The following is a 230,686-nucleotide window of genomic DNA, read 5'->3' as shown; positions in this document are numbered from 1 at the left end:
GTTCAACGTGATTGCAAATTCCGAGTTCGGCGCGCCAGCAAATACAACCGATCCGTTTTTCGGCAATTTTACTTTGTTATTGCCGCTCACAACGGTAAAATTGACGCATACTCCCTTCTCATCATACACCGCGAATGAACTCTTCGATGACAACGTCACGCTCATCGTTTTCCCTGCTGTCGCTTGTGGGATCGTAAACCATTTCGCATGCCCATTTGCTTGTAGCGTAACTTTGGATGATTGGCCTGCATCAAGCGGTTTTACGTTGGATCCACTTACATATAACAATCCGGCCATCTCCATATATTCACTGCCGCCTTCTGTATAGAAATGAGTTTCCGTCGTATCACGGCCATTCATCACGGGGATCTGGAGCTGATGCGCCGCGGTGTTCGGACCTGTAATTTTTCTGCCGTCCCAATAGCCCTCCAGGTCTTCCTTGCGAGTAATTTGTGTGGTAATAAGTTTCGGTTGAACGAGATATTCAATAGAACTAAATTTCTCGTTCACGAGATAGAACTTGACGCCTTCCCGCTTCGCCCATGCGGCAGCGGTTTTCTTCGATAGCACGTTGTCTTCTAGTTTCTCGGCTAAATAGTGAGTCATCACATTTTGCCCTAAGCCTGGCGTCGATTTATATGTGCTCTCCTTCAAATAAGTGCTTCCATTCTTCTCAGTGACGAAGTTGAGCTTGGAAGTACCCTTCTCATTAATAAAGCTTCCATTCGCAGTATATACATATTTTTCTTCTCGATTAGATGGTAAGAACAGTTCTCCATTCTTCGTAATTTCTATTTTGAAATGACTTTCGCTATTGCCGTAAAAGCCCGCTTTCTTCGTCACGTCTTGAGGCATCTTGGCCTTGACCGGCTTGCCAAACGATTTGTTTGGCTTGATGTCCTTAATTGTGCCCTTCTCTTTAAGCGCGGCGAGCAGTAATTCAGTTGCCAGTAGTTGATTTGTAGAGCTTTGGCCGCCGGATGACAACACAGCCACTGCCATCTTCTGTTCCGGAAGCACGACCAGTATAGCATGTTGCAGTGTTGTATCGCCGCCCTTAGCCATGCTTTTTATCCCATATTCACTGAATGGGTATAGTTTCACACTATCCCAGCCAAGACCATAGTTGAAAATATTACCTCCATCCCCCGGCCACATTCCTTTTTTATATTCCTCTTGCTCCATCGCCTTGACTGCCTTATCAGAGAGGATCCCTTTTCCCTGTCCCATAAATAATTGTGAGAATCGTACCATATCTTCTGCCGTGGAAGAGATCCCTCCCGAACCAATCACATTCACCGATTCAATGGGAAGCTTCCCTTGGTACGCCGGAAAATAGAGTCCAGCCCGCTTATCGTCTTCCCATTTATCCTGCGGCGTTTTCGTATGATTCAGCTGTAAGGGTTCTGTAAACCGTTGATGTATAAATTCGGTAAAGCTCATACCGCTGACTCTTTCCACCAAAATCTCGGCCAGCGTAAAGCCGTCGTTGCAGTATACCGAGAACGCGCCAGGATCCGCCTTCAAGCTTTGGTTGTACAATTGCCGCATCAAGACATCATGGGCATAGGTATCATTATCGTTAAATAAAAATGCATTACTTAACGTGGAACCTTGCAAGCCGGAGGAGTGGTTTAACAGCATACGTGGCGTAATGCGTTTGTACCGCTCGTCTTTCATCTTGAAATCAGGAACAAAGTGGACGACAGGAGCATCCAAATCGACTTTTCCTTCGTCAACCAATTTCATTACAGCCGCTGTTGCATACATTTTACTGACTGAACCAATCCCATATAGAGTATCTTTGTTCAGCCGCTGTTTTCCTTCCATATCGTTCTTGCCTGTCTGACCCGACAAAATAAGTTTACCATTATCAATTAGCGCATACTGCACGCTAGTCGTCCCATAGGACTTCGTGAGTAGCGCAGCCTTCTCTGCCGCAATCTTCTCCAGTTCTTGGTTAGCAACTTCTTGGTTAGCTACAACCGGAGTCTTACTGCTTGAAGATGCTATCGCCCCTGTTGGTAGGATCATCGTTAGCGCTAATGTAGCGGCTAACACCCCAGATAGTTTATTTTTCATGAGAGAATTGCCTCCTTAGATAAGTAATCGAATTCATCACTTATTTGTTTAACTATAAAAAATATGACAAAATTTATCCGTTTTTCTTTTTTGCCTACTTGCTAAATTCAGCAAGTAAAATATTTTTAAAAGGATTAGGACTGTCAGCTCTACCCAAACTATTCCAATTGACGACCAACGTATGCTTGCCTCCAAGTTTACCTCCAACAAGAGTAGTAAACCCTAGTATGCCACCTGTGTGTCCCCATATCGAGACATCGTTTGGAAGCTTAGTTTCATAGATTCCAAGACCATATCCATCGATTCCTTCTTTTCCTGTAGGAACTGTAGTAAGCATTTGTTTTAGTTGCTGTTCTTTCAGTAATTTACCCCCGAGCAAGTAAGAGAAGAATTTATTTAAGTCGTCAGCAGTAGAAATCATATCTCCAGCTGAGCTACCTGCACTTGGGTTATAATAAGTAACGTCTTTTAGCTCACTTACTCCGTCTGGTTGGACATATCCACGGGCATGCTTGGTGCCTGGAATAACGCTTGAATTGCCAGGTAGGAATGTATTCGACAATTCAAGCGGTTCAATAATCCGACTTTCAATCTCTTCCGCATAGCTGTTTCCGGTTACTTTTTCAATAAGAATACCTAGTAATACATATCCTGTGTTTGAATAAGACCAGCCCTTTCCTGGGGCAAAGTCTGGGGGCAGAGAAATCCCCATCTTCACTAACTCTTCAGCCGTATACGATTTTTTTGTATCCGTAAAGTCAGCGTCTTTTGACCTTGAGTATTCAGCGATACCACTTGTATGGTTCAATATCTGCCGGATAGTAATCTGGTTACCATCATATCCGTTTCCTTGAATGACACCAGGCAACCATTTTTCGATGTAGTCGTCTAGATTCAAGCGGTTCTCTCCGACTAATTGAAGTACAACCGTTGCTGTGAACGTCTTCGTCACACTGCCAATGCGAAAGCGAAAATCTGTTTTCATTGGTTTCTTGGTTCTCAGATCCGCTATCCCAGCGGCATAACTCCACGTTTTTCCACCCTCAGAAGTTTTAGCAAGTATCCCCGGGTATCCAAGTTGCAATGTATCCCGCATTGCTTGCTTGACGGAAGTACGATCTCGTTGAGTGCTTGTTTGTAACGAACTAGATACATTTTGAGTGGGCTCTGCTTTTACAATTGAGGCTGGCGTTGTATATAACAGGGAACTTCCAGCTATTAAAAGGGCAAGACTTGCAAATGTAATTTGACTACGTGTTTTCATAAGGCATTCCTCTCCTCTATTCATATTGTATAGGTGGTTGCTTGATATTTCATACTCACCACACAGCTATCATCTCTACCGATGACAAAAAGTCAACATTGAATTCGTAATCATCTTCATAATGATTATTTTTACAAGCTCCATTCTGTCCTAATAAACGGTAAATCCCTCTTTTTGCATGTATGTTCACCTCAGAAATTATTTCTTTTCCATGAAACGCTCTTATTAACTGGTTTGTTTTTCATATATAAGTTATATCTGTTCCTCCTTTCATGCTTCTTTATATTTTCATCATACACAATGAAAATCTCTTTTTCCTTACCTATTCCTTACAAATCCCTTACGTTCAAAATAGCTTCTGTGTCTCAAATCTGCCAATTAATTCTCATCAAGAAAAAACGAGAATTAAGCGAATATAAAGCGATTTATATCATAAAAGATTATTTTCTACTTATTTATGAATCTCTACAAAAAGACACCAAAGAATTAACAAAGATATTGTTTCGTCTGTTTGATCTCTTACAGAAAAACAGACGAAAATCCCATAGGTATGAGAAGAAAACCGTCTTTGATATCTTAGGCGTCGTATATAACCTTTCTATGCCTCACAAGCATGTAGCGTAATCCAAAAAATTAAAACCCAATAGGGTTTATCTGGTATGAAAATATTTAAAGAACTTACACTGGATCTTTAGAAAAAAGAAAAAAGCCCATCAAGCTAAGGTTTTGAAGTACCCCCTAAATGAAAATTTTCTTTCTCTACAGTTAGTTTTTTTGAGAAGTCAGCTCATTTTTTTTGTTTTTGGGGTGTTTACTTTTCTTAAGTTGATGGATATGTGGTTTTACCCCTAATTAATAGCTTGTTCTCTTCTATATAACTTTTTAAAATATGGATTTGAACCATATTTCTCAATGACCAACATTACTTAACCTTGTAAAATAATATTCGGATGGGAGTCCAATACATATTATTAAAATTAAGATGGTTCAAGTCGGAGGATGGCACCTTAGGGTGTCTTTTCTTTATTGCTTAAAGGACCTGCTCATTCATCATTAAAAAGCATAAATTAATGTAAACCCGTTAAAACACATGTGTGACCCCGATTTTTTTCTCTTACTAAAAGGAGAGATTGATATGGGATTTGGTGGTAGTTGTGGCGGAGGCTGTGGCTTTGGTGGCGGATTCGCCTTACTAGTTGTGCTCTTTATCTTATTAATAATAGTTGGAGCTAGCTGCAGCGGATTCGGCTGCTAAGGAGAGGCACTCATAAGAGTGTCTTTTCTTTATTTTCAAAAGGACCTGCTCAATTATTCTATAAAAACATAAGGTAAAATGAATCCGTTAAAATACATGAGTGACCCCGTGTTTTCCCCTCCTATCTAAAGGAGGAACTATTATGGGATTTGGTGGTAGTTGTAGTAGTTGTGGTGGCGGCTTTGCTTTATTAGTTGTATTATTTATTTTATTAATCATAGTTGGAGCTAGCTGCTTCTGCTAAAAAAAGCTATCAGAAAAGACACTCTTATATGGGTGTCTTTTCTTTATGGGGTACTGACGCATACCCATCAACTTAAGAAATTGGTTGCTCCCAAGAGCCACGAAAAGCAACAATAATTTGTTTGGTTTCATCATTTTTATAAATAGTTGCATCAAAAATATTATTAGGATTATGTAATAATACAGAAGAAGGTATTTTAACACGTTTCCAAGTTTCTAAATGATCCCCAACTTTTACATCAACAGAAGCCGTATCATTATAACTCTCACCTGATGAACGAGAAAGTACTTGATCACTAACTGAACTCCCCATAGTTTCTCTCTCCTTAAAAAAGATTTATAGTTTATATATGATAAATTAATTTCAGGAGAAAAAATATTGTACCTTTTAAAGAAAGTTATACCGTTTATAAAAAAGTTGCACCGCTTTATCCCTTTGTATAAAGGGGTATTTTTTGTGCATATTATTAATTTCAAATAACACTTTGTCAAAAATACTTTACAAATTGTAAGAAATAAATTACAATCTTTTCAAGAGGTGTTGCTATTGTTACATAATAAAATTGTAGTTTGTCGAGCAGAAAAAGGTTGGACTCAAGAAGAACTGGCCAAAAGAGTGGGTGTTAGTCGTCAAACTATCGCTACTCTTGAAAAAAATAAATATAATCCTTCTCTAATTCTTGCTTTTAAAATTGTAAATATATTTGAAAAGTCAATAACTGACGTGTTCGATTATCAGGAGGAGTGAGACATATGTTGTGGTTAAAATCATTATTTTTAGTTTTTATATTCATCAGTCAGATGTATGTAATAAAATTTCAATCAAGTGATGAAGCAAAAGACGAAAGAGGGAGAGAAATTCAATATAAAACAAATAATGTGTTGTACAACATCCTATATTTAGGTATCATTGCCATTATTATTTTTCAATCGATAGATATTGTTCCTTCAGAATTTCTACCTGATTTATTGTTATATTTTGTGCTTTCATTAAGTGTGCTAGGCAGTATTTTTATATTTATCAACAGAAACAGGAAAAATTACTAATTATAGTTAAACTAACAGCTGCGTTTATTTAAGTAGACCACATAAAATGATCAATCTTTTTTATAAAAACTTAAGGAATCCAAAATTAAAACCCACACATTTTGATCGGATTTTTTCAAAGTGTGTGGGTTTCTTCTCTTTATAAAATCAATATTTGCAGCAATACTTTGATCAAACTTTATTCGAAATCTACATTAGGGGATTACTTGCAAAGTTTGCACCAGAATCTGTAATGGCTAATTATATCATTTCCATTCACAATCAAAATATAGGAATGATTTCTTTAACAATACAAAGCATACTTTGATTTAAGAAAATACAGATACTCTATTCCGGCATCAGTAATCTTTGTACCGGCTCGCCCTCTTCCTTTTACGACAAATCCTTCACTTTCTAAAATATCCAGGCGGCGACGGATCTGCTGTGGGGATAAAGCAAAGTCTGATTCTTTGCTTTTACTTGAAAGCAGATCTCTGCTTGCCGCCTTTCCTTTTTCGTTACATTGCTTGATTACTTCCAAGATAAAAACATGCTCCTTCATTTCCAGTATACTTCCACATACGGAATATTCGGATTTCACGTTGCCCCCCTCTTGTCCCAGCATGGACGGAAGATCTCCTTTCGTCACGACATTTCCCTCACAAATTGTCAGCATATAATCAATTGTACTTTTTAATTCTCGTATATTTCCAGGCCATTCATATTGCATGAAATACTCCAGCACATCTTGTTCTATCTTTACCCATTTTCCGCTCTTTGTGATGAAATGCTTAATCAAAATTGGTATATCCGCTCTTCTCTCAATGAGTGGTGGAATGCAGAGATTAAGTACATTCAGCCGGTAAAATAAATCGACTTTGAATGAACCGGCCCTTATCTTTCCTTGAAGATCTTTATTTGTTGCGGTAATCACTCGAACATTAACAGGTATAATTCTTACACCACCGATTCTGCGGATTTCTCCCTCCTGCAGAACGCGCAGCAGATGTGATTGAACAGTAAGACTTATGTCCCCGATTTCATCCAAAAAGATAGTTCCGTTATCCGCTAATTCAAACAGACCTTTCTTGCCCCCCTTTTGTGCTCCTGTAAATGTCCCTTCTTCGTAACCAAACAATTCACTTTCAAGCAGGCTCTCTGTTAATGCGCTACAATTTACAGCCAGAAACGGTCCGTTTTTTCGCAATGAATGCTCATGAATAGCATGGGCAAACAGTTCTTTTCCTGTCCCTGTTTCACCCTGAATTAAAATCGGATGTTCCGATAAGGCAAGTTTCTTGGCGATTCGCTTACGCTCTTTCATTACAATATGTTCGCCGATAATATCCTCAAATCCGTATTTTGTATGAAATCCTTTATTACGCATTTCTCTTTGCGCTGTTTTTTCAATTTCAAAGGCTTGATGTACACTCTTAAAAGTTGCGACAATTGTATTTTCTTGCATCATTTGCAAACGAAAAATTACGACATCCACGCCATCTATGTCGAAGAACTTGCTTTCATCCTTTCCATTCATGATGAAATCGGTAATATCCCGACGACTCATCACATGTTCTACATACTCATTAACCACATCTTGCGCCACAATATGAAACAATGCCGTAAGACGTTCATTGAATACCGTAATCCGCCCTTCCTGGTTAACGACTAATATTCCATCATCGACAGTTCCTAACACATTTTGGATGTGCTCACTCATCTGCTTAGCATCCCGCTCTGCATGTAATAACTTACGTTGTAATTCAATGATATTGCTAATATACCTTTCTGAAATCTTCGAGGATATATCCTTGCTCAAACCACAACATTCTACAACTTCCAGAATTGTTGTCATATCAAAAAGACGTACACCTATATCAATTACTTCTTTTATGTAAGAAGGGCACAGATGTGTTTCTCCTGGCGAAACAGCAATTCGAACATCATCATAAAACAATACCCCCTTCCGAAAAGGGATAAATTGAATATGATTTATACCAAGTTGATATAAGGATTCAATAAGATTTATTGTTGCATCATCATTATCATTCACCACTAGAACTGATGAATCTTCAGGTATTCTTAAAAGTTTATCAATGTATTCATGATGAACTGTTCTCTTTCCCACAATTATTTTCTCAGCATTCACGCTATACATACCTTTTGTTTGATCATAAACAGAAGCTGATGAATACAAAATAATTGTATCTTCAAGAGACTGCGGTATTCCCTCATCCGCAGCATGGCTTTTAATATAAACATAGTCTCCAAGCAATTGTTCTAGTTGCTCCTGTAAGGCTTGCGTTGTTTTTGAGCTTCCAGCTATAAGTGTAAGTGAGGATTTTAACATTAAGACACCTGCCTATATTTAAATTGGTTCTATTATATCGCCAAAAAAGGACAATAAAAACCAAAATCTCTACTCTTGCCATAAAAATCTCCTTAAAAATCACACTATCCATATTGGCACACATATTGCATGTATAAATTAATGAAGTGTCCGAGGTTATGAAAAGGAGGGAAACAGCAGAATACGAGAAAAGAACATGGTCTATTAGCGGTATTTTTGTAAGCGTTCTATTTCAATCCATTTATTTTAAATACAAAGGAGGAACACATATGAGCCAACTACAAGAACAGGCTGTTTCACTTGGAAAAAAAGAGAAAAAAATTAATGTTTTTGTATTGCTATTCGGCATTCTCGTAATAGCGACTCTATTAACTTATTTTTTACCGACCGGAGAATATGCACGGATTGAAGTGAATAACCGGACTACTGTAGACCCAAATTCTTTTAAATCAATAGAATCCGCTCCGGTCGGATTTTTCGATATGATAAAAGCTGTTCATACAGGAATGGTAGAAGCCGGCAATATTATATTTTTCTTATTGATTATCGGAGGATTTTTTGGTGTCTTAAGAGCAACTGGTACGGTTGATGTGCTTATCGCTACAATGGCTAGGAAGTTGGCGACGCGTGAAAAACTATTGATTCCTGTCGTGACGCTGTTTTTCGCTGTAGGTGGCTCTTTAATGGGGATGGCGGAAGAAACACTAGCTTATCTTCCTCTTATCATTCCACTGGCGTTGGCTCTGGGATTTGATGCAATTACAGGTACTGCTATCGTCATAGTAGGAGCATTGTCAGGGTTTACAACTGCCATCATGAATCCTTTCACAGTAGGGCTTGCACAAGGAATCGCAGAATTACCGATGTTCTCAGGAATAGTGTTTCGCCTTATTTTATTTGTTATCATCTACCTTGTTTCTGTTCTTTATATCTATCGTTACGCAATGAAGGTAAAGAAAAATCCTTCTATTGGCATCTATGGAAAATATACAAAAGAAGAAGCGGAAAAATTACTGCAATCAAGTGAGAAGTTAACAGGAAGACATAAGTTCATCTTAGGAGCTTTTGTAATTAATTATATCGTTTTGGCGTTTGGTGTAATCAAATTCGAATGGTACATTACAGAAATTTCATCTTTATTCCTTTTATTAACAATAATGATTGGGATCATCGGAAAACTATCTGCAGATCAGATTGTTAACTCCTTTATAAACGGCTCTGCATCCTTGCTCGGTGGTGCCTTGATTATCGGTGTATCGCGCGCCATTCTTGTTGTATTAAATGAAGGGCATATCGTTGACCCTATGCTGCATCAATTATCTGTATCAATCAAGCATATTCCGGACTATTTAAGCGTTGTTGGCATGTACAATTTCCAAGCTCTTATTCATTTTGTTCTAGCATCTGGCACGGGTCATGCGATGCTGACAATGCCGATTATGGTGCCACTTGCAGACTTATTGGGTATTACACGCCAAACTGCAGTGTTATCGTTTTCTTTTGCTGACGGAATCGGAAATATGATTTTTCCGACCGCTACGACCTTAATGGCAGGCTTGGCGATTGCAGGAATTTCTTGGACTAAGTGGGCAAAGTGGATTCTGCCACTTGTGTTCATTCACTATCTCATCGGATTAGTAGCTGTTATCATAGCTCACTTCATAGGATATGGTCCATTCTGATATAAAACGAAAAGTATTGACAGGAGGAGAAAAGAATTGATTACCTTAATAAAAAATGGAGAAGTATACGCACCCAACTATCTAGGACGGAAAGACATATTAATTGCAGATGATAAAATCGCATTCATAGATGATAGAATCGCAATTCCTAACAACTTTGCTCCTATTCTAGTCATTGATGCGGCAAATCTTTTGGTTGTTCCAGGATTTATCGATTCACACGTTCATATTATTGGTGGAGGCGGAGAAGGTGGATTCAAAACCCGCACACCTGAGCTGATGCTTACTGATATTACAACTGCAGGTATTACAACACTAGTCGGTTTACTCGGTACTGACGGGACAACACGTAAAATGGAAAGTCTGCTTGCCAAGGCGCGGGCACTTGAAGAAGAGGGAGTTTCTTGTTTCATTCACACAGGCTCCTATCAAGTGCCAGTAAAAACGCTGACGGGAAAAATCGAAGATGATATTATTTTAATTGACAAAATTATCGGTGTTGGAGAGATTGCTATCTCCGACCATAGATCATCAGAACCTACATTTGAGGAAATAGTTAAAGTCGCCACTGCCGCACGCAATGGCGGTCTTCTGTCAGGAAAAGCTGGCATAATAGAAGTTCATGTAGGGGACGGAGAAGGAAAACTTTCATTGTTACATGAAATTGCAGATAAAACCAACATTCCGATTCGGCACTTCCATCCAACACATATAAACCGAAACGAAGAATTATTCAGGGCGGGTATTGATTACGCAAAGCGAGGCGGTTACGTAGACTTTACCACAAGTACTACTCCTCAATTTTTGGAGGACGGGGAAGTGAAATGCAGTGAGGCATTACGTATAATGCTTGAAGATGGGGTCCCAGTCGGACACATCACCTTCTCCTCAGATGGACAGGCCAGCCTCCCCTTCTTTGACAACAATGGGGAGTATGCAGGCCTTCAAGTCGGAAAAGTATCTTCGCTATTTCACGAAGTACGAGAATCTGTTTTAGTGGAAGGTATTCCGTTAGAAACGGCACTAGAAGTCATTACCACGAATCCCGCACAATTGCTGAAACTTTCAAGTAAGGGCTGTATCCAAACCGGGAAAGATGCTGACATCGTATTGTTGGAAAAAGAAACGTTGGACATTCACAGCGTCATTGCAAAAGGCAAGTTTATGGTAGAAAATAAAGTTCCGATAGTGAAGGGAACATTTGAATAAGAAAGATAAGAAGCTTCTATTACAAAAATCATTTAAAGACAATAGAAAAATATGACACTTATACAAATGAATAGTATGTAAACTTAAGACCACCGGTTTAAAAAATCAGTGGTCTTTTATTTAGAGAAGAATTTAGCTAATTAATTTCATGTTTTGAATACAAAGCGATTGCAACCAATGGTTTTAGCAATTAATATTTCTTGTTTCTTATTTAGGTAGATATGAAATTTATATGCCTTACTTACTAACATAGGGTGCACCTCACCTTTTTATACGATATCTACAGTATAAAAAAAACGTAGGCTTACGCCTACTGATATTCATCTTCCACCTAAAATTAGTGTTTCACACCTTTATATTTTTGAGGAGGGAGTTTTCTGTCAGAAACCGAAAAAAATGAGATACTCCCATTTTTTTCGGTCTTGGATTATTTCGTTTTCATTAGCTTGATAGTGATGTTTCCGTATCCCCTAAAAATAGAAAAAGAAGATTGAGACATCTCATCTTCTTTTCAGGCAGAGTTAGAGAAAGCATTTTATTGGATAAAATGCTTTCTCTAAGAACTAGCTCTGCAAAAATCGCTGTATTTCTATTTCTGGTAATCCTGTAAGCTTTGCAATGTCTTCTACAGACACACCATTTTTATGCATGCCTCGAATGAGTTGCATCTTTCCTTGCTCAACCCCTTGTTCAATTCCCTTTTTAATTCCTTGTTGTTCTGCATGAGCAAATTTTGCTGCCTCATCCATTAAGGCCTTTTCTCTTGCTTCATATGCTTGACGGAAAGAAGAATCTTGACTCATACGTTCCCATTTATTCATTGCTTTTTGTAAAATCGGATCTCGGTTCATGGCAATATCCTCCAATGTTTGTGTGCGATGTTCATCTTCATTCGCAGGTAATAATAACCAACGAACAAACGAATCTTCCCACGGATTGACTTTCTCTTCGCGCCATTGCTGCATCAACTTTGGAATCTCTACTATATGAACTTCTATATCATCACTTAATAGCTTAGTCGCTCACAACAAGAGAGGATAGCATTTACATTTTGCTTATTTATTTTACCACTTGAACAGATACTGGTTTCCAGCCCTGATTCTCTACCCAATCAATATCAACCTTATATTTTTTATTACTTTGCTTATCTCGTACATTACCGTAGGCTTTATTTTCACCATTATTTCCAATAAAATCAAAAATCAATTGACCCTCTGGAACATCAACAGCATAAGAAATTGCTTTTTTCATCTCATTCCAATCTACTGTTCCTTCTTTAAATTTCATTGCAGGTTTTGCTCCTTGCTCTGTACCAATTGGCTTCCAAGAAGGATTAGTTTGAGAACCCTTTTCTTGAGATACCGATTTTTCTGCTTTTTGTTTCTCTTCTAACAGTGCTGCTTCTTTCTCTTCATTTTTCTTCTCTTCTAACAGTGCTGCTTCTCTCTCTTCACGTTTCTTCTCTTCTAACAGTGCTGCTTCTCTCTCCTCACGTTCCTTCTCTTCTAACTGCGCTGCTTCTTTCACTTCACGTTTCTTCTCTTCTAACTGCGCTGCTTCTTTCTCTTTATGTTTCTTCTCTTCTATCTTTGTTGCTTTCTTTTCTTGAGCAATTGCTTTCTTTGATGTATCTGAAGGGGAAAACAACTGGTATGTCACTATACCAACTGTCACTAATACCAAAGTAAATGCAATATTAAAAATCACCTTTTTACGACGATTTTGTTGTTTTTCTTGAAACCTGCTTCCTTGTCCCATTTTTTAAACCTCCGAGTTTATTTTCTCTTCTAATCTTTATGCATTATCCTTATAATTCTTAATATTTCCATTAAACAATGGAAATGAATTACAATTCCCATACAAGATTTCATATCATAATAAAATTTGTGTTGTTTCAAGCATCTGACATATGTTATTCAAAAATATTTTAATACATTAAAAATTGATAAGCATCTGTTCGTAAGAAACCTTCCATTTTATTCAAAGGTGATTCCAATTACGTCCACATTAGATCTCCTGTAGAAATCTTTTTAACAATTAAGCCCCTTCTTCCCTTATTTATAATTTTCAAATTAAACTGCCCTCTATGGTACAATAAAGATGTGTTGTTTTCTACTGGGGTATGTCGTAAAATCAAAAGGGATTTTATCTCTTTTACCTTTTTTTCAGAGTAACTTTCACCACTAGGAGACTCTATTATTCCTAATGTAATCTTTAATTCGCTTTCATCAAAAATCCAATCTTTATTAAGTTCCCTTATCTTTTGTATAAAGCTTCTTTTGGTTTTTCCTATATAGATCAATGTTTCATTCTTAGCATATACTCTAGAGATTGCAAATATTCCCTTCTTAAAAGCTTCTTCTCTATTATAAAAATCATTTAAACTATACAATCCATACCATTTAATATGTACTGTTTCTATTAAACTCACCTCATTTTTATGATTAATATTATAATTTCTGAATGTTCAAATTATTATGGATACATAGCCTTGATTACTTGAATTATAAATAGTGCTTTTCAATAATACATTTTATTATTACTAATTTCAATAATGAATATGTACATATTCATTATTGAATGGCTGCAAAAAAACATGGGAATTTAATTCAAGCCCTATATCAAAATGAAAATAAAAAACACCTGTGATATACACAAAGTGCTTTTCTCTTGTCAATTTATCTATTTTCTTTTTATAACCCAAACTCCTTCGAATCGTACTTTTCTAGAGTTTGCTGCAATTCATTTTTTTCATATGGAATATGTTTATCTGTCTGTACATCTTCAACATTTTCTCCACCTGCTAATAATCTCCTGTACTTAAAAGAGTGCCCTGTTAATAATGGTGTAATTATGTTGTATGGCCCTCCTTTTGTTTGATTACTTGTATCATAAAACAAGTATCTGAAGCTGATATGTGGTCTACTTTACTGATAAAAATAACAAATAAAAAAGGAAACCTGCATGTTCGTTATAGTGATTTTCACATTATATATACTCATATAAATTTATTAATATGCAATATTACATATTAGGTTCCTCTATCTTCATGATATTGATGTATTTATAATACTTATATCTTCATATTTAGAAAGGAATAAAAAATGAAAAAAATCACATCAACACTATGTATAGCTGGAATGACTTTAACTATTTTAGGAGTAGCTCCTCAAAGTAGTTATGCTCATCTCGATCAAATTGATTTAACTGACAATGATCCTATTACCGCTCGATGGTCTGCAGAAGCTCCGTATCATTCTGATAAAAGTACACATTTATGGATTGCAAAACAAGCTATTGAAATTATGAAAACAGAATCTAATGTTGAAGCAAATAAGCAGGCTGTGGACTTTTTAAATTATCCGCAATATAAAGATCTATTTTCTAAAGGATTATATGATGCAGATTATAATGCAGAGTTTAACGATGGCGGAACAGGAATAGGCGGTGTTTTTAAAGGCGGATGGAAATCTCATTTTTATGACCCTGATACTAAAGAAAATTATAGAGGAGAAACAAATCCAACGGCTCTTACACAAGGCAAGAAATACTTTTATGAATCTGGAGAACATTTAAGAAATAAAGACTATGAAAAAGCTTTCTATTACTTAGGAGTAGCCACGCACTACTTTACAGATGCTACCCAACCTATGCATGCAGCAAATTTTACCGCAATTGATACGAGAGCTATAAAATATCATAGCTACTTTGAAAATTATGTTACAACCATTCAAAATCAATTTGCAGTCAATATTGGAGGGAATTATAACGACTCTCTATCCACACCTGAAGAATGGATTGATTATGCAGCCCGAGTAGCTAAACCTGAAATCCAAAATATTACTAATGATAAAACATTTAAGTATTATAATAGTGGTAAGGCGCAATTGTGGCAAGAAATGGTTACCCCAGCTGTGCAGCGAAGCTTAGGAGAAGCTCAGCGCAATACAGCAGGTTTCTTAAATCTTTGGTTTAAAACTTTTACTGAAAATGTGAAAGCTCCAAGTATAGAGACCGCATTAATCTATGATATAGAAGGAAACGTCATAGAAGCAGGGAAAAACTATTATATCGTACCAAGTGAATCTCCTTATCAAGGTCTAACATTTGAATGGTATGTAGCAAATCGTTACGATTATGTTTTACTTGCAAATAATAAGGACAATGCTTTATCTGGTACACCTATAGAATTTGAATTCTACAAAGAAAATGATGCAAAGCTACACCACGGGGAGAGTATATATCTTCGCATGAAGCACTCAAATTACGATCAGTTTCAATATTTAAATTGGTCTAATTATTCTAGTTGGATTCACCTTGCTCAAAAATCTGATAGTTTAGCTGACTTTAAAATTCAAATTAACCCGGATAAACCTACAGAATATAATATTTTTACAGATGACTATCCATTAAATTATAAGAATATAAATGCAGAGAAAAGTTGGATTGTACTAGGGGGAAAAACACAAAAACCTAGCTCATGGAAGTTTGTACCTTTCAGATAACCTAAACACACTCGTTCCTAATCAGAACGAGTGTGTTTTTTGTTTTGAGGTATTTGCTTTTCTTAAGTTCATGGATGTGGGATCACCATACATGTCCATCAACTTAGGGGAAACAATCTTGTTGAATCAGATGTTGACACTCCCACGGCTAAAGCCACAAGCTGACTAACGTCAGTGGAATTCTTGCTACCAAAGGCGAAGTCTATTTCTAGTATCGCTGACGTGTAAGATTGCGGTGTGCCATCACCACTCCGTATCCAGTGCATATAGCAGATACGGCACTCGTTCTATTACCAAACGAGTCAGATTGTGAGTTCTCAAATGTGTTTTAGCGTCTTGTGCTTGACGACTCAATACATTTTACGGAGTAGAAGAATTTGTTACTCCAACCCCATATGTATTCTGTTTTCAGAGAACAAGATTGTTTTAGAGATTTTTACTTGTCTATTATGAAAATTATACCATTTCAAATTCTCAATGCACAGAACGTACATTCGGTGTTTTATTTGTACATCGCATTTGACCTCACTCTCATCCCACCCCTAAAGTGGGTGCTATCGCACCGTAGTGGGCTTTCCCGTTCGGAAAATCTGTAATTGTTGAAGTCTATTGTACGTTGAAAAGGCGGAGTCTCTTTGAAGACTTCGCCGTTGTTTATATAGGGCATGAATGGTCTCGATACCTTTTATTGTACGTGAAGCATGACGAAGATTTTGAAATCCTGCAGATTTAGCAAAACGTCTCTTGACATGCCTATGATCCTGGTCAATAAGATGGCTAAATTTTTTGATTCTACAATGGATTGTAGTTTGATAAACCGAGAGACCCTTTAGAATAGAAATCACTTTTGACACAAAACAATGATTTTATATGGTGTAGTTTGAGCTGGTATACTCATTGTTGTAAAACTATAAATAGCTATTAAATTTCGATTTACAAGATTACCTGTAAAGAATTGACCATTTGTTAATAAAATTTGAGTAGAAGGAGAAATATTTAATTTTAATTTTCCATCACTACTCTCCAACTGTTCATTAAAATAGTCTACTTTTACACTTTGATGCGGTGTATATTTTGCCATAACAATCGCTTGAAATTGTGGTGGGAAAATGAGAGGAGCAGGAGCGTTAGCATCGTAAAACCCAGTTACTTTATCTCCTACTACTACCGTTGCATAGTCGATAAAATACGTATTTGGTTTTACTACAAAATTTATTAGATTCCCATAACCATTATCTACGGACATTAATTTATTACATCCTATTTCTTCGTTTAATCCTGTGACAAAATCGTTAATCATAGTTATTGTACCATCAAATGATTGAAATTTTTTCATTCAAATACCTCTTTTGTTTATATAATTAAACCTCTATCGTTACTCTATAATTTTTAAAAACATGTAAATGAAATAATCCTTCTCGTATCAATTCCAAAAATAACCCAAAACCTACCGTTCCATCTAAAACCAGCAACAGACCTTGGTCCTACAAAAATTGGGAAATACCAAAATTGTTCACCATTACTAAGCCATATATAAGTATTTTGAAATAAACATAATGAAATTGCTCCTGGATCAACAGCAAATGGTGAAGCAGTTGATTGTTGAGGAATAAATGATGGGGGAGGAGATGTTGGAGCTTGTGAACTTTGCTGTCCTGGAAAACTTGGTACACCCGGAAAACCTGGCATTCCAGGTATACCTGGAATCTGAGGACCAGGGAATTGACGATCGAAGCATTGATCATAATTTATATAAGGAAAATATATTGAATTATTATACATTTAAAAACCACCTCTTTCTTTTTAAAACCCTCCAAATTATTAATATGTAATGTTGTTCGTATAGGAAGCTTATTCGCTTCCTATACGAACAATATTTTAAACAGGAAAGTATACCTATACCCTTTGTTTTTCGGTATGGGGTAAAGTGGAGCGAGGGGCTAGCCTCTCCTAATGCCATAAAAAAATAAAGAGTGAGAGGAATTCATCACACCTGAAAATTATCTAAAATTAAAAGATTCAGTTCCTACTTTTTTATACTTTTTTTTGCATCAAAACCTTTATCTTCGTCTATTCCTTTTCTGGCCAAATTTTCGCGTTTGGTTCTAATAACCACTTGTGGTCTTCCTCCATGATACGATCATTCCATGGATTACTCTCAAGATGTCGAATCATCCAACAAAAATACATCGCATATCCAGGTGCCGTTGCTTGTGGGTGGTCTAGCTCACCCGGAATTGTAATGAAGCTAGTTGGCTTAAGCTAACATGTTTGCTACTATAGCTGATAGTAAAATTAAAATTGGACTCTTTTTAAAAATAAATTGAAACCGACTGTTATAAAAAGGGTTAAGTCCATCCAATTCTAGTCTTTTTTAAAACGTTAAATGTTATATACTGTAACTTAAAATTCATTAATATAAATTTTTAAAACGCGCTTCAATTTTATCTGGCGTCATTACCCCACCACCAATAGGGATAATTTGATTATCCTTTTGTAAAAGTAATGAAGGATAACTATTAACACCAAGCTGTCGAACTTTATTGAAGTCGTTTTGGGCATCTATTATTGTTTCTTGAGAGTTTAAACGTTCTAATACTTGTTTAGAATTCAGACCAAGCTCAATTGCAATCTTACGATATGTTTCAGGATCACTCAGACTTTGGCCCTCATAATAAAACGCTTTTTGCATAGCCGAAGTGAATTCTAACAAACGGTCTGGTGCTAATGAGCGTAAAGCTGAAAAGCCAATTGCAGCATCTTTCGAATTCATTTTAAAAGTACCTTCTTCCACCAATTTTTGATATGAAGGACCAAATTCTGCACCTGTAAGTTGATTAATTCTTTTATTTCCCTCTTCTATATATGAGAAATTTTTTATTGGTAAATTATCTAAAAATAACCCTCCACATAAAACTGTTAACGGCACTTCAGTGTGTTTTTGGTAAAATCCTTTAATACTTTCTGAAAAGCCATAGCACCATCCGCAATATGCGTCCCATACGTAAATAAGGTTATCTTGTTTTGTCTCCATTTAAATCTCCTACCTTTATTTTTATTATCTAGCTCAGCTAACTTTTTGGTTTATATAAGTACATCTTTTTATACCTTGTTCTTTTTGGGATACCTTACTATATTCCCCAAAAACTAATATTTCCAAAGAAAGATTAACCAAGGTTTTTAACAAAAGATTACGTTGCACATTATTGCCCCGTATCAGAAAATACTAAAGTTGGGATTATGCATTAATTTGAATGCATTAGTAACTTTCTACACCGGGTGGCAACGTGTGGACCATCATCCTTAATTAAATATATAAATCATATTTTTATTTTAAGCAGATATTAGTTGTAACTAATTTAATTACAACCTTATGTAACCATATTAGTTACAACTATAGTAGAAGTCAATTCTTTTTTAACAAAAACAATAAATTTCTACCCTAACGCTTTTAGAATTCTATTATTAAAAACTGGCTTCTTGTTCTTAAATTTGTTAAAAAGCTTAGTAATTCCCTAAAAACATCACTAGTAAATATGGAACAACAAATTCAAGATAATTTACAAAACAAATAATATAAGTACCTCTTTCATGACTTACCGACAGAGTACCAGTTCTAGTACATAGTTTTTTTCAAAGCATTACTTTTACTATTTGGGGATTTATGCTTTTCTTAGCTTGATTGCTGTATAATGATAATAAAGTTATTGAATTTTGATTATTAAAAGCTAAGAGCCTTACTACATTCTACGTAGCAAGGCTCTTCAAAGTTGTTTCAAATTACATCCATCTGTTTATATAATACTTAAAAAATGAATAATAAAGTTGTTTACTTCTTATTGAACTAACGCATCTGTTCGTTTAAATGTAACTATTCACAATTATTTGATATTATACAGGTGAATAGAAAGATAAATTAAAATTTAGTTTCGTAGTTGTAAAAGGAGGTTATTTATATTATTCTCTTATAATTTTCCAAAAAGGAGAGTTTATGAAAAAGATTATTGTTTTTGTATTAACGATATTTATATTATTCTCAGGATTCGCAACACAAAGTTATGCGTTGTCAGATTCGCAATCTGCGGCAATACAAGCATTGCTAGATGATGCCTGTCGTATATCAGGTGTGCCGGGAATGTCAATCTCAATACTTGCTGATGATGAAGTGTTCTACTTTTCTTCAGGGTATGCAGACCGTGAAAAGGGGGTGTCTGCAAGTGAAAATACACTCTATGAGTTAGCCTCGGTCAGTAAAGCTTTTACCGGTATGGGTATTATGCTATTGGAAGAGCAAGGGCTGCTCTCAATGACTGACCCTGTCCAAAAATATTTACCTTGGTTTACATTAAAGTATCAAGGGAAACCTGTTGATATGCAAAGTCTTACACTAAATAACTTTCTTTACCATACCAGTGGTCTAACAAATATTAGGCATCTTCAAAATATTCCACAAGGCAATACACCGGATATGTTGCAAAAGACTGTGGAAATGCTCGTGGATGCTGAATTGGCGTTCCCTCCCGGTGAACAGTATAACTATGGAACCGTTAATTATGATGTATTGGGTTTGGTTATTGAGATTGTGTCGCGACAAAGCTATGAAGACTTTATGAAGGAACAGGTATTTCAGCCGTTAGGTCTTCACCAGACGTATGTTTATAAAGAAGATGCTCAAGCCACTGGACAGTTGGCACAGGGCTACCGTTCTTCCTTTTTTATGACAACTCCATTTAAAGCTCCGGATTATGCTGGGAATAAACCCGCAGGCTACATCATTTCTAATACAAAAGATATGGCGCGTTGGATGGGCATACAGATGGGTATCGTGCAGGACATACCCGAAATATTTCACACGGTTATCGAAAAATCACATAGGGGTGATATGTCTGTTTCGGCTGTCAACGGTATGTATTATGCGGCAGGCTGGTCCGTAAACGCCGAACAAACGACTATAGAACACACTGGGGGCAATCCAAATTTCAGAACCGAAGTAGTCATACTGCTAAATGAACGAACAGCCGTCTCCTTGCTGAGCAACGGCGCAAATACCAATATAAATATGGTACTAAAAGTTAAAGATATATTAGAAGGCAATCTAACTCAGTCATATGAAATAAGCGGCACACAGCTTTTGGATATCATTTTGTCGTCTATCACAATTATTCTTTGCCTATTGGCCGTTTTGCTATTTCTCTTAGGATTACGCAGAAGGAAAACGAATGAGCGGCAGCCAATGACAAAAAAGAGAATAACCGTAACAGTTATTTTCCTGATCGCTACGATTGCCCAGGGTATACTGTGCTGTGCTTTCGATTGGTCAACAATACTTATTTGGCAAACATATAGTGTTCTTACAGCTTTGATTTCGTCAGCATTATTAACAGCAAGCATTACATGGTTTGTATACACTCACCGATAAAATACCTCGCTCCCAAGATAAGCATAATGTTAAGTAATTAAATTTCAATTTATCGGTATGCTTAATTTGAAAAACATAAGACACTTCGGTGTCTTTTTTAATATCATCGACAATTTTCCCAGTCAAACCTAATTACTATTGCTTCCACTAACCTGCTCCGTTCGTGGAATAAGGATTTTTAAACAACTATATTATTTTTTAAATGACTTTATTGTAAATTAAACAACTTTATTATTTCTGCACAATTGCAGCGTGGGGATTTCCTTATTCAATGTATATGGATACCTATAAAAATACAAAAGCAAAAAAAAGAGAGTCTTTATTTACTCTCTTAAACGCTCTACGACTTTTGGCTATTTTTTTCTTCTATTTATAAATTAAATGTTAGTTTTACAAAACATTCAAAATGTTAAACTTACAAAAGCCATTAATATCATGCGCAAATGCTGATATCAATGGCTTTTGGTATAGATATGTTGTAATCATTCTTTTAAATTATTAAAAGGCATAAGCTCAGTTTTACTTTTTACCAGTATTATGCTCTTACATTTATCTTTCTTGTCCATCTGTTTGATTGGCTTGGAACTCCATTTTTAGCGCAATACTATCCCCTTGGAACACGTTTTGATCTGTTCCGTTGTCTTCAAATATAAACTTTATCCAAAACCAATCCATTTTCCCAGGTTTTAATCCTCCTGTTTCAGTCCACTTAGAATGAAATACTTTTTTGGAGGCAATCTCTGGGCTTTGTGATTTTAGTTCTGCAAGAGTTGTCTCGTATACAGGGCTTTTTGCAGGATCCCAATCCCAAAGAAATTGTACTTTAATATGTTTACCTAAATCTTCTGTAGTGTTATTTTGTTTTAAATCGTTTACAGTATAGTCTATTTTCATCATGATATCTTTAATATCTAATGTACCACTATTTTTTAAATTGAATTTCTTTAATATTTTGTCCCCAGGTTTTAAATTTTCTAAGTTAAGTGAAGTAGTTGGCTGCATAGCTAAATCCAATGTACCTGCAGCAAATGAATTATTTGTCACCACTTGATCGCTAAAATATGCATATGTTCCCCCACCAATTAAAGATAAACCCAGAGCGGCTGAAACCACTCCAACACCTAATTTCTTTTTCAATGACATTTTTTGTTCCTCCCATATCATTTTTATAATCTTTCTCCCTAATCAACCGAAAAGGTCCCCTTAATACAGATATACCATGAATTGTTAAAAAATTATATTAAAAGCAGTAAATTCCTTATTGAGAAAATTTTGTTATTATCTATCTTCTGTAAATGAAACGTCCCAAAACTAGAAAAATTGGATTTATAATGATCAAAACCTATACCAAAAACGAATTAATATTAACTGCCCTTTATAATTAGAATTATTTATTTCTTCAGGAGTATTCTAACACTTCAAAAGGTACGTATACCTTTTGATCTTTTCTAATAATGTTTTCAAGAAAAGAGTGGCTGTACTTTTGTGCAGCTACTTTTATATGCAATAAATCAGTAAAAGATATTCGAGCTGCAATAAATGCCCCTTTTATACCTTGGCTTCCTCGAATTTAATAGCACTTTATCGCATGCCCTATCAGGGGTACCGCCACATGCCAATCAACTTAAGAATTCAGAATTACCCCAAAACAAAAAAATGAGCTTTTTTGCTACAAGTTAGCACAAAATTTCGTTCTGGGGGTATTTACTTTTCTTAGCTTGATAGTGATGTGGTACTACCCCTTACAAGACAGAATTATCAATCACTGAGTATTAATATTCTATAATTGAGTAACAGCTCCAAAACTGATTTTCAATAGAAAAAAAGGGTTACAAATTCAATTGTGGCCCTTTTTCCAAGTGTTTTTGTTTTATGCGATTCCTATAATGATTATAAGAGTGAAGTATGGTTCGAAATAGCGCTGATTATATGAACCCAATCGTCGCAATGAATCTCGTGCCCCGATCCTTCGGTTAGTAATACAGCATGGGGAATTCCATTAACAAGAGCAAGACCATGCTCGTATGGAAGCACTGTATCTTCTGTACCGTGGATAACCAGAGTAGGTATATTAATTTCTTTTAACTTCCCCTCATAAGAATCATCGCCTTTAAGAAGTGAGTGATTAAACATACTGAGTAGGTTATTTGCTCGTTTTATTTCTTTTTCTACCTGCTTATAAGCCCTCTTCTCATCGAACTTATGCTTTGAACCACAGAGTAACACTGATCCTGTAACCAAGTAATTTGCAACAGATTCTTCATCCGACCAATTTAGTTTGGCCCCATTAGCATGGTAAGTTAGTATCTTCTCATCGATCGGAGGCAAATTCCGTTTGTTGTCTTCAGAGCCAAAAATACTTGATGCAATCAAAGTTATACTTAGAACTCGCTGAGGGTTCCTCAAGGCTACAATTTGAGCAATCATTCCACCCATTAGAAAAAGCAGGACAATAATATTAAATTGGCTTCCATTCGCAGGAATTTAAGCCTTGTATTTATGACTATTTGATTAAGCAATCGATATGTTGTGCTGAAACGTCAATATATTTTAAAAAGGATCTCTCTTGATAAAGAGAGATCCTTTTCTTATTTCTTCTTCTTTTCTGTCGGTTGGCTTTGTTTAGCGAAATTAGATGAATCATCGAAATTCGGTTGCTTTTTACCAGCATTATTACTTCTACCTTTTCCCATATGTAATGCACCTCCCCTCATCCTTACTATTCCCAATAAAAAAAACCTCTTGCATCCAAGAGGATTTTTTATTTGGCTCTTATTAATAATGCCAAACTGTTCTCGTAGTACTTCCAACACTTCCCGTCCTGCCATAGCTTTTAACCATGGTGTTGATGGTGGCCATCATGCGTATAATTTGTCTTGGAGTTTTCCTTTAAACAATACCTAAGTTCGGTTTCAGTCTTCGATTGCTTGGTAGACCGTGGTCCAGAAGTCTTGGATAAGATGCGATGGGGCCGGAGTTGACATCCCAACCTGGGTGAACAGAATTCCAATAAACTGTTTGTCTGGATCAGCGTAAGCTGTAGTGCCAGTTCCGCCATCCCAGCCGAATTGACCGATAGACGCGTAGTCTCCAAGATAGGTACGCACCCCCATCCCAAAGCCCCAGCCACCTTGTATCCCTTGTCCAAACGACAAATGGACGTTGTTTTTGGCCAAATCGTCTCGGTATACTTGTTGTTCAGGAGTAAGACGGTTGGTGGTCATCAGCTGGACTGCGGGCCTAGACAGAATCCGTTTGGTTCCGTGCATCCCTTTGTTCAACAGCATCTGCAAATACGCGTGATAATCGTCGATGGTTGCGAGCAGCCCACCACCGCCTGCTTGAAATGCTGGAGGTTTGCTGTAACGTCCGCCTGTACCCTCATCCCACACGATGAACTCACCTGTCTGCGGATCTGGGTTGAAGGCAGGTGGAAGCCGGTCAATCTTGAGCTCAGGCACGTAGAAACCAGTGTCCTTCATTCCCAGTGGATCGAATATGCGTTCGCGCAGGAACGACTCGAATGTCTGACCCGTGACCCTGGCAACAAGAATGCCGAGCACTTCAATACTGATATGATACTGCCACCGCTCTCCGGGCTGGTAGCTTAGCGGAAGTGCACCTAGGCGACACATAAACTCATCTGGATCGGGCATATCCTGCCCTGGCGTGTCGAATATCCCACTCTCGAAGAACGCGTTCATGATCGGAGAACCCATCAACGTGAGATCCACTCCGAGACCGAATGTGGAGGTCAACAGGTCTCGTACAGTGATAGGACGCCGTGCTGGGACGGTCTCTTCCAGTGGACCATCGGGCTGTTTCAACACCTGCCGGTCAGCGAGTTCGGGCAGCCATTTGTCTACTGGATCGTCTAAATGCAGTTTGCACTCGTCGAGCAGAACCATTACCGGTGAAACTGCGATCGGCTTGCTAGTGGACGCCAATCGAAAGATCGTGTCCCGACGCATTGGTGCGCCACCATCATGCCTCATTGTTCCAAGCGCTTCGACGTGCGTCTCCCCGTTTCGGCTGACTAAGGCGACGAGCCCAGGAATCTTTCCAGAATCGACATGCTGCGCCAGTACATTGCGCATTTTGCGCAATCCTGTTTCAGAAAAGCCTTTATTGTTTTGTCCCATTTTGTTCTCCTTTAGTTTAGATTGAGATTTCTAATACATATTGACAATCAATTATTAGTTCTTCAAATAGAAAAATTCCCCTTTTTAATAATTTCGACAAAATATATTTATGTATATGGAGGCATCATACATCACTATCAACCTAAGATAAATTCATATCCATAATTCACAGAGAACGTTATTCTTTTTGTAGAAATATACAGAAAGGATGGCGATGTATTGCTATCCCATTGTAGATTAAGTAAGAAGAGGCACTTTGATGATAGTGCCTTTTCTTTATAAAAAATCCAAATGCTGGCACATAATGAATTAATAAAGATAGGCTAATTTAAATTTATGGAGATTTAATAATAAGGAATGAAATCATTGAAAACATTCATGCAACCATTAAAAATATGATTATAAGATTTGCGAATTGATTATGATATATTTGAAAAATGCCGATATACTTTCAACTAAGTAAAAAAGCCCCAAATTTTTTTAAAAATAAGTTGGGGCTTTTGAACTAGAAAAGTATATTTTTAACTATGAAAAAAATTTTTCCTTTTTACCTACTTACCAAATTCAGCAAGTAAAATATTTTTAAAAGGATCAGGACTGTTAGCTCTACCCATACTGTTCAAACTGACAGCCAACGTATGCTTACCTCCAAGTATACCTCCAGCAAAAGTACTAAATCCTGGAATACCACCTGTGTGTCCCCAAATCGGGACACCGTTTGGAAGCTTAGTTTCATAGATTCCAAGACCGTATCTCCCGATTTCAGCTCTTCCTGTAGGAACTGTAGTAAGCATTTGTTTTAGTTGCTGTTCTTTCATTAATTTTCCACCGAGCAAGTAAGAAAAGAATTTGTTTAAGTCGTCAGCAGTAGAAATCATATCTCCAGCCGAGCTACCTATACTTGGATTAAAATAAGTAACGTCTTTTAGCTCACTTGCTCCGTCTGGTTGGACATATCCACGGGCATGCTTAGTGCCTGGAATAACGCTTGAATTGCCAGGTAGGAATGTATTCGACAATTCAAGCGGTTCAATAATCCGATTTTCAATCTCTTCCGCATAACTGTTTCCGGTTACTTTTTCAATAAGGATACCTAGTAATACGTATCCTGTGTTTGAATAAGACCAGCCCTTTCCTGGGGCAAAGTCTGGGGGCATCGAAAGTCCAATCTTCACTAGCTCTTCAGCGGTATACAATCTTTTTGTATGCGTAAAATCAGCTTCTTTTGACCTTGAGTATTCAGCGATGCCACTTGTATGATTCAACATCTGGCGGATAGTAATCTGTTTAGCATCATATCCATTTCCTTGAATCACACCAGGCAACCATTTTTCGATGGAGTCGTCTAGATTCAGGCGGTTCTCTCCAGCTAATTGAAGTAAAACCGTTGCGATGAACGTCTTCGTTACACTGCCAATGCGAAAGCGAAAATCTGTTTTCATTGGTTGCTTGCTGCTCAGATCCGCTACCCCAGCGGCATAACCCCAAGTTTTTCCACCCTCAGAAGTTTTAGCAAGTATCCCCGGGTATCCAAGTTGCAATGTATCCCGCATTGCTTGCTTGACGGAATTACGATCTCGTTGAGTATTTGTTTGTAACGAACTAGATACATTTTGAGTGGGCTCTGCTTTTACAATTGAGGTTGGCGTTGTGTATAACAGGGAACTTCCAGCTATTAAAAGAGCCAGACTTGCAAATGTAATTTGACTACGTGTTTTCATAAGGCATTCCTCTCCTCTATTCATATTGTATAGGTGGTTGCTTGATATTTCATACTCACCACACAGCTATCATCTCTACCGATGATAAAAAGTCAACATTGAATTCGTAATCATCTTCATAATGATTATTTTTACAAGCTCCATTCTGTCCTAATAAACGGTAAATCCCTCTTTTTGCATGTATGTTAACCTCAGAAATTATTTCTTTTCCATGAAACACTCTTATTAACTGGTTTGTTTTTCATATATAAGTTATATCTGTTCCTCCTTTCATGCTTCTTTATATTTTCATCATACACAATGAAAATCTCTTTTTCCTTACCTATTCCTTACAAATCCCTTACGTTCAAAATAGCTTCTGTGTCTCAAATGTGCCAATTAATTCTCATCAAGAAGAAACGAGAATTAAGCGAATATAAAGCGATTTATATCATAAAAGATTATTTTCTACTTATTTATGAATCTCTACAAAAAGACACCAAAGAATTAACAAAGATATTGTTTCGTCTGTTTGATCTCTTACAGAAAAACGGACGAAAATCCCATAGGTATGAGAAGAAACCGTCTTTGATATCTTAGGCGTCGTATATAACCTTTCTATGCCTCACAAGCATGTAACGTAATCCAAAAAATTAAAACCCTATAGGGTTTATCTGGTATGAAAATATTTAAAGAACTTACACTGGATCTTTAGAAAAAAGAAAAAAGCCCATCAAGCTAAGGTTTTGAAGTACCCCCTAAATGAAAATTTTCTTTCTCTACAGTTAGTTTTTTTGAGAAGTCAGCTCATTTTTTTGTTTTTGGGGTGTTTACTTTTCTTAAGTTGATGGATGTGGTCTCACCATACCATTTCGGGAAAATTGTACGTTTAGACACAATCCGGACATATTTTAAGCGTTTTCTGTACTTTAAGAGACATCTGTCCAGAAAATCTTATGTTTATGAACAGAGGATAAAACTCAATAATAGAATATTAATATTCAATTTTTATATAAAAAAATAAGCTCCGAAGAGCTTATTTTTTTAATAATATCAACGCAATTATCAATGCTATTATTGAAAATACAATCATAAATAATGAAGCTCAGTCATGAGCTATCGCCCTGTTACCGTCATTGCTGCTGTGTAAATTGTATCTACAGAACCGTCAGCACTTACAATTTCAACTTTATAACGGTATGTTCCATTGTCGTAAATGTTTTCTCCATATCCTGTGAAAGTTAAAATTTCATCATTTGCTCCAGCTGGAACCCATTGATTTTGCCAATGGAAGAAAGTATCATATTCTCCCCAGTTGTCTCCATATTTCTTTTCGATGCTGACATTATAATGAATGTCCTCAGCTCGGTTATTTGTAATTCTTGCAATTACGTTTCCACCAAAAGTGTATTCCGTAGCGTGAACTTGAACTGTAACACCATTCACCGTTTCGCTAGGACCACAGATGTAATGACAATCTTCACTTGCTTGTGCTTCAGGTGTGTTAATGTTCATAACCGTCAAACCGCCGAAAGCTAAAGCTACTGTTAATGCAATTGTAGCTAATTTTTTCATGATAATTCCTCCTATTAACCGTTATAAGTGAATGTTTTTGTTTTTACGTATTCATTGCCAGCATAAAAAGATTTCTATGTCTCATTTTTATCACCCTTCAGCCATAACGAAAATTTTATACATCGTTGACTATTGATAATGATGCGTTATGTAGACCTCACAGATAGATATGGGCATACAGTTCTTCTTTTATGGTACACTTCAATAAAAGGGGGGTAAGAGGTTTGAAAAAGTGGATTAAAATCACATCAACCTTAGTTATTGCTATAGCAGTTGGTATTTTTACTGGCTACAAAGTCGGTACGTATGCAGGTTCAGACGTTAAGGAAAAGCAGACTGAGAGAATTAAAGGGGAAGAGGTAATACTTGACCTCAACTCTGATCATCATATAATCAATGCAATGCACAAAATGACTCATCAAAAAGTATTATCCCACGAAAAGCAAGGATTTATCAAAATGACTCCAGAAAACATCGAAAAAGTACGTCAAGCGATTGATGAAAGTAATAGTGGAACCTTACAACATAAAGAACAGTACCTTAAGATTTTGGTTCGTTGGTATGAAGGCGATTTCTCTCAATCGGTTGAGGAACATAATTTATTATGGGAATGGGACAATAACAGCACTGGTAAAGCATACGAATTAGCGACACCGGAACAAGAAGAAGCATACATTTTAGAACAAGCGAAGTCTGAAAAACAATAAAGGGGTATCGTCACCTCGCTATCAAACTAATAAAAAGAAATGCCCCCTAAAATGAAAAAACACGCTATTCTTTCTGTAGAATCATAGGAAAGGATGGCGTTTCTGTATATTTTTACAAAAAGAATAGCGTTTTTTTCGCTTTATAAATACAATTTCTTTTTCAGTAAAAAATGTGGGTGGTCCCCCTCTAATACCCCAGAAGGAAAAGAAGAGTTTGAATTCTTTAACGTACAAGGAGTTCCATATATCATTGTAAACGATCATGAAAATAACACCCCAAAAATCAATTCTTGGATTCAGCACTCAATCATTAGAAGAGGCTATTTTATAATAATCATCCCAAAAAAAGAAACGAACAAAAATGTTCGTTTCTTTTTCATGGTGTTTAATGCTCAAGAAAACTTATAACCGCATAAGTATATAGAACGACTAGAGCAAAGGCACATATTCCCATAATTATAATCGCTAGTGCGCTTTTCTCTTGTCTAAACCCTATAATTCCAAGAATAAATGCACTCCACATTGTTACCTTAAGCATTGTAGAAAGGTTGGGAATTGAATATCCACTCAACCAGGTAGAGAAACTTACAATTACGGAAAAAGAGAACAAAGTTAGAACAATAGATAATATATTAATGTGCTTCCCATACTTCAGTTGCATTTCGCTCCCCCCTTTTCTTTTCATTAGTGAATAATAGGTAGATGACTATATTTTTATTTTATTCTAAATTTTCTTGAAAATCCACAACGAAAAGAAGAGGTTGTCCCAAAATTCGCTGAATAGTTACTTTTGGGCAACCTCTTTTCTTTATTTTTTACTTTCCTCTAGTTTAGAGATACTTGCTTCTTTTTCAGGTAACGTATCAACAAAATCCTTTTGAGATTTTAATAAGTCAGATTATTGTATCCAAGCCTTAAGATCATCTAAAGATTTACGGGCTTCTTTTTCACTTCTTCTACAAATTCCCATGTCTCTCCGTTATCTTTTGATTGATAAAGTACACTACTATCGCCATTGTAGTCTCCATCTGCCCCTTGTCCAACTAACATATTAAAAACCCCATCTTTCTCATATGGCATACTAGGAGAATCAAAAGGACTTATTGTGGACTGTGTATGATCTAATTTGACTTCATGCGGCGGATATTCTACCTTTTTGAAAGATCCCCCCCCATCATCTGTGCGATATAACTCTCCCTCATTACCAGAAGGTCTAACTGCTCCTAAAAACCCAAGTTTATCATTTATAAAAGTGATTCCTGATACACTACCAATCCCCCTATTAAATGGGTCTGGATTGATAACCTCCCATGTTTCCCCTTCATCACTAGTCTTGCTTAATGAATAAAAGGCGCTCCCTAATGCTTTATCTGTCATATTTAGTTTATAACCAACTTCTTTTGATAGGAAAAACTGTTCTTTTTCATTCTTTAAATCTTGTTGTTTCTTCTCTTTAAGCCTATCTTCATTTGGAGGCGTCTTTGATTTACTCCAACTTGCGTCACATATTAAGTTATATCTAGCAGGTACTAGCTCTTTCTCTTTTCCAGGGACAAATATAGATACAGTATATCCAATGATTTCAGAAGCTGCTTCTTTAAGACTCTGCCCCTTACCATCCTCAGTAATATTAATAATTCCCTCTGTATTGGATCCCCAATTTCTTTTTCCATAATAAATCAACCCATACTTACTTTCATTCCACTTTCTAACCGTTTGCTTAACTGGAATCGCCTTAACCGTTTTAATTAAAGGTTCTACTAATTTATCATCATCATAATCAGGCTTTGCATACCCGTCTCGTATTATAGTAATATCTTCTGATTTCTTCTTATTATAAGAGATTAAATAAGTTTCTTCTTTCCCATCAACATTTTTCCCATAAACAAATGTATCAAACGCTGTGATTGTTCCATCTGAATGAAATGTAAGATCAAAATCAGTTGCCATATACAATTTCTTTGGCAAAGGATGTTTTTTATTTATATCTTCAAAAATACCTTCTACTCCAGATTCATATATATTATTATGTTTAAGTTTAACTGACCTTTCATGTTGTAACCTTTCTATAAACCATGCCAATTTGCCATTGTAATTTATTGCACTTTTATAAATCTGCATCCCATAAAATGATGTAATTGCAACAATAATGATAATAGAAATGGATCTCCATGCTATTGAATTAGTTAATTTTTTAGATTCATATTCTCTATTTTTTATCACCTGCATTGTAGTAAATGTAGTCATGGATATAAAAAGTACTATACATAATAACAAAATATAAATATTATAATTCATCCTTCCGTACTTACAGTATAAGGCTAACTCATAACAAAAAATGCCGTATACAATTATTAGTATTGGATTTGTTACTAATGACAGAAGTAACCTTTTTGCATTTTCCCTAAATATAGAAATCACTCCTAATTACATGAATTACTGATATTAAGTATACTTTATTGTAAAGTAACAAAAAAGCTATTTTATCTTGCCGCCAAAAATACAATAGACATCTGTCTATGTAAATGGCAGTTGTCTATTAAAGCCGTTTAAAAATCTAGTTGTTTCATAGACAATGGATTTTTGAGTGAATACTAAAGTTGCTTCATTTGGGAGCCAAATAATGAAAATGAACCCTCATAATAAACATAACAAATAGAGTATTTGCATTTAAACTCTATAAAACTCAAATGTATTTTTTTCTAGACATATTGCTTCATCGGAATTTTTGATAATAATATCAAAACATTGACTGTATGGATGCATAAACACTTCGTACTGAATCCGACGTTCTGCATGAGACCGCCTTAAATAATTGATATCGGCTCTCCTTTCAGCAATATCGCGGCTAGACCTTCTCATTAATTCTGTTTCACCATCTGCATAGAAGTAAATTTTTAAATCAAATAAATCGGGATTAATAAAATGCGACACTCATTCCTTCTACAATCATTAGTTGAATAACCTAAGGCTGCTTCGGTAGCCATTTTTTGTACCAACTGGCAGTTTGGTTTTCAATATGTGAAAAGGGATTTCTAAGTGATTAATTGAATATATATTTATTGTTTACTAATTTTTGGGAGGTCCCTTTATGGGAGATAAACTTTACTGTATTGCTACATATCAAGTTCTTAATGAAGAAAGAATAGGAGCTTCGCACGGTTCTATAATAATTTATAGTGCTGCTGTGACGGGATCTCCTGTTAGTGAGATAGGGTGTTTTTTAATTTATTTATCATAATAACGTACCACGAAATTGCAACTCTCGTCCTCAAGAATTATTTCTTTTGGGTGAAAGTTTTTTTATTATATAAGTTTCATTCTGTCATAATTTAAAGTTTTCGAGAGGAGAAATGATATGAATTCTATTTTATTAGATGTTCCGTTACAAATAGAAACAGACAGACTAATTCTTCGAGCACCACTTCAAGCTGGTGACGGGAATGTCGTACACCAAGCTATTAAGGATTCAATTAATGAGTTAAAACAATGGTTGCTTTTATTTCAGTCAATTCCTACTGTTGAAGAAACGGAAATTCTCCTGAGAAATGCCCATATAGATTTTTTGAAAAGAGAAAGCTTTCGCTATCTTATCTATCATAAGGATACTAATGATTTTATTGGAACTGCTAGCCTTCACGGAATTAATCGGAAAATTTCTAAATGTGAAATTGGATACTGGATTAATACGCAATTTAGTGGCAATGGATATATGACAGAAGCAGTAAGTGAGTTAACAAATCTTGGATTTCAGTTACTCAAATTTAGAAGGATTGAAATACGCTGTGAATCTACTAACACTAAAAGTTGTACGATCCCTGAAAAACTAGGTTTTGAGCTTGAAGGGATATTACGTAATGAAGATCTTTCAGCTGACGGTAAAAAACTAACTGATACCTGTATCTATGCAAAGGTAAATTAGATTGAAATTTTAATACTCAATTGCGTCTGTGTACATAGTTTATTCCCCTTCTAATCCATTATTGTGATTTGTTTAGAACTATAGTACATCAATATATTTAAAATGAAATGTACTGAAATGGGTATATTCTATTGTTACAATCATTTTATAAATAAATTACTTCATGAAGTTATAAAATTAGGACCGTACATATTAGACATATCTAAAATGTACGGTCATTTTGTTTACTAGTGGTTCACTTATCTAACCTAAAGATAAGTATGTGGTCCTTTTACAATTTGAATTTCTTTTTAAGCTTCTTATATTTTCTATATGAACGTCGAACAATGTTTAACATGAAATACGGTATTTTAACAGGGAAAGGCAATTTATAAATAAATGGCAAGTAAAATGTAAAATATGCCTTTTCTAAGTCTCTCCACTTACTATCTTCTTTTGTTTTTAAGAAATCAGATACATCGACTACATATCCCCTTCCATTTTCCATCATCACATTTTTTCCGTGAACATCACAAGGAGTTAATCCTTGCTCCCTTGCATACTCTATAGCTTCATTGATATCAAGGATTACCTGCTTAGGAATTTTAATCCCCTTATGGATAGCATCGTATAAGGTAATTTCTTTTAAACGTTTCAATACTATGAAATTTTCTCCTTTATATATAAGATTCGAATAAGAAGGATGATTTCCGATTCTTCGGTATACTTCTGACTCTTTTTCAATTCCTTCTCCTTCTCGCGCGTAAACTTTCACTACCCAATCTTTGTATTCTTTGTGCATAAATACTGCGGCATAATTACCTGTCCCTAAACACTTCCAAAGTCTAGGAATATCTTTAACTACTATAGGCTCGAATTCATCCTCACTTCTTATGCTTACCTCTTTTAATAATTCGTCCTTTATCAATCTCACAAAACTATTTATACTCATCATTTCCACTCCGGTTTTGCTACAAGGGGGTACTACCCCATACCCATCAAGTTAAAAAGTACATTCTTCCCTAATACGAAAAAAATGAGCAGACTTCACTAAGTAACTAACTTTAGCGAAATAAATTTTTCATTTAGGGGGGTACTTCAAAATCTTAAAATGGATATTCTACGCAAATATATATTATTGATACAATAAGTTATGTTAACTTCACATAATTATATTATACAAAAACTCAGCAAATACCGTTACAAAAAGTGTACAAGCCATATCTACTCTCTCTAAATAGTTTATTGCGAATCTATTTTAAAGAGAATTCTTACATCACAATTTCATAAATCTAAGGTTTCAAACTATTCATTACGAAAAAAAGACCGTATCACTACGGTCCTTTTCTCGCTCTTATGCAAACACTATGACTGTGTAACTTTATTAGAAACAAGTAGTTTTTCAATACATTTAGGTAACATATCTAATAACGTTTCAAATGCGTAATTTACGTCCAGACGCTCCGTCCATTGATGTGCATCTTTTCCTACTGGTCCCATATTTAATACTGGAACGTCAAACTCTTCTAATTCCTCTAGTGGAATCGAATAACCTTTATCCCATAATGGCATATTGTCTACAAGAGAACTCATTGAATCCAATGGGTTTTGTAAGCCCACATAGCTTAAATCTGAAATTCCTCCAAAATAATTTTGGTTTTCAAATGTAATGCTATGATTATAGTGGGCATACTTTTCCATTTCTACAACTACCTCTTTAATTAAAGGATTGTTGCGTGAACTCACAGCTGGATAGTATGGCGGCGCAAAGAAAAGTACAATCATTGGAGCCTTTTCTTTACATAAGATAGATAATTTGTCTACTAAATCAATAGTTACTGCACGATCATCTTTATCTTCTCTATTTTTTATAATATCGGATTGAATTTCATCTATTTTTTCTCTTCCATGTTGTTCAATTGCATAAGCGATAAGCTCTTCATACGTTAATACATTTACTTTAAGATTCGGCGGTATGAACGGATTATACTTAGAAAAATGATACGCTCGCTCCTCATACGATTCTTCGATTTTCTCTGCTACTTTCGTTACTTTTTGGCGTAACAATGAAACTACATCTGTCATCGTTTTTTCTAGTAAAAACAAATTAAATAATGTGACTGCACGATGAGGAATTTGTACAGAATAATCCTCCTTTAAGTCTCTTTGGAGCAAGTTAGTTGGTGGAGGACTCGCTTCACCATCTACAATATCACAAAGGTCTGTATTCAACTCTAATTCAGCTGTTAATAATGCAGCCATATAACTCCCATTTAATCCTGCAAAAGGTTCGCCTACATGTGTCTCTTTTCCATAACAAAGGAAACCAGGTAACACCTTACCAATAGAACCAGTATAAATATACTTATTTTGGTCACCAGGATGTCTTGAAAACATAGGCTCTGAATTTAGGACCGTTTTATACTCTAAGTCATGTTCTTTTGCTAAATCTAATAATCTTGGAACAGCAGCTCTCATCCCTACAGAGTTCACTTCTTCATCTGGAACGGCCAATAAAAGAACATTCCCATCAAATCTTCCTTCACAAGCTTGCTCAACCATCGCCATTTGTAAAGCTAGACCACATTTCATGTCCATTGTTCCTCTACCAAATAGCCAATCTCCTTGTTCAATATCTTCACGTACATGATCTGGTAGCTCATCTTTATGAGAATAAAACATAGATGTTAATTTTTTAGGGTTAAATGCATCTTCTTTCCACACTCCGTAATCTTGTACATCTACAACATCAAAGTGACTAACAAGAATTACGGTATTTTTCGTACTATCACTTTTCTTTACTAGGGCTGTAACAAAATATCGTCCATCCCCCGTCGGATTTTTTTGTAAATGATGCGGATTTTGTTTGAAATACTGTAAATCAGATAGTTGTTCTACAACAAAGTCTGGCAATATAACTTCAGCTTCTGAACCTGTAATACTAGGAATTTCAACAAGATTGCTTAATAATTGAACCAATTGTTCTTTAGATTGCCACTTTGACATATAAATCCCCCTATTTTTCCGCATTATGAAATTCATTTCCAATATATGAATAAAAAATGACGACAGCTATCAAAATTATAATTTTGCCGTTTGGCAAGCTTATGGTTCTTTTCATTTGCGGCAAACATACGCTTCCAGGATTTGAAGAATATGTTTAATATCGCTTTTAAATAAAGTCACGGTGTTTATTTAAAAGACGCGATGTTTTGTCCCTTTAGATCTGTTTATCTAAAGAGAGGTTTTTATAGTGAAAAGAAAATCTGAACTGAAAGACGGATTAAGAAACTGCTGAGTAGCAATAAAGTTACTCCACTAAAGGGACAGATTGTTGAGGAACGTTTCCAGGCAATTAGATTATTCAAGTTTGAATATATCATTGAGATTGTGAAGGTTTTTTACTTAAACTGACGGGGCAGTAATACTCAATTAAAAATAATGGTAAAGTTAGTGAAAAGAAGAAGGATTAAAAATCGTATAGATTCATTGTAATACATTTTAAGTTTTTGTGTGGCGAGGTATTTGAGAAGTAAGAATGATTTCATCAAAAAAACATTGAAGCTCCAACGGGGTTTTATATGACTATTTTTCCAGACCCAATTTAACATCATAACAATTATAAATAAACAATCTATACTTTTGGTTAGATTTTTTATATAGTTTGATTGACAGCATCAGGGCTAGTCATAGCAATCTACTCGATACATTGTACGAGCTTGAATCAAAAATTGAACCAAGAAGTCGTTATGGATTTATACATGGGGAACTCGGCCCTGCTCATGTATTAATTAATGACAAACTAGAACCTTATTTGATTGATATCGAAGGAACCGAGTTCTTTGATATTGAGCATGAGCACAGTTTTTTGCAGTTTCGATTTGGGGATTATTATCGATATTTAAAGAATGATACTCTCGACCCCAACAGGATGTTATTCTATCGATTCCATCATCATATATCCTTAACTTCAGGCGGGTTGAGATTGCTTCACAGAGGATTTCCGAATCAACAATTTGCAAAAGATCTAACCAATCACCATTCCCGTTGTGCACTGCGTTTTATTGAAGGTTGAACTTATGTCATTAAAAATTAAAAGACAGACAGGAGTTAAATACAATGATAAAAGGTTTCGGAGGAATATTTTGGAGAACTAAAAATCTTGATGTTATAAAAAAATGGTACAGTGAAGTGTTGAAGATTGAAATAGAAAATTGGAATGGGACTGTGATTAAACCCGAATTAGGAACTGAGACTATCTTTTCTTTCTTTGCCGAGAATGATAGTTATTTTCCTACAGAACAACAAGTGATGTTAAATTTCCAAGTACATAATCTACACGAGACTATTCAGCATCTTGAACAAATTGGCGTACCTCTTGAAAAAAAAGAAGAGATTAGTGAATTTGGAAAGTTTATTTGGATTAAAGATCCTGAAGGTCGATTGATCGAACTTTGGGAGAAATAGCCGGTTGTAATCATTTGCTATTAAGCTAGCAGGTGCTTTAGTTCAATAAGGTAAATAAAAAAAGTGCATCTCCGATTATTAGACACAGTCTAACAATCGGAGGTACACTTTTTTAATCTATCCAACTTAGTATAAGCCTATCCATTTATTAATAATATCAATCTATCAATAAATTACAACCATCTTTAATATCTGAATTTTCTATATATTAAAGGGCATTACTCAATCAACCTCGAATAATTGTAATAAATATACATAAGGAGGTTGAGCTATTTTGTTTCGTTCATTTACAAATGGATGTGTTGCTCTTGTGCAGCGTTTCTTACCAGAACCGTTTATTTTATCATGTTTATTAACTGTTTTCGTTATCTTCTTCGGCATGTTTGCAACGCACCAAACACCGGTCGAAATGATTACGCATTGGGGCAATGGAATTTGGGGGCTTCTCGCCTTTTCTATGCAAATGGCTCTTGTACTCGTGACAGGATCTGCATTAGCAAACGCTCCTCTTATTAAAAAAGGATTAACGAGAGCAGCGAAATTACCGAAAACAAATGGACAAGGTATTATTGCTATTTCAATCGTAAGTTTACTAGGAGCATACATAAACTGGGGATTTGGTATTGTTGTATCGGTTTTATATGCAAAAGAAGTGGCCAGACAGTTAGAAGGATTAGATTATAGGTTAGCAATTGCTTCTTCCTACTCTGGATTTCTCATTTGGCATGCAGGCCTTTCTGCTTCTATCCCTCTTACGTTAGCAACTGGCGGCGAAACGTTAATTAAAACGACAGCTGGAAGTATTAAAGAAGCGATTCCAATAACAGAAACGTTATTCTCACCATACGCACTCGTGCCAGTTATTATTTTTCTCGTTACGATGCCTCTCATTAACCGGGCCATGCATCCAGATGAAAAACATACGATAACTGTAGATCCTAGCGTATTCCATGAAGAAGCTGCCGCTCAAGAAGTAGGGAACAATACGTTCGCTGAAAAAATGGAAAATAGTATGATTATTACACTTTGCATCGGATTATTAGGTCTTATTTATATTTTTAACTATTTTAGTACGAAAGGCTTTAACCTTACACTTGATATCGTTATTTTTATGTTATTAATTGCCGGTCTTATTTTCCACCGTACTCCGATTCAATATATTCGCGCTTTCTCTGACTCAACTAAGAGTGCTTCAGGTATTTTACTTCAGTTTCCGTTCTATGCTGGAATTATGGGGATGATGATTGGAGTAAATAGTGAAGGTCTTTCGCTTGGAGGAGCTATTTCTACTTTCTTTATTAGTATTTCAAATGAAACCACATTCCCGCTCTTTACATTTTTAAGTGCTGGCATTGTAAATATTTTCGTTCCATCTGGAGGCGGTCAATGGGCAGTGCAAGCACCAATTATGATTCCAGCTGGCGCTGAACTTGGTGTACCTGCCGCGAAAACAGCGATGGCAATTGCATGGGGCGATGCTTGGACAAATTTAATTCAACCTTTCTGGGCATTACCGGCATTAGCGATAGCTGGTTTAAGCGCGCGTGATATTATGGGATTTTGTGTTGTTAACTTACTATATGCAGGATTTATCATTAGTCTATGTTTCTTATTTATTTAAACGAAAAGCTAGTTTTATACTAGCTTTTTTATATAATAAATCATTCGTTATCTATACAGCTTATTACCTTCCTCCACTCTACCTCTGCATGATTTAATGCTTCATATGTAAACAAATCTTCACATACTTTTTCAATCATATGAGGATTGTTCTTAAGGAAATTCCACTGCAATACTTTAGGGAGCACATACGTTTCATATTCTTTACTTCCCTTTATTACCTCATCAACTTCTCTTTCACAAATCCCTCTTATTAAATAATCATTTCTTAATTGTATTTGAATTTGTTGAAACGTTTCGCTGTATTTCTTCAATTGGACTAAACAATTAATATACGTACGCAAAAGTTCGTCATCACAATTGCAACACTTTATAATACGATCGATTTCATTCATAATGTACGAGCCGCTTCTTCTATTTGTAACAGCCATTTTTCACGCTTCGTTACTTTACTCGTTTTCACAGATTGAAAAGCAGAACGTTTTATATCGCGAATACCACAAAAACGTAAAACCCCTCTTTTCATCATAATCCAATCCGCTGATCGATATAATAGGGACACGTACCATAACGGTGAGTCTAACGTATTAATAACCCATGCTTTCTTTCCTTTAAATAAGCCTTTCGGTAAGGACCCCTCATATTTATAAGCAAATCCAGCTACAAAAATACGATCGATAAATCCTTTTAAAATAGCAGGCATGCCCCACCACCATATCGGATATATGAAAAGAAGAATATCCGCTTTCTGCACTAATTCTCTATATCGCTTCGTCTCTTCTTCATTTAGTAAATCACGTCTTTTCTTCTCTTCATTAAATACAAGCACTGGATCAAATTGTTCTTTATATAAATCAAGTAGCGTAACAGAATGATTTGTTTCCTCAAGTCCTTTTTGCACATGCTCTAAAATTGCCCCATTAAAGCTTGAAGGATTAGGGTGAGCATATATAATTAGTACGTTCACTACAAAACAACTCCCTCTTTAGTTAAAGTTTCCCCTTCTTTAACATCTTCTCTACAATTTGCACATTTTTCGAACTTTGTAACAAACGATTTAATACTGTTAGTAACTCTTCTTTTTCTAAACCTTTCAATTGCTCTTTAACTGTACTCTCACCAGTACCTTGAATTTCATACACAACTGCCGCCATATGTTTACAATAATTTTCATAAGGACACTCGCAGCTACTTTCTGCAAAATCTTCAAGATCAATAATCACTTCATAATTCCCTGCATTTCCAGTAACGAAAGCAAATACTTTCTTGTCGTGTATTTCAACATCTTCTACATGTCCCTCTTCATAATATTCATATCCTCTATCTATAATGTACTTTGGAATCCATTTCATTATATCTTTTAATAAGTATGCATACATCACAACACCTCTTCCTCTAATTCCCTTTTGACTTCCAAAATCCTGCATGTTATTCTAATAACTGTCAAGTAGCGAGTCTACGTGACAAAACGACTGACACCTATTCGGCGGAGGTGTCTCTTTTCATTTGCAGCCGATATGAAGTGCCTCTTTCAGGCACATTCAATCTTTGACACTACACACTCAACACCATTCCCTTGTATCAGGCTGCTTTAGCAGTCTTTTACTCTACATACTTCAAAAAAAAGAGAGCTCAGCTCCCTTTTCCCGCCTTATAAAATACCCCTTTTTCAGCATAGCGATATTCATCATCAGCTAAAGTAATTTTCCCATCCAGTTTGAGTTCATCTAATAGTCTTGATAAATAAAATTGATGTAACATTTTTTTAGTGAATTTTCCTTCATGATGCGAAACGATATGTTCTTGAATATCTAACAATGATATTGGCTTATCTTGCTCTATCATATATTCATAAACTGTACTACGCAGTTTTACGTATTTTTCGAGTGTCACAGTACTTCGCAACCCCTTTCTTCTTATTATATGTTTTCGTAATCGGTTTTTTTGCAACAAAAAAACCTCTCCGATAAGAAGAAGTTACGTATATCTTCGTCTTATCTCCCAGAACAAATATGTTCTGCTGGAATTAGCACCTGCATCGCGGTTGCTGGGTTTCATCGGGCCAGTCCCTCCACCTCTCTGGATAAGAAAATATTCACTTTAAATTTAACTATACGTAATTTTATTATAATTGTCAAATAAATATAAAAAAATTATATTTTCTTCTTTATTGTTCATACTACAAAAAGATGTACAAAAGGAGGCTACTACTTTGAAAAAGAATGCTCGTGGATACGTACAAGATTCTTTTCATTCCTTACAAGAAGCGAAACATTGTTTAGAAGATGCATTACAGACTGTTGAAGAAGATTTTAATCGCGCACGTATTGAACAATCCCTTTACGCTGTAGAGCAAGCTCTTCAACGTTGCGATTACACCGTTCACATTTTAGAACAAGAATGAAAACTTCCCATCAAAAGATGGGAAGTTTGTTTCAAATGGCATACTTCATCATTATTACCGTTATTATTAAAAAATATACAGAATTAACAATTTCTAAAATCCCTACTTTTAATATAGAAATCTTTTTGCCATACAACATAATGGCCCGAATTACACTTGGTACAAATATGAGTGAACACCATGGATTTATAGCAAATACAATTACCGTTAATACAATATGGTATCCCCAAGATATAAAACGATACTTCGGATTATTTTTTTCACGAATCATCGTTTTCACATAAAACGTACTTCCTAAAAAATATAGAAATGAAATAAGCGTAATGAATAATGCTGTTTTATCTATTAATTTCATGGAGAAATAATAACTGATTAAACCACCTATACAAAACACTATAATCGCACAAACATCATTTAGTAATGCTCGTTCATTTTTTTGACGAGCGTAATACATATTTACAATAAACAATGGAATCATTAATACTGCGAATAAAAGAATTCGCCATTCATATAATAAAGAAATCATCCCAAATACAAATGCAATGATAAAATAAACAATTGCAGCGTGTAGAAATTCTTTTTTTCGTCTTTGCCTTATGTACATGAGAAATGGATACGTAGCTAGATAGATAAAGAACCAGGCTAAAAACAATGGGATATGATAAAAAGTAGGTTTACCAAGTAATACACTTAATAGAAATGGTATGACAAGCATCGCCCATGCTCCATGTTGCTTCGGAATAACTAACTTCATTAACTATACACCTCCCTCTTGAAAATAGTTCTCACCTACTATTATACAAATAAATTCATATAATAACGGACATATATTGAATCTATTTTTTGACAATAAAAAATGCTCCTTACAATATGTAAGAAGCATGAAAGAGGCAAACGAATATGTAAGTCGCGACCCTACCTTATATGAGTATGCTTTTCTATGTCACGTTATGCTCATCTAATATACCGTATTTCTTTTTAAATCTTGTGAGGATCGTAATCCATGACGTACTAAATAGCAGAAGGAAAATAACATTCGATATCGCGTGACTCAGATCAAAGTAAAAACTTGCGACATAGTAAGCAATAACTGTTTCCCACGTTGCTTCTTGTATAAAACCAAGAAGACCCCAAAAATTCATAATCCAGCCAAATAGAAATCCAACGGCAAATCCGTACAACAGTCTTCCCCACAGTTTTTTCATTAAAAATGTATTACGTAATAGTCCAGCTATAAACCCGATCATGCCCCAAGAGAACATTTGCCACGGCGTCCACGGACCTTGCCCTAAAAAAATATTAGATACAATAGCCGCCGTTGCCCCAATCATAAAGCCAGTTTCACTTCCAAAAACAATTGCAGAAACGATAATGACAAAAGAAGTCGGCTGTACACTTGGTAAAATAGAAAATGGTACCCGGCTAACCGCCGCAATCGCCGCTAACACAGCAACGATAACAATTTCACGTGAAACAAACGCCTTCCTTTCAAAACGAACATAGAAAGGTAACATAATGACAGCTAATAAAAACAAACTACTTACCATGTAATACCCGTCCATAATAAAAGTCGTAAAGAGTAGTGTGCATATTATAACAGCAAAAATAAATATTATGAATGTAACATATCGTTTGGACACGCTTCGTACACATCCTCCCACGTTAATGCAAATGGCAACTCTCTACGGATGAATCGATTAATAGATGTTGTATAAAAGAAGTTACCACTAAAGAACTCTTTCGGTGCATCATTCATAATGACTTTCCCGTCAAATAACATCATGCACTGATCAACGTATTTCGCTGCAAACTCAATATCATGCGTTGCCATTACAATTGTTGTACCTTCTTTTTGCAACTGTTTAAATAGCTCTCCTACTCTTTCCTTTTTCCATGGATCTAGTCCCTTTGTCGGCTCATCGAGTAATAATAAAGTTGGCTTTGATAATAACGTTGTACATAATGCGAGTAATTGTTGCTCTCCGCCGCTACAATCATGCGGATGGCGCTCTTTAAGTGAATCTAACCAGAACTTTTTCAACATTTCTTCTGCTATTGTTTTTCCCTCTTCACCATATAATTCACGCGCACGCTCATAAACCTCTTCCCATACTGTATCAAAAGTAAAATGATAGTACGGATGTTGCGATACGTACCCTATACTTTTAAATCGTTCTTTCGAATCAATTTTATGTACCACTTTCCCATTCCACTTTACCTTACCTCTTCTAGCTTTTTGCAATCCTGCTAAAATCGTTAACAGTGTAGACTTCCCTGTTCCGTTTTTCCCAACTAGAGCTGTCCATTTTCCCTTTTCGATGTTCACTGTTAAATCTCGTAAAATAAGTGGACTATTTTTTTCATATTGAAAAGATATATGTTCTGCACTTAAAATTACTTCTTGCTTTTCATATTGTTCTACTTGCCCATTCCTATATGATATCGCTGAAAAATCATTCATTTTCATTTGCGCTTCTCGCACTGTAAATGGAATCTCTTTCACATCCCACTCTAAAAACAATCTTGGAATTTGCGGAATGAATGGACGTAACTTTTCTACTTCCCACATGTTCGCTATCACATTTTTAGGAGTATCATCATAAATGATTCTGCCATTATCCATACAAACAACGCGTGTTGCGAGCGGTATAACTTCATCTAAACGATGTTCACTTAAAACTATCGTAATTCCGAGTTCTTCATTAATACGTTTTAATAATCCTAAAAACTCTTTTGCAGCAATCGGATCTAGTTGTGCTGTCGGTTCATCCAGTAATAATAGTTTCGGCTGCATGACTAACACCGCAGCTAAATTTACAAGTTGTTTTTGACCACCAGATAAAGTATGGACAGATTGATGTAACAAATCTTGAAATCCTAAAAAGCTAATGAGTTCCGCTATTCTTTGTTGAATAATATGTGATGGTAGCCCGATATTTTCTAAAGAGAATGCTAATTCTTGAATAACGGTATCCATTACGATCTGATTTTCTGGATTTTGAAATACCATACCAATTTCTTGGGCAGATAATAAATCTGGTACTTCTTCTAATAAAGCACCATCATAATATGTATGTCCAGAACGCGTGCCAATTGGAAGTAACTCCTTTTTAAAATGTTTTAATAAAGTTGTCTTCCCAGAACCTGAACCGCCAGCAAGTACTATAAATTCTCCTTTTTGAACAGAAAGAGAAATATGCTGTAACGCTTCTTCATTTTCATCAGTATATATAAATGATAATTTTTTTATTTCTGCATGCGCCACCATATCCATTCCGATACGATAAACTTAACTAAATCTATACAATTTAATCAAATTTACACAAGTTAGTGCTTCATCGCGTTCTCGCAACCCCGAAGGGACGAGAGGTATAACACTCCACACGAGGCAGTATCGTTACCTCCTATTATCAAGCATTTATTTTACCCATCTTGATAAATTTATCGAAGCATTTAAATCCCTATCGTGATGGCTATTGCATGGAACACAGTTCCATTCACGAATCTTTAAACTCCACTGTCCTTCTGGTTGAACTGAATGGTCGTATTTAACTCCACAATTTGAGCAAATCTTGCTTGACGCGAACCATTTATCAGCTTTTACATATTCAATGCCGTACTTCTCACACTTGTATGATAAACATTGAAAGAAGAAGTTTAATTTTTGAAATGAAAATGCTTTCGATAGTTTTTTGTTTTTTAACAGGTTTGAGATATGTAAGTCTTCCACAACAATCCTCATTGGTTTGGTTTTCACCAATTTAGCTGTTGCTTGATGGATATGGTTATTTCGGATATTCGTAATTTTCCTAGATAACCGCAGGTGCTCAGTTTTAGCTTTTTCATATCCGGCAGATTGAAATTTCACACCTTTTTTAAATCTCCTAGACATATCTCTTTGCGCTAACTTTTTCCTTTTCAAAAGTTTTTTAACCTTAGCATCTTTGTTTATATTTCGTTCTTTCGTACCATTAGAAGCTACAAATAACTCTTTTAAACCAACATCCACACCAATCGACTCATTGGTTAGTTCTTGCGGTTCGAATTCTTCTTTGAACCCTACACTAATCCACCAGTGACGACCATCAAATGTAACTCTTGGATTTGATGGTTTTTTGTTTCTTGGTAGTTGTTGGCTTGTTTTCACTTCTCCAATGGACTGAATATCAACTACTTTCTTTCCTATAATCAGTCTTTCATAATTGGCATAAAATCCTTGGATTAAATCTTTTTTGGTTTTATAAGAAGTGTGATAGCCATTTTTGTATTTTTCGAACGAATTTTTTCTCGCCTTGTCAAAATCTTTTGAAGCCTGTTTGGGAACTTGTGCGTTGATGTCTTTTAACCACTCATTTCGCTTTCGCTTCTTGATCTTTGTAAATCGTTTCTGTAAAGCTAACTGTGAAACAGATTTTCCAAATAGCTTATAGTATCTATCACTCATTCTTTTACAATAGTTATAAGCGAATCTTGAAGCTCCAGCATGGTTTCTAAGCACTTTTTCTTGTTCAGGCGTTGGAATCAATCTGACTTTCTTCGCCAATATCATCAGAAGTCAACTCCTTGATTATCTGTTTGGTCTTTTTAGAGCGCTTGCCTTGAAGTTTACAACTAAATACTGTAATGATTTGAACAAGGTCTTCTACGACCTCCTGTTCTTCTGTTTTAGCAGTATTGTCAATTACTTCAATCGCTGTTCCATGTAGTTGATAGATCTTTTCAACCAACTCATAACCGAACCTCACAAGTCTATCTTTGTGCATGACAACAATTTTTTCAACCTCATTGTTCTCAATGCGTTCAATTAACTTGTTAAAGCCTTTTTTCTTATAGTTGATTCCAGAACCAATATCTTCGATAATTTCAAATTGATAACCTCGCGCGATAAGATAATTGCTTCATTCTATCGACTTGTCTTTCTAGGTCGTTTTTTTGACTCGAAGAACTGATTCTACAATAGCCAATTACTGTGCGATTATTTGGGCGCTCCCCTTTTAGATAATGAAAGATTTGTTCTTCTGAATAGTAGCGTGTTCCACCAGCAGTCACCTTTTCAGGTACTAATTCACCGCTTTTGTGCATTCTCCTAAGACTACTAGGATGCAAACCTGTTAATTCCGATACTTGACTAACTCGTAAAAATTTCATTATTATTCTCACCTCATTGGATTTACCATAGCACATACGTTCGGTAGATTCAACGAGATTTGATAGATTTAATTAAATTTATCTTGTTCAACTAAGGGCGCAAGTCCTTAGCCAGTTCTCTTATGAACTTCTCATGTTTTCACATGAGCGCAGACTATATGTTTATCTCTTTAGAGATAGAGGATTTTTCCATCACCATAGGCTTGTGATGTACTCTCGTCAGTTATACGAGATAGTCGTTGAACGTTCATCTTATCAATTTTAACTTAGATGATTCGATGCGGAAGACCCATTGTTCTAGTGTTTAGGATTTAACCTTGCACCATCTGATTGATTTTTTCTGCTTTCGCAACATTCACGCTCACCATTTCTAGCCACGTTGTAGTTCAATCAGCTTTAGGGATTGCCCGCAGTTAACCCTCACTACTAGCCAATCACTTGACTAGCAGGGCTTACTGCTATATTTAATTAACTTTAGTTATAATTGATTAAATAAATCGTAACAGTTAGTTACCCTTCCTTCCATCATAATTGGTAAACTAACAAACATCATAAATAATATAAACATAATTCCATCGTATTGCTGGAATAGTATTGATTCCACTTTCGGATAAATGATCAATTTCCCTCCGCCATAATAACTAAATATGAATGCGGCTATAAATAGAATACTTAAATAACTTAGCGTGTACCAATCGCGTCTTTCCATTCTATACCGAATATAAGTCGTACGTTTCGTTACACCAAATCCACGAGCTTGCATAGAATCTGCCGTTTGAAGTGCATCTTCTAACGAACAAACTAATAACACTTGCAGTAATTTCATTCCATTTTTTATACGCTCAATGAGTGAACCTGAATCTAATTGTACACCTTTCGTTTTTTGGACGAGTGTAATTTTCTTTAACCGCCTAATAAACAAAGGAACAAATCGTACTGTAATCATCGTTAACAATGCAACTTTCGGTGAAATTCTCGAAAACAAATATAAAAATTTATGACTCGAAATAATATCGTTATAAGAAGCAAATGTAAACATAATCGCAACTAATAATAATCCCATAACAAGTCCATACATACAGGCCTCAAGCTTAATCCGGCTATCTCCTAAATAAAATAACGTAGTCGCTCCTCTATGCGTTAATAAAGAGTTAAATAAAATAACCATTAGAAAGAATACGATAGTACTTGGCAGCATGTTTCTTATTTTCTCGCCATTTCCTTGTACTATATTTAAGATTACTATTAGTATAATAGCTCCAATTAAAAAAAGAGGATGAAGACACATCATACACAGTATCATCACCCCAATATAATAGAAAAAATTAACAAAAGGATGTAAAGAAGAAAAGCTTATTTTCATAGTCCTTTACCGAAGATCCTTTCCTATTTTAATACAAACACCCACTCGATTGTATCGCCTGGTTTTACTTTAACTACACCAGCACTATAGTTTGGAAAAGCACCGTTCACACGATATTTCCAGCCACTAGTAGTAGTAATATCTTTCTCGTATAAATCATTAATACCTTTTACATAAATATCACCTTTAGAGCCCATTGCATCAACCTCTAATCCTGTGCCCGTGAGCACACTGTAAACTGTGTCGCCTTCTTGTACATCAACCTTTTTCGCACCTAATAAGTATCCTTCATGACCTTTTACGGAGATAGTAACTTGTTTCGATTGCGGTTTCGGTACTGATACTGGATCTGGTTTTGGTGGTTCAGGAGTTGGTACTACCGGAGTCGGTATCGTTTTCTCCTCTTTATTCGGATCTTTCTTTTGCTCCTGCTTTGGTGTTTCTTTTGGCTGATTAACAACCTTTGCTTCTTCTTTTACTTCTGGTGCTTTCGGCTGCTGTGTTTTCTCTTCTTGTACTTTTTGTTGCTCTGGTTGTTTATTTGCAGCAGGCTGTTCCTTTGGTTTCTCTTCTTTCTTTACTTCAGGTTGTTCCTGCGCTTTTTCTTCTTTCGGTTTCTCTTCTACTTTTTGTTCTTGTTTATCTTTCTGCTCTTCTTGTGGTTTTTGTTCCGGTTCAGCTTGCTTCTCTTCCGGTTTCGGTACATTTTTTTGTTCTTCCTGTTTCGCTACTTCTTTTTGCTCTTCTTGCTTCGGTTCTGCCTTCTTCTCAGGTTTTACAGCCGTTTCTTCACATCCGGCTAATAATCCCAATGAAAGAACTAAAGAAATGAACCATTTCATCTTACTCATGCTGTCCCTCACCTTTCATATTAAAGTGAAACTTTAATGAGTGGAGATTTTGTTCATCCCCACTCATTATTAGCCCTCACTTTTATAATAAAATTAGGAGCAAATGATTGCTCCTAATTTTTGTTAAGCTGCTTTACGTCTCCATAATACATATGCAGAAGCGATACATAATACACCCATACCTACTTGTGTTGCTGCACTATGAGAAGATGCTCCTGTTTGTGGTAATTGATTCTTATTCTTGTTTGTTTCTTTATTAACTCGTTCGTTATCTACAACAACTTTTAGATTTTCATCTTTTGGTTGTTTTTGTAACTCTTCTTGTTGTTTCGGCTGTTCTACAACTTCTTTTTCTTCTACAGTTGTCTCTGGCTCTACAATTGGTTTCGTATCAATTTCATTCTCTACTACATTTGACCAATCATAAATCGATTTTCCAAGATCTTTAAACTGAAGTAACGCTAAAAATGCTTGCTCTGTAGCCATTCCGCTACCTTTTTGATCACTTGGTAACCATTTAAACTCACCATTTGGAAGCTGGTATGACATTAAATTTTGTACTGCTTTATTAAGACGATCGTGATCTACATCTTTAACTAGCGATAGTCCAATAATTGCTTGTGCAGTACTATTAGAATTCTCTTGTCCATCAGCGGTAAAACCACCATTACCTAGCTGCTGCTTGTATAAATAATCAACAGCTTTTTGAATAGCTGGCTTTACATCTGCTTGATCTTGATAAGGAGCTAATGCTGCTAATACCATACTTGTTACATCAACGTTACTAGCACTTTCTTTACTACTTGAACTATCATATGTCCAGCCACCGTCTGTATGCTGCGCTTGTAAAAGTGCTTGTACTAAAGCAGCTCGATTCCATTTTGCTTCGGCCGGAATCTCATATTTCTTTGTATCTAATGCAAGTAATGTAAATGCGTATCCTGTAACGGAATTCACTTTATCTGATTCAAATAAATTTTGTACTAAATTTTGTCCCTCTACCTTTGTAGGATCAACATTCATTGCATTCATCATAATAATCGTTCTAGCTAAATCTGTTGCTGAAAAACGATTTAAACGCTTCTTAACCTTTTCAGCTACTGGCTTAACATAGTTTATTTTCGTTTCAAGCGGAACATTTACACCTGAACGAGCAAGTCCAATCGCAACCCAATCACTACCAATTCCATCTTGTAACATCTTTTCTGATGTTTTAGAAATCGCTTCGTTTAATTGTGCTGCTGGAATTTCAACTTTCTCTTCCTTTGGTTGTTCTGTTACTTTATCTTCTGGTTTACCATCTGGTTTTTCTGTTTTCGGTTCCTCTGGTTTACCATCTGGCTTTTCTGTTTTCGGTTCTTCTGGTTTACCATCTGGCTTTTCTGTTTTCGGTTCTTCTGGTTTACCATCTGGCTTTTCTGTTTTCGGTTCCTCTGGTTTTGGCTCTTCTACAGTTTTACAAGTGCCAAATTTATCTAACGTTTGTTGCAACGTTTGTTGACTCATATTGCTCCAGTCTGCAACGTAACGAAATGCAACAACATCCCCAGACTCTAATTTATAACTATCCGCCCCAACTTCTGCAGATTTATCATTTACATCATACAACCAACCGCTCGTTGCTCCGGCCATTAATCCATCGATGCCCTTTATATACGTTCCAAATGACATACTTTCAGATGTTACTTTGTCACCCATAACTTTTTGTAGCAAACTAAAAGCTGTTTCTCCATCTTCAATGGAAACTTCTTTCGGACATAACATAATTCCTTTTTGTGATTCACCAATAATTGCAAGTTTCGCTGTCTTTCCTTCAGCAAACGTAATATGTACTGTATTCGCAAAAGAAACAAATACAAGTGCCACTGCCATTAATGATGTAAGCAGCCATTTCTTTAACATTGCCATCCAAAAATTCCCTCCCTTTACTAACATTCACACAAAAAAAGACCCTTTAAGGGTATGCGGTTGACACTCTCTTTTTGTAAGTGTCGAACAAAAATGTACAACACCTCCTACCCGCATTATTCGCGGCTATATTTGTATAGGAAAAATAATTTCGTTTATGAACGCACCATTGTGATAACATTCACTTTTCTAGGCACAACTTACTTCCATTTAAGTTATCGTAAAACGATAAACCTATACATTCTGTTAATTTTAAATTTCTGTATTATTTTACTATTGACAAAGAATTTTGTCCATGCTTTATCGGATTTATTTTCTAAGAATAGTAACTTACTAACCTTTAACGATGCAAACTCTTTTCACTAATAATGACGCCATCTTCATCCGCATACACATATTCATTTGGCTTCCATTCTACTTGTCCAAATTGCAATGAAATACCACGCTCTCCTTTTCCTTCTTTTATACTTCTATTTGGCATCGTCCCTAACGCTAAAATACCAATATCTATATTCTTTAGTTCACTAGAATCACGAACATATCCATTCACAATAATCCCCGCTAGCTTTCTTTCCTCCGCAATAGCTGCCAAATTATCACCAAGTAACGCACAATTCGTAGACGCTCCGCCATCAACAACTAATACCGTTCCTTCTGGTAATGTTTGCAATCCTTCCTTCACTAGTACATTATCATCCTTCACTTTTACCGTTGCGATTTTCCCATAGAATTGTTTTTTCTTCCCGAAAGACCGAAAAGACTGGCGACATATTTGTAATTCCTTTTCAAATTCATCACATAGATCCGTAGTTTTCCACATCTCTTTCCCTCTTTTCTTTTCCTTTTATATTACATATTCTTGGATTTTTTTCGTTTCCCTGTCTAATGCTGCAAGAATTTGTATGTGCAGAAAAAGGATAGAAAAACTATTGCCTTAAGAAGCCACCTTTATTATAATCTATTTCACAGATAAATTTCAGAATATTGAAAATTAACCAGGTGAAAAAGGAGGGGTTTTATGCAATTACAGACCGAGGTAAAAAAACAGCCGAGTAAACGAAAGTTTAAAATGCCTGACGCGTACGTACTACTATTTTTTATCGCCTTACTTTGTGCCATTGCTACATATTTCGTTCCTGCTGGAGAATTTAAAAGAGTTACAAACGGTACTGTTACAACGACAATACCAGGAAGTTATCATTCTGTTCCACAATCGCCGGTAGGGTTTGTTTCTTTTTTTACCGCTATTGAAAAAGGAATGACACTTGCTGCTCCGATCATCTTCTTAATTTTATTTACAGGTGGAGCTATTGCAATTCTTGAAAAAACAGGTGCTCTTGACGGTTTAATCTATCATGTGATTAACAAATTTCGTAATCAGCAATTACTTTTCATTTGCATTGTCGCCGCACTCTTTTCTATTCTCGGCACGACTGGCATTATCGTTAACTCAGTTATTGGCTTTATCCCCATCGGCATCATCGTTGCGCGCACATTAAAATGGGACGCTATCGTCGGCGTAGCAATTATTTATTTAGGCACTTATGCTGGTTTTAATGCTACTATTTTATCTCCCTCACCTTTAGGCATTTCACAAAAAATCGCAGAACTCCCGATGTTTTCAGGAATTGGTTTACGTACGGCAATTTATATCTCTTTTTTAATTGCTACCATTTTGTATATTAATTGGTATGTAAAACGCTTAAAAAAATCGAATAAAGGAAGCATACTCGGAGATAACTGGTTTCCAAGTAATGCTCTTTCAAGTGAGAAAGAAACAGAGAAAACAGAAGTTCCTTGGACAATACGTCATAAATTAATTTTACTCGTTTCGGCTTTATCATTAATTGCATTTTTAATAGGCGCTTTTCGTCTACATTGGACGGACGCAGAAATGACCGCTACTTTTATATTCATAGCAATTACAGCGGGAATAATAGGTGGTATGAAAGCAAACGATATCGCTTCTACTTTTCTAGCAGGCTGCCAAAATCTCATATACGGTGCTTTGATCGTCGGAATGGCTCGTTGTATTTCAGTCATTTTAGAACAAGGCAAATTACTTGATACAATCGTTAATCAACTCGCACAGTCTCTCGAAGGACATAGCCCTGTATTTGGCGTTCTCGGCATGTATGTAAGTAGTGCCGCATTACATTTCCTCATTTCATCCGGGACAGGAGAATCTGTTATTTTCATTCCGATATTAGCTCCATTAGCCGATTTCATGCATATTACACGCCAAGTTACAGTACAGGCTGTTATGCTTGGAGAAGGTGTAGTGAACTGCCTCAATCCAACTTCTGGTGTTTTAATGGGCGTTCTCGCAGCGAGCGGCATTTCTTATGGAAAATGGATTCGCTTCATGGCTCCACTTGCATTCATTTGGTTTATCATCGGACTTATTTTTCTTATTGTTGGTGTGAATATTGAATGGGGACCGTATTAAAAGACTCTTATTATACTTAACTTGATAAAATATCTATCCTATTCTCCAATCCTATAAAAATCACTTATTCTAGTATAGATATAAACAGGGATTGATCATAGTGATCAATCCCTTCTCTCAAAGCAAAATACCTTTAAATATTTTAATTCCAAATTTTATTTACCCATTCAGGATGATCAATAAAAGGATTGCGATTATGTTGATATTTTGTAAAAATCACTTCATTACGCTTTCGCTCTAAATCATCGACAGGGTCTTGTTCATTCCATTTTAGTAAAACGGATAGTTTACCCATGTATGGATCTTTATTGTTATTCACCTTTTCATTTAATTCTAAGTCTATTTCGCCGTTGTCTCCTTCATAACGAACAGCCATGTAAAATAGCATTCTAGCGATATCTCCTTTTACACTATCACGAGGTTCCCAAGAATCACTATCGTACTTACATTCTGTCGCTTCTGAATGATTCACACCACCATTATCAAAATCCAGATTTCCACGTGAGCTATTTACAGATACATCCGTCGCTCTTAAATGATGCAAATCTGTTCCAGCTCCTGCAGTCGTTCCAAAATCACCGTGAGATTTTGCCCAAACATGCTCTCGGTTCCAATTATCAACTCCTGAACCATTCGTAAGTTTCCCTTGCGAACGCCCAGTATATAAGAGTAGCACATTGTTTTTATTATTTGGATCTTCATCAGTATCTCTTAATGCTTCCCAAACCGCACTGTATGATAACTTTGTATGATCATCAATAATATTATGAAGTTCCTTCTTTAATTCTAAACCCATTTTTCCTATTGCATTATTATAATATGTATCGTCATAGCTTTTTACAATAATCTCTTGTGGTGATGCAGAAGCTACTTCACCGTGTATGATATCTGTGAATGATAGAGATGCAGTACCTAAAATAAAAAATGAAGATAGTGTAACCATAGCAAGCCTTGTATTTCTAAACTTCATATACCCATTTCCCCTTTAAAATATAATTTGAAGCTATTAACTAAAAAATGCTTTCTAGCCCCCAAAAACTTTTAGAAAGCCATACCCATCCTTTTCTTTTTATTTAATACAAAACTCTATTGAGTCTGTATTATTTCCACACTTTTTGTTTATCTACTTTTCACAAGGAATATCCTTCTCTAGTAAAGATTATTAAAATATTCTTTACAATTAAAAAGTAGTTTAATGTTAACTTATAAATTTCAATTATTTTATGCAATTATGCATATTTGATAAATCGTTCGACTTTTCTTTTTTCTATAACTGTCTTTATTTTTTGTGTAAAACCCTTCTTCCTCTGTAGAATAAGTACAAAAATAGATTGGATACCATGTAAGGCACCAATCTATTTTAATTAAAGAAACTTTGGTAATTCTGAGTTCACAACACATTGTGCAGTAATGATAACATTTTTATATTGAGACAGAACTACTACTATTTATTTGGTATCGAATCTATATACTTTTTAACTACTTCATATACATATTCTTGATTTGCCGCCGCGGTATTTGGGTTGTATTTTCCGCCGTTTGTTTTATTGTTAGATAATACGCGAATCCCTAAGAATGGTACGTCATAAGCTTTTGCGATTTGCGCTGCTGCTGCACCTTCCATTTCTTCTACAGATGTACCGTATTTTGTATGGAACCATTTAATTCTATCAACTTCATTATTCCAAACGTCTGCTGAACCTATAGTACCTTCGACCACTTTACCTTTTGTATATTTATCTTTTACTGCATTAGCTGCTGCAAGTAAATCCTTATCTCCCTCGTAGTATCGGATTTTCTCAGCATTTGGATCTTCTCCTGCACTCCCTTCAGAAGCCATCAGGTCCATAGATATCCATTTTTCCGGTTCAATTCCTTGGTTCTCATTCATATTTGTTGTTTTTAGTGAACCTATATTCGCGACTTGTTTTCCTAAAACAATATCAAATACGTTTAAATTAGGATCATGTCCACCTGATGTTCCTTGGTTAATAATCGCTATAGGCTTATATTTTTCAATAGCCACCGCTGTAGCGGCTGCTGTATTTTCCATTCCTTTACCTGTTTTCGCAACGATTACAGGATAATTGTCGACAGTTCCTTTATAAAATACGAAAGTTCCAGACTTTTCTTCTTTCACATTTTTTAACCTTTTTGCAAACTTCTCAGCCTCTATCGGCATTGGCCCTTGAATTAAAATAGGTTGTTGATTACTTTTTGCCTCTACTACTTGTTTTGGACTCGCATTACATCCCGCAAGTATTGAGAATGACAATACCGTAGTAGTTACTAGCGCCGCACACTTTTTCAACATATTGTTCTTCATAAATAATCTCTCCTCCTTCTCTTGTTGTTTTCTATACTCGATGTTTTGGTCCAAAGAAAAAAGCTCTAGAAATTGTAGAAGAATCTCTACTTTCTAGAACTACGGTAGTCAAAGCTAATTAAGCAAAAGATGAGGCCAATGCTAAATTATAGATCGGTAGCGGCTCAATACAGAAAGCGACCGAATACTTTAACCCGTAGTCCAGTTCTTTCATTGGGAACTAGGTAGAAACGCTCGGACCATATTACCGAGTATATACGAGTGATGTTATTTAAAATTATTATATTGGTAATATAACAAACTTTTAGTGTATACGCAATCTAAAAGTGAACGTTTTTAATGAAAATAATAAAAATGTTCGTTTTTACAACTTAAATAGTTAGGATTTATCATTCCTAACTGGATAACGACGCTAAAAAACTCATAACCCATATACTAAACTAGATTAACCTACAACAACCGATCTTTTACAGACAATTACTCTACCTTTTCAGCGTTTGAGGCATTTACTACTACATAATTCGGTATTGTCGCAACGAATTGTATTAAATGTTGATACATACTAATTTGCATCATTTCATTCGCCTTTTCAGCATTTCCAAGCATTTGATACGCCTGCGCAATTAGATCTTCCTCTGGAAAGTTAGGACGTATCGTTTCACCAAGTAATTGAAGCACCTCATTTGGTCTATTGGGTATAAGATAGCAAGTTGCTTTAAACGATACCGCCTCTTTCGCAAGAGAAACATCTTCACTTTCTCCCTGCACTCGGCTAAAGAGATACATTGCCTCTTCTAAAATTTCAATTCTTCTATCCATATCCTCTGTTAACATGTGGTGATTAATAAAAAGTAGCCCCATTTGAATTAATAATGGAAAACAAGAATAATATTTTTTTGTCACTTCCCTGCACTCCATCATTACTTCATCAAACGGTTCTTCACTAAAAGCTTCCGCTAGTCTATGATATAAATTTTTAATATCTTCCTGTTCATTTGCAGTGTATAACAGATTAATTCATCTATACTTATGTTAAAGTACGATGCTAACAGTGGCAAAAATGTAATATCCGGATAACTCTGCCCAGTCTCCCATTTGGAAACAGATGCTTTCGTAATACCGATATACGCCGCTAACTCTTCCTGTGTAATTCCTTTTTCTTTTCTCTTATCCGCAATGATTTTATGAATATGAATTTCTCTCACTGTATCACCTCATACTTTTATTATATGTACTTTATTTCACACAAAATATAGATTTAAAGTCGACTTTCGTTAACAAAATCAACTGTTAGGAAACATCTCTCTAAAATAAAAGAAGCTCCAAATTTTATTATATTTAGGTCATAGATATTAAACTTAATAAAATCAAAGGCAGGAACATATTTGATATGTTCCTGCCTTTTTATTGTGGGGTACCGATACATAGCCATCTAGCTAAGATTTTGAAGTGCTTCAAAATCAAAAATTTCATCTCACCACAGTTTTCTATGAGAATCCAGTGAACAGCTTATTTACATAATTTTCGTTAGCGGAAGTTAAAAATTCTTAGTTTCTTGCTAAATTAAAGCCACCCTTTAGTTAAACAACAGAAGGTTTCTTAGTCAAGAACCGCTCCAATCGTATTACGGTATTAAATTACATATCATAAGGTTCGAGCTTCAAAATAAATTCTTCAACATCCTTGCCTCTTGCGTTGGAAAAACCTTTATCTTCAGAGATGATTTTAAACCTGCATTTTTCCAATACCCTAATGGAGGCGAGGTTATCTTTAGCGGCACGAGCATAGAGCGGGCGTACCTTAATATACTCCAGAAACTCTGACAACGCTTTAGTTGCAATACCATGACCCCAATATTCCTTCCCAATCCAGTAGCTTCACTTCGCTTTTGCTAATGGATTCCATATAATTCACAAGCTCCTTAACATATTTTTGAATATTAATTCTTCCAAATTTAGAGAAATTCCTTCTTCAACTAATCTGCCCTTTAGTTGAAGAAGGAACAATGCATATTGTATACATGATCAGTTAACATAACGTCTCATTATCGGTAGCAAGGAAAAAGAAGAACCCTGCTCTCACAAGGGAACCTTCCTTTTTAGTTCTATGAATCTATACATTTTTTTATACATTCCTATCCTGGCACGGTTTTAGGGTTCTTGATTGTTACTGGATTAGCCAAAAAACTGTATAAAATCTTGCATGCTCTTAGCGTGGGGGTTTTCCAAAATACTGGCATCCCCCAATATGTGCTTTCTTATGGGTATTTCTTGAATCCTCATTAAAACACTTTCCCGTCCTTTGTCTATCTTTAAAAGTAACTCTGCTTGTTTATTTAAAGTCCTTGAAACGAGGCATTGTACTCCTCCTAAAGCCAAACAAATGATTAAAATTACACATCCATATTATACTGATTAAACTAAAAATTCAATCTCTTTTTATTTCATTCATTCATTATGTAAATAAAAAAGGATAATCCGCCCTCATAATGGACTAATTATCCTATAAATCTTTATCTAAATTTAATAAAATTAGAACTTCTTTTCCTATGTATACTTATTTCGTTATTTCACCAAACTGCGCTCTCGTCACTTTCGCCAAGTCATCAACTTTAAGCTCAATTTGTACTCCAATTTTCCCGCCACTTACAATGATCGTTTCAAGCGATTGAGCACTCGCATCAATACATGTAGAAAATAACTTCTTCATTCCTACTGGTGAACAACCGCCGCGAATATACCCTGACACTTTCGTAATATCTTTTACAGGAATCATTTCAATTTTCTTTTCACTTACTGCTTTTGCGGCTGCTTTTAAATTTAGTTCCTCATCTACTGGGATAATGAACACATGATAATCCTTACTATTCCCTTGAGCGACAAGCGTTTTATATACCTCTCTCACTTCTCTACCAATTTTCCCAGCAACTGATACGCCATCAATTTTCCCATCGTCCGGATCATATGACATCATCGAATATTCAATTTTTTCTTTATCTAATATTCGCATCGCATTTGTTTTATCTTTTTTCATAGTGTTCTCCTTAAAAAGTTATTTCATATTATTAAGTTTTCTTTTATTATACACTCTTTTCAATTTCTCCTACATAACTTCACGTATTCTTCAAAACTGAAAATATTGATATTTCCAAATTCATCTGATATAATTTGGAAAAACTTATATTAAGGAGAGATTTTTAATGCGAACTTTTAATACGTCTTTCCAACTTCATCATCATACGTAACGCCGTGTATCCGAAGAAAAATTTTTCTTCGTGGGTACAGGGCTTTTCCTGTTGACCCACGAAGCGTTCATAAAGCTATGTGGGTATTTTTATACCCGCATAGCTTTTTTTAATTTAAAAGAGGAGTGATTATGGTGGAAATGAAAAATGTAAAAGGGACAAAAGACTATTTACCAGAGGAACAAGTACTACGAAATAAAATTAAAAGAGCTTGTGAAGATACGTTTGAACGTTATGGCTGTAAACCGTTAGAGACACCAACGTTAAATATGTATGAGCTTATGTCTTACAAGTACGGTGGTGGCGATGAAATTTTAAAAGAAATATATACACTGAAGGATCAAGGAAAACGCGCTCTTGCCTTACGTTATGATTTAACAATTCCATTCGCAAAAGTCGTGGCGATGAATCCGAACATCCGCCTACCCTTTAAACGCTATGAAATTGGGAAAGTATTTCGAGATGGGCCAATTAAACAAGGAAGATTCCGTGAGTTCATTCAATGTGACGTTGATATAGTAGGTGTAGAATCAGTCATGGCGGAAGCTGAACTCATGAGCATGGCGTTTGAGCTGTTCCGAACGTTAAACTTAGAAGTAACGATCCAATATAATAACCGAAAATTGTTAAACGGTATTCTCCAGTCTATTAACATCCCTACTGAACTAACGAGTGACGTAATTTTATCATTGGATAAAATCGAAAAGATTGGGATTGATGGTGTACGAAAAGATGTATTGGAGCGCGGGATTACTGTAGAAATGGCCGATACAATATGTAATACTGTTTTATCTTGCCTAAAGCTCACTATTGCCGACTTTAAAGACACTTTCAATAATACACTTGTTGACGATGGAGTAGAGGAACTACAAAAACTACAGCAATACTTACTCGCTCTCGGAATAAATGAAAATACGATATTCAATCCGTTTTTAGCAAGAGGACTCACAATGTATACAGGCACTGTGTATGAAATCTTTCTAAAAGATGGCACGATTACATCTAGCATCGGTAGCGGTGGTCGATACGATAATATTATCGGAGCATTCCGTGGTGATAATATGAACTATCCAACAGTCGGTATTTCATTCGGTTTAGACGTTATTTATACAGCACTATCACAGAAAGAAACCATATCATCTACAGCGGATTTATTTATCATCCCACTCGGGACAGAATTACAATGTTTACAAATTGCCCAGCAATTGCGCTCTACTACTTCTTTAAAAGTCGAACTTGAACTAGCTGGACGTAAATTGAAACGTGCCCTTAATTATGCAAATAAAGAAAATATCCCGTATGTGCTAATAATTGGTGAAGAGGAACTATCTACAGAAACAGTTGTATTGCGTAATATGAAGGAAGGTACTGAAGTGAAGATTCCCCTTTCTTCTTTACGTAATTATTTATAATACGAACCACCCTCATTTGGGTGGTTTTTCTAGTGCATAAATAAAGAACCATTAAGTTTACATAATACAATTACCGTGTCCTCTAAATGTAAATCACAAAAAAATATCCATTCACCCACTATATTTAGTAATATATTCATACAAACATATTATTTAGGAGGAATTAACTTTGAGGGCAGTTGTAAAAACATTGAAGTGGACTACAGGTATCTCCCATCTTTTATTAATTCCTTGTTATTTATTTCAAGGGCTAGTTAACTTATATGGGATACCGTTACTTATAGTAATTACTTTACTACATATCATCACTAGTGTATTAGCTAAAAAGGAAGGCATGAAAGCCTATGCTAATTATATAGGAATCTTGGCTATTCTAGTTGCTTTCTTTCCCTATATACAAATCGCTATACATATTATAGCGTCGATTTTCCTTCTATTAGATGCGGCTTCCACGAACACAAACGAAGTTTATGATTCATAGTGGATTGTGGACTGTAAACAGACATTAGGGAAATATTTTTCAACCCTATACAAAAAAGAGGGCAGATATGCATCTCCCTCTTTTGTCTAACTATTATTATTCTTGTTCTTGCTCGTCCATAATCTTCTCGAACGCCGCAGATACTTTTTCAAATTCCTCGTCATTCTCTATGTATGAGAATTCATTATCTTCTTCTATTTTTAAAAAGAAGATATCAATGTCTTCCTCAGTTTCTGTTTGAATGTCTTCTACAAAGGCAACAGCAATGTATTCTGCACCTTCGACATCCATCGCTCCAAGCACTTCAACTTCCTGTTCTTCATTATTCTCATCGGTAAGACTAAAAATTTCGCCTACTTCAATTGCTTCCATATTCATTCTCCTCCTATCATACTCTAAAAAATAAAACGTTCAAATTGCACACTTACTAACATATCTTTCCATAAAAAAGTTGAATTCATACAGAAAGAACAACAAATTCTTGCTGATTCAGCAAAAGTATTCAACTATAAGGATATCATTTATGAATAGGAATGAACATATTTTAAATGAGATAATTGGATTAATTAATTTAAAATCCTTCTTTAGATTTCCGAAAGACCTCCATGTTCCATAATGATTCTTTCATATAGGCAGCTGGAATGCCACCTTTCAATCTGTAAGTAAATACTAAAATGGCACCTCATACCCTAATTCGTTTCCGTACGTTTTTAGGATGAGAGATAAATCCTTCTATATAAACTAAAGAGACTTATGCAGCAATTCCAATACATCTTTCATCGCAAAAGGACCGTCTTTTTTTACATGCTCAGCGAATTCCGAAACGAGACGTAACGTTTTCACACTTTCGATTGGATGATCTCCTGACGCACTTTCAGCAGAAAGCATAACAGCATTCGTCCCGTCCAGTACAGCTTGAAATACATCTGTCACCTCAGCTCTTGTAGGAATAGAATGATCTACCATAGATTGAAGCATTTGTGTCGCTGTAATGACATATGTATTCGTTCGATTGCACTCACGAATCATCATTTTTTGTAACAGTGGAATAAATTGATACGGCAATTCCACACCTAAATCTCCCCTTGCGATCATAATGCCATCCGCTTCTTTGCATATGTCTTGAAAATTCTCGATTGCTTCCATCGTTTCTATTTTTGCAATTACATTAGGAGATGTTTCTTTATGTTCATGTATAAAACTTCGTATTTCCTTTATATGACTAGGTTTTCGAACGAAAGAACACGCAATAAAATCAACTTCCTCTTCTAGAAGAAATTGAATATCTTTTTTATCTTTCTCCGTAATAGCTGGCAAACTAACAATTGTACCTGGTAAGTTCACCCCTTTATGAGAGGAAATATTTCCACCTGTTTTTATTCTTGTTTCTATTTTTTCCGAACTTATCTTTTCAACGATTAACTCAACTTCTCCATCATTAATAAGAATTCTACTTCCAACTTTCACGTCATTCGCGATCCCTACATAATCAACACTTGCTTCTTCTTTATTCCCTTGAACTGGATTGGTATGTAAAGTAAATAACTCCCCTGCTTCAAGTGTAATTTGTTCCTCTTTCATTTCACCCAATCTTATTTTAGGACCTTGTACATCCCCTAGAATTTTAATAGAATCGTCTAACGATTTTACTAAACGAATGATGTCTTTATGACTTTCATGCGTACCATGTGATAAATTTAACCGAACAATTTTCATACCATTGTTTATTAACTGCGCTAACGTTTCTTCATTATTACTCGCTGGCCCAATTGTACAAACTCGATCAATTGTCATGTCCCCACCATCCTTTTTTAAATGTTTCCCATAAAATAAAGAGAAGATTCTTTTTATAGGAAAGACCATGTAACTAAGGGTGCAAAGAAGTTTTATATGAGGAGAATATTTTGCTGAAGAAGTAGCTTAAATTTAACTTTTCGACTCCATAGTTATTGTTAGTTTCGTTGCAATGGGGTACTACTAATAATAAATCTTGTTTACATACGAACGTTAGATTTGGATATCGAAAACGACCTATGGAGGAACCACAATGACTACTCTTCGAAAAAAAATAATGGGACTAACATTAGCGGGAACGGTAGCACTATTTACATTATCAACAGGAATCATAATGAACGATAACGAGGTAAAAGCTGAGGTGAAAAAAGCAGGAAAGCAACCTAAAAATGTGATTTTCATGGTTATAGATGGGACAAGTTCTTCTGCTACAACATTAGCCCGCTGGTATAAAGGTTCACCTCTTGCACTAGATCAAATTGTATCCGGAGGTGTTCGTACGTATTCCGCAGAATCAGCTATTACGGACTCTGCACCAGCAGCCACAGCTTTAGCGACAGGAAATAAATCAAATTCAGGCTACGTGGGCGTATTACCTTCTGTTGTGAATTCACCTGGCTTAGAACCAGTGAAAGAAGAATGCAAGTTTCGTCCAGTTGCCAACGTCTTAGAAGGCGCAAAACGTTCCGGCCGCGCGACAGGAATCATTGCTACATCAGAAATTCAACATGCTACTCCTGCTAGTTTCTCTGCCCACCACGTTAACCGTAAAGATTTCGAAGTACTTGGTGAACAGCAAGTTTATCAAAATATAGAAGTTGTATTAGGTGGTGGAAAAGCAGCACTTCAGCCTACGACAAGCAACGGAATTCGTAAAGACAACGAAGATTTAGTAAAAGTGATTCAAGACAAAGGGTATGACTTTGTCGAAACAAAAGATGCGTTATTAAACTCCAAATCAAAGAAAATCTGGGGTTCTTTCTCTAATACTGCCCTTGCGTTCGATATGGATCGTATAATAACCAATCCTAAGCAGCCAACTCTTTCCCAGATGACGAGAAAAGCAATTCAAACATTATCAAAAGATAAAGATGGTTTCTTCTTATTTGTAGAAGGTAGTAAGGCAGATTGGGCAGCACATGCAAATGACCCAATCGGGATGATTAGCGATGTATTGGCATTTGATGATGCAGTTACAGAAGCATTAGAATTTGCGAAGAAAGACGGTAACACTATGGTCATTGCATTAGCGGATCATGGTAATAGCGGTATTTCCATTGGCAACAGCAATACCACAAAAGGATATGATACCACACCAGTATCAGCTTACATTGCCCCACTGAAAAAGGCGAAAATGACACTTGAGGGTGCTACAAATAAACTAAAAGATGATTTATCTAATATAAAAGAGATCGCTGCACTTTACGGTTTAGACGACCTAACTGCTAATGAAAAAGAACAGTTAAAAGCTGCACAAAAGAAAGCTGATGTAGGTCCAATCCTTACTAAATTATTGGCCAACCGTGCGAACATCGGTTTTACAACTGGTGGTCATACGGGTGAAGATGTATTCTTATACTCTTACGGTCCTCAAAAGCCATACGGTTTAGTCCAAAATACAGACATTGCGAAAATAATGGCCAAAGCAATGGGCTTTCAATTAGGAGAATTATCTAAGAAATTATTCTTAGATGCTGAAACATCCTTTAAACAAATTGGTGCAACTGTAACGATTGACAAAAAAGATGTACGAAACCCGGTGCTTGTAGTAAAACGCAATAATACGGCGGCCAAATTGTTTGTTAATAAAAATATTATCTGTATCGGTGAAAAAGATTATGAATTAGGAAGTGTTGTTGTAGAAAGCAACGGGAAATTCTATGTCCCTGAAAAAGCAATTCAACTATTCACAAAGCATTCTCGCTAAATTTAAAAACAGACATAAAAAAACGCTATCCTTTCTATAGAAAGGGTAGCGTTTTTTTCGTTATATGGATACAAATTTATCTTATTAAATCCATTCAACAATAGTATCCATAGTTTGTCTTGTTTTATTAAATTTTGGTTCTCCTTTACGGTATCCAAATGCAACCATAACTGATACCTCAAGATTATCATCTTTTAAAATTCCTTCTTGACGAAGTAAAGAATCTACTTTTTCTTTATCGAATCCTTCCATTGGACAAGAATCAATACCGATTTGAGCTGCACTAGTCATCATATTAGCTAAAGCAATATAAGATTGCTTCGATGACCAATCAAATACAGCACGTTCGGAGTCTAACAATTTAAAATCCGATTCTTGGAATTTTTTGAAGAATTCATATCTCATTTGTTGGGCTTCTTCAGGCAATCCAATAATATCTTTCATCATGTGCTGAATATACTCTGCATCATAGTTCATATCTTTGATGGTTCTTGAAAGAACAATGACAAAATGACTTGCTGTTGAAAGCTGCCCACCTGCTCCCCATGAATATGGTAATAGTTTTTCTCTTAATTCTTTATTTTGTACCACAATAAATTTCCAAGGCTCATATCCAAAAGAAGAAGGAGATAATCTTCCTGTTTCTAAAATAAATTTAAAATCATCTTCTGAAATTTTCTTCATAGGATCAAATTCTTTACATGCATGTCTAAAGTTAAAAGCCTCAATAATTTTTTGTTTTGTATTTTGTTTTGTGTTAGTCATAAAAGATCCCCTTTTCATTAAATTATTATTTAACCAAATTATATTTTTAAAGTAACAATGATACAAGTACGCACATTTATGTGCTATAGTATCAAAAAAGATACTATTGTTAAGGGAGAGTCTTTTTATGATTAGTTCAAAAGAATATAATGTAAATTATCCATTTTTAAATAAATATTCTTGTCCAGTAGAAGCTATCGTCGAGGTTATTGGCGGGAAATGGAAAGGTGTTATTCTTTATCATTTATTAGATGGTAAGAAACGATTTAATGAATTAAAAAGATTAAAACCTAATATCACCCAAAGAATGTTAACACTTCAACTTAGAGAACTTGAAGCAGATGGCATCGTACATCGGGAGGTATATCGTGAAGTACCTCCTAAAGTAGAATATTCGCTAACCGAACTAGGCGAGTCGCTACGTCCAATTATCCTTTTAATGATGGAATGGGCGACTAATAATATGGAGCAGGTTTTGGAAAGTAGAAATAACACTAAATAGTATTTAAAACCTGTAATTAGCCATTACAAACAACTCAAAAAAGATTGCCTCTTAGGATACTGGCAATCTTTTTTGAGTAAAAGGATTATTTTGGTCAGATTCTGGAAAAGTGTTAATATTCTTCATAAAGGAGGTCTACTGATGAAAAATTTATGGAAGAAAGTTTCTTTAATTGCTTTCATAGTAATTGTCCTTTTAATAATTTTATATTTTTGTGGTATGTCACTTTTCTGGAACCAACCCTAAATTACATTTAAAAATAAGCCCTCCTTGAATAAAATTCAATATTCCGTCAATACTATACATGACATTATATTTTCTCCTTGTTCCCCCTTGGAGAGTCGGGCAGCTAGCTTTTGTTAGCTGCTTTTTTATTTTCGAATCATTGCCGTCATTACTACTGGTGGTCCATTTGTTCCGTATTTCATAATTTGAGCAATTGATTGTAACTGCTGAATGCCTTCTTCTTCATTATGTTCTCCCTGAACAATTGCTGACGAACAATATAATGGTTGAACAGCCACTGTATGGAGACTCTTCCGCTAAATAAAATTGTGCGACCATTGGAAGTTCTTCTCGTTTACATATTTCTAGGATTTTCTGCGATACTGGTGCAATTTCTTCATCATAAACTTCCTCTTTATCGTACATCTCAATTCATTCTCCTTTTCTACAAAATGAAATTTTTGTAGAAAATAATGAACTTTAAAAACTACTAAATTGCAAATATAAATACAAGGGAGCGTTTTATATGACTTCCTATCAAAAAATATCTTTAATAGTTATCACTCTTTTTTATCATTGTGATGTTCCTTTTAAATGAAGTCTTTATTTCTTAACACCCAACGAGAATGTACAACAAACTAAAAAGGCCTACTCACACGAGTAGGCTTTTGAAACTATGAAAGCTTCGTTAATAATTGATTTAAATCTTTTTTCGTTTTCGTCGTTAATGACTTCATTTTATTAATATCGATCTTTTCTTTCTCCGCTCCTACAATTAACGGATACATACTTTGGCCAATTGTTTTATATTCAGTCGGATGTGATGCTTCTAACTCTTTTTCAATGACATCCCACTTCTCATTAATTTGTTTTCCGAGTTTATTAACTGATTCTAATTTAGGATTTGCAGCTAATTGCTTGTCCAAGCTTTCAATTAATGTAACGACTTCTTTTACATTTGTTTTCACAGCGACGCTTTTCTTCGGATCTTTCGTTGTTTTTCCGTTATTGTTTGTACTTGTACTTTGATCTGTTGTTTTTCCGTTGTTGTTTGTACTTGTACTTTGATCTGTTGTTTTTCCGCTAGTAGTTTGATCATTCGTTTTTCCTGTCGTTTCTTTTTCTTTTGTTGTTTTGTCGTTACTTTCTGTTCCTGATGATTCCTTTGTATTTTTTGCATCCTTATCTGTTTTTTCATTCGAAGAAGTATTTGTGTCTTTTTCAGTATCTTTCGTTGTTTTTGACGCTTCATCTGCACTTGTCGTTTTCGATTGCTCTTCATTTTGTGCAGTTACCTGATCCTTCTTTGCTGCATCTTTATCTGTGGAGGTACTACAAGCTGCCATTGTAAGCATTGTACCAATTGCTACTGATGCGATAGCGACCTTTTTCATTTTCATAAAAATCCCCCTATGTTTACAATTTTATCCTTCTCTTTACGATTCTATTTCCCCTTAAAAAATCCCTTTTCATACGAATCACCATCTTTCCGACAGTAATCTTCATAATAATACGTACAAAAAACGATAAATTCATTTTAATATTCGAGTTTTTTCTACTACATTTTCCTCCTCTGTAGCAAAAGAAAAAGAGTATGTTGTCACATGAAGATTTACAATCTACAAATGACAACATACTCCCCTATCAATTTTTTATCTTTCTTGACATTTTATTTATACAAAAAACAAAATAATTACTAATTTTTTTATTTCTCAACAATTGTTAACATAATATTTTTATGAATAACCACCGTTCGAATGAATGACTTGCCCAGTAACCCACTTCGCTTCTTCACTTACTAAAAAAGCAATTAAGCGTGCCGCATCCACCGGTTCTCCAACTCTTCCTTGCGGGAATTTCCATACTAAATGATGCTGTAATTCCTCTGTAATCCATCCTGTATTCGTCGGTCCTGGATCAACAGCATTGACTGTAATCCCCTTCTCCATAGCTACTGGTGCAACTGACTTAGTAAATGCTTCTATTGCTCCTTTCGTTGCTACGTATGCTAGTTCATCTGGCATCGGGCCTAATGACTGCCCAGAAGTAAGATTTATAATGCTTCCACTCGTTTTAAGTGAAAAATGTTTAATAAATAATGAACTTAATAGCATAGGAGCACGAACATTAACCGTATAATGTTTATCTAGCTGTTCTACATCTAACTCTTCAATTTTCGTAGGAGTAGAATACGCCGCATTATTAATAAGAATAGATGGATCCCCTAAACGTTCTGATACCATATACAATACACGATTAGGCGAATAAGACTGCGATAAGTTGATTTCTGCCATTTCACATCGAACGCCGTAACTTTCAATTTCCTTTTTCAACAAAAAGGGCTCTTGATCATTCATTCCCCATGGCATCGCTTTATCATACCGAGGCCAGTACGTGAAAAAAATGTCTATCCCATTTTGAGCAAGCACCTTGCATACAGCTGCACCAATTCCATTCAGACGAGTTGCCCCTGTTACAATTGCTATTTTCTTCACCTTTTCTCCTCCATCTATGGATAAATCCCCTGCACGAATACAGAGGATCTACCTTTTTAATTAATATTTGACAATATACGCTCAGCGCCTAATTTTAAAATTTTAATAAAGATATAATTTACAATCGTAAACATTACAAATAAAACGATAAACATAATCCAAAGTCCTACTTGAAGGAAGAAGTATAATACACTTACACCCGCTACAATAACTAAAGCTATTAAAATATTAGCTAAAAAATTCCACAAAGTTGTATATCGACTTTTAAATAATTTCTGTTCTGTATCCCAATGAATATCTGCAGTTTGTGCATCCCAGCGTGTACCGATTAAATTAATTAACAATAAACCGTTCGCACTTAGTAAGAACCAAAGTATCATGAAGACTGGCGAAATACCTGCTACAAATGCCATTGTAATACCGAATACTCCTAAAATGACTACATTAATTAACCAGGCCGTTATCGCTTTCGCAAAAAAGATATCCGAAGCCTTTACTGGTAAGTAACGATTCACAAACCAAGAGCTTCCATCTCGTGAGAATGACGTTGTTGCAATAACGTTACTCCCCATTAAAAATAAGGATGCACAAAGGCCAACACCAATTGCGAAACCTGCTGATTCTGGATTATCAATATACCCTGTAATCCATTTTAAATTTCCATCTTGTACAAACAAAACAAAGAACAGCATAATTGGCATAACGAAAGTTTGCACAATACAATTTAAGAAAAATTGTGGTGTACGGAATAACGTTTTAAATTCTTTTTTCACATATGCTTTTAAATGAGAACTTTGTACTGTTGATTTCTGTAAACCTTCTGCTGAAATTACCTCTTTCTTTGCTGTACTCGTTGAAAGTCCAATAACCCCTTTTAAATATGTACGCTCTGCAATGTAATAAAACAAACCGAAAAATGCGATAGAAATAAGAATGTATATTAGTACGTATAATATTCCCTTCCACGATGCATTTTCTACTAATCCCATTGCACCAAAATATGTAGTTGGAAAATAATTTGTCATTTGTATGAAAAGGGAGGATTGATTATTTGTAAGATAATTCGCAACTGAATCTCCAGTTCCAGATACTGCACTTTTATTTCTCCATTGCATAAATACATTGATTCCGACGATAAATAGTATACTTACGATTCCAATAAATATACTTCCTCGATCTTTATTTTTCGCTATATTCGTATACCTCATAATAATTGTCATAATTAACGAAGCTAAAACTAGCGGAATGATCGGGAAGAATAAGTAAATGACAATCATATAAATGTAATATGTAATGAAAGCACCACTCTTTAAACCGTAAGTAATAAAGATAGGCAATAAAATAAACGAGCTCATTACGTATTGTGTAATTAACACTGTAAAGAACTTTGCCGAAATAATTTGCGCTGGTTTTAACGGTAACGGTAGCAACATTTCAACATCATTACTATAGTAAAACACTGTTAAAATGTTCATAATACTCATCAAAAATACCCATATACTAGCAACTGCTAATCCCATCGCAATAACAATCCCTGGATCCTGTCCGAGGTGTATCATTCCTTCATATATTCCATGGGTCATCGAACCGAATATTAAAAAACCTACAAATAAAATGGCTGCAAATGAAAATAAATACGCCCATCTTTTCTTTTTATCTGTTATGAAATCTGCATAATTTAATTTCAATAATACTTTCGTCAACGTCCAAATTTTACTCATTGCCCGTCATCTCCAAGAACATTTTTTCAAGTGATTCATTGGATTCAAAATGATCTCTCATTTCATTTAAATTCCCTTTAAACTGAAGATTTCCCTTATTAATAATCGCGACGCGGTCACATATTTTTTCAGCTACTTCTAATACGTGTGTCGAGAAAAATACAATCTTCCCTTTATCAGCATGTTCTCTCATCATTTCTTTTAAAATATATGCAGATTTCGGATCAAGACCTGTTAACGGTTCATCTAAAATCCACACATCTGGTTCATGTACGAGCACACCGATAATAACAATCTTTTGTCTCATACCGTGTGAATAACTTTGAATTTGATCAGATAAAGCATTGTACAGATCAAACTTCTTCGCTAATGACTCTATTCGTTCTTGTCTTACTTCCTTCGGTACTTCATACATATCAGCCATAAAGTTTAAATATTCAATCCCTTTTAATCGTAAAAACATATCCGGGCTATCTGGAACATAGCCAAATGTTTTCTTCGCTTCCATCGGATTTTTCATAATATCTTTACCGTTGATTGTAATGGTTCCTTTGTCTACCCCATGAATACCAGTAATCATCTTAATTGTCGTTGATTTACCCGCACCATTCGGTCCTAAAAACCCAAAGATTTCTCCGCTCGGTACAGATAAACTTAAATCTTTTACTGCATAGGTAGATCCATTATAACTTTTTGACACATTCAAAATTTCGATCATTACATCCAATCCTTTCCTTAATTACCAATTAACTATATTAACATTATAGCATACTTATATTTATAGATTTTTACATTTTTCAGTTTTTTTAACCTTTAAAATAAATATAAACTCCTAATCCAACAATTAAAACAACAGCTAGTATTATATAAATCATCGTAAGTCGTTTAATATTTCCTTTTGTCGCTTTACTATAATTCGCATCACCATTTCGCCCAATTAACACCGTTCCAATTACAGTAATAACTACAAGTAATATAACGATCATTATCCCAGTTAACATTTCGTCCTCCCCCTCCTTACATCCATTTTACGATATTTCCCTTTTTATTTTACAGAATATTTAACCTTTTTTACTATTATTATGAAATAAATCGCAAAACTATTATTACTATGAATTTCCATATGTGATATATTTATAACATATAGTTATTTATCCCGCATTAACTGGCAGTAAACGCCCGATTGGTGAAGGCTAATAATCAGTGGTGGATGAACACCCCCCACTGATTATTAGCCTTCACTTTATTTCTAACATCGAAAGGAGAATCTATCATGAAAACGACTTGGATTAAATATTTAGGATTTCTCGGTTTCTTTGGGTTTCTCGGATTTTTTTATGAAAAAGGATTGTTTACTATGTTTTGTTTTTTCTCCTTTTTCACGACGTATAGAAAAGTTCATCACGATGAGCTTTTTGAACAAATCGTCAATAAATCTTGCCGCAACGCCTTTATCGTTACGTTATTAACTACCGCTATCATTATCTTTATTGAAATGTTATTTCCGAATCCTACACTACAAGAGATTGATATTGCTCTTATTTTCAGCACACTCATTCTTACATTCGGATTCTCTATCTTCTTTTACGATAAACCAGTTGATGAAATGGAAGATGCACCATGGCGTTCGTAACGAAGATAAAAGAATACCGTGCCAAAGTACATATGACGCAGGAAGATTTAGCGAAAAAGGTTGGTGTACGTCGTGAAACGATTAGCCATCTCGAAAAAGGAAAGTATAACCCTTCCTTACAGCTTGCTCACGATATAGCGAGGGCACTACATAGTACAATTGATGAGGTTTTTATTTTTGAGGATTAATAAAGGGCACCAAGTTTAATATATAATACTGAATCGTGAGAGGGAAACATATCTACAAAACTACAGCCTAGATGCATATTGCGCTCCTTTCAAATTTAATAAGTTCTTCTCTTATCTATTTTACTTTTTATACATAAAAAAAGAGCGAATCTACATTCGCTCTTTCCCACATATTTATGGCCCAAAGCTTATCATCCAACCTAACATAAATCCAAATACAGCAAACAGTAGTATAAAAACAAATAAACTACATGCCCACAATGCATATTTTCGACTTTTGCTTTTTGTGATCATACCTAAGACTGAGCACACCACTCCAATACCAACTATTTGCAGAAAACCTTTACCTATAAATGTTTCTTGAATAAGCAATATAATGTTCAAATACAATAGCGCTAAAAAGGCAATAATTAATGAAATAGTCCCCATCCAGGTTTCCTGTTTATACATAAGATTCTTTCTTTTTTTTAAGAATGCCAATTCCATAACCTCGCTTCACCTACTTTCAATTTTCTAACTTTTTCGTGTCTCATCAATTTTTCAACTTCTACTTTAGGCCCAGTTACAACCATCCCGTATGTTTTTACCCCATTTTTTTCAAGGAAAGATATACGCTTTGACAACTCTAATACTTTTGCTCTAGATAGCTTCACTGCTAAATTTTCATGCTTCTGTAATGACTTTAAAACATCAATAAATTGTTCCTCATGAGTTGAATCACTTAAAAAAGGACCACTTGGACTTGAAATCATATCTGCTGGAAAACCGATTGGGGCAACATACATACCCTCATCATTCTTTTGCTTCTCCTCTAATCCTGTATTCACGGCATACCAAACGATATCAATAGTAGGAAACGTATCCGTTACCTCTTGCACACTTAATAATTCCCTAAAAGATACAAATGCTTCTACAACAGATTCTTGCGGAAGGCCCTTTAATATCTGCGCTTCTTCGCCACTATTATAAGACGCATTATAATTATTAGGATGAGACAACACTTCGTTATCTATATACGGGATTTCTGGAATTTTTTCATCTGTTGTATATTCACGGCTTACTTTCGTTGCTCTACTTAATAAATAATCTGTTTTCTCTTCTCCTATTCGAATATCTTTCTTTCCTACCCTTTTATACAAATCAAAATGCAATTGTAAACTAAGCGGTAACAATGTTTGCTCCATGTCCCTTTCTTTCATAAATACATTAGGTTCTGTTACACTTAATGTTTGATTTACTACATTCCGTATCTCCATCGCGTTTGTAGGTGCCAATGTATAATATAAAAGTGTAGATATATATAAAATAGGTTGAATAAGTAATAAAAAAGTAAATACAATCAACACATTCGTAATTCGAGCTCTTTTTTTACCTATTTTCAACACTTGCTGCTGTTTTCCATCAGGAAGTGAATCTGGTCTTTGATGAAGAGCTTCTTGTAACAATTCTTTATAATCATCTTGTTCAGAATGAGGTTTATCATTTGTCATTTTGACTCTTTTCCTCCTTTAACAATTCTTTTAATCTCTTTCTCCCACGAAATATGTGACTTTTATAAGTATTTACCTTTAAATCTAATACAGTAGCACCCTCTTCGTACGTTAATTGATGTACGTCACATAATAAAATAGCTTGTGCCTCTACCACTGGTAAAGTATGAATAATCTGAATTAATTTTTCATAACTATTTTTTGCGACTACATACTCTTCTGTAGATTCCCCTGCTTGTATTGTCTCTAATTCCTCCGTTCCTACAAAAGATACTTTTTTCTCTTTCCTTACAAAATCAATAAACGTATGATATGCCACTTTAAAAAGCCATGATTTTACCTTTTGGTTTTCATAGTCTTCTAGATAAAGATACGCCCGATAAAAAGTCTCCTGCATCAAGTCCTCCGCTACGTGATGGCTACGAGAAAGGGAAAATAAATACCGGTACACATCGTTTATATAAACCTTATATATTTCTTCAATTTCCATCCCCCTCCTCCTTTCATATATAACACGAATAAGCGTGTTATAAAGTTGCATTATTTTTCCTTTTTATATTTTTTATTTATTAAAAAAGAAATAACATTTATACATTTTAATAACTATTTACAATTATAAACAAAATATGAGATGTTATAACTGTAAATTCCTAAAAAAAGAAAAGCGACAAAATGCAATCTTCACACCAGAACCACATAAAAAATACCGGTATCCTTCCCATGAAGAATACCAGTACTTTTCATTTATCACCCATACAAAACCGCATGAAATACACCTAACAGTAAGTATTGATCCTCTATATAATCCTCATCATATACATCCATCTCGATATAATACATATCTTCCTCAAGACGAATATTCCAATCTGCGATTACATAGCCGTTTCGTAATAATTTTCCAAGCCCAATTGAAGTTTTGTGAACAACATATTCTTCTGTCTTATATGTAAAAGTAAATAAGAAATTTGCATCTAATAACTTTCCGTCACATACAAGTATTTCATGCTCTGCATCATTATTATCGATGTACGCTACTAAAATCCTTCTTTGACGCTGCCTACTTACATCCTTTGCAATGACGCGAATATTGTTCTTACTATCCTTTATTTCATAAATGATATTACTACCGACTTTCGGAATGAAGTCTAGCACTTTCATCAACGTATTTTTATAATAGCCCCGCACTGCGCCTACTCCTTCGCTTCCATTGTAAACCTCTATCGAAGTCGTATCCGCTTTACTATCACACAGTCGTTTATAAGAAAGCTGCATCATTCGCTCTCCTCTTAAGTACTGATCAAACGTCACAGGATATCCTATCGCGCGCAGTTCCTTATTTAGCTCATATAAATAGCGTTGAACGCTCTTTACTAATGTTGTAGTTGATATACGCTCTTGAAGTTCAAATTGCTGCCAACTGGAAAAAACTCTCCACTGATCTTCCTCTTCATATACGAATCCGAGAATTACTTCCTCACGGTCACTCGTTTCATAATTCAATTGTTCTTTCTGCCCATGTTGCACTTGTTCCATCCACTGTCCTAAATAAATGCCAAGCTCTGCAACCTTCATGCATGACTTCTGAAAAAATACGCTGTCACTCACGCGAATCGTTAAATCCCCTTCAATAAAGCCATTTGCATAAGCGGCATACCGTGGCTCATCCTTCTGCGGGATAGCCTTGTCTAACTCAAATAAAAACATTAACATCCTTCACTCACCTCTAGTTGTTACACAGCTCATACATGACATCGCATCACTCTGAGAAACTATGTATATATAAATATTTAATTATCGCATTATAAAACGTGAATGACCTTAGTATAGTAGTGCTATTTTTGCTTCGCGAACTCCCTCATAATAGAATAACTATCCTTTTATTATTTTTTTCTTGACTTAGAGTTCACTCTAATTATTATAATCAACTCATAGTTCATTCACAATAAAATCAATTGGATAAAATTCAGGAGGGATCGGAAAAGCTAAAATCAAAAGTGGCTGATATTAACGCAGACCTGAATGTTGTCATTCGAACCTTTGATTTATCTGTTAATACAATTGTACATTAAGGTACTAATTAAATAAAAACCTACGATTTCCTGTACGTTAAGAAGTCAGTGATTCTTGCCTTATTTTACTTTCTCTTAATAGTCGTAAAGCTTCTATAATTTATTTAGTACATATAAAAAAGACGGAATCATAAAATCAGCAAATTAGAAAATAAAACAGGATGGGAGTCAGTTATTATGGAGCAATCAAATAAAGCGTTTAGCCAGGCATTAGTAAAATCGTTAAGAGGGGAACGAGGACATCTTCCCATCAAGAATGCTTTGTCGGATATAGACGTGGCGCTTGCGGGAAAACGCAGAGAGGAACTGCCTTATTCTATTTATCAATTAGTGAAACACATGACCTATTGGCAAGATTTTCTCTTATTATCCGCTCAGGGGAAGAAGCCTGCATTGCCTGCCCATGTAAAAGAGAGCTGGCCTGAAGAAGAATGCCCTGGCAGTGAGGAAGAGTGGCAACAGATTATTCAGTATTTTCTTCAAGGGATTGAACAGGCATGCACGATCGCCCAAACTGTTCAATTGGACAAAACATTGGAGGAATGGCCTGGTGAAACCCCTGGCGGTGTTCTACGGAATATTGCATCTCATAACTCCTACCATTTAGGAGAAATTGTGCTGATTCGCAGATTATTTAGTGCTTGGCCACCGCCAACAGGCGGATATCCGGTCTAAACAAGGAAAGGGTTCCACCCCATGCCCATTAACTTAAGATTTTAAATTACACCCAAAACGAAATTTTTACCACTTTACAGTTATTTATGAGAATTAAATTCATTTTTTTCATTACTGGGGAACAAACATTTTTTAAACTTGATGGAGATAGGTATAAAAATACAAATTTCATCTCCGAAAAAAATAAAAAAACGATTGCTTGGATCCTAAGAGGCAATCGTTTTTTTAGCTGTTTGTAATGACCAATTACAAACAGCTAAATATATTATTTAGTGTTATTTCTGTTTTCTTTCAGTAAAATTATTTTGACTTGGTACCATCTTTTTTTGTTCCATATCATAGTATATGAACTTATATGAACGATTTTTCAAATATATCTACCGTAACTTAATATATATCAACTAATCGAAAAATCTTAACTCTATTAAAATGAAGCTACCTTTTCTTCCGCCACTTCCGCAATTTCTAAAATTTGTAGCAGGTTCTCCACTTCATAGGTCGGCTTAACGCCTGCCGTATTTTCTTTCAGGCTCGGATTATACCAACACGTATCAATACCGTAATCTTCTCCGCCTTTCATATCAGAAGTTAGCGAATCTCCAACCATTAGTACACTTGATTTATCCGTAATCCCAAACTTCTCAAAAGCATAATCAAAAATCTCACGCGCTGGTTTTTGATGGCCGACTTCTTCAGAAATAATAATATGATCAAAGAAGTTACATAAAGGGGAATTTCCAATTCTAGATTGTTGCACTTTTGTATATCCATTCGTAATGATACCTAACTTGCAATCTTGAAGGTTCTCACATAATTGCACTGCACCATCTATAAGATGTACTTCTTTTCCTAAGTTTTCAAGGTATACGTCACTAAAATGCTGCGCGTCTACTTCTATATTATGAAGAGCAAATAATTGTCTAAATCGATCTACCGCTAATTCACTTAGCGTAATCATTTTATTCTCTAAATCTCTCCATAATCCATTACTAATCTCTTTATAACTTGCAAGGTAATCATTATATCCTGTAGGCATCCCGAACTGTACAAACGCGTTATGTAATGCGTTTCTTTCTGTTTCAGGGAAATCTAATAATGTATCGTCTACGTCGAATAGTATTACTTTGTATTTCATGATGTTCGCCTCAATTCCTATTTTCTCATAGCTTAATTATAGCAACAATAATAAAAGGAGGCTAATCCAATCAGCCTCCCTCCTCATTATTTATCCCGCATTAATGGGCAGTCCGATTGGTGAAGGCTAATAATCAGTGGAGATGCCCCCCCACACTGATTAAAGTCTCACTTTATCCTCTAGCAATAATTCTTTCATTTCCTCTAACGATTCTTTCGTAAAGCCAAGAGCTTTTTCAGCGTATACTTCAACTGATCCATATTGCTTTTTAACTTCATCAATCGCAGCTTGTAAATACTCAGCACGTGCTTCAAACATTGCACCTAATATTGCTCTACTTTCGTCGTTCTGTAATTTCGCACCTAAAAAGGCCATCATTTTTTCATTTAACTTTTCACGGAAACCGTTACTTAGTAAGTAGTCTTCCATTACTGTTTTTTCCGGTATACCTAGTAAAAGTAATAATAATGCAGAACCAAATCCTGTACGGTCTTTTCCAGCTGTACAGTGGTTTACTAACGGTAAGTTTTCCGGGTTTTGCGCCAGTTTTAAGAAGCTCACGAATGCTTCATTACCACTTACGAAATCTTGATTCATTTTCACAAGATACTCGCCTGGTTTCCCTAACATAGAAAGGTCACCAACTTGGAAAAATTCATTTATATTCAAGTCTTTCGCCAAGTCTTGCATAACTGGTAAGCACACTTGACGAGCACCTGTAACACTTGGGTTCGGCTTATGCTTCACTTCAAAATCTGTACGGTAATCACAAATTAACTTTAAACCCGACTTCTGTAAATACTCGATATCCCATTCTGTTAATCCTGCTAATTCTTCAGAACGATACAATTTACCCCATTTTACTTTACGGCCTTCAGTCGTTTCATATCCTCCCATATCACGGAAGTTAAACGCACCTTGTAATGGTAATCTACGCTCAGCTACTGTCACTGCTTGTCCATTACTTCCTACTAATCTAAAATATGGACGCTCATTTTCACTCGGGTTTTCAATTGTACATGCATCCCCACTTACTGTTACAAGTAATTCTCCATTTTCTTCAATATGATCTGGTGAAGTACTCCAATAAATACGAACTTCTTCTATATTATTTTCCCACTTTATATGTAACGTATTATCTTCATTTCGTTCTACAGTTGCTTGTAGCCAATTTCTTTGCTGCTTCATACTTTCACCAACGCTTTCTTCGTATAGTCTAATCCTTCTCTATTGTATTATAGGAAAGCTTACTTTGTCGTTTCGATTTTTCTTTTTATCTTACAAACATGCAAAAAGTTCTTTTACTTGTTCAAAATTTGTACATGGATTCCCGCTAAATGAGTTCGAGAGAGTAAGCCATCCATCCTTCTAAAACCTTCTCACATATCGCTCAGTAGAGCTCAGCTGCTGACATCCGTTCTTTTCAAAGACATCCTTCATCCACTCGTTTTGTACATTTGTCTCGCCAATATAATAAGATGCGCCTATTTCTTTTAAGACAAACATTGCCCCTGTAAAGAATGCTGCTTCATACCCTTTATTTCGCATATTTGGAGCGACTGCGAAATACATAAGTTTTCCTTCTTCTAACGTACCTCTTTCAATATGCGGGATTACAATTCCTATTGGCTCTTCATCGATACTTGCTGTTAAACAATGTTCTTTCCATTGCCCACCTATTTCTTGTAGCATCGTATTTACAAATTGATCATAATCGATTTGTTCTCCCGTCACTTCATTCCACAGTGAATAAAAAGCGGCTTCGCCTATCTCTTCAATAAGCTTAAAATCAATTTCACTTTCTATATCTTCTACTTCATATATATCCTTAAATACAATCATGTTTTCAGTAATATATTCAAATGAATACGTTTCGAAACATTTCTTATACACATCATAATTTGGGCTTTTTGAAGAAATCTCAAATTGCAATTCTTCTATTCCATCTTTTTCAGCTTCAGCAACGCAATATTGCATTATCTCTTCTAATTGCTCTTCTGTAAAAACCTCTGCATCATTTTCTTTTATCATTATAGAAGAAGCATTTTTTCTTATTTTAAAATGTTTTTCTAACTGTTCTATAGTCATCATATACTTCCCTCATCTATGTCATACTCGAATTTCTACTTGTTCTCCTTGCATGAGCAGGATTGTCCTTGAATATATAGAATACTAGAAAACATTGCATCTTTAAAGTGCGGAGGAGGTTCTCCATTGGATATTACAGCATTGCAACAACAGTTAGAGCTTATACAACAAAATGACTATACGCAACTGCAACATATAGATATTAATGAGTTAACGCTCAATATGCTTCAGTATATCGGAACAACTGATAGTTACGTTCGTTACCAACTTATATATAAATGTTTTGCACATTTCATTCATCATGAATTCCTTATGGACGATCAACTGAAATTACTTCTACAAACTTGTTTAAGTGATGAGTATTTATATTGTGACATTCACTCCCCACTTACAGATGGGGTTTTCACACGTTCTTATACTGTTTCATTACTTGCATTAATACTCCAATTCGCTAACTCGCACTACTTTTTTACAGAGGAGGATATCGAAGAAATAAAAAACAAACTCATTACATACACAAACTTAGAAATGGATTTTCGAGGCTATATTGAAAATAAAGGATGGGCTCATTGTCTTGCCCACGTATCTGATGCCTTTTCTGAAATTGTTCACAATTCCTATACGACCTTTGAATGGTACGAGGAATTAATTCATTGTTTATTAAATAAAATTTTCATCCCATCGGATCTTTTTCATAATAATGAAGATGAACGAATTGTTACACCGTTACTATCTATGCTATATCATGACTTCCCGCAAGATGAGTTAATTTCAATTATTTATAAAAAAATAAAAAGGCTTCCTCAAATTAGAAAACGCCTTTCCCTTAATGAGTATTGTATTTTATGCGCAAACATTAAAATCTTTTTACGCACATTATTTTTTAGAACAAAAGATGATCATAACTTAGCATTTACAGCACGTAAAACAGAAAAAATGTTAAAAGAACTGCCTAATTATTATTAAATATAAGGAGAAGACCTATGGGCTATATTGAAGACATGAGAAATCTAGTAGGAAATCATCCACTCATTTTAATCGGATCACACGCCATTATATTAAATGAGAAAAATGAAATATTACTGCAGCTCCGTACAGATTTTAATCGCTGGGGCATTATTGGTGGCGCCTTAGAATATAACGAAACGTTAGAAGACGCTTTACAACGAGAAGTATATGAAGAAACTGGACTTATCATTAAAAATCCAGAACTATTCCGTACATACTCAGGACCTGATTTCTTTCAAATCTATCCAAACGGTGATCAAGTACATGGTGTACTCGTTGTTTATATTTGCCGAGAATTCCACGGTGAGCTTGTATGCGATCAAACGGAATCGAAAGAACTGCGCTTCTTTTCACTTGATGAATTACCTAGTAATCTCCCTCCTGTTATTGATAGGATTATTACAGATTACCAGCAAAAACAAGGGAACGCTTAACGTTCCCTCTCAAATCCAATCCGTTTTTTTATTTCTGCTAAATTTACCTTTGCGATAGCTCGTGCCCTCTCAGCACCTCTCTCTAACGCTTCATATAATAAATGCGGCTCATTCATATACATCTCATATTTCTCACGAGGTCCGGCTAATTCACGTTCTACAACGCGAAACAACTCTTTTTTCACATCGCCCCATCCAATGCCAGTTTCATACTTTTCACGCATTGACTGCATTTCATCTTCTGCCGCAAATTCTTTATATATCGTAAATAACGTTTCTAGCTCTTTCAGTTCATTTGGAAGTGAAGAATCGGTTTTGATTTTAAATATTAACTTTCGTAGCTTTTCTTGCTCTGCAAATAACGGGATCACATTTCCGTAACTTTTACTCATTTTTCTTCCATCAAGACCAGGTAATATTGCACCTTCTTCTTGTATGACATACTCCGGAAGTGTAAATGCCGTGCCGAATGTATGATTAAAATACGTCGCAATATCACGCGCAATTTCAATATGCTGAATTTGATCTTTTCCAACTGGTACATGAGTAGCTTGAAATAGTAATATGTCAGCTGCCATTAAAATCGGATACGTATATAATCCCATATTCACACCTGCATCAATTTCTAATCCCGCTTCTTTATTTTGCTCTACCTTCGCTTTATACGCATGGGCACGGTTCATAAGCCCTTTCGGAGTTAGACAAGCTAATATCCAAGCTAATTCTAGAATTTCCGGCACTTCCGTTTGTCGGTAAAAAATAACATCTTCGCTAAGTCCGAGTGATAACCAAGTAGCTGCTACCTCTTTCGTATAACTACTGAACTTTGCTGGATCATGCACAGCATTTAACGCATGATAATCAGCTATAAAGTACAATGCTTTTCCCTCATTATTTTTTGACATTTGCAATGCAGGTTTAATTGCACCAATATAATTTCCTAAATGCGGATAACCTGTCGGCTTAATTCCTGTTAACATTATTTTCCCACTCATACTAACTCCTCCTTTCTCAAAATAAAAAACAAAAAGAGCCTCTCATCCTTAAAAAAGGACGAGAGACTCCCGCGGTACCACCTTTATTAGCTATCATTAGCTCACTTCATACTTCGATAACGTGAAGTAACCGTCTTTACCTACTCATTTCAGTTAGAAGCTCCAGAGCCCATTCCATATTCATCCCTTACTGATTCCCACCACATATCAGCTCTCTGAAAAGTTTTGAACATGTACTCTTCTCTTTCATTGCTTTTTCGTTTTTTACAGTTTATCACATTCCCTTTCCAATTAAACCCTGATTTTCTGTTTTATATAGCAGGAATTTCCACCTTGATTGTCTAATAATATATAGGTTTGCAGAAATACTCGAAACAACTTTGGAGGGTTTTTCATGGTAAAATATATATCCATTTTAGGTTCAACAGGATCCATTGGCACATCTGCATTAGATGTCGTTTCCGCTCATCCTGAACATTTTAAAATCGTCGGTTTAACCGCGAATTATAATATCGATCTTCTCGAAAAACAAATCGAATCGTTTCAGCCTCGTATTGTAAGCGTAGCGACAAAAGAATTAGCGGATACATTACGTTCTCGTATTTCAACAAATACAAAAATTACATATGGAACTGATGGTTTACTTGAAGTATCTACCCATCCTGATACAAATCTTGTATTAAGTTCAGTTGTCGGTGTTTCAGGTTTACTCCCAACAATTGAAGCATTAAAGGCGAAGAAAGATATCGCTATTGCTAACAAAGAAACTTTAGTTGCAGCTGGACATATTGTCACCGAACTAGCGAAACAAAACGGATGCCGCCTAATTCCAGTTGATAGTGAACATTCAGCCATTTTCCAATGTTTAAATGGGGAAAATAATAAGGAAATCGAAAAATTAATTGTTACAGCTTCTGGCGGCGCTTTTCGTGATAAAACACGTGAAGAAATGAAAACATTACAAGCGAAGGATGCTTTAAAACACCCAAACTGGTTAATGGGCGCAAAACTAACGATAGATTCTGCCACGTTAATGAATAAAGGGTTTGAAGTGATGGAAGCTAAGTGGCTATTCGATATTCCTTATGAAAAAATTGATGTTATGATTCATAAAGAAAGTATCATTCACTCTTTAGTGGAATTTATTGATGGATCAGTCATGGCACAGCTCGGTGCTCCTGATATGAGAATGCCGATTCAATATGCGTTTCACTACCCTACTCGACTACCTTCATCCTATGAAAAATTAAATTTATTAGAAATTGGTAGTTTGCATTTTGAAAAACCAAATTTAGAGAAGTTCCCCTGTCTACAATATGCATTTGAATGTGGAAAAATTGGCGGTACAACTCCAGCCGTATTAAATGCAGCGAACGAAATTGCAAATGCACTATTTCTTAAAAATGAAATTGCATTTTTCGATATCGAAAAAACAATTTACAATACAGTTGAAGCTCATCATAACGTAAAAGATCCTTCACTCGATGATATATTAGAAGCTGATCAATGGGCACGCCAATACGCAAATCAATTGTTAATGAAAAAGAGCTAAAACAGGTTTCTCTGTTTTAGCTCTTTTTTCACGTATTCAACTTCACAAATCTATAACCGTGCGTAACTAAAACTTTTAATATCGCATACCCTGGAATTGCTAAAATAATCCCCATAATTCCAAATAAATTTCCCGCAGTTAAAATGATAAATATAATAGTAATCGGGTGAATATCTAACTTTTTCCCCATGACTTGCGGAGAAATAAATTTACCTTCTGCTAATTGTACAATCATCATAACGATAATTACTTTTAACACCATTGATGGCGAGTCGATAAATGCGATAATTAAAGCTGGTGTAATTGCAATGATTGGTCCTACGTACGGAACGATATTTACAATCATCGCTAAAATAGCAAGTAGTACCGCATATTTAATACCAATAATAAGATAACCGATTAATAGCATAATACCGATAAATAAACTAACAATAATTTGCCCTCTAATATACGAACTAATCGCATAATGCATATCATCTAGTATTCTCTTCGCAGCTGGTTGTCTTTGCTCAGATATAAACTTTAAAAAATGATTCGGTAATTGCTCACCATCTTTTAAAAGATAGAACAAAATAAATGGAACCATTACAAATGTTAAAACAACTTCAGTAATTGTACTTAAAAATCCAGTTACATTTCCTGTTACTGATGATAATGATTTTGTAAAGTTCATTGTAGAATCTTTTACGATATTAGCAAAATCAATATTTAAACTTTCCTGCATTCTACCAATTACATTACTTTCTCCAAATTTACGTGCTGCCCTTTCGATTTCATGCCCGAAATATGGCAAGTTATCTATTAAAGCATTTACTTGATCTTTAATAATTGGAATAACCGTGACCGCAAGAAAAACAAATAATCCAAGAACAATTATATATATCGAGGCAATTGACACAATTCTCGACACACCTTTTCTTTCTAAAAGAGAAACGAATGGATGCAATATATAAAATAGTACTCCCGCTAATAATACTGGGAAAAAGATTGTTTTTAAAAATACGACGAACGGTGTAAAGACGAATGATATTTTTGTAAGTAATAATATATTTACAAACAGCAACGCGAATCCAAGTAGTACAGCTAAATAATTTTGTTCTTTAAAAAACTTTTTCAACTTATCTCTTTTTCTTATATTTACTTTCTCCAAGTGTACCACCTCTCTAATTAGGAAAAGCCCTAAAAGGGCTTTATAAAACAATCAGTAATAGCCTTTATTTTCTTGCAGCTTTTACTACAAATGATACAATAAGAATTAACACAATTGCACCTAATAATGCTGGTACGACATGAATCCCACCAAACGATGGCCCAAAAGATCCAAATAATCTACTACCTAGCCAAGCTCCTAGTAAACCAGCAATTATATTTCCAAACATACCAGCTGGAAAATTTTTACCCGTTATAGAACTAGCAATTATACCTATAATAGCACCAACTATTAATGTAATAATCCATCCCATTTTTAGTCCCTCATTTCTATTATAGTTTGTATTATCAAATACAAGAGTAGCTAAACTCTTATATAAGATTACGTATTTATCTACGCTAACCATATCCTACTATAGAAATATACCTACGAACATTTTATGTATGGAGATACATATATTATATGCAAAAAAGAAAAAAATTGTCAAACTTACCCACAAATCAATTATATTAATATATCATATTTAAAGGAGGCGTTATTATCTATGATTCATAAATTACTTCCCACTTCTTATGAAGTAGCATCATCCATTTTAAATGTTCAAATTCCAGCTTATAAAATTGAAGCAGACTTTTTAAACAGTACTGCAATACCTCGTTTATATGATACTGTAAACGATATTCAAAATTGTGATGAAACATTCTATGGATATTTCTCTGAAAATAAACTCGTCGGCTTTATTTCTTTTATACAAGAAGAAGAACTAATCGATATCCACAGATTAGTTGTATCGCCCGATTTTTTTCAAAAAGGAATCGCAACGAAACTGCTACTTTATATATTTAACATGTTCTCGTCTTCAATGACATACATTGTACAAACAGGTAAAGCCAATACTCCAGCTCTCGCATTATATAAAAAACACAGCTTCATTGAAGTAACAGATATAACACTACCTGATGGCATGATTCTTACGCAACTTAAAAGACAGAAAACACAAAATAGTTTGACTTGATTATTTATTTATGTTATTTTTTACTTTATACAACCTTTTGCTGAGTCCAAATTTTGGAGCGGGGGAACCATTTTTGTAGCTATGCTACTTGGGGCGAATCTTTTTCAAGTAGGGAAACTCTCACTTCCCGAGTCCGACAGCTAACCTCGTAAGCGTAATGGGAGAGGAAGGTGCTTTTTGCCTATGTTACACACTTTGCCTCCTTAGTTATAAATATGGAATCGATATCAATCAGAAAACTATATTTATAGAAAAGGAGACTGGTACAATGTTACGTTTATCAGATCACGCAATAAAAATGATGGAGCAAAGACTTCGACTCGAACAACACCGCACATATCAAGCAAATAAAGTTGTAGATAACTTACATCACAAATACTTCTTTCAGCATATTTTTCAACCGAAAAGATAAAGAAAATGTTTATTTAATATTAAAAAACACAAGGTGTGTCTGTAAAGACATTCCTTGTGTTTTTTATATTCCCTATACTTTTTATAATATCCTCACCACATTTAAACTTGCCGTAATCGCACCTGCTATAGTGGTCACATGTCCTACACCTAACGGGCCATTTTGTAATACTAATGTTGAATTTGCACTCGCTACATTCACAAGAAGCGTATTTGAAATGGCTGGCTCGATTACTACAGTTGATGTCGTTACGTTTTGTATAAAACTCCCTGTTAATTGACTTCCATTTAATAGTAATCTGACAGATACTGTCTCATTCCCAGCACTTGCATCACCTTGAAAATAATAACTTACTAAATATATTCCTGGCGTAGATACGGTAACGGTTGTGGAACTAGTTAAAGATACACCTGTTCCATATACGGTAGACCCACTATTAATTGGAATATTGGCATTTGCTGCAATTGTACTTGTTGAGGTAGAAAAGAAATAGCCGCCACCTGTTGATATTGCAGACGATCCAGTTGGACCGGTTGATCCAGTTGAACCTGTAGCACCAGTTGGACCCGTTACTCCGGTTGAACCGGTTGCACCGGTTACTCCTCTTATTCCTTGTATCCCTGTCGGTCCAGTCGCACCTGTTGAGCCAGTCGATCCAGTTGCTCCAGTCGATCCGGTCACTCCTTGTGGACCTTGCACTCCTTGAATTCCTTGAGAACCTGTTACTCCAGTTGCACCGGTTGCTCCGGTTGCTCCCGTGGCACCTTGTGGACCTTGTATTCCTTGCACGCCTTGTGGACCAGTTGCTCCCGTCGGTCCTGTTGCTCCTGCCTGCCCCGTTACCCCTTGTGGACCTTGTATTCCTTGCACTCCTTGTGGACCAGTTGCTCCCGTCGGTCCTGTTGCCCCTGTTAGACCGGTTGGACCTGTTGATCCGGTTATTCCTTGTATTCCTTGAGGTCCAGTTGGGCCTGTTGGACCAATCGGACCTTGAATTCCTTGAAGACCTTGAATGCCCTGTGGACCTGTTGGCCCCTGGATTCCTTGTATTCCCTGAATTCCTTGCGGGCCTGTTGCACCCGTTGGACCAGTTGGACCCTCTGGACCTTGCACTCCTTGTATTCCAGTCGCACCGGTTGGACCTATATCTCCTTGTGGACCTTGTATTCCTTGGATTCCTTGAGGACCAGTTGGACCTGTTATACCACTTATCCCTTGCACTCCTTGTAAGCCTTGAGGACCGGTTGGACCGAGTGGACCTTGGATTCCTTGCAGACCTTGTAAGCCTGTTGGTCCAGTTGCTCCCATTACTCCTTGCTCACCTTGTATTCCTTGTATTCCTTGCGGGCCTGTTGGACCAATTGGACCTTGTGCCCCTTGCACTCCTTGTTGACCTGCCTGGCCTGTTGCTCCTATCGGTCCTTGTACTCCTTGTAAACCCTGTAATCCAGTTGGACCGGTTACTCCCATTACTCCTTGCGGACCTTGAATGCCTTGGTCACCCGTTGGACCAGTTGCCCCCATTGGTCCCTGTACTCCTTGCAAACCTGTTAAACCAGTTACTCCGGTTGGGCCAATCACTCCTTGTACGCCTTGTATTCCAGTCGTCCCAGTTGCTCCTGTCACTCCGGTTGCCCCAGTTGCTCCCGTCGGACCAGTTGGACCTCCTGGAGATCCTGCTGGACCAGTTGGGCCGGTTGGGCCTCCTGGCGGACCGGTTGGACCGGTTGCTCCTGTTGGACCAGTTGCAGATCCAGTTGGGCCGATTCCCCCAGTTGAGCCTGTTGAGCCTGTTGGACCTGGATCCCCTTGCAAGCCCGTTACTCCTGTTGGTCCTATTACACCTTGCACTCCTTGTATCCCCTGAGAGCCTGTTGGACCAGTTAGACCCATCTCACCTTGTGGCCCTTGTAAACCTTGAACGCCAGTTGCTCCTGTTGATCCCATTGGCCCTTGTTCCCCTTGAATTCCTTGAGAGCCTGTTGGACCCGTTGGACCAATCGGACCCTGAATGCCTTGTATACCTGTTACACCTTGTAAACCACTACTCCCTAAATCCCCTTGCATACCTTGTATACCAGTATTTCCTGTTGGACCAGTCGGACCTAATTCGCCTTGCACTCCTTGTATACCTTGTATTCCTGTTGGACCCGCCTGCCCGACTTCCCCTTGTATACCTTGAATGCCTTGTATTCCTGTTAGACCTGTTTCTCCCATTGGACCAGGTATTCCTTGGATTCCTTGAATTCCGGTTGGACCGGCTGGCCCCCTTTCTCCTTGTATACCTTGAACACCTTGAATTCCCTGTGGACCTTGTTCCCCCATCAGTCCTTGACTCCCTTGAGAACCTCGTGGCCCAGTTAAACCTGTTGGGCCTATTGGACCGATTTCTCCCTGCACCCCTTGCACTCCTTGAATTCCGGCCGGACCGGTTGGACCAATTGGCCCTTGTACGCCTTGTATTCCTTGCGGGCCAGTCGGTCCACCTAAAGAACCTGTCGGACCGGTTGGACCAGTTGGTCCCGTAATACCTGACGCCGGAAAAGGAATAGGTGCTTGAAACTTACTACACTTATCTTGATCCTTCACAAGCATCTCCCCCCATTATGACTAACGTATCAAACTATTTTTAATACATTTAAACTAGCTGTTATCACACCAGATAATGTCGTTACATGCCCAATAGCTAATGGACCATTTTGCAAAGATAAAGTGGCATTTGAAGAAGCAACATTAATGACCATCGTATTAGAAATCGCTGGTTCTAATACAAAGGTACCTCCTGTAACATAATAAATAAAACTCCCTGCGACTTGCGTTCCATTTAAAGTAAGACTCACAGAAATCGTTTCATTCCCCCCATTTGGATCACCTTGAAAATAATAGCTTACTAAATATATTCCCGCCGTACTTAACGTTACAGTTGTTGCATTTGTTAAACTGACATCAGAACCAAAAGTTGTAGCTCCTGAATTAATTGGTATTAACGCATTCGCTGCAATTGCACTCGTTGAAGTAGAAAAGAAATAACCGCCCCCGCTAGGTAAACCAGTCGCCCCTGTTGCACCTACTATTCCTAAGAAACCTATAGACCCTATACTACCAGTGGCTCCGGTAGGTCCCACAGCTCCAATCGGCCCTTGACTACCTTGCGCTCCGGCTGGCCCTATACTACCACTAACCCCTGTCATTCCCCTTACTCCAGTTGGGCCTTGCAGACCTTGAATACCTTGAGCACCTTGTATTCCGGTTACTCCCGTTGCACCGGTAGGTCCTGTCATTCCTGTACTTCCTTGTATACCTATAATCCCTTGAACTCCTTGTATTCCTTGTGCCCCGGTCGCCCCTGTTGCTCCCGCCTGGCCTGTTTCTCCAGTTACACCCGTAATCCCAACATTTCCTTGTGGTCCTTCGGGTCCCTCAATACCTTGCGCACCTTGCACTCCTTGTGGACCTGTTATCCCGTTTTCTCCTAAATTCCCTTGGGGACCTCTAATTCCTTGTGCACCTGTTGGACCTGTTACTCCTTGTATTCCTTGCATACCTTGAGAGCCTTGCGCTCCTGTTGGGCCTACTATACCTTGTATTCCTTGAGACCCTTGCAAACCGATCGCTCCTGCCTGACCTGTTATTCCTTGAACTCCTTGTATACCTTGAGCACCTTGTGGGCCAGTCAATCCATTTTCCCCTTGTATTCCTTGCACTCCTTGAAGACCTTGTACTCCAGCTGCTCCTGTTTCCCCTCGTATTCCTTGTATACCTTGTATACCTTGTGCTCCAGCTGTTCCTGTTTCTCCTCGTATTCCTTGTGGACCTTGTACTCCAGCTACTCCTGTTGTACCAATGGAACCAGTTATGCCTTGTAATCCTTGCATACCTTGTGCTCCTGTTGGACCAGTTACTCCTTGTATACCTTGCATTCCTTTAGGACCTTCTGCACCAGTTGGACCGATTTCTCCCTGCGGACCTTGTATACCTATGGGACCTTCTACACCGGTTGCTCCTGTTATTCCTTGGTTACCTTGAGAACCTTGTGCACCTTGTACACCAGCTACACCAATTACTCCTTGAGAACCTTGTGCACCCCTTACACCTTGAGGGCCAGTGGGACCAGTTATACCTTGTAACCCTTGTATTCCTACTGCACCTGGTCCCCCTGTTACACCCCGTGCACCAGTTTCACCCGTTGGACCTGTTGGTCCCCCAGGTGGACCGGGTGGGCCAGATGGACCAGTCACTCCACTAGATGGACCAATTGGACCAGTAGTGCCCATCGGACCACCCGGTGGTCCTTCTAGGCCTTGTGGACCAATACTCCCTGTTGCTCCTGTTATCCCTCGTACTCCTTTTACCCCTTGAAAACCTATTGATCCGCTTATTCCCTGTATTCCTTGAGAACCTTGTGGACCTTGTGGGCCTATCACACCTGTTATCCCCTTTATTCCACTTATGCCTTGTGATCCTTGTATTCCAGTAGAACCAATTGGACCAATGACACCTTGTATCCCTTGATCACCTTGCGGTCCTTGTCCTCCAGTAATTCCTTGTATTCCTTGCGGGCCTTCTTCTCCCTGTATACCCGTAGCTCCTTCCTCTCCCTGTATTCCTTTCGCTCCTTGGGAACCTTGTGGACCCGTTACACCAGAGATGCCAGTTTCACCCATCTTACCTTGCATTCCTTGTGCTCCCGTTTGTCCCCGCTCCCCTATTTCTCCTTGTATTCCTTGCGGGCCTTGTAAGCCTTGACTACCAGTAGGGCCTTGCACTCCTTGTATCCCTTCTAGTCCTTGTACTCCAATATCACCAATTGGACCTTGGTTTCCAATTAATCCTTGAGAACCTTGTAAACCAATTGGACCAGTAACCCCTTGCGCTCCAGTATCACCAACGGCACCTTGTATTCCTTGTACTCCTGTTGTCCCTCGCGGACCTTGTATTCCTTGTATCCCTTGAGGACCTTGTGGACCCGTTGTCCCTGTAGGACCGGTGATGCCTGGAGGACCAACTGGACCTTCATGGCCTCCAGTTGGTCCAGTCGGACCACTGTTACCAGCTGGTCCAATTGCTCCCACAAGCGGAAGAGGCAGTGCCACTCCAAATTTTTTGCAATTTCTATGATGACGCACAACAATCCCCCTTCCCCAAAATAATTACACTTTTTATATGAAATGCATTTTTATATTAAAAGTACATAGTTAACCTCATTTTTTTAAAAATAAAGAAGCCTATCATTTCATTTGTTCAAAATGATAGGCTTCTTTATTTTTAGCAAGTTATTTCCTCGCCTTAATAATAAAAGTAGTTGGCACCATTCTAGCTTTATATAAAGAATAATATTTCGTAGAAGGTGTAGCTACTTCTTCATCAAATACACGAGACGGTTCAGGCTCTTCTATTCTCTCAATTGTAAATCCCACTCTATTTAACTCATTTATGTATGTACTTATTTTTCTCTTATATAATGTCGCTTGTACATTTTCTCCTTTAAATGTTTCAAACGTAATAGGAGTTTCCTCATGATAAGAAGACTTTAAAGCAATTTCTTCTGTACCATACTGTAAATTCGAATATACTGGGTGCTCCCAGCTAAAAATAAAACTTCCTCCTGGCTTTACATATGAATAAATCAGTTCCAACGTTTTTCCTAAATCTGAAGTCCATCCTAATGCATAGATGGAATATACAATATCAAAATACCCTTTCGGAATATCTCCTTCTTCTTCCATTGCTCCGCATATTAACTTTGGATTCCAACTCTTTAACGTTTCATTCGCTGTTTTAATTTGTTCACTTGAAAGATCAAGACCCCATACTTCCTCTGCCCCATGTTCTGCCATATATTGCAACGAATGCCCACTTCCACATCCAATATCAAGAACCTTTTTATTTCTGATTGAATCAAACAAATGAATCTCATCTTCAGACGCTGTATAAGGACCATATTTCGGTAAACAATCTACTTGAAAGAAATATGGTGCAACTGTATCCCAACACTTTTGATTTAAAGCTAACATTTGTGTACCTTGCATATTCTACATTCCCCCATCCAATTTTCTTCCCCTAATATAAATTACACATTATAACCTGATCTCCCTTTTCTCTTCGCCCGGTAATTTTTCACTTTCGCAATCGTTCTGCACGCTCTTCCTCCTTCCCCACAAATTTCAACAAACTAACTGCACCTATAGCCCAATTAGTTGAAGTGCATTACTTTACAATCATTATTCGGAATCAAAAAGCGATCTGCAATAAAAAATTCGACCATCATATTTGACAGTCGAATCTTTTTATTTTTCATATTCAAGATGATTATGTCTTTTACAACCAAATAAATAGCAAGCCCCTATATAATCAGTTTCAAATTCTAACCCTGGAACATATCCAGATTCGATACGTTCTATCATTTTTTTATAACAATTGTTCTCTTCTATATATTCCTCAATTAACTCTTTCTTATCGTTTTCTGTCCAATTTTCTTCTACTTCTTCATTCTGAACATCTTCTATTTCCGCTGTCTTCACTTCGATAGATTCCCGTATAACTTCATTTATACGGGAGAAATTATTAGCTTTATATAGAGCATAAACAAATCTACCAATCCAATTGGGACTTTTCCAGTATTCTTTGTATCCCTTTTCGAACCATTCAATTGCTTCTTTATAGCAATTCAACTCAACATATAAACCTGCTACATTAATTTCTCCTACAAAATCATCAGATTTCCTGTTAAAAGCATCCAACTTCTCTTTCGCTTCTGTTTTTCGCCCTAAATCAATTAAACACTTTACATAGTTATACATTATAATGTCTGAATCTCCTGCAACTCGCAAGAAAAATTCCGAAGCTTTTTCCAACTCTCCAAGATTATAATGAGCTACAGCTACATTGTGATATGCTTCATCGGATGGTTGAATCGAAATAGATTTTTGTAATGCATCTTTCGCTTCTTCCCACTTTTCTTGTTTCATGTAAATTTCCCCTAAGATGTTATAAGGAAAGTATGAGGAAGAATTCAACTTAACAGCTTCTTTTATTAATTCAAGAGCTTTACCATCATTCTCTTCCTCATAAAAGTACATCCAAGCAAGATTATTGAGAGATTGTACACCTCTAGATTCATGTACTGCTTGTTGAAACAGTTCCATTGATTCCACATATTCATTTTGTTCAAACATTTCAATTGCCTTCTCGTTAATGTTCAAGTAACTACCTCCGAAGTGAATGAATTCATCTATTCCCTATCATTATTTTAATATGCAAAAATTGTAATTTCCATAATAATAAGTTCGCTTCGTATTAAGTTCTTTCTCCTGTCTACATTTCATCATATATTCGGATATCCAATTCGTAATGATTTTATCAACACCGCTTTGTAAAGAAAATAAATACCTACTGTAAAATACTGATTCTCAACAATAAGTAAACTTTTCAACCTCCCTTAAATTGGATATATAACCTATTTTAATTTACATATTATGGTACAATAAAAAAGTGCTAGCTAAATATTTACGTTCCACACTAGCAGTCTAGCAATACCAAAATCAAAAATCACTTGAAATTGGGGGATGTTATGAAAAAGAAATTAATTGTTCTTCTATTCATCGGAATCATTTTATCCGGATGTTCAACTATAGTAGAAAATTCTTTAGAAACCGGAAGCGGCAGTATTGAATTATTAACACCAACGATTACAACAAAAGATAATGAATTAGAAATTAAGACTGAAGGTATTGATGAAAATAAAGTAACTTTTATTTATGTTGCCAATAAAAAAGTATTGGAACAAAAAATAAATAATGGTGAATCCTACAAACTTAACATTAAAGATATCGAGCACGCTCATAGGACAGACTACAAGCCAAAAGTTCAACTTTTGCAAACGAAAGATGATAACGAAGATGGAGACATGGCAACCTTTAAACAAGTTAGATATACAGTTAAAAAAAAGTAGTTTTATAGTTATTTCATTTAAATATAACAACCGAAAATATACTTTTAACAGAGGGTAAATATAAGAGGTGCTAATATGAAAAGACGATGGATTTTTTGGTGGATTGGTAACATATTTTGGATTACCATTTTTGGGATATTGGCAGCTATCATTTGGCTAAGAGAGGTTGATGGTGCTGGTGTTACTCAAACACCAGAGCTTAAATTAGTGGCATTCATCGTTTTATTAATTGCATTTATATTACCACTAATTATTCAAGTTGTATGGTTAATTGTTAATCTGAGAAAAAGCAGAAAAAAATAACGCAAAAAAAAGAGAGGAATCTTTTTCAATATAGATTCCTCTCTTTTTTCTATGGGGATTATGCCGTGCTTTTAAAGCTGCACTACTCCCTTTTCTTTACAATGCATGTTCATCTTTCTTCTTCTTCAACAATGCTCTCTTTTTCATCGCCTTCGTTAAATATCCACCTTTAAACGAACGGATTTCATAAGAAGACATAAACGCTTTCGGTGCAATTTCATTAATAATTTCTAACAGTTCTTTTTCTCTAGAACGCTTTGCAACGATATCTAAGCGATAACGTATAGAATTTATTCCTTCACCTTCAAATACTGTAACGCCAAATCCAAAATGGCGTAATTCATTTACTAATTCATTACAACGGTCTAGTAAACTAACTTGATACGTAATATATCCAATTGCTAATTTATTTTCTATATAACCGCCTAATAATAGTCCCGCACTAAAGCCGATGACATAGGCAACAATGTTCATCCAATTTGATAAATCTTGAAACACAATACCTAAACTGACAATATAAATTGCTCCTTCTAACAATCCTACACCTGCAGCGGATCTTGTTTGATTCTTTACAAGCAAAATCGTACGGATTGTTAAAGTTGGAACGTAAATAATTTGAAGCACAAAAATAAGTAAAGCTTGTAACATTGGTATCCACCTCTTTCGCAAATTCTTTTGTCATGATAACATACATAAGCTTTAGAAATCGATGGGTTTTTTAATTTTTTTTAATTTTTTTTCATACTATTGAAATGCCCCAAAAATAAGCGTATTATGTTTCGCGTAAATTCGATAAGTACCAGTAAATCATTCGTATTATATCATTTATTTTTAAACGCAAAAAAGGAACCTGATTAGGTCCCTTTCATCAGAGCTCTATGTTTTTCGAAGCATTTTCCTTTTGCTTCTCTTCTTCTTTTACTAGCTGCATATTTGCATAGGCTAAATTCGCAATCATTAAAAAGTGTCCACCCAATATTCCAGTACCAAATGCCCACATTTCCATTTCATGCTCAATTTCAAACATAATGATAGCCCCTAATATTGCGGCCGCAAATCGGTTTAGAACTCCTAATCCAGGAGCCTTTTCTTTCATCACGATACTTCTTCCTAATTTCTCCACTCTGCGAGCTAATAGCCAAAGACAATATGCGCTAACTGCTAAACCGATACCGAACCCTGTCACTTGTTTCCCAAACGGAGTAACCGCCCACATTAGTAGTAAACCACTAAAGATCGTATACAATTGTAATCGATATACACGTAAGGCTACTTGAATCAAAATATCCGCTCCTAATTTCACATTTTATTATGTGTCAGAAGAAAAGCAGCAACTTACACAGTTGCTGCTTTCTCTTGTTCTTGTTCATGATCCATTTTTTGAATTTCAACACGTTTAATTTGATAAGCATCTTTTTCTAATACTTTAAATTCATAGCCTTCTGCTTCAACGTATTGTCCTTCTTCGATTTCATGATTTTGCATCATAATCCATCCACCGATCGTATCCACATCGTCTTCTTCAATGTGTAATCCAAACAAATCTTTTACTTCTGAGATAAGCACTTTTCCATCAACAATTTTATGATACTCGTTCACATGTTGAATTGGTGGTGCTTCATCTTCATCATATTCATCACGAATTTCGCCGACGATTTCCTCCAATATATCTTCAAGCGTTACAATTCCAGCTGTTCCTCCGTACTCATCATATAAAACAGCCATTGGAATTCGCTTCTTCTGCATTTGCAGTAATAAATCATGAATTGGAGTCGTTTCCATAACTTCAATAATCGGACGCATATACGTGCGAATCGATGATAAATCTTCTTGATCGTTGTTCATATATCGAATAAAGAAATCTTTTACGTTGACCATACCGATAATATCATCTTTATCTTCTCCAAAAATCGGATAACGTGTGTATCGTTCATTTTGGATTACTTTCATGTGTTCTTCTACTGAATCTTCAAGATAGAAACCAACGATTTCTGTACGCGGTACCATTATCTCTTTCGCGATGCGATTATCAAATTCAAAAATATTATTTACATACTTGTATTCAGCTTGATTAATTTCGCCACTTTCATAGCTATCTGAAAGAATAAGACGTAATTCTTCTTCTGTATGAGCTACTTCATGTTCAGAAGCTGGTTTCAAACCGAATAAACCAGTTATAACACGAGCTGAACCGTTCAATACCCAAATAAATGGATACATGATTTTATAGAACATCATTAACGGAGTTGCCAATAACAACGTTACTTTTTCAGCCTTTTGAATTGCCAGCGTTTTCGGAGCTAATTCCCCTACTACAACGTGTAAATATGTCATTAGCATAAAAGCAAGACCAAAAGTTAATACTGATGAGATAGAAGGATTTACGTTCCATTTCTCAAATAACGGGTGTAATAACTTTTCGATTGTCGGTTCACCTAACCAACCTAATCCCATCGCTGTAACTGTAATACCTAATTGACAAGCAGATAAATATTCATCTAAATTTGTTGTTACCTTTTTCGCTGCTAACGCACCGCGTTTCCCTTCCGCAACAAGCTGATCAATGCGACTTGAACGTATCTTAACAATCGCAAACTCTGCTGCTACGAAAAATCCAGTAAATGCGATTAAAATCGCAACCATGACTAAATTAAATATTTCCAATGAATCCCCTTAGTTAAAAAACTAAGGTGTCCACCTCCTGTATACTATAATGTTTTCTTATTTGTTCGTTAGAAAACATAGCCCGATACAAAAATTAAAGAGGTCGGATTTCACTTATTCTATAATAATAGAGCAAGTGTCTGTATTAAAGCTGTCGTTTGACCAGATAAAGATTTCGATATTTTTTCACGTTGTGAATCAGTCAATTCATCTAAAAGAGGCTTTAACTCCGTTAGCTCTGCTTCTAATCTATGAATATGGTCTGTCACTTCATTCACTTGTTTCGAAACGTGTTCATTGATACCGAGCAGCTTCTTCTCCTCGATCTTCTCTTTAATCTCACAAAGCGGCATATGCATTTCTTTGCACTTCTCAATAAATTGTAATGTCTCAAATGCTGTTTCGTCGTAATAGCGATAATTAGATTGAGATCGCTCCGCTTTTAAGATTCCTAGATTCGTATAATAATCAATCGTTCGTTTCGACACGTGAGCCATGAGAGCCAACTGTCCGATTCGATACACCTTCCCAACGATCTTCCCCCCTTGTTTATATTACTATTATCATACAATACATAAACTGTACAGTCAAACGTGACGGTTTGTTATTCACATTTTATGCACAATTCCATAACACTCTTTAATAATCAGAAAATTAAGTTATAATGTCATTAAAAGAAGAAGGGAGGCTACGTTCATGTACTACAACACTTCATTCGAAAACGATCAACCTGTAGGCCGTCTATAATCTAAGACGGGCATCCATATAACAAGTGCACCATGCCTCGTCTTAGGGAATAAATCATAACCCTAAAAATAGACGGAGGTCATTCAAATGAAACAAACCATTTTAGGAGCTATATGTTTATCACTAGCAGCAAGTATTTGGGGCGGTATGTACGTCGTTAGTAAATACGTACTCGACTTTATTCCGCCACTTACACTCGTTTGGCTACGCTTTATTATCGCTTTTGTTGTTTTATATGCGATTTTGAAAAGAACTGAAAAAAAGCAAAAGAAAAAAGTACCCATCCACAAAAAAGATTGGCTATTATTTGCTTGGATTGGATTCATCGGGTATTTCATTTCAATCACATGTCAATTTATCGGAACGAAATTATCCGATGCTCATACAGGCTCCTTAGTGACATCAGCTACACCTGCATTTATGGTTATATTTGCAGCGTTCATTTTAAAAGAGAAACTAACTACTCGTAGACTTTTATCAACTATAATAGCGACAATCGGTGTCATTATCGTTATCGGATGGGATATTGAAATCGGCTCCTATTTTATCGGTACAATCATTCTAGTTGGGGCTGCTATTACGTGGGCTTTACTATCCATTTATGTAAAAATCGCTTCAGCTCGATTTTCATCTTTAATTATTACTACGTACGCAATATTTTTTCCACTCTTTTTCATTACACCTTTTATGGTATGGGAATTCCAAACAAATCCTATTGAACATATGAACATGTACGTAGTATTAGGCGTACTCTATTTAGGTATCATCTCAACCGCAGGTGCATTTTTTCTTTGGAATAAAGGGTTAGAATTAATGGATGCTAGCATCGGTTCATTATTTTTCTTCTTTCAGCCTATCGTTGGTTCGCTACTTGGCTGGCTCCTGTTAAATGAGACGTTAAACAGTAACTTTTTCATTGGTGGTATCCTTATTATATGCAGTGTTATAATTACTACTTTTGAAAAGCAAAAATAATATAAAAAAAAACAGGCAGAGACTTAGTCTCTGCCTGTTCGCATAATTGGGTCTTGATCATGGAATCCTATACAAATTGGTATACTGCTTTGTACTCCACTACATGCACTTATAAAACTACACACTGTTCTTGCAATTAAATATAAAGTAATACCTATAGCCTTTTCATCTGAATCAAAGCCATTTTCACCATAAATATCAGCTAACTCTCCTAAAGATGGTCCTTTTATTTCATCCGTCCAATCACTGGCCCAATCATCATCCTCTACTTCAAGAAACATGTAATCGTCACAAACATAGAACTGACTATCCCACTCATTATCAAGATCATACTCAAAATAAATTGCCTTCGCTTCTTCACTTTCAGCAATTTCTAACGCTTCTTTCAAACCTATCCTCATACTTTCCTTGTATGAATCTAATGGAATCAATTTAATGCGCTCCGCATCCTCACTTGACGCTAGTGTGCGACAAATATCATAATACTTCAATTCTATTTGAGATACTGATAACAAAAATACATCTTCCTGCATTTCCTCTAAATGCTGAAAAATATCCACACTATTACAACTCCCTACACTTTACGCACTCCAATGTGCTGGACGAGACAACACTTTCGGTAATTTCGTATGTTTGTCCCCTTTCGCCGCATTAATTTGAACTTGCGTAAGAAAAATACTATTCGTAAAATCTGCCCCTCTAATATCTGCATCACGCAAATCTGCTCCAATGAGATCAGCTCCGCGTAAGTCTGTACCATTAAGGTTAGCCGCAATTAAATACGCCCCTCTTAAATTGGCTCCTTGTAAATCTCTCTTTTTTAAATTCGCTCCCATAAGGTCTGCACCTCGGTGACTGATTCGTTTTTTACGTGCATCATTCATTTCTTTCCAAACTAATTCACTCGTCTCTAAAAGGAGAATGTTCACTTCTGCACGGTGTAATGGCACATTTACTTCCATTAACTCATCTGGACTTAAATTAGAAAGACGCTCTGTCTCTTCAATTGCTTCCTTCAGCTCTTTATGAATTGTCTGCGTCGCCTTTAATAGAATAGCCTCATTCAAATACCACAGCATTTCATGAAGCTGATGCATAACCGGAAAAGCATCATACATTTCTCTCGCATGCTCGGCATCTTTCCGCCAATCAATTCCTTTAAACGTAACTTGAGAAATCTTTTGTCCAGCACCGAAACATTCAAATACTGTACAACCTTTATACCCTTTTCCTCTAAGATCTCTATGTATACTACATTTATAATCTGATTGTAAATTTGTACAAGGTTTACCACCATCTTTATTCACCGCAAAATCTACTGATGCCGCAAACGGTAATGCCACACAACATAAACCAAAACATTTTTCACAATCTGCTTTTAAACTATTGTGATTTACATCCTCTTCTACATGAAAATAATCGTTATTATTAGTCAAAATATATACCCCCTGTTGTCTTTTGACTATTTCATAATATTCCAACTACAATAAATAATCAATTTTAAAATAAATAGACCTATTTCATTTCAAACAACAACATAATCCTTTTATTTCTTTTCATTTAAAAAGGACATCCACTACAATGTTAATTATAATTAAATTAAGAACTTTCGAATAACAAGGAGGATTACTATGGCATTAGAAATGAAAACAAACTGTCAAATTTGCGACCATTCCCTTCAGCCCGATTCTGAAGCATACATATGCGTGTATGAATGTACATTTTGTGCACCATGTACAGAGGAAAGGCAAAATGTTTGCCCGAATTGTGGCGGCGAGTTAGTACGTAGGCCGAAAAAGAAATAATAAAAAGGCAAAAACGAACAGGAATATGTTCATTTTTGCCTTTTTATTTAACTATTAAAATTACTTCTATTATTGATTCAAATGATTTTTAACTGCTCTTATAACCAATTCATGATCTACTTCTGGTGGTAATCCTGAGACTGTTATCATTCCAATAACCCCTACATTTTTTATTTGGATAGGAAAGCATCCACCAAACGCAGCATATTCCGAGCCATCTAAACGGTATTTTTCATGATATGGAACTCCGCTTATTTCACTTTCTATCTGCATATAATACGAGCTATGATTATGCAGGGAAACGACCCGTTTTTTACGCTCAATCCATTTCGTATTTTCCTCAGTTGTCCCCGTCATCTTGAAATGAAATAATTGCACACCATTTTTGGCTATATCAACAGCAATCAATTTCCCCTCTCGCTTTGCTGTTTCAACGATATATAAACCTAATTGCAAGGCATCTTCATTTGTAAAAGAGGAAAATTGAAGTGTTTCCTCCTCTATTAATATTTGTTTACTTATTTCACTCAAATTTGAAGTACTCATATCTTTAACCTCCCTAATTGTCTTATACCACATTGGCATTTTTTAGAATTACCAGATTCTATAGTACCGTGACGCTTGTTTTCTTCTTACTGGTGCTATTATGAATTATATTTAACACATTAAAAATGTATGTACTTTAAAGTGCTATAGGTACTAAACATTTAGTACAGGAATTGTCTATTTCTGTGATTAATTAGAATATATTAAGGTGTTTGCATTTTGCCTTGCTACAATGCCCTTGCGAAAAGATACTATATTTTACTTATGTGAATACAAAAAAAGCAAAGCGCCCAAGCTTTGCTTCTTACAGAATCCCTTTTATTTTTTCACAAATCAACTTCGCTAAATACTCATAACCTTGTGGTCCAAAGTGTAAACCGTCTTTTTCATCATCTTCTACAAATTTTTTATAATGCTGTTCTTGAATCATTTCAGCATACAAATTTTAAAAATGACTTCCTGTTTCTTTCGCCACTTCCTCAACCACGTCTGCATATTGGCCGAGTACTTCATTCGTTCTATTATGCTGTCTTTCTTCATCAACTGGTGCAGGACTAATAAGTAATACTTTTTCTGGTGAGATCGCACTTACAATTCCCTCTAAATTTTCTTTGTATGACTGTAATGGAACTGGATCAAATAACACCGAATCATTCGTACCGATAAAAACTGTTACAAAGTCTGGTTCATGCGATAATACATCCTCTTCAATCCTTTGTAGCGCATCGAGCGTATTATCACCCGGAACACCCGCATTAACCACTTTCCAATTTGGAAACATCTCTTGCAAACGTGGTGTTAATCTCGGTGTTCCATCAAAAAATATTTCATCAGCTGTAATACTATCGCCAAAGCATACTAACGTTTTCATTAATCTAGCACTCCTTTTACGTATGAAACAGCTTTCCTTCTATCGCTTTCATATATCTTTCAGCAGAACGTTCCACTGCCTCATTTGCATTTTCTTTTACTACTCGGTGAAAAGCATTATATAAACGATTAAATTGTAACGGTTTCACTCGATTCGCCATTTCCTCAACTTTTCTCGCCGGTAGTGGGATTAAGTTTGGATAGCTGTACATGAAGCTCACCCACTGTTGATCCGCTACAACTTGAATGATATCACCTGTTAATAATATACCTTTCCCATCATTTCCTTCTTCCCAATGTAATACAGAACCGCCACTAAAATGTCCTCCGAGACGATGCACAGTAATTCCATCTGCTAATTGTAAAGACTCACCAGTCCAATAAATAATACGACTACTCGGGCGCATAACCCACTCTTTATCGTCTTCGTGTATATAAATTGGTACATCAAATGTTTCTGCCCATTCTACTTGTGTTGAATAATAATGCGGATGAGATAGTGCAATTGCATCTAATCCGCCCCACTCTTTTACCTTCTCAATTGTCGTGTCATCTAAATAAGTAATACAATCCCATAACAAACGATATGACTCTGTTTTTACTACAAATGCTGTTTGACCGATCGCAAATTCTGGTTTTGTCGTAATACTATAAAGCCCATTTTCTTCTTCTATAATTTCATTTTTATATGTATCACTCGTTTGCAAGTTTTCTAAACTCGTCCAAGACTGCCCTTTCGGATTAATATATTGTCTCTCCTCATCACAAATAACACAACTTACCGGTTCTTCCACACTCGCTGCATACTGCACGCCACACGTTGTACAAACGAAATTATTCATAGTCATTCCCCTATCCCTTTAATTTTTTATTAAGCTGATATTTGTTGATAGTTTTCTGCTTTTTTATTTTCGATTACTAAACCTATTAGAGTCAGTAAATAGACAGCTGTAACTGACAATGGAATTACAATAAGTCCATTGTCTGCAAAAAGAATCCCGCAAACTGACGTCACAAATACGGTTCCTACTGACAATACACCATAACTTTTACTTTCATAAATCCATACGTACGGTACAAAATGAACACCTATTAACATTGCTACTACAAAAGGTAACCATTCTGGAAATTGAAAATATGCAAGTAACACTAACGGAATATTTAATACATTTATCCCACCAATTATTCCAGCTAAAGTCCCTAGCGAATTTCCTTTCGCAAACATATCAATTTTCAATATAGCAGCTATCATTAAGCCACAAGGAAATACACAACCCATACCAATTAAATACACCCACACAACTTGTTTTTCTGAAAGAAGAATACCCGTTACACTCGCTACAATCCAAAACAAAATACCAGCTATTATAACAGGAATTCCCCTCTTCGTTCTTTGTGCTAAATCTCGTTTTGCTTCTGCTATGTTCATTTCACTATCTCCCCCAAACTATTTGTACTATAAAGCCGGCTCAATTTCGTTCATCCAATAACACCAAGCTACTAAGTAATCTTCTAAATCTTTCGGGTGGTGTCTCAAACATGTATCTATACGCAAATATAAACCTATGACTATTTCCTCATATAAATCTCGTTCTTTTTTATGAAATATACATGGTTTTATCGCATAACCAATCACTTCTTTTGTTAAATCTTCCGGAGTTGAACAGAACGCGTAAATTAAATCATATAGAGGATCCCCTAACACTGGTAACGGATCTATCACGCCATATAACTTATTTTCTTGAAATATAAAGTTATGGAATCCGCAATCACCATGTAATAAAAATGGCTGATTTACTCCAGCGTCCCTATTTGCTAGTTTAAGAACAATTCTATAATGTTCCTCACTTATGTAACGTCTTACATTTTCATAAGCTTCCATCACATTTGCCGTTAAAAATTCATTCCAAGATTGAATCGGACTTTCTTTCCATCCCCAGCCTTCTGCCCCTGGAACCATTTTATACTTATTGATAACTTCTTTTACAAGTGTACGAAGCGTACTTCGTTTATATCCTTGTTTACACGAAGTATTACCTTCAAGGAAAGAATACACGAAATATGTATGTAAAGGTTCCTTATACAAAAGCTTTGAAAATAAACTATTCTCCTCATAAAATGAGAGAAAATTAGCTTCTTCACGTATTACTTCCGCTTCATTCAGCTTTACTACATATTTTTCGTCCAACAAATATACAGTACTTGTCGTTCCTCCGTTCAACGCTTTTACGCTATTTGGATCATGTGAAATAACTTTCTCCTTAACTAGTTGTGCAGCAATTATTGAAATGTCCATTCTCTCACCCTTTAATTCCGAAGATTCCCCCAATTCAAAAGACAACTTTACTATTATTTGACAATTGCAAGAGAATCCCTTCTAACATCTTAATATTGCAGAAATTAATTTTTATTTTATTAAAACGGCTTCCTTCAAGATTTCATCATATAATTCATTCCATTTATAATGATACGCTGCACTCTCTTCTACTCTAACAAACATCCTTTTATCGGATTCGTACTCACCGTCAAACTTATGCACTTCATTAATCTCCATCCGGTAGAACGGCTGATACCCTACTTTTGGATACGGACTATTTTCATTCCAATTTGGATTATCACTATGGTCAACGATAATATATCCAAATAAAGTACATTCTCCTTTTACATAACCTTCTTCCCACGCTTCTCTTTTAAAACATTCTTCTGGTAGTTCCCCTTCTTCTATATGCCCACCAGGAAAGTCCCAACCACGCTGCTCATGGTCTATCAGTAAAACCTTATTATTATGAAAACAAAAACCGTGAACACTCGTGATTCTTTCGTATTCTGGCAATATACAATCTTTTTTCCATGTTAACCTCACTTTTGATTCCCCATAATTTGCGCATATAGTTACCATTTCCCTCACTCCAAATGCTCTTCATTTAATCTAATAATCTCTATTGCACGATCTCTTTCTTTTAACTTACGAGCCAAACTTTCTACACCAAATACTTCTGTAAATGTGTGGCTTCCTACAATCAAATTGATGCCTTTAAATTTCGCATGTTGCACTGTATATAATGTTTTTTCTCCCGTTATGTACGTATCACAACCTTTTTCTAGCGCACGCTCAATAAGGTTTGTATTGTTTCCTGCACCTGTTAATATCGCAATCCGTTTTACTGGCCTGTCATGATTTTTCCAGCTCTTCACTTTCTCTTCCATTCTCTCTTCAAGTTTTTCAACTAAATTTGAAAACGGAATCGCTTCTTTATATTCTCCTATTCCCGGTAGCTCTTCTTCCTCATACGTGGAATATTCCAGTATTGTATCTATCCCAATTTCATTAAATAACGACGTACACGTGCCAAACTTTACAAAATCTAACGGCAAATGAATCCAAAAATGATTCATTTCATATTCTTTTAATTTCTCAATACAAGCCTCTTCCATACCGAATAGAAAACTCCACGGTGCATGATGTGTAACTATCATATCGACACCATTTCTATACGCTTCTTCAATTGTTTCTAGCGTCAAATTTGTCGTGTAACCTATTTTGTGAAATTCCTCTTTACTAATGTGAGTGAAGCCATACTCGTCATCACCGTATTTATTAAGATGCTCTTCAAAAAGTGATGTAATATGTTCTTTGAACTGCGTTATATTCATTTTCATTTCTCCTTTCATTTACTTTTATATTTCAAAAATAAGGAAATACTATTTAACGACGTTACATACATATAGGAGGACAATATGAAACCTGAATTTTTAAAAGCTATACATGAAGCGATTGGAAATGTTGAGCATATTCATATAGAAGAAAGTGGTGCAGATAGTTTACTCATTCATCACGATGATGCACAGCAATTAAAACAAGTTGCTGAAACGTTAGAAAACAATAATTTCCGCTCTACTATTAGAACAGCTGGGGATGCTTCGTATATTGAAGTGTTGAACAGGTAAGAAGAAGTCCAGGTTATATACTGGGCTTCATTCTTTTATATTGAAACTTCAAACTCTTTCACATACACCGCTGTTCCCGCAATATCTATTTGCAACTTCTCATTTTCTACATCTTTCGTTACATAAACCGTTACACGACCATCTTTATTTATTTCCTGTCCTTGCTCAACGATTAACTCCAATTCATGGTCAAAATCTTTCTCCAAATACGTCGCATAATACGCTCCCATTACACCTGAAGCTGTTCCTGTCACTGGATCTTCAATCGTTCCAGAATAAGGTGATGAAAAATGACGACCGTGCATTTGCACCTGTTCATCATAAGTTTCTAGACAAACTGGATGGATAGAAGCCTTAGGTATTTCTTTTAATACCGATGGAAACGCCTCATTTTTAGGTTTCATTCTTTCACATGCATCTAGATTTTTAATCGGTACAATTACAGTCCAGTTCCCCGTACTTCCATATACAATTGGTACACTTGCATCTAAATCAGTTACTTCTAACCCGATACTATGAGCTAATTCTTCTTTTGAACCTGCAAAATCTTTAAACTGAGGTGCTGCCTGCCTCATTTTAATAAAGGTTTCTCCATTTTCATTTGCACCTATTTGTATCGGTAAAATACCTGCCTTCGTTTCAATCGTAAGGTTTGTTTTTTCTTCTAATAAACCTCTTTCACGCAAGGCATATATAGTTCCAACTGTCCCATGACCACATAAATCCATTTCAAACCCTGGTGTAAAATAGCGCATTCTTATATCTGCTACTTCTGAAGAAAGAATGAAAGATGTTTCGTTAAATCCAACTTTTTCAGCAATACGCTGCATGTCCTCTTCCGTTAATCCATCCGCCTCTAATACAATACCTGCTGGATTTCCCATATTTGGTTTATTCGTAAATGCGTCGTAATGAAATACGTTTATAGTCTTCATTTTTTATCCCCTTAGTTGTTCGTTTCATTATTTTTATAATAAATAAGAAAATCTGCCCACTTACCATTCCCCATAGAAAATGCCTCTCTCGTACATTCAAATGAAAAACCAGCTCTTTCTGCAAGACGAATGGATGGCTTATTATCGATATGTATATGTAATTCGATTCTATGAAATTGAAGGCCATTAAAAAATAACGGCAGCGCAGCTTTTACACTTTCTACTCCGTATCCATTTTTCCAATGTTGATTATGAATAGAGTAACCCATCATTGCCCATTGATAGTCCATACGTAAAATTTTTATAAGTTCTAGCTTTCCAATATTGGCGCCATCTTCTTTCTGAAAAATACCTAACACATACATTTCATCCCGTCGTGCCGCCTCATCAAATCCTCTTATCCATTCCGTAAACCATTCTTTCGTTGAAGACGACATGTCATGATAGCCATCATCGTATTTATATTGAGATGGTAACCTCTTATTGAATCCATCTAACCAACTTTCATAATCCTCTTTTTGAAATGGACGAATAATCAGTCTCTCTGTCTCTACTTGTAATAGTGGCAGCTTCATTTATATCTCTTCCTTTAATTGTTAATTGAATATTCTTTATTATCTTACACAAAATACAAAATCTAGTAAATCATTATGTTTTTTATAAACAAAAATCCAGTTATGCTTTTTACATAACTGGATTCTTCATTATTTAATAACCTTTTATTTCACAAGAAAAACATCCCTTAATTCCCTCTTCAACACTTTCCCTAAAGCGTTTTTCGGTAATTCGTCCATAAATACAACTTCTGGTATTTTATAGCTTGCTAGTTTTTCTTTACAATGCTGAATAATCTCTTCTTCTGTTAAAGACGTTTGAATGTCCTTTACAATGTAAGCTGTTGGGACCTCCCCCCAAAAGTCATTTGGAATCCCAACTACTGCAACTTCTAAAACGCCATTTATTTCATGAATTACATCTTCTACTTGATCTGGATATACGTTGTCACCACCGCGTACGATAACGTCTTTATATCTTCCCATAATATGTAGAAATCCATCATCATCTATCATACCGGCATCACCCATGTTAAACCAATTATCTTTTACTACCTTCTTTGTTGCCTCTTCATTATTCCAATATCCTTTAAACATGTACGGGCTTTTCACGTGAATCTCTCCAACTTTATTTGTTGTTAGCTCATCACCTGTTTCTGGATGAACAATTTTCAGCTCTACATGTTTCAAAGTTTTCCCTACAGAAGACATTTTTTCTTTTCCCATATTTGGATGCCAAGAAGTTACTACCCAACCTTCTGTACTCCCATAACCTTGCACCATATATATTCCTTTTTCCATATATTTTTGGATAAGTGTTTCTGGCACTTTTGTACCACCACTTTGTGCTACTTTAAAGGTCGAAATATTGCGCTCTTTATTATCTAATTCATCAAGCATGTAACTATAAACAGCTGGGAACGCAAGCATCGTAGTAATTTTCTCTTCTTCAATCTTATCCCAAATAAGAGTAGGATTCGAATCAGCTAAAAAGACCATCGTAACGCCATGATAAATACAATTTAAAATAGAAAGCACGCCACTCATATGAAACAATGGGTGCACTGATAAAAAGCGTTCACCTGCTGGAATTTCTCTTTGCCCCGCAATTTCAGTAAAATAATGGTGTAAGTTTTTATGACCAATTACACATGCTTTTGCCTGTCCAGTCGTTCCTGAAGTAAATAAGTAAATGGCATCATCATCTTCATGAACTTCCACATTCGGCTCTGTTATTGGCTGTTCCTTTAATTTTAATTCAAATGAGCCAAATCCTTCTTTTGTCGTCTCAATTACATAAGGAATTTCTTTAACTCCATTAATCTTTAATACAACTTCACTAAATTCATCATCAATAACTAATACTTTTAATCTCGCTTCTTTTACAATCGATTCTAATTCATAAGCAGTAAGCTGATGATTAAGCGGAATAAATACCGCTCCAATTTTTAAGCTTGCCATCATAACGCTTGGAAACGGATGATTATTTTTGCATAGAATTCCTATACGATCCCCTCTTTCCACACCGGTATGTAACAAATAATGTGCAAGCTGATTTACTCGTTCATTATACTGCTGAAACGAATACCTTTTCTCTCCACAGATAAGCGCTTCCAAATTTGGTGACTGCATTGCTCTTTTTTGTAATAATTGTCGCATCGTTCTCAAGTAAAACTCCCCTTTATATATGTTAGGGTTTTTATTTTACCAGATTAATTATTAATTTACTAAAGATTAAACTTGGTGAATTTAAATGAAGTGAATCTTTAGTCGATGTGAGGTGTTCATCCCCACTGATTATTAGTCCACACCTTACGGGCGGTTAATGCGGGATAAACAAAAATAGCCATCTACTTAACAAGTAAATGGCTATTTCTCCTTATATATTAGAAAACTCCTTATTCATCACATATTTCACATACTCAGGTGCACTTTTGTCAATCTCTTCATCACTGATTTCATATTCCGCACCATATAAATAAAATGATGGTATAAATTCCATTCCTGTATATAAGCTCGTAGCGTGGAATGGTTTCGTTAATTCATCCATTGTAATTCCGCTATTTTTATAGTCTTTTTCTAACCCACCTATAGAAATAGCTACACCAAATTCTTTCCCCTTCACTTTATCCCCTTTTGATCCATAGGCAAATCCATATGTTAATACATCATCGAACCATTTTTTTAATAATGGTGGTGAGCTATACCAGTAGAGTGGAAATTGGAATATATATCGGTCGTACTCTACTAACAGCTTTTGTTCTTCTTCAATATTAAATTGCCAATTTGGTGCCACTTTATATAATTCATGCACCGTTATTTCATCTGGATATTTCTCAAGTTCTTCTACCCATCTTTTATTAATTCGAGACTTTTCAATATCAGGATGTGCTACAATTACAAGTGTTTTCATATATTTTCTTCCCCCTTATAAATAATTCAAACGCTTTAGTATTAGTATGAATGAGTCACATATAATTGAAAAGTACGTACTTTAAAGTGCTATAGGAACCTTAAAGTACCTTTGGAGGTGTTATATGAATCAAAATGATAATTGCCCAATCGCAACGACACTCGACGTGATCGGTGGAAAATGGAAAATTCATATTTTATGTGTTTTGGCGGATGGAAAAATGCGAACAAATGAAATAAAACGAGAAATTCCAAACATTACACAAAAAGTTCTCACACAGCAACTTCGGCAACTTGAGGCTGATGGGATTATCCATCGTACTGTATATCAAGAAGTACCACCAAAGGTTGAGTACACAATAAGCGAACATGGAAAATCTTTAATGCAAATTATGGATGAACTATTTGAATGGGGAAAAGACCATCAGATCAAAAGATTACATGACTAAAAAAACTACCAAATTCTTTACATACTAGTGGGAATGGCACATCACTATCAAGCTAACAAAAAGACCCTAATAAGAAAACCTTCATTTTTATAATCCATTTAAACTTTAGCTTGATAGTGATACGGCAAGACCCTAATAAAGAAATGTATTAAACAAATTAAAAACAACAACACATACGACTAATGTTAATAAGAAAATTATAGTCGCTGAATTGCTTACTTAATTTTGAAATCTAAACAGTTACCCTTTAAGCCAAGCTTAATAATATCGCTTTTGTACGATTATCTGTTACTTCATAATAAATTTCTAACCCTTTCCGAGTACCTGTAACGACCTTTGTAGCTTTTAGTTTAGATAAATGTTGACTAATTGTACTTTGAGGCATTTGTAATGTTTCATACATTGTCGTTACGTTAATAGGACCTTTTGCAAGCATTATTTTTACTAATGATAAACGGACAGGATGTGCTAATACCTTCAATACTTCAGTGATTTCTTCATACATTTCTTTCATATTTTTTCTCCCCTTTTATATATATATTAATGATATCCATATATATAATTCGAAAGGATATACGATTTTATGTCCGTCATTTTAAAAAAATGTTAAAAAATATCTTCAGATGGAAGGAATCTCCCCTCCGTTCAATATTCTATAGATTTTTCTTTCACTAAATATTATGTGGTAGGAGCTTTCCTTAATGAGACCCTCTGCCATTGTTCCCTTGCTGGTGCCCATTATTCCCTTGCGATCCTCTACCGTTGTTTTCTTGCTGATGCCCATTATTCCCTTGCGATTCTCTTCCGTTGTTCCCTTGACCATTCCCATTATTCCCTTGCGATTCTCTTCCGTTGTTTCCTTGCCCATTCCCATTATTCCCTTGCGATTCTCTTCCGTTGTTCCCTTGACCATTCCCATTATTCCCTTGCGATTCTCTTCCGTTATTCTCTTGCTGATGCCCATTATTCCCTTGTGATCCTCTACCGTTGTTTTCTTGCTGGTGTCCATTATTTTCTTTTTGTGGACCTCTACCGTTGTTTTCTTGCTGGTGTCCATTATTTTCTTTTTGTGGACCTCTACCGTTGTTTTCTTGCTGATGTCCATTATTCCCTTGCGATTCTCTTCCGTTGTTCCCTTGCTGGTTTCCATTATTCCCTTGGGACCCTCTGCCGTTGTTTCCTTGCCCATTTCCATTATTTCCTTGTGACTCTCTGCCGTTGTTTCCTTGCCCATTTCCATTATTTCCTTGGGACCCTCTGCCGTTGTTTCCTTGCCCATTCCCATTATTTCCTTGTGATCCTCTTCCGTTGTTCTCTTGCTGATTCCTATTATTTTCTTTTATTTGCTTCGGTTGTTGTTCCTTAGATTGCTTTTGTTCTATATGCTCTTTCTTCTCGTTGCTTTCTTCTTTTACAGGAGATGCGTCCGATGATGCATCAGAAGATGACTTTTGTTGTTCTTGATTAGACGGAGGTGCAGGTGGAGTAAGCGATTTTTGCTTCTCATTCTCTTGTTTTATATAAACGCCCGTTCCAACCCCTGCTTTCTTGGCATCCTCCCGCATTTGCATCGTACTGCTTTGATATTCAACTGTAATATGTTTTATCTCATACTCTTTCTTTAATTCTTGCATAGCCTTTTCCAACTGAGGTTCTAACGACTTGTCCTTTGTAACAGCTGTTAGCATAACTTGCTTATCATTCGTTAAGTACTTATCCTTTTGACTCTGCTTTATAATAGTACGTATTACGTCTTGCAGATGCTTATTTTCCCACCCTTTCATTTCTTTTAAAATACGCCTTCCATCATCATTACAAGCCCGCAAATCTATAACACGAAGATCTTCCGTTACGCTCGCCTCTAAACTTGGATTTATATCAACTGAGACATAAGCAAACACTTTTTCTTCCGGTTGATTGTAGAAAAACAGCAATACGCATAGAAAACCAGCAACAATTACTGTTGTAGGCTTTAAGAAAGGTGGCATTGAAAAACGCGGTGCTCTTTGCTCTTGTTCGTTAAACGAGATTTCCTCTCCAATCATGTAAGAGTGTACTTTTCTTTTAAACGTAATAAACTCTCCATTTGGAGTTAAAACAACTACGTTATGTTTCTTTATATCCATCACAATTCCTTTATTCATCATGCTTCTCCCCTCTTATATAATCCAGAATATATGTATAGTTGTTTGCAAAGATAATACACATCGCAATAATGTATTTTCGATGTCGCTCCAACGTTTTACGACTTACCCTAACACGTGGTTCAATATGTTTAAGGGGTAACTTTTTCTTTCGGAACAGCTCTTCCATCATTTTCTCGTATTTTATAATAATCTTTACAATTTCTATTAAGTGCTCACGCGTATCACGATGCTTAGGGGATTCCTTAGCAAGCTCTGAAAATGTGATTTTAAACTCAGCTAGCACACTTTGAAAATGAAGAATTTCCTCCTTACGGTTACTATTTTCCATCTCTTTCATATACTCCGTAAGCGATACTTGTATTTCTAATATTTCCTCTTGCTTATCTTCTTTTAAAAAGACAAGATTATGCTTAGACTCCTTGCGTATATAGTCAATTACATCTCTTTTTATAAGAAGATCAGCAAACGCTAGAAAAGATTTTCCTTTTTTATATGAATACTGTTCAATTGCTTCGTTAAACGCAAACAATCCAATACTATATTCATCATCCTGTTCTGTAATGTACCTGCGGCAGACAGACGAGATTGATTTTCTAATAAACGGCTGATACTGTACGATAAAAGCTTCCTTATCTCCTCCGTTGTTTTGTATGTTAAATACGATATCTTCTATTTTCGTTTTTTTTAAGATTTTCATTACTAAACTCAACACTAGTAATCTCCCTGCCTCCTTCTGCTTCAAATAGCAAAATGGCCACTAAACAAGTGACCATTTAACCACATTTTCTTAGTACTTTTCTTTGGGCTTGTCTTCTTGCTGGTGCTCATATTTTTCGAGGCCGACTTTTTATATGACTATTTTTTCCACTTGTACTAAAGTGAAGTCTGTATTTTGTATTACTTTCTTGTTTTCTTTTGCAATACCACTTGTTCTTCTTGCTCTTTTCTATTTTAGCTGCAATCTTTGAATAACTCTTCGCTATATTTTTGGTAATTTTAGCTTTTTCTTTCATTTATTTTCTTCTACTTATATATATTCGAAGGAACAAATAGTTTTATGGGGGTCAAAAAAATTTTTTTATAAAATAGTTATTTTTTCAAAAATAAAAACCATCAATTGGAAGAAACTCGTTATAACTCCTCCTTATGGTAATTCCTTTGTAAACCTTTTTATTTAAATGTACAATTGTATTAAAAGCCTAAAATTTCAGAATCGGAGGGCAGCGTCATGAAAAGTTTTGGTACGTTAGTAATCTCTACCGTCATTTCAGCAGGCTTAGTGTATTATAATATCGATTCCTTTTATAATAAATTTACATCCGGGAATACATATTACTGGGTAAACGGTATCCTAGCTGCTGGATTCTTTATATCCTTAATTATCAACATAAAAGATATCATCAAGAAAAACTACACAACTTCTGAATCAAATTAAGGAGCCTATTATGGTTCCTTTTTCTATGCAAAATAAAAAAGCAGCGCATTCGCTACTTTAAAATCTACATACTTCCCTTTTCTTTTGCTCTCTCATAAAGAACCGTGCGGCTTACACCTGTAACTTCACATATCTTCTTTACTGTAAACTTGTTTTCCTTTCGGTTTGCAAGCAGATCTAAAGCATGTTCCATATTAGGATTATCATCATCGTACTTCTTAGGGCGCCCTTTATAAACACCACGCTCTTTAGCTAGTTCAATACCTTCTCGTTGCCGCATTCGAATTAGGTCACGTTCTAACTGATTAACACCAGCCATTACAGTGAGTAGGAAAGTGCTGTATGGATTATCGCTTGTAGTATCAAGCCAATTGTCTTTTAACGACTTAATAGAAGCGCCTTTTTCTTTAATTGTTTCTATGATACATTTCATTCGCTAGATTGATAAGCATTTCAAATGCCATCCCACGGTTTCCGAGTCCCATTGTTATTCCTCTCTTTCTATTAAAAGGATTATTTTGTTAAAAAATTGATTCTAATTTATAACCTCTATCTTTTTCTTTTATTTCCCATTAAAATTGAGTAAAACTATTTTGATAACATAGGAGAAAGCTATGAAACATAACCTCAATCTATGGTCCTTTATATGCTCTTTGATTTGCGTTGGACTATTCCGTTTATATTTTGAAATTCCACTTGAATTATTCAAATTTTTCACGGATTCATTACACATTCACCCTTTATTTATATTACTAGTTTTAACAATAGGAACTTTTTTTGCTGGCATTATAGGATTTTCTAAGATGAATAATTGGATTGCGATGCTTAGGAGTGTAGCAACAGTCTTACTAACATTGTTATTATCAGTGTTTTTAACACTAACTTTGATTGTGGGTTATGCATTAAGTTAAACGTAGTTTTTTATGAGTAAAACTCAATATTCCGTCAATAATATAGATGACATTAGATTTTTCTCCTTGTTCCCCCTTGGAGATGAGCAGTTAGTTTTTGCTAACTGCTCTTATATTTATAACAAAGATAAGATTCTTTAGAATGATTCTTCTTTATTTCTCAATATAAGGAGCCTTGGATTTTCATTAAAACTCCTGTAGTATATGAACAAAGAGTAAGGTAAGAGTTACTCTTTGCCATTTTAGGAAAGGTTCTGTTGGAAACAACAGGACCTTTTTTCGTAAAGAGATGGTTTTGTTTAATTTCTCACCACTAACCACAAAAAATATCTTATAATCGTTATATACTAAATTAAAATAATGGATTAGGAGTAGATCAAATGCCAGTTACACTAGAACTTATTCTTTTCATTCTTCTAGCAATTAGCGCTATTGGCTATTTAGTAAAAGAATTTCAAAAAACTAGGAAAAGAACACTTGGAATTTCACTAGAATTCTTGGTTCTTTTCTGGTCAATATGGAGAATATCGACTATCATAATCTGATTTGTAAAACATGAATTCCTTCGAATAAAAATCAATATTATGTCCATAATGTTGATAGGCTGTATGCCAAAATCCATTTAGTTTTCTCTGTATCTCCTTGTATTGAGCAGTTAGTTTTTGCTAGCTGCTCTTTTATTTATGAAAAAAGATAAAAATTTTTATAATGATTCTTCTTTATTTCTCAATATAAGGAGCCTTGGATTTTCATTAAAACTCCTGTAGTATATGAACAAAGAGTAAGGTAAGAGTTACTCTTTGCCATTTTAGGAAAGGTTCTGTTGGAAACAGCGGAACCTTTTTTCGTGATTTAAAGGCACTAAGACAAAATGAAATATTTACCATGAAGGTAATTGTTAAATATTTTACGCTTATACAGTATAATGGGATAGTTATTGTGTATTGGCATTAAGAGGAGCGTCCTGATTAAGCGCTTCTCTTTTTTTATAAAATAGCTCCAAGTTACTTGGACACATTTACCAGTTTATTCAACACAAATATCATGTTAAAATCCCTTGTGAATACGACATAACTCAACTTGGCGAAGCCCTGTAATATTTCCTATAGGGCTTCTTTTTTTACAAGCAGTTATTTCATTACGCTGACTACCTTGTTGTGCAAAATAACGATTTTGTTCACTTTTTTGATACATTTATAAAACATTCATATGTTATCTTCAGTAAGTTCTATTTCCTTTATAATATTGTGTGAAGTATACCAACGAACGAAGCCTAAAAAACTCTAATGAAGTGATGAAAAAAACCTAATTTCTCTACAAAACATTGAGAAATTAGGCTTTTTAATAGAAAAAGTAGCATTCATAAACAATGAATACAGTTTAACTCTTCAATTCTATTTTCACAGATTCATATATTCTTCTAAAGTCAGTTTTTCCTTATATATATTTTCAGCAATATCTCCTACATAGCGAATATGCCAAGGTTCATATGCATAACCCGTAATACTTTCCTTCCCCTTAGGATAACGAATGATAAACCCTGCACGATGCGCGTTTTCTTTCAGCCATTTTCCTTCCTTCGTATTCGCAAAGGATAGCTCTAGTTCATTGTTCGCACTTTTAGAAGAAACATCCATCGTTAACCCTGTTTGATGTTCGCTATGCCCTGGCTTTGCAGAGAAGCGATCCGTATGCTCTTGCCCTTTCTTTTTAACATTGTTGGCATACAGACCTTTTTGATACTCATAGGAACGAAATCCTGAAACAGCATTCAACTGGATCCCATCTTGCTTAGCTAAAAGGAATAGTTTTTCTAACGCTTCCGCTGCTTCTTTACGAAGATGACTCTTTTCTACCGTTCCACTAAATGAGAACGGTACATTTGGTACAACTAAATCCTCTGGCATATAGTCTTCGGGTAAACCATATTCCTTATTTACTACAGCCTGTATACTAGCAAAGGAACTTGCTATCTTATTTGAAGTCCCATTTTGCTTACTATTTTTTTCTTTATTTATGGAGTTTTCACTAGTTTCATGGTTTGTCTTATATGGTTCTTTACCAATAGATATATTGGTGTAAATGATAAAGATACCTAACATTACTACTATACAAGTTAAGGTTCCTACTAATTTAAGTCTCATCATTCATTTCCTTCCTGCAACTCCTACTGTTACTCATTCATCATACTTCAACCATATCAAATCCATATTAATTCCCTGTGAACTTTTCTTCATAACGTATTCCTTAATAGATTGATAGTATATCTTCCCTTTCTTTTGGCACCCTTAAAAAATCAGCTCTATTCATACATGTAGAAAAATAATCTAAAAATTTGTATAATAAGATAAGAAGTGTAGCATTCTATTATAGAAAGGTCTTGGTATAATGCTAGGTATTGATGTCAAAAAAACAAAAGAAGAGTTAATTATTTCATGGCAATTTGCGGAGGTCACGATTCCATTACGTGATGTGATTGAGGTTACCGAAGATGCTACCTATGCGGGTGTTGAAGAACCAAGTGCAATCCGTATCGGAACAGCATATGGGACAACTGATCGTATATTAATTAGAACTGTAAAACAAAATTATGTATTATTTACTACGAATAAAGTGTCGATTTTAAACACAATTCACGCGTAACAATGAGTAGATAAACGCGCTTAAACAAAGTTCAAGTGAAATAAAAAGGTGCAAAGTCATAGAATTGACTTCGCACCTTTTTTAAAACAATCTATATGAATGAAAATTCCCTTTAACATTTCAGTAAGGCCAAAGCCACTTCTGTCACACCATACTACTTTGTGTCCCATTTATCTAAATTGAAGAGATAACGCTCTCTTTTTTTGATAAAATTATCTCTATAATGATAGCAAGAAAGGATTTGTTGCTTTATCACGGCAGAAAAAACACAGTTTGTAAAAAAAGAGCATTATATCCCCCAGTTCTCTATGAGACCTTTTGAAATAGCTAAGGGATTTTGTCTCACAGTGAATTTAGAAGCTGACACTTTAGAAGCTAAGGAAAAGAAAACAGGGAATTATTACAACAACTCAAAAATAAGCAACTAGATTAAAATACTGTAAATAGGACTAAATTATTAACATAAAAGATAAGCACATCTTGTAAAAAAACAGATGTGCTTATTTTTTAATTTTTATGCATTTTTACGTTTTAGGAAAATCACTCCACCAACAATTAACAATAATGCACCTGCAGCCATAGAGATCCAGCTTGTAAGGTCAGCGCCTGTTTGCGGTAACCATCCAATTTTAGATTGAATTTCTTTCTTAGGTTGTGGTTGCTCTTTTACTTGCTCTTTAGGTTGCTCTGATGTTGGAGTATTTTTATCTTGATTCGGCTGTTCTGGTTTTGGTTGTTCCGGTTTTACCTCTTTAAATTTCACCGTTTGACCCTTATCTTCGATGTCAACGTGAATAGCAACCAAGACATTATCTTGATACAATTCTTCAAACACTACCACTTCTTTACCTTGTAATGCAGATGCATTAAATGTGAAATCGAGTGTGATAGAACCATTTTTTTCTTTTGCAGTAAACTTAGATTCTACTGTTACTTCTTTATCATCAACTAATAATGGTTTTTTTGTTGCTTTATCCATTAGTTTGCCTTTTACAACGTACTCTTTACCCACGATTAAGTCTTTGTATTCCACTTTATCTTGGATTGTTACAGATTTAGAAGCGTCTAACTCTTTAGAACCATCAGCTTTGTTTGTAGCTGTTGTTTTAATGGAAGGCTCTACAAATCGAACTGTTTGACCTACATCGTTAATGTCAGCGTGAGTTGCAATTACTTGACCTTCATGCAATAAGTCTTCAAACACAACTACTTCTCTTCCTTGCTGTTCAGCACCAACGAAAGTAAAGTCTAATGTTACAAAACCATTCTTTTCTTTTGCAATGAACTTAGTCTCTGCTGTTATTTCTTTACCATCAATTAATAATGGTTTGTTAATAGCTTTGTTCATTAATTTACCTTTTACAGTGTACTCTTTACCAACAACTAAGTTAGTATACTCTACTTTATCTTGAATAGTGATAGAATCCTTTGAATGAATCTCTTTTCCACCATCAGCTTTGTTTGTAGCAGTTGTTTTTACTGATGGCTTAACGAACTTAACTGTTTGACCTTTATCATTGATATCAGCATGTGTAGTAACAACTTTTCCGTCTTTCAGTAACTCTTCGAATACTACTACTTCTTTTTCTTCTAAACCAGTTGCATCAAAAGTGAAATCTAGTGTAATAGAACCATTTGCTTCTTTTGGTGTAAACTTAGTTTCAGCAGTTACTTCTTTACCATTTACAACTAATGGTTTATTAGTCTCTTTATCCATTAATTTACCTTTTAAAGTGTACTCTTTACCTACTTGTAGGTCTTTGTATTCCACTTTATCTTGGATTGTTACAGACTTAGAAGTGTGCATTTCTTTTGTACCATCGGTTTTATCAGTAGCTGTTGTTTTTACTGATGGAATCTTTTCATCTTTGACAATATGTTTAATGATTTGACCATTCTCTTTGATCTCAAAAGAGAATATTTCTTCATTCAATACATAACCTTTTGGTGCAACAGTTTCTTTATATGTGTATTTTCCAAATGGTAACTTTTCAAACTTCGCGATACCTTTATCGTCTGTTTTCCCTTTAACTACTTCTTTTCCTGCTTCATTATAAATAGTAAACTCTGCATTCGGAAGCTTATTGTTTCCATCAGCTACATCAACTTTTGTAATTTCTAGATCACCTTTGATAAGATGATTAACTGCTAATAGCTCAATAATTTTCCCGTGTTCCTTTATTTCGAACACAATTGGTTCTGTAATAAGAACGTAACCATTTGGAGAAGCCTTTTCTACAAATGAATATTTACCATACGCTAAATCTTTGACGTTAACTTCACCATTTTTATCTGTCTTATATTCCCCAATTACTTTCCCGCTTGCATCTTTTAGCTCGAATACTGCACCTTCTAATTTTTTACTGATATCTTCATTATCTACTTTTAGTAATTTCACACTACCTTTCACTTCTGTATTTTCCACTGTAAAAGTAAGTGTTTTATTGTGCTCTTTAATTTCAAAAGGATACTTTGTTTTATTTCCAATATATCCATTAGGTGTTTTTTTCTCTAAGAAATAATATTTACCATACGTAAGACCATCAACATTTGCAATTCCATTTTCTTTTGTTACTACTTTTTTCACTTCTTTTCCATCTTCAGTAAAGACCGTGAATTCAACATTAGGCAACATCTTACCTGAATCACTAAGTTTTTTTATTTCGATGTTACCTTTTACTTTGTTGTTTACTACTTGAACAGCTCCTATTTCCCCTGTCTTAACTTCAATAGTTTGTGGTTTATCACCTGAAACATAACCTGTTGGTGCTTTAATTTCTTTTACTGTGTAGGTACCAATTGGTAGGTTATTTAATTCTGCAGTACCATCAGCACCCGTCGTGATTTTTCCAACTGATTCATTATTTGCATTAAAGACTTCAAATACTGCACCAGCTAATATTTCTCCATTTTCCCCAACCTTTTTAATTTTTAAAGAACCAGCAGCTTCCCAATTTACTGCAAGGTCACTACTAAGCTTTTCCTCATTTCTTTCTAGTAGCACTGTAGCATTCTGAACAGTATCAGTACCGCGATAAGCAATTGCTTGAACTTTAGTTAAATTTGCAGCAACACTTAGATTAAATTCACCTGTTTTTGTATCTTTAGGAATTTGGATACGAAATTTTTCCCCAAGTGAAAGCTGATCTTTCACTTCTCCATTTTCACTAACAATTTTAACTCCATTAGGTGCATTTTTCGCTACTACTTTATAAGAACCACTCTTAGCATTTGTTTGTACTGTGTATAGGTTTGTTTCAAAAAACTCACCCTTTAATTCTGCCTTTTGCTTTTCAGCAGGAATCACATTCATAAAAATATCTTGAGTATCTTCACTTGTATTTGCAGCATTAATAATTGTCTTAGCCGCTTTTTCAACATTTTTATTTTCATGCTTTAATTCATTTACATCAAGTTGACCTAATGCATTCCAAACCGCAAGCTGAGTTGCATAATGTGCTTCATTCTTATTAGCTACTCCCAGTTGTTCTATACTTTTTTGTGGGAAACCATTTAATAGAACCCTATATACTACATTATCTGTTTTCCCCATTTCAGGAAGATCTTCACCATTTGGTGATTTTAAACCTAGAGTTAAACAATAAGCAATTTGACCGCTTGAATTTTTGATAATTTCAGTTCGGATATCCTTTCCTAAACTGTTGCTATAACTCCAGTTCATTGAATACTTTTCATGCGTCATAACCTCCGCATTTGCCTTCGGTAGAAACACATTAAAGAATAATGCTAGTACTGATAATAATGCAAAAACTCTTTTAACAACTCTTTTCCCCAATTTTAAAACCTCCCTAGATAAAATGAATCTGATGAATTATTCAAATATTTAAAATAATCACAACAAAGATATTTCATATTATAAGACATAAAGTTACAAATATTATATTATTTTTACAAATTATTTATTTTCTCAACATTCACTATAAATTATAATATTAAAACATTTCATTTCACAAAAGTAACAATATTAGAATACCTTAACAAAATAAGAAACTTGGTAAAATACTAGAATAACGGTAGTTGGAGTACGGAAACGATTCTTCGCATGAAGGACCACTACAAAGATATTTTCAGATTGAATATATGTATTAATAATGAAATTTTATTGCATTTACACCTGCAATGTTTATATAAAAGATAGTAAATTATGTTTTTATTGGATTTTTTCTATTAGTTTACTGGAAATTTGCATTATTATGTGACAATAAATATCATTGTATTTAATATAAAATGATATAAAAAAAGGGGTACGTAGGTAATTATCGGAACTTTCAATCGATTAATTATACTAAAATTAGTATTAAGAATATTAGTATAAAAGTAACAACGTTATTACTAAGTTCGAATATTGGTCTAAGTACCCTAGCCTAGCATCTCAATGGTAACCTCTTGAATACTTTTACGTTTTTAAATAAATTAAAATAACAAAAAAATAATAATTTTTAATTTTTTCTTTGTAATTTAATAAGTTGCATGTTAATATGGCGAAGGTTATAAAATGGATTTCGCCATACACAATGTTTTTTCGGAATATTCACTCCAGAGAAACGTAACTATTTCAGTAATTTGCTTCATCTTTTACCTATACAAGGGCTACTTTCAATTTTTTTGTTCATAAATAAAAGTAACTTTTTATTCTATCTTCCTCATCGATTTTAATATAAATGGTAAAAAAGCACTTTTTCAAGTGCCCTTCCTTTTCTTTTTTAAAGATAGAAAATCTAATAAAATCAAACACCTAGATTAAACACATACATAATCCTACTTACAAACTCTCAGAGAGGTATAAACTATGGGAATTCCTACACTATTATTAAATACATTTATTATTATTATTTGTATCCTTAGTTACCAAGTATTTTGGCTAGAACATAAAGAAAAAATGGCATGTAATAATATATTAATTTCTGTACTTTCCTCCATTGCAATTATTTTTTGTATGACTTTTCCTTTTCATTTACACGCTGGGTTCATTTATGATTTACGTTTTATTCCCATTATATTAGTTTTTCTATATGGAAATACAAAGAGCATTATTTGTATTGGAGTTTTATATCTTTCCTATAGATTTTACTTAGGTGGAAGCGGAGTCTTCCCATCATTTATTATCTTTACTGTTATTTCTGTTATTACAATCATGTTTCGTTACTTGTCACCTACTTATTTCAAGGAAAAGAAGATATTATTAAGTATTCTACTTATTTTGATATGTACAACTTCCCTTTCTATCTGCGGTATTGTAACGCAAATAAATACAGGTGGTAAAATTGACTCTACTCTCATTGAATTTTTATTCAATTATATAATCATAAATATTTTCACAGTATTATTATCAGTTTATTTAATAGAAGGAATGATCGAGAAATATAAAATAAAAGAAAGAATGCAAAGAGCAGAAAAATTTTATATAGCTAGCGAACTAGCTGCATCGATCGCGCATGAAATTCATAATCCACTGACCACGGTACGTGGATTCACTCAATTACTAAATGAAGATGAGAGTGCTAAGATGTCTCAAGATAAGTACTTAGAAATTATGTTACTTGAAATGCAGCAAATACAATCTACTATTAATAACTATTTATCTTTAACCAAACCACAAAACATTATAAAAGAGGAACTAGATATTAATTACATATTAAATCAAGTGAAAGATAATATTTCACCACTCGCTCTTTCATATAATGTTGAAATAAAACAGCATATTACAACAGATTCCCTTTACATAAATGCTAATACTGAAAAATTAAAAATATGTCTAACCAACATCATACAAAATGGAATTGAGGCTATGAAAAATGGTGGCGTATTACAAATAAATATACAAAAAATAAAAGATAATATTGTAATTGATATTATTGATACAGGAATAGGAATGTCTTCCCAACAAATAAAACGTATTGCCTTGCCATTTTATTCAACAACAGAAAAAGGTACTGGGCTTGGTACTATGATTGCGTACAGTATTATTAAAGAATTAAACGGAGATATAGAGATAGAAAGTGAACTAGGAAAAGGAACACACTTTTCTATCACTATCCCCTGCTAATATAATAGAAGATTTATTTAAATGATATTATTTTGTAGCTAATATAACCATATAAAAAGAAGACGTAACTATTCGTCCTCTTTTTATATGGTTCTGGTGCAAAAATGTTAGTTAGAAACATAGAGTAGCAATTTCACAATTTATTCACAAGTACCGTTAAGCGCAAGTTTACGTTAAGTATGCTATTTGCATAATAATGTTTTCAAGAAAAAAGTAGCTGTACTTTTGTGCAGCTACCTTTTTATGCAATAAATCAGTAATAGATATTCGAGCTGCAATAAATGCCCCTTTTATACTTTGAAATGTAATTTGCAAACTACAATTTGACATAATTCTAATAGTATGGGATGTATATTTCTCCATAAAAGCAACTTATTTTTATCTCTTTTAAACAATTTATCATATTATTTTCATCTAATTAGGCACAGAAACATTTTGCAAAATCTTACTACTTTTAGGAAAAACGTTTTTAGGGTACATTTTAAAATAGCTCTTTTTCTTTGAAATGTTTCTGTGCTTAATATTTAAAATATCTTATGTCAAAATTTTCCGCAACAAATATGTTAAATTATTCATAATTATATATAATACGGAATATTAAAGTTAAATATTCCGTATTATACTCTATTAAATATAGCGTATTTAATTTATTAGTAATTAATTTATTAGTCTAAGTATGAATTATAAAGTATATTCGTTTAAAATTGTCACAATATAATTTTATATTCGACGTTTTTAATTACTCGTGAAACATTTGCAAATGTTTTAACCGTTATGTATAAGGTAAATATCCCCTCTAAATATAAGATTTACTTAATTTAGATTCTTTCTCTCATAGTCGTAATGTCGAAAAAAGTCGAATTTTTATATTTTTTCTTTATTTTCTAGTTGTAAACGTTTTATTTTCATGTTACCATCTTAATCAAACATTAGATGGTAATAAAACTTAAAGTATTTCTTTCCCTTAGAGACATATAAACGTTCGGTAATACCATGAAAATAAGGCCAAAGAAATATGAGTTACCTGATAAAAGATTTAATAGGATTTTTACCACTTTAATTTTCTGTTAATTCAGAATGTAACACTTTAACATTTTGTCCCTAAACAAAATTTAAATTTTAGTGTGGTAAACTCAAAAAGCTAAATCACCCACCCAAATTAATAAATGATATATCCTGTTATATCTAGCGATCAGTCATGAGAAATAGATTTCTTCCTAAGAAAACTTAGCCCATTAATAAAAAGTGTCTAAATTTCTATCTTTATTACCATCTATTGTTGATAACATATTTACCAACTATAAAAAAGAGCCTATTGAAGGTTCTTTTTATTATAATCATTAGCACTTCAATTATTGATAATCATTGGTGTTGAATCTTTATTCCCTCACCTTATATAGCTTTCTTTTATTAACACTTGAAGACTTATTGAGGTACGGTTCTGATTTTAATTTTTTTTTTATTTTTAAGCGACTAATTTCCGAATGATGGGCCATCCACAGTTTTATATCTAATAAAGAAAGAATTATATCTGTTTCAAGTGATATTTTGCTTACCTCCTTCTCTCTTATGGGTTATGTAGATAATATATCTCTTGAATCTGGAGCCTTTAGAACACATAATAGATACCCTAAAAAATGGACTTTATTTTATCTTTATCTTATCTTTACCTTATCTTTAAATTTTTCTATTAAACTTAGCATTTAGAAAAAAATTTTCGAGTCTAAAAAAGCTGGGAAATAGAGAATTATTGAATTTTTTAATAACCAGCCACCATTGAAAATAGGGTTTCTTGTAAAAGGAGGAGTAATATTTGAAGAATAAGAGAAAAGTACAAACTATTATATTATTCTTTATTAGTATTTTAGGGTTAGGAACAATAATCGGGATACTATATTTTAATGACAAAACCAATACTCAAAAAAATAAAGCGTTTGCTACCGAGGAACGTTTATTGCAATATGAGCCCATCATGAAAAAAGAATTAGAAAAATATAATTTGGGAGAAAAAACAGCAATTTTACTAGGAATTATGTACCACGAGAGTAGGGGTGAGGGCAACGACCCTATGCAATCTTCCGAATCACTTGGATTAAAGCCAAATGAAATCCAAGAGATAAACTTGAGCATTAAACAAGGGGTAAAGCACTTTGTTCAAATGTATAGATATGGAGAAGAAAAAGGTGTTAGCATGGATACAATTATTCAAAGCTATAATATGGGGCCAGGCTATATTGATTTTATTGCCAATCAAGAAGCTAAACAACACTCGGAAGATACAGCTAAACAGTTTTCTAAGTTGAAAGTTGATCAGAATCCAGCTACATACACTTGTGGTGGAAATAAACAAAATTTTAGATATCCATATTGTTACGGTGATTTCACATATACAACAAAAGTGAATGAAAAAGCAAAACTTATTGAAGAACGCCTCAAAAAAAATTAAAATTTTATATATTTGTTTGAAGGAGTTTTCCATTTACTTTTATATGGTTTTTCATCAACTTTTATCCCCTCTTACCATCTAAATGTATATATACAACTATCGTATCATATTTCAATTTAAATACGGCTCTAGTTACATATTTCGCAAGAAATCTATCCAGAATATAAATAAAATCACCATTTCACATGAAATAGTATCCACTTAGCGAATTCATTAGGCATAAAAATAAATGTAGATTCAATAAAAAGAGAGTACCCTCGCTATTGGTGCTCTCAATGTGAATTGGGGTTTATCCTGAGCATTGAATAGGACACGAAGAACTCGTCCTGTTACATAATATTATGCTTGTCCTATAATGTGCAATAAAAAAAGCACCCTCGCCCAGGCGCCAAGAGATACATATACGTTGAGGTAACTAACACGTTAGAAAAGGCCCTTCCATATCATTGTATGATTATCAATTATCTTTATACCTAGCAGACTCATTAAATACGTTTAATGTATCATTTCTATTAGTTTAACCATGCCTAATGTCATCCAATTCATGGTTAGTATTCTAAATAGACCAACGATGTATTATAATACTTTATATATCCAAGGAGGTTTACTATGCTTAATTTTCATAAAACATTCCCCATCTTAGGATTCTTTTGGTTTTTATATAGTTTTATCGGCATCATCTTTTTATTACTATTCCTTAGCGTGTAGTAACGACGCGTATAAATATATGTTTAATGTGTGATTTCTATTATCGGCTTTGTTAACTAACACTTAAATTATTTTAACAGCCTTTTGTTTAATTCCCACAAAGCTGTTTTGTTACTATCCCATTTTAAAAGCGTTACGGCTTCCTCAAAGCACAACCATTTATACTTGAAGTGTTCTTTAGATAATTTAATATTTTTTGTAGGAACTTTAACTCCAAAAGAAAATTCTTTTATTACATAAACATCTTCTCCCCAAAGAAATTCACCAACTACATCCTCTACTGGTAGTGAAGACACAGAATCTAGTTTTATATATGGACATTCTCTTATAATACCAGCCTCTTCAAACGCTTCCCGTTTTGCTGATTCAATAGGAGTCTCACCATCTTCTCCACCACCAGCTATTCCTTGCCAATAACCATAATCACTTCGATTAAAAATGCCATATTGAATGGAATCATCAGTTTTTATATAAGGAAATATCAATACTTGATACGGCGCTCTCATTGCTTAACCTCCTCTCGAAAAAATATGAACAATTTATTCACTAACTTGCTATTTTAGTAAATAAAGAGCCAACATCAAAATTCTACATTAATAATGCAGGTTTATGGTATCGGCTCTCCATTTTTTAAGAATTTTATTTTTCATAAATAGGTTTACTCTTAACGTGATAAAAACCTGCTTATTTCTTATTTAATTTGCTTAGCGTGTTTTTTTTCGAAATGCTGGCTGTATCACATGTTGACTAACCAGTCCAAATAGTCCCTAAAACGGTCGTTTAAGGAACTTTATTTATATCTATCAAAACTGACTGAAATATGTTTAAAATTCAGTTCAAAAACTCATTACCAAAAACAAAGTTTTATATCAAACATCAAATACCGTTTATGGAACACTCTTAATGTACGGAAAACCAAGTTTTTCAAATAAAAAGTTCCTTAGCGTACGAAATTCGCGTTATGTTGGCGGGACCCCATCGCCATCAAGTTAAGGTTTTGAAGTACCCCCTAAACGAAAAAATTCTTTCTCTATAGGGGCACCATATCAAAAAAGAAAATTGTAAGTTTAGACACATTTTAGATACAAAATAACCGATTCCTTATACGTTAAGGGACCGGTTATTTATTTCCCTACTTTTTTAGGGAGGTTTTTCTCGTAATGGTCTTAAATGATTGATTTAAGGTTATAAACTTAAATCATAAATAAAAGATAGAGTAAAAACTATATAAGAAATAAATGTAACGAAAACAAGAAAACATATAAACTGAGCATTAGATACATATTGTTCTATTCTTTTTTTCATTTTAATTAGTATTATTTTTCAGATGTGAAGTATCAATTTGAATTTCACCTTTCCAAGATCCAATTACTTTTCCAATTCTATTTATATTTACATCTAAAGTAAGGGGCTGTTTAAAATCGTCTTTTCCTCCAGAAACTATAACAAATGTAGCAACACCTTCGGGTTTATCATTATCACGAATACCTACATCATTTAATTTTTTACCTGCTGCCATAAGTTCAAAAGGAAGACGGTCATCTGAATCATGGATAAATGATAGTCTCCCTTCATGTTTACTCTCAGGGTTTTCCTCTTGTTGCCCATTAATTTTACCATCACTTTCGAGCTCTAATCCTAATGTATCAAATTCAAATGGTACTAAACTTCCGTCAGCTTTTTCCATTCTATAATGAACTGATATACGTGAATCTGCGATATATAATTCTTTGAAATGTACAGTAATACCTTGATCTGTAATTTTTTCATCAATAGGAATATATTCACCATTCTTCATCATATCTTGTGTGACACCATTTTCATCTTGTATTCCTTCATTTACAACTTTATCATTTGTAATTGCATCAGAAAAATATGAGGCAACATTTGTAGCCGCTACTTGTACTTGTGGAATCATTGCTGTTGTGAACAGTGCTGCTGCAGCTACTGCTGTATACATGAAACGTTTTGATTTTTTACTCATGTTTGTAAAGAGTCCCTTCTTCTGTTGTTTTTTGTGATTTATATTAGAAACATTGTCTAGCTTGGAACGACTTTCAAATGTTTTCCATGCTTGTTCTATATCAATTTTGATTTCTTGTGGTGAACTTGCAGATTCTTCATCTAGCATTACGTTTTCCCATTGATTTAATTTGCTAATTTCTACCAATAAATCTTGGCATGCTTCACATGTATCTAGGTGCTTTGTGAATTCCTTTCTTATATCATGAGAAAGTTCTCCATCAATATATGTTTGAATAAATCCGATATCATAACATTTCATTTGTTATGCCTCCCCCATTTGTTTATAAATCTTGCGAAATTTCATTTTGGCTCGGACCAATAATGTTCCAATAGAAGATATTTCAATTTGAAGTATTTCTGCAATTTCTTTATATTGAAAACCAGAGAATTTCATTAGTAAAAGGGTTCGTTCTCGATCATTCATTTTATTTAGTATCGTTTGTACCTTTGTAATTTCTTCTTTTCTTATCCAATCATCGTCTAATGATGAAACATTTTGTACTTCATGGTATTGTATTTCTTTATCAATCTTCGCTTGTTGCCTTTTTTCAGATCGCAAATGGTTATAAGCTACATAAGTAGAAGATTTAATCAACCATCCAGGTATGTTTTCAATTACTTTCCAGTCGCTACGATATAATTGTAAAAACACTTCTTGTGCTAACTCTTCAGCGATAGATTGATCTTTAACAATCCATATAATCTGTTTCACAGCATAAGCATAGTACTGCTTAAATAAATCTTCAAAAGGCATATCAGAAGCATGACTTTCTTCATTTTCTATGGTTAACATGTTAGTTTAAACCTCACTTTCAATTTGATGCCTGTATTATAGAGAAACCAGAAAAACGGATTTTGTGACAGTTTTTCTGGTTATTTTTTTATTATGTACTAAAAAAAGCATTCATCTGATTAAAAGATAAATGCCAAAAGGGAAATGAAAACATAAAACTATAACTCTTGCAGTAGTTTTCTATTAATGGGGTACCGCCACATCGCTATCAAGCTAATAAAAATAAATGCAACAACAAAAATTGCATGATAAACATAAAAAATAAGTCAGATACCGATGTGGTGAGACCCCATAAAGAAAAGACACCCTAAGGTGCCTTCCTCCGACTTGAACCACTTTAATTTAATAATATGTATTGGACATTAAGTAAACACGTCCTATAAAACAGAATCATTTATTTTCAACAGATTGTTAGTGTACAAATACAAGAGAATCGAGATCGTTTGTTTGGCTAGATTAAAGCAACGCCACACCTATATGCTTGAGATGTGTTACGCCTTCTAATCAGAGAATCAGCTTTATAGAACGTGTCCACAATTTATATTTTACTACATGTAATATTTATTTTATGTAATTTTTACAAATATGTATAATTACATAAAATTTACGAGAAAAAGAGAGTATACTTTGATATTGTGTAATAAAGATAAGGCCCACCTACGGAAATAGGTGGGTTTTTTGTTGGGCATTACTATCTCATTGCACAAACGGGAATTTGCATTAAAATAATATCATATTCTTAGAGTTCTTATATTGAGAAAAAAGACACTCTTATGAGTGCCCCTTTTTTAGTAACCGAATCCGCCGCTACCGCCTCCCCAACAACTACATCCTATAATGATTAACAGGATGAATAGAACGATCAGTAAAGCAAATCCGCCACCTAACTGTTAACGCTTAAAGACTAAAGTTACCTTTAGCCCTCCAAGACTCGCTACGAGCGAATGGCTAGTTCTTACTCGACGGGAATCCCACCCGTTATATGATACGACCTAGGCTTGGCCGCATACCTGCCTCGTTAGTTAATATGAAAATGAAACCCAATGTCTTTCAGGCGAAAGTATAATCTTGGTTTGGAAATATACAACTGTTTGGACATAAAAAAGACCATCGAAATGATGGTCTTGCAGACTGTAGACAAATGCATAAAATAACGGATGAACATTTCTCTGAACACTTACTTTACTTCTTTCATAAATAGTCTAACGTTTTCAGCGATTTCTTTGAATTTGGTATGGTGTAAATAATGTGATCCATCCATGGTTACTACTTTTCCATGTACCGAGTCTTTGATCTGCCCTTCATGCAGAGGTATCCATCCTGCTACATCTTCACTATTCGCTTGTACAAAGAGAAGAAGTGGAAGATATTTAGGGAAGATTAAACCTTGAGCCCCTTTAAAATTAGACGAAATATGGTCCATCTCATTCAAGGTTGTGTCATTATACATGTTTTTATTCGAAATCATTTTCATTTGCTCTACGGTTTTTTCATCAAATGCCAGTCCAGCATAGGGGTCAGCACTGATTTTCATAGCCAATCTTAAGAGGCCTGATTTTTTGAGATATGCAAACGTTTTTAATGGGAAATTGATATCCATACCCGGTTGTGTTGCAACACTGCTATCGATTCCGACAAATGCAGTCACCTCGTTTGGATATTTGTTCACATAATCAATTCCATAAATACCTGTAATGGAGTGGCCCATGAGCATGTATCTGTTAATATTAAGCTGCTGTAGAGCTTCATGAACTTCACTTACCATATTCTCCGTGGTTCGCTCTTTTACAGTTTCATCACTTAATCCATAACCGAAAGGCTCTACCGCAACAACTTTGTAAAATGGAGATAATTCATCGATAAGAAGCTTAAAATCAAGTCCTGGAGTAGCTGTTCCATAACCAGGCAGGAGCACGATCGTTTCCTCGCCCTCGCCTTGAATTAACACATTCATGTTTTTCCCGTCTACAGATACGTGCTGCCCGTAGGGCACTATTCGTTTTTGCTCCGAATGACTACTCATCACATTTACGATATAAACAATACCTAAAAAAAGTACAATGGCTAGAACGATTGCTCCTATGATTTTAAGTAAGATGTTTCGCACTTTCTTTATTTTCATTCCACTCAGCGTTTTCTTTTCCTCTTGTTGTGTCACTGTCATCTTCTCCTGTCCTGATCTGTTTGCCTTCCTTCATGTGCCTGTAATGAAAACTTAACCAATGAAGATGTACTCACCATGACGACAATATGAACTGAATATGAACTGCCCAAAAAAATGCTACGGCTCTATATGCAAGTAAGCTTGCATATGAGTCGTAGCATAGAGAATGAATCTAACTAATCTGTTGGTGTAGTGATTGGCAAGGTGACAATGAAGGTCGTTCCTTGACCAGGTTCACTTTTCACTCGGATGTCACCTTGATGAAGCGACACGATCTGTTTAACGATAGCGAGTCCCATACCACTTCCGTCATACTTACGACTGTGGGAACGATCGGCCTTAAAAAAACGATCGAATATACGCTTCTGGTCGTCAAGGTGAATACCAATACCAGTGTCGGATATTAGGATTGTCACGTTTTTGATATCTTGTTTGATGCTTACGTTAATCACGCCGGCATCCTCGGAAAATTTGATGCTATTTCTGAGGATATTCGTCCATACCTGATTTAACAGGTCATGATCAGCCGTTACTTTAACTGTCTGTAAATCAAGCTCGAAATGTATATCGCGAGCAGACCATTGTGGCTGGAGCGCCACGATTATCCGTCGGATTTGTTCATCGAGGCTGAGTGTGACGAGCCGCAGTTGCTTTGACTGCGATTCAAGAAAACTCAGCTTTAGCAGGTTATCACTCATTTTGGACATCCTTTTCGCTTCAGCGATGATAATATCAAGATAACGGCTTCGTTCGTATTCTGAAAGGTCAACTTGCTTAAGCACTAGAGCATAACCGGATATCGAAGTGAGCGGAGACTGAACCTCGTGCGACACGTTCGTTACGAATTCCCTGCGCATCTGCTCAAGTTGCTGCAGATCGTGCATCATTTCTTCGAAGCTGCGAGCCAAAGTACCCAGCTCACTCGTTTGCTTAATATTCAACTTGACGTTGAAATCTCCAGATGCTATCCGCTTGGTCGCTTTTGTCAGCTTTTTTATCGGTCTTACCAGGAATACAGAGGCAACTAGAATCAATAAGCTTCCTGCAATCAACGAACATGTTGCAAAGACCAATGCCCACTTTGTGACAAAAGAGGCTGAAGGAGGGGCGAGCGCTTCCAAAAATATCGCTTTCGTTCCCATTTCCGTTTTCAACGGCAACCCTAAGAGGACCGTGGCAATACCATTAGGAGTGTCCTGAACAACACCTCCATCTAATACTTTCTTTAGTTGCTCCATCGTCACAGGCGCAGGTTTGTGTCCGTGAAGTTTACCATAAGACTTGAACTGACCCGTTGCTTCGTAAATTCGAATATAATAAGAATCGAGCTGCTTCATTTCACTTACGAACAAGTCCGCTTCACGTAACGGAAAGGTCTTGTAAATCCGGACGATGTCTTGGCCAAAGTTACGTAAGTTGATTTGAGCGTTTTCGTTCAATTTATCTTCGAATATCCAAGTTGACACCAAAAAAGAAATGATCGTGCCCCCGATGATGGAGACTAAAAATGTCAGGACAACACGTATATATAAGGATCTGATCATTCATAAACCTCAAGCCGATACCCAAGCCCGCGCACCGTTTCGATCCGAAAATCGTGTGTTGTCGCGAACCGTTCACGCAGCCGTTTAATATGTACGTCTACCGTTCGATCATCTCCGGCGTAATCGATACCCCAAATCTGATCGATCAACTGCACGCGCGTATAGACTTGTCCGGGTGTTCCAGCGAGCTTATACAGCAATTCGAACTCCTTTAGCGGCAACGTAAGCGACTCCGTCCCTTTCATCACCTTATAGGTCTGTCGATCAAGGATGACGTTCCCTAAATGGATCGTCTGCGTGGAGCCAATCTTGTATCGTTTGAGTAGTGCCCTAACACGAACCGTCAACTCTAACGGATCGAATGGTTTGGTTAAATAATCGTCCGTCCCAAGTTCGAAACCTTTCACTTTCTCCCATGTTTCTCCTCTCGCAGTCAGCATAAGTAAAGGTAGATCAGGATTGGCTCTTCGGAGCTCCTTGCTTAACGTCCAACCATCCATAATCGGCATCATAATGTCAAGTACGACAAGATCGACATTCGTTGAGATGTAGACGGCCAGTGCTTCCTTGCCGTCCGCTGCTTCAGCTGTTGCGAATCCGTCGTTGCGTAGAAATAAACAGACGAGTTCGCGAATGTTCGCATCGTCGTCAGCAACTAGTATAGTAGGCATCGGTTCCCTCTTTTCCCTGTTTTCCACCGCATTATTTCAAGCAATCATTATACTATAAATTAACACGTATGTTGATTAACCAAAGTAATACAGTTTCTTGATTTATCGACCTGTAGAATTCAAGTGTTTCTTTCAAACTAATTTGCCACTCAATTGACAAGGCTTCACAAAGAAACAGGCGTGTGAAACCTGCAAATGACAAGCGTTTATTTTGTCTTTTGGCCTTGTGCACGAAGAAATTTCAGCAAAGCATAGGCAATTATAGCTGTGAATAACTGATTGAACAACGCATTGGATGTTGTGCCAAACAATACGGGAACGTTCAAATTCAGCTAAATCCAGCGGAAAAATGATTCAATTGCCCAGCGCGATTTGTACATGGCGGCGATTCCTTCGGACAGATAGATTGATAGAACATATATTCCCCAAACTACTCCAGTAATTACACCATCTGAAATAACACGTCCCATACCCACTAATTATTTTTCATCAAATGCGTATGGCGTATCAACTTTGATTGCACATTCGTTCCAAATCATTACTTGTTAATTTAAGTGAATTCCATCATAAAGATTCATATAGGTTTAGTAATTAGTCAAAGTTATTAGGGTGTTCTGTCATATAATTTATATATTACTATATAATTACCTCCTGATTTTTGTATATTATAGTTCTACATCGACACATAATATATAACTTTTTCTCATTGCTTATTGAACTAATCTGCTCCGTTCAAGAAGAACCCTATCAGTTTAAATAACTCAGATTTTGGCAAAATTAAATTGATTCAAATGATACCCACCTTTTAGTAATCTCAGAAAATTTCTTAGTCGCGAGTGAGGTTGGTTTTCTTATAGCTAATCCAATAGTTCGATAGCTATCACTTTCAAGTGGAATGGCTGCAAAAGAAATTTTTGATGTCGGTATAATCATTTCTGGCAATATACTAATTCCTAGATTATTCTCCACCATGGAGATCACTGAGTATTCATTCATATTTTCGAATCGAATATTGGGGCTAACTTTATTCTCCCTAAATATTTTTTGAATATCATCATAACACTGATATGTTGGCATAATAAAAGGTACATTTTCTATTTGTTGCATTGATACTTGGTTTTCCTTACATAATGGGGATTGGTTAGATACAACACATAAAAGTCGATCCCTCTTCAATTGTACGATTTCAAAGGATTTTTCAAATGATTCAAAGTAAGTATCATTATTAATAAATCCACAATCTAATCTCCCGTTTTGTAACCAATTCTCAACCTCAGCATAGTTTCCTTCCAGTAATTCGATTTCAATATTTGGAAACTTTTCCTCCATTTTTTTAAGAATACCAGGAATCCAGTTTTTAGAAATACTCGAAAAAACCCCCACTCTTACTGTTCCTTTTTGGAACCCATTGATAGCGGCTACTTCCTGCTTCAGCATGTTGTTATAGTATAAAATTTTCCGAACGGTAATTAAAAGCTCCTCTGCATTTTTGGTCAATGTTAAAGTAGAGTGATTACGAATAAATAAAGGAAAGGAAAACTCTTTTTCCAAACTGCTAATTGCATGACTTACAGCAGATTGGGTGAAACCTAAAACTTCTGCAGCTTTTGTAAAACTATTGAGTTCTGCCACTTTGTTAAATATTTCATATTTTGTTAAAGTCACTATGGTCCTCCTCATGAATTTTATTCATGTCTCCATTATATTTCTTCGTTTTATTTAATGCCATTACCAACATACAATAAGTGCATGCTCTATTATATGACCCTTGACAAGGGATGTATTTTTTATGGAAGGATGAAGTGAAATGCAAAAAATTTTAGTTACAGGTGCTGCAGGTAAGATTGGCCAAGATGTTACAAGATTCCTAGATAAGCAAGGGAATTACCAGTTACGGCTAGCAGATATTAACTTATCTGCTTTAGAAACTTTTAAAGATACAAATCATGAAATCATATATTTAGATGTTTCTGATTTAGCTGCTTGTCAAGAATTTACGAAAGGTATAGATATAGTTATACACTTGGCAGGTAATCCTTCGCCAAATGCTGATTTTTATGGCTCTTTATTAGAAAATCATATAAAGGGAACCTATAATATTTTTAGAGCTGCTAGTGATAATAATGTATCCAAAGTGATAGTTGCTTCCAGTGCTCAAACAATTGAAGGCTATCCTTTGGATTATCAACCACATGCTTATTCACCCACGAGACCCAAAAATATGTACGGGGTAAGTAAGTGTTTTGCAGAGGCTGTTGCTTCTTATTTTGCTTATGAAGAAGGGTTACAAAGTCTTGCTATTCGTATAGGTGCATATGATGATTATAATCCATATGGTAAACCACTAACAGCTAGAGATATGAGTGCATACTTAAGCCCAGAAGATTTTATGGACCTTCTCTTAAAGTCGATGACGGCAAAGAACTTACCTCCATTTTCAATTTTACATGGTGTATCTAACAACAGGTTTAAACGAATTGATATTGAAGGAACAAGAAAGTTAGTTGGTTATAGCCCAAGTTCTGATGCTTTTGTACTAAGTGGTATTAAGTTCTTTGATTCTTGATAAAGGCATATCTAGAAAAGAGATTATATTATAGTAGGCGCTACCATGATCTGGTTGGCGTCTTGTTTGTTGTTAAGGAAAGATAACAAAACAAAAATTCCTTAATCACAAGGCTTTAAAAGTAACCTATCCATAGTGATATTAAAGTTACTACTAACAGGGCAAGAAGAAATGTGATATTTCGAATCCACTTTTGTATATCATCAAAATACCGCTTTATAAATGCAACGTTGATATAAAACATGAGAAATACAACAAAGAAGGTAAAGTTACCAAATTTATCATTCAATTTTTCATTAGTAAATGTGCTTACATGAAGGAATAGTAAAGTAAAAGTTACTAAGAATAACTCAAATAGCCTTTTTTTGCTCACGCCACCACCACTCTACAGTAATTTCCTTTCGTTTTATTTTATCTGAACGTAGTGTGTAGCAGACTATGAATATTATACTTATGTAAAAAAGGCTAACAATTTAAGATTGTTAGCCTTAATCGCGCCTTTTAAAAGAATAACTCAATACAACAAATGACTGATTCTTCAACTTGCAATATATTCTCCTTTAATTACAAAAAACGAACCTCGAATTGTTCCAGCAAGTTTAGACTTCTGTCTAGCAAACTTAAACTTCTCTACTAACTCCGTTGGTATCTCCATTCCCTCAGAAAGCTTAAATCCAACAGCCCGCTTCTTTGGGTTATCCAGCGTATACATGACGTTGACTGCAAGACCATCCTCATAGAAGACATAGGCAAATTTAATATTTTCCACTTGAAAACACGATGTTTCTAAAGGTTTTGCCGCAAACTCAATATCACGTTCTTCTTTCAAAATGCGGTTCACATAATCAAGAGTCTTCTCGCTTTCACTAGCTGGTACAACCGTAAATTCATGCTTGTATTTATTCATAAAGTAACGTGCTTCATGGGCACGTAAACCAGCAAGTGCTTCTGCTACAGGTGAAGACTCCATGCCAGCTGTAGTTACGTTTTTAAAATCAACTATATTGGACAATTCCATCTCTCCTTTTAACACTTTACTTCCTAACAACTGGAATCCATATTTCACCAAATACTAAGCCGTTTCGCTGCCCCATCTCAACTGTTGTATTTGGCCCACCAACATAGGAAAAATCTTTTACTTCTGCTAATGCTTGACCAAATGCAATACCAGTAAGCTTATTACTTAGCTCCTCAGCTGTATCGCCTTCCCCTTTAACTACTAGGTATTCTCCCCTCGGAAACTGGATAACTCTAGATTCTTCTTGTATCGTTGCCTCTGTCATAACACCAGCGTAATACATCATCTTGTTATTCACCGCTTCACTCACAGAAAAAATGTAATCATTTGTAGCTAAAGCTTTTAAAGTGTCCAACCTTCCATCTTGTTCGACAGCCAGCCAAAAGTCTGCCTTTTCCTTGTTTATGCCCGCAAAGTCTGTATAGTGGCTCTTAAGTTCAGTTCCAATACCTAACACGATAAAGCTATCTTTTTCTTCTATTGTATAATTTTTCATATTTAAAACCTTCCTCACTTTTAAATTGATCAAGCGATTTATCTTTTCACTTGATGAGTTTATAATATCTTTAAATCATGTCAAAAAATGATACTGTTTAGGAGACCAACATGAAAAAAGTTGAACGGATTAATACGATCATGCGCTATATTAACAACCGCTCCCACTTTACAATTTCTGAAATCATACGAGAATTTAACATCTCACGATCGACAGCTATTAGAGACATTAGAGAAATTGAAGCCATGGGGATGCCGCTCGTCGCTGAAGTTGGCAGGGATGGAGGATATTTTGTCATGCATAACTCTATCTTGCCCGTTGTTCGCTTTACTGATAATGAGGTCAAAGCTCTTTTTATTGCCTTTATGGCCACAAGAAATCAACAACTTCCCTATCTAAAGAGTCGTCAGTCTTTAGCCGAAAAATTACTAGGACTCATCTCAGAAATCCAGCAGGATGACCTTGTTCTTTTAAATCAAATCTTTCTTTTTGAAGGGACTAACCCTCATAATCCTGACCTACTTGAGCTTTCTGACCTCCCCCATCCTATGTTAGAAAAACTCATCCAAATCCTTCTTTTGGATAGCCATTTATTGATTACCGTAAAAGAAGAGGAAGAAACCAAGTTTTATCCAATTTATCTACTACACCTTTATCAAGAAAAAAGCCATTGGATAATTGAAGGCTTTGACATAAAAGAAGAAAAAAAGAAGATGTTTCTTGTCGATCATCTCATTAATGTCGAACCCTATACGACGAAAAATAGATTAAGTAAGAAAAAAATTTCAGAAAAACTAAGTAAGAAGGACGAAGCAATCAACCTTGTACTTGAACTTGGTCCAAAAGCGATTACCCAGTTCAAAAAATACCATCCTATAAAAATTTCTATTTCCTATACAAATCCTTACCAATCCACAGCCATTCTAAAAACTTTTATCAATGTTAACAATCTCGATGAATTGATAGAAATAACAAATTGGCTACTTTTCCTAGGTAAAGATATCAAAATCAGGGAAGTTCCTGAAGAAGTGTTAGAAGGTTTAAAAGAGAGATTATGTTTATACTGCCCATAAGCAGTGGTCAGTTAAACCCAAAATAATATTGAGTTTGACTAGATGCCAGTTACCTCTATTTAAATACCTAGTAAAAACATTTTATTCGCTACCGCTACTTGAAACGCTCTTCTAAGAATAACGCCAACACAAAAAAAGACATGAACTAATCTTTGTTCATGTCTTTTCATATTAGAGTTTAACCCTCATTAAATTACTTGTTCTAAATTCGAATTTGGATTTATCTTCTCCATAATCTCTTTCATTCATTTTTCATATCCCGCTATTTTAGCACTTGAACTAACAATAGCGAATTAGAATAATGACTTAATACTTGCTAGGACAGTAAGTATACCTACAATAATGACAAACACATTGCTCATTTTCCCTCTGTATTTAGCCAGTACTGGTACTTTACGAATCGCATACATTGGTAATAGACATAAGATCGCAGCAACTAATGGACCGCTAAGAGCATCAATGATTCCAAGAATACTTGGATTTGCATAAGCAACATACCAGCATGTTAATACGACAAAAGTAAGAATCATTGTCTGAACTGTTTTTTCTCCTATATCTTTCCCGCGTTTTTTACCGGACTTCATAATCATGTCACGCATTACCTCATACGCTCCTACATAATGGCCAAGGAAAGACTTTGTAATAGCCACAAAAGCAATGATAGGAGCTGCAATAGTGATTACAGGCGAATTAAGCTCATTAGCAAGATATGATAGGATTGACAAGTTCTGTTCTTTTGCCATCTTAAGATCATCTGGAGTCAAACTTAAAGTACTGCTCCAAACAAAGAACATAACAACAGCGAATGTCATGATATAGCAAACTTTTTGTATTTGAGCACACTTGGCATCAGTAGCTTCTATTCCATACGTAGCTCTCTGTTTCATAACGAATGACGAAATCATAGGAGAATGATTGAACGAGAATACGATGATTGGTAGTATCATCAATATCACTCCAAAATACCCTGTTCCTGTTGAAGCAGTAGACGCACTTGAGAAACTAAGCATTGACGTATTCCACTGTGGAATTAAAGATATTGAGATAAACAGTAAAGAAGCTATGAAAGGATATACTAGCATGCTCATTATCTTTACAGTGATATCTTGACCGAAATTTAGTATAGCGATAAGACCGAGTACTAATACAAGTGATAAAATGGCCCTTGGAGGCTCCGGCATGTGCAATTGATGCACGATAAAACTACTTGCAGTATTTGTAAGTGCAACCGAATACATCAGTACGATCGTATAAATTGAGACGAAATATACTATGTTAAAAATTATACTTGCCTTATTGCCAAAATACTCTCTTATTGTGCCTGTAATCCCCTCATCAGCAGAATTGGAAGCGTATATCATTTTAGCAAGTGCCCTATGTGAGTAATACATAACAGGAAATGCAAGTATCGTAATTAACAGTAATGATAATAAACCACCTGAACCGGCATTAATAGGTAAAAAGAGTACTCCTGCTCCAATTGCTGTTCCAAAAAGGCTCAATGCCCAGGTAGTATCTTGTTTATGCCACTTTTTAGGATCTGGATATTTCTCATTTTTCACTGCAGTGTTTTCAGCTTGAAATTCTATTTTTTTTGCAGTATTCCCATTCATATAATAAATCCCCCTTGTATCCTATTCTTACGTCTCTTTTTAGGCTTAAGAATATAGACCATTCTTAAAAAATGAACCGCTTACTAGATGCGCCATATTGTAAACGATTCCACCTAAAGCTGTCTCTCTTAATGTGCGAGGCATTTATCCTCCAACCCTATACTTACCATTGATGATATTGTTTACACCAGCTAATACGATGTCCGCTGCTGCTAAACTATTTTGAAGAAATTCCCCTTCTGGTCACACACCTTTCTGTAAGTAATCGTTTCAGTCTGTCCAATTTTAAAATGTTTGATATTTTCTTCGTAGGTAATCGGTTACCTCTCGACGCCCTCATTATAACGTTTATATTTGCGAGTCTAATATTTTTTTATTTTTAGAAAGACAGAATAAACAGAATTATGAATAGATAATAAATTACAATTGGTATGTAGCAATTGTGTCTATTTTTTGAAGCTGTATTAGTTAATAGAAAAGTAAACATAATACAGAGTTCCTTTCGTTAACACATTGATTATATTAGGAACTCGTTATAAAGATACTTATATTTCCCTTTGCTTTCACATCTTATCTTTGACATGAAGCTGTTGTAATAAATAATACACATTGATGTAAAGGAATAAATTTAGAAAACATAAAATTATTTTCATGAATTTTTATTACATATAACGAATTAACATTCATTTTTCAGAAAAGAAGAACTTTTCCAAAGGAGCCTACGCACCTTATATAATGGTTATCATGTTAAGCCTGTTAAAAGAATTACACCATAAGTTTCCATTTACTATATGTAATATTTATTAAGTGTAGTTTTTTCTAAATATGCATAATTACATACTTAGAAAAAGAGAGTATACTTTCGAATTGTGTAATAAAGATATAGCCCACCTACGGAAACAGGTGGGCTTTTCATGTATAAAAATTGCATTTATTATATGGCAATTAGAATTGAGGGCAAAATATTATCTCTTCCCTTTTAACTCTCTCAGTCTGCTTTTTCTCAACGTCTGAGCCTACTTACGTACCAACTGCATAACCAGTAAGAATACTAACAATTATAGCAATAACTAAGATTAATGTGATTTAAATCCATTTTCCCATATATATATTATTCCAGAAGATTTAGTTGCCATTAACTGGTGGTGTTACCCTAACTGACGTTTAAATGCTTTGCCGGCGAAGAAGTAAGCGATAACCATAATGCCCACACACCAAGCAAGTGCAATCCAAATATCGTTGCCAACAGCCTCTTCATATAAGAGGGCACGAATCGCATTCACGATTGAAGTCACAGGCTGGTTTTCAGCGAACGCACGAACAATTTTTGGCATAGTTTCGGTAGGAACAAAGGCCGAACTAATAAAGGGCAGAAAAATTAGTGGGTACGAGTAGGCTGTCGCCCCTTCCATAGACTTCGCTGTCAACCCAGGAATGATAGCCAGCCATGTCAGCGCCAGCGTAAACATCCCGAGTATTCCAGCTACCGCGAGCCAATCCAGAATATTAGCACTGGAACGGAAGCCCATTAAGAGCGCAACAAGGATAACCACCACGATAGTAAGCACATTAGCAACAAGTGATGTTAATACGTGAGCCCATAATACCGACGAACGCTTGATAGGCATAGTAATGAAACGTGCCATCAGCCCGCTCTTTACATCCGTAAACAACCGTACGGAAGTGTAAGCGACACCGGATGCGATAGCCATCAGCAAGATTCCCGGCAATAAATAATTGACGTAGTTATCCGTTCCTGTCTTTATGGCGCCGCCAAATACGTAGACAAACAACAGCATCATCATAATCGGCGTAATCGCTACCGTAATAATTGTATCTGGACTGCGCATGATGTTGCGCATTAAGCGCCCTAATAATACCCCTGTTTTACTCTTCATTTACATCTCCTCCTTTTTGCCAATGATCGCAAGGAAAATTTCTTCCAATGTCGGCTGCTTTTCGATATACTCCACTTTTGTTGGCGGGAACATCTCTTTAAGTTCTGTAAGAGTACCAGTCTTAATAATTTTTCCGCCATGCAAGATAGCGATACGGTCCGCCAGTTGTTCGGCTTCCTCGAGGTACTGGGTCGTGAGCAAGATGGTTGTGCCGCCGCCGGCAAGTTCCTTGACGGTATCCCACACTTCAATACGCGCTTCGGGGTCAAGCCCTGTCGTCGGTTCATCGAGAAAAATGACTGCTGGCGTCCCAATCAAGCTCATGGCGATATCAAGCCGGCGCTTCATCCCACCTGAGTACTGGTCTGCCCTCTGGTTGGCTGCATCAGTCAGGCTGAATCTTGCAAGCAAATTATCAGCGACTTGAGCAGGACTAGAAACTCCACGCAAATTGGCAATCATTATCAAGTTCTCTCTCCCCGTGAGCATACCGTCTAAAGCTGCAAACTGCCCTGTCAGACTGATACTTTGACGAACATGATCCGGTTGACGCTGAACGTCAAAACCACAAATACCTACTTCGCCGCCATCTTGCTTCATCAGCGTCGAGAGGATATTGACTATCGTCGTCTTGCCCGCTCCATTTGAGCCCAGCAGTGCGAAAATGGAGCCACGCTGCACTTCAAAATCTACCCCTTTTAACACTTCCTTATCTTTAAAGGATTTTTTTAATCCTTTTACAGAAATCGCTGTATTGGTCATGCTTTTTTCCTCCTTAAAAAATGTTTTGTAAAGATAGACTGCCTACACCCTCTATTTAGTATTACTGATAATCTGTATTACTTAGTACTGATTTAAAAATATAACTGAATAGCAATGGCGTCAATTCACATTTGTAACCAGCTAATCAGTCGGTATTACCTGTTGCATTTATTTTTTTCTCAATTGCTTCATGATACTTTCATTCAAATCTTCACGATACTTGGAAACATAAGTTTTAGCGTTTGCCACTAGTTCGTCAGCAAAGGATGCCACGTCCTCCCCAGTGATTTCTAGCACTTGTCTGCCTTCCGCCGCACCGGCTTCAAACAAATCGATTAGTTCATACTGTATGTGTAGCATATCCATCCCGTTACCAGCTGAGAAATTCCACATGTAGTTTTGAATTTTCTTAAACACAAACTGATAGTCCTCTGGCAGAGCTCCAACCCGTGCCATCATCATTTTGTACTCTTTTTTATCACCAATTAATTTTTTGAACATTTCCAACATATTATTTTTCCTCCTTTTTTATAAAGCAGAACAAGAAACTCCCAAAATATCGGCCGAATATTTAATCTTATGAGGCTAGTTTGACTTCAAGACGTTAATTTTTGATGATACAAAATCCCATTTTCTCCAAAATAATTCAAGCTCCTGACGGCCATCCTCATTTAGTGAATAAAACTTGCGAGGCGGCCCCATGTCTGACGGTTTCTTTTCAATATTCACAAGTTTTTTCTTCTCTAATCGCACAAGGATGGTATAGACCGTTCCTTCCACGACTTCAGTAAACCCAAGCTCATTCAGGTGGCGGGTAATCTCATAGCCATAAGTTTCACGGCGGCTAATGATTTCCAGAACACATCCTTCCAGCGAACCTTTCAGCATTTCAGTTAAATTTTCCATATTCTGATCCTCCTTTACCCCCTATTCTGTCTGACTTATATTCAGTATCACAGAGTACTAAGGCTAATTTTTACTGAATAGCTTTTGAGAAACCTCACTATTCAGTATTACTTATTACAACTACATTGTACGACTAAGTAGATGTAGTGTCAACTCGATTTTTAAATTTTTTCTTAAATCCGCTTTTGCCTATTGGATACTGAATATATTTTTAAAAAATACGCTATTCAGTATTACTCATTACCACTACATTGTATGACTATGTAGATAGAATGTCAACTCGATTTTTAAATTTTTTCTTAAATCCGCTATTATCTATTGGATACTGCCTATTTTCTTCTTAAGAAATCTCACCACATACCTATCCAGCTAAGAAAAGGAAATACCCAAAACAAAAATTCCGCATTTTTATTTTGGGCGTTATAATATTCCGAAGTTAATGAATGTGGATAGCTCTCCTTATTAAAAAGACGGATCATTTTTTTGTTCTTCTACTAATGCACCTGTGCATCTAATACATGAGCTTGCGAATACATACAAACTCTTTATAAAGTCAACTCTACATATAGGACATCCTTTTTGTTACGATAACATCATATTCATGTCTTCTGCTGCGGTTGTAATTAGTTTTAAACCGAATGTCTCTTGTAATACATCAAGCACACCAGGTGAAATAAATTCAGGTGCCTTTGGACCAATGCGAATATCTTGAATACCAAGACTAAATAGCCCAAGTAAAATGGCAACCGCTTTTTGTTCAAACCATGATAGAACAATACTCACTGGCAATTCATTCACTTCACATTGAAAAGCATCAGCTAAAGCGGCCGCTATTTTCACTGTAGAAATTGAATTATTACATTGTCCTAAGTCAATGTAACGTGGAATCTCCGTACCGGGCACAACACCATAACTCACATCATTAAAACGGAATTTCCCGCAAGAAGTTGTTAAAATAACCGTTTCTGGCGGAAGTGACGTTGCTAATTCACGATAATATTCTCCGCCTTTTCCCGGAGCATCACAACCTGCGATGACAAAGAAACGCTTAATCTTTCCTTCTTTTACTGCATTAATAATTTCCGGAGCTAATGATAATACTGTATTATGATGAAACCCTGTTACTAACTGCTCATCCGACTCCATATGTACTTCTGGAAGTTCAAGCGCTTTTTGAATCAATGGTGCAAAATCATCATTTTCAATTTTTTGTACACCCTCTAAACCTGCAATATCATATGAAAAGAATCGATCAGAGTATGATCCTTTAATTGGCATAACACAGTTCGTTGTAGCTAATATGGCACCTGTAAATTTTTCGAAAAGGCGTCGTTGATCATACCATGCCTTACCGATGTTTCCTTTTAAATGTTTATATTTTTTCAGTTGTGGATATCCGTGTGCTGGTAGCATTTCAGAATGCGTATAAATGTTAATTTCTTTTCCTTCTGTTTGCTTTAATAACTCTTCTAATGCAAATAAATTATGACCAGTAACTACAATTGCCTTACCTTCTACATGGTTCTGCGTAATTTGAACAGGCTCCGGAACACCAAAGTGATTCGTATGTGCCTCATCTAATAACTCCATTACTCGTAAAGCCGATTTCCCTACTTTCATAGCCATATCAATATGTTCTTGTTCATTAAAGTTAGAATTTGTTAATGTCATATATAGCGCTTCTTGAGTTGTAGCATCTACAAATGCATCTGTATACCCTAGCTGCGCAGCATGCGTACGATAAGCAGCTATTCCTTTTAATCCAAACACAATCGTATCTTGTAAACTTGCAATTGTTTCATTCTTACCACAAACACCCATCACTTTACATCCGCCTGTTGGCGTTTGTTCACATTGATAACAAAACATATCATCCCACCCTCTCCCAATCATTCATTACAAATCAAGCATAATACCCATTAGGAAAAAAGGATGTGATATCAATCACAATAATATATATAAATTTGTGACAGTTCATATTGTTGACATAATATTTTTACTGACACTAAAAAACATACAGAAAAATGGACACCTTTGTTGATGCCTTCAAATAGCTAGATAATTGATTTAGAGAACTATTAGCAACTAATAAGCATACAAAAACACTATTCTTTCTATCATTCAACAGAAAGAATAGCGTTTTTTCATTTTGAAGAACTATCAATTTTTTGATTAAAAATTTTATAGGAAACCTCTTTATTTACAATACATTTACACCATCTTAACATTTTTTACATTATTTATATGATATATTTATATAGAAACTACTTAAGAAATTTCATGTACATTGTTATCTTTATGATCTCTTATTTAATTGATAAGAGGTCATGTTATATTTTTATAACAGGGGTGAATTAGGATGACTGAAACATTAAAGACACTTATAATACTTGATGTTACTTACGTTGTTATAGCAATTATGACGGTACTGGTATTTGTATACTTGGAATTAAAATCTCAGTAACTTATGCAGGCGTAATTGATAGCTTCGCATTTAAATATAGCTAGAAGAAAGCGAGGAGGAAATTGTTTCTCCTCGCTTTTATATTCCCACAGTTTCTTATTTCAACAAATCCAATGTATGTAAAAGTAATCCTCTGTCCCCTACTTCTCCATGACCAGGCACTACTAAGTTCATATTTCCATATCGGTTCAACACATTCTCAATCGATATCGACCATTCATTTACATATGCATCAGCAACATTCCCTAAATCTTTAGCTTCCGCAGATTTCACTAAACAGCCTCCAGCTAAAATGTTGTATTGCGGTAACCATACGACAATATTATCTTCTGTATGCCCTTTCCCTGGATAGAACGTTTCTACTTTTATATTTCCAAACTTCAAATTTGTAATTGTTTGTAAGTCTCCAAGTGGCTCCTCATATCCATTTTTCTTTGCTAGTTCCGCAGTTAATGCTGTACTATGCGCTTTAATGCCTCTTTCTTTCAACATTTTTATCCCGCCAATTCGATCAGCATGCGCATGTGTAATAATGACATCCGTTACGCGCTTCTGAAATTTCTTTTCTACCATCTCTATTAGTTCCTTCGTTAACTTATCATCCCAAGAAGAATCGACAAGCACTAACCCTTTAGAAGTGTTAAGAACTAGACCGTTCGATGGAACTGCTACTCCATTAAAATAACCTAACTCAGTATGAACCCATACATTTTTGTTTAACTGAGAAATTGAAATAGTTCCTGTCTCATTCTTTATTACTTTTTGCTCTAGCTTTTGTTCCGCTTTCACAGAAGAAATTGTGCTAACAAATTGAATTGTTCCTAGTAAACTAACACATACCCCTACTTTTAATAATATATTCTTTTTCATTTTCTCCACCCTTTCTTTCAAACTAAATAGTTATTTCCTATATTAGACAATTCATCTCAAATGTTTGTTCCATCTTTTTTTACATATTTTTCATACCATTAATAAAAAGCGCACAAAATTTTGTGCGCTTTTTAACCTTCCTTTTACCATTCACGTTTTTTATTAATCATCATTTTTTCTTCAAACGCCTTCTCTAAATCAATTTCTAACTTGTTTGCTAAATCACATACATTCCAAATTACATCAAACATTTCTAAACCAATCTCTCTTTTCGAATCTTGTATTTTATCACGCTTTAATATACCTTCCGCTAATTCACCTAATTCCGCCATCACATACATCGTACGCTCTTCAATTGTTGTATCTTGAAATCCTTTTTCTTTACTGAAATTTAATACATATCTCTGGAATTCCACAATATTCATACTTAATCTCCCCTCATCACAAATACTCCATTTTTCTATTACACTTAAAATCAAAAATGTATTTTGTTAAATTATAACATTCATACTATAATTTATTTATAGCCCTTTAACGGAGGTGCTTTTAATGACTCTCTTCGCTTCCCCATCATTATTCATACTAGCAATCATTTCATTTGCATTAGCTTATTTCATCGGAGTAAAACAATACACTTGGCTCTTATCAGGATTCAATGAACGCCGTGTGCCTGATAAAGTTAATATTCTATCTTTAAAAGAAAGGAGTCACTATGAACTTAAAAAGTAACAATATATATGAGAAAATGAACCAATATTCTGTTGCAGGGTTAAGCTTTGCCGTTATACGTGACGGTAAACTTGATGAAGCCACTGCTTTCGGAACACTTGAATCTGGAACAACTAGAACTGTCACTACGGATTCCATATTCAATTCTTGTTCTATTAGCAAATTCATCACTTCAATGCTTGTACTAACGTTATCAGATCAAGGAATCGTATATTTAGATGAAGACGTAAATGATAGACTCACATCTTGGAACATCCCTACCAATCTATTTACTTCACAGAAAAAAGTCACGCTGCGAAACTTATTAAGTCACCAATCTGGAATTATTGATCCTCCCAATAGTTTTGAACATTATAAGCTAGTGCAAGGAATACCTAAAATCCCTGAACTTCTTGCTGGTAAAACATTATATTGCCCAGTACCTATAGAAGTAACTTATGCACCAGAAAGCCAATTCCACTACTCTGACGCAAATTTTTGTATTATCGAACAACTACTTGAAGATATTACTGGAAAATCGTTCAACCTTTTACTTGAAGAATATATCTTTCAACCACTTCAACTGAAGAATAGTACGGTATTCCCTACTGAAGATATAAATAAATTAGATACATTTGCTTGTGGACATAATAAAGATGGCACCGTTACAAATGAGAAGTATCCATTTTATCCATTCGCAGCTGCTTCAGGCATTTGGACAACACCAACTGACTTATCAACTTTAATACTCGGACTCATTCATTCCTTACAGGGAAATAGCAAACTGGAACTTTCTCAAAAAACAGTACAAGATATGATTTCTCCTCAAGGATGCACCAAATGGACTGGGTTAGGTGTTTTTCTAGAGTATTCTAATGAAGACTTACAAATTCATTCACTTGGCTGGGGTGTTGGATTTCAATGTATGATGGTATGTAATCCATACCGAGGTAATGGCGCTGTTATTATGACGAACTCGGATTTAGGTGTTCATCAAAAGGATGGGATTATTGGTGAGATTTTAAAAATGTTATCCTTATAATTAACGAAGTAAAACAAAGAAAGAAGCTGATTCTCCCAGCTTCTTTCTTTATATAACATTTTTCACCACAATTTTAATATGTTCTGGTGCGATAATTTCCGTTATACTTTCCTGGAAATCTTCATGCAGCAGTTCTTCAATATGTTCTAACTGCACTTCGACATGTGTGCATTCTAAATTATGTATGTTTAATAGTGCATAATGATCTTTCTTCTTAATTACTAAATATTGATTTTCTTCTGTTATGAGTACAGAACCTAATCGTATTCCTAGTAGACGTTGATCATCAAACTTCACAATTTTTTCCCCTTTCCAACTACGAATGTAATTACTATACAAAAAACCTAATTTAAGGAAAAGAATCTTATATAGACTATATCATAATTTACTAAAATATAAATATCATATTTTCTTTCAATAGAAATCCCCGTTTTTTTATATATTTCGATACAAAAAACTTTCTCAACAAAAAAATTATAATTTTCAGTTTTTTATTTCATGAAAATCTATTATACTAAAGCTAATAAACGTTTGAAATGTTTGACCTCTCCTAATTCATGTACATATGGATGATCAGTAGCTGTTGCTACTGATCTATTTTTTGATTTCAGAAAGCAAATACACCGCATCCTTTCCTACACCACAAATAAGCGCAGAACCCCTTTGAGATTGCCACGGCAGTCCAATATAATACAATCCTCTTACTGGACTCATTCCCTTTGTATGATTAGGAAATCCATTCATACTCACTGCCTTTTCTATTTCAATCCATTTATAATCTTGAACAAAACCAGTTGACCATATAATACTTTGTGCACTATACGTGCCACCATTCTGAAACATAATATTATTTCCTGATGCACTTACCACTTTTCCCTGTAGTTTTATTGCTCCACTACGAATAAGTTCCTTACCTTCAAAACCAAAAATGGGATCCTTTCGCTTCTGAAACCACCTTCCTCTCTTTGTATGTATTTCGGCATACAATAAACCCATTTTTTCTAACCAATTAAAAATGCTTTTTCTAAAAAGATATAACGGTAAAAAGGTTAACGGATGACTTATAGACATTGTAACTTCATGAGTTTTTGCAAGTTCTACTGCTATTTGCATGCCTGAATTCCCACCACCTACTACAAGTACTTTTCCCTTTGGAATTTGTAATGGTGATTTATATTGGGATGAATGTATTTGAAAAATATGTGATGAAAGATGTTGTGAAAATGAGGGGATGAATGGTTGCTGAAAACCACCTGATGCGATAATAACTTTTTTCGATTGTAAAATTTCTGTAGGAGTGTGTAATTCAAATATTTCTTTCTCTTTTCTTATTTTTAAAACTTGAGTCTGTAATTGTACCGGCAATTGAAAATACCTTGCATATTCTTCTAAATAAATTGCAATTTCATCTTTACATGGAAATCCACTCCCTTCTCCTTTTAATATCATACCTGGTAAACTACTATATTCCCTTGGTGTGAAGAGCTGCAAAGAATCATAGCGGTCTCTCCAAGAATCGCCAATTCGGTTTCCCGCCTCAAGTAATAAGAAACTATATCCTTCCTGCTTCAAGTAGTATCCCATTGTTAATCCAGCTTGACCAGCTCCAACGATAATTATATCTTTCACTCCAATTCCTCCTTCTCACAAACACATGAATACATGTTCATATGTTCATGCGTTTCCATAATCATAACATTTTATTTTTTTATAATTCAATATCTATCCAAAATAAAAAAGAGCAGTTCACTATAAAGTAAACTCCCCTTAATATGTATCATCTCGTTACTCATTAATATTTCAATTGTCCCCAAAGGATCTAACGGCCCATACACACTATCACCTAAATTTATTATCATTTCGAATATCTTTTAATACCGCCTTTAAAGCGTGACTATTCCCATGAACATCTGAAATCATCGCTATTTTTCTCTTCATTGTAACCCCTACTTTGATAAATTATTTATAACACCTCAATTTCTAAACCCGTTCCTCATAAAATGTTATTCTATTTAAAAATGGATCAATCACAGTTAATTCAATTGTATCCCAAGGTGTTCTCTCTATATCAGGTTTTGAATACGCATAATCTTTACTTGATAAAATAGCATAATAACTTTTTAAATCCTCTATTTTCACACGAATTGCACCGCCTGGTGAAGCATCCCCATGATGTTCAGATAGATGTATTACAGTATCATTTAACGAAATTTGCATATATAATGGCATATTTTCCTCATACCGATGTTCCCAATCCAGTTTAAATCCTAAAAAATTAAAGTAAAATAACTGAGCCTTTTCAATATCAAAAATTCTAAATATAGGTGTAATCATTTATAATTCCCTCCTATTTATAAACATCCGCCGCCAATTCCCGCAAAACATCTACATTCATCACTTCAAAACAACCATTGCTTTTCTTTATAATTTCTTTATCACAAAAAACATTTAATGTACGTAATAAATGCCGATAACTCGTCCCTAACAATTCAGCTATTTCCGTTAAATTCCCACTAAACACAATTCGATTTCCGTGCTGAACAGCGCGTTCCCCTGCTGCTAACATGTAACTCGCAAGTCGATTTTCAAGTGGATACAGTAAATTAATTGTACTATTTTTTGAAAGTCGATTTAATTTATGGGCTAAAGAACCGCAAATACATCTCAAAAATTTCGCATCATGAAATAATTGGTTTCTCACTTTCCCTAAAGGTAGCCCAACACAATACGAATCTGCCATCACTTGTACGTTTGAAGCAGTCTTTTGAGAATGAATTAACTCCACATCTCCTAGTAACTGCAAACTATCATAAAAACATAATAATACCGATTTCCCGTTACTTAATGTGTTAAACGCTTTCGCTTTTCCTTCAACAAAGAAATATAAATAATCTATCTCTTCGTTTTCTCTGCAAATGAACTCATTCTTTTTAAAAAATATAAGTTCCATATATGGTTTCATATCACTACTAAAAAATGAATCAATATTATTTTGTTTCATATACTCTGCTAATTTATTAGAATTACATACTTTCTTCATAGTCCCCCACCTTTACAACTCATCCCAATTGTAAACAAAATTTTCTTCTTTCACTATGACATATGTCATAGTAATACACAATTTCAGCATGATACAGTCATTACAAATATGAAATATAAAAAGGGGATATTACATTGTATAACTTTCTTTCTGTCTTTATTGGTGTGCTTATTGCCATTATGCTCCCATTGAATGGGATATTATCTGAGTTAATTGGCAAGTATACAGCAAGCGTTGTCATTCATCTTGTCGGTTTAATAGCAGTTATTTTCGTTTTAATCCTTAACAAAAATAAAATCCATTTCGATAAAGGTATTCCACTTTTTTTATATAGCGCTGGAGCAATTGGAGTATTCACTGTTCTTTTTAATAACATAAGTTTCTCTGCTCTTGGTGCCTCTATTACGATTGCATTAAGCTTACTTGGTCAATCCATCGCTTCCATAGTTATTGATCATTTCGGTTTATTAGGAATGAAAGTTTCGAAGTTTGATAAGAAAAAATTAATTGGATTAGCATTCATCTCTTCTGGAATTATAGTCATGACAATTTACTAATGGAGGTAAGAAAATGTTATATATTTGTATCGCTATTTTAGCTGGTGTTTCTATCGTTGTTGCTAGAATTATTAACGCGAATTTAGCAAAGGAAATTGGAAATTGGGAAGGCACATTTTTCAATTATATTACTGGATTATTTTTCTCCATGTTATTTTTAATTTTCAGTTCAGATTCAATATACATTCCTAGTCATACGTTGCAATCTATTCCTATCGCTGTATACTTAGGCGGATTATTAGGCGTTATCGTCATCTCATTATCAAACTATATTACTCCTAAAATATCAGCATTTTATTTAACGTTACTCATCTTTATCGGACAATTGTTTACGGGGACTATCATCGATTTCTTCCTGTCACACGAACTATCAACCGGAAAAATTATCGGTGGAATTCTCGTATTAACAGGGCTCACTTACAATTTACTCATTGATCGCCCTATAAAAACCGTGAAGCATAATCACGTTCAACTATAATACTTTACGCTTACCTATCATATATTAGTAGAAAAGCTCTTCACATGAAGTAATAGAGAGGAGAATATTCTATTAAGAAAATCATTTTACTGCTAGGTAGCGCATTGATTATTTTTGGAACCGTATGGTTTTTAAACTCTGGAAAATCTATTCAAGATCTCTATACAGCAAGTAAACCAAAGAAAAAAGCTACTATTATTTCAACTCAAAGAGACCCAAATGCACCTCCTGTTTTTTTAGGAAAACAGGAAATAAAAGATATACATGTAGAGTCGCTTAAGACAAAAAAATCTATCTTCCTTACAAAAACAGATGAATTAAAAACATTCATTAACAGTATGGATACAGCAAAAAAAGGCGATTTAACGCTAGATGAAGAAGGTTCTGATTTAGTAGATTGTAACATGTGGATTACTTTCCAAGATGGAACTTATAAACAATATTTAATTTGGATAGTAGATAACAACAGTAGTGAAGTTATGATTGCCCATCAAAACACTCCTGATGACGTAGACCTTACTTATTATCAATTAAATGAAGGTAATTCAAAAAAAGTATATAACTTATTTAAAAAGGTTATTTAATAGAAAAAGTCATGAGCTACTAGGCCCATGACTTTTTCTATTTATATATATTCAGGGAACACTTTACAACTCTTTTCCTGCTCTATATCATGTCCAAAGAAAACAATTGGGTTCTCTTTCCTAACAACTTCTTTTAAACGTTTAATTGAAGATAAAGCTAATTCCGAATCAAATCCAGCGAACGGCACTTCATCTTCAAAATTTTCTTTCGTATAAGATGCATCAATCGTTAATAAAACAGGACCGGATTTTTCTGTCTCAATTAATAGCGACTGATGCCCCGGAGTATGTCCTGGTGTATACAATAATTGAACTCCTGGTACAACTTCATAATCCCCTTCAATGATCTTGTATTTCAAATTCGGCAATATACATTCTTTCATATATTCTTCACTATATTGTGCCGCCTCATATTCAGCACGCTGCACAATAATCGGTGTATTTGTAAAAGCACCATTTCCTCCTGCATGATCAAAATGCAAGTGGGAACTAATAATATAAAGAAGGTCTTCCGGTTCATAACCAACGCGTTTTAAAATATTTATGATTCTATCTTCTTCAGTCATTTTCGGTAAAATATGTCCTTCAACAAATGTACCGTTAAAAAGATCTTCGTTATTAACCGCACTTTCTGGCATACCTGTATCTACTAAAATAGGCCCCTCTTCTGTCTCCAATACATAGCACCATACAGGTAAGTTCAATAAATCGCCCGGTGTGAGCGTACTATTAACAGACGAATGATCCAACATACAACGACCTGCTGGTACGAAATAAAGCTTCTTTACTGTCATTATGTATCCACCTTTACATTTAGTTTTGAATAAAACAATACAGTAAAAAATTCTTCCTACTAGAAATAAACTCCTTCTCTTCTTCCACTGTTTCAACTATTATTTTTAGGTTGTTCACAATTTCTTCATTACAGCATTACTCATCATTTTTTAATTTCCGAATAGCAAAAAAACAATAACCTAGCTGTGATATAACATATAGCAATACCTACAAAACTAATACTAACTCCATTTTGTTGAATAGCCATCACTTTTAAGATATCTAAATTTAATACGTGACCAATTAACGAATACATTATAATAATTGCCATTACGATTACATAATCACTTTTTCTTATTTTTGCGGTCATTAGTCATTCACCTCGCAATATTTTCTATACTAATTGTATATTATTTATCAGAATTTTAAAACCAATCAAATGACAGTATAAAAATGAGTGTACTTTTTTACATAACAACCTTTCTGCATCTATAATAAAAGAGAAAAAGACTCTTACTTTAATGGAGGGAATAAAAATGAAAGCAATTGGTTTACATGAATACTTACCTATTGAAGAAGAAAACAGTTTAATTGATATTGAAGTTGAAAGACCTGTTGCCACAGGAAGAGATATACTTGTAAAGATTAACGCTATTTCCGTTAATCCAGTTGATACAAAAGTTCGATCTCCGAAAGATAAAAAAGAAGATATAGCAAAAATACTTGGCTGGGATGCTAGTGGTGTTGTCGTACAAACTGGCGATGGTTGTACGTTATTTAAAGAAGGCGATGAAGTGTTTTACGCTGGAAGCATTACAAGGCAAGGTACATACAGTGAATACCATTTAGTTGATGAAAGAATTGTTGGTAAAAAACCAAAAACGTTAAGTGATGCTGAATCTGCAGCACTTCCTTTAACAGCCATTACCGCATGGGAAGGTTTGTTTGAACGTTTAGGGATTGATTATAATAAGAAAGATGAAAATTCATTTAAAAACATTTTAATTATCGGCGGAGCTGGTGGTGTTGGCTCGATTGCTATTCAGTTAGCTAAATGGGCTGGACTAAACGTAATCGCAACCGCATCCCGCAACGAAACTATACACTGGGTGGAAAAATTCGGTGCCGATTATATAGTTAATCATCACCAACCTTTAAAAGATCAAATATTAGAATTTGGGCTAAAAGATGTAGATTATATCTTCTGCTTAAACAATACTGATCAGCATTGGCATGCGATGGGTGACATAATTAAACCACAAGGAAAAATTTGCTCTATCGTAGAAAATGAGCACCCTCTTGAGATGGGGGTTTTAAAAAATAAAAGTGCCACATTCGTTTGGGAGTTTATGTTTACAAAAGCGATGTATGAAACTGGTGATATGAGTACGCAGCACGAACTATTAAATAAAGTAAGTGAGCTATTAGATGAAGGCATTTTAAAGACTACATTAAATGAAACATTCACACCAATTAACGCTGAAAACATAAAGAAAGCACATGCACAACTTGAAAGTGGGCGTACAATTGGAAAGATCGTTGTAGAGAAATTTTAATAATAAAAAGTCCGATTTCTAAACGAGAAATCGGACCTTTTACTAACTTTATTTACTTGAAATCTCTTGATCATTTTGAACGTCTAACGGAGGTCGTTTCCCTATTCCGAAAGCATAGAAACTAATTGTGACGATAGCTAAGAAAACAATACCTACAACTAATGAAATACGCGTATCATCGTTAAACCACATTCCGATTAATACCATAATTAAAAAGGCAATTGTCAAATAGTTTGTAACAGGAGCAAATGGCATTTTGAATGGATGATCTTTCATCTCTGCTCCCTTTTCTTTTCTAAAACGAATTTGACTAATTAAAATGACAAACCATGGCACCATACCTGGAAGTACACTCGCACTATATACATATACGAATAAGTTTTTTGGTGCAATATAACTTAAAACAACACCAACCGCTAAACCGACAATTACACCAACTGTACCGAATAAAGGTACACCGTTATTCGAGATCTTCGTAAAGTATTTCGGTGCTTGTCCATTTACACCTAGTGTATAAAGCATACGTCCAGCACTATAAATACCACTGTTACAACCAGACATTGCGGCTGTAATAACAACGAAGTTAATAAGTCCCGCAGCTGCCGTAATACCAACTTTCGCAAAAGTTGCTACGAACGGACTACCAATTGAACTTAATTGATCCCAAGGATAAACAGTTACAATAACGAAAATAGCACCAATATAGAAAATTAAAATACGCCAAATTGTACTTTGAATTGCTCTAGTAAGTGTCTTCTTCGGATCTTTCGCTTCACCAGCAGTAATCCCGATTAATTCCACACCTTGATACGCCCCAACTACAAGTGATAATGCAAAGAAAAATCCTGAAAAACCACCTGTGAAGAAACCGCCGTTTGCCCAAAGATTAGATATGCCGATTGCTTCTCCTCCATTCCCAATTCCGAAGAAAATGAGGCCGAATCCGGCAATAATCATTAATAAAATCGTAACGATTTTAATCATCGCAAACCAAAATTCAAATTCACCAAATGACTTAACCGAAATTAAGTTAGCCGCACCAAGAATAACCATCGCGATAATACCAGGTATCCAAGCGGGTAAATCCGGGAACCAATATTTCATATACGCTCCAACTGCGATAATCTCTGACATCCCAACAATAACCCACTGGAACCAGTTACTCCACGCTGTCATATAACCAGCTAACGGATGAATATATTTGTGACCAAATGTCGCAAATGAACCTGTGCTTGGCTCCATATACAACATTTCTCCCATGGCACGCATAATGAAGAAGATGAAAACACCTGCGATTGCATATGCAAGCATTACTGACGGACCTGTCCATTTAATCGTGCTGGCTGACCCCATAAACAAACCAACACCAATTGTTCCGCCTAAAGCAATCATTTGAATATGACGTGCTTCTAAACCTCGTTTCAATTCTTTGTTTGCCACTTCATTTCCCCCTCTTAGATGATTCATAGCCGCATTTAAAGTAAGATGGTGTACCCTAATTCCTGTTTGGCCCTGAAAATGATGAAACAAACGTCATTTTAGACTAACTTTAAAGCTATCCTAAAATCTCATTTTGCCTCTTATAAAATTTCCAAAACCCCTCATCTTCCTATTTTCTATAAAATTTAAAATTGCTCACTTCATATTAATTCATTTATCTGAAAAGTTCAATTATTTTTTCAGTAAATTATTATATATTAGTTTAATTAATTTTTAACTAAATTAACAATAAAATACATCTATTCAATATGATTCCGGTATAAATATTATTACAATATAAATAACCGAGGAGATCCTATCTACCTCGGTTTCATACTATATATACTTCACTATTTATAGTTTGTACTGTAATTGCTTACACATGCGATTAACGTATCACGCAGAAATTTAATATATTAGTAGAACTACAAAGTCACTAGCTTCTACATCTTTTATTTATCCCGTTCTCACAGCTGAAAATTCTCTTTCCCATCTCCTACTTTAAGAAAAATATAACCGCACTTAAAAAAATCAACAATACACCGGAAAGAGGAAAACTCTTCTCCTCAGCTTTTATCTTTTCCTCAATAATACCTTTAATTTTTGTCTTTATATCCTCTGGGCATTTTCTAAATAAAATATTAGTTGTATGTAATGGTCTATTCAATATTCGAATTTTAACAGGTGTTCCTGATAAATATATATTATTTTTATCCAAAGTAAATTCTATATTTGCTTCAGTAAGCCCTTCTTTCACTAATCTATTCACTCCGCTAGAAGGTAAATTAAACACTGTATAATCATTAAAAGCTAGCCCTCTAATATCGAAATGTGAGTATATAAGAATAAGAGTTATAAGCAACAAACATAGTATTAATATAGTTTTTGTTAACGAAAGTTGCTCTAATACGTAGGAAGATGTTGTCATATAAGCGCAAAAGAATGCCATTAAATTACAAAGATAGTGGTTTACAATGAAAGTTTTTCGTATAACTACTGTAAGTCCGGAAATGATTAGTAGAGCGCATGCTAAATTCATTAACATATTTTTACCCTCCCTAAAAACTATAACTATACAATTTTGTTGTATTTTAACATTAATTACATATTCATACACCTATAGTTATTTTCATAAAATATAAAAGAGTCTCATTAAAAAATGAGACTCTTTTATATTTTATATTTAAATCATTTTTGAAGTTTGTTTACCTAAAATAAACACTTTAGTAAATACCATCATGATAACTACTATAGCCAGAAAATAAAGCGGCATCACCATTAACGAGCCGGTATGAAGCTGACTCATTCCCCAAATTGTCATCGTTACAATTACATAGTAGCCTAAGCTAAACAATGCTCCAGCTGTACCAATGACATCTTGAAAATCTACTAATGCTAAACTTAAACAGTTAGGCAATGCTACCCCAATTCCTAATAGCAATATAAACATCGCTACTAAAAATCCAATCATATATATTATGTTTGGATTTGATCCAAATGAATTAATAACAGTTAAGAAGATAGCTCCCCCTGTCATTACAAGACAACCGATATATATAATTTTCTCTGGTTTATAAGTAGCAAGTAACCGCTTTGAAACTTTCGCCCCAATAATAGAAGCGGAAGCAACAACAATTCCTAGAAATCCGTACATACTAGGCGATAACTGAAAGTATTCAATAAAGATAAACGGCGCTTCTGCATAGTAGCTAAATAAAACACCATTTGCTCCTCCAATTAATAATCCATACGTTACTACTTTCGGATTTGTAATCAACCGTTTTAATACAGAAAATACATTTATTTTACCCGTTATTGCGTCCGTTTTTGTTTCCGGAAGCGAAACAAAAGTATAAAGCAAAATCCCGACACTCATAACAACTAAACTTAAAAATACTATTTTAAATCCAAACATTTGATCAAGAAAGCCCCCAATTAGTGGACCTATCGCTGGTGTAAAAGCAATGACTGCCGAAATTTGAGCAAACATAACATGACGTTTATGCCCCTCTACACTTTCACGAAGAATCGTTTGTGTCACAACTGAACCAGCACTTGCTCCAAATGCTTGAATAAAACGACTAAACAATAAAAATTCAATTGAATTTGCAATATAGCATAAGAAACTTCCAGCGCCATATACTACAATTCCAAATAACATTGCTGGGCGACGACCAATTATATCTGATAACCATCCAATAAAAAATACACCTAAAGCAAATCCAGCAAAATAAACACTAAGTGTTAACTGTACCTCATTATTACTTACGTGCAACGCCTTTGAAATGTCAGGTAAAGACGGTGTGTAAATCGTTTCACTAATTTGCGGAAATGCCACAAGAATAATCATTAACCAAAGTGATGGTACTGAGACTTTTTTCACTTTTAATACCCTCCTATAACTTTGAAAATCTCAGAAATGAATAGACTTTCCTTAGCTATGGAACAGGAGGGGCCATTATAGAAATTCGATCATAAAACAACAAAGAAAACACCTCAATTACGCATGTTAATACTTATAGGAGGGTAATATTAACATTGATTTTAAAATATAGTCTTTCAATTATATGATAGGTTGTGTTCGTTTTCTAGTGTTCATAATCTGAATATTTGTTAGTAGACGAACGTCCTTTCAATTCTCTTGGAAAATTAATACGATTTGAAAGTCGCAACTAAACAACTGAAACGCCCCTTCAATTGTTAAAATCATTCTCACAATTGAAGGGGCGTTTTTTTATTGCTACATTTTCACTGATTGTTCTTTTTGATAGATAATTTCACCATCAATAATTGTTGTTTCTACTTTTAAATCTTTAATTTGGTTTGGATTGACACTTAAAATGCTGTCATTTAATATAACTAAATCCGCCAACTTTCCGGCCTCTATGCTTCCTTTTATCTCTTCTTCAAAACTCGCATAAGCACCATTCCATGTGTACAGTTTAATAGCTTCCATTACGCTTATAGATTGATTAGCACCAACCTCTATTCCGGACTTAGTTTTTCTATTGACAGCAACATGAATTCCTAATAAAGGATTATAGTCAGTAACTGGTGCATCCGAACTACCTGCTGCAATGATGCCACGATCAATAAAATCACGAGCAGCGTACATGTGATTAACACGATCACCATAGTGCTCTACATATATCTCTCCGAATTCATATGGAAATGGAGGATTTGGAATAGGAATCATCTCGAGTTTTTTCATTCTCTCTTGTAAATCTGGTGAAGAAATTCCCGCATGCTCGATTCGATGACGGTGATTTTTTCTTGGTGATTCCTCTAGCGCCCTTTCTACACAATTCAAATACATTTCAATAGCTTTATCACCTTGTGCATGTACAGTGATTTGATAGCCTTTTTTATGCGCTTCACCTAAAACCTTATAGATTTCTTCCTCACTATAATAAAGAATGCCGTAATTGTTAGGGTCACTTGAATATGACTTACGGGTTGCAATTGTAGGCCCCGTGCTACTTCCATCTGTAAACAATTTAGCTGGTCCGACTTTGAATCTTTCATCCCCGGTACCAGTTACCACACCAGCCTCGACCATTTTATTAACAAATTCATGAGAGTTATTTATTTGACATATCATTGCATATATTCGGACACGAATATCCCTACTCTTCACAGCTCGTTGTAGTAAACGAAAACTCTCCGGTCCATCTCCACCTGCGTCATGTATACTTGTTATGCCAGCTGCAACGAAATGATCTGATGCAATTTTCACAGCCTTCATCATTTCACTTTCTGTATAACTTGCAACCTCGCTCATACTCATATTTGCTGCTTCAATTAACTTTCCTGTAAGCCTTCCTGCCTGATTCTTTTCAATAACTCCCCCATTCGTATCCGGTGTGTTCTCGTTAATTTGCGCAATTTCTAATGCTTTACTGTTCACCACGCTTATGTGGTGACAAGTACGAGTTATAATAATAGGGTGTTCAACTGAAATTTCATCGAGCTCAGTAATTGTTGGATAACGCTTTTCCTTCACAGCGGTTTCATTAAAGCCCCAAGCACGTATCCATTCACCTTTTGGCGTTTCTAAGGCCTTCTTTTTCAGATCATCTAATAAAGCATCGATAGAATCAATATGTTCAGCTTTACAACTGACAGCCAACTGATTTAGTCCATGAGAAATGATGTGAAGATGGGAATCAATGAATCCAGGAAGAATCGTTTTCCCTTGCAGGTCAATTACATCCGTATTTTCTCCTATAAAACTCTTAACCTCCTGATTTGAGCCAACAACTACGATATGATTATCTTTTATTGCTACAGCTTCGACTACTGTATTCTTTTGGTCTACTGTAATAACTTCTCCATTTATCAATACAACATCAGCTTTCATAAACTCAACCCTTTCGGAATTACTCTTTTCGAGTAATTCATTCAGTATTTAAAGTTACATCTCCTAATAGGCTCATCCGCTTTTTAACAAGATTTATCAATAATTAATTAAAGTTGAGCTAAAGTGAAACTTTAATCAGTGGGGGGGTTTTTGTTCATCCCCCACTGATTATTAGCCCTCACCAATCGGGCTTTTACGGGCAGTTGATCTCCCATCTAACTTCTTTGCTCCAGCCGCATTTTGAGGTGGGAGTTTTACTGCCCGTTAATGCGGGATAAACATTCTTTCATTGTTTTAACGATAAAAGTAAAGTCTTCCTCTGTGATGCTTAATGGAGGTGCAAGCTGCAAAATATTATTGTAACCTGCGACAGTGTCACCATTTTTACCAATAATTAGACCTTTTTCTTTACAAGCATTGATGACTTTGTTCATCTTTTCAATGGAAGCCGGTTCTTTTGTTTGCTTATCTTCCACTAGTTCAATGCCTAAAAGAAGGCCCTTTCCGCGAACATCCCCTACGTTTGGATGCTCTTTTACATCCTCTAGCTCATATAACAGTCGTTCACCCAATTCTTTGGAACGTTCAATGAGTTTCTCATTCTCCATAATTTCTAAATTCTTCAAAGCTAAAGCGCAAGCAGCAGGATTCCCTCCGAACGTATTTACATGGCGGAAGCGATCATAATCATCACTACCTACGAATGCCTCATAAACCTCTCGTCTAACTGCTGTTGCTGACAAAGGAAGATACGCACTTGTAATACCTTTTGCCATTGTAATGATATCTGGTTTGACGCCATAATTCATAAATCCAAATGGCTTCCCTGTTCGTCCAAATCCACATATAACTTCATCACAAATGAGCAACGCACCGTGCTTCTCGCAAATTTCTTTTACTTTTCCCATATATCCATCAGGAGGCATTAAAATTCCGCCCCCAGTAATGATTGGCTCCATAATCACACCGGCTACTGTTTGGCTTAACTCCCATGTCATGACACGATCGATTTCCTCAGCACTTGCCAGTGTATGAACATCCTCTGGATTTCGATACGTATCAGGCGGTGCTACATGCAGGAATCCTTGCCCGAGTGGTTCATATTTATACTTTCGCTGTGCTTGACCTGTTGCTGCAAGAGCTCCCATTGAGTTACCGTGATAAGCGCGGTAGCGGGAAATAAACTTATAGCGTCCATGATCACCTTTTTGTTGATGATATTGACGAGCAATTTTAAATGCTGTTTCATTCGCTTCCGATCCACTGTTAGAAAAGAAAATGACGTATTCATCATCAAGCCATTCATTCAATTTTTCTGCTAATTTAATAGCAGGAACATGACTTTGAGTCAGAGGGAAATACGGCATTTCTTCAAGCTGTTCAAACGCCGCTCTTGCAAGTTCTTTTCGACCATACCCAACATTCACGCACCAAAGACCGGACATACCGTCTAAATAACGGTTTCCATCAATATCCGTCACCCATGCCCCTTCTGCTTTTGTGATAATTAAATTCGTTGGACTAGGGGCTGCTCCTCTCATCGCATGCCAAAGGTACTTTTCATCTGTTTTTTTCAAACTTTGTGTTTGCTCCGTCGCTTGCACAATCACCAGCTCCATTCTATCTTTTTATGGTTTTACATCACGCTTTCAATAACGAGCCGTAAGCATTTTCTTGCGAGTATAGAATTCTACGCCATCTTTTCCATTTGCATGGAGATCACCATAGAAAGATTTCTTATAACCTGAGAACGGGAAGAATGCCATTGGAGCAGGAACTCCAAGATTAACCCCAAGCATACCTGCATCAATTTCTTCACGGAATTCACGAATAGCTTTCGCGCTATTTGTGTACAGACATGCACCATTTGCGAATGGCGATGCATTAGCAACATGAATCGCTTCCATCAAGTCTTTTACGCGTACAATAGAAAGAACCGGTGCGAAAATTTCATCTTGCCAGATTTTCATTTCCTGTGTCACATTGTCAAAAATCGTTGGGCCAACAAAATAACCTTGGCTGTTTGCTACATCGTCTTCACGTCCGTCACGAATAAGTGTCGCTCCCTGCTCTACACCGGATTGAATGTATCCGAGTGTCCGCTCTTTATGTCCTTCACGAATAACAGGACCAAGGAAAACACCTTCTTCCAGACCATTACCAATCGTAATTGCATTAGCCTCTTGAAGCAGTCTATTAACGAGCTCATCTGCAACGTCTTCTTCCACGACAACAACAGCCGCTGCCATGCATCGTTCACCAGCTGAACCGAAGGCAGCACTTGTAATTTCTTTCACTGTAGAACTAAGGTCCGCATCTTTTAATACGATCGAATGATTTTTTGCCCCTGCAAGAGCTTGTACACGTTTACCGTTAGCTGCTGCTGTTTTATATATATACCCAGCCACAGGTTGAGAACCAACGAAAGATACAGCTTTCACATCCTCATTGTCAAGAATGCCGTTAACGACGTCATGTGCACCATGCACAATATTTAGTACTCCATCTGGAAGACCTGCTTCTTTAAACAGTTCAGCTATGCGATTAGCCAATAGCGGTGTTCTTTCAGATGGTTTTAATACAAATGTATTCCCGCATGCAATCGCGAGTGGAAACATCCAGCATGGCACCATCATCGGAAAGTTAAATGGCGTTATTCCTGCGATTACTCCGATCGGATAACGATACATCCCTGATTCAACACCAGTAGCAATATCGGGAAGTTGCTCTCCCATCATTAAAGTGGGTGCGCCTGCGGCAAATTCAACACATTCAATCCCCCGCTGCACTTCACCGTATGCTTCCTTATAACTTTTTCCGTTTTCCAAGGTTACGAGTTTAGCTAACTCTTCCCAGTTTTCAATCAATAGCTGTTGATAGCGAAATAGAATCCGAGCACGCCGAGGCACAGCGACCTTTCTCCATGTTTTGAATGCTTCTTTCGCAGTTGCTACAGCTCTATCTAAATCTTCTTTAGTCGAAAGAGGCACACGAGCAATAATCTCTCCTGTTGCTGGATTTGGTACATCTTCCACTTGCTTACTTGTGGATTCTATCCATTGTCCGCCAATATAATTTTTCAACGTTTGTACATTTTTCATTACTACCATGGTGAAGCCTCCTATTTTAAGATAACCGTCCTATGTTATCGCCCCTAAAAAGAAAGCGCATTCATTTGACGGTATGTAAACTTATTTACATACATTTCTTCAACATTATTAATCTTATTCATTGAATACGCAGGAGCAGTCATCTGCTTAGCATTTGTCCACTCCCCAGTTCACATTATTTCAGATGGATCTCATGGTTCATCTTATAATTCTTTTTCAAAAATACTGGGCAATCCCATTCACAAACAAGGTCCTTAGCCAAGGAAACGATCCAGTCCTTTGTAATATGATACTTTTCCCCATCAACAGTAATAAACACTTCACCATCTGTCACATAGAAAACTTCCTGCTCTTCTACATGCCACGTTCCTTTATTCGGTTCGCCTACCCACGGTTCCCATGCGTTGGCACCTAGTTGCTCTGCTTCTTCTGCTGTAAGTTTTTTCGCAAAAAACATGACAATCCTCTCTCTTTCTCTTTCTTATTGGTAATTTTGAAGGAATAAGTCTATAAATCTACTGTCTTAACATTTGTATTTTTTAAACGTTTAAACTCTTTTTTCATAAAGTATATGGCAATGAGAACACCTGGAATTTCTGCAGCAGGAGCAGCGTACCATACACCTTCTACACCCCAGTATTTCGGGAAAATAAATAGAAACGGTAACATGAACAACAATATTTTGCTTACACTAATAAACGTTGCGGACCAGTTTCTCTCTTGCGATTCGAAATAACCGGAGATAAGCAGGCTAACTGCACTAAGCGTAAACAAACAATTGAATACAACTGTCGTCCAAATGCCCAGTTTTTGCAATTCAGGATTACCACCGGAAAAAAATGACACAATTGGATCTGCAAAAATGACTAGTATGGCTGTCACGATTACAAAGAAGGAAACTGTAAAAATGAGTCCCATCTTAATTGCTTGTTTCACACGATCAAGGTTGCCCGCACCGTAATTATAACTAATAATCGGTTGAAGCCCTGTCATCCCACCAAGCGCTGCTAGGGCGAGGAGATTTGTAATGTAACCGTTTTGAATCGTGAAAGCTGCAACGTGTAGACCACCACCGTAGCTTTGCAGTAAGTTGTTGGTGAAAATAATTGCAATAAACATCATGAACTGACTCGAGAAAGATGCAAAGCCCGTCCAAACCACTTCACCAATCTTCTTGAGATTAATCATCATATCTTTCATTTTTGGCTTAAGTTTTGTTTTACCAAACCAGAAATAAAAGATTAGGAGAACAGGAATCGATTGCGAAATCGTATTAGCCCATGAAGAACCCATCATCCCCATGTCATACTTCACTACCATAATCCATTCCATAGTCCCAGCAACAACCGCTGCGACTAACCAACTGTTCATTGATAATATAGGCTTTTCATCGATATTAGCTAAAATACTTAATACAACGGCCAATATCGTTAATGGCAACGAAATCCATAGCAGTCGGCTATATTGCACCGCATACGGAAGTGCTTCATCACTTGCTCCGAATAAAATCATAATATCATTTTCAAAGACCAACCCAAGTATAGCTAACAAAGAAGACAGGAAAAGAGTAAACCATAAAGTTTGTCCCATAATACTTCTAGCTTCTTCGATTTTCCCTTTCCCCAGTCGAAGTGAAATGACCGCTCCGGCTCCCACACCTAAAAGAACACCAATCATACGGGTAATAACCATGACCGTAAATCCAATTCCGATCCCTTCGACTTCCAGCTCCTGAAAACCACTGACGAAATAGCCATCAACAACCGATACAACTCCTAAAATTACGTTAGCCATAATTCCCGCCAAAGCAAACCGTAAATATAGTAACGGAATACTTTTGGTTCCTAGCACTGAATCATCCACCGGCTTATTCATTACTTCTGGTTGCTCTATTTTTGATGACGGACCGTTGTCCACTATTTTCATGAGCATATCCCCTTATAAATAATTTATATAGCACGTTTTGCTCAATTAATTCGCATACCACCCTACCGGATTTGCATGCTGGTGGATATTGATTTGCTTCGTTTCCATAAAGTGCTCCAGTCCGGCAACACCTAACGCTCTGCCGATGCCACTTTGCTTATACCCTCCCCAAGGACCTTCCACATAAGCGAGATGATAACTATTAATCCAAGTAATTCCCGCACGCAATTTACTAATGACACGTTTTGCCAGGTCCATATCTTCCGTAAATACAGCACCGGCTAATCCATAAATAGAATCATTCGCTTTTTGGATGGCATCTTCCTCATCTTTAAATTTCTGTACAACAAGGACTGGGCCAAAAATCTCTTCCTTCACAATACACATATTCTCATTTACATCAGCAAAGATTGTTGGTGCAATGAAAAACCCTCGGTCAAGCCCATTTTCTGTTAAGCGCTTACCACCACAAACTAATTTTGCACCTTCTTCGATTCCTCTCTGAATATAATGTAAAACTTCATTCATATGAAACTCGTTTGTGAGCGCTCCCATTTCAATATTCTCACTTTCCCCGTTGCCAACTACAATTTTGTTCGCACGCTCGGCCAATCTTTCAACAAACTTATCATAAATAGTCTCTTGTACAAGTAAACGAGATGCAGCTGAACAAACTTGCCCAGCGTTGTGGAAAATACCAAACATCGCATTATCGACTGCGGTTTCAAAATCCACATCGTCGAACACAATAAGTGGAGATTTACCACCTAGTTCAAGTGTGATTTTTTTCATATTGCCTGCAGCTGCGCGCATAATACTTTGACCTGTTTTTGTTCCACCAGTAAAGGCAATTTTGTCGACATCATGGCTCTCTGCAAGCTCATTCCCAACCTTTGAACCAGGTCCCAATACTAAGTTTGCTACTCCATCCGGAAGTCCAACCTCTTCGATAATTTCAAATAACTTGAATACGCTTACAGGAGTGACGTCAGCAGGCTTAATTACAATTGTATTCCCTGCGGCAAGTGCAGGAGCAATTTGCCAAACAGCTAACATAAGCGGGAAATTCCAAGGTACAATAAGTCCACAAACACCAATCGGTTCATGAATAATAATCGTTTCTGAAGCATCATCACGAGTGTAAGATTCCTTTTTCATACCTTTAATCAAGTCAGCATAATAGCGGAAGCATTGAATCGATACAGGAATATCTATATAGGTTGTTGCACGGATAACCTTACCGTTATTTGCAGTTTCCAAACGGGCAATTTCAGCTGTATTCTCTTCAAGACGGTCTGCAATCTTATATAGATAGTCAGCTCTTTCATCAGCCGATAAACCCGACCAGATCCCGCTATCAAACGCTTTACGAGCCGCCTTAATTGCTATCTTCGCATCATCTGCTGATCCATGAGCAGACGTTGCAATAACCTCTCCGGTTGCAGGATTGATAATGTTTCGTCTAGCACCCGATAATGCTTCTACCCATTTCCCGTCAATGAACATGTTAATTTTCATAAACACCTCTCCTTTACGCGATAATATCTACCAGTTTGAAACCAATATGTGCTATATTGACCAGCATCGTTTTCTGATTATAAAATGGGAATGATTTAAGGCGTTCTTTTTCAAATCGATATCCACCTGCACTCCCCGTAACGATCCATTGTGCCAATAACTTACCAAACAATGTCGAGAGAGACGCGCCATGTCCCGTATAACCCGTTGCAAAATATGCGCCTTCTTTGGATCTACCGATAACAGGGAACGTATCAATTGTAACCCCGATAAATCCACCCCACCTGTAATCAATCTTGCTTCCTTCTAGTTTTGGCATTATTTTAACCATGGCATCGTAAACATTTTGATAAACAGCATCACCTAAGTTTGGACGAATATCGCCACCGCCAAATATGATCCGATTATCTGGTGTACGCCTGAAATAGTAAAGGAAACTGCTTGTATCAAAAACCATGCGATCTTTAGGAATGACGCTATTCACTAGTGATTCTGGCAGCTGTTCAGTACCAATAATACGTGCCGAAATTGGCAGTACGCCTTTATTCAATTCAGCCATAATTTTTCCGGAGTAACCATCTGTAGCCACAATAATGTCTTTCGCTGTAACAGTACCTTTTTCTGTAATAACTTTCACACTATTTCGGCCGTACTCAATAGATAGTGCTTTCGAATGCTCAAAGATTTTTGCACCGATCGATTTAGCTGCTTCTCCCAAACCAATTGCATAGTTCAGTGGTTGGAACGAGTAACTCGAGTCGTCGACTAAGCAACCATAATATTGCGGGGAATCAATTTCTTGATGCAACTGACTTCGATTAAGCACGCTACATTCATATCCAAAATTTTTGTTTAAGTATTCGCTTTCAAGTTTCAACCCTTCAAAATGCTTGGCTTTGTAAGCCGCCACAATGTGACCTGTCTTTCTGAAGTTACAGTTGATTTGATGCTCGTCAATAATGTTTTTAACTAATTCAACACTAAGCAGAGAAAGATCGTTAAGCTGCCTCGCCTCTTCAGCACCATACTTCTTGGCAAGCTCCTGCATCGTTGACTTATAGCCTGGCAATACCATCCCGCCGTTGCGACCGCTTGCGCCATATCCGATTGTTTCCTGCTCAAGGACAATGACACTCTTCCCTAACTTTTGCAAATGATATGCAGAAGAAAGACCTGTGAAACCTGCGCCAATAATGACAACATCCGCCTCTTCATTTCCTTCAAGAGGTTTTCCTTTGTCATATCTGTTTGCAGTCGCTGTCCATAGTGAGAGTGTATCCATATGATCCATCTTATCCATAGCTAATCCTTCTCCTTTCGTGACATGTATGTTACAATACAGTCAAAAATATTCTTAATATTCAAACTTATTGAGTTAATAATATGACTTGGAGTTTCCTCCAAGTCAATAGCTATTTGAGAGTTTTTTGAATTCATTTTGCGAAAAAAGTGGAGTAACTCCACTTTTTTCATTGGGGGTACATCTATGAAAATTGGTACATTTGCGAAGCTTTTTCATGTTACGACTGATACTGTTCGTTATTACATTGAACTAGGATTATTAATACCAGACAAAAAAAACACTCAGTATCAAATGAACCAATTGTGTTTCGACGACATGACTTTTATTACTGAGCTGAAAAAATTTCATTTTTCATTGATAGAAATCCAACGAATTTTATCATATCGGCGTGTCACAAACTTCTCGGACCATGAGGATATCGACTACTACAACAACTCGCTCATTGATAAAAAGGACGAGCTAACCAAGAAAAAAGAAGACATATCAAAAGCTATCCAATTGATTGAAAAAGCGGTTCAAACTAGCTCGCCTTCATCCAAAGAAGAAAGTATTACAGGAATCCCGCTTGACTTTGTAAATTTTCTCTATTGTCCAAAATGCCGCATTCCACTTGAAATGAAAGATGTAACGATTAAAAAAGTCTACATTCACACGGGGAGTTTAACTTGTAGCTGTGGATACGAAGCAGCTATCGAGGAGGGTATTATCATTACCGCGAACTTGTACGAGACGTCTCCTTATCCATCTTATTTTTACGATAAAGAAACAATTAAAGAGATCAATCCCAAAATGATTAACTTATTTGAAAAAAGTAATTTTCGATTTCAAAAAGTTCTACAAAATATAGATTTGAAAAACAAATTAATTGTGGAAACAAACGTTGATGCTTTTGTATCACTACCCAAATATATCGATGTTCTTGAACCAAGCGCAAACTATGTATTCAGTGGCTATTCGCTTGCAATGCTCAAGAAGGTGAGAAATAGAATTGAGCGTATGAATCCGAAGCCACGCGTCCTTTATATTTTGAATTCAGATTTAAATCTACCATTGAAACCGCTTAGCATCGATGTTTTTGTGGATAGTTTTACAATAACTGATTTTTCACTGCTCAACCCAGAGTTCCCAAGTCATGTTCTAAAAAACTATTTACATAACAGTTCAACAATTGTCGGTGGATACTCGTATTATGATAACTCGGCCAAATCCTTGAAAAATATTTCAGCCTTATATCCAAATTCCCATGAGCATATTTTACATCCAAAATACTTAGAAGAAAATTTATCAGTTAACGGATTTCAAATCATGCAAAATGAAAATATCGGTTACTGTACAGATCCAGGACCTTATTTCGATTATCATGTAAGAGACGAAAAATTCCACATGCTCATGTATTTGGCTAATATGAAACAATAGCACAAAAAGCGCCATCACAAGTGACGGCGCTTTTTCTATGTAAGAGCTACTAGAAGGTACCCTTCTAGCCTACTCCCATTTATAAGTCCAAAACTGTTCAAGTTGCAGCCATTTTAATGTTGCTGCGTCTTTGTTTTTTATTTTTGCATGCGTTTCTTCTAGCATCGCTTCCGTTTGTGAACGATGCGCGCCTAGTGCAGCTAATTTATGTTCAAATACTTCACTAATATTATTTACAACATCCGGTTCACCGAGTACTGCTTCGCGATTTCTTGTAATCGCAACCGCATGAATGGCTGGACGTTCTTCTTTTGGCATACGTGATACAGCGCGAACTACAGCGCGGCCAAATGCATCATGATCCGGATGTACGCCGTGTTCTGGATAAAATGTAATAATTCGAGATGGATTTACTTCTTGAATAATCGCTTCGATTTTATCGGCAACAAAATCAACATCTTCAAATTCTAACGTTTTATCATGGAAACCGAGCATTCTTAAATCTTGAATCCCCATCGCTTCACATGCATCTTTTAATTCTTTTTCACGTATATTTGGAATCGTTTCACGGTTAGCGAATACGTTTTTCCCCATGTTACGTCCCATTTGTCCAAGAGTACCACATGCGTACGTTACAGGTACTCCTTGATCTGTTAATAAGCGAATTGTTCCTCCCGCAGCAAATGCTTCATCATCTGGATGCGGAAATACAACAAGTACATGTCTCTCCATAAGTTTCCCTCCTTCTTACTTAAATGGCGTTAAGCTTAGCTCAAGCGCTACCGCTAAGCGGCCTTGGTTATCATGCCCTGCTAGTAATAAACGCTCTTTATCGTCTACTTCCCAGTGCGTAATGCCTTCTGCATATACCCAGCCATGATCCATTTTCAAACCAACTCGGTATGGGTTTGTTCCAGTTATTTTCCCACGCTCAAAGCGAATAATTGCATTTCGAATGAATGCTCCTACTGTCATCATCTTTTCATTAAAGTGTGACGCATACGCTCCGTTTGTCGTTTCTAAATGAATATATACATCTTTATTTACAAAACGTTCGATTTCATTTTGAATAAGAGAACTATCTTTTACTATTTCCATCGGAATTCACCTCTTTAAACCATTTTACGCAAAAATAATGTAAATTGCTATCTCTATATTAGAGGACAACGCTCACTTTTCCTAATAATTTGCACTGTGTTTTTTTATTTTTTTATATCATATGTAGAATTGATGTTTTTTCCTTCACTTTGTTAAATAGTTTTCTTTCTTTTTTGAATTTGCTACAATATAAATTACGCAGAGGGATGCATTTTTACAATTGAATACATACTTTAAAGAAGGTGACATGTTTGGAACATTCAGCACATGAAGTAGCAAATTGGCAATATTATTTTGCAATTGCCGTATTTTTAGTCACGTACGGTTTTATTATTTCTGAGAAATTGAATCGTGCTGTAATCGCACTATTCGGTGCTGCTATTATGATTATTTTTGGAATTGTAGATTTACATACTGCTTTCACATCACATATTCAATGGGAAACAATCACCCTTTTAATTGGGATGATGATTCTCGTACATATTACGAGTCAATCAGGCGTATTTGAATTTGTAGCCATTAAAGCAGCAAAAACAGCTGGCGGAAAACCAATCCGCATTTTATTATTACTATCCCTATTAACCGCTGTCGGTTCTGCATTTTTGGACAACGTAACAACCGTATTATTAATCGTACCTGTTACACTATCCATTACACGTATTTTAAAAGTAAATCCTGTTCCTTATTTGATTTCAGAAGTACTATTTTCAAATATAGGTGGAACAGCAACATTAATTGGTGACCCACCGAACATTATGATTGGATCAGCTAATAAGCATTTAGACTTTAATGCCTTTTTACTAAATTTAGCTCCAATCGTAATCATTATTTCTATCGTTACACTTGGCATTATTTACTTCATGTATCGCAACAAACTAAAAACAACGCCTGAGCAAATCGAAAAGCTAATGGCATTAAATGAAAAAGATTATATTAAAGATCAGAGCCTCCTTTTAAAATCCATTACGATTTTAGGACTAACTATTTTAGGCTTTGTACTTCATTCTATTATTCATGTAGACGCTGCCGTTATTGCGATGACAGGTGCTACACTTCTTATGTTAATCGGTGTGAAAGAACATGATATTGAAGATGTATTTGCCCACGTTGAATGGGTAACAATTTTCTTCTTCGCTGGACTATTCGTTCTCGTTGGCGGATTAATTGATATCGGACTTATTTCTTCACTTGCAAAAGAAGTACTCGACGTAACAAATGGCGATATCGGTTTCGCTGCTATACTTATCTTATGGGTATCTGGCATCGCATCTGCGACAATTGATAACATCCCATTTGTCGCAACGATGATTCCACTTATTCAAGATTTAGCTACAGGACTCGGACTATCTGTCGATTCTCCGCAAATTGAAGTACTATGGTGGGCGTTATCACTTGGAGCTTGCCTAGGAGGCAACGGAACATTAATTGGAGCATCAGCAAACGTAGTCGTTGCTGGTATTGCAAAACGTGAAGGACATGGGTTCTCTTATATGGACTTCTTAAAAATCGGTTTCCCCTTAACGATCATTGCGCTATTGTTATCACATGCTTACATTTATTTACGTTATTTAATGTAGAAGTTGTATTGCATGAAATTATGTCGTCAAATAAAAAAGGTTTGCAGCACTATGCTACAAACCTTTTTTCATCACCAAAATATACCTATAATTGCTAATCCACCTAAAATCATACCACCAATTTGTCCGATGATTGTTGGTGATAGTTGAACACCTTTTCTCACTTCAACAACTGGTCTTTCGTGCCTTAGTTGCTGCACTTCACTTTGAAGTTGATGTACACTTCCGTGTAGTTCTTTAATTAGTTCTTTTAATTCAGCGACCTCTTCATTTACTGGCTTACTTTTTTCTAAGTTCATCTCGCATAACTCCTTATAAATTCAATCAGTTCACTGTAAAATTTCGCCAATTATCGTTATATCTCCTGCATACTACATATATAATATGGAATGTACCTTTATTAACAAGACCCTGTTAAGAACAAATTTAGATATTTTAAAAAGACAACTTTCATTAGTTCTTTATATATATAAAGGACTAATATATTCAACAATTCTATTCTTTATAGTTTCTTTTTCATACAAAAAGCTTCACTAAAATTTAGCAGGTGTACCTTGATGAAAATACATTTGCCATCTTCCTTCTCTAAATTTCCATATCGAACTACGTAACGAGTGTTGATTATTTATTTCATTGAATATTCGATAAGTAGTTAATGCTACATCTTTGGATAATGGATGTACTTCGAAATCACTCAAAGTCATTTTTACCACACCAATTCCACTTTTATCGATATCCTCATTTTTATATAAAACTTTACCAGAACTCCCAAACTCAAAAAAATCAGCGGCAAGTATCTTTTTAAGCTCCTTTTGAGATGTGCGAACCCCTGGTTTAAGTAATCGTTCCTCTAGCTGATATAAACACTCTCTTAATGAAGATAAACCTTCCATTAGTACACTCCTCTGCTCATAATTACCCAAATATTACAACTTTTCACTCTACACTACACAATTATTCTGTATGTTTTTGCTAGTTCTGCAGCTCTATCCATTCATCCCACAATATCCCCATAATCATACGATCAAAACACTTTCCGTCTCGCTGAACTGCTTCTCTCATACACCCTTCCATCTGAAAACCCATCTTTTTATACAACGCAATGGCTGCTTTATTATAAGAAATAACATCGAGACCGACGCGGTGTAAATTCATTTCATAGAACGCATACTTTAGAATAATATGTATCGCTTCTTTCCCATATCCCTTCCCTCTATCATTTGCCTCTCCTATACCAATTGCTAATAGACCTGTTCTGTTATTCCACTCTATGCCGTGAATTGCAACAAAACCAATTAAACGATCATCTTGAACTGTTCTTAACATGAAAGAAATACTATTCGATCTCCGTCCCTTTAATAGCCCATCACTCGCTATTTCATGTAACGATTGCGGGAATGCTAAGTCTGTATCTACATTTCTTAAATATTCACTATCTTCTTGCCACACAGCCATTACTTCAGCATCTGTCGCTCTAATAGCTGATAATTTAATAGTTTTATTTTGAAAAAGATTCATTGTCATCTAAAACTCCCCTTTTTTTAAAATAGCGGGGACAATTATTCTGGCCTATTATCCCCTTGTCCTTTGAACTGTTGTATTAACGGGATACTTACAATAAGCGCTGACATTGGCACATCTCCCTTGCATTGAATTAACTTCATTGTATAATTTTTCATTTATTCTAACAATAACAACGATAAAAAGACCCTCAAAATTTAGAGGGCCTTTCCTAATAGCAAAACTGTATTATTTCGTAAACATTTTCTCTGCTTCATCCATTGCCATTTTGTTACCTAAAGCAGAATAGTCAAGCCATGGTTGATCATTAATAATGTATACGTGCTTACCTTTAACAGCTTTTAAGTCTTTCCAAATTGGTGTTTCTTGCAGTTGTTTAAATGCTGCTTTCGCTTTATCATCTCTATTTACAACAACGAAAATAGCATCTGCGTCAAAGTCAGGTAATACTTCTTGTGAAATTACTTCGAAAGGACGGTTTCCATCAATTTTCTCTACACCATTTGCAGGTTGTAATCCTAAGTCTTGGAATAAAATTGGTCCCATCGGTCTTTTCGTACTAAATACACGTAATTCTTTTGCAGTAACGCGAATTGCCATTACTTTTTCGTTAGTACCTAACTCTTTATCTATTAAACTTTTTACTCGTTTTGATTGTTCTTCATAGTCTTGAATATATTTATCTGCTTCTTTCTCACGGTTTACAAGTTTACCTACTTCTTTTAAATGATCTCTCCACGTACCTTCATCTAAATTAAAAGTATGTGTTTTTGCAATTTTTTCGTATTTCGCTAAATCTTTACCAGCATATTTTTCATCAACATAAATTTCAGATGGCTTTAATTGAAGTAACGCTTCCATATTCGGATCTGTTACAACGCCAAGTTTCTTCGTATCTTTCAACTGTTCTTTCACGTGAGGTAAGAAATCTTTTAAATCTCCACCAATTACAGAACCTACCGGTGTAATTCCTAATGCAAGTAAGTTATTCGTTAAATGAATAGACATAGAAGCAATTTTTGGATCATTACTTTTTTCAGTTTTTTTAGTTGCCTCTTCACTAGATTTCGTTTGACCACATGCTGATAATACTAAAATAAACATAATGCTAAATAAAATAGTAAGTTTCTTTTTCATATGTTCTCCTCTTTGAAGTATTTATTTTGTTTTTGTAAGTAAATAAAGAAAATATGGCGCACCTAAAGCCGCTACTACTACGCCAGCTGGAATAGAGTTTGGCTCAAATAAAGATCGCCCTATCGTATCCGCGAGTACTAAAATAATCATTCCAATTATGCCAGCTAACGGAAGGAAATGTTGATATGTACTACCTACTAACTTTCTTGCGATATGCGGAGAAACTAAGCCGATAAAGCCAATTCCCCCTGCCATTGATACACTTGCACAAGACAATCCTACCGCTGTAGCTAAAAGCAGTAACCGTTCTTTTTGAACAGATACACCAAGTCCTGCTGCTACACTATCACCTAGTGACAGTGCATTTAACGTTTTGGATTTCAGCCATGCGTACGGAGTTAGTATCAAAATCCAAGGTAATAATGCTAGGACATGAATCCAATCTCTTCCCCACACGTTACCAACTAACCACCTAGAAGCGAATGTATACGTCTCATCATTTAACTTGAGCGAGAAAAATAACGAAAGTGCACTAAAACCAGCTGAAACTGCAATACCAACAAGAATAAGTCTAATGGGAAGTAAACCTTTCGACCGATCACTCGCAAGCAAAACAATAAGAAATGCAGCTAACACTCCTCCGCCAAATGTAAATAACGGTATTAAAATCGATGCACTCTCGTTAATAGAATGAAAGAAAGTAACAAATACAATAAGCCCGAAAGATGCACCCGAGTGTAATCCGAGAATACCAGGATCTGCGAGAGCATTCCGAGATAATCCTTGCAAAATCGCACCGGAAACTCCAAGGCCAATACCAGCTAACATTGTGATTATAATTCTTGGCATACGATAATCGTATAGCACGGTTGCACTCTCAAAATCACCATAGCCAAAAAGCGTTTGAATTACTTTGAGCGGTGCGATGCTCAGCGTTCCCGTATTTAAGCTAATCAAAACTATAGCAATACTTATACATCCGAAAATTGTAGTTACAGTAATAGCTTTCTTTTTATCCGTGCTAAAAAGATTCTTCACTTATAGCTCACTCCCAACTTTACGTGCTATATAGAGGAAGAACGGAACTCCAACAAGAGCTACCATAATTCCTATCGCAAGTTCTTTAGGAGGATTTACTGTTCTTGCTCCTAAATCAGCTAAAACTAATAAAATAGCTCCTAATAATGCTGACATAGGAATAATAAGTTGATAATTAACACCTACTAATTTTCTAGCAATGTGCGGGATGACCAATCCTACAAATCCAATGGAACCAACAGCTGAAACAGAAACACCTGCTAGAATCACTACCATAATCATCCCGAGTATTCTCGTTCGGTTCGTTTTTACACCTAAATTTGTAGCGACATCATCCCCCATGGATATGAGTGAAATAGATCGCCCTAGCGCTGTCGCAAAAACAATTGTTATGAGAATAATAGGCACTAAAAATTTCAAGTGTTCCCACTTAACTCCCGCAACACCACCAGCATACCAAAACGCTAAATCTTGGCTTAAGTCATAATAAATCGCGACACCTGAACTTAACGAATGTAAAAGCGCGGCCATAACTGCCCCTGCAATCGTTAACCTCATCGGCGTTAGCCCGCCTGATGTTGCTGATCCAATAATAAAAATGAGTACTGTACTTAAAACTGCTCCAATAAAGGAGACAATCATTAAATAGGAATACGGCATATGCGGGAAAAAAGCAAAGCTAAGTGCTACTACAAACATCGCACCTGCATTTATTCCAAGTACACCTGCATCAGCTAAAGGATTTCGTGTTACCCCTTGCATAACAGCTCCAGCGACTGCAAAAGCAGCTCCTACAACTGCTGCGCCAATTACCCTTGGGAGCCTTAATTCATAAATAATTTGATGCTGTGTTAATTTCGGATTATAATCAAAAACCGCTGCCCACACAGTTTGCAAATGGATATCCTTTGCACCAAATGCAACGGCTAAAAATATAGCTCCAATTAAACATATAATTGTTAAGCTCATGAAACATATGAACTTAATATGTATCCAGCGATTATTGCCAGCATGTACAGTAGACTTATGTAACATGTTTCATTTCATCCTTTATATTCAGTTCTTTTTTATAATTATTTTTTATTTATAATCATTATTGATAATAATTATCATTTTCATTTAGATATTATATCCCCACTTTTTTTAAATAGCAAACTATTTTTTTACTTTGTTAAACTATCAAAATACTTATTACAATTCCCTTCTAAAACTTCCAAATACATGCAAAATGATGTACTGTTTTATTTTCAAATTTGTAGTATACTAAGTTATTATTTTGATTTTTCAAATAATAATCCTGAAGGTGAAAACATGTTTTATGTAAAACAACTACTCTATTTTACTTATGAACAAGCATTATCCTGTTTGTTCCCTGTCGTTATTTTTTTAACACTTGCTCTTTCAAAAATCATTTCGATTCCAGGGCTGTACCGATATGATTTCATACTCATCGTATGTCTTCTTATGCAGTGGATTATGTACAAAACAGGTCTTGAAACAAAAGATGAACTAAAAGTAATTACTGTCTTCCACCTCATCGGCCTTTTACTAGAAATATATAAAGTACATTTCGGTTCATGGAGTTATCCTGAAGAGGCGTATTCAAAAGTTTTCGGAGTTCCGCTTTACAGCGGTTTTATGTATGCGAGTGTCGCAAGTTACATATGCCAAGCGTGGAGAAGATTGCATTTACAAATGCATCATTGGCCGAAAGCTATTTTTGCAATACCTCTAGGAGCAATGATTTACTTTAATTTTTTTACACATCATTTTCTATATGACTTTAGATGGGTATTAACTTTAATTTTATTCATTGTTTTCTTTCGCACATTTGTGGAATTTTCATTACGAGGCGTTACATATAAAATGCCGCTCGTACTCTCATTTTTCCTTATCGGATTCTTTATTTGGATTGCAGAAAACATCGCTACCTTCTTCGGAGCATGGCAATATCCAAATCAACGGGAAACATGGAGCCTCGTTCACTTAAGCAAAATTAGCTCATGGTTTTTACTCGTTGTTATTAGCATTATGATTGTTACACAACTCAAACATTTGAAGCAGTCGAAAAGATAATGCTGATTATGTAAAAACAGTTAGCCCATCACTCATTAGAGAGTGATGGGCTTTTTTTAAACCATCCTCATCAAAGGCATTATAGGTTCATCATAATTTACGAGAGCATAAGCAGTTGCACATTATGAACTAGTACTAGCAGAAGAGGTTGCTGCAGATGAAGCGGCAATCGTTGCCATCATAGCTGCCTGTTGTGCTTGTATTAGGACTTCTATCATAGTTTGTAAACCTGTGTTGGTAGCTTTACTCTCCTCACCTTTCTGACTTACGAACAGTTGAATAGCAATAAGAATATTCGTATCTGTATGCCAACGGAATAATTTCTCCCCCTGCAATTTTTCAATCAACGCTTTAATAGAATGAATCTCTTTTTCTCCATCCTCAAGTAACGCTAGTAGCCCGATAGCCGGATAATGCATCTGTTTCACTTTTACCTTTTCTTGTTTTAACAACTTCCATATGTTTGTGCATTTTGCAACTAACATTTCTTCACGGACATCCTTCTTTAGTGAGAGGATATGACTTAAAAACTGAAGATCATTCCCTTTACGCAAACCAGCTTTCGCTAGTTTCTGATAAAGACGTTCTACTCGGTCCATAAGTGTTTCTACATTCTCTGATTGTCCTGCTAGTAAAACCGCGAGTGGATAATCATTTGTACCTGTAAGAAAAAGATGATCCTCTTTCATCCGTTTATATACTTGCATCGAACGCTGAATGTGCGTGCCATGCTGTTCATTTTCTTCTGTTAAAAGCACAGCTGCTGCGAGATAAGTAAATATACTCCGGCTAAAGCCACCAGCGACCAATTGTTCATATAAATCTAAAAACCTCTGAAAAGCTTCCTTGTAATCTGTAAAATGAATATCTAATGTTGCGGCCACCACAAAGCGATGATAAGACTTTAAGTATGAAAACATCCCTACCTGATTCTTAATATAACTACTAATTTCTAAAAAACGTCCGAGATCAAACAGTTTATCACTACCTGCATACATAGCAGCAATCATCATACCTGTTCGAGAATCACTCGTTTTCCATTTTAGTTCTCCCTTTAACTGTGCATATGTATGTGTGTATTGCTCCAACTTTTGTTCCAATGTAATCATAGTATTCCCCCATTTTCTAGTTCCTCTCTTTTATTATACGTATATTCCATATTTAGGAATACCCTATTTCATACAGATTTTGCAACCTTATACTTTCTTCTGTATTATTTTCAATATTTTTCTATTAAGTAATACAAAAAAATAATAACTACCATAAAATTTAGGATGTTTCTTTATCCTAATTGGTTGGTTGGTTTTCTTTCCTTCTTCATCAGCATCACGATGATTAGCGTTCATAATCCTTAATCCTTCAAGAAGTTCAACAACAAAAAAGGATAGATAATAAATTATCTACCCTTTTTTGTCTATATATTATTTAACTTTACCCAAAACTAAAGAGCCTTAATAATACGTTCCATCGCCTTCATTTGCCCAATATGGTCTGCTTCATGATAAAGCATCATACCGTATAGCTCTCCTACTGTTTCCAATCCTAGGAATGGCTCTGGAAGTTTATTTTCAAATGCTTCTACTGGAATTTCGTTAATACGTTTAGCTTGTTCCTTTAATTGAGCCGTTAACACTTCTAACGTTGGTCCTTCTGTTTTCCATTTAGACGGTCTTGAACCATATCCAAACATACCTGGATATTCAGTTGGTAATTGTTTAAATTCTTTTCCAAACATGAAAACTTCTGCTGCCGTTAACACATGACCGATATGCCAGCGAATTGTATTGTTAAAACCCTCTGGCTGCGTATCCACAGTTTTATCATCTAACGTTTCCATAAATTGAAGTAATGCCCCACGCGTTATTTCAAATTGTTTTAAACCAATTATTCTATTCATTTTATCGTCTCCTTTTTTATGTACAATTTATTATGAACTAAGGATGTTAAACTTATTAAAGTTTCACCTTGTTTAATCTATCAGAAACAATTAAAAAATACATCTAATATGCTTACTGAAAACAATAAAAAAGGACCACTCCTCATAAATATAGAAATACTTACTGCACAAATATTACAGTAAACAAAAGAGGAGTGTAATTACATGTTAGATGTTTTAAAACAACAATATAATCTTATTAGTTCTACAAGGGAAAATCTATTTACATTTTTGGAAGAAATTCCACAAGAAAAATTGCACAGTACGGTTCCTAATTTCGGAAGCGGTAGCATTATGAAGACGCATATTCATGTAGCCGATTGCTATCGATACTGGCTTGGAACATTCGCATTTAACCAAAAACGAGCAGATTTCTCATTTGCTAGCGATTATGAAATTGAACATGCAGATGTCACAAAAGTCCGTGCTAGATTTAAGATAGTAGATGAGACTGTACAACGCTTTTTAGATGAATACAATGACCGGTGGCTCGAAAATATAGCAAATGAAGTGAAATGGCAAAAAGAACCTTGGAGCACAACTCCACTATGGCTTTTAACTCATACGGAGACACATGAATTTCATCATAAAGGCCAAATTGTATCAATGACCCGTCACCTTGGATATACTCCTCCTGACACAGACCTTAGTTAATTCAATTGTTCTAACAAATGAATTACTATAACTGTCGTTAGCATTGTTTATGTATACGGAAAGGCTCTTCATTCTTTTTGATATTGTTTATAGTTTTGCAAATTTTTTTACGGCACAAACTTGTATTATATTTTAATTATGTTTGTGTCGTGTTCTTATTAATTAGTTTCATATCCATAAAAAATATATTAATATGTTTCCTTTTATTATTTCAGTTACCTAATCAATAAGAGGTTCTTTCTTTTTATTATGACTTTATACACGATAAATACGAAAATTCCGAAAATAAAAGTTGAAAATGCTGGTAACACTTTATCATTTGGCACGTACACACTCCAAAAAGAATTAAGAAGCGCATGAAAAATTAGACACATAAAAATACTTTTAGTTGCGTTAAAAATTGTAGTTAATAAGAACGATACGGCAATTGTCGTAATTATAAAGGCTATAAAATCCCTTTGAGTTTGATTCGTGCCTGGAATAAACCATAACGGCCAGTGCCAAATAGCCCATATAACACTCACAATAACCGTACTAAAAAATGCCGAATTTTTTTCTGAAGGGCAGGTTGTAAAATCCTCTCCATCCAATTTCTTCAAGACCACCACCAACGATCATTGTTGGAAAACTAAGTAATGCCACGTATAATGGTTTTTGCATCGTTGCTCCACCAAATATCGTTGGAAGATAACAGCTAATAAAAGCTAGAACAACGATTAGAACATACCATACAAAGTGATGCCTAGAATTAACAATATTTTTAATAAACACTCTGAACTCTTCTTTTGATCCATATTTTTTCTTTAAACTAATTGCAACGATTGCCGGCATGATTCCCCCGAAAACAAATAATATCATCGCTAGCGGTGTACCAAATGTCGTAATGTTTAATTTTATTAAGCTAATTAATAGCCCCCATAGTATCCATGTAAATATAAAAGTTCGTATTACATATCGTTTAATCTCATTCCCCATTTACTTGCCTCCTTTATTTTAATTAGAGCATAAATTTAGAGATATGAAAATCACTTATGCTAAATTATTCCAAAACATTAAAGGAACCTCCCTACTCTATCAGGCTTTTCTGGATAAGCCGACTCCTACCTACTTTGCTTCGGTCAAGGTTCGAAGTTGGAGTCTCACTATCCGTTAATACGGGATAAACAAACAAAAAGAAGGAGCATGTTTTGAGAACCAATCAAAACATGCTCTTGTAAAGTGACAATAACGTTATTTAATTCTTGTTTAACTACGGTGCAAATTAGTGGGAAAGGCTTATTTTCCACTAAAAATATTTATAAAAAATTCATGTTCATTTAAAAGTGGAATGAAAAGCAATAATAATAGTATTATCAAAAAAATTGTTGATACATTTTGTTGTGTATAAAACTTTTATTATTTGTTTTAGGTATACCATACCATTATAAAATTCATGTAACATCAAAGTAAGATACATACTTTTCAAACGATACACAAAATAAAACTCTTCTTCAATGTATATCAAAAATATTTATATACTCTATCACCAACCTTAAGGAGAAATTTATAATGAGATTAGAGAGTGAAAGAATTTATTTAAGGCCCCTTTGCGAGCTAGATGCGCCCATTATATTAGAAAGTACAATGGATGAAGAAATAAGATATATGACTGGAACCAAGCCTACTTTTTCATTGGAGCAAATTAAAGCACATATAGATAATATAAATAATGATTCAAATCGCTATGATTTCGCTATTTGTTTAAACAGCACTGACGAAATGATTGGAGAGTTATCGATTTTAGATATCGATGAGGAGAACCAAAGAGCTGGATTCAGAATATCTATGCTTTCTATTTCATTAACAGGGAAAGGCTACGGAACTGAAGCTATGAAAATAGTTTTAAGATTTGTTTTTGAACAACTCACATTCAATCGTTTACAGTTAGAAGTATTTAGCCATAATTTACGTGGAATTAGAGCTTATGAAAAGGTTGGGTTTGTAAAAGAAGGAACCTTACGTCAATCCTTATTTTATAATGATACGTACTCGGATGAAATTATTATGGCAATACTTAAAAATGATTATAAAAATATGCTATAAAGAACCGATACTTGTTTCATCCAAGTATCGGTTCTCTCTATACAAAAGTGCCATTTTTTCTTACATATAAAACAAATATTTCTCCACTTAATTCCTTGCAAAAGACTCCCTCGTCACCTCAATAAATTGCTGCAGTGGCGCTGTCATCCATTTATCTTTATGCCAAGCAATTTGCGTATAGATCGGAGTAATTGTATTCTTTAAGACTAATTCCTTTATCGTTCCCTCTCGTATATCTTTTTCTACTACTATTGCTGGCAAAACTGCTATACCTAAATCTGCAATAACGCATTGTTTAATTGCCTCGACACTAACAAATTCAATCTTATTTGCTGGGTATACATCTTCCGCACGGAATAACTCTTCAAATAAAGTCCGATACGAGCAACCTAGTTCTGTTAGTAAAAGTGTTTCGCTTTCTAAATCTTTTGTAGAAACGGAAGGTTGTTCAAGTAAACGATGCGTAGGAGCAGCTACTACTTTTAATTCTTCTTTCATAAGTGGCTCCACATGTAAAACATCCTCTGTTTTACATTCGTCCAAAATAAATACAAGATCTACTTTCCCCTCCATCAATTGTTCCTTCGCATCTTTATTGGAATGTGCAGGTTTAAATATAAGCTTTATTTGGGGAAATTGTGCTTTAAATTTCTTTAATATAGATGGAAGCCTATATGTACATTGACTTTCTTGTGCACCGATTATTAACGTACCCGCTATTTCCTCATCATCTTTCACAGCCATTTTCGCTTCGTTACTGAGTGCAATCATCTTATCAGCATATAGTTGAAACTTCCTGCCTGCTTCAGTTAAGAAAAGACGTTTTCCTAACCTTTCAAATAATGGCGTGCCTAGCTCAGCCTCTAACGTTTTAATTTGCGCCGTTACACTCGATTGAGCAAAGTTCAATTTCTTCGCAGTTTGCGTAAAGTTCAAAGTGTCCGCTGCTACTTTAAATGTAATTAATTGTTTTATCTCCATTTATCATCCCTCTTTTCAATCGGTATTTCCGATTGATTTCATCGAAATAATCCTCTTTGTCTATTGATATTTGTATTGTATGATAAATAGCATCGACAAACAATAAAATGGAGGTATTCCATATGAAAGCACTTTGTTTCGAACAGTTTGGAAGTCCAGATGTACTACAATATAAAGAAATACATGATCCAATCATAAATCCAAATGAAGTTCTTGTTCGCATGCAAGCAATCGGTTTAAATTTCGCTGATATTTATAGACGCCGCGGTGATTATCATCTTGCTGGCAATCCGCCTTATATATTAGGTTATGAAGGCGCTGGTATTGTTGAAAAAGTAGGAGCTAACGTTACCACTATCAATCCTGGAGACCTCATTGCATTTGCTGACGTTCCATTCTCAAATGCAGAATTAGTTGCCGTTCCATCTGAAAAAGCAATTACGCTTCCAGATTCTATTTCTTTTGAAACAGCCGCTTCTGTCTTATTACAAGGATTAACAGCACATTATTTAACGAAAGATAGCTATCAAATAAAACAGGGTGATATAGCTTTAGTACATGCCGCAGCTGGTGGCGTTGGTCAACTTCTCGTTCAAATGATTAAACTACTGGGCGGAACAGTAATCGGTCTTACATCATCAAAAGAAAAAGCACAAGTAGCTACGTTAGCTGGTGCTGATCACGTATTTTTATATACTGAAGCATGGCATACAAAAGTACTTGAATTAACTAATGGTGCCGGAGTAAATGTTGTGTATGAATCAGTAGGTTCTACTTTAGAAGAAAGTTTTAAAGCTACTAAAGTTGGTGGTACCGTTGTATTCTATGGAATGGCTGGCGGTAATCCCGCGCCTGTAGATCCACGTATGCTTATGGATACTTCAAAAACTTTAACTGGCGGAGACCTTTGGAACGTTCTTACTACGTATGAAGAACGCAAGCAACGCTCTACTCAATTATTTGATTGGATCACTGCAGGAGAATTAAATATCGCGAGTCCAACTACATTCGCTTTACAAGATGGTGCTCTTGCACATGAATTATTAGAGAGCCGTAAAAGTACTGGGAAGATTTTATTAATTCCGTAATCGTTCCACTTTAAAAAGGAAAGATAAGCATACTAAAAGAGCATCGATTCCGATGCTCTTTTAGTATGGAATTTTATTAGTTTCTTTTTATTCCAGTAATTTTCGGCTCATCATATGAAATAATGTCGATGATATGGTTCAAACAAGGAATTTGATAGTGAACGCACTGCTCTTCAGGAAATATAAATTCAGCAATTGTTCCTGTTTTAACGAAATCCAAATATCTTGATTTTGAGTAAACTCTAAAAATTCTACCTTCTGAAATTTCGTAGTCATCCATTACAGTAAACGATTCATTAGTAACGGAGTAAGCAACATACGATTCAAAATCCAATTGCACAATTGGCAGATTGTCATCAACATCAATGGATGATGCTTCTATTTCAACCTCATCTGTAATTTTCGCGAGTCCCTTAGTTTTGTTAACTTTACACCTATCAATAAGTACCCTCAGTGAATTTTCTTCAGGTTCAAACAATTTGTTTAAATATATATATCCTTTAAATTCCATCAAATCTTGAAAATCCATTATTCCCCCCCATTTTGAAAATCTAAAAGGAATCGTAATACACCCTGTTAAATTTCCACACTTTCTTTCCCTTTTGCAACATAACTCATATCCCCAACTGATTCGACTGTGTACTTCCCATCTTGATATGCAATTTTCGTCACACTAGCATTTTCCACTCCCAGTTTTGTTTTACTACTGTCTAACATTTCTATTAAGGCAGTAATCAAAAGCCCATGAACGACAACTAAAACGTTGCCACCTCCATTTTTAGCAGCTTCTTCACTAATTTTATCAATCTCTGTTTTTATACGAGTAGAAAATAATTCCCAATCTTCCGCCTGTTTCGTAGGGTCTGCTGCTCTAATAAGATTAATCACTTCTTGAATAGAAAACTTCATGAGTTCTTCTGGAGATGCAACGCCCGCAGCTTTTCCAACCACATCCCACATATTTTCAAGTTTTTCACCTTCAAAAATACCAAAATTTAATTCTCGTAAATCTTTTCTTTTCTCAAGTTTCAATTTTGATTGCTCACTATATTTTAATACTAAATTAGCAGTTTCAATCGCTCGACCGCTATCACTACTATACGCATTCGCAAAATGAACATCTTTTAATCCCGTTCCTAAATTAGAGGCAACTTCCACACCTTTTTCTACTAACGGAGAGTCTGCCCAACCTTGCGCGCGATGATTCGCATTTAATATTGTTTTACCGTGTCTTGTAACATATAACGTAACTACATTCTCATTGCTATCTGTTTCTCGATTCTTCATCATATTCTCTCCCTTTACATTTCTATATCAATTTTACCATCTCAATTATTCATTGAGCAAAATATACGTAAGTAGATCTGCTTAATAAAAAAAGCTATCTTTCTGTATATCCCTACAAAAAGATAGCATCTTTTATGATTACATTTCCTAATCGATTCTCCTACTCAGCAAAAGCACTCGAATACTGTACAACCCCTTCTACACCTTCAAGAGCATTTTCTGTTAATTCCATTACCATAAACACTTCTTCAGGCACTTCAAATGGTGCTTTTATATTCCACTCACTTGCTTTTTTAAATCCGAATTTCGGATAGTACTCTGGATGTCCTAATACTACAACTGACCCGTATCCAAGTTCTTTCGCTTTTTCTAACGCAGCTCCAATAAGCTTTCCACCAATTCCTTTCTTCTGATGGCCCCTAGCTACTGAAACTGGTGCAAGTGCTAATGAATCTACAGTAGTCCCACCTTGTTCTATTGTAATTTTCGATAACATAATATGCCCGACTATTTCCTCATCTACTGCAACGATTGATAATTCAGGAATAAACGCGTCACATTCTCTAATACGTTTTACAAGTTCATGTTCCTTTTTATCACTAAATTCTTCATTTAAAAATGCCTCTTTTACAACTTCTTCTGTCTTTCTATAATCATTTTTTTGTTCTTGTCTAATCGTTACCATTCTATATTATCCTCTATTCTTTCTTATTTCTTTTTCAATTTTACGAAGCGCTTTTTTCGATCCGCGCTCAATATCGTGTTGCATTTTTCTTTCTTTATAATCAACAAATAGTGTATTTAAATCATATCCTTCTGGGTATAATTCTTTCGCCGCTACCTCTAAAGTAATACGTTTCACATTCACTTCAACGAATTCACCGTTATAATATACAACGACATTATAGAAATTATCTTTTTCCTTATATACAATCCCGAAATCGTTATGATCTAACAAATTCACACGGTCGCCGATTTTATATTCATAGTCATTTTCTCTTTTTTCTTGCACCATTTTCGGTTTTCTAATCTTACTTTCATTCACTTTTTCTATAGCGTATTCTTTATTTCCCATATACTCTTTCGCTCTTTGCAGTACATGTTCTCTCACATTCATTTTATTCGCAATCCAAAGTGCATTACTTTCACCTGATTTACCGATCACTAATTTATAAAGTGGCTCTAGTGTTTCACTATTAAATTGCATTGCTGCGTTCATAAAATCATCGTGCATTTCTGAAAAGCGTTTAATTTCACCGTAATGCGTACTCGCAATTGTAATACATCCCGCAAGATAAAATTCTTCTAAAATAGATATCGCAAGCGCCGCACCTTCATTCGGTTCTGTACCGCTTCCTATTTCGTCAAATAACAGTAACGTATTATTATTTGACATCCTCATAATTTCAGAAAGATTTTTCATATGAGATGAAAATGTACTTAGTGCATTTTCGATACTTTGGTTATCACCAATGTCTACAAATACATTTTCGAAAATAGCAATTTCCGTTTCTTTATCTCCAGCGATGTGAAGGCCTGACATTGTCGCTAATGTTAACAATCCAATTGTTTTTAGCACAATTGTTTTCCCGCCTGCATTCGGCCCAGTAATAATTAAACTACGGTATTCTTGACCGATTTCAAAGTTTAATGGTACTACTTTTCCACTTAAAAGCGGATGCTTACAATTCATTAAATGAATGTAGCCATGATCGTTTAATTTCGGCTCTATTCCATCGATTGATTTACTAAACTTCGCTTTCGCAAATACCATATCATATTGGCTAATTAGTTCCATATTAATTTTTATATGATAAATATTTTCTAATACCATTCCTGATAAAGTCGCTAAAATTTGATACTCTTCCATCGCTTCTTCTGCTTTCCAACTTGCGAGTTCCGTATTTAACTTTGTAACCGTATGCGGTTCTATAAATACAGTTGAACCTTTAGCGGAAGCTTCAACTATACTTCCCGCAACTTGATTTTTATAAGAAGATTTAATTGGAATCGTATACCTATCGTCCTTCTTACTAATAAAGAATTCCTGAATATATTTCTTATTTGCACTACTATTTAAAAACTTCGTTAAACGTTCTTTTATTTTTCCGTCTACAGAATCAATGTTATTTCGAATTCGTTTTAACTCTTTACTCGCAGCTGCATCAATGCTATTTCCTTTAATTGAAAAGTTAATTTCCTCTTCAATACTTTTATATTCAGTCATTGAATTCGCATAAGAAGCTAATACTGGCGCAAAAAATTCTTTATCTAACATAAAATTTTTAATCTTTCTACAGCCACGTAAAAAGTCTGAAACACTTACTAACTCTGCTGGATCTAAAATCATCCCTTTTTCTAATTTTTGAATTGTACTAGCGATATTAGAAATTCCGAAGAAAGGCACATGCCCTTCTGCATCTACTATAGCTCGTGCTTCTGTCGTTTCATTCAAGCGATTCCTCACTACTTTTATACTCGTACTCGGCTCTAATTTATTTAATAGTTCTTTACCTAATCCACTTACACAATAAGATTTCACTATATCCTTTAATTCGTTATATTGTAACTTTTCAAAAGTCATCGTATTCATTTTGTTTCTCCTCACTATGATTGGTTTTTATCATCAATGAAGATACCTACTCATTAGATTCCAATGAGTTCTACATTATTCAATTATCATTTTTATACATTAAAAACATATACAAAAAAGCTGCGGGGATACCGCAGCTTTTACATTTACAAGGCATGTGTAATAACATATGAGAAAATAAGCCATAAAAACAAATGGCAATCCCCTTATTACACGCTTTATAAAGTATTGTAGGTATCTTCATAGGTTTCGAAATAAATGCATGACAAAATTAGGGGTATGATATACATAAAAATCCCCTGGTCTTATCCGATTTATTTCATTAAATTTTTCCTATTTAGTACCTACCGCACTCACAAAAAGCACCTCTCATTAATTTATATTTTATGTTCATTGAAATCTAATTTATTGAAATCATCATACTATATGTTTTGTAATAAGTAAAGATGTCAGACTTTTGCCCTTCACACCTGAGGAAGGACAATTTTTTCGGATAATGCTTTTTTCACTTTGTAGACTGTAAAACTTTCATATAATCAACCTTTTTCTCAAGGGTCTTTTTCGCATCTTCAGCCGTTACTATATAATCTACAGCAATATTTTGTAATACATCTTTATTAGTATTTGGCAGCTGAATCGTTATATCTTCTACACTACTTTTACTATTTTCAATCGTTTTATTAAATTCCTGAATACTTCTTGCAACCTCCGCTAATGTTTCCATATGTACAGGATTATTTACATCTAAAACAGTATTACTTCTAAAAACTACCGTATAATACTGCTGTAAATTTTTCTTCGCTATTTCTTTCTCAGCATTCTTATCGGAAACATTATCCCCAGTCTGCATTTGATCAAAAGTAAGTATAGTGTTATTCTCTTTTTCTCCATAGTATGTATTAAATTTCTTTTGTAAATCATATGTTTTCTTTTTCATTTTATAATTGTCATTATTTACTTCTGGAGAGATTTGTCCATCAAAATAAAGTTGAAATTGCAAATGCGGTTCATCGACTTGCTGCACAGAAGCTATCCGCCCCTTTGGACCAAGGAAATCCTTTCCGTTATCCAGTGTTTCAACTCCGTTTAATTTAACAGACATACCATATTCCGCTTTTGTATAATTTTGTGCTTTTTGTTCAATTTCTTCATCCGATATATCACATGATGTTAATAGTAATAAACTAAAAACTATGCTATATTTCATTTTTGTTTTTTTCATATCGCCTCTCCTTTTGCTACTACTTCCTATACAGAAATACCCTTAAAAATTTTAAATTACGATTTATATAAAGAACTTCCTCTAATAACCGCTACATCAAATTGTCTTCGCTGACTTGAATAATAAAAACTCATCATCTTGCTTTAGAAAAAAATAATAACCACAAGTGTAAAAACACCCATTTGTTATTACTTTACACTTATAGTGTATTTTTACACTATAATCATTTTATCGTAAAGCAAATATAACATCTATTAAAATCACGTTAAAAACATACTAATACTTAGTTCTATAGCAATCACAGTACGGTTTTTATCGTATCCAATTTTAAAGTAGCAACTTTAATTTCGTTGTAGAATAATTAAATAAGCGCCTCCGCTATTGCGAATGTCATTTACTTTCCCTAATACATTTAATAATTATGACAAGCAATCATAGGAGGTTACTATATGAGCGAAGAAAATATTATTTTACATGGACCTGCTCTTGAACCAAATTTAATTGGCCCCACACTCCCACCAATTCCACCATTTACATTCCCAACCGGACCTACTGGAATCACAGGACCTACCGGTGCGACAGGTTTTACTGGAATTGGAATAACTGGTCCCACTGGGATTATAGGACCTACTGGAATTGGAATAACTGGTCCTACTGGTGTTACAGGAATTACTGGAATCGGAATAACTGGTCCTACCGGCGCTACTGGAATTGGAATAACCGGTCCCACTGGAGCGACCGGTTTAGGAATTCTCCCGGTATTTGGAACAATAACTTCTGAAGTAGGTATCGGTTTTTCAGCAGTAGTTAATACAAATGTTAATTTGACAATTCCAGGACCTGTTAGTGGAACTACTCTAACCCCAGTAGACAACTCCATTACAATTGATACCACTGGTGTGTACTCTGTATCTTTTTCAATTGTATTTGTGATACAAGCTATTTCGTCTAGTATATTAAACCTTACAATAAATGATTCCATTCAATTCGCCATTGAAACACGAGTTGGTGGTGGTTCTGGGGTAAGAACTACATCCGCTAGAACTGATCTATTACCTTTAAACCAAGGAGATGTCCTTCGAGTACGAATAAGAGAAGCCACGGGTGACATTATTTATTCCAATGCATCTCTTGTTGTTTCAAAAGTCGACTAGTTCATTTATTAAAATAAAGATTTAGGAATGATAACAATGTAAAAAGAAGAGGAAACTTATATTTCAGTCTACCTCTTCTTTTCATCACCAATTTACTGCTGAACATATATGGAAACTGAGCCTCCACTTACATAGAACTGCCCCCATCCGTCCTTATTAATTGTTACAGTATTTGTTTGATTACCCGTAATATCGTACCATACTTCCCCAGCGTTATTCTTTCCAACATCCATCCACTTTGATCCTCCTGGTCCGTCCGAGAGTAATGTCGCTAAACCAGAATTAGCATGTACACCATCGCCTTCTCTTGTCCAGCCAATCACATCTGGATGGTCTAAATAATCACGCTGCGTACCATATGCAAAGTTTTTCCGTGCCGTCAAAATTGGATCAATTTTACCTTTTAACGCTGGAATTTCATAACTACTATTTCCGCTTGTCCCATAGTAATCACCATAGAAAACTGAAGGATAGCCCTCTGCACGAGTTAAAATAAATGCATATGCCAGCGGCTTAAACCACGGAATTACTACAGATTCCAATGACTGCCCAGGCTGAGAATCATGATTCTCAACGAGAGTAACTGCGAGTGCAGGGTGATTTTTCATTACTGTTCCATTTAAAATATTTCTCATATCATAATTCCCATTTCCTGTTGAAGCATAATGAAAATTGTAATGAAGCGGTGCATCAAACACAGATTGATTATAATTGACTTTCGCTAAATAATTGTTTAAAGCCTGAACATCATTTTGCCAATATTCAGCTACTGTAAACATTTCTTTCCCCGTTTGCTGTCTGGCATGATTTACCCAATCGCGTAAATATTCATGATCAATATGTTTAACAGCGTCCAAACGAAAGCCATCTAAATTTAATTCATTCGCATACCATGTTCCCCAATTTTTCATCTCATTCGCAACATCAGGATGATCAAAATCAAGATCTGCATACATCAAATAATCATAATTTCCATTTTCGCTAGACAATTCCCAATCCCACGCTTTATCTACACCCCTAAATTTATAAATTCGATTTAATTTCCTTCCTTCATCCCAATCCGTTCCGTCAAAATGATACCATTTCCATTTGAAATTAGAATAAGCATCTCCGCGACCTGGAAAATTAAACCCCGTCCATGCACTAATTTGATAATCACCTGATACTTCAATATTTCGATTGTTACGGTCTACCTCTACAGCTGTTACGGTTTCAGTATAATCAGCCCCACCTTTATGATTCATAACTACATCACCGTATACGTCGATGTTTTGCTTATGTAAAGCGTCAATTGCAGATTTCAACTGTGCTTTCGTCCCATATTTCGTCCGCACCGTTCCTTTTTGATTGAACTCCCCTAAATCATATAAATCATAGGCCCCATACCCTACATCATTTTGCGAAGTCCCTTTATATGCAGGTGGTATCCATACAGATGTGATTCCTTTATGAGCTAAACTTTCAGCATCGGAACGCAAACGATTCCAATGATTCCCATCATTCGGAGCGTACCACTCAAAATACTGCATTAATGTTCCATTGTTCACTGTTGCTGCTTCCGCCTTATTTCCCTCATATATATTAGGAAAAAGTAAAGTAAACAATAAACAGACTACCGTAATCCTTTTCAACATATTTACACCATCCCCTTCAAGAAAACGTTTGCATAATTTGTTAAAGTTATTATAATATTCGTTCTACAGTTAGTAAAGTAACAATCTTTTAATCTCTCACATTATTTTTCAAAATATGAATTCAACTATTCCACAAGTACCCCATATAGTTTAAAATTCACATCGGATTCAAAATTGTTTACAATTTATCTATAAAAGCATACCGGAGGGATTTCTATGACCGACTTTCAAAAACAATTTTTCGCAAGATTAAATATAGAAGAAAAACACAAAGTTTCATTTGAAGATTTACCTAACATTATGTACGCAATGGCACAAACTGTCCCTTTTGAAAACTTAAATATTCTCGAAAACAACTTTAAAGAAATATCAAAAGAAAATCTAAAAGAAAAAATTTTAATAAACAACCGTGGCGGCCTTTGTTATGAATTGAATCCGGCTATGTATTACTTCCTTAAAGACTCTAAATTCGATGTCCATCTCGTTTCAGGAACAGTTTATAACGCTGCAAATTCTATATGGGCTGTAGATTCAGGGCATATCGCAACTGTTTTACAACATCATAATGAACTTTACTTAATTGAAGTAGGTTTCGGATCATATTTACCCCTTTCCCCTGTTCCTTTCTCAGGTGAGATCGTTCATTCTGTAACAGGCGACTATCGTATTCGTAAAGAAACGACTGAAAAAGGTAATTATATTTTAGAAATGCGTAAAAGCAATGAGTTTCTAGATCAATCTTCTACTGATGATTGGACAGTAGGTTATGCATTTTACTTGGAAGAAGTGGATGAAACGAAAGCAAATGCAGCACAAAAAATTATTGTTGAACATGAAGGTTCACCATTTAACAAAGTACCTCTTGTTGTAAAACTTACTCATGACGGGCACGCATCATTAACAAAAGATAGCCTTACAGTAACGAAAAATAGAAATAAAACAAAAGAAACAATTACAAAAGAGCAATATACAAACCTCCTTCATTCAACGTTCGGCATTACATTATAACTTTTAAAGCCTCGCCATTCTCGGCAAGGCTTTTTATTTTCCAGCAGGGATTTTTTGCAATTTGTTGTATTTCATAGTTATATAGGAATATAACTACATATTTAGAAAGGAAATGATTATGACTGAACTTAAAGATCGACTACAAGTAGCTGATAAAGAAAAATGGGATTTAACGGATATTTACCATACAATTGAAGATTGGGAAAGCGATTTTCATAAAATTGAAGTATTAACGAATGAATTACACAAGTTTAATGGAAATATTCACGATGGCAATAGTTTATTAGCTTATTTAACAAAGAGTGAAGAAATATCTAGCATAATATCTTTAATGTTCGCTTATGCACGATTACAATCCGATCTTGATACACGCGATACTGACGCTCAATCCCTTGTCGATAAAGTATCACAATTACACGTGAAAGTAAGTGCGGCTAAATCTTTCTTTTCCCCATTCTTACTTAGTGTAGATGAAAACACATTACATTCTTACTTAGAAGAAATAGAAGGCTTACACTATTATAAAGAAGACTTATTTGAGCTATACCGTTATAAAAAACACGTTTTGAATAAAGACCAAGAAGAGATTTTATCACAAATGGGTGAAGCACTCTCCTCCCCGCAGCATACATTTGGCATGTTAAATAATGCAGATATAATTTTTGGTGAAGTGACTACTGATGATGGAGAAAAAGTAAACTTAACACGTGGAATGTATTCAAAGCTAATAGAAGATGAGAATCGTGAGAAACGTGAAGAAGCCTATAAAGCTTATTACAAACCATACGTTCAATTAAAGAATTCTATCGCTTCTACTTTGTCCGCAGCTATTAAAAACAATGTTACTGTCTCAAAGCTACGAAAATATCCATCAGCTTTAGAAAAATCATTATTTGGCGACATGGTTCCGAAAGAAGTATATGAAAATTTAATTGAGACAACGAAAAAAAACATTCAATCATTACATACGTATAATGAACTTAGAAAAGAAAAATTAAATGTAGATGAACTACGACAATACGACTTGAGTGTTGATTTAGTAAAAGGTGTAAAACAAGACATTCCATACGACGAAGCGTTTGATATAATGATCGCGTCACTAGCTCCTTTAGGTGAAGAATATATTGAAACATTAAAAAGCTTTAAAGATAAACGCTTTATCGACGTAAGAGAAACACCAGGAAAACGTTCCGGTGCTTATAACTTTGGTGTATACGGTGTTCATCCTTTCATTCTTTTAAATCATCATGATGATTTAAATAGCCTTTTCACCCTTACTCATGAATGCGGGCACGGTATGCATACGCATTACTCACACGGATACCAACCAAGAATTTCTGCACACTATTCCATTTTTGTTGCAGAAGTCGCTTCTACAGTAAATGAAGTGTTATTAATTCATTATTTATTAAAAGAAGCAAAAGAAACGAACGTACGTAATCATTTAATTAACTACTTTATCGATAGCTTTAAAGGTACTTTCTTTACACAAATCATGTTTGCAGAATTTGAAAAAATTACACATGAAATGGCCGAACAAGGTAAACCATTAAATGCCAAAGTCTTTAGTGAAATTTACGAAAACTTATTTAGAGAATATAATGGCGACTCTCTCGTATTTGACGAAGAAGTAAAATACGGCTGGGCTAGAATACCGCATTTCTATCGTCCATTTTACGTGTACAAATATGCAACTGGATTCGCTTCTGCAATCCAAATTGCTGATAAGTTATTGAGCGGTGATCCAAATGCTCAGAAAAACTATATTGAATTCCTTAAAGGCGGAAGTTCTGACTATCCATTAAACTTACTGAAAAAAGCTGGTGTTGATTTAACTACGCCAGAACCGATTGAAAGTGCATTAAATCGATTCACCCAACTTGTTGAAGAGTTTTCAGCATTATAGAAAAAAGCATGCAGATTATAGAATCTGCATGCTTTTTTCATTTCGGTTACTTTATGCTAAATGTTGCTGTGTCACACAGTGAATCATACCACCATACGCATACAGTTCATTTACATAAACACCGACAATTCTTCTTCCTGGAAACTGCCCTTCAATGATTTGAAGTCCTAACTTATCATGTTCATCACCGTATATAGGAACTAATACAACTTCATTTCCAATATAAAAGTTCAAATACGAGCCCTTACAGTCTGCTTCTTTTACCACTTTTCTTGTCACCGGTACTGGTATGAGCTGAAATGGATTTCCATCTATATTTCTCGCTTGTCTCAATTCTTGATAATGCTTTTCGTACGCCTCCAAAAGGTAGGATTCACTCTCCCCAAAAGGATCATATTCATAAAGAATTGTATTTTCATTTACAAAACGCGCTGCCCCATCAATATGGTAATCTGTATCTTCATCATAATTATCCTCTCCGCGAATACCAGTTATCCATATAAAATTCGTTACTCCCAAATACTTCGTTAACTCTATTTCAATCTCTTCCTGATTTAGTGTGGGATTTCGATTTTCATTTATAATAGAAGTTTTTGCCGCCATTAAGGTGCCATTTCCATTTATCTCTATTCCTCCACCTTCTATACAGACACTAGATTTAACTTTTGGAATGCTATACATTCCACTTATTTTTTCCGGAATAATAGCATCATTTTCATACGGATATTTATCCCCCCAACCATTAAATACCCAGTGTGTTAAACAGAGATTGCCTTCCTTATCTTTTACAAAGATCGGTCCATTATCTCTTATCCAAACATCATCCGTTTCTTCAATTAAAAAATCAATTTTATCCATATCTACATTCGCTTCAGTTAACTTCGATTGTACATGTACTTTTTCTTCCTCATCAAATACAACAATATGCACATTCTCTCCGTAATGAAGCTCCTTTGCCATCGTTACCCAAATATCATCTAGCTTAGATCTGTAACCTTCGCCTCTATGAGCCTTATCATGAGGCCATTGGAGCCATGTCCCCTCATGATTTTCCCACTCAGCAGGCATATAAAACAAACTATTTTCTATATTTCTCATACGTGTTCACCCCTTCTTCGAATGTAAGTTCAGTCTAAACTTTGACATCGTGTTAAGGTCAACAGGAATATCTTCATTTACTTGTAACTATTTCATACGCGGATTCTTTATTTTCCCTTGTGATACACTACTTCTCCTTGTAAAACCGTCACTAAAACTTTCGCATTCGGAATCTTATCGGCACTCATTTTAGTAATATCTTCATTTAGTAATACCATATCGGCTGATTTACCTACTTCAATTGAACCAGTAATATTATCAAGACCTAATGCTTTGGCGGGCTTAATTGTATATGCATCAATAGCTGCGTATACATCAGACAAGCCCTTTTCATCAATACTTAGTGCATTCGAAATCGTCACAAGTGGATTTAGTTCATTTACATCCCAATCACTACTAAGTGATACGTTTGCTCCTGTTTTCCAAATGCGTCCTAACGGCATAATTCGTTTCATCTGTTGATTTGTAAAATACGCACTTGCCCAGCTTTGTTTAGGATCTTCTGCAAAATCATGACCTACTTGGAAATCAGCGCTAATACCTAACTTAGCAAAACGATTTATATCACTATCTTCTACCATTTCCACATGTGTAAGCGTATAAGGTTGATTCGCCCCTTCTTTTTTCGCTGCTTCAATTGCATTTAAACTTTCTCTTACTCCGCCATCTCCAATTGTGTGGATGAGTGCACCGTAACCAATTTTATTGAGTTCACTCAACCACCACTTCATTTTTTCTTCTGGAATATAGTTCAAACCGTACGGTGTTCCTTTAAACCACTCAAATTTATATTTTTCTAGTATTTTAGCTGTGCTGTTAATGCTAATTCCATCACTATACATCTTCACTTGATTAATAAGCATTCTAGATGATACATCATCACGCTTAATTTTTTTGAAATACTCCATTTGCTCTGCTTCATTTAAGTTCGGATATACCCACGGACGAAGTACTACTCGCGACGTTAACTTTTTCTCATCATTAACTTTATTCCAAACATCTAGCCAGCCTCGTTTCCAATAAAGACGTCCATCGCCGACTGTAGTAATACCATTCTTCGCAACCTCATCTAAACCGTCTAACAAACCTTCATAATTTTTTTCAAAGAGATTGGGCTGGGAATTCCATGCTTTTTCCATCACGATATCCCCTGCTGTATCATACAGAAGCCCGAAAGGTTCTCCTGTTTCTGGATCCCGGATGATTCTTCCGCCTTGCGGATCTTTCGTCTCTTTATTTATTCCTGCTGATTCCAATGCCTTTGAGTTAACCCATACAGAATGAGAAGTTCTTTCCATAATTAATACAGGGTTATTAGGAAATAACTCATCAAGAACTTGTAATGGCGTTTGTTGTTCTGATTTTTCGTCCATATCTTTTAACAGCTCTTCCAAACTAAATCCTGTTCCACTTATCCATTCGCCATCTTTCACATCTTTTTTACAAGCCTTTAAATACGAGCGTTGTTCTTGCAGCGCAGCATCTGGCGAGACACTACAATTCCCTGCTGCTGGTGATTTCGCCTCAAATATATGATTGTGATTGTCCACAAAACCAGGAAGAATAAAACGCCCTTGTAAATCCACCACTTTCGTATCTTCATTTATAAATCCTTCTACATCTTTGTTTGAACCAACAAATGTAATTTTCCCTTCTTTAACGGCTACAGCCTCTACAATGTCTTGCTTGTCATTTGAAGTATAGATTGTACCATTTTTAAACACTACATTTTTTGGCAACTGATTTGGTAGAACGAAGCTACCATTCTCACCTTCTCCTACTCCAGGAGTACACGCTGAAACCCATGTCATACTTAGAATCAGACAAATAATCATGATTGTTCTTTTCATATTCTTTCTCCTTTTTATTATGATGAATTACTTACATAAATAGAATAAGGATTGACATAATGTTAATGTCAATCCTTATTCTCATTCTATTTTCGTAACTAAAAAACAAATTTGTGTGACATACTCTTCTACTAAACAATCACATTCAGATCCCTTTATGTAGACCTCATATGGTGAACCATCTATTACATAACCATTTCTTTCAATCCATTTTTCTAACGCAATATAAGCGTAGCCTATATAGTCATAACTTCCATAATGCATAGTAGTAACGATTTGATGTGGATTTAATTTTTTTATTTCATATTCTTGTACTACATCTTTATTGTTCCCATGCATGACCGGAATCCTTAATTCAACATCACTTTCATTTGGAATATACTCTTCATCATAAAAGACCGTAGAGGGCGAACCAACCATTTGTAAGTTATGCTTTTGTACTTTTTCATATAAGTCATAAAAATAATCATCCATATCATCTATATTTATTTGCAGTCTTTGAGCAATTACTGTTATTTCATTTCTCATTCCAATAAATATATCGTAATTTCTATGACAAGCAGTATTTAAAGCATGATTCATATTTACCATTTCATTCATTTCTGAAATAACCTGTAAATTTTGTTTCACCTCATGAGACAACTCTATAATTTGTGATTGCATATGTTTAATAAATGAATCTTGATCTGATGATTGAAGAATTATTTTAATTTTCGGTAAAGGAAACTTGTACTCCCTTAGCTTTTTAATTTTCAACGCTATTTCAAGCTGTCCTTGCTCATAATATCTATATCCATTTACCGGATTCACATATGCTGGTTTCAATATTTCCTCTTTATCATAATGCCTTAACATTCGTGTACTCATTTTACAAATCCGTGAAAATTCAGTAATTGTATACATATAAATACCCCTTGAATACATTTTCTTATATATAAGCTTATTTATTAAAACCAATCAAATATTTTTCTGATTGAAGAACCTTCATTCTGATCGTTCAGCCTTTTCATTTTTGAAGGTAACAAATGACTAGGACAATACCACGTTAAACAATTCATGGCGCCTCCCATTGTCGATATTTCTCCTACATGACTTTGAATAACTTGTTTCTCAGTATGCTGTTGAATATATCGTAAAACTTCCTCATCTTTAGCTAATCCAAACTTAGGAACGTAAAGCGTATCACATGTTTCTAACATATTTATATATAAACCTTTTGCTGACGCTATCTCTTCATCGTATTGACCCTTCTCTGTATATGACGAAGGAACAACTATAAATTCAGCCTCTGGCATTTGCTCTTGAATAATCTCTTGAACCTTATATCTAAATTCATGATCCCCTAAAAAATCACTAATAAACATTGTATGTTCATCAATAAATTTAACCATCCCGTCTGCGTGTGCAAGTACATCTCCCTCTTCAGTAGGAATAATAATAACCCGACTCACATCTAAATCCCATTCCAGTTGCTCTATAATTTCTTCTTCCGTCCAATCATAATTATCATCAAATATGCGTTCCGTTAATATAACGGTATCTTTTTTATTCCAAATAAGATTTCCACCGTCTAATATCAATGGAGATGTCACATATTCAAAGTCGTTCTTTTTCAACCATTTATTAAATTGTTGATCTAAATATCGTCCTTGATCTTTCGGTAAGTAATTTGGTTGATATTTGAATTTAACTAGATGATTTGTTACAACTGGTGCAACATCTCTTAGCCAAATATCATCATACTCAAAAAAGTTTGTATGAAAGTCTTGCTCTTCAACAGATAAAGATATAAGTTGATCGGTAAATGCTTTATTTTCATTTAAGTATTCATTAAAATAAATAATGTCTTCATAAAATGGTCGATAATATTCATTCGATTCATCTGGTATTGCAGTAAAAATAATGCCACTATGTTTTTGTTCCATATTACTTACCTCGCTTTTTAATAATGATTGAATAACTGTTTTCAATAAGTCAACTATTCCCCAATTCATTTCTCTTTTCATTACAATTTTTGAAACGTGCACATTTCATGAATGGATTATAGCACGGAGAAATATTATATATTTATATAAAAAATATAAAGCCGTCGTTAAGCCATAAACTGACTCTTGACAAGATTTTTAAATTTTAATCGCCGTACACAATGACGGATTAGATGATTTTTTTATCAAGATTCAAATCCATTACTTCTAATAGAGCGTTTTGATTATATAAATTCACTAAATGTGTTTCTACCCCTATGCAAATCCCTTCTAGCGGAAGATCGTTTGGATCCTGACCAAATGGATCCTCAATTTCAACCCCTATTGCTTCAATCCCTATAAATGCAAAACTTATGAACGTAGTTGCAAGTACTGTAAACCATCCAAGACTATCAACAAGACCAATCGATAAAGTCCCGCAAAATATGAGCAGTAAAATTTTAATATGAGCAAAATATGCAAAAGGAATAGGCGTTGTTTTGATCCGATCACATCCACCCACAGCCGTAAGCAGAGTATTCAAATCAGCTTCCATATTAATTATTGCATTTGGGTGAATTTGACCCGTTTTCAAACCTTTTGATAGTATAGTTTTTAACATAAAAACTATACTAATCGGTAAATGAATAGACTCAGCCAACATTTCTTTTTCCTTCTCAGAACAAATATCAAACAATGCTTTTATTTCGGATAAATCTTTTTCGTCTCTCAAATGTCCTTTCGCTATCTTTGGAAAAGCAATTAACAAATGTAAAAATTTTAATTTTTCCTGATCCGTCTTTTTCCCTTCAGACTCCCAATAACATAAAAAACTAACTGCCAAATTTCTAGTACAAGCACCAACCGTGCCAAATAACTTTCTACCTTCCCAATACCTATCATAGGCAGTGTTAGTACGAAAAACTAACAGTAGACCTAAAGCTCCTCCAACAATTACCCAAGGAGTTTGATTAATTTTTATTTCTACATAATAATAATTAATCACAGTTACTATCGTTGAAATACATATATATAATAAAATTTGCGGGAAAATATCTCTTACCACTGTTCCCTTTAATGTAAATATTTGATGTAAACTATTTTGATTATTGTAATGAACCATATTTACAAAAACCTCTTTCCTTATTAACCTTTTATTCTTTTAAATTATGAAAGTATACAATTAAATAGTAGAATCATAAACCCTATTATTATAAAACTGGTTAAGATTATTTCTTTCAATACTGTTACTCCTTTTTACCAAAAGATAAAACATCTTTTTTGATTTAAACAACAAACGTTCACTCTTCTAAATCACGACGCATTATTTTAGAATTTGCAATGAATAAAGCACTAATTAATACAAGAATCGCGCAAGCATATATCAATGAATCCATTGGACTATCATGGTCTATAATAATTAGACGAACGATAGCCGTAATACCTATATATATAAAATAACGTAATGGAAAATGAAAGTTCATTTGAAAATACTTTATAATCATTACGATGAATTCAAAATATAAAAAAAATACGACAATGCTATCAATTAAATGATAACTAGATTCCTCACTATTTAATTTAAGTTCTTGTATAAATTGAATGACTTCTTTCATAAGAAACACACTTAAAACAATTCTCAAACAGATCAAAGCTACATTTATAATGTACTGTAGAACGATAGGGAAAAACGAAAATACTCTTTTAAAATTCTTTAACACAAACATTTTTCTCCTTTTCCATATAAAACAATAATGACAATATACTTTTATTTAATTATCGTTACATTAAAATTATACATTACTATCTTGTTACAGATGTTAAAACAAGACAAAATAAGTAAAGATAGCATTTCACCTATTTTGTCTATAAAGCAACATAACGAAACTATAATCGATTACTTCAATTGAATCGGTTGTTGCTGTGTCACACAATGGATCATTCCGCCATTTTTATAAAGCTCTCTCACATCAATTCCCACTACTTTACGATCCGGGTATAATTTCTGAATCGTATCGTTTGCGATTTTGTCATTTGGATCATTATAGTTAGGCACCAATATAACTGTATTCCCAACATAATAATTGATATATGACCCCTTATAATCTAGAGTTTTTCCACCTTCTAAAGTAACTTTATCTTTACTAAGCGGTAAGTATTCGTACTTATATTTCTGTCCTGAAGCATTTTTTGCATCTAACAATTTATCCATATCTTTGTTTGACAAGCCCCATTCAGCCAAGTCATCTTCTGCCATCGTTACGATTGTAGATTGATCATGGAATTTAGCAAATCCATCAATATGAAAATCAGTAATATCTAAATTAGGCACTCCATCTAACCAAATAAAGTTTGTCACCCCAAGGTCACTTATATATTTTTCAATTTCCGCTTCTGATAAATCAGGATTTCTATTTTTATTCGTTACTGCGCTTCGAGTTAATAAAGCAGTCCCATTGCTGTCTAATTCAATTGCGCCACCTTCAAGGACAAACTTCCCCCAATCAATTCTTTCAACCCCTAATTGTTTACTAACATTCTCACGTATACGGGCATCATTTTTATATGGCGTTTTCTTTCCCCAACCATTAAATGCTGGATCTAATATTTTCAGATTTTTATTATTGTCATAAACAAAAATCGGTCCACTATCTCTTGCCCACACATCATCAGTAGGAGCGATAAAGAAATCAACTTTATCCATATTCAGCCCTTTATCTATTAAAAGCTTATTGATTCGCTCTTTCTCTTCCTCATCATATGCAACAATGTGGACTTTTTCACCCTCAGTTAAAGCACTTGCCATCTTAATCCAAATAGGTTCAACTTCTTGTTTATACTCTTGACCATATGTGTATTCATGAGGCCATTGTAGCCATGTACCTTCATGTTTATCTTTTTCATCCGGCATCGTATATTTTCCAGCGTTTTTCTGTACCTCTACTTTTTTATCCTCTTTCTCTTTCCCTTTGGCATTTTCATTATTCCCTTCAAAAGAACATCCACTAATAATCGTTGTAGATAATGTAGCTATTAAACAAAACTTTACTATTTTTTTCATTTTTCAACCTCCTGTTCATGTCTACAATACTGTAAGGCTTAACATAGTGTGAAGCTCAAGCTTTTTCATCAATGTAAAAATTACCAATTATTCTTCCGCATGATAATCACATAATTTCAATACAAATAGATGACATTCACAAAATACACTTCCTATATTTAACATCCATATCATTTAACTTCCTTCATAAATTTATTCTAATACTAATCCCCTCTCATACATGCTTGTTCACTAAATAAAAAAATCGGTATTGATAATTTTATATCAATACCGATTTTTAAATAATTATTTTCCTTCTATTAAATCATTCGCTAATTTCCTAAACTCTTGATTAAATGTATCATTCATACCATTTTGTACGTTAGAGAATAATATTACAAACGTTCTTTTATCCCAGTTAAAATTATTAAAAGTGTTCCAGCCAGCTAATACACCGTGGTTATGATAATAATCTGGGTAAATATAGAAGCTAAATCCATATTTTCTCGCAGGTGATACTGTAAACATATCTGATAAGCTTTGTTTAGAAATCAGCTTTCCATCCATAATAGCCTCATCTAATCTTTTCATATCTTCAACGGTCGTATACATTTCACCACAACCATACAGCCAGTTCATTTTTAAGCGGGGTGCAGCTATTAACTCATTATCTTTTTTCGTGTAACCTTCTGCTAAGAAAATATCTTCAGGGAGAGTTGCACCCATACCAGATTCATTCATTTCAACAGGAGTAAAAATGTTTTCTTTCACATATTCAGCAAGCGGTTTATTCGATATCTTTTCTACAATATACGCAAGCACCATATAATTATAATCTGTATATTTCCATCCTGTCCCTGCAGGAAATTGCAACTTTTGCGCTCCAATCCACGTTACTAACTTTAAACGTGATGCCGCATCAACACTACCTTGTCCCTGATCTGGTAACCCGGACGTATGTGTTAACAAATTTCGTAACGTAATGTTTTTATCTGCTGGAAACGATGGAATATACTTATTTACATTGTCTTCAATATTCAATTTCCCTTTTTCTCTTAGCTGTAATATAGATATTGCAACTACTGTTTTCGTTATGGAACCGATGCGATATTTTGTTCTTGGCGTTGTTAAAACTTTATCTTTTACATTCGCATACCCGTAGCCTTTTCGTAAAACCACATTATTTTTATCCGTTACGAGAACCGTCCCGTTAAATCCTTTATCTTTTAAATATTGATCGAGTTTCGTTGCTGCAATATCATAACGTTTTTGCTGATTCGCATCAACTTTCGGTTGAACATTTCCAACTTTATCCTCAAAATTTGAAAATGCCTTCAAACTGTATTTCTTTTCTTTATTTGCATGTATGAGTGCAGCGACACTCCCACAAAAAATAGCAAAAACAAAGAAAGCGATTAACCATTTCTTAAACATATGGGAACCCTCTTTTATCTAGTTTCACTTTATACTTTTCCATTCTATTCTATATCTTTTAGTTTTTAAATATCTTATAATCTATCTACTCTATTATTCCTCATAGTAAACTAGATTCCTTTTTCTAACGTTCAAATTTTAACTACTCTCTATTGTAGTTCTTTTTTACAAAATTTCCACCTTACAATCGGATACATCCAACTTTAATTTTAATTTTTTATGTAACATTCGTTACACATTAACAAGAATGGAGGCGTTAATTTGAAAAAGACCGATAAGCGCAATCGTTTAGATGATATGATGTTTCATTATCGAGTAACAAAAAACAATATAGCTTTAATTTAATATTACGGAAAACAGATTATGATTTTAAAAGGAAATGATGCTGAAAAATTTTTAAACAAAATAAATCGGGCAAGTAACGAAAAAGAAAAACAGCTTATTATGGCTAAAATTACAGGTAATTTCAAAAGAGGAAATGAGCGTTAATGAAAACGAATCTCATTTATAACTTGATTATACAACATATTAAAAAAGAAATGTCACTCCCACGACATTTCTTTAGATTTTCTTCATAAAAGATTTACATTTTTAATATTCGTTTACTTTTACATAAACTCACTGCTGAAACGCTTAGTAATGCAGCTATCCCCATCCATGCATATGTGTAGCCTTTTCCATCTACTATATAACCAAACAAAGCAGGTGCAAAGATAATAGCAATTTGATTAAGTGTAAGCGCAAAACTCACTGTTAGGCCTACCAATTCCTCACTTGCAGACTCAGCAACTTCAACCATAAAAAGACTAAACCAACCGATCGCAAAGAACCCTAGCAGTCCGCTCATCACAAACAATGCCTCAAGTGTCATTGTGTTTATACTCATTACAACAACTAAAATTAAGCAAAAAGATATACATACAGTTATTAATAAAGGTGTACGACGATCACCTTTGTAATATGTATCACTTATTGTAGCTAATATAATTCGCCCAATCATTCCTGCAACTAGCATAACTGAAAATACTTTCCCTGCTACAATAGGTGTTATCGATTTTTCAATGACTAAAAATTTTATAAAATGTCCGACTAATATCATTTGTAAAGAAATCATGCAAATACCTGTAATAAAAATTGGATACAGCTCTTTTTTACATATTACCTTTTTTAACTGCATCCACAAAGAAATACTTACATTTTCTTTGCTCGTGTGTTCTCGTACGTACGATTCCTTATAAAATATGAAAAACAATAACCCGCCTATTATACATATAGTTGCAATAACATTTATCGTATAAGATAAACTAAATTTAATTGTAAGCAAAGGGATCGTTACTCCTGCTAATGCCCCGCCAATAGGTATACCAGCTTGCCGTATTCCCATAGCTAATCCGCGCATTTCTTTCGGAAACCATTTCAAGATTACTTTACTTCCCCCTGGCTGAGATACGCTATAAAAAGTTCCTATTAAAAGAAGGACAAATAATAGCCCAATAAAGCCCCTTGCCATATGAGCAAGTAAAAGCGCCCCGCCAAGTAATACAGTGCTCGCTCCAATTAATATTCTTTCGTTATATCGATCAAGTAACCTTCCGGCAAAAAGCATACAAAACAGCGGACCAATATTTACCGAACTTATTAACAACCCAACCTGCATATTCGAAAGTACATATTTCTGTTTCCAAAATAAAGCGAGTACCCCTACTCCATATGTTATAAGTGTTGCACTTGCCTGTGCTACCGTTGCCAAAGTTAACATGCTCCATTTATTAGAACTACTGTACTTTTCAATTTTTTCTTCACTTATCAACGTTATCTCCCCCATATCCCTTTCATTGTATGAAGGTTCTGATATCATGTAAAATAAGTGTTAATAATAGAATCCATCAAAAAAATTGATACCTTTTTCGGGGTGATAATAAATGGACATAAAAGATTTAACGGTTTTTTACGAAGTTGCGACAGTAGGAAATATATCTCATGCTGCTAAAAACTTAAACTATGTACAATCAGGTGTAACGATGCGTATAAAACAACTAGAAATTGAGTTAGGTGTGCCTTTATTTTATCGAAATGGAAAAGGCGTTACTTTAACTTCTAACGGAGAAATTTTATTAACATATGCAAAACAAATCATCCATCTAATCGATCAATCCATTCAAGCTGTCCAAAGTAACGGAACCGAGCCAAAAGGCACGTTAAAAATCGGGTGTACAGAATCGACAACAGCCGTTCGTCTCCCGCCTATATTAACGACCTATTATGAAAAGTATCCAGAAGTTGAATTGATTCTAGAAACAAATACGACAGACCAATTAACTCAGCTCGTTTTAGAGCGAAAACTAGACGGGGCTCTTATCGCTGGAAATATTCAGCATACTGAACTTCATACACTTTCATTTCGAGAAGAAGAACTCGTTCTCATTAGCAAGACTCCTCTATCTTCCTTTAAAACAATAGAAGAACTGAATTTACTCGCTTTTAGTCAAGGTTGTTATTACAGAAAACTATTAGAAAACTGGCTTCAAGAAGAAGGGATTTCACCTAAAAGAATACTAGAGTTCGGAACAATTGAAGCAATACTTGCATGTGTAAAATCAGGTATGGGTACGGCTATTATGCTGAAATCTATTATTCCAGATTACGAACATGGTTTATCTTTAAATACATTACCAAATCACTTTAGAAAGGTTCCTACTACTTTTATTATTCGAAAAGATATTTTCCACTCAGCTGCCTTGCAAAAATTTATGGAGATGATCAACAATGCGTGAAAAAAAATACGCGGAATGAAACGAAAAACAAAAACTCTTATAAAAAGAATTGAAGACTCTACTAAAGCATTTCCGTCTACTTTCTATAACGATGAATACTGGCATATGTCTTTACCAGGCTCTCAAGCTTTTATCGATTCTAGTACAACACCTAGGAAAGTAAAGCGATTGTGCATTCAAACCCTGTTAAATCAAGCGAATCAATTAATGACAATGAAACCGAACGATACAAATACATATCGAGTCGTTGTTATGATCAAAATAGCAAGCTTATGGAACTCACAAATCATCATATTTAAAAACGATGACTACTTTCAAAATTTTTTCAATAGAGATAACGAATTTCAAAAATGGATTCCCCTCTCCAATGCTTCCGACTTCGGGCATGAATGGAAAATATCAATTTCTAACAGTGTCCAAACATTGCATTTCCAAGAGATAATCCATGATGAAGATGGATTTTATGATGAAGGAGAACTTTTGTTTATAGGAGAGTTATCATAAAAGGGGAACTGTCAAATGAAAAACTTCCCTTTTTCCACTAAACAACATCGCTATATGATGAATTTGACATTTCACTATATAGGAGGTTTTCATATGGTAATCCCTAAATATCCTGAAGTCCCACATCTTACGAAAAAACAAATTGAAGAAATAACCGAAATCGCTTTCCTAAAAGAATCAACACCACAACAGTGTGATGCAATTTTCGTTTTCGGTGGTTCCCATCCTGGTAATTGGCAAGCTCCTTTACATGCTTATCAACAAGGTTTAGGTGCACAAATTATCGTCACAGGTGGTACTAGTTTACATGGAATGAAACATCCAAACTGAAATTAAGGAATAATGTAAAAAAACTGCTTATTTAAACAGTTTTTCACATTATTTCTTATTATATTTTAGACAATACATTTTCTTGGAAAGTATGTTCGTCTTGATCTTCATATCCGGTTAAAACAACTTCTTGAATATCATCATGGTTAAATAAACATGTGAAATCTGGATTCATATAGCCTTCTGGATACAGGCACCCCATATAATCGAACTTCCTTACCTCATCCGTTTCTACTTGTTGTTTCCGCCCAAAAATCATGAGTTTCTTTGTACCTTCCTTTAAAATTACAATAGAACCTATAGGGAGCAGTTGTGAATTCATTGTCTTTTCTCCTTTCTTGTAAGTTTAGGTTTCTTTTGAGAATGTGGTATATTTACATGTCCCGAAGCAGCCGTGGATTGTCTCCTTTCCTTCCTTGACAATTTAGGCTTCTTTTGAGAATATAATTCTTTTAAATGTCGCGAAGTAATACCTTGTTTTTTGAAATCAAAGTAAAAATACAAATGTGTACTTAGCGCTAGGAAAACAACTGAAATAAATGACAAAATAACGATTAGCACAATCGCCATAGCTTTTTGGCTCAAAATCCCAATAATAACTTGACCAATCATATAACCTAAACCCGAAAAATATACAATTTTAGGAATTTTCACATCTTGATCAGTTGTCCCCCTTAAGCGGGCTGTAAAATATTTAATCCAAAATAATTCAGATTTATAAACAATTAAACTATATGCAATAAGCGATAGAATAGAAAATAAAGGTGACTCTATTTCTACGAATTCGTAAGCTAACTTTTGCACAGCTATAAAGCTACAAAATGAAATACTTAACGCAACAAATCCAGAATATAGTAAATGTTGCAATTGAGGCTGCCGAGGCTTATGAATAGAAACCCAAATTCCCCATAGATTACATATCACATAAAATGGAAAAGCTGCGTAAGAGTATATATTGTACGGCGGAAATATGAATAGAATGATAAGTAGCATAAAATTCATGATAACCCACACAAAGGCCCCTACAATATTTCTTATATCAAATGGTATTAATATCCGCATACAATCATCTATGCTGTTGCCATTATATTTGTCCATTATACACCTCATAAAAAATTAAAAGATTTTATCTAATACATTTCCAATTCCTGATTTAACTCTATCTTTTATCGAATCCTGTTTGCCATCATGATTCCAATCACCTTTGTTAAATTTGATTCCATCAGTGAACATACTAATTTCCATGAAAACATCCAAGCTTATTCCACTCCAATAAAGGTTCCATTTGCTGCATCACTAATAAGAAATAATGTAAAAAAACTGCTTGTTTAAACAGTTTTTTTACATTATTTCTTATTATATTTTAGACAATACATTTTCTTGGAAAGTACGTTCTTCTTGATCTTCATATCCTGTTGAAACAACTTCTTGAATATCATCATGGTTAAATAAATAAGTGAAATCTGGATTCAGATAGCCTTCTGGATAAGGACATCCCATATAATCGAATTTTCTTACCTCATCCGTTTCTACTTGTTGTTTCCTCCCGAAAATCATGATTTTCTTTGTACCTTCTTTTAAAATTACAATAGAGCCTATAGGAAAAAGTTGCGAATTCATTGTATGGCCCCTCCTTATTAATTGTTTTTTGCTAAGAATTTAAGGAACCTAGCTTGGTTTTCCGCTTCTTTAAATCGATATATATACATATATAAGCTCCAGATATACTAAACACAACAGCAAATAAAGAAAAGACTAAAATTAAGACCGTCGCTAAAGCATTTTGTGATAATGAACCTATACATATCTGTCCAATAATATATCCCAATCCTGAAAAATAAACAATTGGAGAAATTTTGATATTTCCATTTTCTTCATTGTTTAATCGCTTTAAAAAACTTTTCATTCCAATAGAAGTCAATTTATAAATTGTAAAAATGTAAAGCACAAAAGTAACAATAAAAAACAGAGGTGTTTCAATTTTAATAAAAGTATATGCAAGCTTTTGAATCACTATAAAGCTTCCAAAAGAAAAAGTTATTCCCATAAATCCATTATATAAAATGTGTACCAACCTTGGCTCATTTGGTTTACAAAAAAATACCCATACCCCCCATATATTAGCAGACAAAAGAAAAGGTAAAATTATATATAAGTATATAGTAAAGGTTGGAGGAAATAAAAATGGGGTTAAAATCATAAAATTAATAACTACCCACACCATAACGACACTCGACCTTACACTGTCAGGCATCAATTTCCGAATAATTTGTTCTGTGCTTTTTCCGTGGTATTTTTCCATATTAATCTCCCAAAAACTAAAAAATTTTATCTAAAGCTGCTCCGATTCCAGATTTAACTCTATCTTTTATCGAATCCTGTTTACCATCATGATTCCAATCACCTTTGTTAAACTTAATTCCATCTGTTATTATACTAGCTCCTATAGAAACACCAAAGCCAATACAAGCTCCAGCAACAGTTCCGATTGGACCTCCCAAAAAAGTTCCAACCAATGCACCTGCTTTGGCTCCCGCAAAGGCACTTACAGCAGTTGTACCAACCCCGATTGCTGCATCACCAATAATATCACCAGCTATCTTAGTTTTTGACGCTTTATTTTCAATATTTTCCTTTGTATCATTAATTACATCCCATCCTACAGCTGCATAGCCTAAAACATTTGTTTTTAATTTCAATGAATCTTTAAGAATTTCTTTTGGTGATAAAACATGTCTTTTTACATCGTCTATTTGCTTGACTTCGGCTAAAGGTAATTTTGTACGCCTTATCACATTAAGTCCATTTTTATCCTTTAGTACGGTGCGATTTTGAAATCTTACCATTTCTTTTCCTTTTCTATCTGTGTAGGGTGTTACACGCAAGCCTTTATTATGTAAAGATGCCAATTTATAGGCAGCTGCACCTTCCGTTACGGTACCCAGTAAAGTAAATGAAGACCCTGCAGGGTTATCTTTCCAATCACCAATATCGCCACCAAACGGTGCAAACCAATTTATCTCAATTGCTTCTTCTCCAAATGAAACTTCTTGTTGATCAGCCTTCTCAAAACGATCAGCAGCTTTTCTTAATGCATCACTATGTTCTTTTAAAACTGTCGTTATAGTAGCTAACACTGAGCCTGCGTATTGGGATTGATTTAACACAGCATCTCTTCCAGATATTTGGAAAGGAATATCAAATAACTGCTGATTGATACGTTGATGTGTTTCAGATAGCTCATGAGCTGTTTGTTCTATATTAGAAGCCAGTTTCCTTAAATGATCAGGAGTAACCTTAATTTCACCGCTCACCTTGTTTTACCGCCTAATGATTTAAGATAAAGTACCATTTTCTTTATCTCTTCAGTAATTGTAAAGGTATCAAGGCAAATAAAATTCGTTTGTGTTTGCTTATTATCTAAAACTTTTTGGATTAGCCAATATTGATTTTGACTATATAAAAACTGAATACAGTCTGTAGACCATGAGTCCTTTATATAATCTCTAGGAAATATAATACAATAAAAAAATGATTCAATCTAGTAATTGCCAACACTTATAACTAAAAACTAAAAAAATTCTAATAACAACAAAAAGAAAGGGAATTAATTTACATATATTTTTATAATAATAATGGCTCTTCACTAAACAATTTTATTTTGTAAGCTAAAAAAATAGAAGTATCGTCCTATATAAGACAATACTTCCTTAGTTACTTAAAAATCACATAATAAATTACCCATTACTTCTTCAAGCACTACATCTGGATTTACTACCTCTTTTTCCAAACGCCATCCTATAAAGCCATCTGGTCTAATCAATGCAGCACCTCCATGCCCTATCCCATATAGTTCACTCAAAACATCTTTTTGAGCAACAAAGTCTCCACTTAAACCAACACGATACACTTTTATATTTACTCCTATTTTAGATGAAACGTCACGTGCAGCTTCATTCCAAGCACTAGGCTCTGCTCCAGTAAGTAACACAAAGTTGCTACCAAATAGATCAAGTATAGAAACTTCATTTCCTTCATAAGTTCCCCAAAAATGTGGCGCACGCGTTCCCGGGCGTCCGTTCAAATCAACTATATTCATTCTATGCGGTGTGTTACATTCGTCTATAATTGCTTCTGAGCAATACTGATAACCAGCAGTGACAGCTAAACTATCCATATTACTCAAATTACCTTCCTCTCTATTCGCAGCACGAAATAATATACTACTCGCATGGTCCGTCGTTAATTTTGCAACAGGATATCTCTCGTCATGATACGTTTCTAACAATTTTGGATTTGCTTTCCCTTTTATAACAGCCGCTAATTTCCAAGCTAAATTATGTGCATCTTGTATTCCTGTATTTGAACCGAATCCTCCTGTTGGCGGCATAATATGCGCTGAGTCACCAACTAAAAAGATGCGATTGTCCTGAAATTTTACCGCTGTACTTTCACTCGCTTCCCACGGCAAAACACTTACTATTTCTGGCTTAATATCCGTACTTCCAATTGCAGTTTGAATAATTTGTTTACAGCGTTCTATAGAGAAATCCTCTGGTCGCTCCCCTTTTACTGGATCATAAGCTACATGATAAATCCATTTACTTTCGTTATCGACTGGAATAAGCGCACCAATTACTTCTGGATGAAGTATCATAGTAAAACCGAATGCGTCTCCTTTAATAAATTCACTCAAATCCGCTTCAAAATATATGTTCATATAATAACCACCGATTGTACCACGGCCCTCGGTTAAAATACCTAACTGTTCACGTATTTTACTTTTCGCTCCATCTGCTGCAATTACATAATCACAATGAATCATGCTCTCTTCTTTCGTTTTACGATTTCGAATCGTTGCTATTACTCCGTTTCCATTTTGCTCATAAGAAACTAGTTCATGATAAAAAGATAGCTTCCCGCCTAATCTCTGTGCTTCTTGTAACATCATCTCCTCTAAAGTAATTTGATAACAAGCAGTTTGTTTTGATGGGCTAATTTCTTCCACTTTACGAAATAAATTTTCGCTATTTTCATACTGCGCCGCCCTTATTTGTTCCAACTCTTCATGCTTTACCTCAGCTATTGTTTGAACTGCAATTCTCCCGTGACAATTCTCTAATGCTTTACCAGCTAATCTAATTCCTTTTTCTAGACCCAGTTCTCGGAATAATTCCATTGTGCGAAATGTAATTCCACCCGCTTTCGGATGAATCGCAGTAGACGGATGCCTTTCAATAAGTACATAATCAATGTTATGTTTCGCAAGAAATAATGCAGACGATAATCCTGATAATCCCCCTCCAACAATTAAAACTGGTACATGTTTCGATTCCATACATTTTCCCTCCACATATATTCTTCTGAGCTCAGTGACATAAATATAATCAAAAAACCAACAAAAATATAGACTTATATTTCATTTTGAATTATCATATAGATAGATTACGCCCCAAATTACTTTTATCCTTTCATACATCTACAAGTCACTTAATTTGTGTGTGTATGAAAGGATAAAAAAGAAGGCCCTACTTTACTTTGAACTATTCTCTGATATAGACATCAAAAATAATAAAAACATTATAAGCGGTCGTAACCTTGTAAATTATACAAGGTTACGACCGCTTATTTTATTGTTAAATGGCTACCCTTTATCCTCGGCAGACAACGCATTGTTAAATCATTTTCTACCTTTCAACTCCATTATTTTCTATTCCCTATAATAACTACTCCATAATTTTCAATACGTAAAAATGGCTTCGTCTCGATTTTCTTTCTCAATATTGCAGCTCATACAACATTCATGTAGCATTACCGTATCAATGTAATGGTTCATCATCTTAAACCTTTCGACTAATTATTGGAGGTATAGTAATTGAAATGAATAAACAAGAACAATTAAATGTTATTAAAGAAGATTTTATTAATTGTCAAAAAGTATTAGTGGCAATTGGTGACGAAACACGTCAAGCTATTTTGTTAGTTCTAATGAAAACAGAATGTCAAACTGGATTACGTGTTGGCGAAATCACTAAACAAACACACCTTTCTCGACCAGCAGTATCACATCACCTTAAGATTTTACGAGAAGCTGGTATTATCTTAATGCGTAAAGAAGGTACAAAGAACTTTTATTATATTGACATACGTACAAAATTAGGATTATTAAAAAATCTTGTATTAGATATTGAGAAGCTACTGCAAAACTTTTATTGAAATTTGGAGGTATAAGAAATGAGAGCAATGGTGATTGATAAGTATGGGAAAGTTCCAATGCGCATGACTGAGATGCCCACCCCTGAAATAAATCAGTATGAGGTGCTCACAGAAATTCATGCAGCTAGCATTAACCCAATTGATTTTAAAATACGCGATGGAAAAGTGAAGTTGTTACTTAAATATAAAATGCCCCTTATTCTTGGTAATGACTTTTCTGGTGTCATTGTAAAAGTCGGAACAAAGGTGACTCAATTTAAAGTTGGTGATGAAATATATGCACGTCCAAGAAAAGATAAGATCGGTACTTTTGCGGAATATATAGCCATTCATGAAGATGATATAGCCTTAAAACCGAAAAATTTAACTTTTGAGGAAGCGGCGTCGATTCCTCTCGTTGGCTTAACATCATATCAAGCATTACATGACATCATGCAATTACAAAAAAGACAAAAGATTTTGATTCACGCTGGATCCGGCGGTGTTGGTACTTTCGCAATTCAGTTAGCAAAAATAATGGGTGCCACTGTTGCAACAACTGCTAGTGAAGCTGGTGAAAATTTAGTAAAGTCTCTTGGCGCAGATGAAATTATTAATTACAAAAATGAAAAGTTTGAAGATATACTGAAAAATTATGATGCGGTATTTGATACACTTGGCGGTACAACACTTGAAAAATCATTCGATATTATAAAAAGCGAAGGGAACATTGTTTCCATTTCAGGAATGCCGAATGCTCGCTTCGGTAAAGAATTTGGTTCAGGATTTTTCAAAACACTCTTATTTTCATTAGCAAGCAAAAAACTTACTGCACTTGAAAAAAAGCATAATGCTCAATATTCGTTTTTGTTTATGAAACCAAGCGGAGATCAATTACGTATAATTGCAAAGTATATTGAATGTGGACAAATCAAACCTATAATCGATCGCATTTTCCCTTTTGAAGATACTCAAAAAGCAATGGAATATTCAGAGTCTGGAAGAGCAAAAGGAAAGATAATTGTAAAAATTAAATAATAATAAAACTCCATTTTTTTAAAATGGAGTTTTATTATTTGCTGTTAAATAGACATAGTGCAATGAAGTCCTTACAATAGATTTCAAGGGGAAATATCATATTATACTTTTAGCTAATTTTACAAAGAATACATACATACAAATACATAATAAAAAAATAAACAAGGAGGAGATAAAATGACTAAAAATAATGAAGCAGGTTGGAATTTAGATAATAGTTATACGACTTTACCACAATCATTTTATACAGAAATCCCCCCAACTCCTGTACACTCACCGGAGTTAATTAAACTAAATAATTCTTTAGCAATATCTCTTGGCTTTAATCCTGAGGAACTAAAAAAGGACGCTGAAATCGCCATTTTAGCTGGTAATACTATTCCAGAAGGAGCTCATCCACTAGCTCAAGCGTATGCTGGGCACCAATTTGGTCATTTCAACATGTTAGGAGATGGTCGTGCCCTTTTAATTGGAGAACAAATTACTCCTTCAGGCGAACGGTTTGATATTCAATTGAAAGGTTCCGGTCCAACTCCATATTCACGCCGCGGTGATGGTCGTGCTGCACTCGGTCCAATGCTACGTGAGTATATTATTAGTGAAGCGATGTACGCGCTTGATATTCCAACTACTCGCAGTTTAGCAGTAGTCTCAACTGGCGAACCAATCTATCGCGAAACGAAGTTACCTGGAGCTATTTTAACTAGAGTTGCAAGCAGTCATATACGCGTTGGAACATTCCAATACGCCGCAGCTCGAGGCTCAATCGAAGATTTCAAAGCTTTAGCTGATTATACGATAAAAAGACATTATCCAGAGGTTGAATCTACTGAAAATCCATATGTCGCACTACTACAAGAAGTCATTAAGAGACAAGCAAGCCTTATCGCAAAATGGCAACTCGTTGGCTTCATTCACGGCGTAATGAACACTGACAATATAACGATTAGCGGTGAAACGATTGATTACGGTCCATGTGCCTTTATGGATAGTTATAATCAAGGAACAGTATTTAGCTCTATTGACACACAAGGCCGTTATGCATACGGAAATCAACCATATATGGCTGCATGGGATCTCGCACGTTTAGCTGAATCTTTAATACCGATACTGCATGAAGATGAAGAAGAAGCACTAAAAATTGCACAAGATGAAATTTCAAAGTTTAGCGTGCAGTACGAAAACAATTGGTTCCTCGGAATAAAGAAGAAATTAGGACTATTTAGCAATGAAGAGCAAGATCAATCACTTATTGAGAAACTTTTAAAAGCAATGGAAAAATATAAAGCAGATTATACAAATACATTCCGTGCATTAACTGTCAATATATTAGAAAATGCACCTTTATTTGAAAGTCCTGAATTTAAAGAATGGTACGAGCTATGGCAATCTCGGTTAGAAAGACAAAAAGAATCGAAAGATGATGCATACAAATTAATGAAAAATAACAACCCAGTAATCATCCCTCGAAACCACCGAGTAGAAGAAGCACTAGAAGCAGCTGTTAAAGATGGAGACTATAGCGTAATGGAGAAACTTCTTCAAGCTTTAGCAAATCCTTATGAATATTCTCAAGAACAAGCGGATTACTGCATGCCTCCAGCGCCGTCGAATCGCCCTTATAGGACTTTTTGCGGGACGTGATTATTTAACATAAAAAAGGTGTGTTCATACAAATTGTATGAACACACCTTTTTTATACACTTCCCTTTTAAAAAGACAGATTGAAGCATCTTATAGTTATCCTTACTATATTCCACACTCCCCTCCCTTAAACTAAAGAACAAAACTAACTTTATTCCAATTTGTTTAATAATAAATCCACTAAACAAATATTGAGAAATATAAAACCCCATTTCTAAATATTGTTATTTTTGATAATATGTTTTATAAGAATATTCAAAAAGTGAGGGGATTTCATGAACGTTCAACTACAAGGTAATGAACAAATTACAAAACTATTTAATGATTGGTATTTAGCTATGCTAAAGCAAGATGTTTCACAGGCGACGAATTTAAAGCATGAAATTGAGGAAAAGGAACTACATTTTAAAGAAGACGAAAATTTAGCATTATACTATTCCTTACTAGATTTTCGCTATAAAATTTTAACAGCTAGTTTAAGTATTACAAAAGATAGTTTTGATAAGATAGATTCTTATACTATCTCATCTAATCATCCACTTTCTTATTACTATAATTTGTTTAAAGCGATTTATGCTACTTTAACAACAAATTATAACTTAGCGAGTAAACATTATGAAAAGGCAGAGAAACTATTAGTCAATATTTCAGATAAATTAGAGGAAGCAGAATTCAATTATCGATTCGCTATCTTTAATCAACATTTTTATAAACCTATTGAAGCAATTCAGCAAGCAACAAAAGCCAGAGAAATTTTCATTACTGAAAAAGGATTTGAAATAAAATTAGCCCTTTGTGACAACATAATTGGTTCTTCATGTGTATTTTTAAAACAATATGAACAAGCAGAGGAAAAATTCAATTCTGCTCTTTCTATTTTACAAAAATTCAACGAAAATGCTTTAGTTTTAAGTGTTCGCAATAATCTAGGTTGGCTCTATGCAAGTCAAAACCTTTCTCCTCTAGCAATTCGACATTTATCAGAAGTTACAACAAAAATACCTACACATTTTAAAGCGACCTTTTTACAAGCTAGAGAACATTCTAAACTTGGTGAAATAAATATTGCTGAAGAACTTATTAAAAAAGGATTAAAAGTTTGTACAGAACTAAATAATGAAGAATATATACTTCATTTTAAAAATTTAAATTCATTTAACAATAATGAGTCAACTGAAGATCTAGAAAAAATTATTCTTGAAGGAATTACTTATTTCGACAAAGAATCTTTATATAACTACACTCAAGAGTATTCAGAGAAACTAGCTGTTAAATTTTATGATGAAAATAATCATATAAAGGCGAGTGAATATTTTCATAAAGCGTTACAAGCAAAAGAAAAAACGTTTGAGAAAGGAGCTCTAAAATGATTAAAAAAATTAGTTCTCTCGTTTTAGGATTATCTGTTATTGGTATTGTGTCTATTGGAATAAATAGTTCATTTACATATCAAGCAAGTCATGCCGATCTTCCTGCACCACAACGACCTGATTTTGTTCAATCAGTTGACGTTAGTAAAGACTACAATCCAACAACTGCTGAAAAAACATTTTAATACCAAAGAAATGAACGACCTTCGATTAAGAAGGTCGTTTTAAATGCGCTTATTTTGTTGATGTATCGAGTACTTTTTAATAAACAAATGGTAGCGCAAGAGATACTAAACCACCTATTATTACAACACTTAATAAAGTAATACAATTCCGAATTGATATCCCATTCCTCTAATAAGCTATGCCTCCGGCGGGATTCGAACCCGCACTCCTTTCGTAAGCATAGGCTAAGGGGAACACGCTTCCCTACGGAATTTCACCGACAGGAGTTTCACCTGTCTCAGCTTATTTGCTTTTCGGTGCTTCTGAAACCTTCGCCTTGCGACCCGGTTCTACACTGTTTTCCGGCGCTCTTCCCTTCTAGAGCTACGGAGGCAGTTTTTCTTTCAAGTAAAAGATATTTCTACAAAAATAGAAATATCCCTTTGTTTCATATGAAATCACTCTATTTCCTTCATCAACCCTGCAATCCCCCTGCTCCCTTCACTCCCAACTTTCTCAAGTTCTTCTATAACTAATTCTCTTCTCTCCACAGAATGATTTTGACTTAACTTCGCTTTCCCTTCTATTTTATTTATCTTTATTCTGAACCCAACTATTCCCCTACTTAATCCTTCCATATAATTCGGATCTACATTATTCAGTGAGTACGTGCTCTTTGGATTTTCATATTTATGTACTAAATCTTGAAGAGAATCTATTAATTCCTGTTCATCTTCAACAATTTCTAACTCCCCATATACATGCACCGCAACATAGTTCCATGTTGGTACTGCTTTATTTGTTTCATACCATGACGGAGAGATGTAACTATGTGGCCCTTGAAAAATAGCTAACACTTGTTGATTTCCACTATCTTTCCACTGCTCATTTGGACGTGCAAAATGCCCGGATAAAGTAAGTGTTTCCCTATTTAACAATAACGGTAAATGCGTTGCGTACGGTGCTCCGTTATGTTGAGAAAATAAAGTTGCAAAGCTATTTTGTTCAATCATTTCGTACTTCGTCTCTTCATCTTGTATAGTGAAATGTTTTGGTATGTACATAAGCTCCCTCTTTTCTTATCTTCTTATTTCCCATTATATTTACGAGATTTATTATTGGGCAGGGACAGATGATAATTGTTTTATAAGGTCAGTGCATATAGTAAAACCTTTGTTTCAAAAATAATAGGTGGCATTATATGATTTCTGCCACCTTAGTCAATTTTTTTATTTATACAAACTCCCTTATTCAACGATCCTTCATAGCTTTTTCTAATACATATTCAATAAATTCCGTTTTACCTAAGCTATAATTTAAGCGATTTTCCGCCGTTTCTGCTAATTCTTTCTTTAGCTTTCCATATTCAATAACAACGTTTGGATTTCCACGAAGATACTCACGAAACGCTACATGTCTTCTTAACTCTTCACTATTCTTATCGCATACATATAAATGATGTTCCATCCAAATTGTATTCTTCCCGTCCCTCGGAACATATTGACCCTTTCTCCCAAAAACCTCTCTCCCCTTAAAACTCCACTCTTCTTGATGAAAATAACCTACCTGTTCAAGTCTCTTTATTACTTTTGGAAAAACATCATAGTCTTCTATTACAACATCGACATCTAATATCGGTTTAGAAGCAAGGCCTTTAACAGATGTACTCCCAACGTGCTCTATAGAAAAAATGAGTTCTCCCATTACGTTATTAATCAACGTCTGTAATTTACAAAATTCACTTTCCCATTGTGTATTATATTTCTCAACAGTAATAAATTGTTTCAATTGACCACCCTTCTCAAATCACTTTTATAACCTCTGAATATGCGTATCCTTAAAATCAGTTTCATACTTCAATCCATACCCAAGCATTCGATCCATTCCAATATGTGCTGTCCATATTAAACCAATCATTAAAATCGTATCCATCTTTAAATAGACCCCTATTAAAACAAGTAATATTGATATGATATATGTGTGAAATAGATTATAAATTTGTGCACCGATACGTTTGTTAATAGCGTACGCCACCATTGCTAAATCAGGTGCAAAAAGTAATACAATAAATAATAACCAACTAAATCCACATAATCCATATATATAAATTGCAACTAATAAGACCACCAATCCTTCAAAGTGTATAATTCGTTTCTCCAAACTTCATCATTCCTTATCTGTTAGCTTGAAAATTTTATTCGGATTTAAAATATTTTGCGGATCAAGAGCTTTCTTTATTTTCTCCATTACCAATAATGCCGCACCATGTTCTTCTTCTTGATACTTCTGCTTTCCTATTCCAACGCCATGCTCTCCTGTACAAGTTCCGCCACGCTTAAGAGCATACAGTACAATACTTTCATTTATTTCATCCGCTTTTTTCACTTCATCTTTATCATTTGGATCAATCATTAAGAGCACGTGAAAATTCCCGTCTCCTACATGGCCAAGAATACCACCAACAAGGCCCACCTTATCTAACGTCTCTTTCGCATTTTGAATCGCGCCAGCTAACTCTGAAATTGGCACACATACATCTGTACTCATTAGCTTTTTGCCAGGGTAACTATGAACGTAAGAATAAGCTAAGTTATGTCTTGCATCCCATAATTTATTTCTTGCCGCAGTTTCAGTTTCAAAAGCAACTTCTTTACATTTATGATCAAAAACAATTTCCTTCGTAAACTCGATATCTTGCGTTAATCCCGCTTCATTTCCGTGAAACTCTAAAAACAGTGTTGGTTCTTCTCTGTAATTTGTCTCATTATAATGATTTACTTGTTTCATAGATAATTCATCAACAAGTTCTATTCTCGCAATTGGAATGCCAGCTTGCAGTATATTAATAACAGCTTCTACTGCATCATTTATAGTTGGAAACGATGCTCTCGCAGCCATAACATGTTCTGGTATGCCGTATACTTTTAATGTTAGCTCTGTAAAGCATCCAAGCGTACCCTCTGATCCTACGAAAATACCATTTAAATGATAACCTGATGATGACTTCGCCGCTAAATTGCCAGTATGTATCACTTGCCCATCAGCAAGCACCACTTCTAAATCACGAACTTGATCACGCATTACGCCATACTTAACCGCTGTCGTTCCGCTCGCATTCGTAGCAGCCATGCCTCCTAACGTTGCATCTGCACCTGGATCTACACTAAAAAACAAACCGTACTTTTTCAATTCTTTATTGAGCTGAGAACGAGTCACTCCTGGTTGTACTTTCACAAGAAAATCTTTCTCTCTTATTTCAAGTATTTTGTTCATTAATGAAAAATCAACTGTAATCCCCTTTTCATAAGGAATTATATGACCTTCTAAACTAGAACCTACTCCAAATGGAATGACAGGTTTTTTATGCTCACTCGCTATTTTCATTATTGCTCTAACCTCTTCCATCGTTTTCGGAAAAACAACTACATCAGGTAAACTACTATTATGGTAAGATTCATCTTTACTATGTAACTCTCTTACTGTCTTATTAACCACTACTTGATCTTCAGGAAGTACATCCTTTAATTCATTTACTAAACGCTCAATTGTTATTTCCATTACATACTCTCCTTTTATATTATTTACTCTACATTAATTATACCATTTTTATACATAATAATCAGAATAGTTAGATTCCTGAGGTTTTATATTAAAAAAGAACTTGCAGTATATTAGAATATAAGGTAAATAGTATAATAAAACAAAACCAGACCTTATATTTAGAGTTTTTGAGTTTGATTATATATAATCAAACTTTATAATCAAACTTTTTATTTGTATGGGGTAGCACCACATGCCCATCAACCTAACGGAACAGGTTGCCCCAAAACGATAAAAATGAACTTCGTTGCTATAAAAAACACAAAATTTTCGTTAAAGGGGAACCTCAAAATCTTAATTTGATGGGCTGAATCCCGCATTCCCCCTTTTCGAGGGATGGGTAAAAATACCCGTATCAAAAATCTACAAATAATAAGATAAGATCAACGAACACAATCTTTTAAAGCACGGCTTCTTTCTTCTTTTAATGCATCAATAGACGAAAAATACTCCCATACATAGTTTCCTGATGCTTTTTCCATATGTTCTATAGTATGTTCAATGTCTTCTAATCCTTTTTGTTCCAAGTCAACTACCTCATGATAATAAGCAAAATCACAAGACGTAGAATCAATACCTAATTTATTGGCATGTGCAGTAAAAGAACATGCTCCGCCTGCACAGTCTAAAACTTTCATATTCTCTAAAATTTCAGGAGATAAATCAAACATTTTAACGTATTCCTCAAATGTTCTTCCAATAAATACAATACAATTAATATCTAACTTTAAATTTTTTTCAATTATATTCATCGTTTCTCGCCTCTTTTTTATCCAAATATTTCAAACACCTTCCATTTTATCTTTTTCATATAAATTTCGCGATATAAATCTAGTGCCTTCAGTTAACATAACCATCTTATTAGTATTCAACAATGGATAAAATTTTCATTCTGAGGGTAGTTTTATTTTCTTAGCTTGGTAGCGATGTGGTACTCCCCCTTTATGGGCTAATCTTGAGAAAATATTAATTCGATTAAAAAATAACATTTTTTCAAATTCCTGTAATTATAATTAAAGGTATTCTGTTAGCCTTATACAGATGTATCCGTCGATTGATTCCATGTATGAATCTAGTTTGGCTATCAATAGAATATTCCACATACCATTGAAAAAGGGGGAAGGTTTATGCAAAGAGTTTTTAAATTCCTGTTCATATCCGTTTTTTCTTTAATTTGTGTTTTGTATGTTCAAACAAATGCTTTTGCCGCACCAGCATACGATGGAGTTGTCAAAATGAAGCAGCCGTCAGGCGAATCGTTTGAGGGCACGTTGCATGGAGATGAATGGTTCCATTGGGCAAGTACAAAGGATGGCGACGTACTTTTACAAGATCAGAAGGGGTATTGGAATTACGCTGAGCTTACATCAGATGAACTGAAATCGACGGGAAAAAAATATAAAATTGATAAGAAACCTTCCATGGCAGTAAATGAGAACAATTTGAACAAATGGATAAAGAAATACAACCCTCAAGCAAAGAAAAAACAGGAGCACTTGAATAAATTACAAAAAGAATCACCAAAAAATATTGATGGAACTGTCACTCCAGTTTTAGGAACCAAAAAATTACTTGTTTTGTTAATTGGGTTCACAGATGTTGATATTGCATATAACGATAACGATTGGAGTAACAAATTCTTTTCTACAAATCAAAAGTCAGTAAAGAATTACTTTAATGAAGTAAGTAATGGAAAAGTACAGATTGCTCCAGCTTCCGAAGCATATGGTACGCAAAATGATGGGGTAGTTAAAATAAAATTAGACTACGCTCATCCGAGTACCTCGGGAAAAAGCATGAGTACGGTTATAACAGATGCACTTGCTAAAGCTGATCCTCAGGTGAATTTTGCTAGTCTTGATACTAATAATGATCAAGTCATTGACTCTAAAGATGGCTTCTACATTGTAAGTTTTCTTGCTGGTAATGAACAGGCTGCTCCTGGTGCTCCACTTCCTTATATTTGGGCACATCAGTCGTATGCTCCAAATACAAATCACGATGGTGTTACTGTATCAGGCATGTATACGGCGCAGGGTGAAAAACAATATGGTCATATGGCAACGATTGGTATCCCTGCTCATGAGTTAGGTCATTCCTTTGGCCTGCCAGATCTATATGGTGATAATAATCATGTGGGTAGTCTAAGTATAATGGGTAATGGCTCTTGGAATAGTCTTCAAGGAGAAGATTATGGAGCTACACCCGGTCATATGGATGCCTGGTCAAAAGTAAAATTAGGATTTGTAACACCAAATGTAGTAAATACCACTAACAACCTTACTCTAAATGCGATCCCAAATAACTATAATGTGTTAAAGATACCTTTAAAGGATAATACGTATTTTTTAGTTGAGAATCGCGCAAAGGTTGGATATGATGCGAGTTTACCAACAAATTCTGGTGGCATTGCGGTTTGGCATATTGATGAATCCATGAATAATAATTCCAGTGATCCTCATCCCTTCATTGATATAGAGCAATCCATCAGTGAATACCAAGACCCGTTCTATTACACGAATCAAAATCATGCTGCTACCTTTGGGCCAGACACCAATCCGAATAGTAATACCTACACGGGAGAAAAATCAGGAGTAACGATTACAACGACAAGTACAAGTAATTCTGCTATGAATGTAGCAGTCACAACAAAAGAAGCTAGTTTAATTCCGCAAACAAACTGGACACTAAAATATGTAGATAGCTATAATTGGTACAATTTAGGTACGTATACCTTTGATGGAAACAAAGACACATTTTGGCATACAAACTGGAGCCCCGTAGCTCCAATGCCGCACGAGATTCAAATTGATTTAGGTGCAACCTATAACCTCTCCAAATTTAGCTATCTGCCAAGGCAAGATGGCCAAATCAACGGAACGATTAAAGACTATGAGTTTTACGTTAGTAGTGATGGAGTGAATTGGGGAACAGCTGTATCCATAGGTGCTTTTGCCAATAATACTAATTTGAAAGAAGTTAGCTTTGCAAACAAGACAGGTCGTTATATTAGACTACGTGCATTAAGCGAGGTAAACAATAATCCATGGACAAGTGCGGCTGAAATCAATGTATTTGGAGTGGCTCAATAATATATTTGTGAGGATATCTATTTAAATCATTGACACGCTATTTCAGAAGGTTATCATCCGCTGAGAGTTTCGTTCAGCCTTTGATAACCTCCTTATTTTTCCAATATGTAAAAACACACAGATTGATAAAATTGAATTGCTTAGCTTAGCCTAAATTTGAAACTTGTTAGGGTTTATTTCTTATGCAAATATTTCACTCACCTATACTTGTCTTTTAGAAAAAAGAAACAATCTCGCCTAAAATTGAATTTGCATGAGCTTAGCTTGAAAGCAATGGGGTAACACAAATAAAACGCAAATTTCGTAAGCTAAGGGGGAATCGGCTTTTTACTGTTAACTCGTTTGTAGTAATCGAAGGAAGATTACATTTATAAGTATGGGTTGAATTAATACATTTGTTACTGTCTGTATTGAACTAATTGATAATATGAGACTAAAAAACATCCTGCATGTTTGAACCATGCAGGATGTTTTTTAGTCTTTGTTTTTCATAATGTAAGAAACCAGACGAAGGATCTCCAGGTATAGCCATACTAATGTCATCATAAGCCCTACTGCGCTGTACCATTCCATATACTTCGGTGCTCCACTATGAGTACCATGTTCAATTGAATCAAAATCTAGTAATAAATCTAATGCAGCAACAATAATTACAATTGTACTTATTATGATACTAATTGTCCCACCTTGGTGAATATATGGAACAGTCACCCCTAAGATGCCCAGTAAGAAAACAATAAAATACATAATAAGAATTCCAAGTGTTGCAACCGTTACAACCGCACGAAACTTTTTAGTTACTTTTACTATTCGAGTTGCATATAACACTAACATGGCAAATAAAATTGAAATTGTTAGTAATACGGCAGTTAAAGCGATAGAATCACCAAAACGCAGTGTATAATATGCTGAAATACTTCCTAATAAAATCCCTTGTAATACTGCGTAAATCGGTGCGCAAATTGGGGATATGCGCGGAATGAATATAACTACAAATGCGACAATTAGAGTAACTATTATAATTCCAATCAACACGGGTATTTTCATTTCTCCTTGTATCATCTTTACGTATGAATAAATAGATGATGCAAGAAGTAAGATAAGCAAAACGAATGTTTTTCCTATCGTTCCGCCAATAGTCATTGTAGCAGCATTTGTCTTCTCTTTATGAAATTTGTCTTTTTTTAATATTGGATTAGTTGTTCTCATTTCTACCTCCTAAATAAATTCTACCTTTAAAGTGGACCTTTATATTTCTAATTTTTTATCAATGATACGTCCTGTAATAGCTGTTAGGGCAATTATGAATAAGCAAGTAAAACATACATCTAAAATAGTGAATCCTTCACTAGGATAAAGTGATGTGTCAATAAAACCATTTTTATCTATGAATCCCGTACTCTTTATGGTGATTACATATTTCTCTAATTTACTTAAAACATCCAGTACTAATGTTTGGATTGTTAAAAATAAAGCGAAGAAAATAATCGATATAACCATCTTACTCATTGATGACTTTATAGGAATCAGCTTTGTAATTACCATGATGAAATAGCAAGAGATTAATATACTCATGAAATCGATTCCCCATAATAAAACAGAAAGTATGTGATGAAGAAATCCATATGCATATAACTCATGAAATTCTTGTTGGTATCCCCCGACTACTTTTCCACCGTAGGTACTCTGGGAGAAATAGTATAGAAAAATTAAGCCTATTACTAGTAAAAGAATAAACATTAACGTGAAAAAGAATAAATTTGCATATATATATTTTTTTCCTGAGATGGCTGTATAACGTATCATAGTATTTTTTAGCATTTTATTGAAAGATGGCAAGGCTATTAAAATCAGTAAAAATGCAGTGCTACCTATTATTGAAATAAATATACCTAATGTTATATCCTTTGTAAGCTGATTTGTAACCTTCGATAGTCCCATCATATTAAATAAAAGAAGTAACGAAATAGTAATAAATCCAAAATAAAAGACGGCTATCTTTTTTCTATTACAATTAAATAAATAACGAAAAAGTGGATTCATTTCTCAAAAACCTCCTTAAATAACTCATGTACTGCTTTTCCATGGTGAAAACGAATTTCTTCTACATTTTCATGCAATACAATACTCCCGTCTTTTAAAAAGATTACCTCATCAAATATATTTTCAATTTCCTCTATTAAATGAGTCGAAATAAGAATGGTACTATCTTCACGATAAAAGTTAAGAATTAAATCTAATACATGCTTCCTAGAAACAAGATCAATTCCACCTAATGGCTCGTCTAATACATATACCTGTGCTTTCCTTGAAAAGGTTAATATTAGCTGTAATATCCCTGTTTTCCCTTTTGATAAGATGCTTATATTCTCCTCTAGCGGGATTTTAAAGTTAGCTATTAATTCTATTGCCTGTTGTAGATTAAAATCAGCATACATATCTCGGTAGAACAACAAGGCATCTTTTACAGTCATCCATTTTTCAAAAACAGGACTATCGGGCATAAATGAAACGATTTTTTTTGTTTCTAATCCCACCTTTTTATCTTTAATTGTAATACTTCCTTTCGAAGGGTAACGTAAACCAGATATCATTTTTAATAATGTCGTTTTACCACTACCATTTTCACCAACAAGACCGATAATTTTTCCTTCTGATATTGTTAAGCTTACGTCTTGAATCACTGTTTTTAAATCATATTTTTTCGATAGATTTTCAATTTCCAATAATTCTTTCATTCATTTCCCTCCTTTTTCTTTTCCAAAGAAGAACGGAGTATTGAGAGAACCTCTTCTTCCATAAATCCTAAGTTATTCATTCCATTTATAAAATTATCAATCAACTCTTTTGCCATTTCTTTGCGTAGCTCTGTAATTTTTTCTTCATTCATTGTTACAAATCTTCCTGTTCCTCTACGTGTCTCAGCAATACCTTCCCGTTCTAGCTCTTGAAACGTACGTTGAATTGTATTTGGATTCACTTGTAATTCACCCGCTAATTCACGTACAGCAGGAATTTTATTACCTGGCACCAAACGTCCTGTTACAATTTCTTTTTTGATGTATTCCATTACCTGAACATAAATGGGGATATTAGGAGAAAACTCAGTTTTCATTTCTCTCCTCCTCTGTATTAGTGTACTAGATAAATAGTACACTGATATAAATTATATGTAAATAGTTATTTTGAAAAATATAATAAATAGAAGGTGATATATTTAGTGAATTAGTGTAACTAACAAAATCCCATAAATGACCGTTTAAGGAATTCTATGGGGTCACGTCACATCGCCATCAAGCTAAAAAATTGTATCCATAAAACGAAAAAAACGCTATTCTTTTTGTAGAAATATACAGAAAG

217 protein-coding genes, 24 pseudogenes, 3 riboswitches and 1 other annotated feature (1 of these 245 cut by a window edge) are annotated in these 230,686 nt (G+C 35.1%); of the genes and pseudogenes, 68 read left to right on the top strand and 173 right to left on the bottom strand.

Annotated features, from left to right (window positions below; genetic code table 11):
* Both AC0IXC_RS01205 and AC0IXC_RS01200 read right to left on the bottom strand, forming a co-directional pair.
* Positions 1 to 2,082, bottom strand: the 5' portion of a protein-coding gene (locus AC0IXC_RS01205) for a serine hydrolase domain-containing protein (protein ID WP_471652472.1). It extends 3 nt beyond the left edge of the window; 2,082 of the gene's 2,085 nt are visible here — the first part of the coding sequence; its start codon is at positions 2,080 to 2,082; the stop codon falls past the left edge of the window.
* 94 nt (positions 2,083 to 2,176) lie between these two features.
* Entirely contained in the window at positions 2,177 to 3,346 is a 1,170-nt protein-coding gene (locus AC0IXC_RS01200) for a serine hydrolase domain-containing protein (protein WP_340776400.1), read from the bottom strand.
* Positions 3,347 to 3,712: 366 nt separating this feature from the next.
* Between AC0IXC_RS01200 and AC0IXC_RS01195 the strand changes: the two are divergent.
* The 3 genes and pseudogenes from AC0IXC_RS01195 to AC0IXC_RS01185 all read left to right on the top strand — a co-directional run.
* Positions 3,713 to 3,970 (top strand): annotated as a pseudogene (locus tag AC0IXC_RS01195) (IS4 family transposase); the annotation flags it as partial.
* Positions 3,971 to 4,481: 511 nt separating this feature from the next.
* Positions 4,482 to 4,601, top strand: coding sequence for a YjcZ family sporulation protein (locus AC0IXC_RS01190; RefSeq protein WP_002035483.1), 120 nt, complete (start codon positions 4,482 to 4,484; stop codon positions 4,599 to 4,601).
* Between the two features lie 142 nt (positions 4,602 to 4,743).
* Positions 4,744 to 4,845, top strand: a complete 102-nt coding sequence (locus tag AC0IXC_RS01185; RefSeq protein WP_000505688.1) for a YjcZ family sporulation protein — start codon at positions 4,744 to 4,746, stop codon at positions 4,843 to 4,845.
* Between the two features lie 72 nt (positions 4,846 to 4,917).
* On the opposite strand, the gene AC0IXC_RS01180 is transcribed toward AC0IXC_RS01185, so the two are convergent.
* Complete coding sequence (locus AC0IXC_RS01180) at positions 4,918 to 5,157, bottom strand: hypothetical protein (protein WP_002035481.1); 240 nt, start codon at positions 5,155 to 5,157, stop codon at positions 4,918 to 4,920.
* A 234-nt stretch (positions 5,158 to 5,391) separates the two neighbouring features.
* Between AC0IXC_RS01180 and AC0IXC_RS01175 the strand changes: the two genes are divergently transcribed.
* Positions 5,392 to 5,592, top strand: a complete 201-nt coding sequence (locus AC0IXC_RS01175) for a helix-turn-helix transcriptional regulator (protein ID WP_002084522.1) — start codon at positions 5,392 to 5,394, stop codon at positions 5,590 to 5,592.
* A gap of 5 nt (positions 5,593 to 5,597) precedes the next feature.
* A complete protein-coding gene (locus AC0IXC_RS01170; RefSeq protein WP_002084521.1) occupies positions 5,598 to 5,891 on the top strand; it encodes a hypothetical protein in 294 nt (97 codons plus the stop codon).
* 283 nt (positions 5,892 to 6,174) lie between these two features.
* On the opposite strand, the gene AC0IXC_RS01165 is transcribed toward AC0IXC_RS01170, so the two are convergent.
* Positions 6,175 to 8,220 carry a sigma 54-interacting transcriptional regulator gene (locus AC0IXC_RS01165; protein WP_215589918.1) on the bottom strand — a complete coding sequence of 682 codons (2,046 nt, stop codon included), beginning with the start codon at positions 8,218 to 8,220 and terminating at the stop codon, positions 6,175 to 6,177.
* Between the two features lie 269 nt (positions 8,221 to 8,489).
* Between AC0IXC_RS01165 and AC0IXC_RS01160 the strand changes: the two genes are divergently transcribed.
* Both AC0IXC_RS01160 and iadA read left to right on the top strand, forming a co-directional pair.
* Positions 8,490 to 9,902, top strand: coding sequence for a YfcC family protein (locus AC0IXC_RS01160; protein WP_016101020.1), 1,413 nt, complete (start codon positions 8,490 to 8,492; stop codon positions 9,900 to 9,902).
* Positions 9,903 to 9,938: 36 nt separating this feature from the next.
* On the top strand, positions 9,939 to 11,111 hold the full coding sequence (gene iadA / locus AC0IXC_RS01155) for a beta-aspartyl-peptidase (protein ID WP_326996223.1): 1,173 nt from the start codon (positions 9,939 to 9,941) through the stop codon (positions 11,109 to 11,111).
* 155 nt (positions 11,112 to 11,266) lie between these two features.
* Here iadA and AC0IXC_RS01150 read toward each other — a convergent pair.
* The 5 genes and pseudogenes from AC0IXC_RS01150 to AC0IXC_RS01130 form a co-directional block, all read right to left on the bottom strand.
* A pseudogene (locus AC0IXC_RS01150) lies at positions 11,267 to 11,362 on the bottom strand (helix-turn-helix domain-containing protein); the annotation flags it as partial.
* 312 nt (positions 11,363 to 11,674) lie between these two features.
* Positions 11,675 to 12,127 (bottom strand): annotated as a pseudogene (locus AC0IXC_RS01145) (Rpn family recombination-promoting nuclease/putative transposase); the annotation flags it as partial.
* Positions 12,128 to 12,170: 43 nt separating this feature from the next.
* Entirely contained in the window at positions 12,171 to 12,869 is a 699-nt protein-coding gene (locus tag AC0IXC_RS01140; RefSeq protein ID WP_326996222.1) for a YrrS family protein, read from the bottom strand.
* Between the two features lie 238 nt (positions 12,870 to 13,107).
* Positions 13,108 to 13,542, bottom strand: a complete 435-nt coding sequence (locus tag AC0IXC_RS01135; protein WP_002035470.1) for a hypothetical protein — start codon at positions 13,540 to 13,542, stop codon at positions 13,108 to 13,110.
* 262 nt (positions 13,543 to 13,804) lie between these two features.
* On the bottom strand, positions 13,805 to 14,011 hold the full coding sequence (locus AC0IXC_RS01130) for a hypothetical protein (protein WP_002031994.1): 207 nt from the start codon (positions 14,009 to 14,011) through the stop codon (positions 13,805 to 13,807).
* A gap of 204 nt (positions 14,012 to 14,215) precedes the next feature.
* On the opposite strand from AC0IXC_RS01130, the gene AC0IXC_RS01125 reads away from it, so the two are divergent.
* Complete coding sequence (locus AC0IXC_RS01125; protein WP_193664558.1) at positions 14,216 to 15,616, top strand: zinc dependent phospholipase C family protein; 1,401 nt, start codon at positions 14,216 to 14,218, stop codon at positions 15,614 to 15,616.
* 554 nt (positions 15,617 to 16,170) lie between these two features.
* Here the strand turns inward: AC0IXC_RS01125 and AC0IXC_RS01120 are convergent.
* The 5 genes and pseudogenes from AC0IXC_RS01120 to AC0IXC_RS01100 form a co-directional block, all read right to left on the bottom strand.
* A pseudogene (locus tag AC0IXC_RS01120) lies at positions 16,171 to 16,434 on the bottom strand (DDE-type integrase/transposase/recombinase); the annotation flags it as partial.
* A gap of 23 nt (positions 16,435 to 16,457) precedes the next feature.
* Entirely contained in the window at positions 16,458 to 16,952 is a 495-nt protein-coding gene (locus AC0IXC_RS01115) for a hypothetical protein (protein WP_088039772.1), read from the bottom strand.
* 53 nt (positions 16,953 to 17,005) lie between these two features.
* The gene (locus AC0IXC_RS01110) at positions 17,006 to 17,398 is read right to left on the bottom strand and encodes a collagen-like protein (RefSeq protein ID WP_471652471.1); all 393 of its coding nucleotides are present in this window, start codon (positions 17,396 to 17,398) and stop codon (positions 17,006 to 17,008) included.
* Between the two features lie 288 nt (positions 17,399 to 17,686).
* A pseudogene (locus tag AC0IXC_RS01105) lies at positions 17,687 to 17,866 on the bottom strand (5-deoxy-glucuronate isomerase); the annotation flags it as partial.
* 163 nt (positions 17,867 to 18,029) lie between these two features.
* Complete coding sequence (locus AC0IXC_RS01100; RefSeq protein WP_471652470.1) at positions 18,030 to 18,650, bottom strand: DsbA family protein; 621 nt, start codon at positions 18,648 to 18,650, stop codon at positions 18,030 to 18,032.
* 957 nt (positions 18,651 to 19,607) lie between these two features.
* On the opposite strand from AC0IXC_RS01100, the gene AC0IXC_RS01095 reads away from it, so the two are divergent.
* Positions 19,608 to 21,035: a serine hydrolase domain-containing protein gene (locus AC0IXC_RS01095; protein ID WP_471652469.1), complete on the top strand. Its 1,428-nt coding sequence runs from the start codon at positions 19,608 to 19,610 to the stop codon at positions 21,033 to 21,035.
* 549 nt (positions 21,036 to 21,584) lie between these two features.
* On the opposite strand, the gene AC0IXC_RS01090 is transcribed toward AC0IXC_RS01095, so the two are convergent.
* The 4 genes and pseudogenes from AC0IXC_RS01090 to AC0IXC_RS01075 form a co-directional block, all read right to left on the bottom strand.
* Entirely contained in the window at positions 21,585 to 22,178 is a 594-nt protein-coding gene (locus AC0IXC_RS01090) for a TasA family protein (RefSeq protein WP_002084491.1), read from the bottom strand.
* 747 nt (positions 22,179 to 22,925) lie between these two features.
* Positions 22,926 to 23,471, bottom strand: a pseudogene (locus AC0IXC_RS01085) (alpha/beta fold hydrolase); the annotation flags it as partial.
* A gap of 476 nt (positions 23,472 to 23,947) precedes the next feature.
* Positions 23,948 to 25,177, bottom strand: coding sequence for a serine hydrolase domain-containing protein (locus AC0IXC_RS01080; RefSeq protein WP_002084484.1), 1,230 nt, complete (start codon positions 25,175 to 25,177; stop codon positions 23,948 to 23,950).
* Positions 25,178 to 25,728: 551 nt separating this feature from the next.
* Entirely contained in the window at positions 25,729 to 26,898 is a 1,170-nt protein-coding gene (locus tag AC0IXC_RS01075; protein ID WP_002190158.1) for a serine hydrolase domain-containing protein, read from the bottom strand.
* 366 nt (positions 26,899 to 27,264) lie between these two features.
* On the opposite strand from AC0IXC_RS01075, the pseudogene AC0IXC_RS01070 reads away from it, so the two are divergent.
* A pseudogene (locus AC0IXC_RS01070) lies at positions 27,265 to 27,521 on the top strand (IS4 family transposase); the annotation flags it as partial.
* Between the two features lie 472 nt (positions 27,522 to 27,993).
* Here AC0IXC_RS01070 and AC0IXC_RS01065 read toward each other — a convergent pair.
* Positions 27,994 to 28,452, bottom strand: a complete 459-nt coding sequence (locus AC0IXC_RS01065) for a hypothetical protein (protein ID WP_002142480.1) — start codon at positions 28,450 to 28,452, stop codon at positions 27,994 to 27,996.
* A 224-nt stretch (positions 28,453 to 28,676) separates the two neighbouring features.
* On the opposite strand from AC0IXC_RS01065, the gene AC0IXC_RS01060 reads away from it, so the two are divergent.
* The gene (locus AC0IXC_RS01060; RefSeq protein ID WP_471652468.1) at positions 28,677 to 29,159 is read left to right on the top strand and encodes a PRK06770 family protein; all 483 of its coding nucleotides are present in this window, start codon (positions 28,677 to 28,679) and stop codon (positions 29,157 to 29,159) included.
* 385 nt (positions 29,160 to 29,544) lie between these two features.
* Here the strand turns inward: AC0IXC_RS01060 and AC0IXC_RS01055 are convergent, their stop codons facing one another.
* The 3 genes and pseudogenes from AC0IXC_RS01055 to AC0IXC_RS01045 form a co-directional block, all read right to left on the bottom strand.
* Positions 29,545 to 29,820 (bottom strand): hypothetical protein, encoded by a 276-nt coding sequence (locus AC0IXC_RS01055; RefSeq protein WP_002084476.1) that lies wholly within the window; start codon positions 29,818 to 29,820, stop codon positions 29,545 to 29,547.
* A 263-nt stretch (positions 29,821 to 30,083) separates the two neighbouring features.
* A complete protein-coding gene (locus AC0IXC_RS01050) occupies positions 30,084 to 31,580 on the bottom strand; it encodes a WD40/YVTN/BNR-like repeat-containing protein (RefSeq protein ID WP_471652467.1) in 1,497 nt (498 codons plus the stop codon).
* Positions 31,581 to 31,829: 249 nt separating this feature from the next.
* Positions 31,830 to 32,118, bottom strand: a pseudogene (locus AC0IXC_RS01045) (uridine kinase); the annotation flags it as partial.
* A 132-nt stretch (positions 32,119 to 32,250) separates the two neighbouring features.
* On the opposite strand from AC0IXC_RS01045, the gene AC0IXC_RS01040 reads away from it, so the two are divergent.
* Positions 32,251 to 32,400 (top strand): hypothetical protein, encoded by a 150-nt coding sequence (locus AC0IXC_RS01040; RefSeq protein ID WP_002142482.1) that lies wholly within the window; start codon positions 32,251 to 32,253, stop codon positions 32,398 to 32,400.
* 117 nt (positions 32,401 to 32,517) lie between these two features.
* Positions 32,518 to 33,081 (top strand): GNAT family N-acetyltransferase, encoded by a 564-nt coding sequence (locus AC0IXC_RS01035; protein WP_326998437.1) that lies wholly within the window; start codon positions 32,518 to 32,520, stop codon positions 33,079 to 33,081.
* Positions 33,082 to 33,352: 271 nt separating this feature from the next.
* Here the strand turns inward: AC0IXC_RS01035 and AC0IXC_RS01030 are convergent, their stop codons facing one another.
* Both AC0IXC_RS01030 and AC0IXC_RS01025 read right to left on the bottom strand, forming a co-directional pair.
* Positions 33,353 to 34,021 (bottom strand): protein kinase family protein, encoded by a 669-nt coding sequence (locus AC0IXC_RS01030; protein WP_003190427.1) that lies wholly within the window; start codon positions 34,019 to 34,021, stop codon positions 33,353 to 33,355.
* A 404-nt stretch (positions 34,022 to 34,425) separates the two neighbouring features.
* Positions 34,426 to 36,066 (bottom strand): M20 family metallopeptidase, encoded by a 1,641-nt coding sequence (locus AC0IXC_RS01025; protein ID WP_326997178.1) that lies wholly within the window; start codon positions 36,064 to 36,066, stop codon positions 34,426 to 34,428.
* A gap of 640 nt (positions 36,067 to 36,706) precedes the next feature.
* Between AC0IXC_RS01025 and AC0IXC_RS01020 the strand changes: the two are divergent.
* The 3 genes and pseudogenes from AC0IXC_RS01020 to AC0IXC_RS01010 all read left to right on the top strand — a co-directional run.
* Positions 36,707 to 37,135 (top strand): annotated as a pseudogene (locus tag AC0IXC_RS01020) (aminoglycoside phosphotransferase family protein); the annotation flags it as partial.
* A gap of 44 nt (positions 37,136 to 37,179) precedes the next feature.
* Positions 37,180 to 37,527: a VOC family protein gene (locus AC0IXC_RS01015; RefSeq protein ID WP_061675228.1), complete on the top strand. Its 348-nt coding sequence runs from the start codon at positions 37,180 to 37,182 to the stop codon at positions 37,525 to 37,527.
* A 274-nt stretch (positions 37,528 to 37,801) separates the two neighbouring features.
* Positions 37,802 to 39,148, top strand: a complete 1,347-nt coding sequence (locus AC0IXC_RS01010; protein ID WP_002033241.1) for a short-chain fatty acid transporter — start codon at positions 37,802 to 37,804, stop codon at positions 39,146 to 39,148.
* Between the two features lie 40 nt (positions 39,149 to 39,188).
* On the opposite strand, the gene AC0IXC_RS01005 is transcribed toward AC0IXC_RS01010, so the two are convergent.
* From AC0IXC_RS01005 to AC0IXC_RS00990, 4 genes are all read right to left on the bottom strand, one after another.
* A complete protein-coding gene (locus AC0IXC_RS01005) occupies positions 39,189 to 39,542 on the bottom strand; it encodes a hypothetical protein (protein WP_002165385.1) in 354 nt (117 codons plus the stop codon).
* Positions 39,539 to 40,114 (bottom strand): NAD(P)H-dependent oxidoreductase, encoded by a 576-nt coding sequence (locus AC0IXC_RS01000; protein WP_113710230.1) that lies wholly within the window; start codon positions 40,112 to 40,114, stop codon positions 39,539 to 39,541. The genes AC0IXC_RS01005 and AC0IXC_RS01000 overlap by 4 nt, the downstream gene beginning before the upstream one ends.
* Before the next feature lie 22 nt (positions 40,115 to 40,136).
* Complete coding sequence (locus AC0IXC_RS00995) at positions 40,137 to 40,574, bottom strand: SWIM zinc finger family protein (RefSeq protein WP_003190441.1); 438 nt, start codon at positions 40,572 to 40,574, stop codon at positions 40,137 to 40,139.
* 205 nt (positions 40,575 to 40,779) lie between these two features.
* Positions 40,780 to 41,100, bottom strand: a complete 321-nt coding sequence (locus tag AC0IXC_RS00990) for a hypothetical protein (RefSeq protein ID WP_002110869.1) — start codon at positions 41,098 to 41,100, stop codon at positions 40,780 to 40,782.
* 38 nt (positions 41,101 to 41,138) lie between these two features.
* A riboswitch (SAM riboswitch) is annotated at positions 41,139 to 41,237 on the bottom strand.
* Between the two features lie 122 nt (positions 41,238 to 41,359).
* Here AC0IXC_RS00990 and AC0IXC_RS00985 point away from each other — a divergent pair.
* Complete coding sequence (locus tag AC0IXC_RS00985) at positions 41,360 to 41,551, top strand: hypothetical protein (protein WP_002084448.1); 192 nt, start codon at positions 41,360 to 41,362, stop codon at positions 41,549 to 41,551.
* A 31-nt stretch (positions 41,552 to 41,582) separates the two neighbouring features.
* Here the strand turns inward: AC0IXC_RS00985 and AC0IXC_RS00980 are convergent, their stop codons facing one another.
* The 9 genes and pseudogenes from AC0IXC_RS00980 to rraA form a co-directional block, all read right to left on the bottom strand.
* Positions 41,583 to 42,305, bottom strand: coding sequence for a YwiC-like family protein (locus tag AC0IXC_RS00980; RefSeq protein ID WP_002033247.1), 723 nt, complete (start codon positions 42,303 to 42,305; stop codon positions 41,583 to 41,585).
* 184 nt (positions 42,306 to 42,489) lie between these two features.
* Positions 42,490 to 43,191 (bottom strand): ECF transporter S component, encoded by a 702-nt coding sequence (locus AC0IXC_RS00975; protein WP_215589955.1) that lies wholly within the window; start codon positions 43,189 to 43,191, stop codon positions 42,490 to 42,492.
* Complete coding sequence (locus AC0IXC_RS00970; protein ID WP_215589956.1) at positions 43,164 to 44,825, bottom strand: ABC transporter ATP-binding protein; 1,662 nt, start codon at positions 44,823 to 44,825, stop codon at positions 43,164 to 43,166. Before AC0IXC_RS00970 ends, AC0IXC_RS00975 begins: the two co-directional genes overlap by 28 nt.
* 144 nt (positions 44,826 to 44,969) lie before the next feature.
* Positions 44,970 to 46,100: an RNA-guided endonuclease InsQ/TnpB family protein gene (locus AC0IXC_RS00965; RefSeq protein ID WP_471652466.1), complete on the bottom strand. Its 1,131-nt coding sequence runs from the start codon at positions 46,098 to 46,100 to the stop codon at positions 44,970 to 44,972.
* A pseudogene (locus AC0IXC_RS00960) lies at positions 46,060 to 46,699 on the bottom strand (IS607 family transposase). The gene AC0IXC_RS00965 and the pseudogene AC0IXC_RS00960 overlap by 41 nt, the downstream one beginning before the upstream one ends.
* A gap of 478 nt (positions 46,700 to 47,177) precedes the next feature.
* On the bottom strand, positions 47,178 to 48,062 hold the full coding sequence (locus tag AC0IXC_RS00955) for an energy-coupling factor transporter transmembrane component T (RefSeq protein WP_471652465.1): 885 nt from the start codon (positions 48,060 to 48,062) through the stop codon (positions 47,178 to 47,180).
* Positions 48,063 to 48,085: 23 nt separating this feature from the next.
* A complete protein-coding gene (locus AC0IXC_RS00950) occupies positions 48,086 to 48,913 on the bottom strand; it encodes a DUF4430 domain-containing protein (protein ID WP_471652464.1) in 828 nt (275 codons plus the stop codon).
* 123 nt (positions 48,914 to 49,036) lie between these two features.
* Positions 49,037 to 50,821, bottom strand: a complete 1,785-nt coding sequence (locus tag AC0IXC_RS00945) for a DUF4430 domain-containing protein (RefSeq protein WP_471652463.1) — start codon at positions 50,819 to 50,821, stop codon at positions 49,037 to 49,039.
* Between the two features lie 340 nt (positions 50,822 to 51,161).
* Entirely contained in the window at positions 51,162 to 51,641 is a 480-nt protein-coding gene (rraA, locus tag AC0IXC_RS00940; RefSeq protein ID WP_002190176.1) for a ribonuclease E activity regulator RraA, read from the bottom strand.
* A gap of 198 nt (positions 51,642 to 51,839) precedes the next feature.
* On the opposite strand from rraA, the gene AC0IXC_RS00935 reads away from it, so the two are divergent.
* Positions 51,840 to 53,270 carry a YfcC family protein gene (locus AC0IXC_RS00935; RefSeq protein ID WP_002033286.1) on the top strand — a complete coding sequence of 477 codons (1,431 nt, stop codon included), beginning with the start codon at positions 51,840 to 51,842 and terminating at the stop codon, positions 53,268 to 53,270.
* A 142-nt stretch (positions 53,271 to 53,412) separates the two neighbouring features.
* Here the strand turns inward: AC0IXC_RS00935 and AC0IXC_RS00930 are convergent, their stop codons facing one another.
* The 5 genes and pseudogenes from AC0IXC_RS00930 to ybaK form a co-directional block, all read right to left on the bottom strand.
* A complete protein-coding gene (locus AC0IXC_RS00930; protein WP_002033283.1) occupies positions 53,413 to 54,240 on the bottom strand; it encodes an endonuclease I family protein in 828 nt (275 codons plus the stop codon).
* Positions 54,241 to 54,714: 474 nt separating this feature from the next.
* A complete protein-coding gene (locus AC0IXC_RS00925; RefSeq protein ID WP_193652986.1) occupies positions 54,715 to 55,596 on the bottom strand; it encodes a 5'-methylthioadenosine/S-adenosylhomocysteine nucleosidase in 882 nt (293 codons plus the stop codon).
* A 177-nt stretch (positions 55,597 to 55,773) separates the two neighbouring features.
* A riboswitch (purine riboswitch) is annotated at positions 55,774 to 55,877 on the bottom strand.
* Positions 55,878 to 56,076: 199 nt separating this feature from the next.
* A pseudogene (locus AC0IXC_RS00920) lies at positions 56,077 to 56,801 on the bottom strand (helix-turn-helix domain-containing protein); the annotation flags it as partial.
* Between the two features lie 432 nt (positions 56,802 to 57,233).
* Positions 57,234 to 57,473: pseudogene (locus AC0IXC_RS00915) on the bottom strand (GNAT family N-acetyltransferase); the annotation flags it as partial.
* Positions 57,474 to 58,152: 679 nt separating this feature from the next.
* On the bottom strand, positions 58,153 to 58,629 hold the full coding sequence (gene ybaK / locus AC0IXC_RS00910) for a Cys-tRNA(Pro) deacylase (RefSeq protein ID WP_016127310.1): 477 nt from the start codon (positions 58,627 to 58,629) through the stop codon (positions 58,153 to 58,155).
* Positions 58,630 to 58,971: 342 nt separating this feature from the next.
* On the opposite strand from ybaK, the gene AC0IXC_RS00905 reads away from it, so the two are divergent.
* Both AC0IXC_RS00905 and AC0IXC_RS00900 read left to right on the top strand, forming a co-directional pair.
* Positions 58,972 to 60,252, top strand: a complete 1,281-nt coding sequence (locus tag AC0IXC_RS00905; RefSeq protein ID WP_471652462.1) for a histidine--tRNA ligase — start codon at positions 58,972 to 58,974, stop codon at positions 60,250 to 60,252.
* A 169-nt stretch (positions 60,253 to 60,421) separates the two neighbouring features.
* Complete coding sequence (locus tag AC0IXC_RS00900) at positions 60,422 to 60,733, top strand: hypothetical protein (RefSeq protein ID WP_098636535.1); 312 nt, start codon at positions 60,422 to 60,424, stop codon at positions 60,731 to 60,733.
* A gap of 96 nt (positions 60,734 to 60,829) precedes the next feature.
* Here the strand turns inward: AC0IXC_RS00900 and AC0IXC_RS00895 are convergent, their stop codons facing one another.
* Both AC0IXC_RS00895 and AC0IXC_RS00890 read right to left on the bottom strand, forming a co-directional pair.
* Positions 60,830 to 61,111 (bottom strand): DUF1292 domain-containing protein, encoded by a 282-nt coding sequence (locus tag AC0IXC_RS00895; protein ID WP_003190466.1) that lies wholly within the window; start codon positions 61,109 to 61,111, stop codon positions 60,830 to 60,832.
* A gap of 363 nt (positions 61,112 to 61,474) precedes the next feature.
* Positions 61,475 to 62,527 (bottom strand): pyruvate kinase, encoded by a 1,053-nt coding sequence (locus AC0IXC_RS00890; RefSeq protein ID WP_471652461.1) that lies wholly within the window; start codon positions 62,525 to 62,527, stop codon positions 61,475 to 61,477.
* Between the two features lie 253 nt (positions 62,528 to 62,780).
* On the opposite strand from AC0IXC_RS00890, the gene AC0IXC_RS00885 reads away from it, so the two are divergent.
* Positions 62,781 to 64,454: an alkaline phosphatase gene (locus tag AC0IXC_RS00885; RefSeq protein ID WP_471652460.1), complete on the top strand. Its 1,674-nt coding sequence runs from the start codon at positions 62,781 to 62,783 to the stop codon at positions 64,452 to 64,454.
* A gap of 84 nt (positions 64,455 to 64,538) precedes the next feature.
* Here the strand turns inward: AC0IXC_RS00885 and AC0IXC_RS00880 are convergent, their stop codons facing one another.
* The gene (locus tag AC0IXC_RS00880; protein WP_471652459.1) at positions 64,539 to 65,219 is read right to left on the bottom strand and encodes an NAD(P)H-dependent oxidoreductase; all 681 of its coding nucleotides are present in this window, start codon (positions 65,217 to 65,219) and stop codon (positions 64,539 to 64,541) included.
* Positions 65,220 to 65,346: 127 nt separating this feature from the next.
* Between AC0IXC_RS00880 and AC0IXC_RS00875 the strand changes: the two genes are divergently transcribed.
* Positions 65,347 to 65,721, top strand: coding sequence for a winged helix-turn-helix transcriptional regulator (locus AC0IXC_RS00875; protein WP_471652458.1), 375 nt, complete (start codon positions 65,347 to 65,349; stop codon positions 65,719 to 65,721).
* Positions 65,722 to 66,092: 371 nt separating this feature from the next.
* Here the strand turns inward: AC0IXC_RS00875 and AC0IXC_RS00870 are convergent, their stop codons facing one another.
* The 6 genes from AC0IXC_RS00870 to AC0IXC_RS00845 all read right to left on the bottom strand — a co-directional run bounded on the left by AC0IXC_RS00870 (position 66,093) and on the right by AC0IXC_RS00845 (position 71,163).
* On the bottom strand, positions 66,093 to 66,245 hold the full coding sequence (locus AC0IXC_RS00870; protein ID WP_002128281.1) for a hypothetical protein: 153 nt from the start codon (positions 66,243 to 66,245) through the stop codon (positions 66,093 to 66,095).
* 375 nt (positions 66,246 to 66,620) lie between these two features.
* Positions 66,621 to 67,346: a hypothetical protein gene (locus AC0IXC_RS00865; RefSeq protein ID WP_471652457.1), complete on the bottom strand. Its 726-nt coding sequence runs from the start codon at positions 67,344 to 67,346 to the stop codon at positions 66,621 to 66,623.
* Between the two features lie 336 nt (positions 67,347 to 67,682).
* The gene (locus AC0IXC_RS00860) at positions 67,683 to 68,441 is read right to left on the bottom strand and encodes an SDR family oxidoreductase (RefSeq protein WP_002013978.1); all 759 of its coding nucleotides are present in this window, start codon (positions 68,439 to 68,441) and stop codon (positions 67,683 to 67,685) included.
* A 56-nt stretch (positions 68,442 to 68,497) separates the two neighbouring features.
* Positions 68,498 to 70,162: a putative ABC transporter permease subunit gene (locus tag AC0IXC_RS00855; RefSeq protein WP_113710213.1), complete on the bottom strand. Its 1,665-nt coding sequence runs from the start codon at positions 70,160 to 70,162 to the stop codon at positions 68,498 to 68,500.
* A complete protein-coding gene (locus AC0IXC_RS00850; RefSeq protein ID WP_002033261.1) occupies positions 70,155 to 70,880 on the bottom strand; it encodes an ABC transporter ATP-binding protein in 726 nt (241 codons plus the stop codon). The genes AC0IXC_RS00855 and AC0IXC_RS00850 overlap by 8 nt, the downstream gene beginning before the upstream one ends.
* Before the next feature lie 88 nt (positions 70,881 to 70,968).
* Positions 70,969 to 71,163, bottom strand: a complete 195-nt coding sequence (locus AC0IXC_RS00845; RefSeq protein WP_002142517.1) for a hypothetical protein — start codon at positions 71,161 to 71,163, stop codon at positions 70,969 to 70,971.
* A 272-nt stretch (positions 71,164 to 71,435) separates the two neighbouring features.
* On the opposite strand from AC0IXC_RS00845, the gene AC0IXC_RS00840 reads away from it, so the two are divergent.
* Both AC0IXC_RS00840 and AC0IXC_RS00835 read left to right on the top strand, forming a co-directional pair.
* Complete coding sequence (locus tag AC0IXC_RS00840) at positions 71,436 to 71,795, top strand: DUF3796 domain-containing protein (protein WP_002084411.1); 360 nt, start codon at positions 71,436 to 71,438, stop codon at positions 71,793 to 71,795.
* Positions 71,783 to 71,983: a helix-turn-helix transcriptional regulator gene (locus AC0IXC_RS00835; RefSeq protein ID WP_002084410.1), complete on the top strand. Its 201-nt coding sequence runs from the start codon at positions 71,783 to 71,785 to the stop codon at positions 71,981 to 71,983. Before AC0IXC_RS00840 ends, AC0IXC_RS00835 begins: the two co-directional genes overlap by 13 nt.
* Positions 71,984 to 72,157: 174 nt before the next feature.
* Here the strand turns inward: AC0IXC_RS00835 and AC0IXC_RS00830 are convergent, their stop codons facing one another.
* The 4 genes from AC0IXC_RS00830 to AC0IXC_RS00815 form a co-directional block, all read right to left on the bottom strand.
* The gene (locus AC0IXC_RS00830; RefSeq protein ID WP_215589967.1) at positions 72,158 to 72,469 is read right to left on the bottom strand and encodes a hypothetical protein; all 312 of its coding nucleotides are present in this window, start codon (positions 72,467 to 72,469) and stop codon (positions 72,158 to 72,160) included.
* The gene (locus AC0IXC_RS00825; RefSeq protein ID WP_471652456.1) at positions 72,451 to 73,473 is read right to left on the bottom strand and encodes an anti-sigma factor; all 1,023 of its coding nucleotides are present in this window, start codon (positions 73,471 to 73,473) and stop codon (positions 72,451 to 72,453) included. The genes AC0IXC_RS00830 and AC0IXC_RS00825 overlap by 19 nt, the downstream gene beginning before the upstream one ends.
* Entirely contained in the window at positions 73,463 to 73,963 is a 501-nt protein-coding gene (locus tag AC0IXC_RS00820; RefSeq protein ID WP_002013989.1) for a sigma-70 family RNA polymerase sigma factor, read from the bottom strand. The genes AC0IXC_RS00825 and AC0IXC_RS00820 overlap by 11 nt, the downstream gene beginning before the upstream one ends.
* A 257-nt stretch (positions 73,964 to 74,220) precedes the next feature.
* The gene (locus AC0IXC_RS00815; protein ID WP_471652455.1) at positions 74,221 to 75,183 is read right to left on the bottom strand and encodes a tubby C-terminal domain-like protein; all 963 of its coding nucleotides are present in this window, start codon (positions 75,181 to 75,183) and stop codon (positions 74,221 to 74,223) included.
* Positions 75,184 to 75,719: 536 nt separating this feature from the next.
* Between AC0IXC_RS00815 and AC0IXC_RS00810 the strand changes: the two genes are divergently transcribed.
* Positions 75,720 to 76,217 carry a DinB family protein gene (locus AC0IXC_RS00810; protein WP_002013992.1) on the top strand — a complete coding sequence of 166 codons (498 nt, stop codon included), beginning with the start codon at positions 75,720 to 75,722 and terminating at the stop codon, positions 76,215 to 76,217.
* Between the two features lie 424 nt (positions 76,218 to 76,641).
* On the opposite strand, the gene AC0IXC_RS00805 is transcribed toward AC0IXC_RS00810, so the two are convergent.
* The 3 genes from AC0IXC_RS00805 to AC0IXC_RS00795 all read right to left on the bottom strand — a co-directional run bounded on the left by AC0IXC_RS00805 (position 76,642) and on the right by AC0IXC_RS00795 (position 79,443).
* Positions 76,642 to 77,352, bottom strand: coding sequence for a YjjG family noncanonical pyrimidine nucleotidase (locus tag AC0IXC_RS00805; RefSeq protein ID WP_002190190.1), 711 nt, complete (start codon positions 77,350 to 77,352; stop codon positions 76,642 to 76,644).
* Positions 77,353 to 77,511: 159 nt separating this feature from the next.
* Positions 77,512 to 78,540: a tyrosine-protein phosphatase gene (locus AC0IXC_RS00800; RefSeq protein WP_471652454.1), complete on the bottom strand. Its 1,029-nt coding sequence runs from the start codon at positions 78,538 to 78,540 to the stop codon at positions 77,512 to 77,514.
* A gap of 180 nt (positions 78,541 to 78,720) precedes the next feature.
* Positions 78,721 to 79,443, bottom strand: a complete 723-nt coding sequence (locus AC0IXC_RS00795; protein ID WP_002033371.1) for a GNAT family N-acetyltransferase — start codon at positions 79,441 to 79,443, stop codon at positions 78,721 to 78,723.
* Positions 79,444 to 79,566: 123 nt separating this feature from the next.
* Here AC0IXC_RS00795 and AC0IXC_RS00790 point away from each other — a divergent pair, with 123 nt between their 5' ends.
* Both AC0IXC_RS00790 and AC0IXC_RS00785 read left to right on the top strand, forming a co-directional pair.
* Positions 79,567 to 80,406 carry a DUF2785 domain-containing protein gene (locus tag AC0IXC_RS00790; RefSeq protein ID WP_002013997.1) on the top strand — a complete coding sequence of 280 codons (840 nt, stop codon included), beginning with the start codon at positions 79,567 to 79,569 and terminating at the stop codon, positions 80,404 to 80,406.
* 17 nt (positions 80,407 to 80,423) lie between these two features.
* Positions 80,424 to 80,882, top strand: a complete 459-nt coding sequence (locus AC0IXC_RS00785) for an NUDIX hydrolase (RefSeq protein WP_471652453.1) — start codon at positions 80,424 to 80,426, stop codon at positions 80,880 to 80,882.
* Here the strand turns inward: AC0IXC_RS00785 and AC0IXC_RS00780 are convergent.
* Positions 80,879 to 81,877: a tryptophan--tRNA ligase gene (locus tag AC0IXC_RS00780; RefSeq protein ID WP_471652452.1), complete on the bottom strand. Its 999-nt coding sequence runs from the start codon at positions 81,875 to 81,877 to the stop codon at positions 80,879 to 80,881. The genes AC0IXC_RS00785 and AC0IXC_RS00780 overlap by 4 nt on opposite strands.
* Before the next feature lie 51 nt (positions 81,878 to 81,928).
* Positions 81,929 to 82,136 (bottom strand) — a binding site (T-box leader).
* 135 nt (positions 82,137 to 82,271) lie between these two features.
* Between AC0IXC_RS00780 and AC0IXC_RS00775 the strand changes: the two genes are divergently transcribed.
* Positions 82,272 to 83,429: a 1-deoxy-D-xylulose-5-phosphate reductoisomerase gene (locus AC0IXC_RS00775; RefSeq protein ID WP_002084398.1), complete on the top strand. Its 1,158-nt coding sequence runs from the start codon at positions 82,272 to 82,274 to the stop codon at positions 83,427 to 83,429.
* Positions 83,430 to 83,457: 28 nt separating this feature from the next.
* On the opposite strand, the gene AC0IXC_RS00770 is transcribed toward AC0IXC_RS00775, so the two are convergent.
* Both AC0IXC_RS00770 and AC0IXC_RS00765 read right to left on the bottom strand, forming a co-directional pair.
* Positions 83,458 to 84,579 (bottom strand): AI-2E family transporter, encoded by a 1,122-nt coding sequence (locus AC0IXC_RS00770; protein WP_002033358.1) that lies wholly within the window; start codon positions 84,577 to 84,579, stop codon positions 83,458 to 83,460.
* A 64-nt stretch (positions 84,580 to 84,643) separates the two neighbouring features.
* A complete protein-coding gene (locus tag AC0IXC_RS00765) occupies positions 84,644 to 84,892 on the bottom strand; it encodes a GlsB/YeaQ/YmgE family stress response membrane protein (protein WP_002033357.1) in 249 nt (82 codons plus the stop codon).
* 231 nt (positions 84,893 to 85,123) lie between these two features.
* Here AC0IXC_RS00765 and AC0IXC_RS00760 point away from each other — a divergent pair, with 231 nt between their 5' ends.
* Positions 85,124 to 85,594: a GNAT family N-acetyltransferase gene (locus tag AC0IXC_RS00760; protein ID WP_044443305.1), complete on the top strand. Its 471-nt coding sequence runs from the start codon at positions 85,124 to 85,126 to the stop codon at positions 85,592 to 85,594.
* 28 nt (positions 85,595 to 85,622) lie between these two features.
* A riboswitch (cyclic di-AMP (ydaO/yuaA leader) is annotated at positions 85,623 to 85,765 on the top strand.
* A 97-nt stretch (positions 85,766 to 85,862) separates the two neighbouring features.
* A complete protein-coding gene (locus tag AC0IXC_RS00755; RefSeq protein WP_000945246.1) occupies positions 85,863 to 86,006 on the top strand; it encodes a hypothetical protein in 144 nt (47 codons plus the stop codon).
* 81 nt (positions 86,007 to 86,087) lie between these two features.
* On the opposite strand, the gene AC0IXC_RS00750 is transcribed toward AC0IXC_RS00755, so the two are convergent.
* From AC0IXC_RS00750 to AC0IXC_RS00730, 5 genes and pseudogenes are all read right to left on the bottom strand, one after another.
* Entirely contained in the window at positions 86,088 to 88,601 is a 2,514-nt protein-coding gene (locus tag AC0IXC_RS00750; RefSeq protein ID WP_471652451.1) for a BC_3345 family exosporium-associated protein, read from the bottom strand.
* A 23-nt stretch (positions 88,602 to 88,624) separates the two neighbouring features.
* Entirely contained in the window at positions 88,625 to 91,132 is a 2,508-nt protein-coding gene (locus AC0IXC_RS00745; protein ID WP_471652450.1) for a collagen-like protein, read from the bottom strand.
* 147 nt (positions 91,133 to 91,279) lie between these two features.
* On the bottom strand, positions 91,280 to 92,035 hold the full coding sequence (locus AC0IXC_RS00740; protein ID WP_215589978.1) for a class I SAM-dependent methyltransferase: 756 nt from the start codon (positions 92,033 to 92,035) through the stop codon (positions 91,280 to 91,282).
* Positions 92,036 to 92,076: 41 nt separating this feature from the next.
* A pseudogene (locus AC0IXC_RS00735) lies at positions 92,077 to 92,160 on the bottom strand (CGNR zinc finger domain-containing protein); the annotation flags it as partial.
* 133 nt (positions 92,161 to 92,293) lie between these two features.
* Complete coding sequence (locus tag AC0IXC_RS00730) at positions 92,294 to 93,208, bottom strand: tetratricopeptide repeat protein (RefSeq protein ID WP_215589979.1); 915 nt, start codon at positions 93,206 to 93,208, stop codon at positions 92,294 to 92,296.
* 368 nt (positions 93,209 to 93,576) lie between these two features.
* Here AC0IXC_RS00730 and AC0IXC_RS00725 point away from each other — a divergent pair, with 368 nt between their 5' ends.
* On the top strand, positions 93,577 to 93,957 hold the full coding sequence (locus tag AC0IXC_RS00725) for a hypothetical protein (protein ID WP_061689134.1): 381 nt from the start codon (positions 93,577 to 93,579) through the stop codon (positions 93,955 to 93,957).
* A gap of 75 nt (positions 93,958 to 94,032) precedes the next feature.
* Positions 94,033 to 94,260 carry a DUF3923 family protein gene (locus AC0IXC_RS00720; RefSeq protein WP_061689133.1) on the top strand — a complete coding sequence of 76 codons (228 nt, stop codon included), beginning with the start codon at positions 94,033 to 94,035 and terminating at the stop codon, positions 94,258 to 94,260.
* A 96-nt stretch (positions 94,261 to 94,356) separates the two neighbouring features.
* Here the strand turns inward: AC0IXC_RS00720 and AC0IXC_RS00715 are convergent, their stop codons facing one another.
* The 4 genes from AC0IXC_RS00715 to AC0IXC_RS00700 all read right to left on the bottom strand — a co-directional run bounded on the left by AC0IXC_RS00715 (position 94,357) and on the right by AC0IXC_RS00700 (position 97,448).
* On the bottom strand, positions 94,357 to 94,908 hold the full coding sequence (locus AC0IXC_RS00715) for a DUF2179 domain-containing protein (protein WP_002033341.1): 552 nt from the start codon (positions 94,906 to 94,908) through the stop codon (positions 94,357 to 94,359).
* 220 nt (positions 94,909 to 95,128) lie between these two features.
* Positions 95,129 to 95,542 carry an ATP synthase subunit I gene (locus AC0IXC_RS00710; protein WP_002084378.1) on the bottom strand — a complete coding sequence of 138 codons (414 nt, stop codon included), beginning with the start codon at positions 95,540 to 95,542 and terminating at the stop codon, positions 95,129 to 95,131.
* A 53-nt stretch (positions 95,543 to 95,595) separates the two neighbouring features.
* Positions 95,596 to 96,924 (bottom strand): hemolysin family protein, encoded by a 1,329-nt coding sequence (locus AC0IXC_RS00705; protein ID WP_044443291.1) that lies wholly within the window; start codon positions 96,922 to 96,924, stop codon positions 95,596 to 95,598.
* A 119-nt stretch (positions 96,925 to 97,043) separates the two neighbouring features.
* Positions 97,044 to 97,448 carry a MerR family transcriptional regulator gene (locus AC0IXC_RS00700; RefSeq protein ID WP_012261301.1) on the bottom strand — a complete coding sequence of 135 codons (405 nt, stop codon included), beginning with the start codon at positions 97,446 to 97,448 and terminating at the stop codon, positions 97,044 to 97,046.
* Positions 97,449 to 97,758: 310 nt separating this feature from the next.
* Here AC0IXC_RS00700 and AC0IXC_RS00695 point away from each other — a divergent pair, with 310 nt between their 5' ends.
* Entirely contained in the window at positions 97,759 to 98,646 is an 888-nt protein-coding gene (locus AC0IXC_RS00695) for a DMT family transporter (RefSeq protein ID WP_471652449.1), read from the top strand.
* A 23-nt stretch (positions 98,647 to 98,669) separates the two neighbouring features.
* Here the strand turns inward: AC0IXC_RS00695 and AC0IXC_RS00690 are convergent, their stop codons facing one another.
* Positions 98,670 to 99,206 carry a hypothetical protein gene (locus AC0IXC_RS00690; RefSeq protein ID WP_063217569.1) on the bottom strand — a complete coding sequence of 179 codons (537 nt, stop codon included), beginning with the start codon at positions 99,204 to 99,206 and terminating at the stop codon, positions 98,670 to 98,672.
* A 21-nt stretch (positions 99,207 to 99,227) separates the two neighbouring features.
* Complete coding sequence (locus AC0IXC_RS00685; protein ID WP_471652448.1) at positions 99,228 to 100,082, bottom strand: pentapeptide repeat-containing protein; 855 nt, start codon at positions 100,080 to 100,082, stop codon at positions 99,228 to 99,230.
* A 195-nt stretch (positions 100,083 to 100,277) separates the two neighbouring features.
* On the opposite strand from AC0IXC_RS00685, the gene AC0IXC_RS00680 reads away from it, so the two are divergent.
* Positions 100,278 to 100,451 carry a DUF1272 domain-containing protein gene (locus AC0IXC_RS00680; protein ID WP_001162783.1) on the top strand — a complete coding sequence of 58 codons (174 nt, stop codon included), beginning with the start codon at positions 100,278 to 100,280 and terminating at the stop codon, positions 100,449 to 100,451.
* Positions 100,452 to 100,520: 69 nt separating this feature from the next.
* Here the strand turns inward: AC0IXC_RS00680 and AC0IXC_RS00675 are convergent, their stop codons facing one another.
* The 7 genes and pseudogenes from AC0IXC_RS00675 to AC0IXC_RS00645 all read right to left on the bottom strand — a co-directional run bounded on the left by AC0IXC_RS00675 (position 100,521) and on the right by AC0IXC_RS00645 (position 105,521).
* The gene (locus AC0IXC_RS00675; RefSeq protein ID WP_002033314.1) at positions 100,521 to 100,997 is read right to left on the bottom strand and encodes a heme-degrading domain-containing protein; all 477 of its coding nucleotides are present in this window, start codon (positions 100,995 to 100,997) and stop codon (positions 100,521 to 100,523) included.
* Between the two features lie 304 nt (positions 100,998 to 101,301).
* Positions 101,302 to 101,868: pseudogene (locus AC0IXC_RS00670) on the bottom strand (SGNH/GDSL hydrolase family protein).
* 16 nt (positions 101,869 to 101,884) lie between these two features.
* Complete coding sequence (locus AC0IXC_RS00665) at positions 101,885 to 102,709, bottom strand: MBL fold metallo-hydrolase (RefSeq protein WP_002033312.1); 825 nt, start codon at positions 102,707 to 102,709, stop codon at positions 101,885 to 101,887.
* 29 nt (positions 102,710 to 102,738) lie between these two features.
* Positions 102,739 to 103,296, bottom strand: coding sequence for a DUF7010 family protein (locus AC0IXC_RS00660; RefSeq protein ID WP_002033311.1), 558 nt, complete (start codon positions 103,294 to 103,296; stop codon positions 102,739 to 102,741).
* A 27-nt stretch (positions 103,297 to 103,323) separates the two neighbouring features.
* The gene (locus tag AC0IXC_RS00655; RefSeq protein WP_326997152.1) at positions 103,324 to 104,163 is read right to left on the bottom strand and encodes a phosphotransferase; all 840 of its coding nucleotides are present in this window, start codon (positions 104,161 to 104,163) and stop codon (positions 103,324 to 103,326) included.
* A 111-nt stretch (positions 104,164 to 104,274) separates the two neighbouring features.
* Positions 104,275 to 104,766, bottom strand: coding sequence for an NUDIX hydrolase (locus tag AC0IXC_RS00650; protein WP_002014049.1), 492 nt, complete (start codon positions 104,764 to 104,766; stop codon positions 104,275 to 104,277).
* A 5-nt stretch (positions 104,767 to 104,771) separates the two neighbouring features.
* Positions 104,772 to 105,521 carry a Nif3-like dinuclear metal center hexameric protein gene (locus AC0IXC_RS00645; RefSeq protein ID WP_002137368.1) on the bottom strand — a complete coding sequence of 250 codons (750 nt, stop codon included), beginning with the start codon at positions 105,519 to 105,521 and terminating at the stop codon, positions 104,772 to 104,774.
* An 84-nt stretch (positions 105,522 to 105,605) separates the two neighbouring features.
* Here AC0IXC_RS00645 and AC0IXC_RS00640 point away from each other — a divergent pair, with 84 nt between their 5' ends.
* Positions 105,606 to 105,815: a hypothetical protein gene (locus AC0IXC_RS00640; RefSeq protein WP_000801639.1), complete on the top strand. Its 210-nt coding sequence runs from the start codon at positions 105,606 to 105,608 to the stop codon at positions 105,813 to 105,815.
* Positions 105,816 to 105,850: 35 nt separating this feature from the next.
* Here AC0IXC_RS00640 and AC0IXC_RS00635 read toward each other — a convergent pair whose 3' ends face one another.
* From AC0IXC_RS00635 to AC0IXC_RS00620, 4 genes are all read right to left on the bottom strand, one after another.
* A complete protein-coding gene (locus AC0IXC_RS00635; protein ID WP_471652447.1) occupies positions 105,851 to 106,750 on the bottom strand; it encodes a PhzF family phenazine biosynthesis protein in 900 nt (299 codons plus the stop codon).
* Positions 106,751 to 106,761: 11 nt separating this feature from the next.
* Positions 106,762 to 107,325 carry a GNAT family N-acetyltransferase gene (locus AC0IXC_RS00630; RefSeq protein WP_471652446.1) on the bottom strand — a complete coding sequence of 188 codons (564 nt, stop codon included), beginning with the start codon at positions 107,323 to 107,325 and terminating at the stop codon, positions 106,762 to 106,764.
* Positions 107,326 to 107,469: 144 nt separating this feature from the next.
* Positions 107,470 to 108,972, bottom strand: coding sequence for a class I adenylate-forming enzyme family protein (locus AC0IXC_RS00625; protein WP_340776556.1), 1,503 nt, complete (start codon positions 108,970 to 108,972; stop codon positions 107,470 to 107,472).
* 211 nt (positions 108,973 to 109,183) lie between these two features.
* Positions 109,184 to 109,717, bottom strand: a complete 534-nt coding sequence (locus AC0IXC_RS00620) for an NAD(P)H-dependent oxidoreductase (RefSeq protein ID WP_471652445.1) — start codon at positions 109,715 to 109,717, stop codon at positions 109,184 to 109,186.
* A gap of 124 nt (positions 109,718 to 109,841) precedes the next feature.
* Here AC0IXC_RS00620 and AC0IXC_RS00615 point away from each other — a divergent pair, with 124 nt between their 5' ends.
* On the top strand, positions 109,842 to 110,165 hold the full coding sequence (locus AC0IXC_RS00615; protein WP_002033301.1) for a winged helix-turn-helix transcriptional regulator: 324 nt from the start codon (positions 109,842 to 109,844) through the stop codon (positions 110,163 to 110,165).
* A gap of 247 nt (positions 110,166 to 110,412) precedes the next feature.
* Here AC0IXC_RS00615 and AC0IXC_RS00610 read toward each other — a convergent pair whose 3' ends face one another.
* From AC0IXC_RS00610 to sigI, 3 genes are all read right to left on the bottom strand, one after another.
* Positions 110,413 to 110,679 (bottom strand): ArsR/SmtB family transcription factor, encoded by a 267-nt coding sequence (locus AC0IXC_RS00610; protein WP_000661861.1) that lies wholly within the window; start codon positions 110,677 to 110,679, stop codon positions 110,413 to 110,415.
* Between the two features lie 184 nt (positions 110,680 to 110,863).
* A complete protein-coding gene (locus tag AC0IXC_RS00605) occupies positions 110,864 to 112,309 on the bottom strand; it encodes an anti-sigma factor domain-containing protein (RefSeq protein ID WP_471652444.1) in 1,446 nt (481 codons plus the stop codon).
* Positions 112,302 to 113,024: an RNA polymerase sigma factor SigI gene (gene sigI / locus AC0IXC_RS00600; protein WP_471652443.1), complete on the bottom strand. Its 723-nt coding sequence runs from the start codon at positions 113,022 to 113,024 to the stop codon at positions 112,302 to 112,304. Before sigI ends, AC0IXC_RS00605 begins: the two co-directional genes overlap by 8 nt.
* 516 nt (positions 113,025 to 113,540) lie before the next feature.
* Here sigI and AC0IXC_RS00595 point away from each other — a divergent pair.
* Positions 113,541 to 113,747, top strand: coding sequence for a hypothetical protein (locus tag AC0IXC_RS00595; RefSeq protein ID WP_215589990.1), 207 nt, complete (start codon positions 113,541 to 113,543; stop codon positions 113,745 to 113,747).
* 64 nt (positions 113,748 to 113,811) lie between these two features.
* On the opposite strand, the pseudogene AC0IXC_RS00590 reads toward AC0IXC_RS00595, so the two are convergent.
* Together AC0IXC_RS00590 and AC0IXC_RS00585 are read right to left on the bottom strand one after the other, a co-directional pair.
* Positions 113,812 to 114,171 (bottom strand): annotated as a pseudogene (locus AC0IXC_RS00590) (recombinase family protein); the annotation flags it as partial.
* Positions 114,164 to 114,232, bottom strand: a pseudogene (locus AC0IXC_RS00585) (Holliday junction resolvase RecU); the annotation flags it as partial. The pseudogenes AC0IXC_RS00590 and AC0IXC_RS00585, both read right to left, overlap by 8 nt.
* 129 nt (positions 114,233 to 114,361) lie before the next feature.
* On the opposite strand from AC0IXC_RS00585, the gene AC0IXC_RS00580 reads away from it, so the two are divergent.
* Positions 114,362 to 114,658, top strand: a complete 297-nt coding sequence (locus AC0IXC_RS00580) for a hypothetical protein (protein WP_002142559.1) — start codon at positions 114,362 to 114,364, stop codon at positions 114,656 to 114,658.
* Positions 114,659 to 116,058: 1,400 nt separating this feature from the next.
* Here the strand turns inward: AC0IXC_RS00580 and AC0IXC_RS00575 are convergent.
* Positions 116,059 to 116,802, bottom strand: a complete 744-nt coding sequence (locus AC0IXC_RS00575; protein ID WP_033709884.1) for a M15 family metallopeptidase — start codon at positions 116,800 to 116,802, stop codon at positions 116,059 to 116,061.
* A 244-nt stretch (positions 116,803 to 117,046) separates the two neighbouring features.
* Between AC0IXC_RS00575 and AC0IXC_RS00570 the strand changes: the two genes are divergently transcribed.
* A complete protein-coding gene (locus AC0IXC_RS00570; RefSeq protein WP_471652442.1) occupies positions 117,047 to 117,301 on the top strand; it encodes a SunI/YnzG family protein in 255 nt (84 codons plus the stop codon).
* A 514-nt stretch (positions 117,302 to 117,815) separates the two neighbouring features.
* Here the strand turns inward: AC0IXC_RS00570 and AC0IXC_RS00565 are convergent.
* Positions 117,816 to 121,097: a VaFE repeat-containing surface-anchored protein gene (locus AC0IXC_RS00565; RefSeq protein WP_471652441.1), complete on the bottom strand. Its 3,282-nt coding sequence runs from the start codon at positions 121,095 to 121,097 to the stop codon at positions 117,816 to 117,818.
* Between the two features lie 1,014 nt (positions 121,098 to 122,111).
* On the opposite strand from AC0IXC_RS00565, the gene AC0IXC_RS00560 reads away from it, so the two are divergent.
* A complete protein-coding gene (locus AC0IXC_RS00560; RefSeq protein ID WP_016100949.1) occupies positions 122,112 to 123,368 on the top strand; it encodes an ATP-binding protein in 1,257 nt (418 codons plus the stop codon).
* Between the two features lie 168 nt (positions 123,369 to 123,536).
* On the opposite strand, the gene AC0IXC_RS00555 is transcribed toward AC0IXC_RS00560, so the two are convergent.
* Entirely contained in the window at positions 123,537 to 123,731 is a 195-nt protein-coding gene (locus AC0IXC_RS00555) for a hypothetical protein (protein ID WP_033732005.1), read from the bottom strand.
* A 1,450-nt stretch (positions 123,732 to 125,181) separates the two neighbouring features.
* Between AC0IXC_RS00555 and AC0IXC_RS00550 the strand changes: the two genes are divergently transcribed.
* Positions 125,182 to 125,814: a lysozyme family protein gene (locus tag AC0IXC_RS00550; protein ID WP_471652440.1), complete on the top strand. Its 633-nt coding sequence runs from the start codon at positions 125,182 to 125,184 to the stop codon at positions 125,812 to 125,814.
* A gap of 776 nt (positions 125,815 to 126,590) precedes the next feature.
* Here the strand turns inward: AC0IXC_RS00550 and AC0IXC_RS00545 are convergent.
* From AC0IXC_RS00545 to AC0IXC_RS00505, 9 genes and pseudogenes are all read right to left on the bottom strand, one after another.
* On the bottom strand, positions 126,591 to 127,028 hold the full coding sequence (locus AC0IXC_RS00545) for an NUDIX hydrolase (protein WP_002066317.1): 438 nt from the start codon (positions 127,026 to 127,028) through the stop codon (positions 126,591 to 126,593).
* An 800-nt stretch (positions 127,029 to 127,828) separates the two neighbouring features.
* Complete coding sequence (locus tag AC0IXC_RS00540; protein WP_215589992.1) at positions 127,829 to 128,806, bottom strand: DUF4179 domain-containing protein; 978 nt, start codon at positions 128,804 to 128,806, stop codon at positions 127,829 to 127,831.
* 3 nt (positions 128,807 to 128,809) lie between these two features.
* Complete coding sequence (locus AC0IXC_RS00535; protein ID WP_471652439.1) at positions 128,810 to 129,340, bottom strand: RNA polymerase sigma factor SigX; 531 nt, start codon at positions 129,338 to 129,340, stop codon at positions 128,810 to 128,812.
* Between the two features lie 788 nt (positions 129,341 to 130,128).
* Positions 130,129 to 130,224: pseudogene (locus AC0IXC_RS00530) on the bottom strand (YjcZ family sporulation protein); the annotation flags it as partial.
* Between the two features lie 293 nt (positions 130,225 to 130,517).
* The gene (locus tag AC0IXC_RS00525) at positions 130,518 to 131,498 is read right to left on the bottom strand and encodes an alpha/beta hydrolase (protein WP_016100944.1); all 981 of its coding nucleotides are present in this window, start codon (positions 131,496 to 131,498) and stop codon (positions 130,518 to 130,520) included.
* 182 nt (positions 131,499 to 131,680) lie between these two features.
* Positions 131,681 to 133,048: a sensor histidine kinase gene (locus AC0IXC_RS00520; RefSeq protein ID WP_002142570.1), complete on the bottom strand. Its 1,368-nt coding sequence runs from the start codon at positions 133,046 to 133,048 to the stop codon at positions 131,681 to 131,683.
* Positions 133,045 to 133,719, bottom strand: a complete 675-nt coding sequence (locus tag AC0IXC_RS00515; RefSeq protein ID WP_002142571.1) for a response regulator transcription factor — start codon at positions 133,717 to 133,719, stop codon at positions 133,045 to 133,047. Before AC0IXC_RS00515 ends, AC0IXC_RS00520 begins: the two co-directional genes overlap by 4 nt.
* A gap of 386 nt (positions 133,720 to 134,105) precedes the next feature.
* Positions 134,106 to 134,340: pseudogene (locus AC0IXC_RS00510) on the bottom strand (GNAT family N-acetyltransferase); the annotation flags it as partial.
* Between the two features lie 156 nt (positions 134,341 to 134,496).
* A complete protein-coding gene (locus AC0IXC_RS00505) occupies positions 134,497 to 135,384 on the bottom strand; it encodes a LysR substrate-binding domain-containing protein (protein ID WP_002142572.1) in 888 nt (295 codons plus the stop codon).
* Positions 135,385 to 135,526: 142 nt separating this feature from the next.
* On the opposite strand from AC0IXC_RS00505, the gene AC0IXC_RS00500 reads away from it, so the two are divergent.
* On the top strand, positions 135,527 to 136,285 hold the full coding sequence (locus AC0IXC_RS00500) for an NAD-dependent epimerase/dehydratase family protein (RefSeq protein WP_002014092.1): 759 nt from the start codon (positions 135,527 to 135,529) through the stop codon (positions 136,283 to 136,285).
* 115 nt (positions 136,286 to 136,400) lie between these two features.
* On the opposite strand, the gene AC0IXC_RS00495 is transcribed toward AC0IXC_RS00500, so the two are convergent.
* The 3 genes from AC0IXC_RS00495 to AC0IXC_RS00485 all read right to left on the bottom strand — a co-directional run bounded on the left by AC0IXC_RS00495 (position 136,401) and on the right by AC0IXC_RS00485 (position 137,799).
* On the bottom strand, positions 136,401 to 136,658 hold the full coding sequence (locus AC0IXC_RS00495) for a DUF3963 domain-containing protein (protein WP_471652438.1): 258 nt from the start codon (positions 136,656 to 136,658) through the stop codon (positions 136,401 to 136,403).
* Positions 136,659 to 136,823: 165 nt separating this feature from the next.
* Positions 136,824 to 137,333 (bottom strand): hypothetical protein, encoded by a 510-nt coding sequence (locus tag AC0IXC_RS00490; protein ID WP_002142573.1) that lies wholly within the window; start codon positions 137,331 to 137,333, stop codon positions 136,824 to 136,826.
* On the bottom strand, positions 137,320 to 137,799 hold the full coding sequence (locus AC0IXC_RS00485) for a GyrI-like domain-containing protein (protein WP_002033380.1): 480 nt from the start codon (positions 137,797 to 137,799) through the stop codon (positions 137,320 to 137,322). Before AC0IXC_RS00485 ends, AC0IXC_RS00490 begins: the two co-directional genes overlap by 14 nt.
* A 110-nt stretch (positions 137,800 to 137,909) precedes the next feature.
* Here AC0IXC_RS00485 and AC0IXC_RS00480 point away from each other — a divergent pair, with 110 nt between their 5' ends.
* Entirely contained in the window at positions 137,910 to 138,872 is a 963-nt protein-coding gene (locus tag AC0IXC_RS00480) for a helix-turn-helix transcriptional regulator (RefSeq protein WP_137057667.1), read from the top strand.
* A gap of 293 nt (positions 138,873 to 139,165) precedes the next feature.
* Here AC0IXC_RS00480 and AC0IXC_RS00475 read toward each other — a convergent pair whose 3' ends face one another.
* The 8 genes from AC0IXC_RS00475 to AC0IXC_RS00440 form a co-directional block, all read right to left on the bottom strand.
* Entirely contained in the window at positions 139,166 to 140,485 is a 1,320-nt protein-coding gene (locus AC0IXC_RS00475) for an aromatic amino acid transport family protein (protein ID WP_002190259.1), read from the bottom strand.
* 1,148 nt (positions 140,486 to 141,633) lie between these two features.
* The gene (locus tag AC0IXC_RS00470) at positions 141,634 to 142,383 is read right to left on the bottom strand and encodes an ABC transporter permease (RefSeq protein WP_002033386.1); all 750 of its coding nucleotides are present in this window, start codon (positions 142,381 to 142,383) and stop codon (positions 141,634 to 141,636) included.
* Positions 142,384 to 143,145 (bottom strand): ABC transporter ATP-binding protein, encoded by a 762-nt coding sequence (locus AC0IXC_RS00465; protein ID WP_002033389.1) that lies wholly within the window; start codon positions 143,143 to 143,145, stop codon positions 142,384 to 142,386.
* Between the two features lie 168 nt (positions 143,146 to 143,313).
* On the bottom strand, positions 143,314 to 143,655 hold the full coding sequence (locus tag AC0IXC_RS00460) for a DUF1048 domain-containing protein (protein ID WP_002014108.1): 342 nt from the start codon (positions 143,653 to 143,655) through the stop codon (positions 143,314 to 143,316).
* 75 nt (positions 143,656 to 143,730) lie between these two features.
* A complete protein-coding gene (locus AC0IXC_RS00455; RefSeq protein ID WP_002128372.1) occupies positions 143,731 to 144,051 on the bottom strand; it encodes a PadR family transcriptional regulator in 321 nt (106 codons plus the stop codon).
* A 582-nt stretch (positions 144,052 to 144,633) separates the two neighbouring features.
* Complete coding sequence (gene hcp / locus AC0IXC_RS00450; RefSeq protein ID WP_002137545.1) at positions 144,634 to 145,920, bottom strand: hydroxylamine reductase; 1,287 nt, start codon at positions 145,918 to 145,920, stop codon at positions 144,634 to 144,636.
* Positions 145,921 to 146,611: 691 nt separating this feature from the next.
* A complete protein-coding gene (gene bla2, locus AC0IXC_RS00445; RefSeq protein WP_060749107.1) occupies positions 146,612 to 147,385 on the bottom strand; it encodes a BcII family subclass B1 metallo-beta-lactamase in 774 nt (257 codons plus the stop codon).
* A 143-nt stretch (positions 147,386 to 147,528) separates the two neighbouring features.
* Positions 147,529 to 147,810 (bottom strand): MazG nucleotide pyrophosphohydrolase domain-containing protein, encoded by a 282-nt coding sequence (locus tag AC0IXC_RS00440; protein WP_471652437.1) that lies wholly within the window; start codon positions 147,808 to 147,810, stop codon positions 147,529 to 147,531.
* A gap of 124 nt (positions 147,811 to 147,934) precedes the next feature.
* On the opposite strand from AC0IXC_RS00440, the gene AC0IXC_RS00435 reads away from it, so the two are divergent.
* Together AC0IXC_RS00435 and AC0IXC_RS00430 are read left to right on the top strand one after the other, a co-directional pair.
* Positions 147,935 to 148,114 carry a DUF3784 domain-containing protein gene (locus tag AC0IXC_RS00435; RefSeq protein WP_002142579.1) on the top strand — a complete coding sequence of 60 codons (180 nt, stop codon included), beginning with the start codon at positions 147,935 to 147,937 and terminating at the stop codon, positions 148,112 to 148,114.
* Positions 148,098 to 149,135, top strand: a complete 1,038-nt coding sequence (locus tag AC0IXC_RS00430; protein WP_471652436.1) for a serine hydrolase domain-containing protein — start codon at positions 148,098 to 148,100, stop codon at positions 149,133 to 149,135. Before AC0IXC_RS00435 ends, AC0IXC_RS00430 begins: the two co-directional genes overlap by 17 nt.
* A gap of 48 nt (positions 149,136 to 149,183) precedes the next feature.
* On the opposite strand, the gene AC0IXC_RS00425 is transcribed toward AC0IXC_RS00430, so the two are convergent.
* From AC0IXC_RS00425 to yeiL, 5 genes and pseudogenes are all read right to left on the bottom strand, one after another.
* Positions 149,184 to 149,432 (bottom strand): hypothetical protein, encoded by a 249-nt coding sequence (locus AC0IXC_RS00425; protein WP_002087603.1) that lies wholly within the window; start codon positions 149,430 to 149,432, stop codon positions 149,184 to 149,186.
* A 297-nt stretch (positions 149,433 to 149,729) separates the two neighbouring features.
* A complete protein-coding gene (locus tag AC0IXC_RS00420; protein WP_326997405.1) occupies positions 149,730 to 150,764 on the bottom strand; it encodes a flavin-containing monooxygenase in 1,035 nt (344 codons plus the stop codon).
* 131 nt (positions 150,765 to 150,895) lie between these two features.
* Positions 150,896 to 151,073: pseudogene (locus tag AC0IXC_RS00415) on the bottom strand (metallophosphoesterase family protein); the annotation flags it as partial.
* A gap of 42 nt (positions 151,074 to 151,115) precedes the next feature.
* Positions 151,116 to 151,469 (bottom strand): glyoxalase superfamily protein, encoded by a 354-nt coding sequence (locus tag AC0IXC_RS00410; RefSeq protein ID WP_002087610.1) that lies wholly within the window; start codon positions 151,467 to 151,469, stop codon positions 151,116 to 151,118.
* Positions 151,470 to 151,482: 13 nt separating this feature from the next.
* A complete protein-coding gene (gene yeiL, locus AC0IXC_RS00405; protein ID WP_002165330.1) occupies positions 151,483 to 152,175 on the bottom strand; it encodes a transcriptional regulator YeiL in 693 nt (230 codons plus the stop codon).
* A gap of 134 nt (positions 152,176 to 152,309) precedes the next feature.
* On the opposite strand from yeiL, the gene AC0IXC_RS00400 reads away from it, so the two are divergent.
* The 3 genes from AC0IXC_RS00400 to AC0IXC_RS00390 all read left to right on the top strand — a co-directional run bounded on the left by AC0IXC_RS00400 (position 152,310) and on the right by AC0IXC_RS00390 (position 153,794).
* Entirely contained in the window at positions 152,310 to 152,732 is a 423-nt protein-coding gene (locus AC0IXC_RS00400) for a DMT family transporter (protein ID WP_002033402.1), read from the top strand.
* 13 nt (positions 152,733 to 152,745) lie between these two features.
* Positions 152,746 to 153,210 carry a DMT family transporter gene (locus AC0IXC_RS00395; RefSeq protein ID WP_471652435.1) on the top strand — a complete coding sequence of 155 codons (465 nt, stop codon included), beginning with the start codon at positions 152,746 to 152,748 and terminating at the stop codon, positions 153,208 to 153,210.
* Between the two features lie 104 nt (positions 153,211 to 153,314).
* Entirely contained in the window at positions 153,315 to 153,794 is a 480-nt protein-coding gene (locus AC0IXC_RS00390; RefSeq protein ID WP_002033404.1) for a hypothetical protein, read from the top strand.
* Between the two features lie 41 nt (positions 153,795 to 153,835).
* On the opposite strand, the gene aiiA is transcribed toward AC0IXC_RS00390, so the two are convergent.
* Both aiiA and AC0IXC_RS00380 read right to left on the bottom strand, forming a co-directional pair.
* Positions 153,836 to 154,588 (bottom strand): quorum-quenching N-acyl homoserine lactonase AiiA, encoded by a 753-nt coding sequence (aiiA, locus tag AC0IXC_RS00385; protein WP_326997402.1) that lies wholly within the window; start codon positions 154,586 to 154,588, stop codon positions 153,836 to 153,838.
* A gap of 143 nt (positions 154,589 to 154,731) precedes the next feature.
* Entirely contained in the window at positions 154,732 to 154,938 is a 207-nt protein-coding gene (locus AC0IXC_RS00380; RefSeq protein WP_326997400.1) for a hypothetical protein, read from the bottom strand.
* 166 nt (positions 154,939 to 155,104) lie between these two features.
* Here AC0IXC_RS00380 and AC0IXC_RS00375 point away from each other — a divergent pair, with 166 nt between their 5' ends.
* Entirely contained in the window at positions 155,105 to 156,124 is a 1,020-nt protein-coding gene (locus AC0IXC_RS00375; RefSeq protein WP_471652434.1) for a zinc-binding alcohol dehydrogenase family protein, read from the top strand.
* Between the two features lie 48 nt (positions 156,125 to 156,172).
* On the opposite strand, the gene AC0IXC_RS00370 is transcribed toward AC0IXC_RS00375, so the two are convergent.
* The 10 genes from AC0IXC_RS00370 to AC0IXC_RS00325 all read right to left on the bottom strand — a co-directional run bounded on the left by AC0IXC_RS00370 (position 156,173) and on the right by AC0IXC_RS00325 (position 169,817).
* The gene (locus tag AC0IXC_RS00370) at positions 156,173 to 157,564 is read right to left on the bottom strand and encodes an amino acid permease (RefSeq protein WP_002087622.1); all 1,392 of its coding nucleotides are present in this window, start codon (positions 157,562 to 157,564) and stop codon (positions 156,173 to 156,175) included.
* 535 nt (positions 157,565 to 158,099) lie between these two features.
* Positions 158,100 to 158,648 (bottom strand): hypothetical protein, encoded by a 549-nt coding sequence (locus tag AC0IXC_RS00365; RefSeq protein WP_471652433.1) that lies wholly within the window; start codon positions 158,646 to 158,648, stop codon positions 158,100 to 158,102.
* Between the two features lie 138 nt (positions 158,649 to 158,786).
* Positions 158,787 to 159,986, bottom strand: a complete 1,200-nt coding sequence (locus tag AC0IXC_RS00360; protein ID WP_016100920.1) for a multidrug effflux MFS transporter — start codon at positions 159,984 to 159,986, stop codon at positions 158,787 to 158,789.
* A gap of 357 nt (positions 159,987 to 160,343) precedes the next feature.
* Positions 160,344 to 161,963, bottom strand: a complete 1,620-nt coding sequence (locus AC0IXC_RS00355) for an amidohydrolase (protein ID WP_002142586.1) — start codon at positions 161,961 to 161,963, stop codon at positions 160,344 to 160,346.
* Between the two features lie 254 nt (positions 161,964 to 162,217).
* Positions 162,218 to 163,582 (bottom strand): aspartate aminotransferase family protein, encoded by a 1,365-nt coding sequence (locus tag AC0IXC_RS00350; protein WP_162014394.1) that lies wholly within the window; start codon positions 163,580 to 163,582, stop codon positions 162,218 to 162,220.
* 30 nt (positions 163,583 to 163,612) lie between these two features.
* On the bottom strand, positions 163,613 to 165,073 hold the full coding sequence (locus AC0IXC_RS00345; RefSeq protein WP_471652432.1) for a CoA-acylating methylmalonate-semialdehyde dehydrogenase: 1,461 nt from the start codon (positions 165,071 to 165,073) through the stop codon (positions 163,613 to 163,615).
* A 175-nt stretch (positions 165,074 to 165,248) separates the two neighbouring features.
* On the bottom strand, positions 165,249 to 165,530 hold the full coding sequence (locus AC0IXC_RS00340) for a cupin domain-containing protein (protein ID WP_033729945.1): 282 nt from the start codon (positions 165,528 to 165,530) through the stop codon (positions 165,249 to 165,251).
* Between the two features lie 50 nt (positions 165,531 to 165,580).
* Positions 165,581 to 166,999 carry an MATE family efflux transporter gene (locus AC0IXC_RS00335; RefSeq protein WP_002142589.1) on the bottom strand — a complete coding sequence of 473 codons (1,419 nt, stop codon included), beginning with the start codon at positions 166,997 to 166,999 and terminating at the stop codon, positions 165,581 to 165,583.
* Positions 167,000 to 167,044: 45 nt separating this feature from the next.
* Positions 167,045 to 168,517: an aldehyde dehydrogenase family protein gene (locus AC0IXC_RS00330; protein ID WP_002142592.1), complete on the bottom strand. Its 1,473-nt coding sequence runs from the start codon at positions 168,515 to 168,517 to the stop codon at positions 167,045 to 167,047.
* Positions 168,518 to 168,530: 13 nt separating this feature from the next.
* Positions 168,531 to 169,817 carry an NAD(P)/FAD-dependent oxidoreductase gene (locus AC0IXC_RS00325; RefSeq protein ID WP_002033464.1) on the bottom strand — a complete coding sequence of 429 codons (1,287 nt, stop codon included), beginning with the start codon at positions 169,815 to 169,817 and terminating at the stop codon, positions 168,531 to 168,533.
* Positions 169,818 to 170,003: 186 nt separating this feature from the next.
* On the opposite strand from AC0IXC_RS00325, the gene AC0IXC_RS00320 reads away from it, so the two are divergent.
* Complete coding sequence (locus AC0IXC_RS00320; protein ID WP_471652431.1) at positions 170,004 to 171,236, top strand: MerR family transcriptional regulator; 1,233 nt, start codon at positions 170,004 to 170,006, stop codon at positions 171,234 to 171,236.
* Positions 171,237 to 171,305: 69 nt separating this feature from the next.
* Here the strand turns inward: AC0IXC_RS00320 and bshB2 are convergent, their stop codons facing one another.
* Both bshB2 and AC0IXC_RS00310 read right to left on the bottom strand, forming a co-directional pair.
* The gene (gene bshB2 / locus AC0IXC_RS00315) at positions 171,306 to 171,968 is read right to left on the bottom strand and encodes a bacillithiol biosynthesis deacetylase BshB2 (protein WP_000439465.1); all 663 of its coding nucleotides are present in this window, start codon (positions 171,966 to 171,968) and stop codon (positions 171,306 to 171,308) included.
* A 15-nt stretch (positions 171,969 to 171,983) separates the two neighbouring features.
* Complete coding sequence (locus AC0IXC_RS00310) at positions 171,984 to 172,334, bottom strand: YojF family protein (RefSeq protein WP_000407039.1); 351 nt, start codon at positions 172,332 to 172,334, stop codon at positions 171,984 to 171,986.
* 251 nt (positions 172,335 to 172,585) lie between these two features.
* Between AC0IXC_RS00310 and AC0IXC_RS00305 the strand changes: the two genes are divergently transcribed.
* Entirely contained in the window at positions 172,586 to 173,911 is a 1,326-nt protein-coding gene (locus AC0IXC_RS00305; RefSeq protein WP_002142598.1) for an ArsB/NhaD family transporter, read from the top strand.
* Between the two features lie 71 nt (positions 173,912 to 173,982).
* Here AC0IXC_RS00305 and AC0IXC_RS00300 read toward each other — a convergent pair whose 3' ends face one another.
* From AC0IXC_RS00300 to AC0IXC_RS00275, 6 genes are all read right to left on the bottom strand, one after another.
* Complete coding sequence (locus tag AC0IXC_RS00300; RefSeq protein ID WP_002033458.1) at positions 173,983 to 174,210, bottom strand: coiled-coil domain-containing protein; 228 nt, start codon at positions 174,208 to 174,210, stop codon at positions 173,983 to 173,985.
* Between the two features lie 234 nt (positions 174,211 to 174,444).
* On the bottom strand, positions 174,445 to 174,804 hold the full coding sequence (locus AC0IXC_RS00295) for a nuclear transport factor 2 family protein (protein WP_002033457.1): 360 nt from the start codon (positions 174,802 to 174,804) through the stop codon (positions 174,445 to 174,447).
* A gap of 79 nt (positions 174,805 to 174,883) precedes the next feature.
* Entirely contained in the window at positions 174,884 to 175,435 is a 552-nt protein-coding gene (locus AC0IXC_RS00290; protein WP_471652429.1) for a GNAT family N-acetyltransferase, read from the bottom strand.
* Between the two features lie 225 nt (positions 175,436 to 175,660).
* Positions 175,661 to 176,569 carry an iron-hydroxamate ABC transporter substrate-binding protein gene (locus AC0IXC_RS00285; protein ID WP_016120578.1) on the bottom strand — a complete coding sequence of 303 codons (909 nt, stop codon included), beginning with the start codon at positions 176,567 to 176,569 and terminating at the stop codon, positions 175,661 to 175,663.
* 21 nt (positions 176,570 to 176,590) lie between these two features.
* Positions 176,591 to 177,607, bottom strand: coding sequence for a FecCD family ABC transporter permease (locus tag AC0IXC_RS00280; protein ID WP_002142602.1), 1,017 nt, complete (start codon positions 177,605 to 177,607; stop codon positions 176,591 to 176,593).
* Positions 177,608 to 178,642 carry a FecCD family ABC transporter permease gene (locus tag AC0IXC_RS00275; protein ID WP_002142603.1) on the bottom strand — a complete coding sequence of 345 codons (1,035 nt, stop codon included), beginning with the start codon at positions 178,640 to 178,642 and terminating at the stop codon, positions 177,608 to 177,610. It lies immediately after the preceding gene.
* Positions 178,643 to 178,918: 276 nt separating this feature from the next.
* Here AC0IXC_RS00275 and AC0IXC_RS00270 point away from each other — a divergent pair, with 276 nt between their 5' ends.
* On the top strand, positions 178,919 to 179,683 hold the full coding sequence (locus tag AC0IXC_RS00270; RefSeq protein ID WP_002142605.1) for a DUF817 domain-containing protein: 765 nt from the start codon (positions 178,919 to 178,921) through the stop codon (positions 179,681 to 179,683).
* Between the two features lie 122 nt (positions 179,684 to 179,805).
* Here AC0IXC_RS00270 and AC0IXC_RS00265 read toward each other — a convergent pair.
* From AC0IXC_RS00265 to AC0IXC_RS00255, 3 genes and pseudogenes are all read right to left on the bottom strand, one after another.
* Positions 179,806 to 180,842 (bottom strand): annotated as a pseudogene (locus tag AC0IXC_RS00265) (DUF4003 domain-containing protein).
* Positions 180,843 to 180,879: 37 nt separating this feature from the next.
* Positions 180,880 to 181,029: a hypothetical protein gene (locus AC0IXC_RS00260; RefSeq protein ID WP_181462953.1), complete on the bottom strand. Its 150-nt coding sequence runs from the start codon at positions 181,027 to 181,029 to the stop codon at positions 180,880 to 180,882.
* A 95-nt stretch (positions 181,030 to 181,124) separates the two neighbouring features.
* Positions 181,125 to 181,580: a DinB family protein gene (locus tag AC0IXC_RS00255; RefSeq protein ID WP_471652428.1), complete on the bottom strand. Its 456-nt coding sequence runs from the start codon at positions 181,578 to 181,580 to the stop codon at positions 181,125 to 181,127.
* 204 nt (positions 181,581 to 181,784) lie between these two features.
* Between AC0IXC_RS00255 and AC0IXC_RS00250 the strand changes: the two genes are divergently transcribed.
* Positions 181,785 to 182,273 (top strand): DinB family protein, encoded by a 489-nt coding sequence (locus tag AC0IXC_RS00250; RefSeq protein WP_002190289.1) that lies wholly within the window; start codon positions 181,785 to 181,787, stop codon positions 182,271 to 182,273.
* A 215-nt stretch (positions 182,274 to 182,488) separates the two neighbouring features.
* Here AC0IXC_RS00250 and AC0IXC_RS00245 read toward each other — a convergent pair.
* Positions 182,489 to 183,248: pseudogene (locus tag AC0IXC_RS00245) on the bottom strand (CPBP family intramembrane glutamic endopeptidase).
* Between the two features lie 573 nt (positions 183,249 to 183,821).
* On the opposite strand from AC0IXC_RS00245, the gene AC0IXC_RS00240 reads away from it, so the two are divergent.
* Positions 183,822 to 184,355 (top strand): GNAT family N-acetyltransferase, encoded by a 534-nt coding sequence (locus AC0IXC_RS00240; protein ID WP_002190291.1) that lies wholly within the window; start codon positions 183,822 to 183,824, stop codon positions 184,353 to 184,355.
* A gap of 87 nt (positions 184,356 to 184,442) precedes the next feature.
* Here AC0IXC_RS00240 and AC0IXC_RS00235 read toward each other — a convergent pair whose 3' ends face one another.
* The gene (locus tag AC0IXC_RS00235; RefSeq protein WP_427278870.1) at positions 184,443 to 185,336 is read right to left on the bottom strand and encodes a LysR family transcriptional regulator; all 894 of its coding nucleotides are present in this window, start codon (positions 185,334 to 185,336) and stop codon (positions 184,443 to 184,445) included.
* A gap of 122 nt (positions 185,337 to 185,458) precedes the next feature.
* Between AC0IXC_RS00235 and AC0IXC_RS00230 the strand changes: the two genes are divergently transcribed.
* The gene (locus AC0IXC_RS00230; RefSeq protein WP_427278871.1) at positions 185,459 to 186,424 is read left to right on the top strand and encodes a quinone oxidoreductase family protein; all 966 of its coding nucleotides are present in this window, start codon (positions 185,459 to 185,461) and stop codon (positions 186,422 to 186,424) included.
* 76 nt (positions 186,425 to 186,500) lie between these two features.
* Here the strand turns inward: AC0IXC_RS00230 and AC0IXC_RS00225 are convergent, their stop codons facing one another.
* The 5 genes from AC0IXC_RS00225 to AC0IXC_RS00205 form a co-directional block, all read right to left on the bottom strand.
* Entirely contained in the window at positions 186,501 to 186,953 is a 453-nt protein-coding gene (locus AC0IXC_RS00225; RefSeq protein ID WP_215559921.1) for a hypothetical protein, read from the bottom strand.
* 47 nt (positions 186,954 to 187,000) lie between these two features.
* On the bottom strand, positions 187,001 to 187,711 hold the full coding sequence (locus AC0IXC_RS00220; protein WP_471652427.1) for a histidine phosphatase family protein: 711 nt from the start codon (positions 187,709 to 187,711) through the stop codon (positions 187,001 to 187,003).
* A 160-nt stretch (positions 187,712 to 187,871) separates the two neighbouring features.
* The gene (locus AC0IXC_RS00215) at positions 187,872 to 188,396 is read right to left on the bottom strand and encodes a GNAT family N-acetyltransferase (protein ID WP_471652426.1); all 525 of its coding nucleotides are present in this window, start codon (positions 188,394 to 188,396) and stop codon (positions 187,872 to 187,874) included.
* Positions 188,397 to 188,402: 6 nt separating this feature from the next.
* Positions 188,403 to 190,304, bottom strand: a complete 1,902-nt coding sequence (locus AC0IXC_RS00210; protein WP_002033444.1) for an endonuclease MutS2 — start codon at positions 190,302 to 190,304, stop codon at positions 188,403 to 188,405.
* Between the two features lie 505 nt (positions 190,305 to 190,809).
* A complete protein-coding gene (locus tag AC0IXC_RS00205; RefSeq protein ID WP_002142611.1) occupies positions 190,810 to 191,526 on the bottom strand; it encodes a hypothetical protein in 717 nt (238 codons plus the stop codon).
* Between the two features lie 449 nt (positions 191,527 to 191,975).
* On the opposite strand from AC0IXC_RS00205, the gene AC0IXC_RS00200 reads away from it, so the two are divergent.
* Positions 191,976 to 192,680, top strand: coding sequence for an exosporium leader peptide-containing protein (locus AC0IXC_RS00200; RefSeq protein ID WP_471652425.1), 705 nt, complete (start codon positions 191,976 to 191,978; stop codon positions 192,678 to 192,680).
* 92 nt (positions 192,681 to 192,772) lie between these two features.
* Here AC0IXC_RS00200 and amyS read toward each other — a convergent pair whose 3' ends face one another.
* Complete coding sequence (gene amyS, locus AC0IXC_RS00195; RefSeq protein ID WP_471652424.1) at positions 192,773 to 194,314, bottom strand: alpha-amylase; 1,542 nt, start codon at positions 194,312 to 194,314, stop codon at positions 192,773 to 192,775.
* Positions 194,315 to 194,530: 216 nt separating this feature from the next.
* On the opposite strand from amyS, the gene AC0IXC_RS00190 reads away from it, so the two are divergent.
* Together AC0IXC_RS00190 and pepF are read left to right on the top strand one after the other, a co-directional pair.
* Positions 194,531 to 195,322 (top strand): arylamine N-acetyltransferase family protein, encoded by a 792-nt coding sequence (locus AC0IXC_RS00190; RefSeq protein WP_002033438.1) that lies wholly within the window; start codon positions 194,531 to 194,533, stop codon positions 195,320 to 195,322.
* A gap of 118 nt (positions 195,323 to 195,440) precedes the next feature.
* Entirely contained in the window at positions 195,441 to 197,228 is a 1,788-nt protein-coding gene (pepF, locus tag AC0IXC_RS00185) for an oligoendopeptidase F (protein WP_471652423.1), read from the top strand.
* A 51-nt stretch (positions 197,229 to 197,279) separates the two neighbouring features.
* Here pepF and AC0IXC_RS00180 read toward each other — a convergent pair whose 3' ends face one another.
* The 8 genes from AC0IXC_RS00180 to AC0IXC_RS00145 form a co-directional block, all read right to left on the bottom strand.
* Positions 197,280 to 198,326, bottom strand: coding sequence for an agmatine deiminase family protein (locus AC0IXC_RS00180; RefSeq protein ID WP_471652422.1), 1,047 nt, complete (start codon positions 198,324 to 198,326; stop codon positions 197,280 to 197,282).
* A gap of 107 nt (positions 198,327 to 198,433) precedes the next feature.
* Positions 198,434 to 200,176, bottom strand: coding sequence for an amidohydrolase (locus AC0IXC_RS00175; RefSeq protein WP_078185502.1), 1,743 nt, complete (start codon positions 200,174 to 200,176; stop codon positions 198,434 to 198,436).
* A gap of 81 nt (positions 200,177 to 200,257) precedes the next feature.
* A complete protein-coding gene (locus AC0IXC_RS00170) occupies positions 200,258 to 201,079 on the bottom strand; it encodes a MerR family transcriptional regulator (RefSeq protein WP_060749143.1) in 822 nt (273 codons plus the stop codon).
* 44 nt (positions 201,080 to 201,123) lie between these two features.
* Entirely contained in the window at positions 201,124 to 202,101 is a 978-nt protein-coding gene (locus tag AC0IXC_RS00165) for an agmatine deiminase family protein (RefSeq protein ID WP_016100897.1), read from the bottom strand.
* Positions 202,102 to 202,330: 229 nt separating this feature from the next.
* Complete coding sequence (locus AC0IXC_RS00160; protein ID WP_113769620.1) at positions 202,331 to 203,263, bottom strand: bestrophin family protein; 933 nt, start codon at positions 203,261 to 203,263, stop codon at positions 202,331 to 202,333.
* A gap of 178 nt (positions 203,264 to 203,441) precedes the next feature.
* Complete coding sequence (gene psiE, locus AC0IXC_RS00155; protein WP_471652421.1) at positions 203,442 to 203,861, bottom strand: phosphate-starvation-inducible protein PsiE; 420 nt, start codon at positions 203,859 to 203,861, stop codon at positions 203,442 to 203,444.
* Between the two features lie 176 nt (positions 203,862 to 204,037).
* Entirely contained in the window at positions 204,038 to 205,201 is a 1,164-nt protein-coding gene (locus AC0IXC_RS00150) for an agmatine deiminase family protein (protein ID WP_002033430.1), read from the bottom strand.
* Between the two features lie 285 nt (positions 205,202 to 205,486).
* On the bottom strand, positions 205,487 to 206,614 hold the full coding sequence (locus AC0IXC_RS00145; protein WP_002014186.1) for a serine hydrolase domain-containing protein: 1,128 nt from the start codon (positions 206,612 to 206,614) through the stop codon (positions 205,487 to 205,489).
* A gap of 261 nt (positions 206,615 to 206,875) precedes the next feature.
* On the opposite strand from AC0IXC_RS00145, the pseudogene AC0IXC_RS00140 reads away from it, so the two are divergent.
* Positions 206,876 to 207,103: pseudogene (locus AC0IXC_RS00140) on the top strand (hypothetical protein).
* 94 nt (positions 207,104 to 207,197) lie between these two features.
* Here AC0IXC_RS00140 and AC0IXC_RS00135 read toward each other — a convergent pair.
* Positions 207,198 to 208,424 (bottom strand): MFS transporter, encoded by a 1,227-nt coding sequence (locus AC0IXC_RS00135; RefSeq protein WP_033709330.1) that lies wholly within the window; start codon positions 208,422 to 208,424, stop codon positions 207,198 to 207,200.
* A gap of 112 nt (positions 208,425 to 208,536) precedes the next feature.
* Between AC0IXC_RS00135 and AC0IXC_RS00130 the strand changes: the two genes are divergently transcribed.
* From AC0IXC_RS00130 to AC0IXC_RS00120, 3 genes and pseudogenes are all read left to right on the top strand, one after another.
* Positions 208,537 to 209,388 carry a LysR family transcriptional regulator gene (locus AC0IXC_RS00130; RefSeq protein ID WP_002033425.1) on the top strand — a complete coding sequence of 284 codons (852 nt, stop codon included), beginning with the start codon at positions 208,537 to 208,539 and terminating at the stop codon, positions 209,386 to 209,388.
* Between the two features lie 15 nt (positions 209,389 to 209,403).
* Positions 209,404 to 209,892, top strand: a complete 489-nt coding sequence (locus AC0IXC_RS00125) for a DUF3916 domain-containing protein (RefSeq protein ID WP_002033424.1) — start codon at positions 209,404 to 209,406, stop codon at positions 209,890 to 209,892.
* A 93-nt stretch (positions 209,893 to 209,985) separates the two neighbouring features.
* Positions 209,986 to 210,219, top strand: a pseudogene (locus tag AC0IXC_RS00120) (hypothetical protein); the annotation flags it as partial.
* Positions 210,220 to 210,280: 61 nt separating this feature from the next.
* On the opposite strand, the gene AC0IXC_RS00115 reads toward AC0IXC_RS00120, so the two are convergent.
* The 8 genes and pseudogenes from AC0IXC_RS00115 to AC0IXC_RS00080 form a co-directional block, all read right to left on the bottom strand.
* On the bottom strand, positions 210,281 to 210,544 hold the full coding sequence (locus tag AC0IXC_RS00115; protein ID WP_471652420.1) for a DUF4176 domain-containing protein: 264 nt from the start codon (positions 210,542 to 210,544) through the stop codon (positions 210,281 to 210,283).
* Complete coding sequence (locus AC0IXC_RS00110; protein WP_407707560.1) at positions 210,541 to 211,320, bottom strand: hypothetical protein; 780 nt, start codon at positions 211,318 to 211,320, stop codon at positions 210,541 to 210,543. Before AC0IXC_RS00110 ends, AC0IXC_RS00115 begins: the two co-directional genes overlap by 4 nt.
* Positions 211,321 to 211,338: 18 nt before the next feature.
* A complete protein-coding gene (locus tag AC0IXC_RS00105) occupies positions 211,339 to 211,479 on the bottom strand; it encodes a hypothetical protein (protein WP_471652780.1) in 141 nt (46 codons plus the stop codon).
* Between the two features lie 99 nt (positions 211,480 to 211,578).
* Positions 211,579 to 211,842 carry a DUF4176 domain-containing protein gene (locus tag AC0IXC_RS00100; RefSeq protein WP_471652419.1) on the bottom strand — a complete coding sequence of 88 codons (264 nt, stop codon included), beginning with the start codon at positions 211,840 to 211,842 and terminating at the stop codon, positions 211,579 to 211,581.
* Positions 211,843 to 211,873: 31 nt separating this feature from the next.
* Positions 211,874 to 212,524: a hypothetical protein gene (locus tag AC0IXC_RS00095; RefSeq protein WP_471652418.1), complete on the bottom strand. Its 651-nt coding sequence runs from the start codon at positions 212,522 to 212,524 to the stop codon at positions 211,874 to 211,876.
* Positions 212,525 to 212,540: 16 nt separating this feature from the next.
* The gene (locus AC0IXC_RS00090; RefSeq protein ID WP_471652417.1) at positions 212,541 to 213,536 is read right to left on the bottom strand and encodes a WXG100 family type VII secretion target; all 996 of its coding nucleotides are present in this window, start codon (positions 213,534 to 213,536) and stop codon (positions 212,541 to 212,543) included.
* Positions 213,533 to 213,724, bottom strand: a pseudogene (locus AC0IXC_RS00085) (hypothetical protein); the annotation flags it as partial. The gene AC0IXC_RS00090 and the pseudogene AC0IXC_RS00085, both read right to left, overlap by 4 nt.
* A gap of 216 nt (positions 213,725 to 213,940) precedes the next feature.
* Positions 213,941 to 215,560 (bottom strand): FAD-dependent oxidoreductase, encoded by a 1,620-nt coding sequence (locus AC0IXC_RS00080; protein WP_471652416.1) that lies wholly within the window; start codon positions 215,558 to 215,560, stop codon positions 213,941 to 213,943.
* A gap of 542 nt (positions 215,561 to 216,102) precedes the next feature.
* Between AC0IXC_RS00080 and AC0IXC_RS00075 the strand changes: the two genes are divergently transcribed.
* The 5 genes from AC0IXC_RS00075 (at position 216,103) to AC0IXC_RS00055 (ending at position 220,654) form a co-directional block, all read left to right on the top strand.
* The gene (locus tag AC0IXC_RS00075) at positions 216,103 to 216,438 is read left to right on the top strand and encodes an ArsR/SmtB family transcription factor (protein ID WP_206703444.1); all 336 of its coding nucleotides are present in this window, start codon (positions 216,103 to 216,105) and stop codon (positions 216,436 to 216,438) included.
* An 18-nt stretch (positions 216,439 to 216,456) separates the two neighbouring features.
* A complete protein-coding gene (locus AC0IXC_RS00070; RefSeq protein ID WP_471652415.1) occupies positions 216,457 to 217,455 on the top strand; it encodes an NADP-dependent oxidoreductase in 999 nt (332 codons plus the stop codon).
* 177 nt (positions 217,456 to 217,632) lie between these two features.
* Positions 217,633 to 219,099 (top strand): protein adenylyltransferase SelO, encoded by a 1,467-nt coding sequence (locus AC0IXC_RS00065; protein ID WP_471652414.1) that lies wholly within the window; start codon positions 217,633 to 217,635, stop codon positions 219,097 to 219,099.
* A gap of 275 nt (positions 219,100 to 219,374) precedes the next feature.
* Complete coding sequence (locus AC0IXC_RS00060; protein WP_001102705.1) at positions 219,375 to 220,469, top strand: response regulator aspartate phosphatase; 1,095 nt, start codon at positions 219,375 to 219,377, stop codon at positions 220,467 to 220,469.
* Positions 220,466 to 220,654, top strand: a complete 189-nt coding sequence (locus tag AC0IXC_RS00055; protein WP_016091949.1) for a Phr family secreted Rap phosphatase inhibitor — start codon at positions 220,466 to 220,468, stop codon at positions 220,652 to 220,654. The genes AC0IXC_RS00060 and AC0IXC_RS00055 overlap by 4 nt, the downstream gene beginning before the upstream one ends.
* A 438-nt stretch (positions 220,655 to 221,092) precedes the next feature.
* Here the strand turns inward: AC0IXC_RS00055 and AC0IXC_RS00050 are convergent, their stop codons facing one another.
* The 5 genes from AC0IXC_RS00050 to AC0IXC_RS00030 all read right to left on the bottom strand — a co-directional run bounded on the left by AC0IXC_RS00050 (position 221,093) and on the right by AC0IXC_RS00030 (position 224,986).
* Positions 221,093 to 221,698: an FMN-binding negative transcriptional regulator gene (locus tag AC0IXC_RS00050; RefSeq protein WP_201064913.1), complete on the bottom strand. Its 606-nt coding sequence runs from the start codon at positions 221,696 to 221,698 to the stop codon at positions 221,093 to 221,095.
* Positions 221,699 to 221,885: 187 nt separating this feature from the next.
* Positions 221,886 to 222,422 carry a GrpB family protein gene (locus AC0IXC_RS00045; protein WP_215590032.1) on the bottom strand — a complete coding sequence of 179 codons (537 nt, stop codon included), beginning with the start codon at positions 222,420 to 222,422 and terminating at the stop codon, positions 221,886 to 221,888.
* Between the two features lie 24 nt (positions 222,423 to 222,446).
* Positions 222,447 to 222,794 (bottom strand): DUF4260 domain-containing protein, encoded by a 348-nt coding sequence (locus AC0IXC_RS00040; RefSeq protein WP_098636330.1) that lies wholly within the window; start codon positions 222,792 to 222,794, stop codon positions 222,447 to 222,449.
* A gap of 6 nt (positions 222,795 to 222,800) precedes the next feature.
* Positions 222,801 to 224,192: an FAD-binding oxidoreductase gene (locus AC0IXC_RS00035; RefSeq protein WP_016100874.1), complete on the bottom strand. Its 1,392-nt coding sequence runs from the start codon at positions 224,190 to 224,192 to the stop codon at positions 222,801 to 222,803.
* A 425-nt stretch (positions 224,193 to 224,617) separates the two neighbouring features.
* On the bottom strand, positions 224,618 to 224,986 hold the full coding sequence (locus AC0IXC_RS00030) for a hypothetical protein (RefSeq protein WP_326997374.1): 369 nt from the start codon (positions 224,984 to 224,986) through the stop codon (positions 224,618 to 224,620).
* A 375-nt stretch (positions 224,987 to 225,361) separates the two neighbouring features.
* Here AC0IXC_RS00030 and AC0IXC_RS00025 point away from each other — a divergent pair, with 375 nt between their 5' ends.
* On the top strand, positions 225,362 to 227,326 hold the full coding sequence (locus AC0IXC_RS00025) for a M6 family metalloprotease domain-containing protein (RefSeq protein WP_471652413.1): 1,965 nt from the start codon (positions 225,362 to 225,364) through the stop codon (positions 227,324 to 227,326).
* A gap of 474 nt (positions 227,327 to 227,800) precedes the next feature.
* On the opposite strand, the gene AC0IXC_RS00020 is transcribed toward AC0IXC_RS00025, so the two are convergent.
* From AC0IXC_RS00020 to AC0IXC_RS00005, 4 genes are read right to left on the bottom strand one after another with little or no spacing between them, the layout of a single operon-like run.
* Positions 227,801 to 228,535: a Bax inhibitor-1/YccA family protein gene (locus AC0IXC_RS00020; protein WP_471652412.1), complete on the bottom strand. Its 735-nt coding sequence runs from the start codon at positions 228,533 to 228,535 to the stop codon at positions 227,801 to 227,803.
* 39 nt (positions 228,536 to 228,574) lie between these two features.
* Entirely contained in the window at positions 228,575 to 229,369 is a 795-nt protein-coding gene (locus tag AC0IXC_RS00015) for a hypothetical protein (protein WP_001068593.1), read from the bottom strand.
* Positions 229,366 to 230,064, bottom strand: a complete 699-nt coding sequence (locus AC0IXC_RS00010) for an ABC transporter ATP-binding protein (protein ID WP_326997371.1) — start codon at positions 230,062 to 230,064, stop codon at positions 229,366 to 229,368. The genes AC0IXC_RS00015 and AC0IXC_RS00010 overlap by 4 nt, the downstream gene beginning before the upstream one ends.
* Positions 230,061 to 230,441 (bottom strand): GntR family transcriptional regulator, encoded by a 381-nt coding sequence (locus AC0IXC_RS00005; protein WP_326997370.1) that lies wholly within the window; start codon positions 230,439 to 230,441, stop codon positions 230,061 to 230,063. The genes AC0IXC_RS00010 and AC0IXC_RS00005 overlap by 4 nt, the downstream gene beginning before the upstream one ends.
* Positions 230,442 to 230,686: the final 245 nt, after the last annotated feature.

It is taken from the genome of Bacillus sp. AC266, from assembly GCF_979253805.1.
Note: the sequence above shows the minus strand (reverse complement) of the source record. Positions and strands in the feature narration are given on the sequence as shown.

What these genes read in the sequence shown, in the direction of transcription:
- AC0IXC_RS01200 (WP_340776400.1), bottom strand. Translation starts at nt 3,346, where the DNA reads ATGAAAACACGTAGTCAAATTACATTTGCAAGTCTTGCCCTTTTAATA.
- AC0IXC_RS01190 (WP_002035483.1), top strand. Translation starts at nt 4,482, where the DNA reads ATGGGATTTGGTGGTAGTTGTGGCGGAGGCTGTGGCTTTGGTGGCGGA.
- AC0IXC_RS01185 (WP_000505688.1), top strand. Translation starts at nt 4,744, where the DNA reads ATGGGATTTGGTGGTAGTTGTAGTAGTTGTGGTGGCGGCTTTGCTTTA.
- AC0IXC_RS01180 (WP_002035481.1), bottom strand. Translation starts at nt 5,157, where the DNA reads ATGGGGAGTTCAGTTAGTGATCAAGTACTTTCTCGTTCATCAGGTGAG.
- AC0IXC_RS01170 (WP_002084521.1), top strand. Translation starts at nt 5,598, where the DNA reads ATGTTGTGGTTAAAATCATTATTTTTAGTTTTTATATTCATCAGTCAG.
- AC0IXC_RS01165 (WP_215589918.1), bottom strand. Translation starts at nt 8,220, where the DNA reads ATGTTAAAATCCTCACTTACACTTATAGCTGGAAGCTCAAAAACAACG.
- AC0IXC_RS01160 (WP_016101020.1), top strand. Translation starts at nt 8,490, where the DNA reads ATGAGCCAACTACAAGAACAGGCTGTTTCACTTGGAAAAAAAGAGAAA.
- AC0IXC_RS01140 (WP_326996222.1), bottom strand. Translation starts at nt 12,869, where the DNA reads ATGGGACAAGGAAGCAGGTTTCAAGAAAAACAACAAAATCGTCGTAAA.
- AC0IXC_RS01125 (WP_193664558.1), top strand. Translation starts at nt 14,216, where the DNA reads ATGAAAAAAATCACATCAACACTATGTATAGCTGGAATGACTTTAACT.
- AC0IXC_RS01115 (WP_088039772.1), bottom strand. Translation starts at nt 16,952, where the DNA reads ATGAAAAAATTTCAATCATTTGATGGTACAATAACTATGATTAACGAT.
- AC0IXC_RS01110 (WP_471652471.1), bottom strand. Translation starts at nt 17,398, where the DNA reads ATGTATAATAATTCAATATATTTTCCTTATATAAATTATGATCAATGC.
- AC0IXC_RS01100 (WP_471652470.1), bottom strand. Translation starts at nt 18,650, where the DNA reads ATGGAGACAAAACAAGATAACCTTATTTACGTATGGGACGCATATTGC.
- AC0IXC_RS01095 (WP_471652469.1), top strand. Translation starts at nt 19,608, where the DNA reads ATGAAAAAGATTATTGTTTTTGTATTAACGATATTTATATTATTCTCA.
- AC0IXC_RS01090 (WP_002084491.1), bottom strand. Translation starts at nt 22,178, where the DNA reads ATGTCATTGAAAAAGAAATTAGGTGTTGGAGTGGTTTCAGCCGCTCTG.
- AC0IXC_RS01080 (WP_002084484.1), bottom strand. Translation starts at nt 25,177, where the DNA reads ATGGGACAAAACAATAAAGGCTTTTCTGAAACAGGATTGCGCAAAATG.
- AC0IXC_RS01075 (WP_002190158.1), bottom strand. Translation starts at nt 26,898, where the DNA reads ATGAAAACACGTAGTCAAATTACATTTGCAAGTCTGGCTCTTTTAATA.
- AC0IXC_RS01065 (WP_002142480.1), bottom strand. Translation starts at nt 28,452, where the DNA reads ATGAAAAAATTAGCTACAATTGCATTAACAGTAGCTTTAGCTTTCGGC.
- AC0IXC_RS01055 (WP_002084476.1), bottom strand. Translation starts at nt 29,820, where the DNA reads ATGCAACTGAAGTATGGGAAGCACATTAATATATTATCTATTGTTCTA.
- AC0IXC_RS01040 (WP_002142482.1), top strand. Translation starts at nt 32,251, where the DNA reads ATGGGAGATAAACTTTACTGTATTGCTACATATCAAGTTCTTAATGAA.
- AC0IXC_RS01035 (WP_326998437.1), top strand. Translation starts at nt 32,518, where the DNA reads ATGAATTCTATTTTATTAGATGTTCCGTTACAAATAGAAACAGACAGA.
- AC0IXC_RS01025 (WP_326997178.1), bottom strand. Translation starts at nt 36,066, where the DNA reads ATGTCAAAGTGGCAATCTAAAGAACAATTGGTTCAATTATTAAGCAAT.
- AC0IXC_RS01015 (WP_061675228.1), top strand. Translation starts at nt 37,180, where the DNA reads ATGATAAAAGGTTTCGGAGGAATATTTTGGAGAACTAAAAATCTTGAT.
- AC0IXC_RS01005 (WP_002165385.1), bottom strand. Translation starts at nt 39,542, where the DNA reads ATGAATGAAATCGATCGTATTATAAAGTGTTGCAATTGTGATGACGAA.
- AC0IXC_RS00995 (WP_003190441.1), bottom strand. Translation starts at nt 40,574, where the DNA reads ATGCAGGATTTTGGAAGTCAAAAGGGAATTAGAGGAAGAGGTGTTGTG.
- AC0IXC_RS00980 (WP_002033247.1), bottom strand. Translation starts at nt 42,305, where the DNA reads ATGAAGTTAGTTATTCCGAAGCAACATGGAGCATGGGCGATGCTTGTC.
- AC0IXC_RS00970 (WP_215589956.1), bottom strand. Translation starts at nt 44,825, where the DNA reads ATGGATATGGTGGCGCATGCAGAAATAAAAAAATTATCATTTATATAT.
- AC0IXC_RS00965 (WP_471652466.1), bottom strand. Translation starts at nt 46,100, where the DNA reads ATGATATTGGCGAAGAAAGTCAGATTGATTCCAACGCCTGAACAAGAA.
- AC0IXC_RS00955 (WP_471652465.1), bottom strand. Translation starts at nt 48,062, where the DNA reads ATGAAAATAAGCTTTTCTTCTTTACATCCTTTTGTTAATTTTTTCTAT.
- AC0IXC_RS00950 (WP_471652464.1), bottom strand. Translation starts at nt 48,913, where the DNA reads ATGAGTAAGATGAAATGGTTCATTTCTTTAGTTCTTTCATTGGGATTA.
- AC0IXC_RS00945 (WP_471652463.1), bottom strand. Translation starts at nt 50,821, where the DNA reads ATGGCAATGTTAAAGAAATGGCTGCTTACATCATTAATGGCAGTGGCA.
- rraA (WP_002190176.1), bottom strand. Translation starts at nt 51,641, where the DNA reads ATGTGGAAAACTACGGATCTATGTGATGAATTTGAAAAGGAATTACAA.
- AC0IXC_RS00935 (WP_002033286.1), top strand. Translation starts at nt 51,840, where the DNA reads ATGCAATTACAGACCGAGGTAAAAAAACAGCCGAGTAAACGAAAGTTT.
- AC0IXC_RS00930 (WP_002033283.1), bottom strand. Translation starts at nt 54,240, where the DNA reads ATGAAGTTTAGAAATACAAGGCTTGCTATGGTTACACTATCTTCATTT.
- AC0IXC_RS00925 (WP_193652986.1), bottom strand. Translation starts at nt 55,596, where the DNA reads ATGAAGAACAATATGTTGAAAAAGTGTGCGGCGCTAGTAACTACTACG.
- ybaK (WP_016127310.1), bottom strand. Translation starts at nt 58,629, where the DNA reads ATGAAAAAAGATAAAACAAATGCGATGCGAATATTAGATAAAGAAAAA.
- AC0IXC_RS00905 (WP_471652462.1), top strand. Translation starts at nt 58,972, where the DNA reads ATGGTGGAAATGAAAAATGTAAAAGGGACAAAAGACTATTTACCAGAG.
- AC0IXC_RS00895 (WP_003190466.1), bottom strand. Translation starts at nt 61,111, where the DNA reads ATGAATATGGAAGCAATTGAAGTAGGCGAAATTTTTAGTCTTACCGAT.
- AC0IXC_RS00890 (WP_471652461.1), bottom strand. Translation starts at nt 62,527, where the DNA reads ATGACAATTGATCGAGTTTGTACAATTGGGCCAGCGAGTAATAATGAA.
- AC0IXC_RS00885 (WP_471652460.1), top strand. Translation starts at nt 62,781, where the DNA reads ATGACTACTCTTCGAAAAAAAATAATGGGACTAACATTAGCGGGAACG.
- AC0IXC_RS00880 (WP_471652459.1), bottom strand. Translation starts at nt 65,219, where the DNA reads ATGACTAACACAAAACAAAATACAAAACAAAAAATTATTGAGGCTTTT.
- AC0IXC_RS00875 (WP_471652458.1), top strand. Translation starts at nt 65,347, where the DNA reads ATGATTAGTTCAAAAGAATATAATGTAAATTATCCATTTTTAAATAAA.
- AC0IXC_RS00865 (WP_471652457.1), bottom strand. Translation starts at nt 67,346, where the DNA reads ATGAAAATGAAAAAGGTCGCTATCGCATCAGTAGCAATTGGTACAATG.
- AC0IXC_RS00855 (WP_113710213.1), bottom strand. Translation starts at nt 70,162, where the DNA reads ATGAGTAAAATTTGGACGTTGACGAAAGTATTATTGAAATTAAATTAT.
- AC0IXC_RS00850 (WP_002033261.1), bottom strand. Translation starts at nt 70,880, where the DNA reads ATGATCGAAATTTTGAATGTGTCAAAAAGTTATAATGGATCTACCTAT.
- AC0IXC_RS00845 (WP_002142517.1), bottom strand. Translation starts at nt 71,163, where the DNA reads ATGTTAACTGGGATAATGATCGTTATATTACTTGTAGTTATTACTGTA.
- AC0IXC_RS00840 (WP_002084411.1), top strand. Translation starts at nt 71,436, where the DNA reads ATGAAAACGACTTGGATTAAATATTTAGGATTTCTCGGTTTCTTTGGG.
- AC0IXC_RS00835 (WP_002084410.1), top strand. Translation starts at nt 71,783, where the DNA reads ATGGCGTTCGTAACGAAGATAAAAGAATACCGTGCCAAAGTACATATG.
- AC0IXC_RS00830 (WP_215589967.1), bottom strand. Translation starts at nt 72,469, where the DNA reads ATGGAATTGGCATTCTTAAAAAAAAGAAAGAATCTTATGTATAAACAG.
- AC0IXC_RS00825 (WP_471652456.1), bottom strand. Translation starts at nt 73,473, where the DNA reads ATGACAAATGATAAACCTCATTCTGAACAAGATGATTATAAAGAATTG.
- AC0IXC_RS00820 (WP_002013989.1), bottom strand. Translation starts at nt 73,963, where the DNA reads ATGGAAATTGAAGAAATATATAAGGTTTATATAAACGATGTGTACCGG.
- AC0IXC_RS00815 (WP_471652455.1), bottom strand. Translation starts at nt 75,183, where the DNA reads ATGTTAATGTTTTTATTTGAGTTAGACAAGGCTATCCCGCAGAAGGAT.
- AC0IXC_RS00810 (WP_002013992.1), top strand. Translation starts at nt 75,720, where the DNA reads ATGGAGCAATCAAATAAAGCGTTTAGCCAGGCATTAGTAAAATCGTTA.
- AC0IXC_RS00805 (WP_002190190.1), bottom strand. Translation starts at nt 77,352, where the DNA reads ATGAAATACAAAGTAATACTATTCGACGTAGACGATACATTATTAGAT.
- AC0IXC_RS00800 (WP_471652454.1), bottom strand. Translation starts at nt 78,540, where the DNA reads ATGAAGCAGCAAAGAAATTGGCTACAAGCAACTGTAGAACGAAATGAA.
- AC0IXC_RS00795 (WP_002033371.1), bottom strand. Translation starts at nt 79,443, where the DNA reads ATGATGACTATAGAACAGTTAGAAAAACATTTTAAAATAAGAAAAAAT.
- AC0IXC_RS00785 (WP_471652453.1), top strand. Translation starts at nt 80,424, where the DNA reads ATGGGCTATATTGAAGACATGAGAAATCTAGTAGGAAATCATCCACTC.
- AC0IXC_RS00780 (WP_471652452.1), bottom strand. Translation starts at nt 81,877, where the DNA reads ATGAGTGGGAAAATAATGTTAACAGGAATTAAGCCGACAGGTTATCCG.
- AC0IXC_RS00775 (WP_002084398.1), top strand. Translation starts at nt 82,272, where the DNA reads ATGGTAAAATATATATCCATTTTAGGTTCAACAGGATCCATTGGCACA.
- AC0IXC_RS00765 (WP_002033357.1), bottom strand. Translation starts at nt 84,892, where the DNA reads ATGGGATGGATTATTACATTAATAGTTGGTGCTATTATAGGTATAATT.
- AC0IXC_RS00760 (WP_044443305.1), top strand. Translation starts at nt 85,124, where the DNA reads ATGATTCATAAATTACTTCCCACTTCTTATGAAGTAGCATCATCCATT.
- AC0IXC_RS00755 (WP_000945246.1), top strand. Translation starts at nt 85,863, where the DNA reads ATGTTACGTTTATCAGATCACGCAATAAAAATGATGGAGCAAAGACTT.
- AC0IXC_RS00750 (WP_471652451.1), bottom strand. Translation starts at nt 88,601, where the DNA reads ATGCTTGTGAAGGATCAAGATAAGTGTAGTAAGTTTCAAGCACCTATT.
- AC0IXC_RS00740 (WP_215589978.1), bottom strand. Translation starts at nt 92,035, where the DNA reads ATGCAAGGTACACAAATGTTAGCTTTAAATCAAAAGTGTTGGGATACA.
- AC0IXC_RS00725 (WP_061689134.1), top strand. Translation starts at nt 93,577, where the DNA reads ATGAAAAAGAAATTAATTGTTCTTCTATTCATCGGAATCATTTTATCC.
- AC0IXC_RS00720 (WP_061689133.1), top strand. Translation starts at nt 94,033, where the DNA reads ATGAAAAGACGATGGATTTTTTGGTGGATTGGTAACATATTTTGGATT.
- AC0IXC_RS00715 (WP_002033341.1), bottom strand. Translation starts at nt 94,908, where the DNA reads ATGTTACAAGCTTTACTTATTTTTGTGCTTCAAATTATTTACGTTCCA.
- AC0IXC_RS00695 (WP_471652449.1), top strand. Translation starts at nt 97,759, where the DNA reads ATGAAACAAACCATTTTAGGAGCTATATGTTTATCACTAGCAGCAAGT.
- AC0IXC_RS00680 (WP_001162783.1), top strand. Translation starts at nt 100,278, where the DNA reads ATGGCATTAGAAATGAAAACAAACTGTCAAATTTGCGACCATTCCCTT.
- AC0IXC_RS00675 (WP_002033314.1), bottom strand. Translation starts at nt 100,997, where the DNA reads ATGAGTACTTCAAATTTGAGTGAAATAAGTAAACAAATATTAATAGAG.
- AC0IXC_RS00665 (WP_002033312.1), bottom strand. Translation starts at nt 102,709, where the DNA reads ATGAATAATTTCGTTTGTACAACGTGTGGCGTGCAGTATGCAGCGAGT.
- AC0IXC_RS00660 (WP_002033311.1), bottom strand. Translation starts at nt 103,296, where the DNA reads ATGAACATAGCAGAAGCAAAACGAGATTTAGCACAAAGAACGAAGAGG.
- AC0IXC_RS00655 (WP_326997152.1), bottom strand. Translation starts at nt 104,163, where the DNA reads ATGGACATTTCAATAATTGCTGCACAACTAGTTAAGGAGAAAGTTATT.
- AC0IXC_RS00650 (WP_002014049.1), bottom strand. Translation starts at nt 104,766, where the DNA reads ATGGTAACTATATGCGCAAATTATGGGGAATCAAAAGTGAGGTTAACA.
- AC0IXC_RS00645 (WP_002137368.1), bottom strand. Translation starts at nt 105,521, where the DNA reads ATGAATATAACGCAGTTCAAAGAACATATTACATCACTTTTTGAAGAG.
- AC0IXC_RS00640 (WP_000801639.1), top strand. Translation starts at nt 105,606, where the DNA reads ATGAAACCTGAATTTTTAAAAGCTATACATGAAGCGATTGGAAATGTT.
- AC0IXC_RS00635 (WP_471652447.1), bottom strand. Translation starts at nt 106,750, where the DNA reads ATGAAGACTATAAACGTATTTCATTACGACGCATTTACGAATAAACCA.
- AC0IXC_RS00630 (WP_471652446.1), bottom strand. Translation starts at nt 107,325, where the DNA reads ATGAAGCTGCCACTATTACAAGTAGAGACAGAGAGACTGATTATTCGT.
- AC0IXC_RS00620 (WP_471652445.1), bottom strand. Translation starts at nt 109,717, where the DNA reads ATGAAAACACTTGTAATTGTAGCACATCCTGATATTGAAAAGTCTCGA.
- AC0IXC_RS00615 (WP_002033301.1), top strand. Translation starts at nt 109,842, where the DNA reads ATGAATCAAAATGATAATTGCCCAATCGCAACGACACTCGACGTGATC.
- AC0IXC_RS00610 (WP_000661861.1), bottom strand. Translation starts at nt 110,679, where the DNA reads ATGAAAGAAATGTATGAAGAAATCACTGAAGTATTGAAGGTATTAGCA.
- AC0IXC_RS00605 (WP_471652444.1), bottom strand. Translation starts at nt 112,309, where the DNA reads ATGAATAAAGGAATTGTGATGGATATAAAGAAACATAACGTAGTTGTT.
- AC0IXC_RS00595 (WP_215589990.1), top strand. Translation starts at nt 113,541, where the DNA reads ATGAAAAGTTTTGGTACGTTAGTAATCTCTACCGTCATTTCAGCAGGC.
- AC0IXC_RS00580 (WP_002142559.1), top strand. Translation starts at nt 114,362, where the DNA reads ATGAAACATAACCTCAATCTATGGTCCTTTATATGCTCTTTGATTTGC.
- AC0IXC_RS00575 (WP_033709884.1), bottom strand. Translation starts at nt 116,802, where the DNA reads ATGAGACTTAAATTAGTAGGAACCTTAACTTGTATAGTAGTAATGTTA.
- AC0IXC_RS00570 (WP_471652442.1), top strand. Translation starts at nt 117,047, where the DNA reads ATGCTAGGTATTGATGTCAAAAAAACAAAAGAAGAGTTAATTATTTCA.
- AC0IXC_RS00560 (WP_016100949.1), top strand. Translation starts at nt 122,112, where the DNA reads ATGGGAATTCCTACACTATTATTAAATACATTTATTATTATTATTTGT.
- AC0IXC_RS00555 (WP_033732005.1), bottom strand. Translation starts at nt 123,731, where the DNA reads ATGGAGAAATATACATCCCATACTATTAGAATTATGTCAAATTGTAGT.
- AC0IXC_RS00545 (WP_002066317.1), bottom strand. Translation starts at nt 127,028, where the DNA reads ATGAGAGCGCCGTATCAAGTATTGATATTTCCTTATATAAAAACTGAT.
- AC0IXC_RS00540 (WP_215589992.1), bottom strand. Translation starts at nt 128,806, where the DNA reads ATGAAATGTTATGATATCGGATTTATTCAAACATATATTGATGGAGAA.
- AC0IXC_RS00535 (WP_471652439.1), bottom strand. Translation starts at nt 129,340, where the DNA reads ATGTTAACCATAGAAAATGAAGAAAGTCATGCTTCTGATATGCCTTTT.
- AC0IXC_RS00520 (WP_002142570.1), bottom strand. Translation starts at nt 133,048, where the DNA reads ATGATCAGATCCTTATATATACGTGTTGTCCTGACATTTTTAGTCTCC.
- AC0IXC_RS00515 (WP_002142571.1), bottom strand. Translation starts at nt 133,719, where the DNA reads ATGCCTACTATACTAGTTGCTGACGACGATGCGAACATTCGCGAACTC.
- AC0IXC_RS00500 (WP_002014092.1), top strand. Translation starts at nt 135,527, where the DNA reads ATGCAAAAAATTTTAGTTACAGGTGCTGCAGGTAAGATTGGCCAAGAT.
- AC0IXC_RS00485 (WP_002033380.1), bottom strand. Translation starts at nt 137,799, where the DNA reads ATGAAAAATTATACAATAGAAGAAAAAGATAGCTTTATCGTGTTAGGT.
- AC0IXC_RS00480 (WP_137057667.1), top strand. Translation starts at nt 137,910, where the DNA reads ATGAAAAAAGTTGAACGGATTAATACGATCATGCGCTATATTAACAAC.
- AC0IXC_RS00475 (WP_002190259.1), bottom strand. Translation starts at nt 140,485, where the DNA reads ATGAATGGGAATACTGCAAAAAAAATAGAATTTCAAGCTGAAAACACT.
- AC0IXC_RS00470 (WP_002033386.1), bottom strand. Translation starts at nt 142,383, where the DNA reads ATGAAGAGTAAAACAGGGGTATTATTAGGGCGCTTAATGCGCAACATC.
- AC0IXC_RS00465 (WP_002033389.1), bottom strand. Translation starts at nt 143,145, where the DNA reads ATGACCAATACAGCGATTTCTGTAAAAGGATTAAAAAAATCCTTTAAA.
- AC0IXC_RS00460 (WP_002014108.1), bottom strand. Translation starts at nt 143,655, where the DNA reads ATGTTGGAAATGTTCAAAAAATTAATTGGTGATAAAAAAGAGTACAAA.
- AC0IXC_RS00455 (WP_002128372.1), bottom strand. Translation starts at nt 144,051, where the DNA reads ATGGAAAATTTAACTGAAATGCTGAAAGGTTCGCTGGAAGGATGTGTT.
- hcp (WP_002137545.1), bottom strand. Translation starts at nt 145,920, where the DNA reads ATGTTTTGTTATCAATGTGAACAAACGCCAACAGGCGGATGTAAAGTG.
- bla2 (WP_060749107.1), bottom strand. Translation starts at nt 147,385, where the DNA reads ATGAAAAAGAATATATTATTAAAAGTAGGGGTATGTGTTAGTTTACTA.
- AC0IXC_RS00440 (WP_471652437.1), bottom strand. Translation starts at nt 147,810, where the DNA reads ATGAATATTGTGGAATTCCAGAGATATGTATTAAATTTCAGTAAAGAA.
- AC0IXC_RS00435 (WP_002142579.1), top strand. Translation starts at nt 147,935, where the DNA reads ATGACTCTCTTCGCTTCCCCATCATTATTCATACTAGCAATCATTTCA.
- AC0IXC_RS00430 (WP_471652436.1), top strand. Translation starts at nt 148,098, where the DNA reads ATGAACTTAAAAAGTAACAATATATATGAGAAAATGAACCAATATTCT.
- AC0IXC_RS00410 (WP_002087610.1), bottom strand. Translation starts at nt 151,469, where the DNA reads ATGATTACACCTATATTTAGAATTTTTGATATTGAAAAGGCTCAGTTA.
- yeiL (WP_002165330.1), bottom strand. Translation starts at nt 152,175, where the DNA reads ATGAAGAAAGTATGTAATTCTAATAAATTAGCAGAGTATATGAAACAA.
- AC0IXC_RS00395 (WP_471652435.1), top strand. Translation starts at nt 152,746, where the DNA reads ATGTTATATATTTGTATCGCTATTTTAGCTGGTGTTTCTATCGTTGTT.
- aiiA (WP_326997402.1), bottom strand. Translation starts at nt 154,588, where the DNA reads ATGACAGTAAAGAAGCTTTATTTCGTACCAGCAGGTCGTTGTATGTTG.
- AC0IXC_RS00380 (WP_326997400.1), bottom strand. Translation starts at nt 154,938, where the DNA reads ATGACCGCAAAAATAAGAAAAAGTGATTATGTAATCGTAATGGCAATT.
- AC0IXC_RS00375 (WP_471652434.1), top strand. Translation starts at nt 155,105, where the DNA reads ATGAAAGCAATTGGTTTACATGAATACTTACCTATTGAAGAAGAAAAC.
- AC0IXC_RS00365 (WP_471652433.1), bottom strand. Translation starts at nt 158,648, where the DNA reads ATGTTAATGAATTTAGCATGCGCTCTACTAATCATTTCCGGACTTACA.
- AC0IXC_RS00355 (WP_002142586.1), bottom strand. Translation starts at nt 161,963, where the DNA reads ATGAAAGCTGATGTTGTATTGATAAATGGAGAAGTTATTACAGTAGAC.
- AC0IXC_RS00350 (WP_162014394.1), bottom strand. Translation starts at nt 163,582, where the DNA reads ATGGAGCTGGTGATTGTGCAAGCGACGGAGCAAACACAAAGTTTGAAA.
- AC0IXC_RS00345 (WP_471652432.1), bottom strand. Translation starts at nt 165,073, where the DNA reads ATGGTAGTAATGAAAAATGTACAAACGTTGAAAAATTATATTGGCGGA.
- AC0IXC_RS00340 (WP_033729945.1), bottom strand. Translation starts at nt 165,530, where the DNA reads ATGTTTTTTGCGAAAAAACTTACAGCAGAAGAAGCAGAGCAACTAGGT.
- AC0IXC_RS00335 (WP_002142589.1), bottom strand. Translation starts at nt 166,999, where the DNA reads ATGAAAATAGTGGACAACGGTCCGTCATCAAAAATAGAGCAACCAGAA.
- AC0IXC_RS00330 (WP_002142592.1), bottom strand. Translation starts at nt 168,517, where the DNA reads ATGAAAATTAACATGTTCATTGACGGGAAATGGGTAGAAGCATTATCG.
- AC0IXC_RS00325 (WP_002033464.1), bottom strand. Translation starts at nt 169,817, where the DNA reads ATGGATAAGATGGATCATATGGATACACTCTCACTATGGACAGCGACT.
- AC0IXC_RS00320 (WP_471652431.1), top strand. Translation starts at nt 170,004, where the DNA reads ATGAAAATTGGTACATTTGCGAAGCTTTTTCATGTTACGACTGATACT.
- bshB2 (WP_000439465.1), bottom strand. Translation starts at nt 171,968, where the DNA reads ATGGAGAGACATGTACTTGTTGTATTTCCGCATCCAGATGATGAAGCA.
- AC0IXC_RS00310 (WP_000407039.1), bottom strand. Translation starts at nt 172,334, where the DNA reads ATGGAAATAGTAAAAGATAGTTCTCTTATTCAAAATGAAATCGAACGT.
- AC0IXC_RS00300 (WP_002033458.1), bottom strand. Translation starts at nt 174,210, where the DNA reads ATGAACTTAGAAAAAAGTAAGCCAGTAAATGAAGAGGTCGCTGAATTA.
- AC0IXC_RS00295 (WP_002033457.1), bottom strand. Translation starts at nt 174,804, where the DNA reads ATGGAAGGTTTATCTTCATTAAGAGAGTGTTTATATCAGCTAGAGGAA.
- AC0IXC_RS00290 (WP_471652429.1), bottom strand. Translation starts at nt 175,435, where the DNA reads ATGACAATGAATCTTTTTCAAAATAAAACTATTAAATTATCAGCTATT.
- AC0IXC_RS00285 (WP_016120578.1), bottom strand. Translation starts at nt 176,569, where the DNA reads ATGAAAAAGAAACTTACTATTTTATTTAGCATTATGTTTATTTTAGTA.
- AC0IXC_RS00275 (WP_002142603.1), bottom strand. Translation starts at nt 178,642, where the DNA reads ATGTTACATAAGTCTACTGTACATGCTGGCAATAATCGCTGGATACAT.
- AC0IXC_RS00270 (WP_002142605.1), top strand. Translation starts at nt 178,919, where the DNA reads ATGTTTTATGTAAAACAACTACTCTATTTTACTTATGAACAAGCATTA.
- AC0IXC_RS00260 (WP_181462953.1), bottom strand. Translation starts at nt 181,029, where the DNA reads ATGAACGCTAATCATCGTGATGCTGATGAAGAAGGAAAGAAAACCAAC.
- AC0IXC_RS00255 (WP_471652428.1), bottom strand. Translation starts at nt 181,580, where the DNA reads ATGAATAGAATAATTGGTTTAAAACAATTTGAAATAACGCGTGGGGCA.
- AC0IXC_RS00250 (WP_002190289.1), top strand. Translation starts at nt 181,785, where the DNA reads ATGTTAGATGTTTTAAAACAACAATATAATCTTATTAGTTCTACAAGG.
- AC0IXC_RS00240 (WP_002190291.1), top strand. Translation starts at nt 183,822, where the DNA reads ATGAGATTAGAGAGTGAAAGAATTTATTTAAGGCCCCTTTGCGAGCTA.
- AC0IXC_RS00235 (WP_427278870.1), bottom strand. Translation starts at nt 185,336, where the DNA reads ATGGAGATAAAACAATTAATTACATTTAAAGTAGCAGCGGACACTTTG.
- AC0IXC_RS00230 (WP_427278871.1), top strand. Translation starts at nt 185,459, where the DNA reads ATGAAAGCACTTTGTTTCGAACAGTTTGGAAGTCCAGATGTACTACAA.
- AC0IXC_RS00225 (WP_215559921.1), bottom strand. Translation starts at nt 186,953, where the DNA reads ATGGATTTTCAAGATTTGATGGAATTTAAAGGATATATATATTTAAAC.
- AC0IXC_RS00220 (WP_471652427.1), bottom strand. Translation starts at nt 187,711, where the DNA reads ATGAAGAATCGAGAAACAGATAGCAATGAGAATGTAGTTACGTTATAT.
- AC0IXC_RS00215 (WP_471652426.1), bottom strand. Translation starts at nt 188,396, where the DNA reads ATGGTAACGATTAGACAAGAACAAAAAAATGATTATAGAAAGACAGAA.
- AC0IXC_RS00210 (WP_002033444.1), bottom strand. Translation starts at nt 190,304, where the DNA reads ATGAATACGATGACTTTTGAAAAGTTACAATATAACGAATTAAAGGAT.
- AC0IXC_RS00205 (WP_002142611.1), bottom strand. Translation starts at nt 191,526, where the DNA reads ATGAAAAAAACAAAAATGAAATATAGCATAGTTTTTAGTTTATTACTA.
- AC0IXC_RS00200 (WP_471652425.1), top strand. Translation starts at nt 191,976, where the DNA reads ATGAGCGAAGAAAATATTATTTTACATGGACCTGCTCTTGAACCAAAT.
- amyS (WP_471652424.1), bottom strand. Translation starts at nt 194,314, where the DNA reads ATGTTGAAAAGGATTACGGTAGTCTGTTTATTGTTTACTTTACTTTTT.
- AC0IXC_RS00190 (WP_002033438.1), top strand. Translation starts at nt 194,531, where the DNA reads ATGACCGACTTTCAAAAACAATTTTTCGCAAGATTAAATATAGAAGAA.
- pepF (WP_471652423.1), top strand. Translation starts at nt 195,441, where the DNA reads ATGACTGAACTTAAAGATCGACTACAAGTAGCTGATAAAGAAAAATGG.
- AC0IXC_RS00180 (WP_471652422.1), bottom strand. Translation starts at nt 198,326, where the DNA reads ATGAGAAATATAGAAAATAGTTTGTTTTATATGCCTGCTGAGTGGGAA.
- AC0IXC_RS00175 (WP_078185502.1), bottom strand. Translation starts at nt 200,176, where the DNA reads ATGAAAAGAACAATCATGATTATTTGTCTGATTCTAAGTATGACATGG.
- AC0IXC_RS00170 (WP_060749143.1), bottom strand. Translation starts at nt 201,079, where the DNA reads ATGTATACAATTACTGAATTTTCACGGATTTGTAAAATGAGTACACGA.
- AC0IXC_RS00165 (WP_016100897.1), bottom strand. Translation starts at nt 202,101, where the DNA reads ATGGAACAAAAACATAGTGGCATTATTTTTACTGCAATACCAGATGAA.
- AC0IXC_RS00160 (WP_113769620.1), bottom strand. Translation starts at nt 203,263, where the DNA reads ATGGTTCATTACAATAATCAAAATAGTTTACATCAAATATTTACATTA.
- AC0IXC_RS00150 (WP_002033430.1), bottom strand. Translation starts at nt 205,201, where the DNA reads ATGAAAAAAATAGTAAAGTTTTGTTTAATAGCTACATTATCTACAACG.
- AC0IXC_RS00145 (WP_002014186.1), bottom strand. Translation starts at nt 206,614, where the DNA reads ATGTTTAAGAAATGGTTAATCGCTTTCTTTGTTTTTGCTATTTTTTGT.
- AC0IXC_RS00130 (WP_002033425.1), top strand. Translation starts at nt 208,537, where the DNA reads ATGGACATAAAAGATTTAACGGTTTTTTACGAAGTTGCGACAGTAGGA.
- AC0IXC_RS00125 (WP_002033424.1), top strand. Translation starts at nt 209,404, where the DNA reads ATGAAACGAAAAACAAAAACTCTTATAAAAAGAATTGAAGACTCTACT.
- AC0IXC_RS00115 (WP_471652420.1), bottom strand. Translation starts at nt 210,544, where the DNA reads ATGAATTCACAACTGCTCCCTATAGGTTCTATTGTAATTTTAAAGGAA.
- AC0IXC_RS00110 (WP_407707560.1), bottom strand. Translation starts at nt 211,320, where the DNA reads ATGGACAAATATAATGGCAACAGCATAGATGATTGTATGCGGATATTA.
- AC0IXC_RS00100 (WP_471652419.1), bottom strand. Translation starts at nt 211,842, where the DNA reads ATGAATTCGCAACTTTTTCCTATAGGCTCTATTGTAATTTTAAAAGAA.
- AC0IXC_RS00095 (WP_471652418.1), bottom strand. Translation starts at nt 212,524, where the DNA reads ATGGAAAAATACCACGGAAAAAGCACAGAACAAATTATTCGGAAATTG.
- AC0IXC_RS00080 (WP_471652416.1), bottom strand. Translation starts at nt 215,560, where the DNA reads ATGGAATCGAAACATGTACCAGTTTTAATTGTTGGAGGGGGATTATCA.
- AC0IXC_RS00075 (WP_206703444.1), top strand. Translation starts at nt 216,103, where the DNA reads ATGAATAAACAAGAACAATTAAATGTTATTAAAGAAGATTTTATTAAT.
- AC0IXC_RS00070 (WP_471652415.1), top strand. Translation starts at nt 216,457, where the DNA reads ATGAGAGCAATGGTGATTGATAAGTATGGGAAAGTTCCAATGCGCATG.
- AC0IXC_RS00065 (WP_471652414.1), top strand. Translation starts at nt 217,633, where the DNA reads ATGACTAAAAATAATGAAGCAGGTTGGAATTTAGATAATAGTTATACG.
- AC0IXC_RS00060 (WP_001102705.1), top strand. Translation starts at nt 219,375, where the DNA reads ATGAACGTTCAACTACAAGGTAATGAACAAATTACAAAACTATTTAAT.
- AC0IXC_RS00055 (WP_016091949.1), top strand. Translation starts at nt 220,466, where the DNA reads ATGATTAAAAAAATTAGTTCTCTCGTTTTAGGATTATCTGTTATTGGT.
- AC0IXC_RS00050 (WP_201064913.1), bottom strand. Translation starts at nt 221,698, where the DNA reads ATGTACATACCAAAACATTTCACTATACAAGATGAAGAGACGAAGTAC.
- AC0IXC_RS00035 (WP_016100874.1), bottom strand. Translation starts at nt 224,192, where the DNA reads ATGGAAATAACAATTGAGCGTTTAGTAAATGAATTAAAGGATGTACTT.
- AC0IXC_RS00030 (WP_326997374.1), bottom strand. Translation starts at nt 224,986, where the DNA reads ATGAATATAATTGAAAAAAATTTAAAGTTAGATATTAATTGTATTGTA.
- AC0IXC_RS00025 (WP_471652413.1), top strand. Translation starts at nt 225,362, where the DNA reads ATGCAAAGAGTTTTTAAATTCCTGTTCATATCCGTTTTTTCTTTAATT.
- AC0IXC_RS00020 (WP_471652412.1), bottom strand. Translation starts at nt 228,535, where the DNA reads ATGAGAACAACTAATCCAATATTAAAAAAAGACAAATTTCATAAAGAG.
- AC0IXC_RS00015 (WP_001068593.1), bottom strand. Translation starts at nt 229,369, where the DNA reads ATGAATCCACTTTTTCGTTATTTATTTAATTGTAATAGAAAAAAGATA.
- AC0IXC_RS00010 (WP_326997371.1), bottom strand. Translation starts at nt 230,064, where the DNA reads ATGAAAGAATTATTGGAAATTGAAAATCTATCGAAAAAATATGATTTA.
- AC0IXC_RS00005 (WP_326997370.1), bottom strand. Translation starts at nt 230,441, where the DNA reads ATGAAAACTGAGTTTTCTCCTAATATCCCCATTTATGTTCAGGTAATG.